Origin of the sequence: Corallococcus exercitus (assembly GCF_042231735.1) — a bacterium.
Lineage (GTDB): Bacteria > Myxococcota > Myxococcia > Myxococcales > Myxococcaceae > Corallococcus > Corallococcus exercitus_B.
In genome coordinates, this window is record NZ_CP102577.1 from 6,459,116 (window position 1) to 6,689,801 (window position 230,686).

General features: G+C 70.1%; 188 protein-coding genes, 2 tRNA genes, 3 rRNA genes and 1 pseudogene (2 of these 194 cut by a window edge). 74 read left to right on the forward strand and 120 right to left on the reverse strand.

From position 1 onward, the window contains the following. Positions 1–34, forward strand: the end of a protein-coding gene (locus NR792_RS25635; RefSeq protein WP_375755316.1) for a hypothetical protein. 524 nt of this gene lie to the left of the window's left edge; the window shows 34 of its 558 coding nt (coding positions 525–558); the start codon falls outside the window, past its left edge; the stop codon is at positions 32–34. Positions 35–194: 160 nt separating this feature from the next. Here the strand turns inward: NR792_RS25635 and gyrB are convergent, their stop codons facing one another. Together gyrB and NR792_RS25645 are read right to left on the reverse strand one after the other, a co-directional pair. After that, complete coding sequence (gyrB, locus tag NR792_RS25640) at positions 195–2,648, reverse strand: DNA topoisomerase (ATP-hydrolyzing) subunit B (RefSeq protein ID WP_375755317.1); 2,454 nt, start codon at positions 2,646–2,648, stop codon at positions 195–197. 122 nt (positions 2,649–2,770) lie between these two features. Then, positions 2,771–3,226: a hypothetical protein gene (locus NR792_RS25645; protein WP_375755318.1), complete on the reverse strand. Its 456-nt coding sequence runs from the start codon at positions 3,224–3,226 to the stop codon at positions 2,771–2,773. Positions 3,227–3,344: 118 nt separating this feature from the next. Between NR792_RS25645 and NR792_RS25650 the strand changes: the two genes are divergently transcribed. Further along, on the forward strand, positions 3,345–4,100 hold the full coding sequence (locus NR792_RS25650) for a GNAT family N-acetyltransferase (protein WP_375755319.1): 756 nt from the start codon (positions 3,345–3,347) through the stop codon (positions 4,098–4,100). On the opposite strand, the gene NR792_RS25655 is transcribed toward NR792_RS25650, so the two are convergent. The 12 genes from NR792_RS25655 to NR792_RS25710 all read right to left on the reverse strand — a co-directional run bounded on the left by NR792_RS25655 (position 4,097) and on the right by NR792_RS25710 (position 17,179). Beyond that, the gene (locus NR792_RS25655; RefSeq protein WP_375755320.1) at positions 4,097–4,915 is read right to left on the reverse strand and encodes a helix-turn-helix domain-containing protein; all 819 of its coding nucleotides are present in this window, start codon (positions 4,913–4,915) and stop codon (positions 4,097–4,099) included. The two genes, NR792_RS25650 and NR792_RS25655, sit on opposite strands and share 4 nt — an antisense overlap. A gap of 5 nt (positions 4,916–4,920) precedes the next feature. Continuing rightward, positions 4,921–7,086 (reverse strand): cation:proton antiporter, encoded by a 2,166-nt coding sequence (locus NR792_RS25660; protein WP_375755321.1) that lies wholly within the window; start codon positions 7,084–7,086, stop codon positions 4,921–4,923. Positions 7,087–7,194: 108 nt separating this feature from the next. Further along, complete coding sequence (locus tag NR792_RS25665) at positions 7,195–7,572, reverse strand: response regulator (RefSeq protein WP_375755322.1); 378 nt, start codon at positions 7,570–7,572, stop codon at positions 7,195–7,197. Further along, the gene (locus NR792_RS25670; protein WP_375755323.1) at positions 7,569–9,203 is read right to left on the reverse strand and encodes an ATP-binding protein; all 1,635 of its coding nucleotides are present in this window, start codon (positions 9,201–9,203) and stop codon (positions 7,569–7,571) included. The genes NR792_RS25665 and NR792_RS25670 overlap by 4 nt, the downstream gene beginning before the upstream one ends. A 172-nt stretch (positions 9,204–9,375) precedes the next feature. Beyond that, positions 9,376–10,005, reverse strand: a complete 630-nt coding sequence (locus tag NR792_RS25675) for a TIGR02265 family protein (protein WP_375755324.1) — start codon at positions 10,003–10,005, stop codon at positions 9,376–9,378. 272 nt (positions 10,006–10,277) lie between these two features. Further along, positions 10,278–11,441, reverse strand: a complete 1,164-nt coding sequence (locus tag NR792_RS25680; protein WP_375755325.1) for a pyridoxal-phosphate-dependent aminotransferase family protein — start codon at positions 11,439–11,441, stop codon at positions 10,278–10,280. A gap of 158 nt (positions 11,442–11,599) precedes the next feature. Beyond that, the gene (locus tag NR792_RS25685) at positions 11,600–12,499 is read right to left on the reverse strand and encodes a zinc metalloprotease (RefSeq protein WP_375755326.1); all 900 of its coding nucleotides are present in this window, start codon (positions 12,497–12,499) and stop codon (positions 11,600–11,602) included. Between the two features lie 228 nt (positions 12,500–12,727). Next, entirely contained in the window at positions 12,728–13,633 is a 906-nt protein-coding gene (locus NR792_RS25690; protein WP_375755327.1) for a zinc metalloprotease, read from the reverse strand. Positions 13,634–13,841: 208 nt separating this feature from the next. Then, positions 13,842–15,044, reverse strand: coding sequence for an MlaD family protein (locus tag NR792_RS25695; protein ID WP_375755328.1), 1,203 nt, complete (start codon positions 15,042–15,044; stop codon positions 13,842–13,844). Beyond that, positions 15,041–15,868 (reverse strand): ABC transporter ATP-binding protein, encoded by an 828-nt coding sequence (locus NR792_RS25700; protein WP_375755329.1) that lies wholly within the window; start codon positions 15,866–15,868, stop codon positions 15,041–15,043. Before NR792_RS25700 ends, NR792_RS25695 begins: the two co-directional genes overlap by 4 nt. A 13-nt stretch (positions 15,869–15,881) precedes the next feature. Beyond that, positions 15,882–16,676, reverse strand: a complete 795-nt coding sequence (locus NR792_RS25705; protein ID WP_375755330.1) for an MlaE family ABC transporter permease — start codon at positions 16,674–16,676, stop codon at positions 15,882–15,884. Beyond that, positions 16,673–17,179, reverse strand: a complete 507-nt coding sequence (locus NR792_RS25710) for a hypothetical protein (protein ID WP_375755331.1) — start codon at positions 17,177–17,179, stop codon at positions 16,673–16,675. The genes NR792_RS25705 and NR792_RS25710 overlap by 4 nt, the downstream gene beginning before the upstream one ends. Before the next feature lie 339 nt (positions 17,180–17,518). On the opposite strand from NR792_RS25710, the gene NR792_RS25715 reads away from it, so the two are divergent. Next, complete coding sequence (locus NR792_RS25715) at positions 17,519–17,905, forward strand: hypothetical protein (RefSeq protein ID WP_375755332.1); 387 nt, start codon at positions 17,519–17,521, stop codon at positions 17,903–17,905. Here the strand turns inward: NR792_RS25715 and recF are convergent. From recF to dnaN, 18 genes are all read right to left on the reverse strand, one after another. After that, complete coding sequence (recF, locus tag NR792_RS25720) at positions 17,902–19,035, reverse strand: DNA replication/repair protein RecF (RefSeq protein WP_375755333.1); 1,134 nt, start codon at positions 19,033–19,035, stop codon at positions 17,902–17,904. The genes NR792_RS25715 and recF overlap by 4 nt on opposite strands. Positions 19,036–19,142: 107 nt before the next feature. Further along, the gene (locus tag NR792_RS25725) at positions 19,143–19,607 is read right to left on the reverse strand and encodes a hypothetical protein (RefSeq protein WP_375755334.1); all 465 of its coding nucleotides are present in this window, start codon (positions 19,605–19,607) and stop codon (positions 19,143–19,145) included. Positions 19,608–19,609: 2 nt separating this feature from the next. After that, positions 19,610–21,061: a hypothetical protein gene (locus NR792_RS25730; protein ID WP_375755335.1), complete on the reverse strand. Its 1,452-nt coding sequence runs from the start codon at positions 21,059–21,061 to the stop codon at positions 19,610–19,612. Next, entirely contained in the window at positions 21,051–22,286 is a 1,236-nt protein-coding gene (locus tag NR792_RS25735; protein ID WP_375755336.1) for a hypothetical protein, read from the reverse strand. Before NR792_RS25735 ends, NR792_RS25730 begins: the two co-directional genes overlap by 11 nt. Positions 22,287–22,514: 228 nt before the next feature. Further along, positions 22,515–24,200: a ThiF family adenylyltransferase gene (locus tag NR792_RS25740; RefSeq protein ID WP_375755337.1), complete on the reverse strand. Its 1,686-nt coding sequence runs from the start codon at positions 24,198–24,200 to the stop codon at positions 22,515–22,517. Between the two features lie 81 nt (positions 24,201–24,281). After that, positions 24,282–25,241, reverse strand: a complete 960-nt coding sequence (locus NR792_RS25745; protein ID WP_375755338.1) for a nucleotidyltransferase — start codon at positions 25,239–25,241, stop codon at positions 24,282–24,284. A gap of 78 nt (positions 25,242–25,319) precedes the next feature. Next, positions 25,320–26,765: an SAVED domain-containing protein gene (locus tag NR792_RS25750; RefSeq protein ID WP_375755339.1), complete on the reverse strand. Its 1,446-nt coding sequence runs from the start codon at positions 26,763–26,765 to the stop codon at positions 25,320–25,322. 107 nt (positions 26,766–26,872) lie between these two features. Beyond that, entirely contained in the window at positions 26,873–27,358 is a 486-nt protein-coding gene (locus tag NR792_RS25755; protein WP_375755340.1) for a Mov34/MPN/PAD-1 family protein, read from the reverse strand. Continuing rightward, the gene (locus NR792_RS25760) at positions 27,345–29,177 is read right to left on the reverse strand and encodes a ThiF family adenylyltransferase (protein ID WP_375755341.1); all 1,833 of its coding nucleotides are present in this window, start codon (positions 29,175–29,177) and stop codon (positions 27,345–27,347) included. The genes NR792_RS25755 and NR792_RS25760 overlap by 14 nt, the downstream gene beginning before the upstream one ends. After that, a complete protein-coding gene (locus NR792_RS25765; protein ID WP_375755342.1) occupies positions 29,174–30,268 on the reverse strand; it encodes a nucleotidyltransferase in 1,095 nt (364 codons plus the stop codon). The genes NR792_RS25760 and NR792_RS25765 overlap by 4 nt, the downstream gene beginning before the upstream one ends. Positions 30,269–30,324: 56 nt before the next feature. Beyond that, complete coding sequence (locus NR792_RS25770; protein WP_375755343.1) at positions 30,325–31,539, reverse strand: hypothetical protein; 1,215 nt, start codon at positions 31,537–31,539, stop codon at positions 30,325–30,327. A 200-nt stretch (positions 31,540–31,739) separates the two neighbouring features. Next, positions 31,740–32,162 carry a hypothetical protein gene (locus NR792_RS25775; protein WP_375755344.1) on the reverse strand — a complete coding sequence of 141 codons (423 nt, stop codon included), beginning with the start codon at positions 32,160–32,162 and terminating at the stop codon, positions 31,740–31,742. A 46-nt stretch (positions 32,163–32,208) separates the two neighbouring features. Continuing rightward, positions 32,209–35,202 carry a CHAT domain-containing protein gene (locus NR792_RS25780; protein ID WP_375755345.1) on the reverse strand — a complete coding sequence of 998 codons (2,994 nt, stop codon included), beginning with the start codon at positions 35,200–35,202 and terminating at the stop codon, positions 32,209–32,211. Beyond that, positions 35,202–35,747 (reverse strand): RNA polymerase sigma factor, encoded by a 546-nt coding sequence (locus NR792_RS25785; RefSeq protein ID WP_375755346.1) that lies wholly within the window; start codon positions 35,745–35,747, stop codon positions 35,202–35,204. Before NR792_RS25785 ends, NR792_RS25780 begins: the two co-directional genes overlap by 1 nt. Before the next feature lie 82 nt (positions 35,748–35,829). Next, positions 35,830–37,782 (reverse strand): SAVED domain-containing protein, encoded by a 1,953-nt coding sequence (locus NR792_RS25790; RefSeq protein ID WP_375755347.1) that lies wholly within the window; start codon positions 37,780–37,782, stop codon positions 35,830–35,832. Positions 37,783–37,788: 6 nt separating this feature from the next. Continuing rightward, a complete protein-coding gene (locus NR792_RS25795; protein ID WP_375755348.1) occupies positions 37,789–38,655 on the reverse strand; it encodes a nucleotidyltransferase domain-containing protein in 867 nt (288 codons plus the stop codon). Between the two features lie 373 nt (positions 38,656–39,028). Further along, positions 39,029–40,237: a hypothetical protein gene (locus NR792_RS25800; RefSeq protein WP_375755349.1), complete on the reverse strand. Its 1,209-nt coding sequence runs from the start codon at positions 40,235–40,237 to the stop codon at positions 39,029–39,031. Between the two features lie 112 nt (positions 40,238–40,349). Next, a complete protein-coding gene (dnaN, locus tag NR792_RS25805; protein WP_375755350.1) occupies positions 40,350–41,456 on the reverse strand; it encodes a DNA polymerase III subunit beta in 1,107 nt (368 codons plus the stop codon). 262 nt (positions 41,457–41,718) lie between these two features. Between dnaN and NR792_RS25810 the strand changes: the two genes are divergently transcribed. Next, the gene (locus NR792_RS25810; protein WP_375755351.1) at positions 41,719–42,222 is read left to right on the forward strand and encodes a hypothetical protein; all 504 of its coding nucleotides are present in this window, start codon (positions 41,719–41,721) and stop codon (positions 42,220–42,222) included. 60 nt (positions 42,223–42,282) lie between these two features. On the opposite strand, the gene NR792_RS25815 is transcribed toward NR792_RS25810, so the two are convergent. The 4 genes from NR792_RS25815 to NR792_RS25830 form a co-directional block, all read right to left on the reverse strand. Then, positions 42,283–44,550 (reverse strand): caspase domain-containing protein, encoded by a 2,268-nt coding sequence (locus tag NR792_RS25815; protein WP_375755352.1) that lies wholly within the window; start codon positions 44,548–44,550, stop codon positions 42,283–42,285. Next, positions 44,547–45,389, reverse strand: a complete 843-nt coding sequence (locus NR792_RS25820) for an ActD-like protein (RefSeq protein WP_375755353.1) — start codon at positions 45,387–45,389, stop codon at positions 44,547–44,549. Before NR792_RS25820 ends, NR792_RS25815 begins: the two co-directional genes overlap by 4 nt. Continuing rightward, positions 45,386–45,865 (reverse strand): RNA polymerase sigma factor, encoded by a 480-nt coding sequence (locus NR792_RS25825; RefSeq protein ID WP_014400585.1) that lies wholly within the window; start codon positions 45,863–45,865, stop codon positions 45,386–45,388. The genes NR792_RS25820 and NR792_RS25825 overlap by 4 nt, the downstream gene beginning before the upstream one ends. A gap of 188 nt (positions 45,866–46,053) precedes the next feature. Continuing rightward, positions 46,054–46,590, reverse strand: coding sequence for a hypothetical protein (locus NR792_RS25830; RefSeq protein ID WP_375755354.1), 537 nt, complete (start codon positions 46,588–46,590; stop codon positions 46,054–46,056). Between the two features lie 468 nt (positions 46,591–47,058). Here NR792_RS25830 and NR792_RS25835 point away from each other — a divergent pair, with 468 nt between their 5' ends. Genes NR792_RS25835 through NR792_RS25850 form a run of 4 tightly spaced genes read left to right on the forward strand, consistent with a single transcriptional unit; the run spans position 47,059 to position 51,997 of the window. Further along, positions 47,059–47,718, forward strand: a complete 660-nt coding sequence (locus NR792_RS25835) for a B12-binding domain-containing protein (RefSeq protein WP_375755355.1) — start codon at positions 47,059–47,061, stop codon at positions 47,716–47,718. 4 nt (positions 47,719–47,722) lie between these two features. Beyond that, positions 47,723–48,427 (forward strand): hypothetical protein, encoded by a 705-nt coding sequence (locus tag NR792_RS25840; RefSeq protein ID WP_375755356.1) that lies wholly within the window; start codon positions 47,723–47,725, stop codon positions 48,425–48,427. Then, a complete protein-coding gene (locus NR792_RS25845; RefSeq protein WP_375755357.1) occupies positions 48,424–50,472 on the forward strand; it encodes an ATP-binding protein in 2,049 nt (682 codons plus the stop codon). The genes NR792_RS25840 and NR792_RS25845 overlap by 4 nt, the downstream gene beginning before the upstream one ends. Next, a complete protein-coding gene (locus NR792_RS25850; protein ID WP_375755358.1) occupies positions 50,465–51,997 on the forward strand; it encodes a response regulator in 1,533 nt (510 codons plus the stop codon). Before NR792_RS25845 ends, NR792_RS25850 begins: the two co-directional genes overlap by 8 nt. 51 nt (positions 51,998–52,048) lie before the next feature. Here the strand turns inward: NR792_RS25850 and NR792_RS25855 are convergent, their stop codons facing one another. The 8 genes from NR792_RS25855 to NR792_RS25890 all read right to left on the reverse strand — a co-directional run bounded on the left by NR792_RS25855 (position 52,049) and on the right by NR792_RS25890 (position 61,467). Continuing rightward, on the reverse strand, positions 52,049–52,414 hold the full coding sequence (locus tag NR792_RS25855; protein ID WP_120529550.1) for a helix-turn-helix transcriptional regulator: 366 nt from the start codon (positions 52,412–52,414) through the stop codon (positions 52,049–52,051). Between the two features lie 374 nt (positions 52,415–52,788). Continuing rightward, complete coding sequence (locus NR792_RS25860; RefSeq protein WP_375755359.1) at positions 52,789–54,210, reverse strand: TolC family protein; 1,422 nt, start codon at positions 54,208–54,210, stop codon at positions 52,789–52,791. Continuing rightward, on the reverse strand, positions 54,210–55,442 hold the full coding sequence (locus NR792_RS25865) for an ABC transporter permease (RefSeq protein ID WP_375755360.1): 1,233 nt from the start codon (positions 55,440–55,442) through the stop codon (positions 54,210–54,212). The genes NR792_RS25860 and NR792_RS25865 overlap by 1 nt, the downstream gene beginning before the upstream one ends. Continuing rightward, on the reverse strand, positions 55,439–56,185 hold the full coding sequence (locus tag NR792_RS25870) for an ABC transporter ATP-binding protein (RefSeq protein WP_207054117.1): 747 nt from the start codon (positions 56,183–56,185) through the stop codon (positions 55,439–55,441). Before NR792_RS25870 ends, NR792_RS25865 begins: the two co-directional genes overlap by 4 nt. A gap of 69 nt (positions 56,186–56,254) precedes the next feature. Then, positions 56,255–57,592 carry an efflux RND transporter periplasmic adaptor subunit gene (locus NR792_RS25875; protein ID WP_375755361.1) on the reverse strand — a complete coding sequence of 446 codons (1,338 nt, stop codon included), beginning with the start codon at positions 57,590–57,592 and terminating at the stop codon, positions 56,255–56,257. 45 nt (positions 57,593–57,637) lie between these two features. Further along, complete coding sequence (locus NR792_RS25880; RefSeq protein ID WP_375755362.1) at positions 57,638–59,077, reverse strand: ATP-binding protein; 1,440 nt, start codon at positions 59,075–59,077, stop codon at positions 57,638–57,640. Further along, positions 59,074–59,811, reverse strand: a complete 738-nt coding sequence (locus tag NR792_RS25885; protein ID WP_375755364.1) for a response regulator transcription factor — start codon at positions 59,809–59,811, stop codon at positions 59,074–59,076. Before NR792_RS25885 ends, NR792_RS25880 begins: the two co-directional genes overlap by 4 nt. A gap of 165 nt (positions 59,812–59,976) precedes the next feature. Further along, positions 59,977–61,467: a long-chain fatty acid--CoA ligase gene (locus tag NR792_RS25890; RefSeq protein WP_375755365.1), complete on the reverse strand. Its 1,491-nt coding sequence runs from the start codon at positions 61,465–61,467 to the stop codon at positions 59,977–59,979. Between the two features lie 201 nt (positions 61,468–61,668). On the opposite strand from NR792_RS25890, the gene NR792_RS25895 reads away from it, so the two are divergent. Further along, positions 61,669–62,832 carry an AAA family ATPase gene (locus NR792_RS25895; RefSeq protein ID WP_375755366.1) on the forward strand — a complete coding sequence of 388 codons (1,164 nt, stop codon included), beginning with the start codon at positions 61,669–61,671 and terminating at the stop codon, positions 62,830–62,832. Beyond that, positions 62,829–63,422 carry a DUF4276 family protein gene (locus tag NR792_RS25900; protein WP_375755367.1) on the forward strand — a complete coding sequence of 198 codons (594 nt, stop codon included), beginning with the start codon at positions 62,829–62,831 and terminating at the stop codon, positions 63,420–63,422. Before NR792_RS25895 ends, NR792_RS25900 begins: the two co-directional genes overlap by 4 nt. Positions 63,423–63,473: 51 nt before the next feature. Here the strand turns inward: NR792_RS25900 and NR792_RS25905 are convergent, their stop codons facing one another. From NR792_RS25905 to NR792_RS25925, 5 genes are all read right to left on the reverse strand, one after another. After that, the gene (locus tag NR792_RS25905) at positions 63,474–65,483 is read right to left on the reverse strand and encodes an esterase/lipase family protein (RefSeq protein WP_375755368.1); all 2,010 of its coding nucleotides are present in this window, start codon (positions 65,481–65,483) and stop codon (positions 63,474–63,476) included. Between the two features lie 134 nt (positions 65,484–65,617). Then, entirely contained in the window at positions 65,618–66,673 is a 1,056-nt protein-coding gene (locus NR792_RS25910) for an alpha/beta hydrolase (RefSeq protein ID WP_375755369.1), read from the reverse strand. A gap of 48 nt (positions 66,674–66,721) precedes the next feature. Continuing rightward, positions 66,722–68,278, reverse strand: a complete 1,557-nt coding sequence (locus tag NR792_RS25915) for a long-chain fatty acid--CoA ligase (RefSeq protein ID WP_375755370.1) — start codon at positions 68,276–68,278, stop codon at positions 66,722–66,724. A gap of 38 nt (positions 68,279–68,316) precedes the next feature. Beyond that, positions 68,317–69,312, reverse strand: coding sequence for a 3-oxoacyl-ACP synthase III family protein (locus NR792_RS25920; RefSeq protein ID WP_375755371.1), 996 nt, complete (start codon positions 69,310–69,312; stop codon positions 68,317–68,319). Between the two features lie 9 nt (positions 69,313–69,321). Then, on the reverse strand, positions 69,322–70,062 hold the full coding sequence (locus NR792_RS25925; RefSeq protein ID WP_375755372.1) for a TetR/AcrR family transcriptional regulator: 741 nt from the start codon (positions 70,060–70,062) through the stop codon (positions 69,322–69,324). 350 nt (positions 70,063–70,412) lie between these two features. On the opposite strand from NR792_RS25925, the gene NR792_RS25930 reads away from it, so the two are divergent. From NR792_RS25930 to NR792_RS25940, 3 genes are all read left to right on the forward strand, one after another. Then, a complete protein-coding gene (locus tag NR792_RS25930; protein ID WP_375755373.1) occupies positions 70,413–70,883 on the forward strand; it encodes an Lrp/AsnC family transcriptional regulator in 471 nt (156 codons plus the stop codon). 2 nt (positions 70,884–70,885) lie between these two features. Next, the gene (locus NR792_RS25935; RefSeq protein WP_375755374.1) at positions 70,886–72,109 is read left to right on the forward strand and encodes a PLP-dependent aminotransferase family protein; all 1,224 of its coding nucleotides are present in this window, start codon (positions 70,886–70,888) and stop codon (positions 72,107–72,109) included. A gap of 156 nt (positions 72,110–72,265) precedes the next feature. After that, positions 72,266–73,012, forward strand: a complete 747-nt coding sequence (locus NR792_RS25940; protein ID WP_120529762.1) for an SDR family oxidoreductase — start codon at positions 72,266–72,268, stop codon at positions 73,010–73,012. 28 nt (positions 73,013–73,040) lie between these two features. On the opposite strand, the gene NR792_RS25945 is transcribed toward NR792_RS25940, so the two are convergent. Continuing rightward, on the reverse strand, positions 73,041–73,430 hold the full coding sequence (locus tag NR792_RS25945; RefSeq protein ID WP_375755375.1) for a winged helix-turn-helix transcriptional regulator: 390 nt from the start codon (positions 73,428–73,430) through the stop codon (positions 73,041–73,043). Positions 73,431–73,555: 125 nt separating this feature from the next. Here NR792_RS25945 and NR792_RS25950 point away from each other — a divergent pair, with 125 nt between their 5' ends. Continuing rightward, positions 73,556–74,158 (forward strand): malonic semialdehyde reductase, encoded by a 603-nt coding sequence (locus tag NR792_RS25950; RefSeq protein ID WP_375755376.1) that lies wholly within the window; start codon positions 73,556–73,558, stop codon positions 74,156–74,158. A 172-nt stretch (positions 74,159–74,330) separates the two neighbouring features. On the opposite strand, the gene NR792_RS25955 is transcribed toward NR792_RS25950, so the two are convergent. Beyond that, positions 74,331–74,792, reverse strand: a complete 462-nt coding sequence (locus tag NR792_RS25955) for a hypothetical protein (RefSeq protein ID WP_375755377.1) — start codon at positions 74,790–74,792, stop codon at positions 74,331–74,333. A gap of 57 nt (positions 74,793–74,849) precedes the next feature. Continuing rightward, the gene (locus NR792_RS25960; protein WP_375755378.1) at positions 74,850–76,262 is read right to left on the reverse strand and encodes a S8 family serine peptidase; all 1,413 of its coding nucleotides are present in this window, start codon (positions 76,260–76,262) and stop codon (positions 74,850–74,852) included. A 534-nt stretch (positions 76,263–76,796) separates the two neighbouring features. Between NR792_RS25960 and NR792_RS25965 the strand changes: the two genes are divergently transcribed. The 3 genes from NR792_RS25965 to NR792_RS25975 all read left to right on the forward strand — a co-directional run bounded on the left by NR792_RS25965 (position 76,797) and on the right by NR792_RS25975 (position 79,318). Further along, a complete protein-coding gene (locus NR792_RS25965) occupies positions 76,797–77,600 on the forward strand; it encodes a prolipoprotein diacylglyceryl transferase (protein ID WP_375755379.1) in 804 nt (267 codons plus the stop codon). 54 nt (positions 77,601–77,654) lie between these two features. Beyond that, positions 77,655–78,227 (forward strand): class I SAM-dependent methyltransferase, encoded by a 573-nt coding sequence (locus tag NR792_RS25970; RefSeq protein WP_375755380.1) that lies wholly within the window; start codon positions 77,655–77,657, stop codon positions 78,225–78,227. Between the two features lie 158 nt (positions 78,228–78,385). Beyond that, on the forward strand, positions 78,386–79,318 hold the full coding sequence (locus tag NR792_RS25975) for an alpha/beta fold hydrolase (protein WP_375755381.1): 933 nt from the start codon (positions 78,386–78,388) through the stop codon (positions 79,316–79,318). Here NR792_RS25975 and NR792_RS25980 read toward each other — a convergent pair. Further along, positions 79,305–80,216 (reverse strand): DMT family transporter, encoded by a 912-nt coding sequence (locus NR792_RS25980; protein ID WP_375755382.1) that lies wholly within the window; start codon positions 80,214–80,216, stop codon positions 79,305–79,307. The genes NR792_RS25975 and NR792_RS25980 overlap by 14 nt on opposite strands. Positions 80,217–80,235: 19 nt before the next feature. Continuing rightward, positions 80,236–80,517 carry a rhodanese-like domain-containing protein gene (locus tag NR792_RS25985; protein ID WP_120550795.1) on the reverse strand — a complete coding sequence of 94 codons (282 nt, stop codon included), beginning with the start codon at positions 80,515–80,517 and terminating at the stop codon, positions 80,236–80,238. 87 nt (positions 80,518–80,604) lie between these two features. Between NR792_RS25985 and NR792_RS25990 the strand changes: the two genes are divergently transcribed. Further along, positions 80,605–81,120: a GreA/GreB family elongation factor gene (locus tag NR792_RS25990; RefSeq protein ID WP_375755383.1), complete on the forward strand. Its 516-nt coding sequence runs from the start codon at positions 80,605–80,607 to the stop codon at positions 81,118–81,120. 19 nt (positions 81,121–81,139) lie between these two features. Here the strand turns inward: NR792_RS25990 and NR792_RS25995 are convergent, their stop codons facing one another. Next, positions 81,140–82,666, reverse strand: a complete 1,527-nt coding sequence (locus tag NR792_RS25995) for an ATP-binding protein (protein ID WP_375755384.1) — start codon at positions 82,664–82,666, stop codon at positions 81,140–81,142. 438 nt (positions 82,667–83,104) lie between these two features. Here NR792_RS25995 and NR792_RS26000 point away from each other — a divergent pair, with 438 nt between their 5' ends. The 3 genes from NR792_RS26000 to NR792_RS26010 all read left to right on the forward strand — a co-directional run bounded on the left by NR792_RS26000 (position 83,105) and on the right by NR792_RS26010 (position 88,697). Continuing rightward, entirely contained in the window at positions 83,105–85,951 is a 2,847-nt protein-coding gene (locus tag NR792_RS26000; protein WP_375755385.1) for a PAS domain S-box protein, read from the forward strand. Positions 85,952–86,061: 110 nt separating this feature from the next. Beyond that, positions 86,062–87,564, forward strand: a complete 1,503-nt coding sequence (locus tag NR792_RS26005) for a VWA domain-containing protein (RefSeq protein ID WP_375755386.1) — start codon at positions 86,062–86,064, stop codon at positions 87,562–87,564. A gap of 29 nt (positions 87,565–87,593) precedes the next feature. Further along, positions 87,594–88,697, forward strand: a complete 1,104-nt coding sequence (locus tag NR792_RS26010; RefSeq protein WP_375755387.1) for a hypothetical protein — start codon at positions 87,594–87,596, stop codon at positions 88,695–88,697. Between the two features lie 38 nt (positions 88,698–88,735). On the opposite strand, the gene NR792_RS26015 is transcribed toward NR792_RS26010, so the two are convergent. Next, positions 88,736–89,077 carry a hypothetical protein gene (locus NR792_RS26015; protein ID WP_375755388.1) on the reverse strand — a complete coding sequence of 114 codons (342 nt, stop codon included), beginning with the start codon at positions 89,075–89,077 and terminating at the stop codon, positions 88,736–88,738. Between the two features lie 359 nt (positions 89,078–89,436). Here NR792_RS26015 and NR792_RS26020 point away from each other — a divergent pair, with 359 nt between their 5' ends. Continuing rightward, positions 89,437–90,189, forward strand: a complete 753-nt coding sequence (locus NR792_RS26020; protein WP_375761691.1) for a sterol desaturase family protein — start codon at positions 89,437–89,439, stop codon at positions 90,187–90,189. Positions 90,190–90,265: 76 nt separating this feature from the next. On the opposite strand, the gene NR792_RS26025 is transcribed toward NR792_RS26020, so the two are convergent. Next, a complete protein-coding gene (locus tag NR792_RS26025; protein WP_375755389.1) occupies positions 90,266–91,204 on the reverse strand; it encodes a dimethylarginine dimethylaminohydrolase family protein in 939 nt (312 codons plus the stop codon). Between the two features lie 217 nt (positions 91,205–91,421). On the opposite strand from NR792_RS26025, the gene NR792_RS26030 reads away from it, so the two are divergent. The 5 genes from NR792_RS26030 (at position 91,422) to NR792_RS26050 (ending at position 97,682) form a co-directional block, all read left to right on the forward strand. After that, positions 91,422–92,183, forward strand: a complete 762-nt coding sequence (locus NR792_RS26030) for an iron-containing redox enzyme family protein (protein ID WP_375755390.1) — start codon at positions 91,422–91,424, stop codon at positions 92,181–92,183. Between the two features lie 162 nt (positions 92,184–92,345). Then, positions 92,346–92,807 carry a fibril protein gene (locus tag NR792_RS26035; RefSeq protein ID WP_375755391.1) on the forward strand — a complete coding sequence of 154 codons (462 nt, stop codon included), beginning with the start codon at positions 92,346–92,348 and terminating at the stop codon, positions 92,805–92,807. Between the two features lie 233 nt (positions 92,808–93,040). Further along, positions 93,041–95,749 carry an AsmA family protein gene (locus tag NR792_RS26040; protein WP_375755392.1) on the forward strand — a complete coding sequence of 903 codons (2,709 nt, stop codon included), beginning with the start codon at positions 93,041–93,043 and terminating at the stop codon, positions 95,747–95,749. A 100-nt stretch (positions 95,750–95,849) separates the two neighbouring features. Next, positions 95,850–97,016, forward strand: a complete 1,167-nt coding sequence (locus NR792_RS26045) for an AAA family ATPase (protein WP_375755393.1) — start codon at positions 95,850–95,852, stop codon at positions 97,014–97,016. 3 nt (positions 97,017–97,019) lie between these two features. Beyond that, positions 97,020–97,682 carry a DUF4276 family protein gene (locus NR792_RS26050; protein ID WP_375755394.1) on the forward strand — a complete coding sequence of 221 codons (663 nt, stop codon included), beginning with the start codon at positions 97,020–97,022 and terminating at the stop codon, positions 97,680–97,682. 62 nt (positions 97,683–97,744) lie between these two features. Here NR792_RS26050 and NR792_RS26055 read toward each other — a convergent pair whose 3' ends face one another. Continuing rightward, on the reverse strand, positions 97,745–98,527 hold the full coding sequence (locus NR792_RS26055) for a hypothetical protein (RefSeq protein ID WP_375755395.1): 783 nt from the start codon (positions 98,525–98,527) through the stop codon (positions 97,745–97,747). A 178-nt stretch (positions 98,528–98,705) separates the two neighbouring features. Between NR792_RS26055 and NR792_RS26060 the strand changes: the two genes are divergently transcribed. Together NR792_RS26060 and NR792_RS26065 are read left to right on the forward strand one after the other, a co-directional pair. Beyond that, positions 98,706–100,358, forward strand: coding sequence for a formate--tetrahydrofolate ligase (locus tag NR792_RS26060; RefSeq protein WP_375755396.1), 1,653 nt, complete (start codon positions 98,706–98,708; stop codon positions 100,356–100,358). A 133-nt stretch (positions 100,359–100,491) separates the two neighbouring features. After that, positions 100,492–100,860, forward strand: coding sequence for a hypothetical protein (locus NR792_RS26065; RefSeq protein WP_375755397.1), 369 nt, complete (start codon positions 100,492–100,494; stop codon positions 100,858–100,860). Positions 100,861–100,868: 8 nt separating this feature from the next. On the opposite strand, the gene NR792_RS26070 is transcribed toward NR792_RS26065, so the two are convergent. Next, the gene (locus NR792_RS26070; protein WP_375755398.1) at positions 100,869–101,219 is read right to left on the reverse strand and encodes a DNA-binding protein; all 351 of its coding nucleotides are present in this window, start codon (positions 101,217–101,219) and stop codon (positions 100,869–100,871) included. A 220-nt stretch (positions 101,220–101,439) separates the two neighbouring features. Between NR792_RS26070 and NR792_RS26075 the strand changes: the two genes are divergently transcribed. Beyond that, positions 101,440–101,835: a type II toxin-antitoxin system RelE/ParE family toxin gene (locus NR792_RS26075; protein WP_375761692.1), complete on the forward strand. Its 396-nt coding sequence runs from the start codon at positions 101,440–101,442 to the stop codon at positions 101,833–101,835. Then, on the forward strand, positions 101,832–102,137 hold the full coding sequence (locus NR792_RS26080; protein ID WP_375755399.1) for a helix-turn-helix domain-containing protein: 306 nt from the start codon (positions 101,832–101,834) through the stop codon (positions 102,135–102,137). Before NR792_RS26075 ends, NR792_RS26080 begins: the two co-directional genes overlap by 4 nt. A 66-nt stretch (positions 102,138–102,203) precedes the next feature. On the opposite strand, the gene NR792_RS26085 is transcribed toward NR792_RS26080, so the two are convergent. After that, positions 102,204–103,796: a methyl-accepting chemotaxis protein gene (locus NR792_RS26085; protein ID WP_375755400.1), complete on the reverse strand. Its 1,593-nt coding sequence runs from the start codon at positions 103,794–103,796 to the stop codon at positions 102,204–102,206. A gap of 334 nt (positions 103,797–104,130) precedes the next feature. Beyond that, the gene (locus NR792_RS26090) at positions 104,131–104,505 is read right to left on the reverse strand and encodes a hypothetical protein (protein WP_375755401.1); all 375 of its coding nucleotides are present in this window, start codon (positions 104,503–104,505) and stop codon (positions 104,131–104,133) included. 228 nt (positions 104,506–104,733) lie between these two features. Between NR792_RS26090 and NR792_RS26095 the strand changes: the two genes are divergently transcribed. Then, entirely contained in the window at positions 104,734–106,071 is a 1,338-nt protein-coding gene (locus tag NR792_RS26095) for a sigma-54-dependent transcriptional regulator (RefSeq protein ID WP_375761693.1), read from the forward strand. A gap of 119 nt (positions 106,072–106,190) precedes the next feature. Continuing rightward, a complete protein-coding gene (locus NR792_RS26100) occupies positions 106,191–106,652 on the forward strand; it encodes a hemerythrin domain-containing protein (RefSeq protein WP_375755402.1) in 462 nt (153 codons plus the stop codon). A gap of 7 nt (positions 106,653–106,659) precedes the next feature. Here the strand turns inward: NR792_RS26100 and NR792_RS26105 are convergent, their stop codons facing one another. Genes NR792_RS26105 through NR792_RS26135 form a run of 7 tightly spaced genes read right to left on the reverse strand, consistent with a single transcriptional unit; the run spans position 106,660 to position 115,334 of the window. Next, on the reverse strand, positions 106,660–108,495 hold the full coding sequence (locus NR792_RS26105; RefSeq protein ID WP_375755403.1) for an ATP-binding protein: 1,836 nt from the start codon (positions 108,493–108,495) through the stop codon (positions 106,660–106,662). Beyond that, on the reverse strand, positions 108,492–109,655 hold the full coding sequence (locus NR792_RS26110; RefSeq protein ID WP_375755404.1) for a sensor protein KdpD: 1,164 nt from the start codon (positions 109,653–109,655) through the stop codon (positions 108,492–108,494). The genes NR792_RS26105 and NR792_RS26110 overlap by 4 nt, the downstream gene beginning before the upstream one ends. A gap of 31 nt (positions 109,656–109,686) precedes the next feature. Next, a complete protein-coding gene (gene kdpC, locus NR792_RS26115; RefSeq protein ID WP_375755405.1) occupies positions 109,687–110,319 on the reverse strand; it encodes a potassium-transporting ATPase subunit KdpC in 633 nt (210 codons plus the stop codon). Between the two features lie 24 nt (positions 110,320–110,343). Further along, positions 110,344–112,404, reverse strand: a complete 2,061-nt coding sequence (kdpB, locus tag NR792_RS26120; protein ID WP_375755406.1) for a potassium-transporting ATPase subunit KdpB — start codon at positions 112,402–112,404, stop codon at positions 110,344–110,346. 2 nt (positions 112,405–112,406) lie between these two features. Next, entirely contained in the window at positions 112,407–114,125 is a 1,719-nt protein-coding gene (kdpA, locus tag NR792_RS26125) for a potassium-transporting ATPase subunit KdpA (RefSeq protein WP_375755407.1), read from the reverse strand. Between the two features lie 9 nt (positions 114,126–114,134). Next, positions 114,135–114,224 carry a K(+)-transporting ATPase subunit F gene (gene kdpF, locus NR792_RS26130; protein WP_207054042.1) on the reverse strand — a complete coding sequence of 30 codons (90 nt, stop codon included), beginning with the start codon at positions 114,222–114,224 and terminating at the stop codon, positions 114,135–114,137. A gap of 24 nt (positions 114,225–114,248) precedes the next feature. Continuing rightward, complete coding sequence (locus NR792_RS26135) at positions 114,249–115,334, reverse strand: outer membrane beta-barrel protein (RefSeq protein WP_375755408.1); 1,086 nt, start codon at positions 115,332–115,334, stop codon at positions 114,249–114,251. A gap of 180 nt (positions 115,335–115,514) precedes the next feature. On the opposite strand from NR792_RS26135, the gene NR792_RS26140 reads away from it, so the two are divergent. Further along, complete coding sequence (locus NR792_RS26140; RefSeq protein WP_375755409.1) at positions 115,515–115,889, forward strand: hypothetical protein; 375 nt, start codon at positions 115,515–115,517, stop codon at positions 115,887–115,889. A 145-nt stretch (positions 115,890–116,034) separates the two neighbouring features. Here NR792_RS26140 and NR792_RS26145 read toward each other — a convergent pair whose 3' ends face one another. The 5 genes from NR792_RS26145 to NR792_RS26165 form a co-directional block, all read right to left on the reverse strand. Then, a complete protein-coding gene (locus NR792_RS26145) occupies positions 116,035–116,388 on the reverse strand; it encodes a hypothetical protein (protein WP_375755410.1) in 354 nt (117 codons plus the stop codon). A gap of 154 nt (positions 116,389–116,542) precedes the next feature. Further along, positions 116,543–117,040 carry a hypothetical protein gene (locus tag NR792_RS26150; RefSeq protein ID WP_375755411.1) on the reverse strand — a complete coding sequence of 166 codons (498 nt, stop codon included), beginning with the start codon at positions 117,038–117,040 and terminating at the stop codon, positions 116,543–116,545. Between the two features lie 9 nt (positions 117,041–117,049). Further along, a complete protein-coding gene (locus NR792_RS26155) occupies positions 117,050–117,403 on the reverse strand; it encodes a DUF2381 family protein (RefSeq protein WP_375761694.1) in 354 nt (117 codons plus the stop codon). A 125-nt stretch (positions 117,404–117,528) separates the two neighbouring features. Next, positions 117,529–118,020 carry a serine/threonine protein kinase gene (locus NR792_RS26160; protein ID WP_375755412.1) on the reverse strand — a complete coding sequence of 164 codons (492 nt, stop codon included), beginning with the start codon at positions 118,018–118,020 and terminating at the stop codon, positions 117,529–117,531. Between the two features lie 11 nt (positions 118,021–118,031). Further along, positions 118,032–118,979 (reverse strand): DUF2381 family protein, encoded by a 948-nt coding sequence (locus NR792_RS26165; protein WP_375755413.1) that lies wholly within the window; start codon positions 118,977–118,979, stop codon positions 118,032–118,034. A gap of 79 nt (positions 118,980–119,058) precedes the next feature. Here NR792_RS26165 and NR792_RS26170 point away from each other — a divergent pair, with 79 nt between their 5' ends. Beyond that, positions 119,059–120,348, forward strand: coding sequence for an AHH domain-containing protein (locus tag NR792_RS26170; protein WP_375755414.1), 1,290 nt, complete (start codon positions 119,059–119,061; stop codon positions 120,346–120,348). Positions 120,349–120,537: 189 nt separating this feature from the next. Further along, positions 120,538–120,945 carry an imm11 family protein gene (locus NR792_RS26175; protein WP_375761695.1) on the forward strand — a complete coding sequence of 136 codons (408 nt, stop codon included), beginning with the start codon at positions 120,538–120,540 and terminating at the stop codon, positions 120,943–120,945. A gap of 5 nt (positions 120,946–120,950) precedes the next feature. Here the strand turns inward: NR792_RS26175 and NR792_RS26180 are convergent, their stop codons facing one another. Continuing rightward, the gene (locus NR792_RS26180) at positions 120,951–121,661 is read right to left on the reverse strand and encodes a class I SAM-dependent methyltransferase (RefSeq protein ID WP_375755416.1); all 711 of its coding nucleotides are present in this window, start codon (positions 121,659–121,661) and stop codon (positions 120,951–120,953) included. Between the two features lie 341 nt (positions 121,662–122,002). On the opposite strand from NR792_RS26180, the gene NR792_RS26185 reads away from it, so the two are divergent. From NR792_RS26185 to NR792_RS26200, 4 genes are all read left to right on the forward strand, one after another. Next, positions 122,003–122,533, forward strand: coding sequence for an RNA polymerase sigma factor (locus NR792_RS26185; RefSeq protein WP_375755417.1), 531 nt, complete (start codon positions 122,003–122,005; stop codon positions 122,531–122,533). Further along, on the forward strand, positions 122,530–125,532 hold the full coding sequence (locus NR792_RS26190) for a CHAT domain-containing protein (RefSeq protein WP_375755418.1): 3,003 nt from the start codon (positions 122,530–122,532) through the stop codon (positions 125,530–125,532). The genes NR792_RS26185 and NR792_RS26190 overlap by 4 nt, the downstream gene beginning before the upstream one ends. 146 nt (positions 125,533–125,678) lie before the next feature. Further along, the gene (locus NR792_RS26195) at positions 125,679–125,837 is read left to right on the forward strand and encodes a hypothetical protein (RefSeq protein ID WP_375755419.1); all 159 of its coding nucleotides are present in this window, start codon (positions 125,679–125,681) and stop codon (positions 125,835–125,837) included. Positions 125,838–125,874: 37 nt separating this feature from the next. Continuing rightward, the gene (locus NR792_RS26200; RefSeq protein WP_375755420.1) at positions 125,875–126,453 is read left to right on the forward strand and encodes a GNAT family N-acetyltransferase; all 579 of its coding nucleotides are present in this window, start codon (positions 125,875–125,877) and stop codon (positions 126,451–126,453) included. Here the strand turns inward: NR792_RS26200 and NR792_RS26205 are convergent. Together NR792_RS26205 and NR792_RS26210 are read right to left on the reverse strand one after the other, a co-directional pair. Further along, positions 126,387–126,845, reverse strand: coding sequence for a response regulator (locus tag NR792_RS26205; RefSeq protein ID WP_375755421.1), 459 nt, complete (start codon positions 126,843–126,845; stop codon positions 126,387–126,389). The genes NR792_RS26200 and NR792_RS26205 overlap by 67 nt on opposite strands. Positions 126,846–127,056: 211 nt before the next feature. Beyond that, positions 127,057–128,619, reverse strand: coding sequence for a RecQ family ATP-dependent DNA helicase (locus NR792_RS26210; protein ID WP_375755422.1), 1,563 nt, complete (start codon positions 128,617–128,619; stop codon positions 127,057–127,059). Between the two features lie 160 nt (positions 128,620–128,779). On the opposite strand from NR792_RS26210, the gene NR792_RS26215 reads away from it, so the two are divergent. Both NR792_RS26215 and NR792_RS26220 read left to right on the forward strand, forming a co-directional pair. Next, complete coding sequence (locus NR792_RS26215) at positions 128,780–130,474, forward strand: R3H domain-containing nucleic acid-binding protein (RefSeq protein ID WP_375755423.1); 1,695 nt, start codon at positions 128,780–128,782, stop codon at positions 130,472–130,474. Between the two features lie 317 nt (positions 130,475–130,791). Then, complete coding sequence (locus NR792_RS26220; RefSeq protein WP_375755424.1) at positions 130,792–131,601, forward strand: hypothetical protein; 810 nt, start codon at positions 130,792–130,794, stop codon at positions 131,599–131,601. Between the two features lie 3 nt (positions 131,602–131,604). Here the strand turns inward: NR792_RS26220 and hflX are convergent, their stop codons facing one another. After that, positions 131,605–133,047, reverse strand: a complete 1,443-nt coding sequence (gene hflX, locus NR792_RS26225; protein ID WP_375755425.1) for a GTPase HflX — start codon at positions 133,045–133,047, stop codon at positions 131,605–131,607. A gap of 159 nt (positions 133,048–133,206) precedes the next feature. On the opposite strand from hflX, the gene NR792_RS26230 reads away from it, so the two are divergent. From NR792_RS26230 to NR792_RS26240, 3 genes are all read left to right on the forward strand, one after another. Beyond that, entirely contained in the window at positions 133,207–134,073 is an 867-nt protein-coding gene (locus tag NR792_RS26230) for a TolB family protein (protein WP_375755426.1), read from the forward strand. Then, a complete protein-coding gene (locus NR792_RS26235) occupies positions 134,073–134,717 on the forward strand; it encodes a M23 family metallopeptidase (protein WP_375755427.1) in 645 nt (214 codons plus the stop codon). Before NR792_RS26230 ends, NR792_RS26235 begins: the two co-directional genes overlap by 1 nt. A 157-nt stretch (positions 134,718–134,874) precedes the next feature. Further along, positions 134,875–135,798 carry a lysostaphin resistance A-like protein gene (locus tag NR792_RS26240; RefSeq protein ID WP_375755428.1) on the forward strand — a complete coding sequence of 308 codons (924 nt, stop codon included), beginning with the start codon at positions 134,875–134,877 and terminating at the stop codon, positions 135,796–135,798. On the opposite strand, the gene NR792_RS26245 is transcribed toward NR792_RS26240, so the two are convergent. The 12 genes from NR792_RS26245 to NR792_RS26300 all read right to left on the reverse strand — a co-directional run bounded on the left by NR792_RS26245 (position 135,792) and on the right by NR792_RS26300 (position 148,763). Beyond that, positions 135,792–137,042, reverse strand: coding sequence for a type II toxin-antitoxin system HipA family toxin (locus NR792_RS26245; protein WP_375755429.1), 1,251 nt, complete (start codon positions 137,040–137,042; stop codon positions 135,792–135,794). The two genes, NR792_RS26240 and NR792_RS26245, sit on opposite strands and share 7 nt — an antisense overlap. Further along, positions 137,029–137,376 carry a helix-turn-helix domain-containing protein gene (locus NR792_RS26250; protein ID WP_375755430.1) on the reverse strand — a complete coding sequence of 116 codons (348 nt, stop codon included), beginning with the start codon at positions 137,374–137,376 and terminating at the stop codon, positions 137,029–137,031. Before NR792_RS26250 ends, NR792_RS26245 begins: the two co-directional genes overlap by 14 nt. 50 nt (positions 137,377–137,426) lie before the next feature. Next, the gene (locus NR792_RS26255; RefSeq protein WP_375755431.1) at positions 137,427–138,392 is read right to left on the reverse strand and encodes a hypothetical protein; all 966 of its coding nucleotides are present in this window, start codon (positions 138,390–138,392) and stop codon (positions 137,427–137,429) included. A gap of 67 nt (positions 138,393–138,459) precedes the next feature. Beyond that, the gene (locus NR792_RS26260; protein WP_375755432.1) at positions 138,460–139,257 is read right to left on the reverse strand and encodes an ABC transporter ATP-binding protein; all 798 of its coding nucleotides are present in this window, start codon (positions 139,255–139,257) and stop codon (positions 138,460–138,462) included. Between the two features lie 57 nt (positions 139,258–139,314). Then, positions 139,315–142,182, reverse strand: coding sequence for a CHAT domain-containing protein (locus NR792_RS26265; protein WP_375755433.1), 2,868 nt, complete (start codon positions 142,180–142,182; stop codon positions 139,315–139,317). A gap of 20 nt (positions 142,183–142,202) precedes the next feature. Continuing rightward, entirely contained in the window at positions 142,203–142,718 is a 516-nt protein-coding gene (locus tag NR792_RS26270; RefSeq protein WP_375755434.1) for a hypothetical protein, read from the reverse strand. A gap of 141 nt (positions 142,719–142,859) precedes the next feature. Further along, positions 142,860–143,630 carry a hypothetical protein gene (locus NR792_RS26275; protein WP_375755435.1) on the reverse strand — a complete coding sequence of 257 codons (771 nt, stop codon included), beginning with the start codon at positions 143,628–143,630 and terminating at the stop codon, positions 142,860–142,862. Next, a complete protein-coding gene (locus NR792_RS26280) occupies positions 143,627–144,124 on the reverse strand; it encodes an RNA polymerase sigma factor (RefSeq protein ID WP_375755436.1) in 498 nt (165 codons plus the stop codon). Before NR792_RS26280 ends, NR792_RS26275 begins: the two co-directional genes overlap by 4 nt. Before the next feature lie 169 nt (positions 144,125–144,293). After that, the gene (locus NR792_RS26285; protein WP_375755437.1) at positions 144,294–146,216 is read right to left on the reverse strand and encodes a M23 family metallopeptidase; all 1,923 of its coding nucleotides are present in this window, start codon (positions 146,214–146,216) and stop codon (positions 144,294–144,296) included. Positions 146,217–146,342: 126 nt separating this feature from the next. After that, positions 146,343–146,630, reverse strand: coding sequence for a hypothetical protein (locus NR792_RS26290; protein ID WP_375755438.1), 288 nt, complete (start codon positions 146,628–146,630; stop codon positions 146,343–146,345). A 30-nt stretch (positions 146,631–146,660) separates the two neighbouring features. Beyond that, positions 146,661–147,902, reverse strand: a complete 1,242-nt coding sequence (locus tag NR792_RS26295; RefSeq protein ID WP_375755439.1) for an ATP-binding protein — start codon at positions 147,900–147,902, stop codon at positions 146,661–146,663. 108 nt (positions 147,903–148,010) lie between these two features. After that, the gene (locus NR792_RS26300) at positions 148,011–148,763 is read right to left on the reverse strand and encodes an SDR family oxidoreductase (RefSeq protein WP_375755440.1); all 753 of its coding nucleotides are present in this window, start codon (positions 148,761–148,763) and stop codon (positions 148,011–148,013) included. A gap of 129 nt (positions 148,764–148,892) precedes the next feature. On the opposite strand from NR792_RS26300, the gene NR792_RS26305 reads away from it, so the two are divergent. Beyond that, entirely contained in the window at positions 148,893–149,765 is an 873-nt protein-coding gene (locus tag NR792_RS26305) for a LysR family transcriptional regulator (RefSeq protein ID WP_375755441.1), read from the forward strand. A 3-nt stretch (positions 149,766–149,768) separates the two neighbouring features. Here NR792_RS26305 and NR792_RS26310 read toward each other — a convergent pair whose 3' ends face one another. From NR792_RS26310 to NR792_RS26325, 4 genes are all read right to left on the reverse strand, one after another. After that, on the reverse strand, positions 149,769–150,341 hold the full coding sequence (locus tag NR792_RS26310; RefSeq protein WP_375755442.1) for a glutathione S-transferase family protein: 573 nt from the start codon (positions 150,339–150,341) through the stop codon (positions 149,769–149,771). An 87-nt stretch (positions 150,342–150,428) separates the two neighbouring features. Then, positions 150,429–151,916, reverse strand: a complete 1,488-nt coding sequence (locus NR792_RS26315) for a serine hydrolase (protein ID WP_375755443.1) — start codon at positions 151,914–151,916, stop codon at positions 150,429–150,431. Positions 151,917–151,938: 22 nt separating this feature from the next. Continuing rightward, complete coding sequence (locus NR792_RS26320; protein ID WP_375755444.1) at positions 151,939–153,885, reverse strand: penicillin-binding transpeptidase domain-containing protein; 1,947 nt, start codon at positions 153,883–153,885, stop codon at positions 151,939–151,941. Between the two features lie 65 nt (positions 153,886–153,950). After that, positions 153,951–156,599, reverse strand: a complete 2,649-nt coding sequence (locus NR792_RS26325; RefSeq protein WP_375755445.1) for a right-handed parallel beta-helix repeat-containing protein — start codon at positions 156,597–156,599, stop codon at positions 153,951–153,953. A 565-nt stretch (positions 156,600–157,164) separates the two neighbouring features. Between NR792_RS26325 and NR792_RS26330 the strand changes: the two genes are divergently transcribed. Both NR792_RS26330 and NR792_RS26335 read left to right on the forward strand, forming a co-directional pair. Beyond that, positions 157,165–157,824, forward strand: coding sequence for a cytochrome b/b6 domain-containing protein (locus NR792_RS26330; protein ID WP_375755446.1), 660 nt, complete (start codon positions 157,165–157,167; stop codon positions 157,822–157,824). After that, on the forward strand, positions 157,817–158,512 hold the full coding sequence (locus NR792_RS26335) for a molybdopterin-dependent oxidoreductase (RefSeq protein ID WP_375755447.1): 696 nt from the start codon (positions 157,817–157,819) through the stop codon (positions 158,510–158,512). The genes NR792_RS26330 and NR792_RS26335 overlap by 8 nt, the downstream gene beginning before the upstream one ends. 9 nt (positions 158,513–158,521) lie before the next feature. Here the strand turns inward: NR792_RS26335 and NR792_RS26340 are convergent, their stop codons facing one another. Both NR792_RS26340 and NR792_RS26345 read right to left on the reverse strand, forming a co-directional pair. Next, positions 158,522–158,956: a hypothetical protein gene (locus NR792_RS26340; protein ID WP_375755449.1), complete on the reverse strand. Its 435-nt coding sequence runs from the start codon at positions 158,954–158,956 to the stop codon at positions 158,522–158,524. A gap of 13 nt (positions 158,957–158,969) precedes the next feature. Beyond that, complete coding sequence (locus NR792_RS26345; RefSeq protein WP_375755450.1) at positions 158,970–159,758, reverse strand: alpha/beta fold hydrolase; 789 nt, start codon at positions 159,756–159,758, stop codon at positions 158,970–158,972. Positions 159,759–159,960: 202 nt separating this feature from the next. Here NR792_RS26345 and NR792_RS26350 point away from each other — a divergent pair, with 202 nt between their 5' ends. Continuing rightward, a complete protein-coding gene (locus NR792_RS26350; protein WP_375755451.1) occupies positions 159,961–160,695 on the forward strand; it encodes an SAM-dependent methyltransferase in 735 nt (244 codons plus the stop codon). 4 nt (positions 160,696–160,699) lie between these two features. Here the strand turns inward: NR792_RS26350 and NR792_RS26355 are convergent, their stop codons facing one another. Further along, positions 160,700–161,320, reverse strand: a complete 621-nt coding sequence (locus NR792_RS26355; protein ID WP_375755452.1) for a hypothetical protein — start codon at positions 161,318–161,320, stop codon at positions 160,700–160,702. A gap of 282 nt (positions 161,321–161,602) precedes the next feature. Here NR792_RS26355 and NR792_RS26360 point away from each other — a divergent pair, with 282 nt between their 5' ends. The 10 genes from NR792_RS26360 (at position 161,603) to NR792_RS26405 (ending at position 186,132) form a co-directional block, all read left to right on the forward strand. Further along, complete coding sequence (locus tag NR792_RS26360) at positions 161,603–162,958, forward strand: sensor histidine kinase (RefSeq protein WP_375755453.1); 1,356 nt, start codon at positions 161,603–161,605, stop codon at positions 162,956–162,958. Continuing rightward, a complete protein-coding gene (locus NR792_RS26365; protein ID WP_375755454.1) occupies positions 162,955–163,914 on the forward strand; it encodes an SAM-dependent methyltransferase in 960 nt (319 codons plus the stop codon). Before NR792_RS26360 ends, NR792_RS26365 begins: the two co-directional genes overlap by 4 nt. Before the next feature lie 146 nt (positions 163,915–164,060). Then, entirely contained in the window at positions 164,061–164,585 is a 525-nt protein-coding gene (locus tag NR792_RS26370) for a hypothetical protein (RefSeq protein WP_375755455.1), read from the forward strand. A 265-nt stretch (positions 164,586–164,850) separates the two neighbouring features. After that, positions 164,851–166,101 carry an exonuclease SbcCD subunit D gene (locus tag NR792_RS26375; protein WP_375755456.1) on the forward strand — a complete coding sequence of 417 codons (1,251 nt, stop codon included), beginning with the start codon at positions 164,851–164,853 and terminating at the stop codon, positions 166,099–166,101. Then, positions 166,098–169,298: an AAA family ATPase gene (locus NR792_RS26380; protein ID WP_375755457.1), complete on the forward strand. Its 3,201-nt coding sequence runs from the start codon at positions 166,098–166,100 to the stop codon at positions 169,296–169,298. Before NR792_RS26375 ends, NR792_RS26380 begins: the two co-directional genes overlap by 4 nt. A 419-nt stretch (positions 169,299–169,717) precedes the next feature. Next, positions 169,718–173,089, forward strand: a complete 3,372-nt coding sequence (locus NR792_RS26385) for a carboxypeptidase regulatory-like domain-containing protein (RefSeq protein WP_375755458.1) — start codon at positions 169,718–169,720, stop codon at positions 173,087–173,089. A 57-nt stretch (positions 173,090–173,146) separates the two neighbouring features. Beyond that, the gene (locus NR792_RS26390; protein ID WP_375755459.1) at positions 173,147–175,879 is read left to right on the forward strand and encodes a hypothetical protein; all 2,733 of its coding nucleotides are present in this window, start codon (positions 173,147–173,149) and stop codon (positions 175,877–175,879) included. A 12-nt stretch (positions 175,880–175,891) separates the two neighbouring features. After that, a complete protein-coding gene (locus tag NR792_RS26395) occupies positions 175,892–182,422 on the forward strand; it encodes a HEAT repeat domain-containing protein (protein ID WP_375755460.1) in 6,531 nt (2,176 codons plus the stop codon). Continuing rightward, a complete protein-coding gene (locus NR792_RS26400) occupies positions 182,419–184,287 on the forward strand; it encodes an SWIM zinc finger family protein (protein ID WP_375755461.1) in 1,869 nt (622 codons plus the stop codon). Before NR792_RS26395 ends, NR792_RS26400 begins: the two co-directional genes overlap by 4 nt. A gap of 399 nt (positions 184,288–184,686) precedes the next feature. Next, a complete protein-coding gene (locus NR792_RS26405; protein ID WP_375755462.1) occupies positions 184,687–186,132 on the forward strand; it encodes a reverse transcriptase family protein in 1,446 nt (481 codons plus the stop codon). A gap of 7 nt (positions 186,133–186,139) precedes the next feature. Here the strand turns inward: NR792_RS26405 and NR792_RS26410 are convergent, their stop codons facing one another. Beyond that, positions 186,140–187,126 carry an alpha/beta hydrolase gene (locus tag NR792_RS26410; RefSeq protein WP_375755463.1) on the reverse strand — a complete coding sequence of 329 codons (987 nt, stop codon included), beginning with the start codon at positions 187,124–187,126 and terminating at the stop codon, positions 186,140–186,142. 169 nt (positions 187,127–187,295) lie between these two features. Here NR792_RS26410 and NR792_RS26415 point away from each other — a divergent pair, with 169 nt between their 5' ends. The 4 genes from NR792_RS26415 to NR792_RS26430 all read left to right on the forward strand — a co-directional run bounded on the left by NR792_RS26415 (position 187,296) and on the right by NR792_RS26430 (position 191,702). Then, positions 187,296–188,819 (forward strand): GMC oxidoreductase, encoded by a 1,524-nt coding sequence (locus NR792_RS26415; protein WP_375755465.1) that lies wholly within the window; start codon positions 187,296–187,298, stop codon positions 188,817–188,819. 102 nt (positions 188,820–188,921) lie between these two features. Further along, complete coding sequence (locus NR792_RS26420) at positions 188,922–189,548, forward strand: TetR/AcrR family transcriptional regulator (RefSeq protein ID WP_375755466.1); 627 nt, start codon at positions 188,922–188,924, stop codon at positions 189,546–189,548. Continuing rightward, positions 189,545–190,750, forward strand: coding sequence for a multidrug effflux MFS transporter (locus tag NR792_RS26425; protein ID WP_375755467.1), 1,206 nt, complete (start codon positions 189,545–189,547; stop codon positions 190,748–190,750). The genes NR792_RS26420 and NR792_RS26425 overlap by 4 nt, the downstream gene beginning before the upstream one ends. A gap of 52 nt (positions 190,751–190,802) precedes the next feature. After that, positions 190,803–191,702, forward strand: a complete 900-nt coding sequence (locus NR792_RS26430; protein ID WP_375755468.1) for a methyltransferase domain-containing protein — start codon at positions 190,803–190,805, stop codon at positions 191,700–191,702. A gap of 7 nt (positions 191,703–191,709) precedes the next feature. On the opposite strand, the gene lnt is transcribed toward NR792_RS26430, so the two are convergent. Both lnt and NR792_RS26440 read right to left on the reverse strand, forming a co-directional pair. Next, entirely contained in the window at positions 191,710–193,329 is a 1,620-nt protein-coding gene (lnt, locus tag NR792_RS26435; protein ID WP_375755469.1) for an apolipoprotein N-acyltransferase, read from the reverse strand. Then, positions 193,326–193,955, reverse strand: coding sequence for a hypothetical protein (locus tag NR792_RS26440; protein ID WP_375755470.1), 630 nt, complete (start codon positions 193,953–193,955; stop codon positions 193,326–193,328). Before NR792_RS26440 ends, lnt begins: the two co-directional genes overlap by 4 nt. 79 nt (positions 193,956–194,034) lie before the next feature. Here NR792_RS26440 and NR792_RS26445 point away from each other — a divergent pair, with 79 nt between their 5' ends. Next, the gene (locus NR792_RS26445; RefSeq protein WP_375755471.1) at positions 194,035–194,892 is read left to right on the forward strand and encodes a hypothetical protein; all 858 of its coding nucleotides are present in this window, start codon (positions 194,035–194,037) and stop codon (positions 194,890–194,892) included. A 124-nt stretch (positions 194,893–195,016) separates the two neighbouring features. On the opposite strand, the gene rrf is transcribed toward NR792_RS26445, so the two are convergent. The 7 genes from rrf to def form a co-directional block, all read right to left on the reverse strand. Beyond that, positions 195,017–195,133 (reverse strand): 5S ribosomal RNA (rrf, locus tag NR792_RS26450). Positions 195,134–195,318: 185 nt separating this feature from the next. After that, a 23S ribosomal RNA gene (locus NR792_RS26455) occupies positions 195,319–198,285 on the reverse strand. A gap of 294 nt (positions 198,286–198,579) precedes the next feature. Next, a tRNA-Ala gene (locus tag NR792_RS26460) sits at positions 198,580–198,652 on the reverse strand. A 47-nt stretch (positions 198,653–198,699) separates the two neighbouring features. Beyond that, a tRNA-Ile gene (locus NR792_RS26465) sits at positions 198,700–198,776 on the reverse strand. Between the two features lie 212 nt (positions 198,777–198,988). Next, positions 198,989–200,526, reverse strand: a 16S ribosomal RNA gene (locus tag NR792_RS26470). The 16S, 23S and 5S rRNA genes sit together here with 2 tRNA genes alongside, the layout of an rRNA operon. Before the next feature lie 958 nt (positions 200,527–201,484). Then, positions 201,485–202,189: a sterol desaturase family protein gene (locus tag NR792_RS26475; protein WP_375755472.1), complete on the reverse strand. Its 705-nt coding sequence runs from the start codon at positions 202,187–202,189 to the stop codon at positions 201,485–201,487. 39 nt (positions 202,190–202,228) lie between these two features. Beyond that, positions 202,229–202,768 (reverse strand): peptide deformylase, encoded by a 540-nt coding sequence (gene def / locus NR792_RS26480; RefSeq protein WP_375755473.1) that lies wholly within the window; start codon positions 202,766–202,768, stop codon positions 202,229–202,231. A gap of 111 nt (positions 202,769–202,879) precedes the next feature. Between def and NR792_RS26485 the strand changes: the two genes are divergently transcribed. After that, positions 202,880–203,362, forward strand: a complete 483-nt coding sequence (locus tag NR792_RS26485) for a nuclear transport factor 2 family protein (protein ID WP_375755474.1) — start codon at positions 202,880–202,882, stop codon at positions 203,360–203,362. 24 nt (positions 203,363–203,386) lie between these two features. On the opposite strand, the gene NR792_RS26490 is transcribed toward NR792_RS26485, so the two are convergent. The 6 genes from NR792_RS26490 to NR792_RS26515 form a co-directional block, all read right to left on the reverse strand. Beyond that, a complete protein-coding gene (locus NR792_RS26490) occupies positions 203,387–204,826 on the reverse strand; it encodes a hypothetical protein (protein WP_375755475.1) in 1,440 nt (479 codons plus the stop codon). A gap of 113 nt (positions 204,827–204,939) precedes the next feature. Beyond that, entirely contained in the window at positions 204,940–205,455 is a 516-nt protein-coding gene (locus NR792_RS26495) for a hypothetical protein (protein ID WP_375755476.1), read from the reverse strand. A 41-nt stretch (positions 205,456–205,496) separates the two neighbouring features. After that, entirely contained in the window at positions 205,497–206,114 is a 618-nt protein-coding gene (locus NR792_RS26500; RefSeq protein ID WP_375755477.1) for a DUF2378 family protein, read from the reverse strand. 45 nt (positions 206,115–206,159) lie between these two features. Continuing rightward, entirely contained in the window at positions 206,160–207,269 is a 1,110-nt protein-coding gene (locus NR792_RS26505) for a 3-oxoacyl-ACP synthase III family protein (RefSeq protein WP_375761696.1), read from the reverse strand. A 378-nt stretch (positions 207,270–207,647) separates the two neighbouring features. Next, positions 207,648–208,184 carry a hypothetical protein gene (locus tag NR792_RS26510; RefSeq protein ID WP_375755478.1) on the reverse strand — a complete coding sequence of 179 codons (537 nt, stop codon included), beginning with the start codon at positions 208,182–208,184 and terminating at the stop codon, positions 207,648–207,650. Positions 208,185–208,315: 131 nt separating this feature from the next. Next, a complete protein-coding gene (locus NR792_RS26515) occupies positions 208,316–208,891 on the reverse strand; it encodes a vegetative protein (protein ID WP_375755479.1) in 576 nt (191 codons plus the stop codon). Positions 208,892–209,056: 165 nt separating this feature from the next. Here NR792_RS26515 and NR792_RS26520 point away from each other — a divergent pair, with 165 nt between their 5' ends. The 3 genes from NR792_RS26520 (at position 209,057) to tkt (ending at position 213,320) form a co-directional block, all read left to right on the forward strand. Next, positions 209,057–209,905, forward strand: a complete 849-nt coding sequence (locus tag NR792_RS26520) for an AAA family ATPase (protein ID WP_375755481.1) — start codon at positions 209,057–209,059, stop codon at positions 209,903–209,905. A gap of 18 nt (positions 209,906–209,923) precedes the next feature. Continuing rightward, entirely contained in the window at positions 209,924–211,129 is a 1,206-nt protein-coding gene (locus NR792_RS26525; protein ID WP_375755482.1) for a VWA domain-containing protein, read from the forward strand. Between the two features lie 133 nt (positions 211,130–211,262). Further along, positions 211,263–213,320: a transketolase gene (gene tkt / locus NR792_RS26530; RefSeq protein ID WP_375755484.1), complete on the forward strand. Its 2,058-nt coding sequence runs from the start codon at positions 211,263–211,265 to the stop codon at positions 213,318–213,320. Positions 213,321–213,457: 137 nt separating this feature from the next. On the opposite strand, the gene NR792_RS26535 is transcribed toward tkt, so the two are convergent. The 3 genes from NR792_RS26535 to NR792_RS26545 form a co-directional block, all read right to left on the reverse strand. Then, the gene (locus NR792_RS26535; protein WP_375755485.1) at positions 213,458–214,960 is read right to left on the reverse strand and encodes a hypothetical protein; all 1,503 of its coding nucleotides are present in this window, start codon (positions 214,958–214,960) and stop codon (positions 213,458–213,460) included. 269 nt (positions 214,961–215,229) lie between these two features. Beyond that, positions 215,230–216,126 (reverse strand): tRNA pseudouridine(55) synthase TruB, encoded by an 897-nt coding sequence (truB, locus tag NR792_RS26540; protein WP_375755487.1) that lies wholly within the window; start codon positions 216,124–216,126, stop codon positions 215,230–215,232. Then, on the reverse strand, positions 216,123–217,226 hold the full coding sequence (locus NR792_RS26545; protein WP_375755488.1) for an AAA family ATPase: 1,104 nt from the start codon (positions 217,224–217,226) through the stop codon (positions 216,123–216,125). Before NR792_RS26545 ends, truB begins: the two co-directional genes overlap by 4 nt. A 139-nt stretch (positions 217,227–217,365) precedes the next feature. On the opposite strand from NR792_RS26545, the gene NR792_RS26550 reads away from it, so the two are divergent. From NR792_RS26550 to NR792_RS26565, 4 genes and pseudogenes are all read left to right on the forward strand, one after another. After that, entirely contained in the window at positions 217,366–219,045 is a 1,680-nt protein-coding gene (locus NR792_RS26550; protein WP_375755489.1) for an LVIVD repeat-containing protein, read from the forward strand. A gap of 74 nt (positions 219,046–219,119) precedes the next feature. After that, positions 219,120–219,542 (forward strand): annotated as a pseudogene (locus NR792_RS26555) (helix-turn-helix domain-containing protein); the annotation flags it as partial. A gap of 7 nt (positions 219,543–219,549) precedes the next feature. Further along, the gene (locus NR792_RS26560; RefSeq protein ID WP_375755491.1) at positions 219,550–220,194 is read left to right on the forward strand and encodes a transposase; all 645 of its coding nucleotides are present in this window, start codon (positions 219,550–219,552) and stop codon (positions 220,192–220,194) included. Between the two features lie 87 nt (positions 220,195–220,281). Then, complete coding sequence (locus NR792_RS26565) at positions 220,282–221,868, forward strand: LVIVD repeat-containing protein (protein WP_375755492.1); 1,587 nt, start codon at positions 220,282–220,284, stop codon at positions 221,866–221,868. Between the two features lie 10 nt (positions 221,869–221,878). On the opposite strand, the gene NR792_RS26570 is transcribed toward NR792_RS26565, so the two are convergent. The 5 genes from NR792_RS26570 to NR792_RS26590 all read right to left on the reverse strand — a co-directional run bounded on the left by NR792_RS26570 (position 221,879) and on the right by NR792_RS26590 (position 229,294). Next, positions 221,879–223,909, reverse strand: a complete 2,031-nt coding sequence (locus NR792_RS26570; RefSeq protein WP_375755493.1) for a response regulator — start codon at positions 223,907–223,909, stop codon at positions 221,879–221,881. Continuing rightward, positions 223,906–226,710: an ATP-binding protein gene (locus tag NR792_RS26575; protein ID WP_375755495.1), complete on the reverse strand. Its 2,805-nt coding sequence runs from the start codon at positions 226,708–226,710 to the stop codon at positions 223,906–223,908. Before NR792_RS26575 ends, NR792_RS26570 begins: the two co-directional genes overlap by 4 nt. Beyond that, a complete protein-coding gene (locus NR792_RS26580) occupies positions 226,710–227,084 on the reverse strand; it encodes a response regulator (RefSeq protein ID WP_014400722.1) in 375 nt (124 codons plus the stop codon). Before NR792_RS26580 ends, NR792_RS26575 begins: the two co-directional genes overlap by 1 nt. Positions 227,085–227,152: 68 nt before the next feature. Continuing rightward, positions 227,153–228,733, reverse strand: a complete 1,581-nt coding sequence (locus tag NR792_RS26585; protein WP_375755496.1) for an ATP-binding protein — start codon at positions 228,731–228,733, stop codon at positions 227,153–227,155. A 138-nt stretch (positions 228,734–228,871) separates the two neighbouring features. Continuing rightward, the gene (locus NR792_RS26590; protein WP_375755497.1) at positions 228,872–229,294 is read right to left on the reverse strand and encodes a helix-turn-helix domain-containing protein; all 423 of its coding nucleotides are present in this window, start codon (positions 229,292–229,294) and stop codon (positions 228,872–228,874) included. A 289-nt stretch (positions 229,295–229,583) separates the two neighbouring features. On the opposite strand from NR792_RS26590, the gene NR792_RS26595 reads away from it, so the two are divergent. Beyond that, positions 229,584–230,501, forward strand: coding sequence for a DUF6310 domain-containing protein (locus tag NR792_RS26595; protein ID WP_375755498.1), 918 nt, complete (start codon positions 229,584–229,586; stop codon positions 230,499–230,501). Beyond that, positions 230,498–230,686 carry the 5' portion of a DUF5953 family protein gene (locus NR792_RS26600; protein ID WP_375755499.1) on the forward strand. It continues 567 nt past the right edge of the window, so 189 of the gene's 756 nt are visible here — the first part of the coding sequence; its start codon is at positions 230,498–230,500; its stop codon lies off the right edge, out of view. Before NR792_RS26595 ends, NR792_RS26600 begins: the two co-directional genes overlap by 4 nt.

The following is a 230,686-nucleotide window of genomic DNA, read 5'->3' on the forward strand; positions in this document are numbered from 1 at the left end:
GCGCTGGTCACTGGTTGCCAGGTTCCTTCCGTAAGGGCTCACGGGGGCCGCCGTGCTGCATCCGCGGCCCGGCTCGAAAAGGATGGGAAGGGCGCGTGGGCGCGGAGCCTTAGAAAGGGCACCGGGCCCACGGGTCTTTGGACCCGGGGCCCGGCGTGGGACTTCAGGGACGTGCGCCGGAGCGCCGGTGGACCTCAGATGTCCAGGTTCTGCACGTCCAGCGCGTTGCGCTCGATGAACTCGCGGCGGGGCTCCACCGCCTCGCCCATGAGCAGCGAGAAGATGTCGTCGCTCTCCACCGCGTCCTCCACCCGCACCTGGAGCAGCGTGCGCGTGGTGGGGTTCATGGTGGTCTCCCAGAGCTGCTCCGGGTTCATCTCACCCAGACCCTTGTAGCGCTGCAGGCCCAGGCCCTTCTGCGCGTCCTTGCGGACCGCGGCCAGCACCTCCTGCACGGAGAAGGCCGTGACCTCGCCCGCGTCCACCTGCACGCGATAGGGCGCCTTGCCCAGCGAGTGGAACACCTCGCGCAGGGCGACGAGCTCCAGGTACTCCGGCGAGGACAGGTAGGCGTGGTCGAACACGGACTCGCGCATGGAGCCGTTCACGTCCGTCAGCACCATCAGCTTCTTGGACTGGTGCTCCGCGTCCTGCTCCAGCCGCATGGACAGCCGGCCCACCACCTCCGGCATGCGCCGCTGGCAGTACTCGCGCATGGTGGCCAGCTCCGCCTCCACCGCGGCCTCGTCCGTCAGCAGCTCCGCGCGCAGGTTGGTGGCCTGCACCAGCGCGTCCACGATGCGCGCGTCGCGGCGCTTGGCCTGCTTCTCCAGCCGCTCCTCGTAGGTGATGACCTTCTCCAGCAGCGCCTTGAAGTCCGCGCCGCCCAGCTCACCGGCGGGCGTCTTCACCCGGCAGTGCTCCGCGGCGATGCGCAGCAGGTACTCGTTGAGCGCGCGCTCGTCCTTGACGTAGCTGTCCTTCTTGTTGCGCGTGACTTTGTAGAGCGGCGGCTGCGCGATGTAGACGTAGCCCCGGTCAATGAGCTCGCGCATCTGCCGGTAGAAGAACGTGAGCAGCAGCGTGCGGATGTGGCTGCCGTCCACGTCCGCGTCCGTCATCAGGATGATGCGGTGGTAGCGCGCCTTCTCCGGGTCGTAGTCCTCCGCCCCGATGCCCGTGCCCAGCGCGGTGATGAGCGTGACGATTTCGGCGCTGGTCAGCATCTTCTCGAAGCGCGCCTTCTCCACGTTCAGGATTTTTCCGCGCAAGGGGAGGATGGCCTGGTTGCGCCGGTCCCGGCCCTGCTTCGCGGAGCCACCCGCGGAGTCACCCTCCACGATGTACAGCTCGCTCTCGTGCGGGTCGCGGCTCTGGCAGTCCGCGAGCTTGCCGGGCAGGCCGCCGCCGTCCAGCACGCCCTTGCGGCGCACCGTCTCACGGGCCTTGCGCGCGGCGATGCGGGCGCGGCACGCGTCGCCAATCTTCACCACGACCTTCTTCGCGAGGGGCGGGTTCTCCTCCAGGAAGGACGCGAGCTGGTCGTTCACCATCTGCTCGACCAGGCCCTTCACCTCGCTGTTGCCCAGCTTCGTCTTCGTCTGGCCCTCGAACTGGGGGTTGGAGAGCTTCACGGAGATGACCGCGGACAGGCCTTCGCGCGCGTCCTCGCCGGTGGGCGTCTCCTTCAGGTCCTTCCAGAGGCCGCCCTTCTCCGCGTAGCTGTTGAGCGTGCGCGTGAGCGCGGCCTTGAAGCCGGACAGGTGGCTGCCACCCTCGTGGGTGTTGATGTTGTTGGCGAAGGTGAAGATGCGCTCGTCGTAGCCATCGTTCCACTGCATGGCGATCTCCAGCGACACGCCCTCGCGCTCCGACTTGATGTAGACGGGCTTGTCGTGCAGCGCCTCCTTCGCCTTGTTGAGGTACTCCACGAAGGAGGAGATGCCGCCGTCGAACTTGAAGTCGTGCTCCTTCTGGGTGCGCTCGTCGCGGATGGTGATGTGCAGGCCCGCGTTGAGGAAGGCCAGCTCGCGCAGGCGCTGGCTGAGCGTCTCGAAGTTGAAGTCCACCGTCTCCATGACCTGCGAGTCCGGCTTGAAGTGGATCATCGTGCCGCGCTTGTCCGTGGTGCCCACTTCCTGCGGGGAGCCGTTGGACACGCCGCGCGCGTAGGACTGCTCGTAGACCTTGCCGGCGCGCTGGATGCGGACCTTGAACCACTCCGACAGGAAGTTCACGCAGGTGACGCCCACGCCGTGCAGGCCGCCGGACACCTTGTACGCGCCGTTGCCGAACTTGCTGCCGGCGTGCAGCTCCGTGAGCACCACTTCCAGGGTGTCCTTGCCCTTGAACTTGGGGTCGGGGTGCGGGCCCACGGGGATGCCGCGGCCGTTGTCCTGGACGCTGAGCGAGCCGTCCACGTGGATGACGACCTCGATGTCCGTGCAGTGGCCGGCCAGGGCCTCGTCCACCGAGTTGTCGACGACCTCGTAGACGAGCTTGTGGAGCCCGTAGGTCATCGTGTCGCCGATGTACATGCCAGGGCGCTTGCGGACGGCCTCCAGCCCTTCGAGCTTGGTGATGGCGTCCGTCCCATAATCGGCGGGCGGCGCGGCCGGCGCGACACCGGTAGCGGGGGTCTTTTCCATGTGAAGCGTGTCCTTGGGAAAGGCTGCCGTTGCGACAGGGCTCAAGCCTGTTGTGCCTACCACCACCGGGCATCCCGGACAAGCTCCGGGAGCCCACGCAAGGCTGCGGAAAGATTCATGAATCAGGCGTCGAAACGCGAGGGCGGGAGGCGGTCCTCCAGCGCCGCGAACAACTCTTCATAAACAGCCTTGCGGGCGAAAAGATGTCGCGTCACGAGCACCCTTCCCTCTTCCTTCAAGAAGAGCCCGAGCACGCTCCCCTTGCGGCCGACCCGGCGCACGGAATCAATCTGTCCCCAGTGCAATTCGAGCGGCTGGCCGCTGAAGGGCCGGGCCACCCGCACGCCCGCGGAATCCAGGGTGACGCCCCACCCGGCGCGCGGGCGCAGGCGGTGCACGGAGACGAGGAAGGTCAGCAGCAGGCCGGCGCTGATGCCGGCCCGCGCCATGGCCACCAGCCCCCCGCCGCCCCGGTAGTCCGCCAGGGCCCAGGCGGTGAGGACCGCCAGCAGGCACGCGCCCAGGATGAGGGAGATTCGGGTGGGACGCGGATCGAATGAGAAGAAGCGCGGGGTCATGGCTTGGAAGGCGGGGGCGGAAGGGATGGAAACCTAACCCCCTGGCGGACCGTGCGCGCGTCCTTTCCTCTGGGGCTGTTCTTTGGCCGTCGTCCCGGTGCATAGGCTGCCGGCCCGCATGACGGATGCCGAACTCACTTCTCGACTGCTCACCAACCTCATCGCCTTCAAACGCCTCCAGTCCGAACGCGGCTCGCTGCGCCACCTGCGGCTCCCCGGAGTGGAGGCCTTCGCCCTGCCGTCGTACCAGGACGCGCACTTCCAGCAGGTCCTCTTCACGGACGCGGACGCGCTGGCCGCCGCGCTGCCGGCCCTCACGGACTTCTACCGGGGGCTGGGGCTTTCACGCTGGCGCGTCACCGTGACGCCGGGGCAGCGGGACGCGCTGCGCGTGCTGGGCGGCAGCGGCTACCGGCCGGACTTCACCGTCGTGGCCATGGGGGCCTGGCTGCGCGAGCTGCCGGACGTGGCGCCCGGGGTGCCGGTGGAGACCGTGGAGGACATGGGCGACCTGGTGGAGATCAACATCCAGACCTACGGCCCGGAGTGGCGGGACATCCTCTCCGTCTGGCGGCGGCCGCCGCTGCCCGTGCCGGTGCACACGGTGGTGGCGCGCGAGCACGGCAAGGCCCTGTCCTGCGGGCTGGCGGTGGACGTGGCGGACACCGCGGGCGTGTACCTGGTGGCCACCCACCCGGAGGCGCGGGGGCTGGGGCTCGCGTCGGCGGTGATGCGCGGGCTCATCTCCGGGGCGCGCCAGCGCGGGTGCACCGCGATGGTGCTCCAGTCCACCCCGGCGGGCCTGCGCGTGTACCGCCACCTGGGCTTCCGCGACATCGGTCCCTGGGAGCACTGGGTGCCGCAGGCGGGCTAGCGCAGCGCTTCCAGCTCCTCCAGCGTCTCCATCACCCGCTGGGGGTCCTCCGCGCCGTGGAGCCGGTGCGCCAGCCCGCGCCCGGCGAGCCTCGCCACGTGCGCCAGCCGCATCAGCCGCGCGCGGCCCACGTGGCCGTCCGCCAGCGCCACCACCAGCCGCAGGGGCTGGCCGTCCGGCGCGTCGACCTTCAGGGGCCGGGCCAGCGTCACCAGCGCCGCCACCGGGGCCGCCCCGGCCACGAACGCGTGCGGCACCGCGACGCCGTTGCCCACCTGGGACGGGAGCTCGCCCTCGCGCTGACGCAGCCCCTGCGCCAGCGCCGCCGCGTCCACGCCGGGCAGGGCCGCCGCCAGCCGCCCGGCCGCCACGTCCAGCGCGTCCTCGTAGTCCCCGCAGGAGAGCTGCACCACCACCCGCTCCGGGGACAAGAGCGGCGCCAGCGGCGGCACGGGTTCGTCGCCGCGCACCTCGCGCAGGGGGAACTCCGCGTCCAGGAAGGCCCGCACGCGCGCCAGCTGCGCGCCGGTGAGCTTGCGGCGCGCGATGTCCAGCATCAGCGTCCCCGCGGCGGGCACGTCCTCCAGGTAGCCCGCCACGTACGGGCTCACCCGGTTGGCCACGTCCATGAGCAGCCCCGGGGGCACGTCCAGCTCCCGGGCGATGGCCGTCAGCCGCTCCTGCGTAGGCGGCGCGTCCACGCCGTTCTCCACGCGGCTCAAGTACGCGCTGGACACGCCGATGCGCCGTGCCAGGTCGCGCAGGGACAGGCCCGCGTCGACGCGCAACAACCGCAGTGTCGCTCCCAGGTGCATGGCGCTCAGCTCCTCGCGCCTACGGGCTGCGTCGTCTGCGAGGGCGTGCCCTGTGTCCGGGACTGCTCCGGGGTCTGGGCCAGCACCGTCGCCCCCTCCGGGTGATGCACGAGCAGCAGCGAGGCGGGCGCGTCGCGAACGATGCGCTCGCGCTGCACGCCGAACAACCGGTCTTCCAGGCCCCATTCGGCCCCCAGGCCCACCACCACGAGGTCGTAACCCGCCTTCGCCTCTTCCAGCGCGGCCTCTTCCGGCGACGCGTGGCGCACCACCTTGAGCTTCACGGCGGCGCCCTCGTCCGCGGGGAACAGCTCCTCCACCTGCGCGCGGCCCGCGCCCGAGCCTTCGGGAGAGGTCACGTGCAGCACCGTCACCTCCGCCCCGGCCTGCTTCACCAGCCGCCGCGCCAGCCCCAGCGCCGCCCGGTCATGCCGGCTGCCCACGAAGGGCACCAGCACCCGGCGCACCTGCGTGAGGCCCCGGTCCACCAGCACCGCCACCGCGCCGCCCGCCTCCTGCATGACCTCGTGCACCGTGCCGCCCAGCACCGTCTGGCTGAACAGCGGCTTGTGCCAGCCCAGCAGCACCAGGTCCGCGCGCTTCGCCTGCGCCGTGCGGCAGATGTCCCGCGCGGGCTCCGACGACACGAACGACAGCGTCCGCACCGACAGCCCCAGCTTCTCCGCCCGGCCCACCAGGGGCGCCAGCGCGCCACCGGACGCGGCCGTGGGGTCCAGCGCCTCCTCCCCGCGGGCCTTGAGCGAGCGCTCCGGCGACAAGAGGTGCAGCGCGTAGAGGTTCGCCTCGTTGCGCTCACCTGACAGCGCGCGCGACAGCACCGCCATGCCCGGGCCGGCCTGCCCGTGCGACACGCACAGCAGCACCGTGTACGCAGACGAAGGCAGCGGCACGTCCGGCGTCTGCACCATCTGTTCGCGCGCCTGGTCCTCCGGCGAATACAGCAACTTCAGGAGCGGCGTGGTCATGAAGGTCGTGACCAGCGCCATGATGACCATCATCGTGAAGAGCGTGGGCGAGATGACGCCCAGGTCCAGGCCCAGGTTGAGCACGATGAGCTCCATCAGGCCGCGCGTGTTCATCAGGATGCCGACGGCGCCCGCCTCCTTCCACCGCAGGCCCGTGAGGCGCGCGGCCACCGCGCTGCCGCCGAACTTGCCCAGGCACGCGAGGACGATGATGGCGCCGCACGTGAGCCACGCCTCCGGGGTGGACAAGAGGCCCATCTGCGTGCGCAGGCCGCTGAAGGCGAAGAACACGGGCAACAGCAGCACGACCGCCACGTCCTCCAGCTTCTCCGCCAGCGCCGCCGCCAGCCCGCCCTCCTTGGGAATCACCGCGCCGAACATGAAGGCGCCAAAGAGCGAGTGGATGCCGATGGACTCGGTGGTCCACGCGGACCCGAGCAGCAGCACCAGGGTGATGGCCACCACGTTCTGGGTGAGCCCCTCGCGGTTGGCCACGCGCGCGCCCAGCCGGGCGAGGAACGGCTTCACCAGGAACAGCATGAAGCCGATGTAGAGCAGCGCGAACAGCGTGGTGAGCCCCGCGTGCGCCAGGTCCGACGCGCGCACCAGCGACACCACGAACGCCAGGATGCACCACGCCGTCACGTCGTCCACCGCCGCGCACGCGATGGCGATGGCGCCCAGCTTCGACTGCATCATCCCGCGCTCGGAGAGGATGCGCGCCAGCACCGGGAAGGCCGTGATGCTCATGGACACGCCCATGAACAGCACGAACGAGGAGAACGGCACGTCCGGGCTGGACAGCGACTTGTACAGCCACAGCGCGCCCGCCGCCGCGCCCAGCGCGAACGGGACGACGATGCTGGAGTGGCTGATGGCCACCGACGCGTGGCCCCGCCCCTTCAGGAGCTTGGGGTCCAGCTCCAGGCCGATGAGGAACATGAAGAGCACCAGCCCCACCTCGGCCAGCATCTTCAGGAACGGCATGGACTCCGGCGGGAACAGCCAGCGCATGGCGTCCGGCGCCAGCCAGCCCAGGAGCGACGGGCCCAGCGCGATGCCCGCCACCACCTCCGCGATGACCAGGGGCTGCCCCAGCCAGCGCGCGCCGCGGCCAATCAGCCGCGACACCGCGATGATGACGATGAGCTGGACCAGGAGCTGGGCGAGCATGTGGGGGTTCATCTGACAGGCCTCGCTGGGAAAGTGTTAAGGATGCACTTACCAAGCCCCCGCGCGCAGCGTCAACCCACGCGAGCCAGGCCGCCCGCGAGCCAACCCCCACCCGGAGTGTCAGGAGGCTTCGGGGGCCTTGTTGGCCGCCACGGCCTTGAGGAGGGTGTCCACGTCCACCGGCTTGCGCAGGTAGCCGCAGGCGCCCATCTCCTCCGCGACCTGGCGCGCGTTGGCGGAGGCGGAGAAGACGAGCACGGGGATGTCGCGCCACGCGTCCACCTGGCGCATCTGACGTCCGAAGGTCGCGCCGTCCATCACCGGCATCATCATGTCCAGTAGCACCAGGGCGGGCGGCGTCGGTTCCCGGCGGAGCACCTCCAGCGCCTGCAGGCCGTTGCCCGCCCCCAGCACGGTGTAGCCCGCGTCGCGCAGGACCTCCTCCAGCGCCTCCCGCAGGTCCGTGTCGTCATCCACCACCAACAGCGGCCGGCTCACTCGCGCGTCTCCTTCTCCAGCGGCAGCTCCAGCGTGAAGCGCGCGCCCTCTCCCGCGGCCGGCTCCGCCCAGGCCCGTCCGCCGTGCGCTTCCGCCGCGCGGCGGGCCAGGTACAGCCCCAGGCCCAGGCCTCCATATGAATGCGAACTGACCGCGCGGCCGAAGCGCTCGAAGATGCGCTCCACCTGGTCCACGGGCACGCCGATGCCCCGGTCACGCACCTGGATGCGCGCGAAGCCCCCTTCCCGCCCCACGTCCACCTCCACCGGCCGTCCCGGACCGAACTTGAGCGCGTTGGATATCAACGCCGCCACCGCCTGGTCCACCCGAAGCCGGTCCCACGTCCCCCACAGCCCGCGGCGGGGGGACTGGCGCAGCTCACAGCCGGCCGCGCGCGCCTCCGCCTGGAAGCGCTCCAGCACCTCGGAGACCAGCTCCTCCAGGTCGAAGCGCTCGGGCATCAGCGACAGCTCGCCGCTGGACAGCTGGGACACGTCCAAGAGCCCCTCCACCAGCGTGCCCAGCCGGCGCACCTGGCGCACGCTGCGCTCCAGGCGCGTCACCACGTCCGGCTCCAGGTGGTGCGCCTCCGAGCGCTGCAAGAGGGTGCCCAGCTGCAGCCGCAGCGTGGTGAGGGGCGTGCGCAGCTCGTGCGCGGCCACGGTGAGGAACTCGTCGCGCAGGCGCACCGCCTCGCGCGCCTCCTGGAAGAGGCGGGCGTTCTCCAGCACCAGCCCCGTGCGGCGCGCCAGCTCCTGCGCCAGCGCCAGGTCCACCGGCGAGAGCAGGCGCTCGCCCAGCGTGCCCATGGACAGCACGCCCAGCCGGCCCTCGTTGCCGGGCAGGGGCACGTTCACCACCGAGCGCAGCCCCAGCCCCTCGATGGCGCGCTGGTGCGCGGCGTCCCGGGTGATGGGCTCCGGGCGCTTGCGCACGTCCGGCATGAACTCCGGCTGGCCGGTGCGCAGCACGTGCGCGGGGCCCGCGGCGGCCTGGGGGTCCAGCGGGAAGCGCTGGTCCAGCTTCCACGCATGGGCGCGCCGCTCCGCGTCCGGGTGCGCCAGCGCCACCAGCCGCAGGCCGCCCTGGTCCGGGTCCTGGAGGAAGAAGGCGCACCAGTCCGCCACCCGGGGGACCAGCAGCTGCACCAGCTGGTCCAGCCGGGCCGCCTGCTCCAGGGACGCGGTGAGCAGCTCGCTGGCCTTCGCCAGGATGTCGCGGTCCACCTCCGCCCGCGCGCGCTCGCGCCGCACGCGCGTCTCCTCCAGCTCGCGCGCCACCGCCGGGCCCAGCCGGGCCATCCGGTCCTTGGAGAAGCAGTCGCGCGCGCCCGCCTTCATCAGCGTGACGGCCTGCTCCTCGCTCAGCTGGCTGGACAGGACGATGAGCGGCACGTCCCGCTCCTGCCCGTGCAGCAGCGCCAGCACGTCCAGCGCGCTGAAGCGCGGCAGCCGGTAGTCGCACAGCACCAGGTCCCACGGCTCGGCGGTGAGCGCGTCCCGCAGCGCCTCCAGCGAGTCCACGCGCCGGGTCGTGGGCAGGTAGCCCGCCTGCTCCAGCTCCGCCATCACCAGCGCCGCGTCGTTGACGCTGTCCTCCACCAGCAACAGCCGGAAGGGCGTCATGCCCATGCCCCACCAGTCTCCATTCGCGTGACTCCTCCCGTGGGGTGGGCCTCTTTCACCACATGCTAGTGGCCCTCCCTGTCACGCCAGCGGGAGAAATGGTGGACGTTCAGCACCGAGCGCTGGCTGGTGAACGTCCCGCGAAGAGGCCCCACGCAGCGGGTGGGGTGCGCCCGGACTACCAGGAGACGTCGTATTCGGTGTCCAGCAGGGACAGCTGCCGGCCGTGCACCTGGACGTCCTGGGCCCCCACGGCCTCCAGGGCGGCCTGGAGCACCCCCTCGTGGTACGGCGCGGGCATGAAGTCCCGGCGCATCACGAAGCGGGCGCTGTGGTCCCCCGTCCAGAGCACGCCGCGCTCGCCGTAGCTCACGGCGACGCGGTAGTTCTCGACCATGTGCTGGAGCATCTTCCGGGGGTTGCGGCCGGCCGCCTGCATCAGGTCCCGGCCGAACATGGAGCCCAGGAAGTCCACCGTGGCCTGCGTCCCGATGTAGCGCAGCGACTGGGCCCAGTCCCCCAGCTGGGGCTTGAGCAGCCGCGTCGCCTCGGCGGACATCGCCAGGAAGCGCGTCACCGGGTACAGCTCCGCGGCGTTCAGCTCCTTCAGCCCGGACGCCGCCAGGCACCTCTTCGTGGCCGTCTCGCCCTGGAGGAAGCCCACCACCCCCACCACGCCCTGGAAGAACATCCCTCGCGCCCCGTCTTCCGGCGTCGCGGCCAGGCACCGCTCCATCAGGTGCCACGCCGCGCTCTCATCCTCCCCGCCCACCACCCTCGACGAACCTTCCACCGGTCCGCGATCCATACCGACCTCCACTCACATCAGGCGCTGGAATCGGCCCACCCGGTGTCCGGGTCCCTTCCACCAGCGCAGCCCTTCCCCCTCACAGGTGCCGGGGCCCACGCCCCGCTCACACCGTGCAGCCAAATCACACATTTCCATTAAAACGACAAGGAATTCACGTAAGCCCTGAAGTACCTGACATTATCCAGCAGCTTACACAAATCTAATGGGAGCGCGGATGACTTTTCTTGTGGCCTGAGAAGGAAATGGGGGTCAGGGCCCTCACCCGGGCCTCACCCCGAGAGCGCGGCCTGGGCGGCGGCGAGGCCCGTCCCCGCGGCGGCGGCGCGGTGGCCGGCGGCGTGGAGGGCCCGCTCGATGGCGCCCACGGTGACGAGCACGTCCCCGGCGCTGACGCGGTTCATGTGGCCCACGCGGAAGTAGCGCGTCTTGATTTCCGGGTGGAGGCCGCCGGCGATGGCCACCCCCTGCGCCTTCACGCGGCCCACGAAGGAGGGGTCCACGCCTTCCGGGTAGTACACGGCGCTCAGGGTGTTGGCGGCCACGGACTCGGAGGTGGGCACCCCCTTGAGGCCCAGCGCGCTCCAGGCGGCGCGGAAGGCGCGGGCCATCCGGCGGTGGCGCTCGAAGCGGGCCTCCATGCCCTCCGCGAGAATCTGTCCCAGGCTCACGTCCAGCGCGCACACCAGGGACGTGGGCGGGGTGGCGAAGTAGGCGGGCTTGCCGGACTCGTAGGCCTCCATCACCGGCAGCCACTCCGCCCAGTCCGCGTACACGCTGGCGACGGGGGCCTTGCGCGCCCTCCACGCGGCGAGCGCGCGGGGGCTCACCGTGAGGAGCGCCAGGCCCGGGGGCACGCCCACCGCCTTCTGGCTGGCGGTGAGGTACACGTCCGCGCCCCACGCGTCCTGGTGGAAGGACTCGCCGGCGGTGGCGCACACGCCGTCCACCACGGCCAGGACGCCGTGCTGGCGCGCGGCCTTCACCAGCGGCTCCACCGGCGCGAGCACCGCGGTGGAGGTGTCCACGTGGGTGACGGTCATCAGCTTGAAGCCGCCCTTTTGCAGCTCCGCCTCCACCCCGGCCACGTCCGGCGCACCGCCCACGGCCGCCGCGCGCACGTGCGTCACCTTCGCGCCGTGGCGCTCCAGGATGTGGGCCATGCGGTCGCTGAAGTAGCCGGTGTTCACCACCAGCGCGCGGTCTCCGGGCTCGATGAGGTTGGCCACGGCGAGCTCCATGGCCAGCGTGCCGCTGCCGGAGACGACGAAGGGCTGCGCGCCGGGGGCGAGCGACACCTCGCGCAGGCGCTTCAGGGCCCGGCCGAAGGTGGCGATGAAGCCCGCGTCCAGGTGCCCGGGCACCGGCGCGGACAGCGCCTGCAACACCTCCGCGTCCACGTCCACCGGCCCGGGAATCATCAACAGGTCTCTCACGGCCCCAACCCTCCTGGAAGCGCCCTCCGGACAGTGGAGGGCGGTCCCCCACTGTGGCCAGCGCGGGCCCGGCTTGTCCACGCTGGAAAAGGAAGACGCCGGAGCCCCCGTGCAGTAGGGGCTCCGGCGTCGGGGACTTCAGGAAGCGAAGCCGAGGACTAGCGGTACGTCGCGGTCAGGCTGTCCGCGCGGGCCACCTGGCCGGCGCTGAACGTGTTCATGCAGTTGTCGTCGGTGTAGTCCATGAAGTTGTAGATGGGGTCCGCGCCGCCGCCGGCGCAGGTGTCACGGTTGGCGGGGCAGCCGTACGCGGGCGAGGCCTCCGGCGGCGTGTCGCTGACGGAGTCGCCCGGCTCGGCGCAGCCGCCCTGGAACGTGTGGTACAGGCCCACCCAGTGACCGACCTCGTGCGTGCCCGTGTCACCCTCGTTGTACGGGGACGCCGTGCCGCCGGGGACGCTGCTGTAGAGGAGGACCACGCCGTCCATGGACGGCTGACGGGCGTAGCTGGAGGGGAAGGTCGCCCAGCCCAGCAGGCCGCCGCTCAGGTTCGCGGAGTAGATGTTCAGCGACTCCGGGCCGCCCTTGCGCAGCGCGGACTTCATCTTCTTCTCCGCCGCCGAGCCGCTGCGCAGGTTGTACCAGGTGCTGTTCGTGGTGCGGTCCGTGCCGGCCAGCGTGAACTTGAACGGGGTGTTGGCGTACGCCGCGTTCAGCACGTTCATCTGCGCGGTGATCTGCGAGTCCGGGATGTCGCCGTTGGCGATGCCCGTGCCCTGACGGATGACGTGGAAGTACACGGGCACGTTCACGGAGCCCACCGCACGCTTCGCGCTCACGCCACGGGCCGCCAGCGCCGCTTCAATCTCCAGCTTCTCATCGGCCGACGGCTCGATGGTCGCGCAGCCACGGTGCGGCACGGCCTGCTGGGTGGCGGTCTCCTCCGCCGGGGCCTGCTCTTCGGAAGCCGGGGCGCTGCTGCTGCAACCGGCCAGGGACATCAGCGTGCCAAGGACCACCGCGACACGGCCACTGCGCTGCGCGACGAAACGAAGCATTGTTTCCCGACTCCTCGAAAAGTGGGGGAGACACCAATACACGTATGAAACAGTTCTAGTCAACGGGTGCGGTAAAAATGAATTCCAGGCGAAACCCGTTGAACACAAACCAAGCGTCACAGGCCGGGATACGGCCTGTCCGTGATTCACCCCGAAAATGGAAAACGCCGGAGCCCCCTGATCGGGGACCCCGGCGTCGTCACATCGGCCACAACCGCCGCGCTTTTTTTAGCGGTACGTCGCGGTCAGGCTGTCCGCGCGGGCGCTCTGGCCGGCGGTGAACTGGTTCATGCAGCTGTCGTCGGTGTAGTCCATGAAGTTGTAGATGGGGTCCGCGCCACCGCCGGAGCAGGTGTCACGGCCGGCGGGGCAGCCGTACGCGGGCGAGGCCTCCGGAGGCGTGTCGCTGACGGAGTCACCCGGGCTGGCGCAGCCGCCCTGGAACGTGTGGTACAGGCCCACCCAGTGACCGACCTCGTGCGTGCCCGTGTCGCCCTGGTTGTACGGGGACGCCGTGCCGCCGGGGACGCTGCTGTACAGCATGACCACGCCGTCCATGGACGGGCTGCTGGTGTAGCTGGAGGGGAAGGTCGCCCAGCCCAGCAGACCGCCGGACAGGTTCGCCGTGTAGATGTTCAGCGACTCCTTGCCGCCCTTGCGCAGGGTGGACTTCATGGAGCGCTCGGCGCTGCTGCCCTGGGCCAGGTTGAACCAGGTGCTGTTCGTGGTGCGGTCCGTGCCGGCCAGCGTGAAGCGGAACGGCGTGTTCGCGTACGCCGCGTTCAGCACGTTCATCTGGCTGGTGATCTGCGAGTCCGGGATGTCGCCGTTGGAGATGCCCGTGCCCTTGCGGATGACGTGGAAGTACACGGGCACGTTCACGGAGCCCACCGCGCGCTTCGCGCTCACGCCACGGGCCGCCAGCGCCGCTTCAATCTCCAGCTTCTCATCGGCCGACGGCTCGATGGTGGCGCAGCCGCGGTGCGGGATGGCCTGCTGGGTGGCGGTCTCCTCCGCCGGAGTCTGGGGAGCCTGCTCCTCCGGAGCCGGGGCGCTGCTGCAACCCGCCAGGGACATCAGCGTGCCAAGGACCACCGCGACACGGCCACTGCGCTGCGCGACGTGACGAAGCATTGTTCCCAACTCCTTGAAAAGCAGGGGGAGCGGGAAATACGCCTTCAAACCCATCCAAGTCAATACACAGACAGTCTTGGAAACATTGCAAAACCGTATGGGGTCACACGGTGTCTCGCCGCGTGAAGCATTGGGGGTCTGTCTTTCACGCGGGTAGCGTTTCGCACCCCGGCAATCCTGACGCGGCCGGATGGCTCGGGGCGTTGGCTCAGGGCGTTGAGGTGGGCGTGGGGGCCGGAGCGGCGGGGTCGCCCGCGTCGGCGGCGGGCGTGAGCGGGGTGGGCGCCGTCTGCGGGGCGCCCACCTGGTCCAGGGACTCGTGGTTGCTCACGGAGAAGCGCACCAGCGCGCGGAGGATGCGGTTGCGCTTCACGTTGCCCAGCACCTCGCGCAGGTCGTCGTACACCGTGGGGTCGTTGACGAGCGCGCCCAGGGTGCCGTCGCCCTTGGCCACGGTGGCGGTGATGGTCTTGATGTCCGCGGCGGCGCTGCCCAGGTCCGCGAACATGCCCTTCGCGTCGCCGTAGATGAGCTGGTGCACGGCGCCGTTGGGGCTCTTCTTCGCGTCCTCCAGGAGGCCCGCCAGCTGGCTGGCGGCCTCGCCCAATTCGCGCATCGCGACCGCGCCGTCCTGGCCGTAGATGAGCGCGTGCGCGGTGCCGTCGCCGCGGCGCACCTCGCCCAGGATGGCCTCCACGTGGCCCAGGGCGCCGTCCATGCGCTTCGCGGCGCCGGACGCGTTGGCGAGCAGCGTGTTCACCTCCTGGCCCGTGCGCGGGTCGTAGATGAGGGCGTGCAGGGCGCCGTTGCCCTTCTCCACCTCCTCCATGATGGAGCGCAGCGAGGCGACGCTCTTGGCCAGGTCCCTGGACAGCTCCGGGTTCGTGTAGACCTTCACGGCCTCCTTGAGGGACTCGCTGATCTCCACGGAGTTGTCCATCACGCGGCTGGCGCTGGTCATCAGCTTGGACAGGTCCCCGCCGCTGCTGGACTGGATGACGCCGCCGGGCTCCACGGCCGGCTGGTCCGCGCTGCCCAGGGAGATGTCCACCGCCTTGTCGCCCAGCACGCCCATGCTGGTGAGCCGGGCCACGGAGTCCGCGCGGATGCGGTTCGCGTAGGCGCTGGCCACCTGGAACTCCACCTGGAGGCGGCTGTCCTTCAAGTCCGGGGAGAAGGACACGCTGTTCACGCGGCCCACCTTCAGGCCGCCAATCCACACGGGGGACTGGTCGCTCAGGCCGTCCACGCTCGTGAAGTAGGCGTGGAAGATGACCTGGCGCTGGAAGAGGTTGGACTCGCGGCCGATGAAGAAGACGACGACGCCGGCCACCGCGAGGCCGATGGCGACGAAGAGGCCCGCCCGCACGGCCAGGCGCTTTTCCTTCGAGGTCGAGGTGAAGAGACTCATGGTGTTCCCCGGGGGTTCAGCTCCAGGCGGCGCGCGTCGATGAAGGCGCGCACCTCCGGCACCTGGGAGCGGCGCATCTCCTCCGGGGTGCCCACCTGGACGATCTTCCGGTTGGCCAGCATGGCCATCCGGTCCGCCAGCACGAAGGCGCTCACCATGTCGTGCGTGACGACGATGGAAGTGGCGCCCAGGCGCTGCTTCATCGAATCAATCAACTCGTTGATGGTCTGCGTGGTGACGGGGTCCAGGCCCGTCGTGGGCTCGTCCCAGAGGATGACCTCCGGGTCCGTCGCGATGGCGCGCGCCAGGCCCACGCGCTTGCGCATGCCGCCGGACAGGTCCGACGGCATCAGCTTCTCCGTGTTGGGCAGGTCCACCAGCTCCAGCTTCTCCGCCACGCGCTTCTGGATCTCCCCGCGCGTCATCTTCTTGAAGTGCTCGCGCAGGGGGTACGCCACGTTCTCCGCCACGCTGAGCGAGTCGAACAGCGCCGCGCCCTGGAACACCATGGCCACGTGCTTGCGGACCTCCAGGAACTGCTCCTCGGAGAACTTCGCGACGTCGTAGCCCTCGAAGAGGATGCTGCCGCCGTCCGGGTGCAGGAGGCCGATGAGGCACTTGAGCAGCACGCTCTTGCCCACGCCGGAGCCGCCCAGCACCACCAGCGTCTCTCCGGCGCGCACGTCCAGGTCCACGCCGTCGTAGATGCGCTTGGCGCCGAACTGCTTGATGAGGCCGTCGAAGCGGATGAGCTCCTCGCCCGGCGTGGGCTTGCGGAAGCTGAACGGGACGGCGGGGTCTCGGTGGGAGCGGGCCTTGCGCATGGTGCGGGCGGCTTCAGAAGTAGAGCGTGATTTTCGTGATGAAGAAGTCCGCGAGGCACACGGTGACGGAGGTGATGGCCACCGTCTGCGTGGTGGCGCGGCCCACGCCCTCCGTGCCGCCCTCCACCGCCAGCCCCTTGAAGCAGCCGACCAGGCCGATGATGAGCCCGAACACGGCGCCCTTGATGACGCCGGAGACGAAGTCCCCCATCAGCACCGCGTCCAGCGCGCCCTGGAAGAACTGGTCCAGGGAGATGCCGTACTGGGACTTCACCACCAGCGCGCCGCCCACCAGGCCCACCACGTCCGAGAACACGGTGAGCACCGGCAGCACGATGAGGCACGCGAACACGCGCGGCACCACCAGCTTGCGCAGCGGGTCCGCGCCCAGCGCGCGGATGGCGTCCACCTGCTCCGTCACGGTCATGGAGCCCAGCTCCGCGGCGATGCCGGACCCGATGCGCGCGCCCACGGTGAGCGCGGTGAGCACGGGGGCCAGCTCGCGGAACAGCGTGAGGATGACGACGCGCCCCACGGTGTACTGCACGCCGAAGCGCGCGAGGAAGTAGCCGAACTGCAGGGAGATGACGAGCCCCGCGAACGTCGCGGTGAGCAGCGCGATGGGCAGCGAGCGCACGCCCAGGGATTCGGTGTGGAAGACGAGGCCGGCCCAGTCGTACGGCGGGCGCACGGCGCGGCTGAACACCTGGCCCGTCATGACGGACAGGGCGCCCAGGGACTCCATGCGCTCCTTCAGGCGCTCCTTGAGGCTGGGGCCGCCGGAGAAGAGCTTCGCCTCGGGCATCATCGCTGGCGCTCCGCGTGGAAGCCCTGGAAGACGCTCTCGAAGTCCGCCATCCGCGCATCCGCGGTGCCCACGGGGGCGACGTAGCTGAAGTCGAAGACGCAGTTGTCCTTCTTGAGGACCACCAGCTCCAGCGAGATGGGCACGCCGTCGAGCTTCGCGACGTAGCGGCTCCGGAGGGCCTCACGGCCGTCCAGGGTGAAGGCGCGCTGGCCCAGGTCCTGGCGCTCGGTGAAGCCCATGAGCAGGTGCTTCGTGAGGACCTGGAGGGACGGGTCGTCGTGGTCCTTGCAGGTGGAGTTGGTGGCGATGACGCGGCCGGTGTCGCCCCGCTCCACGAAGGCCAGGTCGTTGTCGTCGAAGCCGCGGCGCTCCCAGACGTCGTTGGACAGCGGGCCGACGCGGTACTTCACGTCGGACTTCTGGAGCACCGAGTCCTCGAACGTCGCGCGGTGGCACCCCGCGAGGAGGGCGGACAGCACGAGCGTCAGCAGCAAGCGCGGCATGGCACCATTTCGTTCGTCCCGGAGGGGCCCGGTGGGACGGCGGGCATGGTCATGGTGCACGCCCGGCGGGTCCGCAAGAACTTCGTCTGGGGGAACGTCGACTCACGGACGCGCGCCGGACGAGGGCCCGGCGCCCCGTCAGGACTCCGGGCGTCGGGTGCGCGCGGGTTCGTGGGGACACGAAGGAGACCGGAGGCACGGGCCCTGTATTCCGAGCCCTGTGCCGGGGGCCGCTCTCCCGGCGTGTCCCCGGTCGGACTGGGGAAGCCGGGCTGCATGCGGGCCCGGGGAAGGCGCATGTTCAGCCGGGAGCCGGGGGATTCTCACGAGGAGGATTCGATGGACGGCGGACTGGCGATATTCGGATTCGGGTTGTTCCTGCTGTCGATTGCCAATCTGTACGCGCGCACGTCGTACTGGCTGGCGTGGCCGCTCTTGGCGATCTCCGTGCTGGCGATGGGGATGGCCTTCAGCGAGTCGAAGCGCCTGCGGGACGTGTCGCTGGGGGTGTCGGCGGCGCTGGGGGTGTTGTTCATCGCCGCGCTGGCGACGGGCACCGTGTGGTGGCTGACCCTGGCGGTGTTCCTGTTCGCGGTGGCGTTCGGGATGCTCTGGGCGGAGTTCCGCTTCGAGTACTTCGGGCACGTGACGCGGCAGGAGTTGCCACATCGCCACGCGCGGCGGGGGCCGGTGCACTGGCCCTGGCAGCGGCGGCGGGCGCACTAGGGTTGTGACGGGGTTTGCTCGGTGGCCACCTGTCCTGCGTGGACGGTGAGCCAGAGGGTGTCACTGGCGGCGGCGGCTCGCACGAGCCCCGCGTCGGTGGTGGTGAGGAAGACCTGCGCGCCGCTCCGGGCGAGGTAGCCCATGAGATAGGCATTGCGCTCGGGGTCCAGCTCGCTGGAGACGTCATCCAGGAGCAGCAGGGGGAGGAAGCCCATGGCGGCCTCCAGGTTTTCAATCTCAGCAATCTTCCACCCCAGCACCAGGGCTCGCTGCTGGCCCTGGCTCGCGTAGGCGCGCGCGCTGCGGCCGCCCAGCGTCACGGAGACGTCGTCCACGTGCGGGCCCACGGAGGTGAAGCCGCGGTCCAGGTCGCGTCGCAGGCGCGCGGAGAGGGCCTCGCGCAGGGCGGAGGCGAGCGCGGCCTCGTCGGCCTGGGCGAAGTCGGCGCCGAGGTGCGCGGGGTGGTAGCCGTAGACGGCAGGGTCGGCGGTGCGGCCGATGGACGCGAAGGTGGCCTGGGCGCGGGGCGCGAACTCGGCCATCAGCGCGCGGCGGCGGGCGTAGAGGCGGGCGCCCGAGCGGGCGAGGGTCTCGTCGTACGCATCGAGGTACGCGGCGTCGACCGTGGCGCCGTCGCGGAGCAGGCGGTTGCGGTTCTTGAGGGCGCGGGCGTACTCGCGGCTTTCCTTGAGGAAGGCGGGGAAGCGGTTGAACACGGCGCGGTCGAGGAAGGCACGGCGCGCGTCGGGGCCGCCCTTGATGACCTCCAGGTCGTCCGGGGTGAAGGCGACGACGGAGACCCCGCCGAAGTAGTCCTCCAGGCTGGAGGCCTTCTTGCCGTCCACGAGGGCCTGGCGGGTGCCGCCGCCGACCTCGACGGAGATTTCGCGCTCGGCGCCCTTGAGGAGGAAGCGGCCGGTGACGCGGGCGGAGGAGGAGCCCCAGCGGACGAGCTCGGAGAGGCGTCCGGCGCGAAGGGGCTTGAGGGTGGCGAGGAAGTAGAGCGCCTCCAGGAGGTTGGTCTTCCCCTGCCCGTTCTGGCCCACGGCGATGGTCGCGTGAGGGCTGGGTGCGAGCTGCACCGTCGGGAGGTTGCGGAAGTCCTGGACCTGGAGCGAGAGGAGGCGCACAGCGTCACCGTGAAAGGGGAATGCTTCGTACTACATGCGTCCCCTGACAGGGCCAGGATGTGGGGTGCTCCCTTGGCTGGAGGGGGCTGGAGGGAACTGACGCGGGCTCACGGCAGCCGGGCTTGTTCCAGCGTGGAGATCTCCTGGAGCGTCTGTTCGTAAGCCTCACGGGGCAGCACCTTCTGAATCCGCTCGAAGAAGCGCCTGGCCTCCTTTAGGACCTCAGCAACAAGGACGGCGGGGTCGACCGATGCTTCGCGAACGTCCTCCCCCACGACGACTCGGACCGTGGCGCGTCTCCCTCCCTCATCGGGTGTGACGCTCAGTTCGATGGGTTGATCGGGGAAGAAGGTCTGGAAATCATCCCCCCGCTGAAGCTCAGCCATGCCTCCAACGAGATAGGCCCAAAGCTGATCGATGTAGTCCCACTCCTGCCGGGTCAGCATCAAGCGCCCATCAATGGAGAATTCCATGGCGCCCTCGATGTAGTCCTCGTCGCGGATTGGACCGATGAAGGCATCGATTGGGACGAAGTCCTCTCCCTGCCGGATGTATGTGGCGAGTTTGATCATACCTATCGAGGGTAGAACTGGCCGACCCGGCCCTGGTTGAGCCCGAGGATGTACTCTACTCCATCGACGGTCCCCCTCAGTTGGTACATCCCCCGCGTTCCTCGGCCGACCATCCGCTCCCGGTTCTGCTGAAGAACCGCCTCGATGGCACGGATCACGTCCTCGAAGCCCATCTTCGCGCCGAAGAAACTCTGAGACGCTTTCGTCGTCCCATTCCAGTACCGCGGGTGGTGCCGCTCGAGGATGTGCTGGAGCCCTTTCTTGTCGAGCAGGAACGTCTCGGAACCCGCCTGGAATCGCTTCCCCGAGAAATCCTTGAGGTCGTTCACGACGCGCTCGGGTGGCGCGACCTTCAAACCGCTTCCGCCCCCCGTCTCCGCCGTGGAAAGGACATAAAGCCCTCCAACGCCTGCCCCCACCGCGTAGGCCATCCGCCCCACGGGAACCGCGACGCGCTCCATCACCAGCGCTCCTTCGCCAGTGAGGGACAGCACGGGGAGCAGGGCTTCCGCTCCTCCCATCGCCGTGGTCAGGGCGCCAGTGGAGCCCTTTGCGACACCCCCTCCGGCATAGAGCGTCGTCAACAGCTTCGCGACGGCCCTTACCTGCTCTCCTCGAGTCATGGACATGAAGCGCTCCAGGTACTCGGGCGAGGAAGCGACGAGGTCGGCGATGCCCTCTGGCAGATGTTGAAGTGCCAGGAGGCTGTCCGTGGGTGAGGTGAAGAACTTCCCGATGGACATGGCCAGTTCGAAGAACGCGTCCCCTGCGCCGTCCAGCGAGCGGCTGATGATGTCCGCGTCGTCGTACACCTCCACGACGAACCCACTGAACACGGGCTGGAGCTGCTCATCCGTTGGCCGGAACACGCCACCGGTGTCGATGTAGAAGCGCCCCAGCTCGAAGCCCAGCGCGACGAAGGCGCCGCCCTTCCACTCCACCGGCCCCACGCGCTGCTGCGTGCGTCCGTTGATGACCCACGCGAGATAGCCGTCAGGTCTCAACACCACGAGCCGTTCGAGGCGGGCCGTCCGGCGCAGGAGGTCTTCCCGCGACACGCTGCCGTCCTCCAGCACCTCGCGCAGCAGCAGGCTCGCGCCCATGCGAGGCGGGAAGTTGCCCAGGGTCACGGGCTTCTTCAGCAACACCGACAACAACCTCGCGGCCTGCGTCGGTACCAGCGCGGACGCACGCAAGGGCAGATCGTCCCAGGGATCCAGCCCCGCGAGCACCAGCAAGCGCTCGAAGGCATCCGCCTCCGCGGTGCCGTGGATGATGGCAGGCTCCGCGACCTGGACCCGAGTGCTCCGCGCGGCATCCGTGTCCAGGGAGCGCTCGACGTGATGACGACGCAAGGGCACCGCACCCGAAGCTTGCCTCAGGATGCTGGGATGGCCGGAAGCACAGCCCGTGACGAACAGGACCGCGCTCAACAGCAGCAGCTCAGCGCGCATGGTCCACCCCCACGCCCAGCGAGGCATAGACGCCCGGACGCAGCGCTCCGTCCGCCTCCGGGAACAACAGCGTCCCTCCCTGTCCCAGCACGTACAACCTGCCCGCGAAGCGCCAGCGCAGGTCTCCGGACACGAGGTAGCGGGCCCCCGGCTGACCCAGGCCCATTCCCAGCACGCTCGTGGCGAGTTCCAGGTTCCGATCGAAGAGTTGGAGGGCGAGGCGTCCGTCCGTGTCCACGCGGCCCCAGGTGAAGACCTCCACTGCCCAGGAGAAGGTCAGATGACGCTGCATCCTCCCTACCAACTGCTCCGCGTCCCACCCCACGTCTGCTTCGGCGTAGACAGAGGCCCCTTCTGGAAATGGCGTCTGGGCCAGAGGTTGTCTGCAAGCGCCCACCGCGCGAAAGCGCGCCAGTTCGTAGTCCGGACCGAAAGCACCTTGGCGAAAGCCCCCATGCTGCCGTCGCGCCTCCAGGCGCAGCCGCGCGTTCAACCCCGCTGTCTCCGCGTCCGCCCCCACTCCGGCCACCGCGCCCCAGGCGCCTCCCGTTCCGGGACGGCCACCCCAGCCGGCAAGAAGGTGCAGTTCGAAGCCCGGACGCGTCCACACCACCGCGGTCCCGTCCAGGTGGGCTAGCGTGATCTCAGGCGAGGTCCCCTCTCCCCTGCCCCCGTCGTGCACGGCGGACACGGCCAGCGTGTACCGTCCGGCCTGGGCGGGCCGGCCGAAGAGGACGTGCTCCAGGTCCACCTCGGCTTCCACTCCGAAGAGCCGTGCGCCAAGGACGTCCGAGGCGAAGGCCTCCACGTAGAGCGGGCCGAGCGTCCCGGTGAGGAAGCCTCCTGCCGGGTGGTAGTCGGGATTGATGCGGTTCGAGTAGCGCCGCACCAGGTGCCCGGACAGCAGGCTGTAGCGCTCCAGCGCTCCCATCCACAGTGCCAGGGGCGCTTCGTTCGACCCCAGCTTGAGGGCGCGAACCACCTGGCCCCAATCCGACAGACTGTCCCAGTCCTCCTGGCGAAAGACGCCCGCGTTCTGCTCGCCGCCCCACAGACGCAGCCTCACCGGAGTCCCCAGGTTGACGCCGAACTCCGCGCCGCCATCCAGCATCAGGGTGGGAGCGACCTGGACGAAACCCTCGCGTGTTCCACCGTCACCGCGAGGCAGCAGGGCCAGGGTCGACACGTCGAGCCGGGTCAGGAGGTGCCAGTCCTCCGCGGCCATGAGCGGTTCGTTCGCGGGGCCATCCGGCGACCCGTCCTGTGCGGCCGTTCGGCCGGGCCATGCCCATGACAACAGACACAGCGCCACGACCCAGTTCCCGCGCATGGATAGCCCCCTCGCCTTCCGTGACACCTCCGCACAGCCAGCCGCAAAGGGACTATCAGGGCAGGCTGACTTGACGACCTGGAGCGGCGCGAAACGGCACGGCAGGCGAAAACCCGTGAGGTTTCACTTCGGGACGGCTTGCAGGGTGGCCAATTCCTTCTCCTCCTCCAAGGACAGCGGGGGCTCACCTCCAGCCCCACATACGAGGCATTCGTGGTCTCGTGGAATGAACTCCACCCTCGCTTGAAGCGGACCGTCGACTGCCCATCCTCCATGATTGGACCAGAGCAGGTGGTCCCCATGGGCCTTCGGGTAGTCGAGCCCACCCTCGAGCCGCTCTCCGAGCGTCTGCAATGTCATCCGCGCGGCAAGCAGCGCGACCTGCTCAACGTCCATCCCAAGCCCGGGGAGTCCTGGTTGCTGGTAGGCGGGAACCCCCATGTCAGCGCGGTCGAAGCGAGGGAATCGACCGGGCTCGGCGTGTTGCGCGTTCAGCACACACTGATAGCAGGGCGTTAGCCTCGGCAGGACCCTGAACACCCGCCCGTGCTCCGCACGCCCCAATACAGCGGCGAAGATGCCGGGGCATGAACTGCTCACACACAGATGATTGACCACACTCTCCGCCTCGGTCGTGGCCGTGGCACAGACGACGATGCCCAGCGGATTGCGTGTCACCTCGATAAGGTGCTGCGTCGTATCCCGTCCCCAGCCGACCGGGTCCAAAGAAAGCGCGGCTTGTACCGGGACCACTTCCGCAGCGGGGTTGATCCGATGGATCGCCCTGCTCACGACCATCACCTTGGGCAGGCAGATTTCATCCACGCCTCCCACGTGTCGTGCCACGTTCTCAGGGTCAAGGCGCTCCGGGTCAATGAGTACGAACCTCCCTACTCCGGCCCTGGCAAGTGCGACCGCGACACTGCCGCCAAGGCTGCCTGCCCCGATGATCGCGACCTGTGCCCGCTGGAGTCCGCCGACTCCATCCAGGCGCTCCTCAACGCGCCGGAAAATACGTTCTTCAAGGTTCTCCTCGAAGGGCTTTACATAGAGCAGTCTCTCGTCAGGGTCTGTGTCCGAAGAGGTTCGGTCCCGCCTGAGGACGACTCGCAACCCATCGTTCAGCACCAGCAGGATCAACCCCTGCGCCATGAACAACCGTCGTGCTTCATCGCTCGGAAGCTGCTGTCGAATCCAGCGATCGAGACCCTGGCGCAACGCAGGGACCTGCAGCACGGTCCTGTTGATCCGACACCACAAGCCGTCCTGCGGATGGTGCAGCCCCAGGGCGGCGATCCACGGAGCCCCCAGGCCGGCCTCAAGGGGTCTGGTGATGATTGGCGAGTGTGAGGTCCCATCCACGCTCATCACGCGCAGGAGTCGCCTGTCCTCACGAACAAGCGCCGTCAGCATGCCCCAGCTCCCCCCCTGACGCAGCGCCGCTGAAATGCTCAGCGGCAAGGAAACCCGAATGGAGTGTGTCGTCAGGGGAATCTCCTCGATTCGAGGGAACTCCCCGCTAGCCTCCTGCTCCAGATACGAGACGAGCCGGTCAAGCGCCTCTCCCGCCGTGAACTCTGGTCGCCATCCCCTCCGAGGGTCATGCGCGAACAAGCACAAGCTCAGGTCCTGGAACGTGTACCCATGTTCGCGATGATCAACGATGTTTGCACCATCGGCCGACAGCTCCCAGGTGACGGGCGGCCTCAAGGGAAATTCCGGCGGCCATGCGAGCCGATATCGCCGCAGCCCGCCCGCGGTATCGACCATGCCTTCCACGAAGGGCACCGGATGCTTTTCGATCCGCAAGATGCGCGGGTGCCGTTGGTGAAGGGTACTCAATTCCTTCAACCATCGCCGCGGGTCACTGTCCGGGAATGGCACTGGCGTCTACCCGAACCTGGAGCCATGACCGTCCGGGGCGGACGGCAAGGAGGCCGAAACACCCGTGACGCCTGAGCGTCCCTGCTTCCCTTTCTCCGGGTAGGGATCCCCGAAAACCCCGTACAGGAGATAATGGGCCTGCTCCGTGTGGCCAGCCTGCGCGAGTTCCCTCGCCTCTCTCAGCGTCGAGGCTGCTCGTTGCAACCGTGTCACCGCGGTGGTCCTCGCCGCGTCGGTCATCCCCTGGTTGATGGAGGGTCCCAGCCCCGCCGGATCCGGCGTATCACGGAGCACGCGAGAAGCCAGGCCCTCGAAGATTTCGATGAGGCCATCAAGCCGGTTCCCAGGCTTCGCAACGAGCACAGCCCAGATCATCACCTCGATGTGGAACGACCTCAGTCGCTCCCCAGCCGGTTGTCGCCGGTTCCAGTGCTTCACCGCCTTGGTGAGGGGCTTGAGTTCCTGGCCTGCGGCCTCGTTGGCGTCCACCGAAAGGCGTTCGTGGATACGTGGATTGGAGCGGATCCAGGTCTTCGCCTGGAGGTCAGGGATCCAGAAGACCTCGCTGTTGCCCTGGTCGAGGAACGCGGGGACGACATCGTAGGCAATTCCCGTCTCGGAGAATGAGATGTTCACCGAGCGATTCTGCGGGTCGGCGGTCTTGCCCGGGTATTGGTCTTCCAGCGCTCGTCGCACCATCGCCAGTGCGTCCATCGGCTTGCTGCTGACCGGATTGAGGCCGGGCGTGCGCTGCAGCACGCAAAACAGGTCGATGTCCTTGAGCGGGCGGATGGCCGTGCTCCGCGCATAGGAGCCCGTAAGGAATGGATAGAGGTCAGGCTCAATCTCGAGCCGGCTGGCAAGCCCATCTCGCAAGAACTTGTGCTGGTCGCTGGCCGCCGTCCTCTCGGCAGGAGTGAGCTCGAGCGCGGAAATGAAGTCGTGGACTGCTTGTCGAACCTGCATGGTGTCCTCCGGGGGGAATCAGGTGCGGGGCTTTCACGGGCTGGAGCGCCACGAAGAACAGGGTGCGCTCCACCGTCATCACCCTGTCTCGATGGTCATGAAGGGGGCGTAGCCGCCTGCGGCGGTGCGCTCGTAGGCCACCACCGGCCCCATCGCGTTGAGGCGCTGGCCCAGGAAGAGGCAGCAGCCGGCAGGAGCGTAGGGGATGAGGTGCGTGGTGGAGGTGCGCCACCGCACGCGGGCCTGTCGGATGCGTTCGCGCGCGAGCACCGCGAAGGCGACCGCGTCCCCGTCCGAGCCGACCGCGCCGTCATGCGGACCTCCGTCCGGCTCCAGCACCAGGACCGCGCGGAACCGCCGTGAATGACTGGCCACGAACCGCTCGACGTCTGGCCCCGCGTCGCCCGTGAGCTGGAACACCACCAACAGGTCCATGGCATCCGGAGCGCTCTCGTGCTCGGTGCCGTGGAGCTGCCGCTGCGTCGGCTTCGCATCCGAGCGCCACAGCATCGTCTCGCCCCGCGTCGCCTGCTCCACCCGGAAGCGGGCGCCCGCCACCTCCGGGAAGCAGGTGCCCACGGCCAGCGAGACCGATAGCGGTACCTTACCCCGGAAGTCGATCACTGACTCCGCAGGCCGTGACGCCAGCCTTCGCCGCGCCTCGCGCAGTTCGGGAAGCAGCCGCTCGCGACAGACCGCTTCCGTTGGCACCGCACGGGTGTCCCGGTCGAAGTGCGACGTCCAGTCCAGTTCCACCGCCGGTGGCTCACGCCATTGGCGCCGCGCCCATCCGTGGATCCAGAGTCCCACGCCCGGCGTGTCGGTCTTCGACTCCAGGAGCCCCCGGTCCCGGATGAACATCTGGAGCTTCGCCCGGTCCAGCCGTTTGGCCTGGCCACCGGTCTCGATCCACTCCCGGATGCCATCCAGCGCGATGGCCCGAGGCGCCGGGCCCTGCCGCAGCCCATGCATGCGCATGCGCTCGTCCACACGCTCTTCCAGCTCCACCATGCTCGCCAGGCCCAGGCGGAACCGCAGGTCCGCGCAGAAGGCACGCAGGACGTCCCACTCCACCCCCAGGTGCTCCAGCCATCGAGTCCGCGCCACCTTCAGCGCCCCGGCCGGAGCCGCCACGAAGAAGTCCTCGGTGAGGCTGCAGTCCCGTCCCTGAAGGTATCGCCCCAGCTCTGGAGCCGCGGGCCAGTTGCTCACCAGCCACACCTCCACGGGGCCCTGTCCGCGCAGCGTCTTCCAGGACACGAAGAGCTTCTGGAGAAGCGACTGTCCCCGTCCGACCGTTTCCGTCAACCCCTCCAACGTGTAGAGCGCCCGGTGGTCCACGTGCCACTTCACCTGCATGTACCGGCTGGCCCCGGTTACACCGGGGCGAGCGTGCAGGGTCACGTCGTCCGCCGCCCCCGCCTCGGGGTGTTCGACGAAGGCGGACGCGAACGGACAGTCCTCGTCCAGTAACCACAGCAACACGTACCAGCTGAAAAGGTGCTGATAACGGTCGCCCTGCATCCGGGATGCGCTCTGTTCGCCCATGGGTTCACGGACGGGACCACTTTGGGGTCACGTCACATGTAAAGACGGACGACAGCTCAGGAGTTACTCGTCCCAGAACAAAATCACACCTGTGAAAGGAGAACCGCCTCGGCATCTCGGGGAACGACGTGGACGCTGATGGACCATTCGCCCGTGGGGTCCCCACCGACAATCAGCAACAGCGGCTCTGGACACCGATAGCGGGGGGCACGGGCAATTGCCATGATCTGCCTCAAATCCGTTGCACTGGGAATCGGCGCCGCGAACGGGTGGAAATGCCACTCCCCGAGGTAATGGTCGCGGCGGGAGTTCCAGCTGCGGTCGAGCAGCGCTTGCAGCCCCTTCGTTCCGCGTTCGAACCACGTCAGCCCTCGCGCGGAGTCCGGCGGTGGGCCGGACGCCTCGCGAACTCGGGCGCAGTCGAGCGCTTCGGAGTAGTGCCCCACCAGGATGCCACCTGTCTCGTGTCGCTTCGAAGCAAGGCAAAGTTTGAGCAGCTTTCGCACCAGGGGTTGGGGCAGGTGCACCCGGAAGCACGCATCCTCTGAACGAAACTCAAGGTCCGGCATGCGCACCCGCGCCTTCCCCTTGGCGTATCCCCTGGAAATCATCGTCCGCCCCTTCGCGGGAATAGGTCTCCACCCGGGTGATGGGACGCAGCTTCGCGGACCGCACCAATGCCTTCACGGTGATGGCCGCGGCCAACATCACGTCATCCGCTCGAGCAGGAAAGACCGGATGCCAGCACCCGACGCCTTCTCGTGGCAGGTCTGTGCGAAGCAACTCCTTGTAGTCCTCGTGGATCCACTTCCCGCACTGCGCCCAGAAAGCCTCCACGGGAAAAGATGTACCCGTAGCGCTGAAGCACAGGATCCGCCGCGCCCCTACGCCAAAGGATGCGGAGAAGAAGAGCCGGGGCCCATCCCAGGTGATTCTCGCCAGCGCGTGGAGGACATCGTTGGAAGCGGTGCAGTCGATGACCGTCTCGCACCGGGACACAAGCCAGTGGGGCTGCTGGGGTGCCAGTTCCAACGACTGCGCGAGGGCATGAACCTGGAGGTCCGGGCTGATGGAGCGCAACCGCTCCGCGAGTGCACGGGCCTTGGAGGCGCCTACCTCCGTCAGGTCCAGCGTGTGCCGCACCAGGTTGCCACCCTCGACGATGTCAGGGTCCACGACGACCAGTCGGCGCACGCCTCCCCGCACCAGCATCTCCGCGACCGCGGAACCCAACGCTCCCGCACCGAGCAGCAGGACCCATGACCGCCGCAGTTCCTCCGGCAGAGCCCCACGACTGCGAAGCTCCTCGGGAGCCCAGTCATCGGTTCGAAGCCAATCCACCGGCAGTGGTCTGGCGAACAGGTTTGTCAGGTCATACCTTTGACGGTTCTGCTCTGTACGAGCGTAACCGCGCGGCGCTACGTCTCCGTGAGAGAAGCTCGGCAGTCGTGCCGCCCACCAGTGTGTCCGAACGGCGGGCTCCCCTACCTCCGCGGACACGGGGAAGCCCACGAGACAAAGGTGTCTCGATCCATCCCGGAGTCGTTCAGCGAACGCCATCAAGTCATCCCTCAAGTCCCAATGCTGGGCCTTGGCGGCGCGCTCCAATTCCTGCCAAGTAGCAGGCGCGGCGTGGACCGGGAGCAGGGGGAGTTCCTTGCAGCGCATCCAGGGAATCCGCACACGGCGCCTGCGTGGAACCCGGTTCAGCAGATCTCCCCATTCCAGGGAGAACAGCCAGCGCCCCTCGAACGAATAGAAGGCGCGCACCGCGAACACCCGTGGGTTGCCGGGCAACGGCACCACTTCCGCCCACCCTCGTGAATCCGGAAGCGCGTTCCAGCGGGCGAAGGTCTCGGGCCCCTCACTGAAGACCACCCGGGCACGGTCCCGAATCGGCAGGTCCGGAAGCTCGAAGGGTTGGCCCGGCGCAAGGAGCTGGCCGCGCGCCGCAGCCGCGAGCCACTCCTGAAGCGCGTGGACATACCACTCGAGTCGGCCCGCGGCGTCGCGGGCTTCCTCTTCCTCTACCCTGAAGCCGAGGGACGCCCTTCCCGTCTGGAGGCACAGCCGCCCATCGCGCCAGGGCTGGATGGCCGGCCCCGGCGTGTTCAGCCTCTGATGTGGATAAGTGTCTTCGATGCTCCGTGTCTTCGACGGATGGACGTCGATACATCCTAGGGGATAGTTCGCGTCGATGAAGACGTACCAATCCGTCCACTCGGGAATGGTGCTCTCCCGCGTGTCCGCCCGCACGCGTAGCGGGAGCACCCAGACCGACGTCTCCGGGTCCCACGCCAGGTCGCCGAGCAGCACGACGTCAGCACGACCATCCAGGACCCGCCGCCCCAGGCGCAGGTCCTCCGTCAACGCAGGCACCTGATTCACGCGAACCTGCCGGAACCCACGCTCCCGCTTCCACCTTCGTGGGGAGTGAACGACTTCTTCGAGCCACCCTCGGGCGCGGAAGGGAACTTGTCTCCGAAGAGTTCCCGCCACAGCGGCGCCGCGGTCTGGGCATCCGGGGACTCGAAGGCCTTGCGTGCCAGCTTCGCGGCCTTCTTCGCCTGCTCGTGAAACGCCGCGAAGTCGTTTCCGTCGATGCGGGCCATGACGTTCTGCTTCACCCCCCGGTCCTCCGCGGAAGGCACGGTCTTGACGGCGGCATGGAAGGCGTAGTTGTCCACGAAGGCCTCCAGGGTCCGGACCACGCCTTCAGCGACGGACTCGATGCCATCCGGGCAGCAATCCCCCAGCAGGTGCTCCAAGGGATAGCTCTTGGGCCGCTTCGGCAGCGAGTCCAGGTGGACGAGCCTCCACCACTTGAGCGCCTTGACCACGTTGACGAAGTGCCCTCCACAACGGTCGTTCTTGCGGTGCGTCCAACTCAACTGGGCCAGTGGGTGGGTGTCCTGCCACGCGCCCAGGTCGCGATCCGGGATGCGGAGCGGATGCAGCTTCCAGAGCGCCTCCTCCTGCTCGCCGGACTTGAAAAGCGGCTCGGCGGAGAACGCCTCGTCCAGGGAAACCGACGCCAGGGCTGCCTCGGCCTTCAACAGCTTGCTGTAGGTTCCCGCCTCGGCCTCCAGTGGTGCCGCGGTGATGACCAGGTCCATCTCGATGCGCGACATCGTGATGCCGAAGGAGCGCCCCTGCTGCTGGTACTTGCCCTTGTAGTGACGCTCCAGGAACGGCTTAAAACAGCTCATCGCCTTCGCCGGAGTAAACTCAGACTCCTTCATCTTGGTGACCACGACGAGGTCGACGTCCGCCCTGGAATCGTCCTTGGGACGCACCGCCGTGTAGCGGCGGTAGCTCCCCTGCAGGAACATGCTGACGAACCCCGTCGCGAGTTCCTTGTCCGCCTCCAGCCGCTCCTGGAGCCGCTGGTGGCCTTCAATCATTTGGGCGCGTTGCGCATCCGTCGGACGGATGTCCTGGAGGAAGTCCTTGAAGTAGCTGGGGAGAGGAAGGGTCATGGTACGGAAATCACGATGGACGCGGCGATTGTTACGCACGCGCCCATCGCCAGCCTTCAGCCTGGCGTCACGAGCCGCACCGCCGGGTCGCCCAGCAGGACGTAGCGGGTGACGTCGTGCCGCTCCATCCACAGGCGTGCTCGCTCAATGCGCACGTCCTGCGGCAAGGGTGCCTTGAATGGCTTCGCAGCATCCTGCTGGTGCTGCCGACCCAGCCGGGCGTCCAGCTGGCCCGCGTGACGCAGGAGCATCTGGAGCGACACGCCCGCGCGGTAGCCCTGCAGCAACTTCGTCATCACTGATTCGAGCCGGTAGGCATGGGACTGGCCCGTCAGCACGTCGTGGAAGGCATGGATCCAGGCCATGTCCAGGTGGGCAATGACCGCGAGCGGGCCCTCGGGATTCGCCAGGGCGGCCTGTGGCAGGGCCGCGGTGAAGGGGCGCCCGTCCTGCGGGCGTGACCAATGGATGCTCTCCAGGACGCGTGGAGACGCATCCCCGGACTCCACGAACTGCTTCATCCAGGGCTCATACACACTGAGGAGGGGTGTGCCCGCGCCGAAGCAGGCGAAGTAGAACCAGACACCGCCCGGCAGAAAAGGCCGTCGCCGGAGTTCCTCCGGTGTCAACGCCACGCCTCCCCCCAGATACATGTTGCCCTGCCCCTGCCGCTGGGCCAGCGCGCTGCTCCAACCTCCTACGGGAGCCCCCAGTCCATGGCTCATCGTGAAGAGCAGGCTCGGAACAGGGGCTCCGGCCACTTCAAAAAGCCGCTCCAGCGCCCCTTCCGGAAGCGTCTCCTCCAGGAGTTCGCTCGCGGGGAAGTGTCCCTGACCGTGCTCCTTCCGGCACCGCTCGGCAGTAGGCGCGACGAGGTTTCGCTGCCCCACCCGCGTGGCGACCGTCATGTCGTCGACGGCGAGGTACACCGCACGGGCCCGCCGGTGCGGCTCGGCGGCAAGGGCATGGGCCAACACCTTCTCGACGTACGACGTGTAGTCCGCCTCCTCATCGAACGCCAGGCGGCCCACGAAGCAGCCCCCGTCCTCCACGAGGGAGATCTGCAGTTCCAGCGAGAGCTCATCCAGCCCTCCCGCCAGCAACACATACCTCGCATGCTCCCGCTCGGGACGCGTCCAGGAATGCAGCGTCCGGACACGGAAGTCGTCCGCCTGGACCGCATCCATTCCTGGCGGCACCCGGTGGATCTCCACCGGAGCCCCCTGCTCCCGGGACCGCAGTTCACACAGCGGCGCGAGACGGTCTTCCACGGCCCGCCCCCGCGGCGTGTCCGGGACAAGCAGCGCCCAGCGCTGTTCACGCAGTTGGTCCGGCGGTCCCGCGAAGTTGTGGAGATGGGAAGGCGTAGGCACCGGCTCCGGCGTTGGCGCGTCCGCGAAGGCTTCCCAGGGGAGGCCCTCTTCCAGGACGGGCCTCCCGCTCCCGGCATGGGCCAGCAACAGATGGAAGGTCATGGCTTGTCCTTCTTCGCATCCGGAAGCCGCTCGGTGGGAGCAGTGGTGTCAGGAGTCTTCGCCGTGCCCTCCGCGCCCTGGCGAAGCGCTGACGCCTTCTCAGGCTCGGGGAGCGTCAGGCCGGGACGGTCCGTGCCGGAGCCGGCCTTGGTGCCCCCCGCGTTGGTGTCGGTCGGAGGAGGGCCCAGGAAGACCGCGGCTCCCTCCGACCGGATCTGGGCCTCGAAGCGGGGGCGCTCCGACTGGGTGCCGTGAACTTCAAAAAGAATGCGGTCTACTCCATCCATCACCCCAGACCCGACGAACCCCTTCATGGACGTTTCGATGTAGACCTGACGTCCCCCCTCGGGTTGTCCCTCGAAGAACGGGTGGCCATCCCACTGCGAATACACCTGTGGCTTCAATGCCTTCCCATGCATTGTCTCTCCTCCTGAAAGATGTTGACTGCGTTCGGGCGGCGTCTGCCTATTCGAAGACCAGGACCCCGTTGACCCAGCTGTTGGACGCGCTTCGCTGCAACCACTGCTGCCGTTCGTCGCGGACCGCCGTGCCGAGCGGGCTCCCCGCCCGGAGGCGGTCCCGCACGTTCCCGAAGAACACGGACGAGTCTTCGTCGGGAATGGGCAAGGTCGCCGCCACCACGCCGCGAGCTCCCGCGGCCAGGAAGGCATTGGGGAGGCTGCCGAGCTCGTGGAGGGCCGTCGTACCTCGTGCCGCCTCACAGGCCGCGAGGATGACGAGGGGGGCCTTGGGCAGCTTCATCTTGCGGATGAGCTCCTCGGTCAGCATGTCCGAGCCGTTCGTCTCGGGCGCCAGCAACAGGTAGGTGCTCTTCGGCCCCGGCGCGACTTTTCCATGGGTCGCCAGGTCGATCTCCGAGGCCTTGGGCATTTCTGCCAGCACGCGGCTGGGCGTGGCCGCCAAGTCGGTCAGGGTCATCAGGTCCTCGTCGGGCGTGATGCGCGCGGTCCACCGCAGTGGCGTTTCGTTGCGCTGTTCGGCGTAACGGACCTCGTTGACGACCAGGTGGATGCCCCGTCCCACCGGAGGTTGCCGAGCCTCGGCCAGGGCCCGGTAGCGCCAAGCCATGTCCGGAGGCAGCAGGCCCGAACGGCCTTGGAGGGGTGGCCGGGCCAGCACGTCCACCGAGGCGCAGGGCCGCAGGGCTTCCACCATGTCCGGTGGGACCACGTCGGTCATGTCCACCGGCATCCGCTCCGTCCGAGCCGGCATGTAGCGCTTCAGGAGTTGTCCATCCGCCCCGCGCCCCACCAACAACTGTCGCTCCGTGTCCTCGGTGAGCCCCAGGACGCAGCTTCCCGGTGTGTCGAAGCCCAGCTCGTTCCCAAAGCGTGCCAGGGCCGTCGTGAAGTCCTCTCTCCGGGCATCATCGAAGATGAGCGAGGTGAAGCCGTAGGCGCGGGCATGTTGCGCCGTGATGTCCGTCCAACCCGCCCCACTGGCCGCGGCCGCGGCACGTGTCGCCTGTTCGATGGCGTCCACCAGCAGCGCCTGTCCTTGCGCAGGGTCCGCCTCCAGAAGGAACCGTCCCTGGAGGGACTTGACGAAGGCATGCTGTCCTTCCGTCACCGGGGGAGCCGAAGCCAATCCGTGCTGCACGGCCTCCACGTCTCCGGAAGCACGACGGGTCCGGGCGATGTCTGCCAGCGCGGCCACCCCATGCTGGGTCAACGGCAGTCCGGTGGCCAGGGCCTGGTTGATTTCATCCCGGGCCACATCCAGCTCCAGGGCCCTGATGGCCAGATGCGCCAGATTCTCATGGATGTTGCGCGCGAGTTCCTTCCCGCCCCCCATCAGCAAGGCCTCTCCGAAATAGGCCCGGCCCAGCGTCACGTCCGCGGCCATGCGGGCCACACTGCCAAGCGCCTGGAGCAGCATGCGCTCCTGCTCCCATTGCCCCAGTCGGGCCTGGGTGAGACCTTCACGGGCGAAACGCTCTGCCTCCTGAAGCTGGAAGAGCCAGCCGGACACATATGCCAAGTCGTTACGGACCTCCGTGCACCGATAGACGAGGTGCTCCTGCGTGCAGAGCTCCAGCGCCTGTCTCAGGTCCGAGAGCGCGAGCTCATACCGGTCCTTCTGGCGTGAGCGGTCCGCGCGCTCCTGCAGCGCCAGGACCTTGAACCAAGGGTCCGGGCTGCTGTTTCCCAGCGTGATCAACCTCTCCGCGTACTCCGAGTCGGGTCCCCGGGGTGAGAACATCACCAACGCACCCAGCGTGATGTCGTCCTCGTTCGAGGCCAGGAAGGTACGCAGCAGGGATTCCTTTCCAGAGGGTTCCACCGTCCCCATGGCCCACCGACCGTAGGCCTCCGCCAGGGGGGCACGGCGTGAGAAGTCCCGGCTCGCGACCGAACGGAGATAGTTGGCCAGCACGGTTTGCTGTCCCGCTCTCGCGTCCAGGGCCTCCGCCAGCGGGAGGAGCGCGAGCACGTCTTCGCGCGAGGTGCGGCTTCGCACCGCATGGTAGAAGTCACGCCGCATCATCGGTACGTCGGCGTACCGCATGGCCTCATCAAGCGCCTGGGCACCGCGCGCCACGAGCTCGGCGCCCGCGCTGTTCGCGGCCTCCCACCGCTGCTGGCGCGTCGTCACATCCGCGAGCTTCTTGCGCTTCTCGCGGGCCTCGGCACGCCAGGCGGGGTTGGTCTCCTGCGCCTCGACCGCCTCCAGGTCCTGAATGGCCAGCAGCGGCAGGCCCAGGTCCCGGTACACGAGCGCGCGGTTCCAGTGTGCCTGGAGATGGGCGGGCTTGAGCACGAGGGCCTGATGAAGCAGTCGCAAGGCTTCTCGAAGTTCGCGCAGTGCCCAGGCCGGGTCCTGAGTCTTCGCGGAGGCGTAATAGGCCGCGCCCATGTCGCTGAGCACGTCGGCCGGATCCCCCTGCCGCTCGGCTTGCATCCGCGTCAGGAGGTCCTTCGCGTTCTTGGGCTCCGGGGGGCCCGCGGTCAGGTACGCGGCCACGAGCTGGGACAGGTCACCCCGTCGCTCCAGCTCACTCATCACCGTCAGCGGTCGACCGGCGGTGGCTGAGGGCGAGCCGCCGCCCATCAACGCCTGGGCAGGTCTGCGGTACTGATCCGCCCCCGGGTACGTGACACGTGCTTCCAGCGTCCGCGACGTCCCGGCCCACAGCGCGGGCTCCGGAGAAGACACCCGCCGGCCTACTCCGCCTACGCCCAGGAGCACCCCGAGCGCGACCGCGACCAGGGCCGCCCCCGCGGCGAACCATCGGTTGCGGGGCATGGCGTGCCACGGAATGGTGATGGGACCGTGCCGTTCCAGGTAGCGCCGCCCCATCTGGTCAAGTTGGAGGTGCCGCGTCAGCTCCGTCTGGCAGTGCGCGCAGTCCGCCAGGTGTCTGCCAAACGCCTGGGACTCCGCGAGCGGCAGGTCTCCATCCGCGAAGAGCGGCAGTTGGTCACAGGGCTTGGACATCAGTGGGTTCCTTCATCAACGTAAGGCAGGAGGAGTTCGTTCAACCGCTGGCGCGCATCGAACAGGCGCTTGGCCACGGCATTCGGCTTGATGTTCAGGCGCTTGGCGATCTCCTGGTTGCCCAGGCCCTGGACATGGAGCAGGAAAGTCACGCGCTGCAGCTGGGGGAGCTGGTCCACGGCCCGGTCGAAGCGCTCTGGCGTGATGCGCTCGTAGGTGGACGTGTTTTCCCCCTGGCCCATGGTCCAGCGGGTGATGGTCGGATCGTCCTCGGCACGTTTCCGACTCATGGCGCTCCGCTGCAGGTCCACGAAATGGCGGTTCATCACGGCGATGAGCCAGCCATCCATGGGCTCATCTCCCCGGTCGTCCAGGGAGCCCGCGAAGTGCTTGATGAAGCGAAGGAGGGTCTCCTGCACGAGGTCCTTGGGATCCAGTCCCAGGGCCCCCCTGCAGAGCCGCTGCGCGATGGGCAGCAACAGCCGGTAGTACTTGCCTTGCCAGTGTTCGTAATTTAGGGCCACGCGCTCCCCGGCGTTCGTCATGACCGCATCTCCGGTCCTTCCCCACCAGGGAAACGGAGGACCGGGCGGATGTTACGTCGGCCTTCGCGCGCACCGCGGTGGGTCATCGCCGCCGCTTCTTGGGGGCCTCTTGCGGGTCCCAGGGCAGTTCCACGTACCCTTCGGGCCCCTTCCGGAAGTTGAAGAGCTTGAGGCGGGGGAGTGCCCTTGGGTTGTAGACTCGCCCCAGGGCCACCGCGAGGCTGGCGGGACAGGCCATGGCCAGCCAAATCTCCTGGACCTGGGGCAATGTCTTCCGGATGCGCTCCAGGCAGTGCCAGAACTCGTCCGAAGCCCGAGCAGAGTCGTCCGGTCCTCCCAGGGCGGTCTGGGAGGGCCCCCTGGCGGCGACGAGGCGGAGAAGAACGGGAGGTCTCTCATGCCCCAGCCAGCGAGCCACATCCTCCTCGGTCACGGACAGAGTCACCTCCACGGAGAGGGCCAGGCGCCCCTCGGCTTCGTGACAGGCCTCAGGGGTCGGCCAGGAGTCCTGCTTGAAGAATGGCTCCGTGGTCAGTGGGACGGTGCTCCCTGAGTCGTAGAAGCAGTCCCACTCGTCGCTTCCCGTCCTTCGAGGCTGGTAGGCTTTGAGTCCCATCCGGTTCAAGCGCCACCCTAAATGGAACATTAGCGGCAGAGGGGCACGCGCAAAGAGATGGACGCGGGCGGCCTTGGTCCCCAAGGACTCCACGAGAGCATCCGTGCGATGCAGCGACTGGCGCCACTCCGATAGCGACGAAGGCAAGGTATCCCTCACCTTGCCGAGAGGTTGAAGGACCAGGATTTCCCTGGAGCTCCCTGCCAAGGCCCGTTGTACCGCGGCGGGAGCTACGTTGTAGTTCAGCTCGTATGCCAAGGAGATGTCGCCGGAGAACACCTCAGGCAAGGCCTCCTTCTCCGAAAAGATCACTCGGCGAGGCTCCGCCGGGACGTCAGGTTGACGCGGAGGGGACACGAGGAACTGGAGCGAAGTCCAATCGAGCGAACCGGCCGGGAGCGCCGCCAGCGCAGCCTGATAGGCATCCTGGAGGGAACGCCTCTGTTGACAGCGCTCCCGATAGAACGCACCTGTCAGCGCGACCGAGCCCGCCACTGAGAGGGGCATCAAGGATGCAATGACCACTGGAATCCCCAACTGGTGAAGGGGTAGTGCCACGCCTCCAATCATGCTTCCTACCTCTCCGGGATGCCCGCTGTGGCAGGCGCTCACGACTATCGCGTGGAGATTGGACGCATGTGTGCCGCCCAGCAGGTCCGGAAGGGCGTGTATCCCCATGGGCACTGGCTTCTGACCGTCAGCAGGATCCGATATCACCAGTCCATAGATTCCTTCACCCAGCCTCGTCCCGTGACAGAGAAGGTGGATAATCCGATACGGATTCCCTTCTTGCATTGCGCTATTGAGCCGCTTCCGGAGCGCCTCAAGGCTCACGTCTGGACACACATCTACTCGTGAATCGAAATCAGGGCAGGCACGCCGTAAAGCTTCCAGGTGCTGTCGATCCTCTACAGGCCCTCCTGCGTCAGACCAGGCGAACAACACTCGCCCGGGCTCGTTACCCGGAGACGGATAACGAGGCACTCCGGCCCACTCCAACGCGATGACACAGGATTTGAGTGTCCCCAGCCGTCGCTGATCCGAAAGCCGGGTCAAGGGCCAGGGAAGATTGAACAACTCCACTGAGCTGAGCCGAAGCCGCAACAGGATGGGTTCCCCCAAGAGTTCGGCTCGGCGTAACTCCGCCTCGTAAGCCGCCCAACCTTCCAGATTCTTCAGGACCCCCTCTAGAAACTCCCGCAGCAACATTCCTACCTGGGCCTGCTCCACTTCCGTCATGTGCGTCCGGGTCAGTGCCTCCTGCAAGGGCGCTAACTTGTCCCAGGGAAGTACGGCGTGCCCGAGCCGGCCATTCATGTCAATCACGGTATAGCCTTGCGACTCACCGTTGAAGGCATACGCTTGGTCGGGCCTGTCTGAACGCAACAACTGGAGAGTCAGCTCGCGCGGTTCTTTCATGGTGCGCTACCTCACCGGGAAGTCCGGCCCCAGCAGTTCCCGCCAAGCGTCCACGGCCGCCGACATATCTCCCCGGCGCTCCAATTCCACTGCCCAGACAGACTTGCGTGCGGCTTCGGTCAGCCGCTGCTGGGCCTGTTGGAGATAGCCCGGTTCAATACCCGCGTTGACAGGAGGCCCCAGTCGCGCAGGCTCGAGGCAGCGCACCATGACGTGGTCTCGCATGAACGCGAACAATTGGCTCATGCCCGCTGCGTAGCTGACTTGGAAAGACAACGTGGAGGTGCTTTCGCAAGCCAGCACTTCCAACAAGAACGATGGAACGGGCTTTTGGCGAAGCTGGTTCCAGCGTTTGACTACTTTGATGAGCGGCTTGAGCTTCTTGCCCGCACGCTCGTTCGCATTGTCGCAGGTGGCTTGATGTACCCGAGGATTGCTACGAATCCATTCCCCACTCCGCCTGTCGGGAATCCAGTAGACATCCCGCTGGCGTGAGTCTTCCGCTGCCGGCACCACATCGAAACCGATGCCTGTGGTCGTGAAGTCGATGTTGACCGACCGGTTCTGCAGCCGTGCTTGCTTGCCCGAAAACTCGGCTTCCAAAGCCTGCTTCACCTTGATCAGGAAGTCCTCGGGGGCCGTCCTCCGAATGCTTGCCCCGTCCGAAAAGACGAGGAAGAGGTCGATGTCATGGAGGGGACGAATGGCTGTATTCCGACCATACGAGCCCGACAGGATGGATTCCTTCGGCCCCAGGCGACGGCGCATCGCATTAAAGACGAACTCCTGCTGACGCGTAGCCTCGCGCGCTTCCCCCTCGCGCAACCTCAAGTCCTGTATGAACCGTTCGAACGCCTGGGCCACGGTGAGCATCGTTGGAGCCTCCCTCTGCTAGGGAAACGATGGAGGCCCTGGGAATTACCTCCAGCCTCTTCGACATCACTCTCAGGAGATACAACAGCCCCATCGGTCCCTGGCCGGGCGCATGGGTTCGCGGGTGGAGGCACGGCTCATAGCGTCGCCATCGTGCCCGTCCAGTACTGCGCGGCCCACCTCAGTACGCCCAGTCCCACCACAAGCGGTTCTGTCTCGTGACGAACCACGGCGCGCCGAGCACGTCTACTGCTGTCCAGCGCTGATTACGCGCCGACGCGCGGGAATCCTCGTGAACCGCCCAGCTGACACAGGGGCACCAAGTTGAACAGGTTCAGTTATGCCACCGCGCTACCCCAGAGGGCCCCTGTCTTCAGCCGCCCTGCCGCAGCGCCGCGTGACGTGCCGCCTGCACCAGCGCGACCAGGTCCCCGTTGCGCGCCACGTCTCCGCCCGCGGGCCTCGCGTGCTCCGGGGAGAACAGCCTCGCGGGCGTGCGCGCCTGTCCCCTCAGCATCACGAAGAGGCGCAGCGCGTCCCGCAGGGCCTCCGCCTCCGGCCCCTCCTCCGTGCGCGCGCGCTGCGCGGCCTGCTCCAGCCGCGCCCACGCCACCTCTTCACTCCACGCGCCCCGGGGCCGCTCACGCGACAGGGCCGCCAGCGCCGCCGCCGTCTCCACCAGCCCCGCGCGCCCTTCCGTGAAGACGCTCCTCGCGGACAGCCGCAGCGCCGGGTCCTCCGTCAGCGCGGCCCTCCAGGACAGCAGCGCGGGCAGCTCATGCTCGCGCGGTACCACCGGCGCCAGCTCCGCCTCCAGCACCGCGCGCACGCGCACCCGCGCCACGTCGTGCCAGAAGGCCGCGTGCAACAGCAGCTCCGGCCCGCTGCGCGCCACCCGCGTCGGCGCACGGCGCATGCGCCGCTGGAGGAAGTCCTTCACCCTCCCCCGGCTGTCGTAGCGCTCCAGCCGCTCCCACAGCGCCACCAGCGCGGCGGCGCCCAGCGGCAGCGCCCGGGCCAGCTCCCGCGCCTCGTCGTCGGAGAACGCCGGCGCCCCTTCCGTCACGGGGCGCTTGAACACGCGCTCGAACACCTCGCCCGCGGCGCACGCGGCGCGCAGCTCCGGCAGGTTGCGCGGCAACAGCTCCACCGCCTGGGCCCAGATACGGCCCCCCAGGAACGGCGCCGCGTCCAGCACCTCCGTCTCCAGGCGCAACAGCCGCTCCCCCAGCGTCGCGGGCACGTCCGCCTCTTCGTCATCCGACGACGAGGACAGCCGCCGCTCCGCCGCGCGCTCCACGGCTTCGCGCAGGCGCTCCACCTCGTGCATCAGCCGGACGGGCGCCGCGTCGCGGGGCCAGCCTTCCGCCTCCACGCGGCGGCGCAGCGCGGCCAGCGTCGCGTCCACCTCCGGCTGGGCCGCGGCCACCTCACGCAGCAGCTCGAAGTGGTTGCGCGTCCGGTCCTTCCAGAAGAAGGACTCCAGCACGCCCTTGAGCGCGCGGTAGCGCAGGCGCGTGGCCTCCAGGAGGTCCGCTCGGTCCTCCAGCCGCGCTCTGAGATCATCCGGACGGGTGGCCACGCCCCCATCATAAGGAGCCCCCGCGCCGGGCGCAGGCCTCTCCTTGGCGCGGAGCGTCAGCCCTGGAACGCTGCCACCCTCCCGACGTGGGAAGGTGGACGGAGACCCCGGCTCAGACGCGCATGGGCATGACCACGGCGGTGAAGCTGCGGTCGCCGGGGCCGTGCAGCACGCCCGGGCTGTGCTCGTCGCCCAGCTCGAAGCTGACCTCGTCCGTCTCCGTCACGCCCAGGACGTCCATGAGGTAGCGGGCGTTGAAGCCGATGGTGATGTCGTTGCCCTTGTAGTCCACGTCCAGCGCGTCGCGCGCTTCACCCAGGTCCGGGTTGCTGGCGGTGATGAGCAGCTTGCCCTTCTCCAGGCCAATCCGGATGGCGTTGCTCTTGTCCGCGGACAGCAGGGCAATGCGCTTGAGGCCTTCCAGGAGGCGCACCTTCGGGACGAGGACCACCTTCTCGCCCTCCTTGGGGATGACGCGCTGGTACTCCGGGAACTGCCCGTCGATGAGGCGCATCACCATGGTGAGGCCCGGCTTCTTGAACAGCGCCGAGTTCTCCGCGAACCCCAGGTGGCACTCCGCGTCCGGGGCCTCGTCCAGCAGGCGCTTGAGCTCCATCAGGCCCTTGCGCGGGATGATGACGCCGCTCTTGAGCTTGAAGTCGCCGGACATCTCGCGCTCGATGAGCGACAGCCGGTGGCCGTCCGTGGCCACCATGCGGACCTTGCCGCTCTGCTGCGGCTCGAAGAAGACGCCGTTGAGGATGTAGCGCGTCTCGTCGCTGGAGATGGCGAACTGGGTCTTCTTGATCATCTCAAGAAGGACGTTGCCGGAGATCTGCACCAGCGGCGCGTTCTCCTCCTTGGGCAGCTTCGGGTACTCCTCGGCGGCCATGCCGACGATCTTGAAGTGCGCGGAGCCGGAGGAGATGTCGACGTAGTTGTTCGCCAGCTTCTTGAGCGTGACCTCCGCGTCCGGGAGGTTCTGGACGATGTCGAAGACGTACTTCGCGCTCAGCGTGACGGCGCCCGGCTTGGACACGTCCGCCGGGTGCTCGGACACGATGCCGATGTCCAGGTCGAAGGCCGTGACCGTGATGCTGCCCTTGTTCGCCGTGAGCAGCACGTTGGCGAGGATGGGCATCGTCGTCTTGCGCTCCACGATGCCCTGGGCGCGGTAGAGGGCCTTCTTCAGCTCGTCGGCGGCGATGCGGAATTCCATCGTGGGCGTCCTTACAGGTCACGGCCCCGGAGGCCGATCTCTTGGGGCGCGGGTCTACAACGAACGGATGGCCCCTTCCACCGTCTTGGCACCCCTTTATGGACATGATCCGCCCGGTTCCGGACTGTCCGGGTGTCCAGGTGGGACATGGAGGAAAAAGGCCCCAGCCGCCCTGGTGGGCGGGCGCGCGGCCGGGCAGAGTGGACCCGGCCGTGCCCCTCCCGCGTTGAAGGAGGGCACCCGTCCTCCTTCCGGAGTCGCCATGAACGCCCGCTCCCTGATCCTGTCCGCCGTGCTCATGCTCGGCCCGGTGGCGTGCAGCACGCCGTCCTCCCCCACCGCGCAGCCGTCCAGCGACGAGTCCGGCGCGGCGGCCCCCGCCGACCTGAAGCGGACCGAAGTGCAGCCGCCCGCGGGCGCCGCCAACGAGCCCGGCACGGCCGCCCCCACCCCCTCACCCGGAGACGCCACCATGACCACCAGCACCGTCTACATCGTCAAGGACAACGGGAAGCGCTGCTTCGCGCCGCCCTGCGACCACTACGACCTGTTCAGCGCGGACGCGCCGGACAAGAAGCTCCAGACCCTCCATGAAATCGACCTGAGCGCCGTCACCGGCGGGGACGACACGAAGCTGGGCGAGCTCCTGCAGCGCGCCTCCAAGGGCGGCCCCGGCCTCAAGGTGGAGGGCTCGCTGGACAAGCGGCTCAAGGCCGGCCCCGCGGGCGACGCCGTCGTCCTGCGCGCCACCCGCATCGTCGGCTGAGCGCGGCCCCTTCCCACCGGGACCGCCGCGATGTGGCGGTCCCGGGCGGGCTCCGGAGCCTCAGAGCCGCACGCCCATCTGGAAGCCGGGCCAGCGCTGCATCCGCGTGTCCGCGTCCAGGGTGTGCGAGCGCACCGGCAGCGTGGTCAGCTTGGAGAACTCCGACTCCCCCCACATGAACGCCGCGTTGTAGGTGGGGCCGGCGAACACGGCCAGCCTCGGCATGACCTGGAAGCCCAGCATGGCGCGCGCCTGCGTCAGCAGGGTGTTGGACTTGCCGGAGAACGGGGCGCGCGTGGACAGCACCTGGCTGCTCGCGACGTCCACGTCCACCCAGAAGCGCGAGCCCAGCGGGATGTGCCCGCCCAGCCCCAGGCCCAGGCTGAAGCGCTGGAAGCGGTCGTCCGGGCCAATGCCCGCGAGCAGCGTCGTGTAGAAGTGCTTGCCGCCGAACTTCAGCGCCAGGTTGGTGAGCTGCACGTCGCTGCCGTACAGCTCCAGGTGCAGCTGGCCCTTCTTCTCGTAGGTGACCAGGCCCACCGGCGCGCCGTGCACCTCGTCGGAGACGTTCACGATTCCCAGCTGCATGCCGTGCACCGTGTCCGCGACGTTGATGAGCCCCAGCTGCATGCCGGACACGTCACCGCCCACGTTGATCAACCCCAGCTGCATGCCGGTGAGGGACGGCGCGCGGTTGAGCAGCACGGAGCCCTGGATGCCCCGCGCGGCCGTCGCCACGGAATTGACGCCCAGCGTGAACTGCACGCCCTTCATCGTGCCGTTCGCGTGATTGGCGCCCAGTGACAGCTGCAACCCGGTGGCATCCGCCGTGGTGATGTTGGCGCCCAGCGCCGCCTGCACGCCGCCCAGCGCGCCGCGCGCCACGTTCGCGCCCAGGGCCAGCTGCCCCACGCCGTCCACGTCTCCGTTGGCCACGTTGAGCCCCAGCGTCGCCTGGGCGCCGACCACCGGGCCGCCCGCCACGTTGGTGACCAGGGACAGCTGCGCACCGCTGACCTCGCGACCGGACGTGTTGAAGCCCAGCGCCATGGCCAGGCCGGACACCTCCGCGTCGTACACGTTGCCCGCCAGGCCCAGCGCCAGCCCGCCGCCGAGCGCCGCGCCGCCGTTGACGACGCCGAGCGCGAAGCGGTTCTCCACCAGCGCGCGGCCCGCCCTCAGCGTGTTGGTGCTCATGGACGGCACGAGGCTCAGGTTCACCGGCAGCATCTGCCGGCCCTGGGGGGACAGCGGCGCGCTACCACCGCCACCGCCGCGCATCACGGTGGCCTCGTGGCCCACGCCCAGGAAGTCGCCGGGGGACAGCGGCGTGCGCGCGCCCTCCTTCAGCGTGAAGGCGGCCTCGGACACACCGCCGTCCCACTCGCGCCGCGCGCGGTAGGCGCCGGGGGCCAGGCCCAGCTCGGTGGCGCGGCCGGACACCTTCTGCACCTCCACCACCAGCGTGCCCACCGCGTCGCGCACGTACAGGCGGCCCTCCAGCGGCTCGGTGAGGACCAGGCCCGCGGTGGTGGCGCGCAGGTCGGTCATCACCAGGTCGCCGGTGCCGGCCAGCTCGATGTCGTAGTTGGGGTGCTGCGCGCCGCCCTGCGTGCGCTCCGTGCGCGCGAGCGTTTCGTGGAAGGCGAACTGGTAGGCCTCCGTGAGGGTGACGCGGCCGTCGTGCGTGACGTCCGCGGCGCCGCGCAGGCCGGACAGCAGGTGGTGCGTGAAGAACGAGCCGCCCAGCCGGTCCGACTCCTGCGACGCCTCGTCCGCGCTGGAGGAAGTGAGGATGGCGTGGCCCTTCACCTGGATGCCGGAGTCCACCAGGAACGCGGGCCGCGCGACGCCGCCCTTCTTGCGCGCGAACGCGCCGGACGCGCACGAGTCCAGCACCGCGATGCGCACGTCCGCGGGCAGCCCCTCCAGCGAGCGGCGCAGCTCGCCGTAGTCCAGGCGCTGGCCCTTGAGCAGCAGCCCCTCGTCGTCCGAGTGGCCGGAGTAGTACAGCAGCACCTCCACGCGGCGGGCCCCGGCGGTGCGGACGCCCTCCGCCAGGCGGCGCACCCGGTCGAAGCCCGCGAGCACGCCCGCGCGGTCCACGTCCGTGAGCAGCACGCGGTCCTGGGGCAGCACGCCGCCCAGCTCCGACAGCACCAGCGCGAAGGCCTTCGCGTCGGTCTCCGCGTAGCGCAGCCGCACGCGCTCCTTGCCGCCGTCGTTGACGCCCACGAGCAGGGCCAGCCGGCGCACGCCAGCGGCTTCCGCGGCGTGGGCGGAGGACACGGCGCCCAGCGCGAACAGGAGGATGACGAGCGCTCTCATGGGGAGGGCTTCTCCAGCAGGAAGGAGGTCTGGCCCAGGCCCGTGGGCAGGGTCAGCGGCGCGGTGCGCGCCTCGGGGGATGCGGCCAGGACGCGCGCGGCGGCCATCACGCCGTCCAGCTCGAACGGGGCGTCGGCGGTGATGAGGAAGAAGCGCTCGAAGCCCGGGGCGTCGTCCAGCTCGTAGGCGCGGGGCAAGAGGTGCGTGCCGCTGCGCTCCAGGGGCGCGGACGTGTCGCCCGGGGCGGGCAGGTGCGGGGTGACGGTGCCCCGGCCGTCCACGGAGAGGATGACGCCGTGGGCGTGGCCGGCGGCGGTGTACGACAGCTGCACCACGTCACCGGCCTGGGCGGGGGCGCCGTCGGTGAGGCGCTCGGTGCGGGTGGCGGCCTGGCGGTGCACGTCGAGCCGGGGCTGGAGCCCCTTGCTGCGCGTGGGCTCCAGCACGCCCGGGGTGCTTCCGGTCGCCGACCAGGGGTCGCGCGCCTCCTGCTCCTGGGACGACGCCCCCGGCCGGACGAGGACGAAGAGGGTCGCGGCGGCGAGCACCGGCACCAGGGCGGGCAGGAAGCGCCAGGAAGGGCGCGACGGCGGGGCCTCGGCGCGAGGCGCGGCGGGGGTGCTGGCGCGGGCGAAGCGGGCCTTCACCTCGCGGGCGACGCGGTCCGGGGACAGGGCCTCCAGGGTGGCGCGCGAGTCGGCCTCCAGGGCGGCGAGGCGCGCGGGGCCGTCGGGTTCGCGGGACAGGCGGTCGCGGGCGGCGACGAGCTCGTCCGGAGGCAGCTCGCCCAGGGCGATTCGCTCCAGCAGCCAGTCCGGGGTGCGGTGGGGGGACGTCATGCGGCCTCCAGCTCCTGCAGGACAGCGGACAGGGCCCGGAGGCGCTTGCGCACTCCGGACACGGACAGGCCCACCTCGCGGGCGGTCTCCTCCAGCGTCATGCCGTCCACCAGGTGGAGCACGGCGATGTCGCGGCTGGACGCGGGGACGCGGCCGAAGAGGCGGTCCAGCAGTCCCCGGGCGGCGGTGCGCGCCTCGGTGTCGCCGGACGCGGCGATCTTCAGCACCAGCTCGTCGTCGCGGTCCTCGGGGCGCCGCTTCGCGCCGCGAAGGCGGTTGAGGCACACGCGGGTGGCAATCTGGTGCAACAGGCTGGAGGGCCCCGCGTCCTTCAGGGCGGCCTGGTAGCGCAGCAGTTGAACGAACACGTCATGCATGGCGTCCACGGCCTGTTCCTCGTCGCGCAGCAGGAAGCGGCAGCGCCGGAGCACCTGGGGGCCATAGCGTCGGTAATAGGCCTCCACATCGACGGACACCGCGCGCCTCCCGGTTGGCCAGGGGAACACCGGTGCCCCCGAAATCTGTCACCGGCCTTTTGACGGAAAGCGCCGTCCCTACCCCGTTTCCCCCACCCCGGCCACCCCGGGCCGGGAAAGGAAAGCCAGCACGTCCGTCCGCCGGCTCCATCAGGAGCGAACGGAGCACACCTGCCCACCCGAGGCCTTCACCTCCCTGCGTCCCCACCCTCCGCCGGGAGCAGCCCCTGGCTCGGGGGGACGAGGACCGTGTGGACTCCGCCATCCGGCAGCATCACCCCCCGCAGGTCGTCATCCGCGTCCACGCCGTCGACGACGCGCCGGAGGATGCGCCCGTCCGGGCGAAGGGCATACTTCGCGCCGGAGTCGAGGGCCGGAAACCGCCGCCCACACGCGGCGGGGTTCTCCTCCACGTAGACGAAGAGGAGGCCGTCCTGCCGGAGGACCCGGTACGTGTAGGACTCCGGCCGGCTGTCACAGGACGTCGCCGCGCTCCCCAGCGGGAACAGGTCGCGCGAGACGATCATCAACGCGCGCAGGGTCTCGCCATCCAGCTCGATGGGCGCACCCGCCTGGATGACACCCGCATCGGCACCTGAGGAGACCGGGAAGCGGACGGTCCGGTCGTCCAGGACGGGCGCCGAAAGAGGCTCGGGCCTCCGGGCACAGCCCAGCAGTCCCAGCACCAACACGACCGTCCTCAGCGACATGATCCGCCCTCGCATGCGGCCTTCCTACCGCTCCTGAGTTGCGGGAACGTACTGGTGGAAGCCGTCGCACGTGGGCGCGCCCGCATCCCGCGACCGGGAGAAGAACGCGATCCGCGCACCACCTCTCCGGGACGGGATGAATCCGACAGCATGCTCATCTCGTATCGTCCGTCGGGCGTGACGTAGAGCCAGGTGCAGTCCTCCGTCACCTTCCACTTCGCGCGGAGCCGAGCATCCCGACAACAGGCCCAGGCCGGCCACGAGGAGACAAGCAGACCAGAAATAACGGTCAATCATGAATTGCTACAACATACCGCCAGCCTGCTCGCCCACCGGGGCGTTCGCTTGACCTGCAAGCAGAAAAGCAGCCGCTCTCCCCAACGGACCGGTAAGTGTTCACTTAGCGATGCGGGCGACCGCTCCAGGGTTTAACGAAAACAGGAAGCCCCCTACCCTGCCCCGTCCGCCACCCGCCCGGTTCTCGTGATCCAATCGACCCCTGCCATCGACACGCTGCGGGCGCGGTATCTGGCCGCGCAGCTTTCCGGAAACCGCCAGGAGGCCCTGCGCCTGCTCGTGGATGAGGGCCTGCTGTGCGGCGTGCCCCTCCAGGAGCTGCACCTGGAGGTCATCCAGGCCGCCCAGTACGAAATCGGCCGGCTCTGGCAGGAGAACACCATCTCCGTGGCCCAGGAACACCTGGCCACCGCCATCTCCCAGTACGTCCTCGCCCACCTGTACCGCCACCTGCCCCGCGACCCGGCCAACGGCAAGGTCGTGATGATGGCGTGCGTGGAGGGCGAGCTGCACGAAGTCGGCGCGCGCATGGCCAGCGACTTCCTGGAGATGGCCGGCTTCGACGTGCGCTTCCTCGGCGCCAACGTGCCCGCGGATCACCTGGCCCGCATGGTGCGCGAAACCCCGCCCAACCTCCTGGCCCTCTCCGTGACCATGCCCTTCCACATGCCCCAGGTCCGCGAGGCCGTGCGCAAGGTGCGTGAGGTGTCCCCGTCCCTGCCCATCGCCGTGGGCGGGCTCGCCTTCGACTGGGGTCCCATTCTCGAAGAGGAGCTGGCCGTGACCTTCTTCGGCAAGAGCGTCCGCGAGCTGGTCTCCTCCGCCTGCCGCACCCTCGGGGTCTGACACCATGTCGAACGTGAGCCTCCAGGTGGAAGCCCGGACCGCGTCCCTCGCTTCCAACTCTGTTCAAGCTTTGTACGAGGATCCGTTCTGGGCCGCGCGCTACGGCCTCCAGCGCGCCCGCCGCTTCGGCGACGAGGACGCGGTCTTCCACGTGCGCTACCTCGTCCAGGCGCTGGACGCGTCACGCCCCGCCATCCTGGAGGACTACGCGCGCTGGCTGCGCACCCTGCTCGTCACGCGCGGCATGTGCTCGCTGCACCTGGACCAGCACTTCGAGGGGCTCGCCCGCGCCCTCCAGGCGGAGGGCTTCGGCCCGGACTCGCTGCCCTTCACCTACGTCCAGTCCGCCCGCCAGGCGCTGCGCTACAAAGAAGGCCCCGCCCACGCCCTGGAGGCGGACGCCCCCGGACTCATCAGCACGGTCGTCCGACGTTTGGAGCACCCACTTCCCTCTGGAAGCCGTCCGCGCCTGGAACAAGAGGTGCGGCTCCAGCTGTCCTATCTCTCGGATGCACTCGCCCTGGGCCGTGCGGACCTGTGGGACGCCCACCTCCAGTGGTACGCGGGCTTCTGGCCCCAGCGGGGGCTGGCACCCTTGAACCTTCTCCAATGCCTGAACGCGTTGAAGGCGGCCCTGGAGAGCGGACACCCCGAGGCACTGTCCATGCTCGCGCGGACGTCCGTTTCATGGGAGGAGACACATTCATGATGCAACAGGATGACCGCGCCTCCGGGATCTTCGAATCCCTCAGCCGCGAGCTGGCGTTGGCCTGCGATGCGGAAGGCACGGTCGTCTGGCGGGATGAGCGCGCGGCGCGCATCCTGGGCATCAAGCCCGGCCAGTCGCTGAAGAGCCTGGCCAGCCACGGCAGCGAGAACAAGGTGGAGAAGCTGCTCGTGCAGGCGCGCGACGAGGCCGTGGACGGCTGGGAGCTCATCCTCCAGCGCGACCACAAGCCCGCCGCGTTCGCCTTCCGTGCCCGGCCGCACAACGGCGGCATCGCCCTGGTGGGCAGCCTGGTGCCGGAGGACTACGGCGCCGCGCTCACCCAGGTGAGCACCACGCTGGGAGAGCTGTCCGCGCTCCACCGGGAGACGGAGCGCCAGCAGCACGAGCTCAAGCGCCGCGCGGAGGAGCTGACGCGCCTCAACCGCGAGCTGGAGGAGTCCAACAAGGGCGTGCGCAGCCTGCACGCCGCCCTGGATGAGAAGGCGGAGAGCCTCCAGCGCGCGTCGGAGATCAAGAGCCGCGTGGTGGCCAACGTGAGCCACGAGTTCCGCACGCCGCTGCACTCCATCCTCGGCCTGTCCAAGGTGCTGCTCAACCCGCTCAACGGCAGCCTCGCGCCGGAGCAGGAGAAGCAGGTCCAGTTCATCCGCGGCTCGGCGGAGTCCCTCTTCGAGCTGGTCAACGACCTCCTGGACCTGTCCAAGGTGGAGTCCGGCAAGACGACGCTGCGTCACAGCCGCTTCGTCGCGTCCGACTTCATGAGCGCGCTGCGCGGCATGACGCGGCCCCTGCTGCCGCCGGACTCCAAGGTGGCGCTCGACTTCGAGGGCCCCTCGGAGCCGCTGGAGCTGGAGACGGACGAGTCCAAGCTCAGCCAGGTGGTGCGCAACCTGGTGTCCAACGCGGTGAAGTTCACCGAGTCCGGCTCCATCACGGTGTCCGCCGCCCCCGGCCCCAAGGACACGGTGGTGTTCACCGTGAAGGACACGGGCATCGGCATCGCGCCGGAGAACCACGAGCGCGTCTTCGAGGAGTTCATCCAGGTGGACAGCCACCTGCAGCGCAGCGTGAAGGGCACCGGCCTGGGCCTGCCGCTGGCGCGCAAGCTGGCGGAGGTGCTGGGCGGTACGCTCACCGTGCAGAGCCGGCTGGGAGAAGGCGCCACCTTCGTCCTCACCCTGCCGCGCGTCCACCCGGAAGTGTCGGAGATGACGGGGCTCACCCAGCGCAGCGAGAAGCTGGATCCGGGACGCGCGCCGGTGCTGGTGCTGGAGGACGACCGCCAGACGCTGTTCCTCTACGAGAAGTACCTGGCGCGCTCCGGCTTCCAGGTGCTGCCCGTGCGCACCGTGGACGACGCGCGCAAGGTGATGCAGCGCGTGCGCCCCGCCGCCATGGTGCTGGACGTGATGCTGGAGGGAGAGACGAGCTGGAGCTTCCTCGCGGAGATGAAGAACGGCGAGCAGACGCGCGACATCCCCATCCTCGTCGTCACCGTGACGGACCGCGAGCAGAAGGCGCGCGCCCTGGGCGCGGACGAGTTCTGGCTCAAGCCCGTGGACGAGGTGCGCCTGCAGAAGAAGCTGGCCGCCATGGCGCGCACCGGGCCGGTGGAGCGGCTGCTCATCATCGACGACGACGACGTGCACCGCTACCTGCTCAAGCAGCTGCTCAAGGACACGCCCTTCCAGCTCCTGGAGGCCTCCAACGGCCGCGAGGGCGTGCGCATCGCGCGGGAGAACGCCCCGCACCTCATCTTCCTGGACTTCGTGCTGCCGGACATCACCGCCTTCGACGTGCTGGACGAACTGAAGGCGGACCCGCGCACGCGCGACATCCCCATCATCCTGCACACGTCCCACCAGCTGCAGGAGTCGGAGCGGGCCCGGCTGGCGCGCGAGACGTCCGCCATCCTGGCCAAGCACACGCTCAGCCGGGAAGTGGCCATCACCCGGATCCGCGACGCGCTGTCCAAGGCGGGATTGGGCAACCGGGAACTGCGCGAGGCGAACCCCCGTGGCTGAACAACCGCGTCTGGCAACGGTCCTCAACGTCAACGACGACGAGGCCAACCGCTACCTGGTCAACCGCATCCTGGAGATGTCCGGCTACCACGTGCTGGAGGCGGCCACCGGCATGGCCGCCCTCCTCATGGCGGAGGAGCACCGCCCGGACGTCATCGTCCTGGACGTGAAGCTGCCGGACATCAGCGGCTATGAGGTCTGCGCGCGCCTGAGGGCCAACGCGGCCACGGCCGCCATCGCGGTGATGCACACGTCCGCGACCTTCGTCACGCCGGACAAGAAGGTGCAGGGCCTGGAGGGCGGCGCGGACGCGTACCTCACCCAGCCCTACGAACCCTCGGAGCTCATCGCCACGGTGCGCTCGCTCCTGCGCCTGCGCCACGCGGAGCAGCAGGCCCGGCTGCGCACGGATCAGCTCATCGAGATGGACCGGCGCAAGGACGAGTTCCTGGCCATGCTGGCCCACGAGCTGAGAAACCCGCTGGCCGCCATCATGACGTCCATTGGCATCCTGGAGCGCAAGGGGTCCACGGACCCCAAGGAAGCGCGGATGCACGGCATCATCCAGCGCCAGACGCACCACCTGGCGCGGCTGGTGGACGACCTGCTGGACGTCAGCCGCATCACCCGGGGCAAGGTGGAGCTGCGCAAGGAGCGGCTGAACCTGACGGCGAGCTTCCAGCAGCTGCTGGACATCCTGCGCCCCCGCGTGGAGTCCCGCGGCCTGACGCTGGAGGTCCACCTACCGCGCACGCCCTTGTGGCTGGAGGGCGACGCCACGCGCCTGGAGCAGGTCTTCAGCAACCTGGTGGACAACGCGGCCAAGTACACGGACCAGGGCACCGTCACCGTGGAACTCTTCCAGGAGGGCGTGGACGGCCACGCGCAGGCGGTGCTGCGGGTGAAGGACACCGGCATCGGCATCCCGCCGGAGAAGCTGCCCGCCATGTTCGAATTGTTCGCCCAGGCGGACACGTCCCTGGAGCGCTCGCGCGGGGGCCTGGGCATTGGCCTCACCCTGGTGCGCACGCTGGTGCGGATGCACGGCGGCACCGTGGACGCGACCAGCGGGGGTCTGGGCCAGGGCAGCGAGTTCGTGGTGCGGCTGCCCCTGCTGCCCGCGGACCAGGTCCCCCGGTCGCTGGGGACGAACGTCCTGGACACGCGGCGCACGCGGCGCATCCTGCTGGTGGAGGACAACTCGGACGCGCGCCAGTCCATGCGCGACCTGCTGGAGCTGTGGGGTCACCAGGTGGCGGTGGCGCAGGACGGCGTGCAGGGCGTGGCGCTGGCCCTGGAGCACGCGCCGGAGCTGGCGCTGGTGGACATTGGCCTGCCGGGGCTGGACGGCTACCAGGTGGCGAAGGCGCTGCGAGCGCGCGCGGGGCAGAACCTGCGGCTGGTGGCGCTCAGCGGCTACGGCGACCCGGAGGCCTACCAGCAGGCCCTGAAGGCCGGGTTCGACGTGCACCTCACCAAGCCGGTGCGGCCCGCCGACCTGGATCGCGTCCTGTCGAACCTCTGAGGAGGGTCGCGCGCGGTCCGGTGTCCCCGAAGGCGGGAGGGGAGGGAGGGGCTAGCGCCGCTGGAGCGCGTTGGCCACCAGGCCCAGCAGCTTCACCTGGGCGGGGTCCAGCTGACGCACGCTGCGCAGCAGCCGGCGCACTTCCGGGCGCTCGGGCGTGGGCGGAGGAGCTTCGCTGGCGCGAGACGGCGGCGCACCCTGCGCCGCGAGTCCCAGCAGCTCGTCCGCGGAGACGTGCAGCTCGTGGCACAGCTTCAGCAGGGTCTGGACGCTGGGGAGCATGCCGCCGCGCTCCAGGCGGCCGTACACTTCCGTGGCCACGTCGATTCGCTCGGCGACGTCGGCCTGCGTAAGCTCCATGCGGCCCCGGGCGACCCGTGCCGATGCGCCGATGGTGGTTGCGAGTTTCTTGTCCATGCCTTTGCTTGCCGACCCGAAACGTTTGGCCGACGGCATAGGACGTATAGAGGCAGACAGACAGAACTTGCCGGGTCAGCCTCCCATTGTTCACCCATAGGGTCGCTGCGCGGGAGGTGGACTTTCAGAGTCCGGGCAAGCCCGACACCCGGGCCACTTCTGAGACGGAGTGCCCTCTGGAAACGGCCTCCACGGCGTGCATCCCCGCATGTTTCCGGGCCTGGAGGCAGGTGACCCATGAAGTTGGAGCCGCCGTTTCCTACGGTGTTCGAGCGTCCTGCCGCCACTGCCACCCTTCAGGGTTGGCTCATGTTTTCAGTGCCGTCCAGATACACGGCGTCGTCGCCACGCACTTCCGGGTGACGCTGTAGGCACTACCGTGACGCCACGGTGCTCAGGTCCACCGTGCCCAGGGCGCGCGCCAGCTCCGCGCGGGAGGTGGCCAGGTCGTACGTCGCCTGCACCTGCTGGGCGGCGGCGTTGGTGAAGGCCACCTGCGCGTCGCTGACCTCGATGATGTTGCCCACCCCCGCGCGGTAGCGCCCTTCGGCCAGCCGCAGCCGCTCGCGGGCGTTCACCTGGGCCTCGTCCGCGGCGGTGAGCGCCTCGCGCGTGGCCACCACGTTGAGCCGGGCCTGCTCCACCTGGAGCCGCACCTGCTGCCGGAGCGCGTCCTTCTGCGCCTGGAGGTCGCGCAGGTTGGCGTTGGCCTCGCGCGTCTGCGCGTTCACGAGCCCGCCCTGGAACAGCGCCCAGCTCAGGTTGATGCCGCCCTGCACGCTCAACGTGGGGTCGTTGAACGGGTTCTCCCCCACGTCCGTCGCATTGCCGGAAAGGCTCAGGGTGGGCAGGTGGCCGGCCCGGGTCACCTTCACCTGGGACTCCTGCGCCAGGATCTGCCGCTCGCGCGCGGCGACGTCCGGGCGGGACTCCAGCGCGCGCTTCACCAGCGCGTCCAGCACCTCGTCCTCACCGGCGATGGCCGCCACCGTCACGTCCTGCACGGTGTAGTCGGTGGCCGTCTCCACGCCCATGGTCTGGTTGAGCTGGGCCTTCGCGGTGGCGTACGCGTTCTGCGCGCGGATGAGCGCCACCTGCGCGTTGGCCTTCGCGGTGCGCTGCTGGAGCAGGTCAATCTCCGGCCGCGAGCCCACCTGCACGGACGCGTTCACCTGGTTGAGCCGCGCCTCCTCGCTCTGGAGCGTCTCACGCGCCACGCCCAAGAGGGCCTTCTGCGTGAGGACGTTGAAGTACGCGGCGCGCACGTCCCGCAGCGCGTCCTGGAGCACCTGCTGCTGCGAGTTCTCCTGCGCGCCCGCCGACTCCCTGGACGCGGCGTAGCGGCCCGTCGTCTTGCCGAAGTCGTAGACGAGCTGGTTGGCGGAGAGGGTGCCGCTGAAGCGCCGCGTGGTGTTGGACACCACGCCCGTGGAGCCGCCGCCCACCACCTGGATGACCTCCCGGTTGCTGGTGCCCAGCGTGTAGTTGGCGCTGGCGCTCACCTGCGGCAGGAAGCCGGAGAAGGCCTGGTCCACCCGGGCGTGCGCCGCATCGGTGTTCGCCTGCGCCGAGCGCAGCGTCGGCTGGTTCTGGCGCGCCGCGGTCTCCGCCTCCGCAAGGGTGATGACGCGCCCCTCGGAAGCGGCGGACGCGGACAGGGACTGCTGCACGGCGGGAGGCGTCACGGGCGTCGCCGGAGCCCGCGGAGCCTGCGGGGCCGCGGGCTGGGAGGCCGTCTGGGCCCCCGCGGCCACGGGCAGGACGCACAACGAAAGCGTCAACGAAAGCGCGCGCATCACTCGTACCTCAGTGCATCGATGGGATCCAACAGGCTCGCCTTGCGCGCCGGATACAGACCGAAGACGACCCCAACCAGGCCGCTGAACCCGATGGCCAGCAGCGCGACGTCAGGACGGACCAGCATGGGCCAGCCGAACTGCGCGGCCAGCAGCTTCGCCACGCCCAGGCCCACGGCCGCGCCGATGATGCCGCCCAGCACCGCCAGCGTCAGCGCCTCGATGAGGAACTGCGCCAGGATGTCGCGCGGCCGGGCGCCCACCGCCACGCGCACGCCAATCTCGCGCGTCCGCTCGGTGACGCTCACCAGCATGATGTTCATGATGCCGATGCCGCCCACCACCAGCGACACCGCCGCGATGGCCGCCAGCAGCAGGCTCAACGTCTCCGTGCTCTGCTGCTGGCCGCTGGCCACCTCCGCCAGGTTGCGCACGTCGAAGTCGTTGGCGTCGTCCTCGCCCAGCCGGTGACGCTCGCGCAAGAGGTTCGTCACGTCCGTCTGGGCCTTGGCCGTGAGGTCCGCGCTCACCGCCTGCACGAACACCGCGCCGGTGATGTACGCGCCCAGGCTCTGGGCCTGCACCTGCCGCTTGAACGTGGTGGCCGGCACGAACACCGTGTTGTCGAAGTCCTGGCCCACGGGCGACTGGCCCTTGGGCGCCGTCACGCCCATCACGGTGAAGGGCGTCTTGTTGATGCGGATGACCTGCCCCACGGGGTTGAAGCCCTTGCCGTAGAGGTTGTCCACCACCGTCTGGCCCAGCACCGCCACCTTCGCGCCCGCCTCGTTGTCCGCGTCCGTGAAGTGCGCGCCCTTCGCGAGGGTCCAGCTGCGCACGGTGAAGTAGTCCGTCGTGGTGCCGATGATGCTGGTGTTCCAGTTCTGGTCCTCGCTGAACACCTGCGCGTTGGAGCGCATCTCCGGCGCCGCGCCGCGCACGCTGGACACCTGCGTGCGCACGGCCTCCAGGTCATCCCAGGTGATGGTGGGCTGGCTGCCGAAGCCGCCGCGCGCGCCACCGGACCTGGACGAGCCCGGCAGGATGATGAGCAGGTTGGTGCCCATGGAGTCGAAGACCTTCTGCACGCTGGCCTTCGCGCCGTCGCCAATGGCCACCATGGCGATGACCGCGCCCACGCCGATGATGATGCCCAGCGCGGTGAGCACCGAGCGCGTCTTGCTTCGCAAGAGCGCCCGCAGCGCCAGGACGACCGTCTCCAGGATGTTCATGTCCCCACCTCCTCGGCGGGCACCACCGCCGGGTGCGGCGTCTGGCGTCTGTCGTTCACGATGCGCCCGTCCTTCACCACCACGATGCGCTGGGTGTACTCGGCCACGTCCGGCTCGTGCGTCACCAGCACCAGCGTCAGGCCTTCCTTCTGCAGCTGCTGGAACAGCGCCATCACCTCCACCGTGGTGCGCGAGTCCAGGTTGCCCGTGGGCTCGTCCGCGAGGATGACGCGAGGCCGTCCCACCAGCGCCCGCGCGATGGCCACGCGCTGCTGCTGACCGCCGGAGAGCTGCTTCGGGTGGTGGTCCAACCGGGCCCCCAGCCCCACGCGCTCCAGCGCTTCCTTCGCCCGCGCGCGCCGCTCCTTGGAGGGCACGCCCGCGTACAGCATGGGCAGCTCCACGTTCTCCAGCGCGGTGGTGCGCGCCAGCAGGTTGAAGCTCTGGAAGACGAAGCCCAGGGTGCGGTTGCGCACGCGCGCCAGGCCGTCGCGGTCCAGGCGGGCCACCTCGCGGCCGTTGAGCAGGTACTCGCCGGAGGTGGGCCGGTCCAGGCAGCCCAGGATGTTCATCAGCGTGGACTTGCCTGAACCGGAGGAGCCCATGATGGAGACGAACTCCCCCGGCTCCACCGTGAAGTCCACGCCGCGCAGGGCCCGCACCTCCACGTCGCCGGACTTGTACACCTTCGCCACGTTCTTGAGCTGGATGACGGGGGGTGCCCGCTTCGTTTCCGCGTCCATCGGTCTGCCTCTGTCCCTTCCCCTGCCCGCAGTGCCTGTGGAGATGTCTGTGATTGGAGCGCGTCGCGCCTAGAACCCGCGACGGCCGCCGCCCATGCCCCGGCCGCCCCCGCCACCGAGGGGGCTCTGGCCTGACGGAGCCGGCGAGGAAGGCGTCGCGCCCGCCGGCGAGTTCGCCGCGGTGATGACGCGGTCACCGGCCTTGAGCTCCCCTTCCACCACCTCCGTGAACGTGCCGTCCGTCATGCCGGTGCGCACGTTCACGGCCACGGGCTGCGGCTTCTCTTCCGGCTGGCGGCGCAGCACGTAGACGGTGCGCATGCCGGCGGGGGCCTGCTGGGCCGGGGCCTGCGCGGGCGCGTTCGGCGACGGCGCGGGGCGGTAGCGCAATGCGGTATTGGGCACGGACAGGGCCTGGTCCTTCTGCTGCGTGACGATGGTCACGTTCGCCGTCATGCCCGGCTTGAGCTTCAGGTCCGGGTTCGGCACGTCGATGACGGCCAGGTAGGTCACCACGTTCTGCACGGTGATGGCCTCGTTGCGGATCTGCCGGATGACGCCGTTGAAGGTCTCCCCCGGGAAGGCGTCCACGGTGAAGGTGGCCTTCTGGCCGGGCTGCAGCTTGCCCACGTCCGCTTCCGCGATGCTGGTGTTGACCTGCATCTTGCGCAGGTCCTCCGCGATGGTGAAGAGCACGGGCGCCTGGAGGGACGCGGCCACCGTCTGGCCCACGTCCACGCTGCGCGAGATGACGATGCCGTCCGTGGGCGACACGATGGTCGTGTACTTGAGGTTCACCTCCGCCTCGTTGAGCGCGGCCTGCGCCTGGGCCACCGAGCCCTCCGCGGCCGTCACCTCCGCCTGCCCGTTGGCGGCGGCGGACTCGGCCGTCTCCAGCTCGGACTGGGAGATGAACTGCTGCGCGCGCAGCTCCTTCGAGCGCACGGCCTGCTTCCTGGCCACGTCCGCGTTGACGCGCGCCTTCTGGAGGTTCGCGCGCGCGGCGGTCATGTTCGCCTTCGCCCGGTCCAGCGCGGCCTGCACCAGCTGCGGGTCGATGCGGGCGATGACCTGCCCCTTCTTGACCTGCGAGTTGTAGTCGACCATCAGCTCCTGGATGCGGCCGGAGACCTGGCTGCCGACCTGCACCGTCACCAGCGCCGCCACGGTGCCGGTGGCCGTCACCTTGGCCGTGAGCTTCCGGGCCGCGGCGGGGGTCGTCTCGTAGGTGACGGCGTCCGCCTGGCTTCCAGCGCGCATGCGCCAGAACCCCACCGCGCCGGCCACCACCAGGATCGCCAGGACCCAGGCCCAGCGCGGCACTCCACGCTTGCGCCCCTCGTCCTCATCCAGTTCCACCGGCGCCAGGGCCGGCGCTTCCCGCGGCATCTCGCTCAAGGCCTTCATGCCCCTTATCTACGTTTTGAAATGTTTCGGTGAATCTCGTCTCTATTACGAAAGATGACCCACGGCGAGGCGACCGTCCGGTGTCTCCGCCGCCCCCGCGGCGGGGAGCACGACGCGCGCGGTGGTGCCCTGGCCCGGCTGGCTTTCCAGCGTGAGGTGGCCGTGGTGCGCGTCCAGGATGCGGCGCACCAGCGCCAGCCCCAGCCCCACGCCGCCCGTGGTGCGCGCGCGGCTGCGGTCGGTGCGGAAGAACGGCGTGCCCACGCGCGCCAGGTCCTCCGACTCGATGCCGATGCCCTGGTCCCGGACCTCCACCTGGATGCCGCCGCCCTCCGCCCGGGCGTGCAGCTTCACGGTGGTGCCGGCCTCCGAATATTTCCCCGCGTTGTCGAGCAGGTTGTCCAACACGCGCCGCAGCAGCACGGGGTCCGCCTCCAGCGCGGGCAGCGTGCCGTCCACCTGGACCTCCAGCCGGTGCTTCGGCCGGGCGGAGCGGAAGCGGGCGGCGGCCTTGTCCACCAGCGCGCTCGCGTCCACGCGCTCCAGGCGCAGGGGGGGCACGCCTCCGCTCGCGCCATCCGTCACCAGCTCCAGGCGGGACGTGGTGAGCACGTCCGACACCAGGCGCTCCAGCTCCGACAGGTCCTCGGTGATGTCGGGCAGGAGCTCGCGCGCCGTCTGCGCGTCGCCTTCCGCGGCCAGGTCCAGCGCCACGCGGATGCGGGACAGGGGCGTGCGCAGCTCGTGCGACACGTTGGCGAGCAGCTCCTTCTGCGAGCGCAGCAGCTGGGTGATGCGGCCAGCCATCTCGTCGAAGGCCTCGGACACCAGGCCCAGCTCGTCCTTGCGGCGCAGGCCCGCGCGCACGTCCAGCCTTCCCGCGCCGAACGCGCGCGCCGCGCTGGCCAGCTTCTCCAGCGGGCCCGCGAGCGTGCGCGCGAAGGCGACGGAGGTGATGGCGGTGCACGCCAGCACGAGCCCCACGATGATGGCCGTCTGCCGGTCGCCATCCGGAGGAGGGGGCGGCGGCGGCAGGGACACGGCGGCATAGACCTGGATGGGGCCCGGGTAGGGACTCACCACCAGCATCCGGCCGGGCCCGCTCCCCGCCCCGGGGAACGGGCCTCGCGGGCCGCTGCGGGTGACGCGCGAGGTGATGGCGGAGAGCTCCTCGGGCCCCAGCGCGGGCGCGGGTTCCGGCCGCGTGTTGCCGAGCAGCGTCCCGTCCGCGGCGCGCAACGTGACACGCATGCCCATGCGCTGCTGGGCACGGTCGAGCGACGCCTGGAGCGCGGCGGGTTGGCCGCGCAGGTTGGACCACTCCTCGACGAAGTAGGACAGCTCGTCGTCGAAGCGGTTGCGCCAGGACTCGTTGCGCAACAGGTCGCGCGCGAGCATCAGCGACACGCCCACCAGGACGATCTGGATGACCCCCACCAGGTAGATGCGGGGGAGCAGGCCCATGGGGAGGCGGAAGAACTTCACGGCTCCGCCTCGGTCTCCGTGGCCAGCATGTAGCCGGCACCGCGGACCGTCTTGAGCAGGCGCGGGTTGCGGGGGTCCACCTCCAGCTTCTGGCGCAGGCGGAAGATGTGCACGTCCACGGAGCGGTCGAACACCTCGTCCGCGCTGCCCTTCACCAGGTCGAGCAGCTGCTCGCGGCTGAGGACGCGGCCGGCGCGCTCGGCCAGGACGCGCAGCAGGCTGAACTCATACGTGGTGAGCGACAGCGGCTTGCCGTCCAGGGACGCGCTCAGGCTGCGAGGGTCCAGCACCAGCCGGCCCGCGTGCACGGGGTGGCTGGTGGGGCCCACCTTGCCGCGCGCGCGGCGCACCTGGGCGCGGATGCGGGCGAGCAGCTCGCGCGACGAGTAGGGCTTGGGCAGGTAGTCGTCCGCGCCGGACTCCAGGCCCAGGACGCGGTCGGCCTCTTCGCCGCGCGCGGTGAGCATGATGATGGGCACGTCCGTGCGGGTCCGCAGCTCGCGGCACACTTCCAGGCCGTCGCGGCCGGGGAGCATGAGGTCCAGGAGGATGACGTCGAAGGTGTGGCGGGACGTCTGCTGGAGCGCGTCGGTGCCGGACGCGGACACGGTGACGATGATGCCGTGCTCCTGGAGGTAGCGGGCGGTGAGCCGCGCCAGGCGTTCATCGTCCTCCACGAGGAGCACCTGGATGGTGGCTTCCTCGGAGGTCGTGGGGCGTGGGGTGTTCTCCATGGGTCGGGTCTCCGCGTGGGCTGCGGACCGCCTCCGGGCCGCGACCTGTAACCTCCCACCCCTACATTTCCAGGGGGCTACGGGCCCATGACGAAATATTACGAACGGAGGTCCGGCGGGCCATCCCAGGGGCTTGCAGGGGGACGGGCGCAACGGAACGGAAATTCAGCCCTCTCCATGCATCCGGGCGAGCCCCCGCCGGTCCACCTTGCCAGCGGGAGTGCGCGGCAGGGCGTCCAGCAGCCGCAGCGTGCGGGGCAGCTTGTACCGGGCAAGCCGGTCCGAGCAGAAGGCCACCAGCGCCTCCAGGGTCGGCCCGGTGCCCGGCCGGGGGACGACGAGGGCACGGGGGACCTCGCCCCACTTCGGGTCGGGGACGCCGATGACGGCGACCTCGGCGACGTCGGGGTGGCCGGCGAGGACGCTCTCCACCTCGGAGGGGTGGATGTTCTCGCCACCGGAGATGATGAGGTCCTTGCCGCGGCCCTCGATGCGGAAGAAGCCCTGCGCGTCGCGAGAGGCCAGGTCGCCGGTGCGCAGCCAGCCGTCCACGAAGGCGCGAGCGGTCTCCTCCGGGCGGCGCCAGTAGCCGGCGCACAGGTGGGGGCCGCTCAGCAGCAGCTCGCCCACGTCCCCGGGGCGCTGTTCGCCGTCGATGCGCGCCTCGACATGGAACAGGGGCACGCCGACGAAGCCCGCGTGCGAGCGCATGACGGCGTCGGGGAGGAAGAAGTTGTTGGGGCCGCCCTCGGTGAGGCCGTAGCCGGTGCGGAACGGGATGCCGCGAGCGAAGAAGCGCTCGAAGACGGGGGCGGGACAGGGAGCGCCGCCGCTGATGAGCAGCTTGAGGCGGGAGAAGTCCACGGCATCGAAGCGGGGATGCCGCTGCATCTCGATGAACATGGTGGGCACGCCGAACACGAGGTTCACGGCGCCCGAGTCGATGAGGTCGAAGGTCTGCGCCACGTCGAAGGTCCGGCACACGACGGAGGCGCCGCCCACGTACACCAGGGGCAGCGCGAACACGTTGAGGCCGCCGGTGTGGAACAGGGGCGCGTTGACCAGCGCGACGTCGTCCTGGGTGAGGCCCCAGCTGACGACGGTGTTCACGGCATTGGCGGTGAGCGAGCCATGCGTGAGCACGGCGGACTTCGGAAGCCCGGTGCTCCCCCCGGTGGAGCAGAGCACCCACGGCGAGTCCGCCTCCAATTCGACGGAGGGCAGCGAGCCGGTCAGGGTCTCGCGGGAGCAGAAGAGCGGATCCGTCAGGCAGACCCAGTGCGCCGGGAGCCGGGGGCGCAGGGCATCGGCTTGAGAGCGAAACTCCGGCCCGAAGCAGACGACGGAGGGAGCGACATCGGAGAGCAGGCCGTGCAGCTCCTCCACGCCCAGGCGCCAGTTGAGCGGCTGGAGCACGGCGCCCAGCTTGGCGCACGCGAACACCAGGTCCAGCGTCTCCACGCCGTTGAACGCGAGCACCGCGACGCGGTCGCCCATGCCTACACCCAGGTCGCGAAGCAGCAGCGCGGTCCGGTGGGCGGAGTCGTTCCACTCCGCCCACGAGATGCGCCGCCCACCCCGGAGCGAATCAACGAGCGCCGTGCGCTCCGGGGCGAGCGAAGCCCGCCGGGCCAGCCAGTCGTGGACGATGGGCATGCGGCTCCAGGCTAGACCACGATGCGCGTCCTGCATCGGATTCTGGCTACTCGATCTGGTATCAGCTCTACCCCTCCCCCAGGGCTACTGGCACGATGCAGCGCCTGCCGCACCGCCGGAGAATTTCAGATGCCTTCCGCCGAGAGTCCCGGGCCGTCCCCTACCAGTCCGTCCGGGCGTCGGGCTCCCCTGCTTTCGCGTGTGACCCTGCGTGACTTCCGCAGCATTGAGGCTTGCGACGTTACCTTGGGGCCGCTGACGTTCCTCGTCGGCCCGAATGGCTCCGGCAAGAGCAACTTCCTGGATGCGTTGAGACTCATCAGCGATGCCTTGCAGACCTCGCTGGACCAAGCGGTCCGCAGTCGGGGAGGAGCCTTCAACCTCGTGCGACGCGCACCAGGTGGGTCTGGCCAGTTCAGCATTCGCCTCGACTTCCGGCTACCCGACGGTTCAAGCGGCCACTTTGCCGTCAGCATCGCTCGTCACGGCTTCGGGACCTACGTAGTGCAGGAAGAAGAATGCGTTGTGGGCGCGGCGAAGTACCACGTCCGCGCAGGCAACCTCCTCATCAAGCCCTCGCCCGTTTCGCCGCCCGCTTCGGACGACCGCCTCTACCTGGTCAACGCGTCAGGCCTCCCGGAGTTCCGCCCCATCTTCGACGCACTCTCGAACCTGGGGGTCTACAACCTCAATCCAGAACAACTTCGAATGCTCCAGGTGCCTGACAAGGGAGACCTCCTTACCCGTGACGGGTCCAATCTGCCCAGCGTTCTGGAGCATTTGGGGAGCAAGGCTGGAGACACTACGAAGCGGCGCATTGAGGAGTATCTCGGCGCCATCGTGCCGGGGCTGGCTGGCGTGGAGCCCACCCACGCCGGTCACCTGGAGACGCTGAAGTTCCTGCAACAGATCAGGGGCACGGAAGGGCACAGGGAGTTTCTGGCCATCAGCATGTCCGACGGCACACTCCGCGCACTCGGCATCCTGGTCGCGCTGTTCCAGACGCGGGCCGAACCACGGATCCAGCTCGTGGGCATCGAGGAGCCCGAGGCCGCGCTCCATCCGGCAGCCGCAGGCGTCCTGCGTGATGCACTCCGAGAAGCATCCCAGTACGCCCAGGTCATCGTTACCAGTCACAGCCCGGAACTGCTCGATGACCCAAGCATCCAGGGCGACGAAATCCTCTCGGTGGTCGCAGAAGAGGGCCGCAGCATCATAGCCCCTGTGGACAAGGAAACCCGGTCCGCGCTGAAGGACCGCCTCTACACCGCAGGCGAGTTGCTGAAGGCCAACCAGTTGTCTCCCGACAGGCAGGCAGTTCCCCAGCCGGATCAGCTCAAGCTCTGGGAGCACGACGCCGGATGAAGCTGGGACTCATCGTCGAGGGACACGGAGAGGTCGTCGCCGCCCCCGTCCTCGTGAGGCGCCTGGCGCAGTGGTTGGCGCCTGAGATCCACCCGGATGTTCTCCTCCCCCACCGCATTCCACGAGGTCAGCTCGTCAAGGAGGACGAACTGCGCCGCGCCATTGAGCTCACCGCCCGCCGGGTTGGCGATGAAGGCCGAATCCTCGTCCTGCTGGACGCGGACAAGGACCTGCCCTGCGCGCTCGGACCACGGCTCCTGACCTGGGCGCGGGCACAACGCTCCAACCGGCTCATCTCCGTGGTCGTCGCGCAGTGTGAATACGAAGCGTGGTTTCTCACAGCTGCGGAATCCCTGCGCGGCCAGCGCGGGCTCCCCACCAGCCTGAGTGCTCCACCCCAGCCCGAGCGCGTCCGCGACGCGAAGGGATGGCTGGGCAGCCACATGCCCAGCGGCTACAGCGAAACCATCGACCAGCCCGCCCTGACCAGCATCTTCGACCTCGAAGCGGCACGCCGCGCGGACTCCTTCGACAAGCTCGTCCGGGACATGGGCACGCTGCTGAACGTCCCCGTCCCACCGCGCCCCTGACTACGAAGCACGGGCGCCCACACGAGCGCCCGTGCTCCTCACATCACCGCATCAATCCCGCGAAACGAAGTGCGCGGAGATCTTGTTCCACACCGCCGGGGTGATGCCCATGCTCAGGTGGTCATAGGCCATGCCCTCCTGCTTCGCGTCGGCGGTCTTCTTCGTGGACGTCCAGCCCTGGGTCAGCTGGGTCATCGCCGCGATGCTCGCCTCGAAGAGGACGCCGTCGCTGCGCAGCGCGGACGTGGTGGACGTCATGCCGTCCGTCTCGAAGGGCTGCGAACCCCCCGTCGTGCCGTACAGCACGTAGAGCGACTTCAGGCGCGAATCCAGGCCGTGCTCCGCCAGGCGCGTGATGAACTTGCCGCCCATCTCCATCGCCGCGGCCATGCCCAGGCCGTGCATGATGCGGTACTTGCCGTAGCCCAGCGAGTCGTACGCCTCCACGTTCCGGTCGGTGGTCTCGTAGAGGGGCTGCGCGTGGTACGCGAAGCACGGAGAGCCCACCGGGTCGAACGCCGTCGTGCGGCACACGCGGTGGTCGCTCGACTCCATGTAGCCCGCGGCGAAGAACGGGTTGTACGGATTGTAGATGAGCTTCGTGTCCAGCCAGGGGAAGTAGCGGTTCTCGTCCGGATCGATGTTGTCCCACGCGGACGCGCTGCGGTCCGGAATGGGGTACGTGCCACGCAGGTCATACGCCGCCTGCAGCTGGCCCGGGTACGCCGTCACGTACTTGCCGCTGTCGTTCACCGCGCCGAAGAGGCTCATGTTGTAGTCGTCGAACTTGAACGACGACGCGGACAGGCCCTGGCTCGTGTTCAGCGTCAGCAGCGTGCTGCTGGACACCGGCGTGCCCGTGCTGGACAGGCCCGTGATGTTCGACAGGTAGATGCGGCGGAAGTAGTCCGTCCACACGCCGCCGGAATCCTTGCACACGCTCTCCGCGTAGGGGTTGTTGAACCAGGGCACGCTGTAACCAAACGTCACGCACTGGAACGCGGAGAAGTACGTCCACGGCATCGGGCCACGGCCCACCGGCGCGTTGGAGGCCGTGCTCGCGATGGTCAGCGTGTGGATGGGGTGGCGGAAGTTCAGGTCGATGCCCTTGTGCGGGCCGGACAGCGGCACGTACACGCGCACCGAGTCGTCATACGCCGGCACCTGCGACGCCTGCTCCTTGGCCAGACGCTCGAAGAAGCGCGTCGTGCTGAAGCCGCCCCACGTGGCCGCGTTCGCCAGCCAGGGGTCCACCGCCAGCACGCCCTTGCTCCACGCCACCACGTCCACCCGCGCCACGCCCGGGTGCAGCGCCTTCACGCGCTGCACGGCGTTGGCCACGTGGATGGCGTGGTTGAAGTTGTCGCCGTGGAACGAGCCGAACGTCACCGCGTACACACAGCGGCCCTTCGACTCCAGGTCCTGCACCATGCCCGTCAGCTGCGCCGCGCCGCCGTAGGTGCCGCCCGAACCGTTGTTCCCGTTGGGGAACATCCACACGTTCGCGTCCTGGATGGCGCCGTGCACCAGCAGCGTCGGCGTCAGGTTGACGTTACAGGTGCGCGCCGCGGTGGCCCGGCCCTTGTGCAAGAGGACGAAGCGCGCCTCCGGCTTGGTGGGGCCGGGCGTGGGGCAGGTGGCCCCGGCCGTCGTGGCACAGCTGTTCCCGTAGTAGACGTTGAACGCGTTCACCAGCTGCTGGTTCAGCGAACCAAAGTACGTCTTCAGCGGGTAGTCGCTGGACTGGAACGTGTCCTGGTCACGCAGCTTCAGCGTGCGCGGGTTGTAGTACTCGGAACGGAAGCGCTGCCGGCCTTCCAGGAGCTCAATCTGTCCCCAGGACCACGAGGGCGGCGTGTACGTGCCCACCACGCGGTAGTTGGTGGTGAAGTTGGTGGGGATGGCGTCGAAGTACGGCGCCAGGTCCGCGTCCAGCGGAGCCTCGGCCGTGGCGACGGACTCCGGCGTCTCCGGAGCAGCGGGGGCTTCCGCGGGGGGTTCCGCCCCGCAGCCAGCCAGCAGCGCTGCGGCGGTGAGTGACAACGTCCAGGTGCTTCGCATGCGTACCTCCGTTGGGGGTTACGGGTGCGGCGACAGCAGACTGCGACGACAGACACGAGGACGCGCGCGGACACACGACGGGCCCCAGGGGCTCCCCGGAAGGCCTCGCGTGCCTCACCGCGCATCAGGAATGACTAGCGGTTGTGCTCCAGCAGGAACGGCACGAGCAGGTCGTGGAACTCCTTCGTCTTCTCCAGGTGCGGGCTGTGGCCCGTGTCCTGGAGGACGACCTCGCGGTAGCGGCCGCCGTTGGCCGCGTAGCGCTCCATCACCTTGCGCATCTGCGACACCATGGGCTGCGGCGGATACGTCTCATCCCCGGGCCAGCCGGGCACCGCGCCCAGCTTGCCCAGGAAGCCGAAGTCGAACAGTGACGTGTCGGAAACGATGGCGTCGTCCGCGCCGCGAATCCACAGCAGGTCCGGCCCGTTCTTCAGCTCCGCGAAGGCGGAGGTGTTGTAGTAGGCGGGCGCCATGGCGTTGTTCATGCCCGTGGTGCCCGGCGCCACGCCCGGCCAGTTCGGCGACTTCGTGAAGTTGCCCGGGTACAGCTCGTCCGACACGTGCGTGTCCAGCACGGAGTCCAGGAGCCGCTCCTCGTCCGGGTGACGGAACGGCGGCTTCACGTAGCAGCCGTTCATCACGTTGCGCGGCGACGTCTGCGACTCCGTGGAGCGGTCCTTCGACTTCAGCCGCTGCACGAAGTCCGGGTTGGCCGTGCCGCCGCCGGAGCCCGCGAAGTCCGCCCAGCACGGCGTGCCGTCCGCGTCCTTCGTGCCGCCGAAGCCGTAGGGCGACAGCGGCGCCTCCACCACCAGCCCGGCCACGCGCTCCGGGTGGTCCAGGGACAGCTGCATCACCATGCCCGCGCCCGCCGAGTGCGCCACGAACACCGCGCGCTTCAGGGACAGCGTGTCCATCAGCGCCAGCAGGTCGTCGCTGAAGTCGCGCATGCCGCGCGTCGCGTGGATGGTCTTCTCCTCGGTGTGGCCGTAGCCGCGCATGTCCGGCGCGATGCCCCGGAAGCCCTCGGGCAGCGTCTTCATCAGCGACTCGAAGAACGCGGACGAGGAACAGTTGCCGTGCACGAAGATGACCGGAAAGCCCTCCTCGCCCACCAGCCGTGCGCGCACCCGGAGCCGCTGCGTGGGGATGTCCCGGATCTCGACCTTCCTGGATGAATCAGCCATGTGCGCGCTCCTGTATGTGTTGCCCTTGAAGAGAAGAAAGCCCGTGCGTCACGAAGCGGCCCGCGCGTCCGCGGCGATGGCCGCCTCGCGCAGCTCGCGCTTCAGAATCTTGCCAGCAGCGGACACCGGCAGGGCCTTCACCAGCTCCACCCGCTTGGGGACCTTGAAGCGTGCCACCCGGCCCTTGAGGTGCTCGAGCAGCGCGTCCGCCGAGGCCTCGGCCCCAGGCTTGAGCACCACGTAGGCGCGGCCCGCCTCGCCCCACTTCGCGTCCGGCACGCCCACCACCGCGCACTGCTGCACGGCCGGGTGTTCGTAGAGGACGGACTCCAGCTCCAGCGGGTACACGTTCTCCCCGCCGGAGATGAACATGTCCTTCTTGCGGCCCGCGATGGTGAAGAAGCCGTCCGCGTCCACGCGCGCCAGGTCCCCGGTGTGGAACCAGCCGTCCGCGTCGATGGCCTCCTTCGTGCCAGCCTCGTCCTCGAAGTAGCCGGAGCACATGGAGGGCCCCTTCAGCACCAGCTCCCCCACCCCGCCCGGCGGCACGGCGTTGCCCGCGTCGTCCACCAGCTTCGCGTCGATGAAGTAGTTGGGCCGGCCGATGGAGCCCGCCTTGGACACCGCGAACTCCGGCCCCATGCTGAAGATGCCCGGGCCGAACTCCGTCATGCCGAAGCCCTGCTTGAAGGGCACCGGGTGCACCGCCTGCCACGCCTGGAGCAGCGTCACCGGCAGGGGCGCCCCGCCGCTGGTGACAAAGCGCACGGAGGAGAAGTCCGTCCCCTTCCAGCGCGGCGAGTCCATCAGCTGCTGGTACTGCGTGGGCACCGCGAAGAAGAGCGTCACCTTCTCCTTCGCGACGAGGCCCAGCATCTCGTCCGGGTCCCAGCGGCGCATCAGCACCACGGTGCCGCCCACGGTGAGCAGCGGCAGCGTGTAGACGAGCAGCCCGCCCGTGTGGAACAGCGGCGTGTGCGTCACCGTCACGTCGCCCTGGCGGATTTCATGCACCAGCGTGTTGAGCGTGTTCCACGCCACCATGCGGTACGACACCTTCGCGCCCTTGGAGCGGCCGGTGGTGCCGCCGGTGAAGAGCAGGCAGAGGATGTCCTCTTCGCTCACCGCGTCGTTGGTGACGGGGGCCGCGGGCGCGTACGCCACGGCCTGCGCGTACGGATCCGCGCCCGGCAGGCCCTGGGCCTCCAGGGACACCAGCCGAAGGCCGTCGCCCACGTGCTCGCGCACCTGGGCCACCGCGTCCTTGAAGTCGTCCCCGAACAGCAGCACGCGCGGGCGGATGGCGCGCACGCCCTCCGTGAGCTCCGCCGCGTGCAGCCGCCAGTTGTAGGGCACGAAGATGGCGCCCAGCTTCCCGCACGCGAACAGCGTGTCCAGGTACTCCACGCCGTTGTGCGCGACGATGGCCACCCGGTCGCCGCGCTGCACGCCCGCCACGTCCCGAAGCCAGCCCGCGAGCGCGTTGGCGCGCGCGTTCATCTGCCGGTAGGTGAAGCGGCCCGCGTCCTTCCGGGCCACGTCCACCACCGCCACGGCTTCCGGCCAGTAGAGGGCGCCCCGCCCCATCCAGTCTCCGATGAACATGCGAAGAACTCCTGTCTGAAGAGACGGGATGGGGGGGACTAAGCCGTCCAGCGGTAGAGGGCGGACGCCATGGCGAGACCACCGCCGCTGGCGCAGAAGGCGACGAGGTCGCCCTTCTTCACCTTGCCCTGCACCACCGCGTCATCCAGGGTCATGGGGATGCAGGCGGAGCCCGTGTACCCCCACTTGTCCATCGTGTAGTGCGCCTTCTCCATGGGCTGGTTCAGCGCCTTCATGGTGGCTTCGATGGTGCGCAGGTTGAGCTGCGTGAAGACGAAGAGCTTCACGTCGTCCAGCGTCTGGTCCGCGCGCTTGAGCAGCGTGTCCAGCAGGATGGGCCAGCGCTCGGTGTTGAACGTGGAGGGGAACTTGCGCACGAACTGCACCGCGGGCTTGCCGTCCGTCAGCGCCAGCGTCTCCGCCGTGGCGGGCCGGTTCGTGCCGCCGGTGTAGATGCCCAGCGCGTCGTGGTACTCGCCGTTGGCCAGGAGCTTCGCGCCCAGGAAGCCCGGCTTGTCGGACGCGCCCAGCACCACCGCGCCCGCGCCGTCCGCGAACAGGGTGCAGGTCTTCTTGTCCTTCCAGTTCACGTACCGGGTCATCCCGTAGGCGCCCACCACCAGGATGCGCTGGTAGCTGTCGTCCGCGGAGATGGTCTTGGACGCCACGTCCAGCGCCGTCACCCAGCCCGCGCACGCGGCGTTGATGTCGTAGGTGCCCGCGTTGACCGCGCCCAGCTTCGCCTGCACCACGGACGACGTGCCGGGGGAGAGGTAGTCCGGCGTGTCACTGGCGACGAGCACCAGGTCCAGCTCCTTGGGGTCCACCTTCGCGCGGGCCAGGGCCTCCTTCGCGGCGGCCACGGCCAGGTCGCTGGTGGCCTGGTTGTCCGCCATCACGTGGCGCTGCTTGATGCCCACGTTCTGCTGGAGCCACTCGTCCACCTTCTCGCCCAAAATCTTTTCCACGTCGGCGTTGGTGAGGAGCTTCTCGGGGACGTAGCGGCCGGTGGACAGGATGTTCGCGTAACGCATGACGGTGATTCAGCTCCGGGGACCGCGTGACGGACGGCGGGGGGACGGCTTGGGGGGGGTGGGCTTCGACGACTTCGCGGCGGGCTCCGGGGGGGTGGGCTTCGCTGCGTCCTGCGCTGCTGCCTTCGGGGGGGGTACAGCTTGAAGATGCGACGGCAGGCCGTGGGACAGGAGCGCCATCGCCGTGTCGAGCACGCGCTCCAGGCCCATGTCCTCTTCCCAGAGCACCCAGCGCATGCCCAGGAAGTCGCCAATGCCCATCAGGCAGTAGGCGAGCGCCTCCGGATCCATCCGGCGCACCTCGCCCTTGTCCATGGCCAGCGTGAGGCCGCGCACGTAGCCCTTGGCGAAGCGGTCGTAGTAGCGGCGGTAGCAGTCCGCGTCCACGAACTCCGCCTGCCGCACCACGCGGTAGAGGTTGGGGTGCTGGCGCACGAACTGGAAGAAGGCGCGCAGGCCCTCGCGCTCCACCTCCAGGCGCGTGGTGCACGCGGCCGTGGACTCCGCGATGAGGCGGCGCAGGCGCGCGCCCAGCTCGTCCACCACCTCCACGAAGATGGACTGCTTGTCCGGGAAGTACACGTAGAAGGTGCCCAGCGCGACGCTGGCCTTGCGCGTGAGGTCCGCGATGGACGCGCGCTCGTAGCCCTTGTCGCCGAACACCGCCTCCGCGGCCTTCAACAGCTTCTGCCGCGTCCGCTGACCGCGCGGCGTGACGGGGACGCGTTCTGAAGTTGAAGGGCGATTCATCTTTCATGACGGGTAGCACCCGGCCGACCGCCCTGTCAAAAGCGGACGGATGGCTCCCTGCGTCAAAGACAGACACGGACGCAGGGCGTCAATCACGTCCCGTGGCAGCAGACCGGAGCGCGAGCGCGGGGACTGTCCACCGCACCCACCTTTCCCTTGGGGACAAGTGCCACGCGCTCCTCCCGGCACCAGCTTCCGACCAGGGGCCCGGAAGACGTCCCGGGTCGGGTGGACAACCCTTCACCCACGTCAACCCCTTTGCATGCAAACGGACTTGCATTCCCCAGCGGCTGCATATAACTTCACCGCCGTCTGCCAAGGCCGCTTATAAAAATAAGGTCGCAAGCCCCATGGACGCCCTGGATTATCGAATCGTGGACATGCTTCAGCGCGATGGCCGGGCCACGCAGCTGGAGCTGTCACGCGGGGTGAAGCTGTCCCAGCCGGCGGTGGCGGAGCGCATCCGCAAGCTGGAGGAGAAGGGCGTCATCACCGGCTACACGGCGCGCGTGGACGCGGCGCAGCTGGGCAAGGACATCACCGCCTTCATCGGGGTGAGCATCGAGCACCCCAAGCACTTCGAAGGCTTCGCGCGGAAGGTCGCCGAGTTGGAGGACGTGCTGGAGGCCCACCGGGTCGCGGGGCAGGACTCGTACGTGTTGAAGGTGAAGACCGCGAATACGCGGACGCTGGACTCGCTGCTCGTGGAGACGCTGCGCACCATTCCGGGTGTGACCCGCACGAGCACCACCATCGTCCTGTCGACCTTGAAGGAAGACACGCACGTGCGTGTCCCCGATGAGCTGTTGAACGGAGAATGAACATGAGCGCGGACGCTATGAGTGCACCCCTGCCCCCTCCTCCGGCCTACCGGCTGTCCCAGCGCATGTCCCGGATGAAGACGTCCGCGGTGCGGGAGATCCTCAAGATCGCCGAGCGCCCGGACATCCTGTCCTTCGCGGGCGGCCTGCCGGCCCCGGAGCTCTTCCCGAAGGACGCCATCGCCAAGGCGTTCGCGGAGACCTTCGCCAGCGACGCGGACGGGCGCTCCGCGCTCCAGTACAGCACCACGGAGGGCTTCGCCCCCTTGCGCGAGTGGATCGCCGGGCACCTGGCCCGCAAGGGCCAGAACGTCCACGCGGACCAGGTGCTCATCACCAGCGGCTCGCAGCAGGGCCTGGACCTGGCGGGGAAGATCCTCCTCGACCCGGGTGACCTGGTGGTGGTGGAAGACCCCAGCTACCTGGCGGCCCTCCAGACCTTCGGCGGCTACGAGGTGGAGTTCGCCACCGTGCGCAGCGACGACGCGGGCATGGACACGGACGACCTGGCGGCCCTGCTGAAGAAGCGCCAGCCGAAGCTGCTCTACGTCATCCCCAACTTCCAGAACCCCAAGGGCACCACCCTGTCCCTGGAGCGCCGCAAGGCGCTGGTACGGCTGGCCCAGGAGCACCGCTTCATCATCCTGGAGGACGACCCGTACGGCGAGCTGCGCTTCAAGGGCGTGCACCTGCCGTCGCTGGCGTCGCTGGACGACCAGGGCGTGGTGCTGTCCCTGTCCACCTTCTCCAAGACGCTGGCCCCCGGCCTGCGCCTGGGCTGGGTGACGGGCCCCAAGGCGCTGCTCAAGCCGATGACCATCGCGAAGCAGGCCACGGACCTGCACACCGCCACGCTCGCCCAGCGCGCCACGGCGCGGCTGCTGGAGACGTTCGACTACGCGGGCCACATCCAGGCGCTGATGCCCATCTACGCCCAGCGCGCCAACGCGATGCTGGACGCGCTCAAGGCCCACATGCCCCAGGGCACCCAGTGGACCCGGCCGGACGGCGGCATGTTCCTCTGGGTGGAGCTGCCCGGGGGTCTGGACGCGGCGAAGCTCCTCCCCCAGGCCGTGGAGCAGAAGGTCGCCTTCGTCCCCGGCGCCCCCTTCTTCGCCAACGACCAGAAGCCGCAGTTCATGCGGCTGAACTACTCCAACCGCCCGCCCGAGCTCATCGTCGAGGGCATGAAGCGGCTGGGCTCCGTCATCTCGGACGCCCTCTAGTTCCAGGGCTCCGGCCCCCAACGCACCGCGTCGGGGGTCCGGGGTCCGGAAAAAGTTGAAGGTTGATTCAGGTTTCAGCCTCCACGGCGCTGGCCAGCGCCCGTGCGGTGTGCGTACCCTGCGCGCGTTTTTTCGGACACGCCCAAGGAGAGGCACATGCAGCTGAAGGACCTGAAGATCATCGTGACGGGTGGCGCGCAGGGCATGGGCGCGCACTTCGCCCAGCGCATCCATGAGGCGGGCGGCCAGGTGGCCGTTGGCGACGTCAACGAGGAGAAGCTCGCGGCGCTGCCGGCGGGCATCCACCGGCGCAAGCTGGACGTGTCCAACGAGCAGGACGTCACGGACTTCGTGCAGTGGGCCCACGGCGCCATGGGCGGCCTCAACGGCCTCATCAACAACGCGGGCATCCTGCGCGACGCGCTGCTCGTGAAGAAGGACCGCACCACCGGCCAGGTGAAGAAGCTGTCCACGGCGGACTGGAACGCCGTCATCGGCGTGAACCTCACCGGCGCCACGCTGATGGTGCGCGAGGTCGTCTCCAAGATGGTGGAGACGGACCAGCGCCCCGGCGTCATCGTGAACATGTCGTCCATCGCGCGGCACGGCAACCGCGGCCAGTCCAACTACGTGTCCGCCAAGGCCGCGCTCGCCGCCAACACCGTCACCTGGTCGCGCGAGTTCGCCCCGTTCGGCATCCGCGTGGGCGCCATTGCCCCGGGCATGATTGAGACGCCCATGACGCAGGGGATGAACCAGAAGGCCCGCGACGCGCTGGTGGCCGCCATCCCGGTGGGCCGCATCGGCGAGCCGGAGGACATCTGGGTGGCCGTGAAGTTCATCGTGGAGTGCGACTACTTCAACGGCCGCACCATCGACGTGGACGGCGGCCACAACTTCTAGGCCGCGAAGCTTCCACCGCGCTCCGGACTCAGGCGCTCTTGCGCTTCCGGGGCGCGGCCCGCGTGGACTTCGCGCCCGCGCCCTTCTGCGCCGGAGCCTTCACGTCCACCCAGCGCTCCGCCCACTTGCCCAGCTCGTCGATGACCTTCCAGAACGCCTGACCCTTCTCCGTCAGGCGGTACTCGGAGCGGATGGGCGGGCCCGGGTCCACGTGGCGCTCGAGGATGCCCTCGGCCTCCAGGTCCTTGAGCCGCTCCGACAGGACGCGCTCGCTGATGGTGCCGATGCGCTCCGTCAGCTCCCCGAAGCGGCACGGCCCATCCATCAGGATGCGCAGGATGACGCCCGTCCAGCGCCGGCCCAGCAGGTCCGCCGCCGCCAGGAACCGGTTGCACAGCGGGCTCAGGTCATCATGCATCGTGTCGCCTCCGCCCCGAGTATAGCGCCCGCCCCCTCCCGGCATGTACTTACTTTTAGGAAGTCACTTGCAAAATAGAAGTGACGCGGGTAGCCATGCGGTGTTCGCAACGGAGGACGACACGCATGGCGACGACGAACACGGCCCTGGACGCGGGCGCGCTGGAGCAGCTCTTCACGGAGGCGCGCACGTACCCGGGCTGGCTGGACCGGCCGGTGACGGACGAGACGCTGCGCCGCATCTACGAGCTGGCGCGCATGGCGCCCACCGCGGTCAACAGCCAGCCGGTGCGCCTGGTGTTCGTGCGGAGCCGCGAGGCCAAGGAGAGGCTCAAGCCCGCGCTGACCCCGGGCAACGTGGACAAGACGATGCAGGCGCCGGTGACGGTCATCGTCGCGCACGACACCGCGTTCCACGAGCAGCTGCCCAGGCTGTTCCCCGCGCGCGACATGAAGAGCGTCTTCGCGGCCATGACGCCGGAGGCGCGCGAGCAGTCCGCGTTCATGAACGGCACCCTGCAGACGGGCTACGTCCTCCTGGCGGCGCGCGCGCTGGGGCTCGACTGCGGCCCCATGGGCGGCTTCGACAAGGCGAAGGTGGACGAGGCCTTCCTCCAGGGCACCGGCTGGAAGTCGAACCTCCTCGTCAACCTGGGCTACGGCGACCGGGAGAAGCTCTTCCCGCGCAACCCGCGTCTGGCTTTCGAGGACGCCTGCCGGATGGCCTGACTCCGTCCAATCCCAGACAGCACACTGGTCCCGCCGTTCAGTGGCGTCCGGCCGCTACAATCCTGAGTTTCTAGGTTAATCAGGAAGAAGCCGCCCCGGCCGTCTGTTCCACAGGGGTGAACGCGGCGAGCGAGCCTCTTCCCGGTGCGAAGCGGGAGGCATTGGAGCGGGACTAGTACAGCTGCTCGAGCGGCATCATCGTGCCCGCCTCGAACTCCGGCGCACGGCGCAGCTGGTCCAGCACGCGCGGGGCGCACCTCAGGTGCAGCATGGGCAGGGAACCGCCCGGCTCACTCATGGCGCGCACGGCGCCCACCAGCTGGTGTGCCTCCAGCCAGCGCATGAAGCTCTCGCGAAAGCGGGCGTTCTCCGCCTGGCCCTCCTTGTAGAGGTCCGCGCGCGAGCGCATGGGGGCCCGCGGGGACGCGGCGGCGCGCTTCGGCGCGGCCGATTCCCGGGGCATCACCGTGACGTCGATGTCGCCGCCCGGCTGGGCGTCACGCTCCAGGCCACCGGCGCCCGGCAACGCACGCACCGTGCCCCCGCTGCCAGGCAGCGGACGCACGGCGGCGACGGAGGACATCCGGGCCGAAATGTCTTGGGGTTCGCCCGGCACGCCATTCTTCCTGCGCATGGCCACATCCTCCCCAGGTCCGGTGCTCACGTGGCACCGGCCCCGGCAACTACCGCGTCACCTGAAAACAGCCAGGCCCTTCCCCGTCCGGTGGTTCGCCGAGCGAGGGAGCTTGATGGCATTGGCCAGAATCAAATCTCTCACTTCCAATGCCGTCAAGTCAGGGGCACGGCAACGATACAGGGCAGCAATACCCGCGACATAAGGCGCCGCCATGCTCGTGCCACTCATTCGTTCATAGAACGCCTGATTGTTACAGCGGCGTTCAGTAGACGAATACACATTCACCCCGTAGCCCATGACATCAGGCACGACACGCCGCCCCACGGCGCCGCTGGCCGAGAAAGTGGCCACGTTGCGCTCGAAGTCGACTGCCCCCACAGCCAGGGCCTCGGGAAAGGCCGCTGGGTAACCAACCGTGTCGGGTCCACTGTTACCCGCCGCGACAATGGGCAGGATGTTGCTGTCCAGAAGCCGACGCAGCATGGCCTGCAGGGCGCGCTGGTTGAGCAGGTAGTCCGCCTCGGAGATGCCCGGGGGCGGCTGCAGCGGGAAGCCCAGCGACAGGTTGACGACGGCGGGACGTGACGCGTTCTCCGGGCGGCTGAACTGGTGCAGCAGCCACTCCATGCCGGCGGCCACGCGGCCCAGGCTGGTGCGGATGGTCTCCGACTCGATGACGGACGCGGCGTACAGGTCCACCTCCGGCGCGACGCCGTGGTGCACGCCCGCGGCGATGCCGCACACGTGGGTGCCGTGGCCGTCCGGGTCGAAGCCGCGCACGTCGCGCGCGGGGTTGTGCGGCGAGTTGGGGAAGAGCGAGACGTAGCGGAACTGGATGGTCTTGCTCGCGTGCTCCGGGTGGTCCGCGTCCACGCCGGTGTCCAGGATGCCCAGCATCACGCCCGCGCCCCGGATGCCCTGGGCGTGCGCCAGGGGGACACCGGACTCGTCAGGCCACTCGCGCGTGGCGAGCGAGCTCATGCCGCGGTTGCGCGGCCCCGTCTGGCCGGCGGACACCGGGCCGGGGAAGGACAGGGGCACCACGTCCGGGATGAACTCGAACTCCTCCGCCAGCTCCCCCCGGGCCGCCGCCTCCGCGTCCGGGGAGTAGAAGTGCGCCATGGTGGCGCCGATGAGCGGCATGAACCGGTAGCTGCCGGCCTCCGCGCCGGTCTGCTCCGTCACGGGTCCGCCCGGCAGGGGCGTGGCCTCCGCCTGCTTCGCGGCCTTCCTACCCCGGGCGCTCTTGCGGCCGCGCGGTGCCTGGCCGCTGACCTCCGGCTTCACGCCGGGCAGCGTGGCGGACCGCAGGCCGAGCGCGGTGAGGGCATCCGGTGCCTTCTGGGCCGCGCTGAAGCGCAGCGCGGTGCTGCGGCTGAGGACGCGCTCGCCCTGCGCCGTGCCACGCACTCCGGGCCGGGCCTGCGTCTCGATGGACTCCTTGGGTACCAACAGGAAAGACTTCATGGCTGTGCTCCTTGAACCGCCTATCCGCGCCGGGCCCCGAAGGGAGAGCACCTGCGGTACGACCGCGTCCACCTGGGGACCCTGACAAGCCCCTTCGGATCCGGTGGTCCGGGCTCGCGGGCGTCGCCCGGAGCCGCTGCATCACCTGCCCTCCCCTCTCCCCATGCACTGGGGTCCAACCGGGGGATTTGACCGCGACCCCCTGACAAAAAATCACGGGATTCCCGTAATAGACACCCCTTGTCTGGTGTCTCGGTCCTCACTCGGCTTCCCCGAACCTCTGGAAACACAACGGATTCCCTCCTGGGGACGAGGGCAATGGCGAAGGGCGCACACGGGCTCTGTCCGCCAGCGGATGTGGGGAAGGGGCAGGCAGGAGGGGCGGGGGCCCAGGAGGGCGTCCGGGTGGGGCTTGCGAGTCCAGCGGGCGTGGGGGTGAAAAAGAGGTGGAGGGAAGCCCGGGATGCGCCGATTGTTCGCGTTCAATCCTCCGGGCCAGTGCCCGGGCGGGTCCCTGGCCTTTCTGGAGCCCCCTTGATTCCCTATTGGCACGCCCCCTCGTTCAAGCTGGGGCCCCTGGAGCTGAACCCCTTCAACGTCTTCGTGGCGGCGGGCATCCTCTTGGCCGCCCGGCTGCTGACGAAGCAGGCGGAGCGCGAGGGGTTGGATCCGAACCCGCTGGCGGACTTCGCGATGTGGGGGGTGGCGGCCGGCATGCTCTTCGGCCACTGGGTGCACCTGTTCTTCTACCACCCGGAGGAGCTGTCCAAGAGCCCGTTTCAAATCTTCAAGTTCTGGGATGGCCTGTCGTCCTTCGGCGGCCTGCTGGGCGGCATCGTGGCGGCGGTGGTGTTCTTCCGGGTGAAGAAGCTGCGCTTCAACGACTACGCGGACAGCTTCGCGCTGGGCGTGGCGCCGGGCTGGGCGGTGGCCCGGCTGGGGTGCTTCGCGGTGCACGACCACCCGGGAAAGCTGACGGACTTCTTCCTGGCGGTGCAGTTCCCCAACGGCAACCGGCACGACCTGGGCCTCTACGACGCCGTCGTGCTGTTCACGCTCACGGCCCTGCTGTACGCGCTGCGCGACATGCCCCGGATGAAGGGGCGGCTCTTGCCGCTGCTGGCGCTGCTGTACGCGACGTCGCGCTTCTGCCTGGACTTCCTGCGGGCCACGGACCTGTCGTACGTGGACGCGCGCTACTTCGGCCTGACGCCCGCGCAGTACGGCAGCCTGCTGCTGGTGGTGTACGGACTGTGGGGCCTCCTGCGCAAGCAGGCGCCGAGCGCGTCCTCGCAGAAGCCGTCCGCGCCGCAGGGCCGGGTGGAGACGGCGCGGTAGCAGGGTGCGGGGCAGGTCCGCGTTTCGCTTCGTTTCACTCGGGGGGAGTTCCACATGAGGGCACTGGCGTACGACGCGCTGATGGCGCCGCTGGGCTGGGCGGGGTTGAACGCCGCCCGGCGGCAGCTGGTGGAGGGGCTCTCCGGCAAGGTGCTGGAGGTGGGCGCGGGCACGGGCCTGGCGCTCGCGGCCTATCCGTCCACGGTGGCGTCGGTGACGGCGGTGGACGTGGACCTGGAGGCGCTGGCGCGGGCGCGGGCGCGCAAGAGCGGCGTGGCGCTGCTCCAGGCGGATGCGCAGGCGCTGCCCTTCACGGACGGCTCCTTCGACGCGGTGGTCTCCAGCCTGGTGTTCTGCTGCGTGGACGCGCCGGCCACGGCGCTCGCGGAGGTGATGCGAGTGCTCAGGCCAGGCGGTGAGCTGCGCCTGCTGGAGCACGTGCGGGCCCCGAGCCGCGCCCTCGCCACCGCGCAGGACCTGCTGACGCCCGCGTGGCGGCGGCTGTCCGGCGGCTGCCGCCTCAACCGGGACACCTTCCGGCTGGTGGAGTCCGCGGGCTTCCGCGTCCTCCGGCGCGAGCAGCGCCTGGGCGGCGTGGGCGAGCTCATCTTCGCACGGCGGCCCTGAGCCTCCGTCCCGGGCGGGGTTCGCGCGACCTCCCTGGCAGGTCACTTCCGACCTGGCAGGATATGTTCGCGCACAGGATGTCAGAGGTCACTTTAGGATGGCGTGTGTCCCCGCGGCGGACCTACCCGCCGCGTTCCATCCCAAAGAGGCCCTGACGCATGACGCGCATCCGTCCCTCCCTCCTCGCGGTGCTGCTGTTCGCCGGCTGTGGACCCGACGTGGCTTCGGGTTCCGAGCCCGACCTCGTGAGTGCTCCGGCCGCGCTGGAGGACTCCGACCGTGGGGGTGGCGCCAGCGCGCGTGAGGGTTCGGTGCGGCTGTCCACCGGCGTCACGCTGCGCTACGTGGAGCAGGGCCGCCGTGATGGGCCCGTCGTCGTCTTCCTGCACGGCTATACGGACTCGCATCACACCTGGGACCTGGACCTGCCGCGCTTCCCGCGCGACTTCCACCTCTACGCGCTGGACCAGCGCGGCCACGGCGATTCGTCCCGTCCGGTGTGTTGCTACACGCAGCAGGCGTTCGCCCGGGACGTGGTGGCCTTCCTGGACGCGATGCGCGTTCCGCGCGCCGTGCTCGTGGGCCACTCCATGGGCAGCTTCATCGCGCAGCAGGTGGCGCTGGACTTCCCCCACCGCGTGAAGGGGCTGGTGCTCGTGGGCTCCGCGCCCACCGTGGCGGGCAATGAAGTGGCCCTGGGCCTCAAGGAGGTCGTCGACACGCTGACCGACCCCGTGGACCCCGCCTTCATCCACGAGTTCCAGGCCAGCACCTTCTACGCGCCCGTGCCGGAGTCCTATCTGGACACGCTGGTCTCGGAGAGCTCCAAGCTGCCCGCGCGCGTGTGGCAGGACGCGCTGGACGGGCTCATCGCGGAGGACCACTCCGCGCGCCTGGGCCGCATCCGCGTGCCCACGCTGATCATCGGCGGGGACCACGACGGCTTCTTCTCCGTGGAGGAGCAGCGCGCCCTGGCCCGCGCCATCCCGGGCGCGAAGTACCTCCTCTACCCGGAGACGGGCCACGCCCCGCACGCCGAGCGCCCCCAGCGCTTCGTGCACGACGTGCACCAGTTCCTCAAGCGCCTGTAGTCCGTGCGCCCTGGGCTCCGGCCGCTCCCGCTTCGGGGCGGCCGGGGTCGCTCCGGGCCAGCACCACCACCGCCACGAGGATGAGCAGGCCGCCCAGGCCCTGCCGCAAGGACAGCCGTTCCCCCAGGAAGAGGGCGCCCAGCACCACCGCCATCACCGGCTCCAGCGTGGAGAGCAGCGACGTGTTCACCGGGCCAATGCGCTTGAGGCCCGCGAAGAACGTGAGCATCGCCACCACCGTGGACAGCAGCGCCAGGCCCGCCACCGCGCCCCAGCCTCCGGGCGTCTGGGGAAAGGACGGGCCCTTCACCAGCATCAGCGCCCCGAAGGCGACCCCCGCCGACAGCGGGACGACGGTGCTCGCGGCGAGCGGCCCCGCCGGCCCCGCCACCCGCGCGCTGGACAGCACATAGAGCGCGTAGATGACCGCCGACAGCACGCCCAGGGCAATGCCCAGCGGCTTCGCGTCCGGGCCGGGGTCCACCGTGAGCGCCGTACCGCACAGGGCCAACCCCACCGCGAGCCAGCGGGGACGGCTCAGGTGCTCGCGCCCCAGGGCCACCTGGATGACGGCCACCAGCGCGGGGAAGAGGTAGAGCAGCAGCGCCACCAGCCCGGCGGACGCGTGCTGGAGCGCGATGAAGTAGACGCTGCCTTCCGTGAAGTAGCCCACCGCGCCCAGCAGCACCAGGCCGCCCAGGAGGCGGCCCCGGGGCCACGTGCCTCCCTTCGCGACCATCACGCCCGCGAGCACCAGCCCCGCCAGCGTGAAGCGCAGGAACAGCAGCGTGGGCATGTCCGCGCCCGCCGCGTAGGCGAGGCGCGCGAACAGGCCCAGCGCGCCAAAGGAGGCGCCGGACAGGGCGACGAGGAGGAAGCCGGCGGTGCGGGTCTGCATGGCGCGTGGGCGCGCACGCCTACCAGTTCTTGACGGACCCCAGGTCGAACACGTCCGGGAAGCCGCCCTTGCGCAGGAGCTCCGCGGCCACCGCGCTGCGGCCTCCCGCCGCGCAGTACACCACCACGGGGGTGCCCACCGGGCCCACCTCGGAGAGGCGCTGGGCCAGCACCTGCACGGGGATGTTGCGGGCGGCGTCCGGGTGTCCCTGCTGGAACTCCTCCGGGGTGCGCACATCCAGCAGCACGGCGCCCTTCGCGACGAGTTCGTGGGCTTTCTGAGAGCGTTCCTGAGGCGTCATGGCCCCCATTCAACCCCAGCCCGGGGCGCGGCCGGGCTGAAAACTGGAGGCCTTCGCACCGGGCGCTACAGTCCTGTACCGATACCCATGCGACTCGACAAGCACACCCTGCTCCACCAACTGGCCGAGCGGCTCCAGCAGAGCGACCGGCTGGCCCACCGCGCGGAGGCCGACGCCCGCGAGGCGGCCCGCAGCCTCGCCACGGAGTCCGAGAAGAAGGAGGACGGCCGCGCCGCCATCGAATACGGCAGCCTCGCCACGGGCCAGGCCCAGCGGGCCCGCCGCCTTCAAGAAGAGCTGCAGGCGCTGACGGCCTTTGGCCAGAAGGAGCTGCCGCGCTTCCCGCGCCAGGGGCCCGTGGGGCTGGGCGCCCTGGTGGACTGCAGCACCGAGGACGAGGACGGCTTCGCCGAGCGCACCTTCTTCGTGCTCCCCGCCGGCGCGGGCACCGAGCTCACCGGCCCCGGCGGCGACGGCTTCCTCTCCGTCATCACCCCCAGCTCGCCCGTGGGCCGCGCGCTGCTGGGCAAGAAGGCCGGCGACACCGTGGAGGTGACGCTCGCGGGGGAAGTGCGCGAGTGGACGGTGCTGGAAGTCGCCTGAGGAGCCGCGTGGCGCGGGGCTACTCGCCCTGCGTGGGCCCCGGCGCCGCGTGCGCGCTGATCCACTCCTCCGGGATGTCGCCCCGGGGCAGCTCCAGGATGAACGTGGAGCCCTGCCCGGGCGTGCTGACGGCGCTCACCGTGCCGCCGAACGCCTCCACAATCTGGCGCGTGATGTAGAGCCCCAGGCCCAGGCCGCCGTAGTGCCGGTCGCTCACCGCGCGCTCGAAGCGCTCGAAGATGCGCGCCAGGTCGTCCGGCGCGATGCCGATGCCGTGGTCCTTCACCGTGAGCCGCGCCAGCGTGCCGTGCGCCTCCACGCCCACGATGACGGGCTGGCCCGCGCCGTACTTGAGCGCGTTGGACACCAGGTTCGTCACCACCTGCTCCAGCCGCAGCCGGTCCCAGCGGCCCACCACCGGCACCGGCGCCTCCAGGCCCAGCTCCGTGCCGGCCTGCGCCGCCGCGGGGGAGAAGCGGTAGAGGATTTCCGCGGCCACGCTGGCCAGGTCCAGCTCCTCCAGCTCCAGCCGCAACCGGCCCGCGGTGATGCGCGACACGTCCAGCAGGTTGTCCACCAGCCCCGACAGCCGGCGCACCTGGCGCTGCACCACGTCCAGCGCCTCGGCGACGCGCTCGGTGGGGACCTCCTTGCCCTCGCGCGCCAGCACCACCACCTGCTTCTGCAAGAGCTGCACCTTGAGGCTCAGCGGCGTGAGCGGCGTCTTCAGCTCGTGGCTCGCGATGCCCAGGAACTCGTCGCGCTGGCGCACCGCCTCGCGCGCCTCGCGGTACAGCCGCGCGTTCTCCAGGTAGAGCGCGGTGCGGTGGGCCAGCTCCGTGAGGAAGTGCTCCTCCTCCGCGCCGAAGACACGCAGCACGTTGGAGCGCAGCAGCATCAGCGAGCCCAGCACGTTGCCGCGCGCGCCCAGCGGCACGCTCAGGCAGCCGTGCGGCCCCACCTCGCGCATCAGCCGCGCGTGCTCCGCGTCCCGCGCGATGGCCGCGATGTGCTCCTCGGACAGGATGGGCAGCCGCCCCACCGCCCCGGACACGAACACCCCGGGCAGCCCGCCCGGCGCGGAGGGATCCAACGGATAGCGCGTGAGCAGCTCCCGCAGGAGCGAGTGCCGGCCCGCGTCCGCGTGCAGCGACGCCGCCACGCGCAGGGCCTCCTCCCCCGCGGCACCGCCCGGGGTCCGGAGGACGAGCAGCGCGCCCTCTCCCAGCGTGGGCACCAGCAGCTTGAGCAGCGGCTCCAGCCGCGCCTCCGCGTCCACCGACGCGCCCAGCAGCGCGCCGGCCTCCGCCAGCAGGCGCGACGCATCCAGCACCGGCGCGGGCAGCGCGTCCACGGCATGCGTGCGCAGCAGCGCCGCCGCGACCTGCCCGTCCGCGCCCTTCACCGGCACCGCCGTGCACCGCAGCGCGATGCGCGTCCCATCCGGCCGGAGCACGTGCCACACGGAAGGGTCCACCGGCTCGCCCGCCAGCGCTCGCGCGAGGGGCGACTCACCCGGTGGCAGCGGTGTGCCGTCGGCGCGCACCCATTCACACCCAGGCAGGCGAGCGTGCTCGATGTGGAGGGGAACCGGGATGCCGAAGTGCGCCGCGGCTTGTGCGTTGAATGAAGGCACACGGCCCGTGCACTCGACGAGCACAACCCCTTCCGCGTCCATGACGCGCGTTGACGGAGGAGGGGAATCCCCGCCCGTCACGCGGGCATCCGAGGCTGGAGATGTGACGCCGGACATGCCAAGGCTTTCCGCACGCATCATGGTGTCATCTCCGCCTCCCGGGAAGAAAGGAAGACAGCAGCCAGGGCCCACTCCATCCTCAAGGACAGGGAATGCTTCCCATCCTCACGCTCTTCCCGCGGGCCCCCTTGCCTGCATGTCGGCGATCCTCAATCGTTCGACTGTCCACGTCCGCGTCCCCGGGCGTTCCGCCCGCACGGCCAAGTTCTTCCACCGCGAGTCCTCAGCATGCAGATGCCGTTCACCCGGCCTGACGGCACCACCCCCACCGAGCGCCGCTTCCGGCAGGTCATCGACACGCTCCAGGAGGTCGTCTTCCAGACGGACATGGAGCGCAACTGGGTCTTCCTCAATCCCGCGTGGACCGAGGTGACGGGCTTTCCTGTGGAGGAGAGCCTGGGCCGCTCCGCGCTGGACTTCGTGCACGCGGACGACCGGGCGCGCACGCTGGAGGTCTGCAAGACCCTGCTCACGCGCGAGCGTGACTTCGTCCAGCACGAGGTGCGCTACCTCACGCGCGACGGCGGCTTCCGCTGGGTGGAGGTGTTCGCGCGGGTGACGATGGACGAGGACGGCACGCTGCTGGGCATGGCGGGCACGCTCAATGACATCACCGAGCGCAAGCGCACGAGCGACGCGCTCGCCCGGCGCGAGCGCTACCTCACCGCCCTGGTGGACATGCAGCAGCGGCTGCTGTCGGTGTCGGAAGGGGGCGACCTGTACGGCCCCGCGCTCGCTCCGCTGGGCCAGGCGGCGGGAGCGAGCCGCGTCTACGTCTTCGAGCTCCACACCAACGCGCAAGGCACGCTCGTGATCAGCCAGCGCGCGGAGTGGTGCGCGCCCGGCGTGACGCCGGAGATAGACAATCCGATGCTCCAGGAGCTGCCGGTGAAGCCGGACCTGGAGCGCTGGCTCCCCATCCTGGAGCGCGGCGAGGTCGTCACCGGACGCGTGACCACCTTCCCCGCGTGCGAGCGGGCGCTGCTGGATCCGCAGGGGGTCCTGTCGCTGCTGGTGCTGCCCCTGCGCGTGCAGGGCCGGCTGGTGGGGCTCGTGGGCTTCGACAACTGCTACGAGGCGCGCGAGTGGGACCGGCTGGAGGTGGACCTGCTGTCCGCGGCCAGCGGCGCCATCTCCGTGTCGCTGGAGCGCCGCGCGTCCGAGCGGGCGCTGCGCGAGCACGAGCACCGCTTCCGCCAGCTCGCGGAGAACGCCTCCGACGTGCTGTACCTGTACCGCCGGAAGGCGCCGCGCGGCTTCGCGTACGTCAGCCGCGTGGCCCACGCGAAGCTGGGCCTGGGGCCGGAGGCACACTACGCGGATCCGGAGCTGTGGTACCGGCACGTGCACCCTGACGACCGGGCCGCGCTGGAGCGCCTGCTGGAGTCGCCCCAGTCCGTGGACGGCTCGACGGTGGAGCTGCGCTTCCTGCGCCCCGACGGCAGCCTCCTGTGGCTGGAGCACGTGGTGGCGCCGGTGACGGACACGGCGGGCCACGTGGTGGCGGTGGAGGGCCTGGCGCGCGACATCACGGAGCGGCGCCAGGTGGAGGAGGCGCTGAAGCGCTCCGAGGCCAGCCTGCGCGCGCTGATGGAGGGCTTCCCCGACCCGGCGGCCATCGAGCGCGACGGCCACATCGTCTACGCCAACGCGGCGCTCGTCACCGCGCTGGGCTTCGCGCGCGCCGAGGAGCTGGTGGGCCGCCGGCTGTCGGAGTTCCTGGCGGACGTGCCGGGCACGGGCGTGGCGTCCGGGGACAGCAAGCCCCTCACCAGCGAGCGGCGCCTGGTGCTGCGCGACGGTCGCACGCGCGTGGTGGAGCTGGCCTCACTGCCCTTGCGCTTCGACGGCCAGCCCGCGGTGGTGTCCATCGCGCGCGACGTGACGGAGCAGCGCCAGCTGCAGGCGCGGCTGACGCTGGCGGACCGGCTGGCGTCGGTGGGCACGCTCGCGGCGGGCATCGCGCACGAAATCAACAACCCGCTGGCCTTCGTGCTCTCCAACCTGGCCTTCCTGTCGGACGAGTTCCGCCACCACCTGTCCCCCGGCCCCGGCGTGCGCGGCGTGCGCCCGCCGGACGTGGCCGAGTGGCAGGAGGTGCTGGGCGAGGCGTGCGAGGGCGCCGAGCGCGTGCGCCAGATCGTCCGCCAGCTGAAGACGTTCTCGCGGCCGGATGAAGAGCGCATGACGCCGGTGGACGTGCACGCGGTGCTGGACTCGGTGGTGATGATGGCCGCCAATGAAATCCGGCACCGCGCGCGGCTGCGCCGGGAGTACGGCACCGTGCCGCAGGTGATGGCCAACGAGGGCCGGCTCTGCCAGGTGTTCCTCAACCTGGTGGTGAACGCGGCGCAGGCCATCCCGGAGGGCTCCGCGCACGACCACGAGGTGGTGCTCGCCACGCGCGTGTCCGGCGGGCAGGTGGTGGTGGAGGTGCGCGACACGGGCAGCGGCATCGCGCCGGAGGTGATGGGGCGCATCTTCGATCCGTTCTTCACCACCAAGCCCGTGGGCGTGGGCACCGGCCTGGGGCTGTCCATCTGCCACGGCATCATCAGCGGGCTGGGCGGCGACATCCTCGTGGAGACCACCGTGGGCAAGGGCAGCACGTTCCGCGTGGTGCTGCCCGCGCCGCGGCCGGACCCCGCCGTCCGCCCGCCGGAGGTCTCCGTGCCCGACGTGCCCGTGGTGCCTCGGGGCCGCGTGCTGGTGGTGGATGACGAGCCCGCGGTGGGCCGCGTGCTGCAGCGGCTGCTGCGCGGCCACGACGTGGAGGTGGCCACCAGCGGGCGCCAGGCGCTGGAGCGCATGTCGCGGGCCCCGGGCTTCGACGCGGTGCTGTGCGACGTGATGATGCCGGACCTCGCCGGCCGCGACGTGTACGAGGCCGTGCGGCGCGAATACCCGGGCCTGGAGCGCCGCTTCGTCTTCGTGTCCGGCGGCGCCTTCACCTCGGGCGCGCGCGAGTTCCTGGAGCGCATCCCCAACCCGCTGCTGGAGAAGCCCTTCGACGAGGCGCGCGTGCGCGGCGCCGTGGAGGAGCTGGTGCGGCACGGTCCGCCGGACGCGGCCTGACCCCATCGGTCATCGGGAGGAGGGTCCTCCCGGTGACCGATGCGGCCGGGTGACGGCTCTGCGAGCGTGTGCTCGTCCGCTCGCACCCCTTGGGGGAAGGTCCGCCGCGCATGAACCGCACCAAACTGCTACTGTCCCTTGCTGGCCTGCTGGTCCTGGGCGCGCTCGCGCTCGACGCGCGCTCGTTCTTCGCGAAGACCTCCTCGCACCCGCCGGTGTCTGCCCCCCTTCCCAACGGGCACCCGCGCCGGAGCCCGTCCACCGCGGGCGCCCTGGACCAGACCCACACCGTCGTGCAGCCGGGTGAAGCGCCCGTCAACGGGGTGCTGCCCGTCATCCTGGGACAGCCGGCCTCCGGCAACGCGGGCCCGGTGGAGCTCACGGGCAAGCTGTCCGGCGCGTACGTGAAGGCGGGCCCGGGTGAGGCCTTCGCCGTGTTCGAGCTGACCGCGCGGCTGCCGGAGAAGGTCCAGCGCGTGCCGGTGAACCTGGCGCTGGTGATTGACCGCTCCGGCTCCATGGATGGCGGCAAGCTGGCGGACGCGAAGCGCGCGGCGCAGGAGCTGGTGCGGCAGCTGCGCGAGGGAGACCGGCTGGCGCTGGTGCACTACGGCTCCGACGTGACGGTGGTGCCCAGCGTGAAGATTGACGACACCACGCGCCGCGAGCTCCTGAGCACCATCGAGGCCCTGCAGGTGAACGGCGGCACGAACATGAGCGGCGGGCTGGTGGCGGGCGCGGACGCGGTGCGCCCCTACTCCAGCGACTACCGGGTGACGCGCGCCATCCTGCTGAGCGACGGTGAGCCCACCGAGGGCGTGACGTCCAACAACGGGCTCTTCTCCGAGGTGGGGCGGATCCGCGAGACGGGCATCACCGTGAGCGCGCTGGGCGTGGGCACCGGCTTCAACGACACGCTGATGCGCGGCATGGCCGAGCGCGGCGGCGGCTTCTCCGGCTTCATCAGCGACTCCTCGCAGCTGGCCTCCATCTTCACCCGGGAGCTGGAGCAGGCCGCCAGCACCGTCGCTCGCAACGTGAGCCTGACGCTGACGCTGCCGCCCGGCGTGAGCGGCCTGGAGGTGATGGGCCTGCCGTCCACGCGCGAGGGCAACGCCGTGCGCATCCCCCTCTACGACCTGACGGGCGGCCAGTCCGCGCGCGTGGTGGCGAAGCTGACGCTGGACGCGCCCTCGAACGCGAAGGACATGAACGTGCTGGACGCCGCGGTGTCGTACGTGGACGTGACGGCCAACCTGCCGTCGCGGGTGACGCTGGCCCTGGGCGCGAAGGTGACGGACGACGTCCAGGTGGTGCACGCGGGCCTGGACCGCGACGTGCGCGTCCACGCCATCCGCGCGCTGGGCACGCAGCAGCTGCAAGCGGCCGCGGAGGCGATGAAGAGTGGCGACCGCGCGAGTGCGCTCGACCTGCTGGGCAACGCGCGTCGACTCTTCGGCACCTCGGCGTCCGCGCTCGCGGGGGAGCTTGCGGACGTGGACCAGACCCAGGCAGCCTATGGGAACGCCCGGAGCGACGCGGACGTGCGGGATGCGTCCATGGCGCTCAAGAAGAAGACGATGAAGAACTTCGGGCAGAGCAACTCCTACTAGTCACCCCCCGACGTACGGAACGGTGCGCCATGTCGCTCTCCATCCAATTCATCCGGCGGGAGGACTTCGAGTCGCGCTGCCTGTCCGCGCTCGTGGGCGCCGGGGCCATGGCGATGGTGGCCGGCGTGGCGCGCCAGGTGCTGCGCGTCCCGGTGGAGCCGGGCTACTTCGCGCTGATGGCGGCGGCCGTCACCGCGGTGAAGCCCAAGGCGGCGGAGAACGCCCTGGTGCGCGCGGCGATGGTGCTGCTGCCCGCCCTGCCCTACGTGCTGGGACTGCCGTCGTCCTGGCAACACGCGGTGGCGGGCGCGCTCGCCGCGGGGCTGCTGGCGTGGCGGGGCAACGGGCGCGACAGCGTGGGCACCACCGCGCAGATCGCGCTGTGCGCCGGGGCCGCCGCCGTCACCACGGCGCTGGGGCTGTACGTGCAGGACGTGCTCAACGCGCGCTTCCTCCCTGCGCGGGGCTACTTCCCGCTGCTGGTGGACTCCGCGGTGGTGGCGCTGTTCTGGAGCATCGGCACGCTGCCGGCGAACCTGGCCATGGACCTGGACGCGGTGGCCACCCGGGGCATGCGCCTGGAGGCCACCCTCACCGGCGAGGTGCGCGGGCTGGTGGCCCGGGCGCTCACGCTCTACCGCCAGAGCCAGGACGAGGCGCGCAAGCTGGCCAAGGGCCCGGGCCTCGAGAAGCTCCAGGCCGTGCTCGGCAAGCTGGCCCGGGACGCCTTCACGCTGGCGGAGTCCCACACGGAGCTGGAGGCCCAGCTGGCCGTCGCGTCCCAGGGCAGCGTGGACTCGCAGGTGCAGGAATTGAAGAAGCGCGCCCAGGACGCGCAGGACGGCGTGGCCCGGCGCCAGCTGGAGCGCGCCGCCGCGTCGCTGGGGGAGGAGCTCAACCACCTGGATGCGCTGTCACGCCGCCAGGAGCGCCTCTTCGCGCAGCTGCACGCACAGGTGGCCCTGCTGGAGCGGGCCCGCGTGTGCTTCATCGGGGCCCGGGCCGCGTCCCCCCTCGGTGGAGACGGTGACCGGGTCCAGGCCCTGGCCGACAAGCTCTCCGCCCTGGACCTGGAGTCCTCCGGAGCGGAGGGGACGGCGCAGGCCGCGCGCGTCCCGGCGCTCCGCTCCTGAGGGGGCTCCAGGGGGGGCTCCAGAGTACTGCGGCCTCCCTACTTCGCCGAGGCGCGAGTGGAGGCGCGGGTGCGCTTGCGCGCCGGGGCGGCCTTCTTCGCGGCGGTGACGCGGGGCGTGTGCAGCTCGCTGGCGATGCGCTGCTCAATCTCCTCGCGGGTGCGGCGGCTGACCTCCAGCGCGGCGTTGATGCGCTCGCGCACGACGTCCGCCTGGGCCTCCGCGGCGGCGCGGTACTCCGCGATGTCCCGGCGCAGCTCCAGGCGCCCCGCACTGGCGTTCGCCGTGCCTGACGTCTTCCGGGTGGTCGTCTTGCGCCGCGCGGGCCGCCCGCCCGCCTGGTTCCCGGTGTCCTGTTGTCCCTGTGCCTTGCGCGCCATCTTCCTGACCCCCTCGTGCGATCGCTCGCGTCTGTGGACGGAAAGGTGGGGTGTGGGCCTCCAGCACGGAAGTCTGGCCCCGGGTCGGATGGAGGCCGGGCAGCCGGACAATGTAGGGGCGCGGCAACAGAGAGGCTTCTCAATGCCTCCAGGAAGGCGCTAAGAGGACCCTCACCGTTCCTGGGCCAAGGGGCAGCTTGACTGATAGCTCAGGGACTCCCGCATCACCCCCAGGGCCGGGATGCGAGCAAGCCTTCGAGCCCCGCGCACCCCGGCAGACCGGGCCCCGCGCCGGAGCGAAAAGTGAGGGAATCCCCGTGGCGGTCTCTTTCCTGAACCGGAAACACAACCTGGACCGGATGTCGCTGCGCGACCTGGTCTATTCGTTCTTCACCTACTACGCCGTCGTCGCCTACATCCTCATCGGCATCACCTGCATCGTGCTGTCGGTGAAGTGGTTCGAGGCCCCGGCGCGCATGGCCGCGGCGGTGCTGGTGGCCACGGTGGCGTACCCGTTCGGCTGGTACCTCATCCACCGGTACATCCTGCACGGGCGCTTCCTCTACAAGTCCGCGGCGACGGCGGTGACGTGGAAGCGCATCCACTTCGACCACCACCAGGACCCGCACGACCTGCGCGTGCTCTTCGGGGCGCTGCACACCACGCTGCCCACCATCGCGCTGGTGCTCACGCCCATCGGCTACCTCATCGGCGGCCGCTCCGGCGCGGCGGCGGCGCTGGGCTGGGGCATGGTGACCACGTGCTTCTACGAGTTCTGCCACTGCATCCAGCACCTCAACTACGCGCCCCAGCAGAAGTGGCTGAAGGACATCAAGCGGCTGCACATGTCCCACCACTTCCACAACGAGCAGGGCAACTACGGCATCACGAACTACTTCTGGGACCGCCTCTTCGGCACGCTGTACGAGAAGGCGTCCGACAAGCCCAAGAGCCCCACCGTCTTCAACCTGGGCTACACGGCGGAAGAGGCCCAGAAGTACCCCTGGGTGGACAAGCTCTCCGGCGGCACCCGCGGCGACGGCCACCCGCGCCGCTTCTGGGGCGCTGAAGGGCTGAGCGCGCCGGAAGCCTCCAGCGAACAGCAGTCCTGAAGCCAGCTCCCTGCTTCACCCCGGACCTCCCCGCGCGCTCCAGTCGCCCGGGGAGGTCTTCGTTTTCCGGCGTGCGTCACGCGGAGAGCGACTGCTGCCGCGCCTGCTCCTGTTCCTCGCGAAAGCACCGGGCATTCAGGGGCGGCAGGGGGTGCACGCGCGCCACGAGGCACGCCGCGCTGCCGCCGGCCAGGTGGAACTGGTCCAGCCGCACGCTGACGGGCCGGCGCCCCAGGCCGCGCAGCACCGCCTCCACGCGGGGCACGCGCGCGCCGATGATGACGGTGTTTCCCACCTCCACCATGTTGAGCCCGAACGCGAGCGCGTCCTCGCGCGCGATGGGAATCACCTGCTGGATGCCCTCCGTGCGCGCCAGCATCCTCAGGGACTCCGGCGTGAAGGCCTCCGGACACACCAGCGCGGTGCCGTCGGACAGCACGGTGAGCGCGGTGTCCAGGTGGTAGAGGTACGGGTCGCACAGCTCCAGCGGCGTCACCGGCGCGGAGAGGAAGGCCTCCAGCACGCCCGCGGCGCGCTGCGTGGACCGCATGCCCCAGCCCAGCAGGGCGCCCCGGCCCGCGGGCAGCATGGCCACGTCGCCCCCCTCGATGTGCACGCGCGGCGGCTCGATGACGTCGAAGCCGCGCGCGGCCAGCCACCGGGCGCGCGCGAGCTGCTCGTTGCGGCGCTGGCCGTGGCGCATGGTGGCGAGCAGCGCGCGCAGCTCGCCCTCCTGCGAGACGAGCACCGCGTTGTCCTTGGCGAACACCGAGTCGAACGCGCCGTGGACGAAGGGCAGCTCGAAGAAGGTCCCGCCCTCTTCACGAAGGGTGCGCAGGAACTCGCGGTGCTGGGTGCAGGCGCGGCGCCACGCGACGGCGCCGGGCTTCATATGCGGGTTGATGTTCCAGGCGACCTGGTACGCGCAGTCGCGGGAACGAACGTGGTCCTTCTCGCAGCGCACCTGACTGACAGCGAAGGTGGCGGGAGCGTTGTGGCCGGTGTGCAAGGTCATCCCCATACATGTGGCCGGAAGGCACTCCCGCCTTCCGGGATGTGTAGAGAGGGTGCGCACCATGAGCGGGCTTGGCGAGGTGGCTGGGGAAGCGGGGACGGAGGACGCACGCCTGTCTGAACGGCTTCACCGGACCCTCTTGCGTTTCAACCGCGCACGACTGGCTCCGGGGTTTCCGACCGAGGGCTGGCGAGCAGCCGTGCAGGAAGAGACGCAGTTGCGGTTGCTCGAGGGCGAGTACGTGGAAGCCGAGCGACAGCGCGTGGCGGCCTGGGCCGCGGAGGCCCCGGAGGACGCGGACGGGTTCATCGCGTGGTTCGAGGACCTGAAGGAGTCCGGTCCCGGACAGCATGATCCGCTGTTCCCGTGGCTGGCCACGCAGGCCACGCGTGAACAGATGAACTGGTTCCTCACGCAGGAGGTCGCGGGCGAGGCCGGCTTCGACGACCTGGTGGCGCTGACGCAGCTGCAGCTGCCCACGCAGGCAAAGCTGGAGCTGGCGCGCAACTACTGGGACGAGATGGGCCGCGGGCGCGAGGATGCGATGCACGGGCCCATGCTCGCGGAGATGGCGGCGAAGCTGGGGCTGCGGCCCACGGACGAGGACACCGTGTGGGAAGCGCACGCGCTGGCGAACCTGCTCTGCGCGTTCGCGTTCAACCGCCGCTACGCGTTCCACGCGGTGGGCGCGCTGGGCATCGTGGAGGAGACGGCGCCGGGCCGCACCGCGTGCGTCAACGAGGGCCTGAAGCGTCTGGGGTTCGACATGCGCGTGCGGCGCTATTACGCGCTGCACTCCACGCTGGACGTGAAGCACTCGGAGACGTGGAACAAGGAAGTGCTGCGGCCGCTGGTGGCGGCGAACCCCGCGTGCGCGCGGCCCCTGGCGGAAGGGGCGCTGTTGCGGCTGACGGCGGGCGCGCGGTGCTTCGAGCGCTACCGCCATGAGCTGGGCCTGGACCTGAAGTCGATCAGCTGAAGCACAGAGAGCCTGGCCGTCCTTCCCCCCGGGACCTTGCGCGTGTGCGCTGGCCCGGGGGATGCGTTTCCCGAAGGACGGTCCGTCCGGGGGGACGGGATGCGCCGGAACCGGAGCGGACGCCAGCTTGCGGCGTTTCCGAAGGCCGAGCTGGAGGTCCCGATGTCCCTGTTCCGATTCGTCCCCGCCGCGCTGCTGCTCCTGACGGCGTGCGCTTCCCCAGGCACGTCCATGGAGGAGGTGATGCGCCGCACCGAGCCCCTGATGCCAAAGCGGCCGGATCCGCTGACCTACGGCACCCGGCCGGAGAACCCGGTGCGCGTGGGCTGGGGCGACAAGGGCGTGATGGCGTACTTCAAGATCCTGCGCGGGCCGCAAGGGCAGCCCGTGGCCTGGCGCCGCATGGGGGACTGCTGCGAGTTCACCCAGGTGGATGGCCAGGGCCAGGGCCAGGGCCGGCTGTCCATCTTCGAGGTGACGTACGACGGGCTGGAGACGCCGGTGGTGCTCTACGTGGACGCCTTCACCGGAGGGAACGTCTACGCGCCCTGGGGCTTCCTGCTGGAGGGCCAGGGGGACGCGCCGCCCGCGCCCGGGACGGAGCCGGAGGTCATCGACCTGTAGCGCACCGCCTCAATCCCATGATTCCTTGAAAGCTCCCGGACTCCTGCGTCCCCAAAGCACGCGGCCACCCCTTCCTGGGGGGCCTGTTCGTGCCTAGATGCAAGGGTCGACGGGAGTGTGACTTTCCCCCGGCAGTTGACCGTCACGCTTACAACCTCCCTCTGCGCATGGGAGGTGCGGCCCCCTTGGCGCTGCGCTAAGCGTTCGACCGCTCTCCCGACGGAGGAGGAACCGTGGCGGCTGTGAAGAAGAAGCGTTGGCCGTATGTGCTGGGAGGCATCCTCGTCCTCCTGATCGCCATCGTGGCGGTGGTGCTGTGGCGCCTGGACGCCATCCTGCTGAAGACGGCGCGCGACCAGGCCGCGACGTACTCGCAGAAGCTGGGGCGCCCCATCGAGATTGGCGACATCTCCACGAAGCTCTTTCCCCACGTCGGCGCGCAGATTGAGAACGTCACCGTGGGCCCCGCGGAGGGTGAGGACCTGCCGCTCGCGGAGCTGAAGCAGGTGGACGTGAGCGTGGCGGCGATGCCGCTCATCACGTCGAAGGGCAAGGACATCCGCGTGCAGAACGCGGAGGTGTCCGGGCTCACCGTGAACGTCATCCGCCTGGCCGACGGCACCACCAACGTGCAGCGGCTCCAGGAGAAGCTGGCCCAGCAGCAGCCCAAGGAGGAGACGCCGCAGGAGGAGTCGCAGCCCACGGACCTGTCGGGCGTGCACGTGGAGCGCGCGGCGCTCACCGACGGCACCATCCGCTTCGTGGACCGCGCGGCGGGCGCCCAGGCGCGCGAGCTGGCGGTGAAGGACCTGGACATCGAGGTGAAGGACCTGCGCGTGGGCCAGCCCCTGAAGGTGGACCTGGCGGCCGCGGTGCTCGCGGAGAAGCAGAACCTCAAGATGACGCTCGCGGCGGCGCCGCTGCCCGCGACGCTGGTGCCCACGCCGGAGCAGGTGACGCTGAAGGCGGAGCACATCGACCTGTCGCCGCTGGGGCCGTTCCTGCCCCCGGACGTGGGGCTGCAGGCGGGCACGCTGGACGCGGACTGGAAGGCGGACCTGGGCGGCGCGGTGCCCGGCGGCAAGGGCCCCACCAAGGTCGTGGGCGTCATCAAGGCGCTGGGGATGAAGTTCGCGGGGTCGGAGGGCGGCAAGGCGCTGGACGTGGTGCTCGACACGGACGTGACGGGCGACATGGCCACGGGTGACCTGGCGCTGGACAAGCTGAAGCTGGACCTGGGCCCCGCGGCCATCACGGGCAAGGGCAAGGTGAAGGGGCTGCTCACGGACAAGCCCGCGGTGGAGGGCTTCGAGCTGGTGGGCCGCAACCTGGACCCGGCCGTGCTCGCCGAGTACTACCCGCCCTTGCGCAAGCAGCTCAACGGGATGATTGCCGGCCCCATCGGCCTGGACGTGCGCGGCAGCGGCACGCAGGACGCGCAGGCCCTCAACATCGCGGTGGACCTGACGCCGGTGCGGCTGCGCGTGCCGGATCAGCTGACGAAGGACGCGGGCGGCGCGATGAAGCTGAACGCGAAGGTGACGGGCGCGGCGGCGAGCGGCGGCGCGCTGCACTTCGACGCGAAGGCGGACCTGAACGGCGTGGACATGCGGCCGGGCCTGCTGGTGAACAAGGCGCCGGGGCAGCGGCTGGAGGTCGCGGCGGTGGGCACGTACGCGCCGGCGAAGACGGGCAGCGGGATGACGGTGAACGTCACCCGCATGAGCCTGGGCGCGCTGGAGGACACGGTGACGGGCACCGCCACGGTGGCGCTCGCGGGCACGGGCAAGAAGGCGACGACGACGTTCAAGGCGGACGTGAAGGCCGCCCGGCTGGATGCGGAGAAGTTGTTGATGAGCGAGGAGGAGGTGCTGGCGCGCACGGGCGGAAAGCCGCCGCCGGAGCCGCCGGTGGAGGCCAATCGCTTCAACGGCTACCGGGGTGACATCCAGTTCGCCATCACGTCGCTGCGCTACACGGCGATGGACCTGTCCAACGTGACGGGCGTGGTGAAGATGGTGGACGACCTCATCACGGTGGAGAAGTTCTCGACGGGCATCTACGGCGGCAAGGTGGTGGCGGACGGGACGACCATCCGCCTGGGGCCCGCGCCGGAGGCCCGGCCCTTCACGGCGAAGGTGCAGGTGCAGGGCCTGGAGGTGGCGCAGGCGCTGGCGGCGCGCACGCCGAAGCAGGTGCTGACGGGCAAGTTCAACGGCAACGTGGACGTGCAGGGCGTGGGCTACACGCCGGAGAAGCTGCAGCAGACGCTGCTGGGCGGTATCAACGGCAACCTGCTGGAGGGCACGTTCCTGGGCAAGGACCTGGTGTCGTCCGTGACGGGGCCGCTGGCCAAGGCGATTCCCTTCGCGAAGGCGCTCAAGGGCGGAGACGTGACGTCGCTGGGTGGGGACCTGCCCTTCAGCGTGACCATCAAGAACGGCGTGGCGCAGCTGAGCAAGCCCATCACCTGGACGCGGCCGGAGGCAGCGATGAGCTTCGACGGCGGCATCGGGCTGGACGGCACGTTGGACCTGACGGGCGGCGTGTCGCTGACGCCCGCGACCATCAAGACGCTGACGGTGGGCAAGGTGACGCCGGCGGAGGCCATCCCGGTGGGGCTGAAGATCTCGGGCAAGGCGTGGAGCCCGGAGGTGACGGGCATCGACGTGAAGCCGGCGGCGACGACCATCCTGAAGCTGGCCGGAGGGGCCGCGCTGAGCGGCGTGCTGGGTGAGAAGGGCAAGGCCGTGCAGGACGTCCTCACGGGCGGTCAGGACAAGGCCAAGGCCGAAGCGGAGGCGAAGCGCCAGGAACTGGAGGCGCGCGCCAACGAGGAGAAGAAGAAGCTGGAGGACCAGGCGCGCATCGAGCAGGAGAAGGCCAAGCAGCGCGCCGAGGAAGAGGCGAAGAAGAAGCTCCGGGGCATCTTCGGCAAGTAGCCGCCGGGAGTGTCTGTGAGCATTACGCGCGCCGCGGAGCTCTCGAGGGAGCTTCGCGGCGTGGCTGTTTCAGGGACTGACGTCGTAAGGTGGGTGGACGATGCCTACGCTGGAGCGGATTGAAGTCGCGGGGTTCAAGTCCATCCGGGAGATGGCGCTCGACCTGCGTCCCATCAACGTCCTGATTGGCGCGAACGGCGCGGGGAAGAGCAACTTCATCTCCGTGTTCACGCTGCTCCAGCGAATGCGGGAGGGACGGCTCCAGCAGCACGTCGCGCAGGCGGGCGGGGCAGACACTCTGCTACACCACAGGCGTAAACGAACCGCGCACCTCCGCATCAAGCTCTCCTTTTCCGAGCAACGGACCGCGCACCAGTTCGATCTGGTTCCCACGGATGAGGACTCCTTCATCATTACGAATGAGTCCGTGACGCTCCCGCTCCGCACGGGGCTCGATCCCCTACAGCTGACGGCGCCTCAGCGTTCTCTGAACGAAGCGGCCTGGTCGCTCAAGCACGAACCGGACCTGCAAGAGATCTTCACGGAGCTGTCCGCGAAGGCTTCCCCGGAGCTCCGGTCTGGCCTCATCGAGGCCAAACAACTCCTCGTCCAGATCGGCACGATCTTCAATGGACTCAAGGTCTACCACTTCCAGGACACGAGTTCGGGCGCCCGTCTGAAGCAGACTCAGAACATCGATGACAATGAAGCCTTCCGCGCGGATGCTTCGAACCTCGCTGCGTTCCTTTATCTCCTTCGAGAGAAGCACCCTGACAGCTACCGCCGCATCGTGGCGACAGTCCGGCTTGCAGCCCCCTACTTCGACGACTTCCGCCTGCGCCCCAACCCACTCAACGAACAGAAAATCCTGCTGGAGTGGTCCGAGCGCGACTCCGACGACTACTTCAACGCGCACGCGCTTTCGGATGGAACGCTGCGCTTCATCTGCCTCGCGACGCTCCTGCTCCAACCTGAGCTCCCACCGATGATCATCATCGATGAGCCAGAACTGGGTCTGCACCCCTACGCCATCCAGCTCCTCGCTGGCATGGTGCGCAGCGCATCCCTGAAGTCTCAGATCATCCTCTCCACCCAGTCCGTGACGCTGGTGAACCAGTTCACGCCGGAGGACCTGGTCATCGTGGACCGACAGGACCGCGCGTCCACCTTCCACCGCCCCACCGCGGAGGAAACAGTGTCCTGGCTGGAGAGCTACAGCCTGGGAGAGCTCTGGGAGAAGAACGTCCTTGGCGGTCGTCCGGGCTGAGCCATGAAGCGCGTCCTCATTCTCGTCGAGGGACAGACCGAAGAAACCTTCGTCCGCGAAGTGCTCGCGCCCTACGTGCTCTCACGAGGACTCGCACTCATTCCTCGGCTGGTGGTCACCAAGTACGTCAAGGAAGGCGGCAGCTTCAAAGGCGGCGTTCCCCAGTACGCGCTCGTCCAGGGAGACCTGCGGCGCTTGCTTGGCGATACAGGGGCATCGTGCGTGACGTCGATGCTCGACTACTACGGCCTGCCCAAGGACTTTCCCGGGCTCTCCACCCGTCCCTCCGGCAACTGCTACGCCCGCGTCGAGCATGTAGAGCGCGCCTTCGCCGAGGACATCCGTCATCCCCGGTTCCTGCCCTACCTGGCGCTGCACGAGTTCGAAGCGATGCTGTTCGCCGATCCAAGTCGCTGCTCGCTCTCCTTCACTCCTGACGAGATCGCGAAGCTCCAGATCATCCGAGCAGGGGTGCCATCACCCGAGGAGATCAACGAGCATCCAGACACAGCTCCCTCCAAGCGCGTCCTGGCCGTTTCTCCCGGCTACCAGAAGACCCTGCATGGCCCACTGGCGGTGATGGACATCGGGCTTGCCGCCATCCGCGCCGCGTGTCCCCACTTCGCGCAGTGGCTGTCGAAGCTCGAAGCCCTCGCGGAGCGATAGTCCCACCGCGGCCCTGGCGGACGCCTTCGATGTCGAAGACGTCCTGCGCCTGGGCTGAGCCGCTACTGCCCGGGGGTGCCGCGCGCTTCCCAGCCGGCCCCGGTGCCCATCGGGCCGCCGCGGGGACCGCCACCGCGCCCGCCCATGTCCTCGCGGCGCATCTGCTGGTACTGCGTCATCTGCTCCGCGCTGAGCACCTTCTGCATCTCCGTGTCCGTCTGCGTGCGCAGGTCGCGCATCTGCTGGCGCATGTCACGCCCCGGCCGGCCCCCCGCCATCGAGGACGTCAGCTCCCGGCGCTTGGCGTCCTCCGCCTGGATCACCCTGTTCAGCGTCTGCTCCTGGTTGTAGTCGAGCCGCGCGTTGGTGATGAAGGTCTTGAGGCGCTCGGAGCGCTCCGTCTCCGCCTGCACGCGCATCTGGTCCACCTGCTGCTGCCACTGCTGGCGCTGCTCGGTGCGCTGCTCCTCCTGCACCGTGCGCATCAGCTCCTTCAGCGACTGCTTCGCGCTGTCGTTGCTCAGCGCCTCGCCCACCATCATGCCGCGCATCTCCTCGCGCAGCTTCGCGACCTCCGCCTCCAGGCCCGCGGGCGGAGGACCGCCCGTGCCCGCCGAGGCCGTGCCACCGCCCTGCTCGAAGGCCATCAGCCGCCGGGACAAGAGCTGCACCGTCTCCTCCAGCGCCTTCACGCGCGTCTGGAGCGCCCGGACGTCCGCCGTCGAGTCCTGCACGCGGGGCGCGTCCTGGGTGACAGGGGCCTCCGACTTCCCAGGCCCCCACAGGGCCACCCCGAGCGCCAGCGAAGCCAACCCCACCGATGCGATGCCGAGAATGCGGTTCATGATGCTCTCCCTGACGGAACTCCCGGCCGCCTATTCCATGGCGCTCCCAAAGCTCCGCCTTGCGCCTGCATCCTCCCACCCGCCCTCCTCCCAGGGAACCGCTCCGTGGCGAGCGCCTGCCTGCCCCCCGTGTCGCGAGCGTTGACCGCGTCCGGGTTGGCGCGGAGAGTCCCCCGCCATGACGCTCCGTCCCATCACTGAAGTCGGCGCCGAGCTGGGTCTCGCGCCGGAAGACGTCCTCCCCTGGGGGCGCGACCGCGCCAAGGTGTCCCTGGACGCCCTGGGCCGCAGCTCGCGCCAGGGCCGCATGGTCCTGGTGTCGGCCATCAACCCCACGCCCCCGGGCGAGGGCAAGACGACCATGTCCGTGGCGCTGGCCATGGGCCTGCGCAAGCGGGGCCGCAAGGCGGTGGCGGCACTGCGCGAGCCGTCCCTGGGGCCCGTCTTCGGCGTGAAGGGCGGCGGCACCGGCGGCGGGCAGGCGAGCCTGGAGCCCGCGGCGGACATCAACCTGCACTTCACCGGCGACCTGCACGCCATCACCAGCGCGCACAACCTGCTGTCCGCGCTGGTGGACAACGCCGTGTACTACGGCCACCCGGTGGCGCTGGAGGGCACGCGGGTGCGCTGGCGCCGCGCCATGGACATGAACGACCGGTTCCTGCGCAACGTCATCGTGGGGCTGGGCGGCAAGGCGAACGGCGTGCCGCGCGAGACGTCCTTCGACATCACCGCCGCCAGTGAGGTCATGGCCATCCTGGCGCTGGCGGAGAACCTCCACGACCTGGAGGCGCGGCTGGGGCGCATCGTCGTAGCGCAGGCGGCGGACGGCTCGCCGGTGCGCGCGAACGACGTGAACGCGGCGGCGTCCATGGTGGCGCTGCTCAAGGACGCGCTGATGCCGAACCTGGCGCAGACGCGCGAGGGCGGGCCGGCCATCGTGCACGCGGGGCCGTTCGGCAACATCGCGCACGGGTGTTCGTCGGTGGTGGGGACTCGGCTGGCGCTCGCGTACGCGGACGAGGTGGTGACGGAGGCGGGCTTCGGCTTCGACCTGGGCGCGGAGAAGTTCCTGGACATCAAGTGCCGCAGCGCGGGCGTGTGGCCCCGGGGCGTGATGCTGGTGGTGACGCTGCGGGCGCTCAAGCACCACGGCGGCGCGGCGGCGGCGCGGGTGGCGGAGCCGGACCGCGAGGCGCTGCTCAAGGGCTTCAGCCACCTGGAGAAGCACCTGGAGTCGGTGACGGCCTTCGGCCTGCCGGCGGTGCTGTGCGTGAACCGCTTCCCGCAGGACACGGAAGCGGAGCTGGACGAGTTGCGCGCGTTCGCGAAGGCGCGGAACGTGGGCATCGCCGTATGCGACGGCTTCGGCAGGGGCGGCGAGGGTTCGCTGGAGCTGGCGGACACGGTGCTGGCGATGCTGGACGCGACGGACGCGGCGCCTCCTAAGCCGCGCTTCCTCTACGCGTTGGAGCAGACGCCGGAGGAGAAGATCCGCGCCATCGCGCGCACGGTGTACGGCGCGGACGACGTGGCCTTCACGCCGGGGGCGCGCAAGGACCTGGAGACGGCGCGGGCGCTGGGAGGCGCGGGGCTGCCGGTGTGCATGGCGAAGACGCACCTGTCGCTGTCGGACGACCCGACGAAGACGGGCCGCCCCCGGGGCTTCACGCTGACGGTGCGCGAGGTGCGCCTGTCCGCGGGAGCGGGCTTCCTGGTGGCGCTGACCGGAGAGCTGCTCACCATGCCGGGCCTGCCGCGTGAACCCGCCGCCCGCCGCGTCACCGTCCACCCGGACGGCAGCATCACGGGCCTGATGCAGGGCGAGTGACGTCAGAGGTAGGGCCTAGCGTCTCCCGCCGTTCACTCGACGGGAGCACGCGACCCTGCCCCACCCGAAGCACGCCCAGCCCTGGCGGATCCACTTCTTCCAGCGCCATCCGGAGGACGACCCGGCGCGGGCCGTGCCTGCCCGCGACTTCCTCGACGCCTGTCCGGACACGGTCAGCGCGAAACTGCTCGCCGTCGTGAAGGCCGTGGCGGACGCACCGCCGCCCGCCTTCAGCGGTGGGGGCAAGTGGGAAGCCATGCACGGCGCCATGGCGGGCCTCCATGAGGTCCGGGCGGATGGCAGGGGCCGGCGTCACTACCGGCTCTTCTGCCTCCTGGAGCGGGAGGGTGAAGCACTGGGCCTGGGCGACCCGAGCCTCGTCCTCCTGACCGGGAAGACGAAGGCGTTCCGCACCGTGATTTCGGAGTCCGACTACGCGAAGGTCCGCGCCCTCCGGGACGAGTACCAGCGCCGCCGTCCCCGGAGCGTGTGGGCCGGCTGAGGCGCCTGCTATTTGCGGCGCACGCGGGGGGCGGGGGCCCGGGGCCGCACCGCCTTGCGACGAGCGGGGGCCGGCACCAGTTGCAGGCGGCAGCCCAGCGCGGCGGCCAGCTTCGTGACCGTGGACAGCGTGGGGTTCGCAGAGGGCGCCGTGAACAGGCGGCGCACGACCTCCGGCGGGGTCTCCGCCCTGCGGGCCAGGTCCGCCTTGCTGAGCCCCGCCTCCTCGCGCCGCGCATCCAGGGCGCGAATCAGCCGGTCCGCCGCGTCCACTTCCGCGCGTGCCTTCGCGTACGCCTCCGCGAAGGCCGGGCGCTTGAGCTTCTTCTCGAAGTAGCGGTCGAATCCCGTAGGGGTCATGGCAGGGCTCCAGGCTCAGTCCGGAGGCGTAGCATACAAGTTACACCTGACACCGCGCGCTGAAAGGATCAGCCATCCGGGCGGCCGCATCCCTGAATGACGTCAGAGGTAGGGCCTGGCGTCTCCCGCCGTTCACTCGACGGGAGCACGCGACCTGTCCCATTCCAAGCGCACCAAGGCATCCCCCCATCATCTTGACGGGATATCATCCAGGAATGATATTCCTTCTCACCAGACTGAAGTCGTCGGAACCGACGAGTTCAGGGACTGGTTCCTCGCGCTCGACGAGGACACTGCGCGGTCCGTGGACCATGTGGTGGAACTTCTGGCCGCGAAGGGGGGCGCGCTGGGGTACCCATACAGCAGCCAACTCAAGGGCACCGCCCAACCGCTCCGGGAGTTGCGCATCCAATCCGGCGGGCATCCCATCCGGGTCTTCTACGCTTTTGATCCCACCCGGGATGCGGTCCTGCTCCTCGGGGGAGACAAGACCGGAGACAAGCGCTTCTACGAGCGGATGATCCCCCAGGCAGAGAAGATCTGGCTGCGCTACCTCTGGGAGAGCGCCGCGGGTCTTCATGAAGAGTCGAAGAAGCGCGAGGAGACGACGCCATGAAGCTCCACAGTTGGAAGAAGCTGCGCCAGGAGAAGTTCACGCCGGAGCAACTCAAGGCGCAGGACGCGCGCGTCGAGCAGGAGCTTCTGGAGATGAGCCTGCGCGAGGTGCGCGAGTTCGCGGGACTCACGCAGACGCAGCTCGCCGAACGCATGGGCATCTCCCAGGGCCAGCTCTCCCAGACCGAAGCCCGGGAGGACCACCGGCTCTCCACGCTCCGGCGCGCGGTGGAAGCCATGGGGGGTGAGCTCGAAATCTCCGCTGTCTTTGGCAACAAGCGGATCATCCTCAAGGGCGTCTGAAGCACGACGGGCCGCCCCGTGCATCCGGAGCGGCCCGTGGGCCCTGCTGGCTTCGCTTGCGGACGGCTAGACGCGGAAGGTGGTGGACAGCTCCTGGAGCTTGCCCAGGGACGTGTTGATCTGCCCCACCGCCTGCTCGGCGTTGCTCGTGGCCATCACCACGTCGCTCATCATCTCCGACAGCTGCGTCACCACTTCCGTCATCTGCGTGATGCCCGCGTTCTGCTGCGTCACCGAGGCGACGATCTGCCGCGCCGCCTGGCTGCTCTCCTGCACCACCTGGGTGATGTCCTTCAGCGTCGTCGCGGAGGCGAGCACCTGCTCAATGCCCTCCTCCATCTTCTGGCTGTCCCCTTCCGCGATGCCCACCGTCTCGCGGATGGCCTGGTTGATCTCCAGGAGGATCTTCCCGATGCGCTGCGTGCTCTGCAGCGACTGGCTGCTGAGCGCCCGCATCTCCTTGGCCACCACCGCGAAGCCCCGGCCCTCCTCGCCCGCGCGCGCCGCCTCGATGGCCGCGTTCAACGCGAGCACGTTGGACTGGTCCGCCAGGTCCTTCACGCTGCCGATGATTTCACCCGCGTGCACCGCCTGCTCGGACAGCACGCCGATGCTCCCCACCAGCGCGCCCACCCGCGCGCGGATCTGCTGCAACCCTTCCGCGCTGCGCTCGATGGACACCTGCCCGGAGGCGCTGTACGCGTCCGCCTGCGCCGCCACCTTGAGCACCATCTCCGCCCGGCTGGCCGCCATGCCGGACGTCTGGGCGATCTCCGCGATGGTGGAGCTGGCCTCGGTGAGGCTGCGCGACTGGCTGGTCAGGAAGTTGAGCTGCTCGTGGCTCGCCGCGTTCAGCCGCGCCGCCGCCGCCGTCAGCTCCGTCACCACCGCGTGCAGCGTGTTGGGCACCGAGCCCAGCCGCGTCATCAGCGACTGGATGCTGCGCGCCAGCTCGCCCACCTCGTCCTGCGCGCTCGTGTCGATGGCCAGCGACAGGTCGCCCTCGCGCACGATGCGCGTCGCCGTCGCCGTCAGCCGCGCCAGGGGCGTCGTCACCTCGCGCAAGAGCCACACCGTGGCCACCGCGAGCGCCAGGATGCACGCCAGCGACAGCACCAGCACCCACGTCAGCGTCGTGCCGTGCAGCGACGACACCTCCATGAAGGCCTCGCGCTGTGACGCCTCCTGCTGCGCCGTGATGGACTCCAGGCCGTCATGCACCACGCGGTACGCGGGCTCCAGCTTCGCGAGCGCGGCTTCCGCGCCCGCCTCGTTCCGGGCCGCCAGCGCCACCACCTGCGACGCCTCCTGCCAGTAGCGCGCGAAGGCGCCCTGCAGCGCCTCCACCTTCGGACCGTCCACGTCCGGCAGCGCGCGCAGCGCCGTGAGCCCCTTGTGGAGCTCCGTCACCTGCGCGTCCAGCGTCTGCTGCTGCACCGCGTGCAGCGCCACCGCGTCGCCCACGTCCTGGTGCAACGCCGCGAAGCTCGCGCGCGACGTCTGCGCCTGACTCACCGACGGCGCCAGGCTGGACCCGATGCGCTCCGAGGCGTCCCGCGTGCGCGCGCCCAGCACCACCGTCACCGTCACGATGGCCACCAGGAACGCCGCCGCCACCACCGGCAGCACCATCATCTTCTGCTTGAGCCTCAACGCCATCACACACCCCCTCGCGGGCCCACGTCACCCATCCCGATGAAGCACGGTCGTGCACCCGCGCCGGGCCTGCTGCGCCAGCTCATGTCGCTCATCCTTCCGCGGCCCAACGGGGCCCCCGACGGCCGAGGCATCGTCAGGACACGTAGGATAGACAACACCTCTCCCCCCGACTCAAGCCCGCGTCCCTTGAAATATCCTGCAAACGAGTCGGCATTGCCCCGCAGGGTCATGCGGGACACTTCATCCTGACAGGTGGGACCCGTGGCGGAGGATGCCCCACGTCAGATGTGGGACGCCGCACACACCCGCGTGCGATCAGCCCCGGGCGACTTTTTCAGCGCGTGGGCTGGGGGAGGAAGGGCTCCACCTCGCGGCGGCATGCGTCATCACACTCAGAGAAGCGGACCAGGAACGCGGCGTGCCTTGCGCACTTCTTGGGCCAGCGCGAGGCGCCGCCGTCCACCAGGCACAGCAGGCGGAACTCGTCGCGGGTCTCCGTGAAGAGGGCCTCCCGCTGCGAGGGGGCCATGGCGCTCAGCGCGCGGTCGTCCCCGCCCTGGAGCCAGATGAAGACGCCCACCATCGCCACGAAGACGAGCCCCAGCCAGGTGCCCTTGCGCAGCCAGATGCTGGTGGGTGGGGCCAGCTCCTTCGCGAAGATGTTCTTGTCCTCGCCCCCCTCATCCGGAGGCGTCCCTTCGTTGCGCATGGGCTCCCTTCCATCCATGGCGCGTGCCAGCCGCACGGCCGCGCCGCAGCAGACACCAGCCCGTCCCGCGTTGCACCTTGCAACCGCCTTCCGGGGCGCACCGTGCCGGATGCGATGCGCCCCCGTGGCTTGCGCCGCCCGGCATCCGACAGACGGGCCCGGCACAGGGCGTGCTCTTAGACTGGAGCCATGGAAGTGCATGCCAGTGCCGAGGCGGTGGAGCGCCCCATGCGGGTGCTCGTGGTGGACGACGAGCGAAACATCCGCCACACCCTGCGCGTGTGTCTGGAGGGCCTGGGCTGCGAGGTACGCGAGGCCGCGACACCGGAGGCCGCGCTCGCCGCGCTCGCCCAGGGGCCGGCGGACCTGGCGTTCGTCGACCTGCGGCTGGGCAACGCGTCCGGCCTGGAGCTGCTGCCCCGCCTGCTCGCCGAGTCACCGGCATTGGACGTCATCCTCATCACCGCCTACGCGACGTTCGACACGGCCGTGGAGGCGGTGAAGCGGGGCGCGCGCGACTACCTGCCCAAGCCCTTCACCCCTGCGCAGATCCGCCACGTGCTGGAGCGCGCGAAGGCGCAGCGGGAGCTGTCCTCGCAATTGGGGGACCTGGAGGGGCAGCTCGCGCAGGCGGTGCCGGAGGCCACGCTGGAGACGGCGTCGCCGGCCATGCACGCGGTCATCGGCTTCATCACGCGCGCGGCCACGTCCGACGCGGCGGTGCTGCTGCGCGGGGAGAGCGGCACGGGCAAGGGGGTGCTCGCGCGGGCGCTGCACTCCATGAGCGCGCGGCGCAAGCGGCCCTTCGTCACCATCAACTGCCCCACCCTGTCCGAACAGCTGCTGGCGAGCGAGCTGTTCGGCCACGCGCGGGGCGCCTTCACGGGCGCGGTGAAGGACCAGCCGGGACGCGTGGAGCAGGCGGAAGGGGGCACGCTCTTCCTGGATGAGGTGGCGGAGATGAGCCCGTCGCTCCAGGCGCAGCTCTTGCGCTTCCTCCAGGAGAAGCAGTTCGAACGGCTGGGCGAGGCACGCACGCGCAAGGCGGACGTGCGGGTGGTGGCGGCCACGCACCGCGACCTGGAGAAGGACGTGGCGGAGGGGCGCTTCCGCGAGGACCTGATGTACCGGTTGAACGTCCTGGAGGTGAAGCTTCCCGCCCTGCGCGAGCGGCCGGAGGACCTCATCCCGCTGGCACGCCGCTTCGTCGCCTTCTTCGCGAAGGCCTCGCGGCGTCCGGCCCCGGAGCTGTCGCCCGCCACGGAGGCGATGCTGAAGGCCTATGCGTGGCCGGGCAACGTGCGCGAGTTGCGCAACGCGCTGGAGCGGGCGCTCATCGTGGGGGCGTCCGGCGTGGTGGAGCCGCAGGCGTTCCCGGAGCGCATCGCGTCCGCGGTGGGGCCGGGGGTGAGCCTGGGCGGGCCGCACACGCTGGAAGAGGTGGAGCGCGAACACATCCTGCGGGTGATGGCCTCCGTGCCGACGCTGGACGAGGCGGCCCGGCTGCTCGGCATCGACGCGTCGACGCTGTGGCGCAAGCGCAAGAAGTACGAAGCGGACGTGTGACGCACGCGGGGTTGTGCGCCAGTGCATGCAGGCCTGGTCCCGGAGGGCGAGGCGTGCAGGGACACTCGCCCTCGTGAGTGGATTGCGCCCTGGCACGCGCGTGAAGACCCTGGCTTGTCATGAACCTCATCGACGTGCTCATCCAGCAGCACCGCGACGCCGAGGCCCTCTTCGAGGCGTGGCGTCACGCCCCGGACGACGAGAAGCCGCAGCTGTGCCTGCGCCTGGCCGAAACGCTCACGCTGCACAGCACCATCGAGGAGCGCTGGGTGTATCCCGTCGCGCGAAGCGTCGTCGACGGGCCGCACATCGACTTCGCGGTGGAGGAGCACGGGGAGATGACCCAGCTGCTCTCCGAGCTCCTGCACATGCGTCACGACGCGCGCCGCCGCGAGGCCACGGTGCGGCAGCTGGAGGCCGTGGTGGCGCAACACATGGCGGAGGAGGAGCGCGAGGTGCTGCCCCGGCTGCGCAAGATGGACTCGGGCGCGTTCGGCCTGTCCAGCTCTGAAATCATCCGCTCCGCGTCCGACGCGCGGAAGGAAGCGATGCGCCAGCTGGAGGCGTCCGCGCCGGTGTGACGCCGCTTCAGCCCTGTTCAGGCTGCGGCAGCGTGAACCAGAAGGTGCTGCCCTGCCCTGGGGTGCTCACCACGCCCAGCTCGCCGCCGTGGGCCTGGACGATGTCGCGTGCGATGGACAGCCCCAGGCCGGCGCCTCCCGCCGGTGCTCCCGGGGCCCGGTAGAACTTCTCGAAGATGCGCGCCTGCTCCTGGGCGGGGATGCCCTCGCCGGTGTCCCGCACCTCGAAGCGCACGTGGGTCCCGTCGCGCGACACGTGCACCGACACCTCGCCGTCCTGGGGCGTGTGCTTCACGCCGTTGCCCACCAGGTTGCCCAGCACCAGGTGCAGCCGGTCTGGATCCACGCGCAGCGTCTCCACGTCCGGTGACAGGGATTGCGACAGACGCACGCCCCGGTCCTCCGCCAGCGCGCGCTGCGCGGCCAGCGCGTGCTCCACCAGCTCCTCCGTGCGCACCTCCCGCACGTCCAGCTGGAGCTGCCCGGACTGGATGCGCGACAGGTCCAGCAGGTCGTCCACGATGCCCTGCAAGCGCTCGCAGTCCTCGCGCGCCGCGAAGAGCAGGTCCGCCTGCTTCTCCGTCACCGGCCCCACGACGCCCTCGGCCACCAGGTGGATGGCCATGCGCAGCGACGTGAGCGGCGTGCGGAACTCATGCGCCACCGTGGCCACCAGATCGTTCTTCAGCTCATCGAAGCGCCGCAGCCGCGTCACGTCCTGGAGGATGAGCGTGGCGCCCACCACGTCTCCTGTCTCGCCGTGCACCGGGCTGCCTCGCGGCAGGAGCCACCGGCCGCCTTCCGGAGACGCCTCCACCCGCACGGCCTCCTCGTAGCCCCGGGGCTGGTACGCGCCCCTTCCGCCCACGACGTGGGCTCGCACGCGCTCCAGCACCGCGCGCACCTCCGGCTCCACGCGGCCCAGCGCGTCCCCGCCGTCGTCCAGCCGCAGGCGCAGCGCCTCTTCCGCCGCGGCGTTCACGTTGAGCAGCCCCCCGTCCGCGCCCAGCACCAGCACCGGGTCGGGCAAGCTGTCGATGGCCGCCTGCGACACCGCCTGCGCCTGGAGCAGCTCTCCCAGGCTGCTCTTGCGGTACTGCCCCAGCCGCTCCGCCATGGTGTTGAAGTCGCGCGCGAGCCAGGCGATTTCGTCCCGTCCCTCCACCACCGCTCGCGCTTCTCCGTCGCCCTGCCCCAGGCGGCGCACCGCCTGCGACAGCACGGACACCGGGCGCAGCGCGCGCTGCACCAGCGACGTGGTGAAGAACAGGCCGAAGCCCAGCGCCGCCAGCACCGCGAGCACCATCAGCGTGTTCACCCGCTCGCTCTGCTGGCGCAGGTGGTCGTTCTTGCGGATCATCGCGTCCTGGTTCAGCGCGAGGATGGACGACGCGGCGGACTTCGCCTCCTGGAAGGCCGGGGAGAGCGAATCGAAGTAGCGCGTGCGCGCGGCCTCCGGGTCGCGCTCCTGGAGGAAGGCGTCGAAGGCCTCGCGGTACCTCGTCCACGCGGTGCGCAGCCGCTGCGTGGCCTCCGCTTCCCCGGGCTCGGTGACGTTGCCCTGCTGGACGCCCAGCTCCGTCTCCAGCGGAGGACGCTGCGCGGCCTGCTGGGCCAGGCCTCGCTCGCGCTCACCCGCGACGATGAACAGCGCGGCGCTGTCCATGCGCTCCAGTTGCTCCGTGATGCGCTGGGTGGCGAGCACGCTGCGGTAGTTGTCCTCCAGCACCCGCTGGCCGGAGCGGCCCACGCGCGCCAGGGTGATGACGGCCGTGGCGCCCAGGACGAGCAGCGCCACCACCAGCGGCACCTGGGCCAGCAGCAGCCGCGAGCGCAGCGTCATGAGCGCTTCTCCTCGTGGGACTCGAAGGACACGACGTGGATGTCGAAGCCCTCCCCTTCACGCAGGAGCCTTGCGTCCGCGGTCAGCCCCAGCCGCTGGCGCCACTTCGCCTGGTTCGAGCGGCCGATGATGATGTGCCCCACGCCGTGCGAGCGCGCGAAGTCCAGGAGCGCCGCCACGGGGTCGCTGGAGCGCAGGCGCACCACCTCCGCCCCCAGCTCCTTCGCCTTCTCGATGTTCGTCAGCAGGTGCCGCTGCGCCTCCGCGTCGATGAGGTTCGGCGCCTCGCGCGGCGTCTCCACGTACACCACGAACCAGTCCGTGTTGAGCCGGCCCGCCATGCGCGAGCCCCGGCGCAGCAATGTCGCCGCGCGCGGTGGGTTGCTGGACAAGGCCACCAGCACGCGGCCCCATGCGCCGCCCTTCTGGGCTGCGTCCTCGCCTGCTCGGGCCTGCCTGCCCGTGGTGGCGCGGTCCAGGCTCTCCGCCACTTCACGCAGGGCCAGCTCGCGCAGGGTGGAGAGGTTGTCGCCGGTGAAGAAGCGCTCCAGCGCGTGCGGCACCTTGTCGGGCGCATAGATTTTTCCCGCCTTGAGCCGCTCGTGCAGGTCCTCCACCGCGAGGTCCAGGTTCACCACCTGATCCGCCGTCTTGAGGAAGCTGTCCGGCAGGGTCTCCCGCACCGTGACGCCGGTGTTGCGCTCCACCAGGTCGTTGAGGCTCTCCAGGTGCTGCACGTTGAAGGCGCCGATGACGTTGATGCCCGCGGCCAGCAATTCCTGCACGTCCTGGTAGCGCTTGCGGTGGCGGCACACGGGCGCGTTGGTGTGGGCCAGCTCGTCCACGATGGCCACCTGTGGCTTGCGCGCGAGGATGGCGTCCAGGTCCAGCTCCTCCACCGTGACGTCGCGATACGTGAGGCGCTGGCGGGGCACGACCTCCAGGCCCGTCACCAGGGCCTGCGTCTCCGGACGGCCGTGCGTCTCGATGAAGCCCAGCACCACGTCCACGCCGCGCGCCTTCAGCGCGTGCGCCTCCTCCAGCATGCGGAACGTCTTGCCCACGCCCGCCGCGAAGCCGATGTAGAGCTTCAGCCGGCCGCGCCGGCCGCGCTCCACCAGCTCCAGGAAGTCCTCCGCGCGCGGACGCCGCGTCGTCATGTCAGGCTCCCTACCCGCTGGAGGTTCATCCTCAGGGCCCCGAGCCAGGCTCCGCGACACCCGCGGGCGCCACGGGCGTGGAGACGGAGACGCCGAACTGGCGATCCATCGCCAGGTTCAACATGAGCACATTGAGCCGGGGCTCGCCCAGCACGCCGAACGTCCGGCCCTCCACCCGGGACTGGACCAGCGCGCGCACCCGCGCCGGGTCCACGCCGCGTGCCCTGGCCACGCGGGCCACCTGCCACAGCGCCGCCCCCGGAGACACGTGCGGGTCCAGGCCGGAGCCCGTCGAGGAGACCAGCTCGCCGGGCACGGGGCCTTCAGCCTCGGGGTTCTCGCGGCGCAGCCGGTCCGCTTCCGCCACGGCACGGTCGCGGAGCTTCTGGGAGGTGGGGCCCAGGTTGCTGCCGCCGGAGGCCGTCGCGTCCCAGCCCGTGCCGGCGGCCGAGGGACGCGGCTGGAAGTAGCCCGGCTGCGTGAAGCCCTGGGCGATGAGCGCGCTGCCCACCACCCGGCCCCGGTCGTCCTTCACGAGCGACCCGTTGGCCTCATGGGGGAACAGCACCTGCGCCACGCCGGTGACGGTCAGGGGGTACAGCACGCCCGTGAGGGCCAGCGTGACAGCGCTGGCGCGCAGGGCGGGGAGGAGCGCGGAGACCATGAATGTGTTCCTTTCCTTGCGTGCTCAGGCCAGGCCCACGGTGGTGAGCAGCACGTCGATGACCTTGATGCCCACGAACGGGACGATGACGCCGCCCACGCCGTAGAGGAGCAGGCTGCGGCGCAAGAGGGCCGCCGCGCCCAGCGGGCGGTAGCGCACGCCCTTCAGCGCCAGCGGGATGAGCGCCACGATGATGAGCGCGTTGAAGATGACGGCGGACAGGATGGCGCTGAACGGCGACGTCAGCCCCATCATGTTGAGCGGGGCAATCTGGGGGAAGACTCCCATGAACAGCGCCGGGAGGATGGCGAAGTACTTCGCGACGTCGTTGGCGATGGAGAACGTCGTCAGCGTGCCGCGCGTCATCAGGAGCTGCTTGCCCACCTCCACCACCTCCAGCAGCTTGGTGGGGTTGGAGTCCAGGTCCACCATGTTGCCGGCCTCCTTGGCGGCCTGGGTGCCGGTGTTCATCGCCACGCCCACGTCCGCCTGCGCGAGCGCTGGCGCATCGTTGGTGCCGTCGCCCGTCATGGCCACGAGCTTGCCCTTGCCCTGCTCCGCGCGGATGAGCGCGAGCTTGGCCTCCGGGGTCGCCTCCGCCAGGAAGTCGTCCACGCCGGCCTCTCGCGCGATGGCCGCCGCGGTGCGCGGGTTGTCGCCGGTGATCATCACCGTGCGGATGCCCATGGCGCGGAAGCGGTCGAAGCGCTCCCGGATGCCGCCCTTCACCACGTCCTTCAGGTGGATGATGCCCAGCACCCGCGCGCCCTCCGCCACCGCGAGCGGCGTGCCGCCCGCGTCGCCAATGCGTCCAGCGACCTGGGTCAGCTCCTCCGGCACGGTGCCTCCCTGCGCCTGCGCGTGGCGCACGATGGCGTCCACCGCGCCCTTGCGGATGCTCCGGGGCCGCGGGTCGCTCAGGTCACAGCCGCTCATGCGCGTCTGCGCGGTGAAGGGGACGAACGTGGCCTGATGCGCGCGCAGCTCGCGAGGCCGCATCTTGTACGTGTCCTTGACCAGCGTGACGACGGAGCGCCCTTCTGGCGTCTCGTCCGCGAGGCTCGCGAGCTGCGCGGCCTCCGCCAGCTCCTCCACGCGCACGCCCGGCATGGGCAAGAGCTCCGTGGCCATGCGGTTGCCCAGGGTGATGGTGCCCGTCTTGTCGAGCAGCAGCGTGTCCACGTCCCCCGCCGCCTCCACCGCGCGGCCGCTGAGCGCGAGCACGTTCTTGCGCAACAGCCGGTCCATGCCCGCGATGCCGATGGCGCTCAACAGGCCGCCGATGGTGGTGGGGATGAGGCACACGAGCAGCGCGACCACGGCGGTGCCGGACAGCGGCACGCCTGAATAGAGCGCCAGCGGCACCAGCGTCACGCACGCCAGGAGGAACACCAGCGTGAGGCCCACCAGCAGGATGTGCAGCGCGATTTCATTGGGCGTCTTCTTCCGCGCCGCGCCCTCCACCAGGCCAATCATCCGGTCGAGGAACGACTCGCCGGGGTCCACGCTGATGCGGATGACGATGCGGTCGGACAGCACCTTGGTGCCGCCGGTGACGGCGGAGCGGTCGCCGCCGGACTCGCGGATGACGGGGGCGGACTCGCCGGTGACGGCGGACTCGTCCACGCTGGCGATGCCCTCCACCACCTCGCCGTCGCCGGGGATGACGTCGCCGGCCTCGCACACCACGCGGTCGCCCTTGCGCAGGGCGGGCGCGCCGACGCGCTCCTCGCGGCCGTCGTCGGTGAGGCGGCGGGCCTGGGTGTCCTGACGCATGCGGCGCAGCGCGCTCGCCTGGGCCTTGCCCCGGCCTTCCGCCACGGCTTCGGCGAAGTTGGCGAAGAGGACGGTGAACCACAGCCACAGCATCACCGACACGGTGAACCAGACCGGCGCGCTGTCCGGCTGGCGGGCCACCAGGTCCTTGAGGACGAACACCGTGGTGAGGAGGCTGCCGGCCCACACCACGAACATCACCGGGTTGCGGGCCACGTCGCGAGGGTGGAGCTTCTTGAGGCTCTCCCACACGGCGGGCTTGAGCAGCGCCGGGTCCAGCAGGGAGGCCTGCTTGCTGACGGGGGCCATGTTCAGAACACCTTTCCGGCCGCGCCGAGGAAGTGCTCGACGATGGGGCCCAGGGACAGAGCGGGGAAGAACGTCAGCGCGCCCACGATGACGACGACGCTCACGAGCAGACCAGTGAAGAGCGCGCCTCCGGTGGGGAAGGTGCCTGGCCCGGGGGCCACGACCTTCTTGCCCACCAGCGAACCGGCCAGCGCCAGCACCGGCACCATCATCAGGAAGCGGCCCGCGAGCATCGACACGCCCAGGCTGAGGTTCCAGAACGGGGTGTTGGCGTTGAGGCCCGCGAAGGCGCTGCCGTTGTTGGCGACGCCGCTGGTGAACGCGTAGAGGATTTCCGACAGGCCGTGGGGGCCCGCGTTGTTGAGGGACGCCGTGCCCTGCGGGAGCACGGCGCCCGCGGCGGACAGGCCCAGGATGACGAGCGGGAAGACGAGCACGTACAGCATGGCGAGCTTCATCTCTCGCGCTTCGATCTTCTTGCCCAGGAACTCCGGGGTGCGGCCCACCATCAGGCCCGCGATGAACACGGCGAGCAGCGCCATCACGAGGATGCCGTAGAGGCCCGCGCCGACGCCGCCGAAGATGACCTCGCCCAGCTGCATGTTGACCATGGGCACCAGTCCTCCCAGCGGCGTGAAGCTGTCGTGCATGGCGTTGACCGCGCCGCAGGACGCGTCGGTGGTGACGGTGGCGAACAGCGTGGAGGCCGCGACGCCGAAGCGCGTCTCCTTGCCCTCCAGGTTGCCGTCCTGGGCGACGCTCGCGGAGACGAGCGCGGAGTTGGGCTGGGACTCGGCGGCGTAGCTGGCGCCAGCGCCCACGAGGAAGAGGACGGACATGGCGGCGAAGAGGGCCCAGCCCTGCTTCGTGTCGCCGGTCATCTTGCCGTAGGTGTACGTAAGGCCCGCGGGCAGCACGAAGATGAGCAGCAGCTGGACCAGGTTGGTGAGGGGCGTGGGGTTCTCGAAGGGGTGGGCGCTGTTGGCGTTGAAGAAGCCGCCGCCGTTGGTGCCCAGCATCTTGATGGCCTCCTGCGAGGCCACGGGCCCGAACGCGAGCGTCTGCTTCACGCCCTCCACGGCGGTGTGCGTGGGGTACGGCGCGAGGTTCTGGAGCACGCCCTGCGACACGAAGAACAGGGCCGTGATGAAGCTCAGGGGCAGCAGCACGTAGAGCGTGCCTCGCACCAGGTCCACCCAGAAGTTGCCCAGCGTCTTGCGGCCTTCCGGGCCAGGGCGGCGGGTGAGGCCGCGCGCCAGGGCGAGCGCGACGCCCAGGCCGGCGGCGGCGGACGTGAAGTTCTGCCACGTCAGGCCCAGCATCTGGGTGGCGTAGCTCATCGTGGACTCGCCCGCGTAGGACTGCCAGTTGGTGTTGGCGGTGAAGCTGGCGGCGGTGTTGAACGCGAGCTCCGGGCCCACGGCGGGCAGTCCCTGGGGGTTGAAGGGGAGCACGTGCTGGAAGCGCTGGAGCGCGTAGACCCCCAGCAGGCTGAACAGGCTGAAGGCGAGCAGCGCGGCGGTGTACTGGCCCCACGTCTGCTCCTGTTCACGGTTCACGCCGCACAGGCGCAAGAGGGCGCGCTCGACGGGACCGAGCACGCGCGGCAGGGGTGGCGCCTCCGCTTCGAAGACGCGGAAGAGGTAGAGGCCCACGGGCTTCGTCAGCGCGAGCACCAGGGCGAAGAACAGCAGGGTCTGCGACCAGCCGACGAGGGTCATGGCGAAGTCCTAGAAGCGCTCGGGCTGGAGCAAGGCGTAGACGAGATAGGCGGACAGCAGCACCGCGAGCGCGATGCCAGCGACGTATTCGAAGGTCATGACGGAGGACTCCTCACTCGGGGTTCAGAAGGTGGCGGCCGCGCCGACTGCGAGCAGCGTCTGGTGTTGGCGTGGAAGGGGTGGCGCCTCTCCGCGCGCCGGCCCGTCGAAGACGCTCCGGGTGGAGCGGTCGTGGCGGGCCTCGGCCTTGAGGACGAGGTGTTCCGCGGGCCTCACCTCCAGGGTGAGCGTGCCCTCGGCCAGGGTCTGCGCGATGCCGCTGAGCAGGCCGTCCCGGTCGCGGTACACCTCCGCGCGCGCGGTCATTGCCACGGGCTCCGCGACCTGGACGCGCACGTTGGCGCCCGCCGCGTACCAGAGGGCGGCGGAGGTCCCCGGGCGGGCCTGGCGGCCCACGTCCGCGGTGGCGGCGATGCTCACGGCGCCGGTGGCCTTCAGGGTGACGACGGTGTCCGCGAACAGTCGCAGGGCCTCCGCGTCACCGGAGCCCTCGTTGCCCACGAAGGTGTTGAAGGCCGCGCTCCACCGGTCGTCCGCGTAGGCGACCTGCGTGCCCAGGGCCTTGCCGGAGTTGTTGTCCCCGATGGTCTGCCAGCCATTGAGCAGGTGGAGCTGCGCGCTCCAGTGCTCATCGAAGCGCCAGGTCCCCTTGAGGCCTGTCTGGTAATAGGGCGAGAGCTCGCCCATCCACGAGCGGGTGTAGGTCCAGTTGAGCTGGGATTGGAAGGACTCGAGGCCGATGTGGCTCGGGTAGATGCCCGCCTCCAGGGTGAGCGGGCCTTGCGCGAAGGACAGCGAGGCCTGCTGCACGTAACGCCAGACGTCCGGGCCGGTGGCGTCCTCCTCGGGCTCCGCGCGGTGCAGCACGTCGATGCCGGTGCCGAAGCCGAGCAGGACGCGGAAGCCCACGGGCTCCGGCGCCAGGCGCACGCCCAGCGACGCCAGGTTGACGGTGATCTCGTCGTGCCGCCGGGCGGTGGTGCCGGTGCCTGGCAGGAAGTTCACGCTGCTGGCGGGGCGATTGAGGTTGTAGGCGAAGGAGGCGTCCACTCCGCCCTCGACCTGGAGCCGGGAGAGCAGCGGGGGCGCCTCGGGGGAGCTTTGCGTCAGCAGCAGGTGGAGCAGGTGGGGAGTCAGGTTGGGAGCCATACCGGGCTCCCTTCATGAGCATCCGCCGTACCGGCGCGGGCCTCCGTCAGGCCCAGCCATTCCGAGGGGTTGCGGGAGCGCGGTTCACGCCCGGATTGCAATGTGCACGAACCGGCCTCGTGCGCCCCTGCGAGGTGAAAGGGGGCGACGGCGTTACAGTGGGGAGCGGAGGTGGTTGGCGTGCATCCGTACCGGTGGAGCGAGAGCATCGACCCCAGGCTTCAGCAGGCGACCGAGCGGATGCGCCGGCTGCGTGCCACCAAGATGCCTGCCGCCGCGGTGCAGAGCCTGCGGCACTGGTTCCGGATCCACCACACGTACAACTCGAACGCGATTGAGGGAAACAGGCTGACCCTGCCCGAAACACGGGCGGTCATCGAAGATGGCATCACCATCGCGGGCAAGTCCCTGAAGGACCACTTCGAGGCGGTGAACCTCGCGCATGCGCTCGACTTCGTGGAAGCGCTGGCCAGCAAGGGGGGGGGTGGAATCGGGAAGGACCTTGTATTTGGTTTGCCATTCCAGGCGCAGGGCGCGTTGGACCTGATTACTTGATCCAGGCGGTTCCCACGGGGCACACCTTCCGTGTCTTACGCGATGAGCCCCGTCCCAGCGAGCCACAATCAGACGTGTCCGCGATCCAGCTCGCGACAGAGATCTGGACCGCGGCCATCAAGCACCTGCTCCAGGCGCGCTGACTTCATGGACTGCTGGACACGGACGAATCGCAGTCCGAGGTGCACTTTCCGGAGCAGGTCACCTGGCCGGGATACGAGGTCAGGATGGCGCACTCGGTGCCTCCCGTGCAGGACACGAGCTCGCTGCACACCTTGCTGTCATCCACGCAGCGCGCCTTCGACACGCCGTCCAGCTTGAGCACGAGGCAGGACAGGCCCTGCGGACACTGGGGCAGGTCCACGCCGCACTCCTGCGCCAGGTCCAACGACTGCCCCTCCCTCAGCTTCAGCCTCCCCTGCGCCCCGTCGTCGTTCGAGCCACAGGCCGCGAGGGTCATTACCGTCAGACAGCCGCCCAGCATCCGCATCCAGCGCATCGGGGTTCCCTTTCCGTCGAAGGACTTCGCGAAGGCGCAGAGCAAGGCGCGGACCAGCGGACCTCCCACTGCGATTCCGCGTGCTTGCACTGACCAACCGCCAGCGTGCGCTCCAGAATTCTGATGGGGCCTCGAATCCCTGGCGGTTCAGGACTCAGCGGAACTCATCCACGATGTACATGCCTGCACGCGGAGAATCGAGGATGGCAGTTCCTGGCTTGGACTCGGGCCGCTTGCGCAGCTGCCCGAAGCCGAGCCTCGCCACCGCGCAGATGGGCACCCGGCCCCCACCATTCATGAAGTGGGCCTCGTAATAGCGGATGACCGGCTGATTACCGCCCGTCCACACGCGGCCATACAGCCGAACCGGCGCTTCCAACGTGCCGACGTCCTGATCCAGCACGCTTTCGATGGGTCCGTCATACAGCGTGATGAACTTCGCACGACTCTGGTTCGCGTCGAGTTGTACCCATGCGGACTCACCCACGTAAAGGCGCAGGTACCGCATGACCTCCAGCGCCTTCTCCGGGCACTTCTCCGCCATGGGAGTGCCGTCCGAGCGAAGGCGCACATCACCCGGTATCGTCGCGCAACCCAGCGTTATACCCAGCAAGCCGATCCAGCCCACGAGCACGTATTGGCGGGGAGTCATGCGGCGTTCCTACTGCCCCAGCAGGGCCGGATCCAACTGAACAATGGCCTGCAGGAGTCCATCCTGCCGGTACATCTCCAGCCGCAGAGTCGTCAGCGTCTCGCCGTCCAGGAATGCGCTTCCATCCACGACGAGTCCAATGACGCCGGACATCCCGGGCTCGAGGACCGACGCCGAAGAGCGCACCGCGAGTGCCCGCTCCCTTGAGTCCGCGACGCCCACCAACCGGACGGACTTCATGCTCCACGAGCGCACAGCGTGGAGGTTCTTGACCCTGAACACGACCGCGGCCTTGCCCGTGCCCCGGTAGATGGTGCCATCCAGCGCCGTGTCGGCATCCTCGCCAGAGAAATGATCCGCGATGCCGAAGGGTGTCTACGCCACCGCGCCCGTCGTCAGCAGGGCCGCCAACGCGTGGTGCGCGAAGACCTCTTCCAGCGCTACCCCACGGTTCGCGCCTGGATTGAAGCGCACCTCGAACTGACGTGTCACCGGAATGCATCAACGACGTAGGCAGCCGCGACAGAACCATCGAGAATGGCTGTGCCGGGCTTTGACTCGGGCCGCTTCCGCATCTGGTCCTCGCTGAGCCGTGCCACTGCGCAGATGGGCACCTTGTCGCCGTCCGGCGGGTGGGCCTCGTACCAGCGGACGACGACCTGGGGACCGCTCGTCCAGACCTGCCCGTACAAGCGGGTCGTCGCCTCAAGCGTCCCCAGATCCTCTCGCAGCATGCTCTCGATGGGCCCGTCGTAGAGAGTGATGCGGCGCGACCGGATCTGGTTCGCGTCCAGTTCCACCAACGCGGCGTCCCCGACACGCATCTTCAGGTAGCGCATGACTTCGAGCGCCTTCTCCGAACATTCCTGCGGTCCAGGAGATCCGTCCGGGCGCAGTGAGACGCCACCGGTCGTGGTGCAAGCTGAGAACGCAGCAAGTAGGATGACGGAGGAGAGCAGTCTGGCTCGGCGGGCGGGCATGATCGCCACTTCTACTGCCGAATCAGGGTGCGATCCATCCTCACCATGACCTGTTGGTTCCCGTCAGCCCGGTAGATCTGGAGGGCGAGGTCCACGAGCTGACCCTCATGCTCGAAGGCGCTCTTGTCCGCCACGACCGCGATGGTGCCCGACTGCCCGGGAACAATCGTGGCGCGGGTCATCCGGAGCGCGAAGGGACGCTTCGTGTAGCTCGTCATATCGCGCGTCAGGTAGGCGTCCGCGAACTCCCATGCGTCGCCGTAGCCGGTGTTCGTCAGGGTGATGAGAGCTGCCGCTTTGCCTGGGCCTGAGAAAACCTTGACGACCATCTCCATATCCGAGTCTTTCGGACGGGAGGCCGCTACGAATCGAAACGGCGTCTTCTTCTCCTCCCCATTCGCCAGAAGCGTCGCGTAGGCATGGTCGATGGAGTTCTCCTGCTTGCGATGGCGCTCGTTTTCCTCGGTCAGGGCGTCGTTCTTCTTGAGGGCGTCCATCAGGGCCGAGTGCATGGCCGCGTAGCTCTCCCGGTTTTTGAACACGTCAACCTGTTGGTCGAGGATCGGCGGCCACCCACCGCTGTCCTTCTCTCTCCACGGGGGCCTCACGAGGAACGGGATCTCGGTTCCATCAACCAGCGTCACGACCAGGGGGAGTCCTTCATCGCTGTCGAGATCCTGGATGGGCTCGATGATGACCTTGTTGCGGACCACCGTGAGCGGTTCGAGGCGGCCCTCCCAGCCAATGACCTTCGTCTTGCTGGGGTCAACGGATGCCTCGAAGCGCAAGGCTGTAATGACCTGCCCCGTCACGTAGACGGTTTGGGTGCCATCTGAAGGATGCTCGGAGAGCAGGATGGTCCGCTGTTTGGGGCGGTCGCACTTGTCGCTTGCCTTGGCGGTCGCCGCGCTTAGAAGTACGAAAAGCAGGATAGACCCTGCGAGTGGGCCAAGTCGCATAGACGGGACAACGTATCAGGATGGCAGAGCGGCAGCCAACCCAACGGCACCCATCAAGCCGTCCATTTCGGGAGCAGCCATGCGGTGGGTGTGGTTCATCGCGTTACTCCTTTTCGCGGGAGGGTGTGCGACGACTCGTGTTGTCCACCTTGATGTTGGAGACGGCAGGCAGGTGGTTCACGAGTCCCGGGATGTTGATCCGGTTCAGGTGAGTGAGGACGCGTTCGAGGCGGCCCTCACACAGCTCATCCTGGACATGCGCATGGACGTTGCCTTCCGCGAGACGGATGCGGCCGACCAGCGAGGATGGGTGAGGTCCCGGTCGTTGCTCGCATCCTCGAAGGGGCTCTCGGATTCGGGGGCTGGGGCGTCTCCGGAGTCCCTCTATTCGCGCATCTGCCCGGATGGGGACGACTGTCTGCCCCTGGTAGGCGGAACGGGGCTGCCCTTCTCGCGCAAGGACCGGACGTTGATGGCCCTGTCGTTCGCGCTGGATGGGGTCTGGGGCAGTGTCGAGGCGGAGATCGGCAAGCTGCTGAACCCGGCGGTGCTCAAGGCCATGGTGACATCGGCCGCGCTGAGTGTGCTTCTCACGATGACGCTGCCCGAACCCGTCACGAAGGTCATCGCGGTGGCACTGACCGCGGCGATGGTGGCCTACCTGGGGGTGGTGCCGGTCTGGGAGATGGGCCGGGGCTTCGTGCGGCTGTGGGACGATGCAGAGAGGGCAACGAGCATCATCGAGTTGCAGGACATCGGACAGCGCTTCGGACGTGTATTGGGGACGAACGGCACACGCGTCCTGGTTCTGCTCGTTACGGCAGCCCTTGGCGGCAAGAGCGCGATGGCGGCCCAGGGGCCCAGGCTCCCGGGCTTCCCCCAGGCTGCGATTCGGGCGCAGGCTGAGTCAGGATTCCAGCTCACGGCGGCTTTGAATGGCGGCGTGTCTTCCATCGCGATGCCTGCCGCTGGGGTGCTGAACGTGGCGCTGGCTCCGGGCGCGACCGCTGCCGTCGCGATGTACTCGAACGGTATTCCAGGTGACGCCGAAGGCCCGGTCCATCACATCTGCACGAACAAGAACCTGGTTTCGGCTGCCACAGGCGGCCCTTGGTCGCCAGAGTGCGCGAGAATCTTCAAGAGGGCCGGGATGTCACTTGAGGATGCCGCGAACAAGGTGCGGCTCAATGGGCACGAGGGGCCTCACCCCGAATTCTATCACAATCAGGTGGTGACTCGCCTGCAAGCGGCTGTGCGCACTTGCAGAACCACGGAGACCTGTCGCACTCAGTTGCTGAAGGAACTCGCGAAGATCGCCAATGAACTTCTGACGCCGGGCTCAGAATTGCGCAGCTTCATCCTAAAGTAGGAGGGCGGGGTGGAACGGAACTTTTATTGGATAAGGTTGGCGGACGTGCCTCGATGGCTCATTGAGACTCCCACGCGGACATCCGGGGAAGAGTTCGACGAGCCTTGGCTGTTCACAGAGGGGTGTGTCCTTCCAGCCCCTGGTCCCATCAAGTCTCAGGTTTCGCATCCGGGTACGAAGCGTGCTTTTGTGTTTGGAGGGGTTGAAAGCACGCCTATCGTCAGCGAAGCACTCGCGAACGTCTTCCGAACACTGGCTCCCGACGACGTGCAGCTCTTTCCGGTGACGGTGGAGGGAGAACCCGAGCGGTACTTCGTCGTCAACGCAACCAAGGTGGTTGATTGCATCGACGAGGCACGGTGCCGGGAGGTGCATCACTATGACGAGGACGACCCCTCCCCTGAACATGAAGGGGAGTACAACTGGATCTACGGACTGCGAATCGACCCCTCGAAGACCGAGGGCGCGCAGGTCTTCCGGCTGAAGAAGTTCAAGACGGCGTTCATCGTTTCGGAGGACATCAAGAACGCCCTCGAAGGGGTCGGGAACCTGGGTGTGTCGTTCGAGCGCGTGACGGGAGCGCCCGAGCCCCACTAACCCGCTCAGGGCCCGAAGTGCGCGAGGAAGACCTTGTACTGGAGCGAGACGAAGAGCGTCTTCGGCGTCACCAGCCCCGCCTGGGCGAACATCGCGAACAGGGCGGCGTCGGACTCGATGGGCTGCATCTTCGCGTAGGCCTGACGCCTGCGCTCCAGATGATCCGGGGAAACGCCATACGCCCGCAGCCGGCGCAGCTCCACGTTCGTCAGCCCCGGGTCCTTGCCGACGCGACAGCCCAGCACCAGCGGCGCTCCGGGCTTGAGCCTCCGCGTCACCTCCCGTAGCAATTCGACGCGAGCCTCCTCGCCCTCCACGTGGTGCAGCACTCCCATCAACTGCGCGCCGTCAAACGGAGGACCGAACGGCAGGGTGCGCAGCTCGCCCTCGTGCAGGTGCGTGCGCGTGAGCAGCCCCTCCTCCTCCAGTCGCTTGCGCGCCACCTCCAGCATCGGACCCGAGGGCTCCACCCCCGTGAAGCGCCAGCCCGGCACGTCGAAGCGTTTGTAGGGCATCAGCTCCGCGCCCGTGCCCAGCCCCACGTGCAGCAGGGACGCCGTGTCCTGGCCATCCAACGCGGCAGCCAGGGCGCTGACGCCCAGCTCATACGCCGCCTGGTAGCCCGCGAGGTTGACGGCTGCCTGGGCGTCGTAATGGGGCGCGCGGTCGGCGCCGAAGCCGTGCACGGGTGCGTGGGCGGAATGATCGTGGTTCATGACCGGAAGATGCGTCCAATCCCCAATGAATGGCAGAGCGGGGATTCAGACCGCATCGGCGGATCTTTCGATTCGAAGGAACCTTCAATCCCTGACGGGCCAACCACAGGCGCCCTCTCCTCTGCCATCGCCCCCGAGTCCTACCAGCCCGGTAGGCCCCGGCGACGACAGGACGCGTCATGGATTCACAAACCCCTGTCTTCACACACAGAGGCTGTCCGCCGACTACATCCCTTCTGTAAGGCTTTAACGCGGTTTTAAATAAATCAGACCTATAACGTTATCTTTTCATCACCGGCACTGGGGGCCGCACGATGAGAGAAGAGCTCGACAGGTCAGACATGGAGTACGCCGACTTCGCGGTCCGTCATCAGTCCATCCTGATGGCGGTCGCCCGGAACATCTGTGGCGGAAATGCCACCGCTTGCGAGGACCTGGTCCAGGACGTCCTGCTGCGGGCCCTGCTGAAGTGGGACAGCCTGCGCTCGTGGGCGGAGCCGGAGCGCCGGGCGTGGCTGGTGCGGGTGCTGCACAACCGCTTCCTCGACACGTGCCGCCGCTCGCGCACGGAGGCCACCACCGTCATCAACCTCGGCAACGTGCACAAGCTCTTCGAGGAGCCGGAGGCGCCGGACCCGGAGCTGTGGGAGTGCGTCACCGAGGCCGAGCTGCTCAAGGCCGTCTCCGCGCTGCCCTTCAACCTGCGGCGGACCTTCGAGCTGCACTCGGAGGGGCTGCGCCACGCGGAGATTGGCCGGCGGCTCGGGGCGCCCGTGGGCACGGTGGGCACGTGGCTCTACCACGCGAGGTTGAAACTGCGTGACCAGCTTCGCGACATGGCCGAGGCCCGTCGGAAGCTGGGGAGCGGATGAACGGCTACTGCACCCACCTCCCCGCCTTCGTGGATGGGGAGCTGCCCCTCGAACTCCACGAGGGCTTCCGCGCGCACCTGGCCTCCTGCGAGGACTGCGGCGTCCGGTTCCATGACCTGTTGCAGGCGGACATCCTCGGACGGCTGGCGATCGCGAAAGCGACGCCGCCCCCAGGGAGCTGCGCGGCCTCCCCAGTCCCGCGGGCCCTCCCCCCACCCGAGCCCGCCGAGGTCCTGGCTCCGCCGCCGCCGCCCCGCCGCTGGCGCCCCCACTGGAACCACCTGGGGGCGCTCGCCCTGGCCCTCGCGGCCGTGGGCACCTGGACGGCGCGCGTGACGGGTGACGCGCCCACGCCCGGGCCGGCGCCCGCGGCCACGCGGTCCCTGGAGGCCCGGTTGACCTCCGCGGCCCTGGATGGACACCGCGACTACGCGCCCCTGCGCGGAGGGACGCCCACGCCCGCGCCCGTGCCGCTGCGGGAGCTGGCCCGGATGGAGGACCAGCAGGACTGGCGGGGCATCGCCTCCGCGTACCTGCTCGCGGGCGACGCCCGGCAGGCGCTGAGCTACCTGGGCAACGCGCCCGCCTCGCCGGACGTGGACTCCGACCGCGCGGTGGCGCTGGCCCATGCCGGGGCCTCCGAGCAGGCGGCGCTCGACGAGGCCCTGGCCGTGCTGGAGGACGTGCTCCGGAAGCAGCCGGACCACCCGCAGGCCCTTTGGAACCTCGCGCTGGTCCTGCGCGACCTGGACCTGCCCCTGCTGGCGGCGGAGGCCTTCGACGCCGTGGCGAAGCAGGGCGAGCCCGGCTGGAGCGCGGAGGCCCGGGACCGGGCGGGCCTCTTGCGTGAGGCGACCCAGGCCCGGAGCCGCGCCTGGAAGCAGGCCTTCGCGGCGACGCAGGACCTGATGGCGGACGCCAACGCGCCGCTTCCGCTGGAGGAGGCCGCGCGGCTGCCTGGCATCGTGCGGCTGGCGTTCTACGACGCGGTCCGCGCGGCGCCCTCGAAGGACGCGGCGCTGCGGCTGCTCCCGCTGGCGGACGCGCTGGACCGGGCGTACGGCGGGGGCACGGTGCTCCACGCGACCGTCCTCCGCGTGGCCGCGCGGGACTTCCAGAAGCGCGGGCCGCTCGCCCGGGACTACGTGCGGTTCGTGCGCGGCGGGGCGCTGTTCCCGCCGGCCTTCCTGGAGGCGCTGCGGCGCTCGGGCGAGGACGACCTGTACGTGGGCGCGCTCGGATACGAGCTCAAGGCAGGGCGGCCCGTGGACGTGGCGGCGTTCGCTCGCGCCGCGGACGGTCTGGGCGACCCGTGGTTCCACCTCATCGCCGAGCGCGAGCGCGCCAACCAGGAGGTGCGCGATGGCCAGTGGTGGAAGGCGGAGACGCGCGTCCTGGAGGCACTTCGGACGTGCGAGGCGGCGCGGCTGGACTACCGCTGCGCCGACCTGCACGGGTGGCTCGCGGAGATGTACGTGGGCGAGCTGCACCGCCCCGCCGAGGCCCATGAGCACGCGCTGCGCGGCTGGGGGCTCGCGAAGCGGTCGGGAGAATGGGACTGGGAGCGGCGCTTCCTCCAGGAGCTGGCGCAGGTGGCGCGCTTCCACCACGTCGCCCCCACCGCGGGCGCGTACTTCCGGGAGTCGCTGGCGCGCGACCCCGACAACCGCACGCAGGTCGGCTACGTGCACCGCAACCTGGCGACCCTGGCGTGGATGGACTTCCGCGTGGAAGAGGCCCGCCAGCACCTGGAGAAATCAATGGAGTCCGGCGTGCCGCTGGGGCTCAACGGCGCGGGCGTGCTCGCGGACCTGGCCCGCTTCGGCCCCATGCCCGGCGCGGCGGAGGCGCTGTCCCGCGCGCTCTCCGGACTGAGACAGGGCCAGCCGCGCCCCGGTGAACGCGCGCTGCTGGACGCCCTCCAGGGTGAGTTCGAGCTGGAGCGCGACCGCGCCGCCGGACGCGCGCTCCTGGAGAGCGCCCTCACGCAGGCGGAGCAGTGGCCCGACGACGTGAACGCCCGCCGCGCCCGGGCCCGCGCCTCCACCGCGCTCAGCTCCGACGCTGGACGCACGGGCGCGTTCAAGGAGGCGCTCACCCTCGTGGGCCGCCAGCTCCAGGTGACGGAGGTGCCGGAGCGCTGCGTGCTCGCGGTGTCCGTGCAGCACGAGCGCACGCTCGCGGTGGCGCGGGGTCCCTCGGGCGCGGTGCTCGGGGACTTCACCCAGGCTCGCGCGGCGCCGCTCGGGCAGGACGCCTCCGGGCTGGTGCCGCCCGCGTTGCGGGACGCGCTGCGCGGATGCGAGCACGTGCAGGTGCTGGCCCCGCCTCCGGTGAATGGCCTGCCCCGGCTGCTGCCTCCGGACTTCGCCTGGAGCTACCGCGTGGGCCACGCGACGCCAGGCCCCCTTCCGCCGGTGGACAGCGGTGCGCACCTGGTCGTCACCAACGTGGACGCGCCCGCGGCGCTGGGCCTTCCGCGCCTGCCGCCGATGTCACATCCCCCGGGGGAGGATGCCCGGCGCGTGATGCTGGAGGGCGCGCGGGCCACGCCGTCGCGCGTGCTGGAGGCGATGCGCACCGCCACCGAGGTGGAGCTCCACACGCATGGCGTGTTCAGCCCGGAGCTGTCGGACGCCTCGCTCCTCATGCTGGCCCCGGAGCGGGATGGCCGCTACGCGCTCACCGCCCGGCAGGTGCGCGCCCACAGGCTCACGGGAGCGCCGCTGGTGTTCCTGGCCGCCTGTGGCGCCGCTCGCACCGCGCCCTTCCCGCACGAGTCCTTCAGCCTGCCCGTGGCCTTCCTCGACGCCGGGGCGCGCGCGGTGCTGGCCGCCACGGTGGACATCCCGGACACGGCGGGCCGCTTCTTCAGCGACGTGCGCGAGCGCATCCACGCGGGCGCCGCTCCCAGCGTGGCCCTGCGCGACGAGCGGCAGGCGTGGCTTCAGGCCTCACCGGGAGACCGCTGGGTGCACGACGTGCTCCTGTTCGAATAGGGACCTTTCAGGTCACCTAAAAGAACCCGACCTGACACGTTTTCAAGAAGAAGCCGCACACGGGACCGGGAGCACGGACCCCGCGGCGGCTTCGTCAGGAGGACACGGTCATGTCGAGATGCCGGATCAGTCCCGTGCTGGTACCCATGCCCAGAAGGCCTCAGCAGGCGCTCCCGGACAAGCCGCTCCCGGGGCCCTCGGAGCTGGCGGCGAAGACGCTCGTGACACCGCTAGTCTCTCGCGACGAGTTCCAGGACGACCTGCCGGACAAGCCTCCGCCGGGTCCGGCAGGCTTCGAACGCTGACGCTCGCGGGCCTGGCGCGGGCCTATGCTCCCGCGCCATGCCGTCGAATCCGTATGTCGTGAGGCCCGTGCGCTCACACGAGGAGCTGGAGCAGGTGCTGGCCCTGCAGCGCCGGAACCTCCCTCCAGCGCTGTCCGCCGAAGAGCAGCACGCGCAGGGCTTCGTCACCGTCCAGCATGACCTGCCCACGCTGGAGCGCATGCACGCGCTCGCCCCCAGCATCGTCGCCCTCCAGGGCTCCGACGTCGTGGCGTACGCGCTGGTGATGCCCCGCGAGTGCCGCCCGCTGGTCCCCGTCCTGGACCCGATGTTCGCGCTCCTCGAAGGGCTCGAACACCGGGGCCGGCCGCTCAGGGACCAGCGCTTCTACGTGATGGGGCAGGTGTGCGTGGACAAGGCCCACCGGGGGAAGGGCCTCTTCGACGCGCTCTACCACCAGCACCGCGAGCAGCTCCGCCCGCGCTTCGACTGCGTCGTCACCGAGGTCTCGGTGAGGAACACCCGCTCCCTGCGCGCGCACGCGAGGGTCGGGTTCGAGACCGTCCACACCTACCGCGACGCCACCGACACCTGGGCCGTGGTGCTCTGGGACTGGGGCGCGGGCACGTCGCGCTGAAGCACGGGGTCCACGCGCGCCGCGGGGGGCGTGGGACGGTTCGCCATCCGCTTGTGGTGCAGGCCGGACAGCTTCAGCGCCAGCTCCGGACCCGTGACGCCCTTGGGGATGTAGCCGTCCGCCCCGGACGCGCGCACCAGCTCGCGCAGCTTCGACTCGTCCATGGACGAGTAGAGGATGAACAGCGTGTCCGGGCCCGCGAACTGGCGCACCACGCCCAGGATGCGGTCGCCGCTCAGCGCCGGGATGTTCACGTCCAGGAGCACGATGTCCGGCTGCTCGGTCCGCAGCAGGTTGGCCACGCCCAGCGCCGCGCGCGTGGTGACGACATCGAAGCCGTACCGGCTGATGGAGCGCTCCACCAGTTCGAGCACCAGTGGGTCATCATCCACCACAAGCGCCTTCAACTTGCCTTCCGCCATCGCGTCTCCGCCTTCCAGGACCTTGAGGGAGAGGTCTGAAGTGCATTACGTCCAGGTATGCTGTGCAATATACGCCATACCTGTATTCGTGCACAATGCCCCAAGACCTTAAGACCCGGGAGCCCTGTACTTCGAGTACGGAAGTCGGGTTTGGAAGTCGCGTGAAGCCGGGGAAGAAGCCTCACGCCGCTGGGGCGGCGGCGACCTCCGAATGTGACTCCCGGTGAAGTGCTGGCGGGCGTGAGCGGGTGGGAGGCCGGGTGTCGAAGCGGCCTTCGGCGCGGGCCCGGCAGTTGTCGCAGCGGGCGCAGTCCTCTTCCAGCGGCTCGTCGAAGTAGGTGCCCAGCACCTTCCAGCGGCACGCGGTGGTGCTCCCGTAGCGCATCATTGCGTCCAGGCGCTCGCTGTCCCCGTCGTGGCGTTCCTCATACGCGCTCAGGTACGCGTCCAGCTCCTCGGGCTTGTCGAACGCGCGCAGCTGCTTCACGCCTCGCGAGCCCTTCTCCAGCACGCCCGCGGCCACCAGCTGCGCCACCAGCACGCGGGTGCGCTTGTCGCCCAGGCCGCTCGCTTCGGACAGCCGCTTGAGGGCCACGGCCTTGCCCTGTGCGCACAGCGTGGTCGCGGCCTGGTAGAGGCGCTGGCTCTCGTCGCGGCGCGGGTACTTGCCGCCCAGGAAGAAGCCCTGGATGCGCCGGTCCTCCAGCCGGTACAGCAGCGCCGCCTTCGCGGGCCTTCCGTCGCGGCCCGCGCGGCCCGCCTCCTGGTAGTAGCTCTCCAGCGAGTCGGGGAAGTGGTAGTGCACCACGAGCCGCAGGTCCGGCTTGTCGATGCCCAGCCCGAAGGCCTTCGTCGCCACCACCACCGGCGTGGTGCCGTCCATGAAGCGGCGCTGGCTCTCCTCGCGCTCGGATGCCTTGAGCTTGCCGTGGTAGCGCTCCGCCTCCAGTCCCTCCGCGCGCAGCCAGCGCCACAGCTCGTCCGCCTTGCGCACGGTGGCCGTGTAGACGATGGCGCTGCCGTCGTTGGCGCGCAGCAGCTCCAGCAGCTTCTGGCGCTTGAGCTCCGGGTTCACCGTGCGGTGGACCTCCAGCGTGAGGTTGTCGCGCTGGATGCCGGTGCACACCACCACCGGGTCCTCCAGGCCCAGCTGCGTGCGGATGTCCTCGCGCACGCGGGGCGTGGCGGTCGCGGTGAGCGCGAGCACCCGGGGCCGGCCGAGCGCGCGGATGGCGTCCCCCAGTGAGAGGTAGGCGGGCCGGAAGTCGTGGCCCCACTGCGAGACGCAGTGCGCTTCGTCCACCACGAAGAGGCTCACGTTGGCGCGCTTCAAGAGCTCCAGCCGCTCCGGGTTCTCCAGCTGCTCCGGGGTGACGTAGATGAACTCGTGCTCGCCCCGGCGGATCTCCTTCTGGAGCGTCTTCAAGTCTCCGGCGCTCAGGGTGGAGTCCAGCTTCGCCGCGTCCAGAGCGTAGCGCTCCGTGAGGTGCTCACGCTGGTCGTGCATCAGCGCGATGAGGGGGCTGACCACCACCGTGGCGCCGGGCACGAAGAGGGCCGGAAGCTGGAAGGTGAGGCTCTTGCCCGCGCCCGTGGGCAGCACGCCCAGCACGTCGCGCCCCGCGAGCACCGCCTCGATGATGTCCCGCTGTCCGGGCCGGAAGTCCTCCACGCCGAAGCGCTCGCGCGCCTCCTGCTCGAGCTGGGGCCAGAGGGGGGAGCGGTCCTGCGTCTCGGTGGGCATGGCCTGAAGGTAGGGATGGCCCCCGGCTGGCTCCTCCCCGTCACGGCCGGTGCGCCTGGCCGCCTGCCGGGCTGGGAAGGAGCGTCCTCGGGGTGATGACTCTCCCGGGAAAGCGCAGGAAAGCCGTGCGCGGGCGGGCTCCGCTTGGCACTTTTGGGGGATGGCTTCGGGAACTCCTTTCGACAATGACTTCGCCCTGCTGGTGGCGGTGCTGCCGCCGTCGCTCCAGGAGGCGGTGCGGAAGCTGCCCCACGCGGAGCTGCTGGAGGTGGTGATGGACCTGGGCCGGCCTCCGGAGGCCCGTCTGGTGCACGGCGTGGCGCGCCTGTCCGAGGCGCCCGTGGACCCGGAGGCACTCCAGGCGGTGCTCGCCCGGGTGGGGGAGCCCGGCGGCGACAACCGCGCGGGCATCGAGCGCACGCTCCACCGCGTGTCCGCCATCCGCAACCGGCAGGGGCGCGTGGTGGGGCTCACGCTGCGCGTGGGGCGCGCCATCCAGGGCACCATCGACATGCTGCGCGACCTGGTGGAGTCCGGGCGCAACCTGCTGCTGCTCGGGCGGCCGGGCGTGGGCAAGACGACGAAGCTGCGCGAGGTGGCGCGCGTGCTCGCGGACGCGCTGGGCAAGCGCGTGATGGTGGTGGACACGTCCAACGAGATTGGCGGCGACGGGGACATCCCGCACCCGGGCATCGGCGGCGCGCGGCGCATGCAGGTGAGCCGGCCGGACCGCCAGCACGACGTGATGATTGAAGCGGTGGAGAACCACATGCCCGAGGCCATCGTGGTGGATGAGATTGGCACCGCCGCGGAGGCCGCCGCCGCGCGCACCATCGCGGAGCGCGGCGTGCAGCTGGTGGCGACAGCGCACGGCAACACGCTGGAGAACCTGGTGCTGAACCCCACGCTGTCGGACCTGGTGGGCGGCGTGCAGACCGTCACGCTGAGCGACGACGAGGCGCGGCGCCGGGGCACGCAGAAGACCGTCACCGAGCGCAAGGGCACGCCCACCTTCGACATCGTGGTGGAGATGGTGAGCCGCGACGAGGTGCGCGTGCACCGCGACACGGGCGGCGCGGTGGACCGGCTGCTCACGGGCGCGGACGTGGGCGGTGAGAAGCGCAGGCAGCAGGACGGCGCCGTGCACGTGGAGGCCGCGCCGGAGGTGGTGGAGGCCACGCCGCCGGGTGGACGCGTGCCCAAGGGGACGCCCGCGCTGGGTGCACCCCGGCCCGGGCCCACGCGCATCGCCGCGCACGCGGTGAGCCGCGAGCTGCTGGAGCGCGTGCTGCGCGACCTGCCGGTGGAGGCCGTGGTGGTGGGCCGTCCGGAGAACGCGGACCTGGTGCTCACGCTGCGAAGCCGCGCGAACTCGCCCCGGCTGCGCCGCGCGGCCGAGCGCGTGGGGGCGCGGGTGCTGGCCATCAAGCGCAACAGCTCCACGGAGATCCGCCGCGCGCTGCGCACGGAGTTCCACCTGCTGGAGGGTGTGGATCCGGCGGACGTGCACGCCGCGGTGGCGGACGCGGAGGAGGCCATCCAGCGCGTGCTCGCGGAGGGCATCAGCCTCCCGCTCTCGCCCCGCCCGTCGCGCCTGCGCAAGGTGCAGCACACCCTGGTCGTGAAGAACCACCTGGAGGCCGTGAGCGTGGGCAGCGAGCCCGTGCGACACCTGGTCATCTACCCACTGGGCACCGTCCTGACGGAAGCGTCCGACGCCGCGCCGGCGGACGTAGATGCGTCGGAGCCGGACGACGACCTGGAGGACGACGACGCCGTGTCCGCGGACGAGGGGTCGGCGGAGGACGAAGGCGCGGGCCTGGACGCTTCGCTCGCGGACGAAGGCGCCTCGTAGGCCTTCGGGCCGGAGCGCCGGGGAGCCCCTGCCAGCGGCGTACCGCCTGAACCTGTCCGACTGTCGGACAGGTTTGGACCGGGTCGGGCGGGCGGTGCACCGCGCGAACTGGTCCGACTGTCGGACAGGTTTGGACCGGGCCGCCCGGACAGGGCCGCCCCTGGGTGCGCAGCGCCCTGCACACGCTGGCGGTGTCACGGACGCCCCTTTCCCTGGGGATTCGCGGGGTTGAGGGGGGCATGACGGTTGCTGATGGGTCGGGGTACGGTTCCTCGCGATGGCGCGGGGGATCCGCACCGTCTTCCTTGGAGCCCTTCATGCGTCGCATCGCCTGCCTTGCCGCCGCCGCCCTCGCCACCACCGCCTGTGGAGACAACGTGCCCACGCAGGAGGAGATCGACGACGCGAAGGCCCGCGTGGAGCGTGTGGCGGCCTCCACGCACCTGGTGCGCGGCGCGCTGGAGATGCTGGGCCTGATGCCCGTGTATTCGTGCGGTGAGCCCCGGCGCTCGTTCCTGAACCACGCCGTGGAGGGCCTGTCCTCCAGGGTGGCCTGCGCGACGGCCACCGTGCAGGCCGTGGACGACGTCACCGACTCGGTCGTCGTGACCTTCCCGGCCGCCGGCTGTGACGTGCACGGCCTGCGCCTCACGGGGCGCGCGGTGCTGGAGTACCGCGGCGGCGAGGACCTGATGGAGATGAGCGCCGACCTGCGCGAGATGGCCGTGGACGGCCAGACGCTCCAGGCGAAGGTGGGCTATGGCACGTGCGCGGACGAGACGCGCCTGTTCGCGGACGTGGAGGGCCAGGTGCCGGGCCGCCAGGGCCACAGCTTCCACATCAACAGCCGCGTGGGGAAGCGCGAGGGGCTGCCCATCATCGGCGGCACCAGCCTGGTGTTCGACGGTCCGGGGGAGCTGACCGGCCCGTCCGGCACGGACCGCATCACGTTCACGTCGCTCCTGTACGAGGTGGGCAACTACCTTCCCAAGGAGGGCACCGCCCTCGTGGAGACCGCGGACGGGCACCGCCTGAACTTCGCGTTCCAGCCCGTGCTGTGGCGCGTGGGCAAGGTGGAGGTCACCGTGGACGACAAGGACCCGGTGACCGTGCCCGTCGTGCGCTGACGCCTACTCCTGCAGGGAACGGGTGAGCCGGGCGATGGCGCCCGGCAGGCCCCTGACGCGCAGCCGGCTGCCCGTCTCGTCGTAGGCCTGCGCCACCACGGTGGTGTGCTCGTACACCTCGCCGATGCGGGCCTGCCGCGCGTACGGAATCACCAGGTCCGCCTCCACCATGGAGGCCTCGAAGAAGGCGATGACCTCCCGGCGCAGCATGGCCACGTCATCCGGCCGGTGCGCGGAGAGCTGGAGCGCGTCGGGGTGCGCGGCCTTCAGCGCCTCCTGCGCCGCCGCGTCCAGGCGGTCCACCTTGTTGAAGACCAGCTTGCTGGGGACCACGTCCGCGCCAATCTCGCGGAGCACCGTGCGGGTGACCTCCAGCTGCGCGGCCCAGGTGGGGTCGGACGCGTCCACCACGTAGAGCAGCAGCGACGCCTCCAGCGCCTCGTCCAGCGTGGAGCGGAACGACGCCACCAGGTCGTGCGGCAGCTTCTGGATGAAGCCCACCGTGTCGGAGACGAGGATGCGCGGCCGGGTCTCCGGCTGCATCGCGCGCACCGTCGTGTCCAGCGTGGCGAAGAGCTGATCCGCCACCAGCACCGCGCTGCCCGTCAGCGCCCGCATCAGCGACGACTTGCCCGCGTTCGTGTAGCCCACCAGCGCCACGCGCAGCTGATCTCTTCGTGCGTACCGGCGCTGGTCCTGGTCCTTCTGGATGGCCGCCAGGCCCTCGCGCAGCTCCGCCAGGCGGTCGCGGATCTTCCGGCGGTCCAGCTCCACCGCGGAGTCACCCGAGCCCCGGCCCTGCTGGCGCTCGCGGCCTCCCGAGGATTCACGCAGGCGCGGGGCCAGGTAGTTGAGCCGGGCGATCTCCACCTGCATGCGCGCCTCGTGGCTCTTCGCGTGCCGGTGGAAGATGTCCACGATGACGCCCGCGCGGTCCAGCACCTGCGCGCCAGTGGCCCGCTCCAGGTTGCGCAGCTGGCTGGGGGACAGCTCGTGGTCCACGACCACCACCGTGGGCTTCGGGCCCGGCTCCATGGCCGGGGCGTCCAGGTCCAGGTCCGTTGCGTCGTCGTCGTCCTCGTCGGGAAGCCCGTCCCCGTCCAGGTCCGCGCCCGCGTCGACGGGGGCGCCGCTGGCTTCGGGATCCGCGTCGGCCTCGGCCTCCCACTTCTCACGCGCCTTCGACGCCTTGCCCTGCGCGCCGGACGGGATGACGCCGGAGCCGCCGGTCAGCGCCGCCAGCTCCTTGAGCTTTCCGGAGCCGAGCACCGTGCCGGTGGCCAGCCGCTGCCGGCGCTGGGACACGGTCGCCACCGCGTCGAAGCCCAGCGTGTGCACCAGCCGCTTCAGCTCCGCGAGGTCCGCGGCATGCGCCTCGTCCGTGACACCGGGAAGCTGGACACCGACGAGGACCGCGCGCGGCCGCTCGGGAAGGGTTTTCGCCATGCAGGGCTCGTAACACGTCGGGCCCGGCCGCGCCCTTGCATCACCCGTGCAAATTTCCAGTTATTCTTGAATAACCAGTTTAAAAGCAACTCAATCCCAGACATTGAGAGAACCTTGTCACCGCGCTCCCGTCGCGGCTTCTCCATTCCCAGGAGTGAAATGAAAAACCAATTTGTCGCACTCACCGTGATGACGCTGCTGGGCAGCCCCGCCTTCGCGGAGGGACCTCCGAACCCGGCGGACCTGCGCCGTGTGACGAAGGCGCGCGAGAGCCTGGTCCCCGCCGTGGAGAAGGCCTTCGGGCCCAAGGCGCGCTACGTCCAGCTCTTCGGCCAGGGCCGGGAGATGCTGGCGGGCGTCGTCGCGGAGATCCCCGTGGAGCCGCTGGGCACGGATGACCTGCCGCTGCTGGCCATCGTCCGGTACGCCGAGGACACCGGCGCGGTCCGCGTGGTGGCCCCCGAGTTCAAGTACCGCGAGGCGCGCATCGTGGGACAGGACGTCGCGCTGCTGGACGGCCAGGGCACCCTGCGCCTGCGCGACGCGAACGGCCAGGAGCGGCTGCTCGCCGAGCAGGTGGGCGGCGACCTGTTCCCCACGGCGAAGGGGGACGCGCTGGTGGCCACGCTGAAGACGGGCGTCCCGGGCCCGCATGAGACGGCGGTGGGCATCATCGACCTGAAGGGACACGTGAAGGTGCTGGCGGACGGCCCGGGCGTGGACGCGACGCCGAGCATCTCCCCGGACGGCAGGACGGTGGTGTTCGTGTCCGGCCGGACGAGCGTGGCGTCGTTCTTCGTCACGACGGTGGAGGGCGCGGAGGCCAGGCAGCTCACCAACGTGGGCCTGGAGAACTGGATGCTGTTCGGCGGCCCGCCGAAGGAGTTCGTGCCCCCGCCCGTCTCCAGCCACCACATGGAATGGTTGAGCGAGGACGTGCTCCGCTACAACGCGGGCGGCGGCGCGTTCTGGAAGCTCAACGTGCGCACCGGCCATGCGGAAGCGGACGTGGGAGGTGCGAAGTGATGCGCTCGACCCTTCAGCGGCTCACGGTGGCGTTCGCGCTGCTCCTGCTTCCGGCGGTCTCCACCGCGCAGACGATGTTCCGCTTCCCCGCGTCGCAGCTCGCGGACCAGTGCGGCAACGGCGGCTGCACGGTGAGCGCGTACAAGGACTACGGCGGCCGGGACTACGCCTGCGGCGGCGTGCGCTACAGCGGACACACGGGCACGGACTACGCGCTGGTGGGCGGGTTCTCCAAGATGGACTACGGCGTCTGGGCGATGAACGCCGCCCGGGGCTACGTCGAGGCGTCGGTGGATGGGTACTACGACCGGTGCAACTACTGGAACCAGGCCAATCCCTATGCCGCGTGCGGCCTCTACACGGCGAACTACATCATCATGCGGCACCCGGACAACACGCAGACCTGGTACTGGCACCTGAAGGCATACACGCAGCAGTTCGCGCGGGGCACCCAGCTGGCCTGCGGCAACTGGATTGCGCGCGTGGGCTCGTCCGGCGCGTCCACGGGCCCGCACCTGCACTTCGAGTACTGGGTCCCGGGCTACGGCACGGATGACCCGTACGCGGGCTCCTGCGGCACGCCCTACACGCGGTGGACCGCGCAGGGCGCGTACCGGGGGCTTCCCGGCATCACCTGCCAGTAGGCCTTGGGGCCTGACGGGACGGGAGGGGCATGGAAGAAGCCCTCCCGTCCTGAACCGGGCGTCGCGCGGAGGAAAACCCGTGAGCGGCGGGGCGAAGCCGTTAGCGTGTCCGGGAACCCCACGGGTCCCTGCCCCGTGGCGCCGGAAGGAAGTGCCCGTGGTGCTTCGTGGTGATGTCGCCGTCCTGCTGGAGAAGGCCCCGTCGAAGCGCCAGGCGCTGGCGGAAGCGGCGTTCGTGTTCTTCGCGGTGCTGGGGCCGTCGTCGGTGGCCCGGCTGGGCAAAGGCGCCGCCGTCGCGGTGGAGCTGGCGCTGCTGGCGTGGGGGCTGATGCTGCTGCGTCCGTGGGAGTCCTCGCGGCGCGGGACGTGGTGGGGCGTGCTGGGCCTGGTGGTGGCGCTGGGCGGCGCGGGCGCGGGCGCGTGGGTGGCGGCGGACGCGGCGGAGGCGGAGAGGGGCTTCTCGCTGTCCATGGGGCCGCTGGTGGTCCGGGCGCTGGGCATGTGCCTGCTGGTGGCGGTGCTCCTGTGGCGCGACGGTCAGGGGCCCGCGCAGGTGGGGCTGGTGCGCGAGGGCTGGGCGCGAGAGCTGCTATTGGGAGGGGCGGTGCTGGTGGGCACGTACGTGGTGCACCTGGCGGCGTCGGTGCCGCTGGCGGCGGTCGCGGTGGCGCTGAAGCTGGCGGGCCAGGAGCTGGAGGCGCGCAAGGGCGTGGCGGCGGCGCTGCTGGGCACGGGGCTGGGCGTGCCGGCGTTCGCGGCCATCATGGTGGTGGTGACGGGCTTCGAGGAGTTCGTCTTCCGAGGCTTCCTGGTGCCCCGCCTGCGGGTGGTGCTGGGCGGCTGGGTGCCGGCCATCCTGGGGGCCGCGGTGCTCTTCTCCGTGGGGCACTTCTACGAGGGCACGCTGGCCGTCTTCCAGACGTTCGTGCTGGGCGCCTGGTTCGGCTTCGTCCTCTGGTACCGGGGACGGCTGCTGCCGCTCATTGTTGCCCACGCGGCCTTCAACACCATCAGCTTCGCGCTGATGCTCTGGCTGTCGCGCTCCGGCCTGCTGGAGAAGCTGCCGCCCCTGACTCAATAGGTGTACTCGAAGCCCTCGTAGTCGAAGGCCCGCTCGATGGCCTTGAGGTCGGCTTCAGTGCCGCCACTGCCGCGGACGACATCGCGCCAACGGGCCGACACGCGGGCCTTCAGCTCGTCGATGAGCCGGGTGGCTTCATCCCTGGACAAGCGGAAGCGCGCGCATTCGCTCAAGAGGTTGCGTCGATTGGCGCGGCGATGCTGGGCGCTTCCCACCTCCATCGCCAGGTCGCGTTCCGTGCTGGCCTGTGGCGCCGGGGTCAGGTCATAGGCGGGGGACAGGCTCCAGTGGGCATCGGGCGCGATGAGCGCATGGTTCCGGGGATGGTCGTCGATGTTCGAGATGAGCGCGTTGAACACCATCCGCGAGAACAGCTCGCGCAGGTCCTCGTCCGGGTCGCGAACCCAGCGTTTCAGTTCATCCGCCAGCAGGAGGTATGACCAGCCGCTGCGCTCCCTCGGCCCTGCTCGCGGATCCTCGTCCGCGCGGAGCACCGTCAGCGCGCTGACCATCCGGTGGCGCAGGTAGTTCGGGCCGGTCCGTTCCCGGTCGAACCGGCGGACCAGGAGCACGTCCTGTCCCGCGACCCGGATGAGCTTCCCGGAGGCAGCGCGAAGCCCACACTCCCGCGCGAGCTCCAGCATGCCGAGCTCGACCACGGCGTTGTTCCACCGGTCGCTCCGCGAAGGGAACTTGGCGACCCACAAGCCGTCATCGTCCTCGACGACGTTCTTGGGACGCGCGCCGCCCATGGAGCTGCCGGGTTGCACCAGTGCGCTGACCTGAGGCGATGGCGGCAGTCCCTGCTCGACGCGGTTCGCCTCCTCGAGCAACTGCTGGAGCTGGAGCACCTTGTTGAACAGATGAACGGGAGCGGGCGGAGTAGTGCTCTCCCCGAAAGACAGTGCGCCCGCGCGGTCCTCTGGCGAGTTGAGCAGGAAGCCCACCTCGGTCAGGTCTCCACGTCCCAGCTGCCGTTCAATGACCCTGCGTCCCCAGGCATCCGGAGAAGCGTCCCGCAGCGGGCCGAAGATGCCCCCCAGCCGCGCCGTCGTGAAGACGCCCTCCCGCAGCGGGAGCTCGAAGGGATCCAGCGCGACGGCGCGGGGGTTGGCCAGGTAGCTCCTGCCGTAGACGAATTGCCCCACGCCCTCCTGCTGCACGTAGCGGCCACAGGTGACGACGTCGAGTGAGGCCGGGAGCTGGAGGTACACGTAGCAGCCGGTCGGATCAGAAGTCGCCATCGAGCCCCCCCTTCGACTTGAGGGTCACCCGCGCGGGCTGGTGCGCCGCCTCCAGTGTCTTGCCCTCTTCGTCCCGCTCCGGTGAGGCCAGGTTGTCGAACTCGCGCTCGAGCCCCAGGGCCCAGAGGACGGTGAAGTAGGCGCTGAGTGCCGTGGTTGGGCTGCCTTCCTCGATTCGCCGGAGCGTGCCGAGTGCCAGCCCCGTCTTCTTCGCGAGATCCGCCTGCCGGAGCCCACGCCGGATCCGGGCGCGCTCGATGTTCCGCCCCAGGGTGGTGATGGCCCGGGCCACGGCGAACGGCGTCGTGTCGTAGGTCAGATTCTGGCGTGGCATGCTCAATAGATTGACTCTTGGAGGCTCCAAGAATCAATCTATTGGTCTTTTCAGGCCAGCGCTCCGGGCATCAGCTCGGATGCCAGCTCCCTTACGAGCTTCCGGGCCATGTCCGCGGAGGGCAGCCCGGAGTGGCGGGCCACTTCGTCTGGCAGGCGGCTGGCCGCCGCGTCCTGCTCCAGCTGGCGCCAGGCTTCGCGGCGGGCTGAGTCCACGCGCTCGCGGGCCTCTGGTGACAGCCGCTCCATGGCCCACGCGTCGATGGCCCAGGACAGCTCCGCGTGCATCAGCTCGTCCGGAGCGATGGCGCCCAGGGACTCGCGCACCTGTGCGTCCTCCGCGCTCCTGGCCTGCCAGCCGGCGAGCAGCGCTCCGAAGGTCTCTCGCACGCAGCCCTCCACCGCGTTCTCGATGGCGAGCGCTTCCAACGAACGGTGCTGGAACGGTGCCACCGTCAGCTCCGGCATCGGGGCGCCATGACGCCGGGCCAGGGACTCCATCGCGCTCGCGTGGCGCACTTCGTCCTTCGCGGAGCGCCTCGCGGCCCGCACCAGGTGCTCCGGCGCGCCGTGCGCGGACAGCTCGTCCGCGAGCCTTTCGAAGGCCGGCACGGACGCGGCCTCCAGGTGCGCCATCTTCGCGAAGAGCGCTCCCAGCGTGGGCGTCCCCGGGGCCACCGCGCCGTCGGTGCACAGCCCTTCCGGCCTCCGGCCCTCACAGGCGAACTGAGCGTTGCATTCCACCAACTCGATCAACTTGCCGTCTTCCCCCACCTCGGAACCCGGGATGCGAGCGCAGGGCACGGTGGCCCCGAGCGCCTCGCACAACTCGACGCAGGACGTGTCCTGCGTGGGCACCCGTCCGTCACTCAACGTGGAGGGAACATGAAAGGTCTGCTGCTCCCAGTTCTCATCCGAATCACACCCCCACGTCGAGGAACAGCCCACCCCCAGGGTGGCGACGGGCGCGAGCAACCACAGACGCTTGAACACGGGGCGCAGCGTGCGACGGGACATACGGATGCTCCTGCTTCCATCACGAACCCGCCGGCCCTCGGGCAACCGCAGCCTACACGAATTCTTGTCAGGCCTGCGGGGCAGGCGCCTGCGCGGAGCGCCTCCGCAGCCAGTTGCGCAGGAAGGCCTTCACCTCCGGGTGCTGCGACTGACGGAAGTGGTCCGGCGGGCCGTACTCCACCACGCGCCCCTCGTGCATCAGCGCCAGGTTGTCCGCCATGCCGAAGGCGGACGCCACGTCCGGCGTAATCACCAGCGACGTGGCCCCCAGCTGCTGCTTGCCCGTGGTGATGATTTCGTTCACCGCCGCCGTGGTCAGCGGATCCAGACCCGCCGTGGGGTCGTCGTAGAGCAAAATCTTCGGCTGGAGGATGGTCGCGCGCGCGAAGCCCACGCGCTTCTGCATGCCGCCGGACAGCTCGCCCGGGAAGCGCGTGGCCGCGTGCGACAGGCCCACCTTGCCCAGCGTCTCGTTCACCGTCCGGGTGATGTCCGGCTCGGACATCTTCGTGCGCTCGCGCAGCGGGAACGCCACGTTGTCGAAGACGTTGAGCGAGTCGAACAGCGCGTTCGCCTGGAAGAGGATGCCCAGCTTGCGGCGCATCTGGTTGAGCGAGGGCTCGTCCATCTTCGCCACCTCCTCGCCCTCCACGCGCACGAAGCCGCGGTCCGGCCGCATCAGGCCCATGATGTGCTTCATCAGCACCGTCTTGCCCGAACCGGACACGCCCATCAGCACGCAGGTCGTGCCCTCCGGCACCACCAGGTCCACGCCCCGCAGCGCCGGCTGCCCGCCAAACGACTTGTGCAGGTCCCGCACCTCGAGGGTCAGCTTCGGCGCCGGCTCACGGCTCGCGTCACTCATCGCCCCGGAACCCTACCGCGCGGGCCCCGCCGCCGCGCTCCTGATTCACGCCGCGCCTCACCGCCTGCCCGCTCCCTCCTGCCTCCGCGCGCGATGCCTCCAGAGGCCGAACAGGGTCAGCGCCACCAGGCCGGTCCCCACGGCCAGCCCCGGGACGAGGCTCCGCCCCAGGCCGTGCGGCGCCATGCCCGCGGCGGGCCGCACCGGCACCAGCGCCGCGTCCCCCATCACCCCCAGCCCCGCCCACATGGCCGCGGGCTCGCCGTCCTCCCACGCCTCGCGCTGGGCCTCCCGCAGCGCCGACGACGCGCCCTGCCCCGCCGCCAGGTGCCGGTAGTAGCGCTCCAGCAGCGCCGCGGCCTCGGCGTCGCGCATGGGCCACAGGCTGGCCACCACGGCTCTCGCCCCCGACTCGAAGAAGGCCCGCGCGAGGCTCAGCACCCCCTCGCCCGCGAGCAGCGCGCCGGAGGCTCCCCGGCAGCTGGAGAGCACCACCAGCGCGTCCCGCAGCCGCAGCTCCGTGATCTCCCGGGGCTGGAGCAGGCCGTCCTCCCCCTCCGCGCCCGGGGCCAGCACCAGGGCGGAGCGCTCGGGGGACTCGACGTCCACGACCGCGTGCGCGGCCACGTGGAGGATGCGCACCGCGTCCCAGCTTGACGCCTTGAGGGCCTGCTCGGAGGCGTCCGCGCCCACGAGCAGCCGGGGCTTCACGGCCGTGGCCGCCAGGGCCTCGCTCACGGTGCGGCCCTCGCGCCGCGCCTCCGGAAGCGCTCCCAGGCTCGCGGTCTCCAGGAACACGCCGCCCCTCGCGGTGGCCACCTTCGCGCCTTGGAGGGTATCCCCCCGGTCCGGATCCGCCAGGACCAGGGCCTCGCCTTCCGGCGGCCGTGCGGGCTGCTCACGCCAATGGTGGAGCAGGCTCGCGGAGGGCACCCGCGCCAGTTCGTACCGGGCCATCAGCGGCGGGCCGTCCGCGCGCTCCCGCAGCGCGGCGAAGGGCAGGTCGTGCAGCGGACCATCCGGCACGAGCAGCAGGCGCGACACCTTCGCGGGAAGTCCTCGCAGCGCCGGGGCGAGCAGCTGCGTGTACAGCGCCGCGGCGGCCCCTCCTTCCGAACCATCGCGGCGCTCGATGAGGCCCGACAGGAGCGCGACCGAGGGACGCAGCCGTGCACGCTCGGGGATGCGATACGCGCGCGTGCCCTCGCGCGTCACCGCCAGCACCCAGGCGCATCCCGTGTGCCCGCCCTGGAGGTCGTGGTCCGCGCCCACGAGGAAGACGAGCAGGGCCTCCTCTTCGCCCAGGCGCTGCTCGGTCGCGGCGAGCGACGCGAACGAGAGCTCCGCGCGCCGGGCCGCCGGACGCAGCTCGCGCTCGCGGCGCTCCAGCTCCTGAAGCGCTCCCAACAAACTCGTGCGCTCGGACGCGGACAGCGCCGGCTCCAGCAGCCGCCGCTGGGTGACGGACAGGCTGCGCAGCACGCCGTCGCGCGCCTTCCGTTGCTCCGGTGCCTCCGCTTGCGTGGGGAGCGCGCGGGAGGCCACCAGGGCCTCGAACAACGTCCTCGCCCGCAGGCGCTCACTCACCGCGAAGGCGCGCTCCAGGGCCTCGCGGGATGGCACGGCGGAGGTCTCTCCGGCGTCCAGCGTGCGGCCCGCGAGCCGGTGGTAGTCGCTGGCCCAGCCGGAGAAGAGCTCGGCCTGGCTGGTGGCGTCCCGCTGCCACTGACGCAGCACCTCCACCGCGTCGAGCGCGCGCTCCGCCTCCGCCAGGGCCTCCGGCAGCGGACGCGTGCGGAAGGCCACCGTCGAGCGCGCCCGCCACGCGGAGGCGAGGTAGAGCGGGTTGTCGTGCTCGGCGGCCAGCGCCAGGGCCTCGTCCACGTCGCGCCACGCGGCGGCCGCATCCACCGCCGCCCGGCGTTCGGCGCGCGTCCACAGACAGGAGATGCGCCGCTCGGGCAGGTCCTTCTCCCGGGCGATGTCGATGCAGCGGCCCAGGGCGTCCTCCGCTTCACTCCGCTCCCCGGGCGCGTCGCCCAGCAGCTCCGCCAGGAGGCGCAGCGACATCGTCTCGAAGACCTTGCTGCCCGCGCGCTGGGACGCCGCGACCGCCTCCCTCGCGAGCCGCATCAGCTCCGGCCGGCCTCCGGGTTCGGGACGCTCCTCCTTCTGCCGCCAGGCGAGGTTCGCGAGCGCGAAGCGGACGCGCGCCTCCGTGCCCGCGTCCTTCGTGCGCTCCGCCAGCTCCGCGAGCCGCGCATACAGGTCCCGCGCCTCGTCGAAGCGGCCCAGGTTCATGCTCACCGTGGCCAGCGGGCTGAGCAGCTGCTTCTTCATGCCGTCCGTGCCGTCCGGGAAGGTGAGCGCCTCCGCGCGCTTGAGCAGGCGGTAGGCACGTCCCAGGTCCTGGCCCAGGTCGGACAGCTCGGCCGCCTCCAGGATGAGCGCGCGCACCTCCAGCTTCGGGTCCCCGGAGGCCCGGGCCACCTCGCCCACCCGCAGGACCCACTGGTGCGCCTCCTCCGTCTGCCCGCGCATCCCCAGCACGCTGCGCAGGTTGATGCCGGCCAGCACCTCGCCCTCCGCGTCCCCCAGGTCGCGGAAGGCGAGCGCCGCGCGGCGGTAGGACGCCTCCGCTCGCGCGGGCTCGGAGAGCAGCTCCATGTGGCCGAGCACCAGCGTGAGCCACGGACGGTCCGGGTGCCGCGCGATGAGGCCCTGGAGCCTGCGCCGGGCCTCGTCGCGCCCTTCGAGCCCCTGGGCGCTCCGGAAGAAGCACATCGCCGCGTCGGAGCCCTCCGGGTGGGCGTTGAAGGCCTCCTCGCATTTGGCGAGCGCGGAGGGCTCCGCGGAGGCGGCGACCCGCGCCGGGACGCACAAGGCCAGCCCCACCCCCAGGGTGAAGCCGCCCAGTCGTCCCATGCGCTGTCGCCGCCTTCCGGTCACCTGGGCTCCACGGTCGTACCGCATGCTGCCAGAATGGTGACCGGCTCCGGCATGCCCGTGATGGGGTCGATGGCGGTGGCGTGCATCTCGCAATAGGTGCTCTTGGGGTCCGAGGGCTCCTCATCTCCGTCCCGCTCGAGGACCAGGACCCCCGCGGCCAGCCTCTCCGCGCCCGCCGGCATGATGACCTGCGCGCGGACCCCGCCCGGAGAGGGAGCCCGGGCGCTCACCCGCAGCGGGGCTCCCGCGCTCACGGTCCCCGTGACGCTCGCGAGCACGGCACCGGCGTCGTCCACGATGTTCAGGGTCATGGGCACCATCGTCGGCTCGCGCAGGGTGCCCGCCTCCACCACGGAGGCCACCACCGTGTCACGCGTGGCGCCCGTCAGCGGCTCCGTGGTCATGGTCGTCGTGTACGACGACGCGACCTGCGCCGCGACCGCGACGCCCCAGAGCAGCGCCACCATCGCCAGCGCGCGCACCCATTCCCTGCCAGTCTTGATTGCCTTCATAACGCCCCCTCTGCTTGTCATTGCGTGGACGACCACCACCGCGTGCGGCTGCGCACGCATTCACAACCCAGGACTCACGGACCTGCTGGTGATGGACGCCGCCGGCCAATTCCCTTGAGGGCTGGACGGACGGCGCCGCGCTCACCGCAACCGGTTCACGAACGTGCTGCTCCGCTGGACGCTTCCATCCGGCAGCCGGGCTTCCACCTGCCACAGGATGCGGGCTCCGGCGGTCAGCTCCACGAGCACATCCGCCGGCACCGTGTATTCGCGCGACGCCAGCCGCTCCGCGCGATGGAACAACTTCAAGTCCTCCGACGACACCTGCACGCTCCAGGACAGGGCCTGGGGCACTCCGCTCCAGCGGAGCACGAACTGCTCGCGGGGAAGCGCGGTGGCTTCCGGCACCTGGGAGGCGATGGCCTCCGCCGCGCCGCCGCGGATCCGCGTCGGGTCTTCCCCCGGCTGCTGCTGCCGCAGCACCACGACCGTGCCCACCAGGACCACCACCGTCGCCGCCATCGCCGCCCAGGCGGGCCGCCCCTGCCAGACGCGCCGTGCCGGCTCGCGCCGCGCGGACAGGGGGACGACCTTCGCGGGAGCTTCAACACCTGTCGCGGGCGCCTCGTCCCCCGTCGCGGACGCCTCACCCGCCACCGGCGCCTTCTCCGCCTCCGCCGCCGCCTGCGACATCGCCTTCGCCAACCGCCAGGCCTGCGCCCACGCGGGATCCGCCGCGACGCGCTCGACAATCTCCCGGCGCTCCTCGGCCGGAAGCGCGTTCGTCACCGCGAGCCAGACGCGGTCCGCGTCCACCGGCTCCCCTTGCGCGTCATCGTCGCGCAGCGCCGTGCGCAGCCGCTCCACGCCCGCGGCATCCAGCGTGTCATCCTCGGGACGGCGTTCGCTCACGGCTCGATTCCCTTCATGGAGAGACAGGCTCGCAGCGCGCTCAGCCCACGGTAGATGAGGTTCTCCGTGCGCTTGGCCTCCCAACCCAGCAGCTCCGCGGCCTCCGGAACGGTGTGCCCCTGCAGGTGCAGCGTCACGGCGAGGCGGCGGTCCTGCACCAGCCCCTGAAGACAGTCACGCACGGCCCGGGCAATCTGCGAGGCCCCCGCCGCTCGCTCCGGGTCTCCCGGCGCCACCGGTTGTTGAGGCCCCTGCTCCACCTCCTCCAGCGCCACCTCCTTGCGAGCCCCCAGCCGGCGAAGCTCGTCAATCAGCGTCGTGTACGCCACCCGGTACAGGTACGCCGGGGTCAGCTCCCTCTGGCCCGGGGTGCGCCCGCGCAGCTCCACCACCTTCATCATCGCGACCTGCAACAGGTCCTCCCGCCGGTCCGCGAGCGACGCGGGACAGACGCTCGCGAGCGCCCGGCCCAGGTCACGCCGCAGCGTCTCCAATCCGGCGTCCGGGGATGCTCCCGCCCATGGGCCGTGCCGCAACTCCAAGATGCCTCCCCTCGCGAAAAGGGTGCCGAGCGTCGTTCGAACGCATCATCGGCGGCCAGGAGAAGCCGGGCAATCCGGGAAAATTCCCCGGAGCCCTGGGGCTCCGGGGAGGACACCCGCGCTACCGGAGGTTCGCGTCCCAGGCAATCAGGCGCAGGTCCCCGCCCCCCGTGCCCGTCGTCAGGCGCACGGCGGTGACGACGAGGCGGACGCCCACGGTGGTGGAGGTGGCGGACAGGCCGGACACGATGGCGCCCGCGCGCTCCTTGCCGGTGCGGCGCACCTTGCCGTCATTGCCCACGTCCCAGGTGTAGACGCGCAGGTTGCCCGTGGTGTCGCGCACCGGGGTCACCAGGTGCGGGCCCCCCACGCGCGTCGCGCTCAGGTCCAGGATGGTCTCGCCGTCCTCGTGGTCACGGCGCACGAACTGTCCGGCCGCGGTGACGTCGAAGGAGATGTTGCGCAGCACGCCGTTGGTCAGGCGCGTGCTGGCCACCACCACCTCGCGCGAGCCGTCAGGCACGTGGACGGTGCTGAGGGCCACGTCCGTCACCGCGCCCGCCAGGTGGGTGCCCCGCGGGATGAGCGTCTTCTGCGGAGTGATTTCCCACGCCGTCAGGCTCAGGTTGCCCGTGGGCGTGCGCACCGCCGTGACGACGCCGGTGAAGCGGCTGACGTCCCCGTCCACGCGGCCGTTGAAGACGGGCGTCATGGCCACCTTCGTCGCCTCCTCGCCGAAGCCGTTGCCCATGCGGGTCAGCGTGTCCAGCGTCGTGGACGTCTCCCAGGTGCTGACCTTCAGGTGGCCCGTGGCGTCGCGGAAGGCGCTCACCACGCCCTGCCCTGACGGCAGGGCTGCGACGTTGATCTCCGTCGCGTCCGCGTCGCCGCCGGCCTCGCCCTTGCGCACGATGGCGCCGTTCGAAGCGACCTGCCAGGCGATGAGCTTGAGCTTGCCGTCCCCATCCCGCAGCGCCGTCACCACGTCGCGCGTGGAGCCGCTGTGCGGGTGCGCCATGGCGATGGAGCTCGCCGCGCCCGCGGAGGCCTCTTGCAGCTTCGTGAACTGGCCGCCCCCGTTGAGCTGCCACGAGCCCAGCGCCAGCCGCCCCGTCACGTCCCGCGTGGCCGTCACCACCGTGCTGCCCGAGGACGCCATCGCCACCTCCAGCACCGGGGCTCCGGTGATGTCGCCCCGGCGCAGCAGCGGATCCGGGTGGATGGCGGAGGGGAACTGGTTGAGCGCCTGGTTCTGGAGCGGGTCGTAGGTGAGCGACGAGTCGAAGTTCACATCGCCGTTCTTCTGCCACGCGTGGGAGAAGGGCAGCGGAATGGACGTGCCCAGCGTCGTCTCGCTCGTCATGGGCTGCAGGTGCACGTGCAGGTGGGGATGCGCCGAGGCGCCGGAGCTGCCCACGCGGCCCAGGAACTGCCCGCGCTTCACGCGCACCCGCTGCGCCGCGGGGACGATGACCTCCCGGGGCAGGTCCCCCACGCGGTCCTCCGCGTCCGCCACGTAGGTGTCGTTGAAGGGGCAGAGCTCCTCCGGGACGCTGCCGGGCTGCAGGTGCGCGTAGAGGATGATCTTCCCGTCGTCCGTGCGGACGTTCACGTGGTTGCCCGAGCGCGGGATGCGCAGCGGGTTGGACGTGCGGCCCGGGTGGGGCACGTCGTCATCGCCGTACACCTCCGGCTTGAGGCCCTCCGGGGCGTTGCGCCAGCAGGTCAGCACCTCGCCATCCGCGATGGCGGAGACGGGCAGCCCGTAGATGACCCAGTCGGAGTTCTTCGGGTCGGCCGCGTAGTCCGCGAAGGGAACCTTCACGCGGGTGAACCGCTTCGCGTCGTCATCGAAGCGCACGGCGTTGAGGTCGCGGTTGTGCGTGCCGCCGTGGTCGCTGGAGATCCACCAGTGGCTGCCCTCGGGCAGGTCCGCGCTGGTGCCGGGAAAGGCATACGTCTGCGCGGACGCGCTCAGCCCCAGGGTGGTGAAGGCCATGGCGGTGAGCCGGGCCACGGCACGAAGACGCGGGGACGGGGACATGGGGCTGCTCCTCGGAAGGTGGCGCCCGGCGGCCGTGAGGGCCGTCCGGTTTCGCGCCTGCACCCACCCAACGGAGCTGCCCCTTTTTTCCCCTCACCCCCTGCGTGTGATTCCTCCCGCAGCGCTTCAGTGCGGCGCGGGTCCCAGCCCGGCCGGCTCCACCTGCTGTCCGGCCGCCTGCCCGGGACGCGCGCTCGACAGCACGTCGATGCGCAGGCGCAGCCAGTCCATGCCGCGCGGCCCGTTGTAGTCATGCGCGGAGAAATAGAGGGTCACCGTCCCCGCGCGCAGCGCGAAGCGCGCCTCCCGCCGCTGGTACGTGACGCGGAAGCCCTTCGTCCGGCCCACCTCCACCAGGTCCCGCGTCATCGCCTTCGCCTGCTGCTCCGCTTCTTCCGCCCAATCCGAAGACATGGTCCTGCCCTCCAAGTGAACGTGTTCGCGCTACCCGGCCGCCACCGGCAGCGACAGCTCGAAGCGCGTTCCGGCCCGTGACGTCGAAGCCACCTCCAGGGTGCCGCCGTGCGCCTCCGCGATGCGCCGCGCGAGGTACAGGCCGATGCCCAGGCCCGTGGAGCCCGGGCCCCGCGTGAAGCGCTCGAAGAGCGTGGGCACCATCTCCGCCGGAATGCCCGGCCCCTGGTCGCTCACGGACACCCGCACCCAGGGACCCTCCGGACGCGGCTGCGCTTGCAGCGCGATGTCCACGGGCCGTCCCGGCGGCGAGTGCTTGAGCGCGTTCGCCACCAGGTTCTCCAGCACCTGCCGCACGCGGTCCGGATCCGCCACCGTCACCAACTCCTCGGGGCCCTCGACGTGCACGGGGCGCTCGGGGGTGCTCGCGGTGGTGGCCAGCTCCCGCACCAGCCCCGTCAGGTCCACCGGCTGGGGACGCAGGCTGAAGAGGCCCTGGTCCAGGCGTCCCACGTCCAGCAGGTCGTTGATGAGCCGCGTGAGGGAGCGCAGCGACGCGGCCGCGCCCGCCGCGTCCCGCAGGTCCTCCTGCGCGTTGTTCCGCTGGGCCCTCCGCTGGATGAGCTGGAGGCGGGCCTGGAGCGGCAGCAGGTGGTTGGCCATGTCGTGCGCGAGCACGGTGATGAGCTCCTCGGCCGCCTTGCGGCGCGCCTGCTTCACCGCCAGCTTCGTCAGCTCCTGCACCAGCTCCACGCGGTGGGCCACCATGCCCACCCAGCGCGCCACGGCCTGGAGGAAGCTCAGGTCGTGCTCGGTGAAGAAGTCGTTTTTCGCCGACGACACGCCCAGCACGCCCCGCGTCTCCATGCCGATGGGCAGCGGCACCATCAGGCTGGAGCGCACCCCCAGCCGGAACTTGATGCCGGGCAGCTCCTCCGGGTCTGACTCCTGGTGGCCCGCGATGAAGGGGGTCTCCGTCTCGTACACCTGGACCGCGCGCCCGCCGTTGGCCAGCGGCATCCGGTCCAGCCCCAGCGACTTCTGCAGGTGGGCCATGGGCGTCTGGCTGGTGCCCACCGCGACGAGGCTCTGGCTGCTCTGCTCGAAGAGGAAGACGTCCACCTTGTCGGCGTTCAGCAGCTCGGAGATGAGCTGGCCCGCGGTGTCCAGCGTGGGGCGCAGCTCGGCCGCGGGGAGGGCCAGCAGCTGCTCCAGCGCCCTCAGCCGGGGGTCCGTCCATCCACTGCCTGTCCCTGCCCTCTCGTCATTCACCCGACAACGGTGGGGATGCCCCCTGCCCGGGGCCACCCGGGGTGTGGGCAACCCGGCGGATGCACACGCCACCCGGGCAGCCTGCTCCCCTGCCCGTGCTCCAGGCGTTCAGACCATGCCGCCGTTGGCGCGCAGCACCTGGCCGTTGATCCACCCGCCCTCCGGCCCGGCGAGGAAGGCCACGGACGCGGCGATGTCCTCCGGGGTGCCCAGCCGCTCCAGGGGGTTCAGCTTCGTCATGCGCTCCACCAGCTCCGGGGACTTGCCGTCCAGGAAGAGCTCCGTGGCGGTGGGGCCGGGCGCGACGCAGTTGACGGTGATGTTCCGGCCGCGCAGCTCCTTGGAGAGCACGGCGGTCATCGTCTCCACGGCGGCCTTGGTGGCCGAGTAGACGCCGTACGCCTCCATCCGCAAGCCGATGACGCTGGTGGAGAAGTTGATGACGCGGCCCCCGTCGCGCAGCCGTCGCGCGGCTTCTCGCAGGCCGTTGAACGTGCCCTTGATGTTGACGGCCACGTGCTGGTCGAACAGCGCGTCGTCGAAGTCCGCGAAGCGGATGAACTTCCCGATGCCCGCGTTGTTCACCAGCACGTCCACCCCGCCGAACGCCGCTTCCGCCGCGTCGAACATGCGGGGGAACGCGGCGGGGTCCGCGACATCCGCCTGGACGCTCAGGGCCCGGCCTCCGGCCGCTTCAATCCGGCGCACCACCGCCTCCGCCGCGTCGCGGCTGCCCGCGTAGTTGACGAGGACGTTGAAGCCGTCGCGAGCCAGCCGCTCCGCCACCGCGGCGCCGATGCCGCGCGAGGCGCCCGTCACGAGGGCCGTCTTCTGCTGCTGAGGGGTCTGGGGGGTCGTCATGGCTTCCTTCCGGGAGTTCGCCGTCGCCGGCGTCGTGTGAGAGGAAGATGGACCTTTCCACCCTTCGGATAATCGGCTTTGTTCCGGCATCACTGTTCGACAGGGCGGATAATGGACCGGTTCGACGCCATGAAGGCCTTCACGCGCATCGTGGAGTGCCGGAGCTTCACGCAGGCCGCGAAGGACCTGGGGTTGCCGCGCTCGTCGGTGACGGACGCGGTGAAGGGGCTGGAGGCGCGGCTGGGCGTGCGGCTGCTCCAGCGCACCACGCGCCACGTGAGCCCCACGCTGGACGGCGAGGCGTACTACCAGCGCTGCGTGGCGCTGCTCGCGGACCTGGAGGAGGCGGACGCGGCGTTCGTGGGGGCCCGGCCGAAGGGGCTGGTGCGCGTGGAGGTGCAGGGAACGCTGGCGCGCCGGGTGGTGCTGCCCCGGCTGCCGGAGTTCCTGGAGCGCTATCCGGGCATCGAGCTGTACATGAGCGAGGGCGACCGGTTCGTGGACCTGGTGCGCGAGGGCGTGGACTGCGTGCTGCGCGCGGGCGAGCTGAAGGACAGCGACATGGTGGCCCGCAGGGTGGCGCTGCTGGAGGAGGTGACGTGCGCGTCGCCGGCCTACCTGGCGCGGCACGGCGTGCCGGAGAGCCTTGAAGCGCTCCAGCGCGGGCACCGCATGGTGGGCTTCCGCTCCTCCGCGACGGGGAGCCTCATCCCGCTGGAGTTCACGGTGGGCGGCGAGGTCCGCCACGTCGTGCTGCCCACGACGATGAGCGTGAACGGCGCGGAGACCTTCGTCGCGGCCGCGCGGCTGGGACTGGGCCTCATCCAGGCGCCGCGCTACCGCCTGGAGGAGGACTTCGGGCGAGGCACCCTGGTCCCCGTGCTGCCCCAGTACCCGCCCACGCCCACGCCCGTGTCCCTGATGTACCCGCGCAACCGGCAGCTGTCCCCGCGCGTGCGCGTGTTCATCGACTGGCTCACGCAGGGCTTCGCCGCGCCCTGAGCTTCAGCGCAGCTTCAGGCCCTTGGGGCGGGCCTGCAGCCGGTCCACGTAGGCCTCCAGCTTCGGCCGTCCCGTGGAGCCGCCGAGCATGCGCTGGTAGATGAACATGGAGCCGATCATCACGTCCGCGGCGGTGAACCAGTCCCCGAAGAGGTAGGGCCCGTCGCCCAGCTCGCGCTCCACGGCGTCCAGGGCCTGCTCGTACTCCGTCCACCCGCGCGACGGCGGCGTGGGGAGCTGCGCCATGTGGTCCGCCATGGACGGCTCCAGCTGCGACGTCGAGTACACCACCAGCGACAGGTACCGGCCGCGCTCCGGCGCGTCCAGCTTCGGCGCCAGCTTCGCCTGCGGGTACTTGTCCGCGACGTAGAGACAGAGGGCCGCGTTCTCGAACACGCGGACCTCTCCGTCCACCAGCGCGGGCAGCTTCCCGGCGGGGTTCACCTTGAGGTACTCGGGCGACTTCTGCTCCCGCTTGTCCAGGTCGATGGGCACGATCTCGTACTCGACCCCTGCCTCGTCGAGCATCCACTTGCCAATCACCGCCCGGCTCCGCGGATTGAAATAGAGCTTCATGCAGGCACCTTTCGTGAGCACCACGTGGAACCACCCCGGACGGGAAACGCCCGGGGCGGGGGCCGCATTCGCTCACATCCGGAGCCGCTAGGGCACGGCCTTCGACGCGGGCGCTCCCGCCGGCGCGTCCAGCTTCTGGAGCGCGGACGCCGCGTTCGTGTTGGCGGGGTCCAGCTCCACGGCCTTGCGGTAGTTCACCCGCGCCTGCGCCTTGTCGCCCTGGGCGAGGTACGCCTCGCCCAGGCTGTCGTAGGCGTTCCCGTCCTTCGGGAACATCTCCACGTTGAGCTTGAAGATTTCAATGGCATCCGCCTTCCGGCCCTCCCGGAGCAGCTGGTAGCCCAGGCTGTTGAGCTGCCCTTCGGAGAAGTTGTACGCGTTCGCCTTCGTGGCCTTCAGCTCGCGGTAGCGCGCGACGGTGTTCGCAATGGGCTCCTTGTCGAGCGTCGCGCTCAGGACCTCGCGGATGCCCTGCCGGGGCGGCTGGGGCGGGATGCCGTGGAGCACGCTGAAGAGGCCGGCGGCCAGCGGCTTGAGCGCGTCGCCGCGAGACGTGTTGTCCAGGAGGATGACCACCTCCCTGCCCACCGGCACGCGGTAGATGCGCGAGCTGAACCCGTTGATACCGCCGCTGTGGTGGATGGTGGCCAGCTCCGTCTTGCCGTCATCCAGCTTCAGCGGCTCCACGAACACGCCGAAGCCGTATCGCTCCAGGCCGGGCGTGAACATCTTCTGCTTGAGGGCCTCCGGCAGCAGCTTGTTTTCGTAGAGCGCGCGGTCCCAGCGGTAGAGGTCCTCCACCGTGGAGTACAGCGACCCGGCGGCGTACGGCAGGGACGTGTCCAGGTAGGGGGCGTTGATGTAGCCCTGCGGCAGGAGCTCGTAGCCGCTGGCGCGCTTGGGCAGCACCGTGGCGTGGACGTCGTAGCCGGAGTCCTTCATGCCCAGCGGCGTGAAGATGCGCTCCTGCACGGCCTGTGCGTACATCTTGCCGGTGACGCGCTCGATGATGGCGCCCAGCAGGAAGTAGCCGGAGTTGTTGTAGGCGAACTTCGAGCCGGGCTCGAACGCCAGGTCACCGCTGGCGAACTGCTTCACGAAGTCCGCGACCGCGTAGGGATTGCGCGACACCTTGGCGGAGAAGTCCGGCGCCGACGTGTAGCTGGGGATGCCGGACGTGTGGTTGAGCAGGTGGGTGATGGTGACGCGCGAGCCCGTGTCCTTGCGGTAGTCCGGCAGCACCGACACCAGCGTGTCGTCGAGCTTCAGCTTCCCCTCCGCGACCAGCTGGAGGATGACCATGGCCGTGAACTGCTTCGTCACGGACGCGAGGCGGAACTTCGTGTCCGGCGTGTTGGGCACGTTCCATTCGAAGTTGGCGGACCCGTAGGCCTTCTTCAGCAGGACGCCCTTCTCGTTGGCCACGAGCGCCGCGCCGTTGAACATGCGCAGCTGGTGGTACTGCGTCAGCAGCCGGTCCAGCTCCTGCTGCCGCGTCGCGGCACCCGCGGCGACGGGGACGAACAGCAGGGCGACAGCGAGCACACCCAAGAGGCGCAACGGGTTCCAGGTCATCCGGTCTCTCCCAACCATGAGCCTACAGACGCCCCGGCGGCGAGGCGATTGCATCCGGCGCGTCCAGCGCCTGGAGGAAGCGGGCCGCGAGCGGAACGGCGACGCGTCCGCCCACCCCTCCCCCCTCCACGAACACCGCGAAGCCGATGCCGCCGCGCACCCCGATGAACCACGCATGGGTCTCGGGCGGCACGGACGTGCCGAACTCCGCCGTGCCCGTCTTGCCCATGAGCCCCGCGAAGCTCGCGGCGGACTTCGCCGTGCCCTCCTTCACCACCGCGCGCATGAGGTCCCGGAGCGCCTCCGGAGTCCCCGGGCTCAGCCGGGCCTCCGGACCGGGGGCCGCGTCCGCCAGCAGGCGCGGCGCGTGCCAGACGCCGGAGCCCGCCGCCGCCGCGACGGTGGCCATGTGCAGCGGCGTGGCCAGCACGCGCCCCTGGCCCATGGACGCCGCGGCGCGCTCCGCGTCGTCGCGAGGTTCGGGGAAGGTGGCTCCCGGTGAGGGCAGCCCCACGTCGTAGTCCACCCCGAAGCCGAAGCGCCGCGCCGCGTCCTCCAGCGCGCGCCGGTCCAGCCGGGCCTCCAGCTGGATGAACGCCGTGTTGCACGACAGCGCGAACACGCGCCGCAGCGTGGTGGTGCCCAGCACCTCGGACTCGAAGTTGCGGAAGCGCCTGCGGCCCGCCGTCACCTCCACGGGACAGTCCGCGCGGGAGCCCGGCTTCAGGCCGCTCGCGAGCAGCGCCTCGGAGGTCACGACCTTGAACGTGGAGCCTGGCGGATAGCGTCCCGTCAGCGCGCGGTGCAGCGCCTCTCCGAGCGGCCGGCTGGCCACCGCCAGCACCTCCCCCGTCGCCGTGTCCACCGCGACCAGCGCGGCGGGGAGGGAGACGTCCATGAGCGCCGCCTCCGCCGCCGCCTGCACGTCCATCCGCAACGTGGTGCGCACGTGGCGTCCCGGCTCGCCGTCGAAGCGGTGCAGCACCTCGCTGTCGCCCGAGCGGCGCAAGAGCCGCACCTCGCCGGAGGGACGTCCCGCGAGCGTCCGCTCCTGCGCGCGCTCCAGGCCCGACAGCCCCACCACGTCCCCCGCCTGGTAGAGCGGGCCCAGCACCTGGAGCGCCTCCGCCGTCACCTCGCCCACGCGTCCCAGGGTGTGCGCGGCGAAGCCTTCCGCCGGGGTGAGGCGCGCGGGCTTCTTGCGGAAGAAGATGCCGGGCACCGGCGCGAGCACGGCGCGCACCTGCTGGTAGCGCTCCTGGCGCACGTCGATGAACGCGACGAACTGCTCCGGCTGCGCGCTCGCGGCGTTCAGCGCGGCGAGCACCCTCGCGGGGTCCACCCCGAGCTGCGCCTGGAGCACGCTGGCCACGGCCGCGCGGTCCTTCACCCGGCCCGGCAGCACGCCGATGCGGATGACCTCTCCGGGAACGGTGAGCGGCTCGCCGTCCCCATCGAGCAGCTCCCCGCGCGGGCTCCAGCTCCTCGTGCGGCCGAAGCGATCTCCGGGCCGTGCGGCGGGATGGAGCACCGCCGGCGTCCAGCGCAGGCCCCAGCGCTGGCCCTTTCGCTCGAAGCGCAGCCGGGACTCCACCTCCCAGTCCCCCAGCCCCCGCAGCGTGTGCACGCCCCGGAACCTCACCACCGCCGTGGCGCCGTCATCGGCTTCGAGCTCCGGCCGCTCGAAGCGCGAGGCCACGACGCCCAGGTCCTGCCGCCACCGCGCGTGCTGCGCGTCGAAGTCCGCGGGCGCGTCCACGAGCGCGTCGCGCTGGGCCGCCACGTCGTTGCGCGCCCACGCGTCCAGGTACCGCAGGGCCAGGTCCTCCGGCCCTCCGGGCACGACGGACCTCGCGGCTCGCGGCATGCACGCGGGAAGCAGCAACAGGAGGCAGAGCCCCACCCAGGAAATGACCGCCCGTCCGTACACGCGCCCCGTGTACCGCGCCCTCCGCGCCAAGGCGAACATCCTGCGACAGATGTGTCCCCCTGGACCGGGGGCGGCACCTCACGCGCACGCGGAGCACGCGTGGATCAGCGGACCGTCTGCTCCTGGGTCTTGCTGGCGCCGTCGCCCGTCGCCGTGAGGGTCAGCGGGCCCGCGGTCGCGGCCTTGACGTGGAAGAGGCCCTCGCGCTGCGAGTTCTTGAGGCTCACCACCGTCACGGGCGCATCCGAGCAGTCCGGCAGCAGGTGGAAGGTCGCGCCCGGATCCGACGCGGCCAGCGTCACCTCCGGCACGGACAGCGGGGCCAGGTTGCCCGCCAGGTCCCAGCCCTGCACCCCCAGCACCTCCGAGCACGTCCCCACGTCCAGCGTCCGCGCGGGGGTGGCGAAGCCCACCTGGCGCTCCTCGCCCTGCGTCGTCACGTCCAGGGCGAGCACGTTCTCCGGATACACCTCGGGGTCGTACCCTTCACCGCTGATGCGGTTGCGGCTGATGAGGTTCGCGGTCCCGTTGTCCGCGATGGCGGCCTGGTAGCTGGCCGTCAGCGTCGTATTGCTCAGCGTGTTGCCGAGCACCTGGAGGTTCTGCGACGTGGCCGGAGGGGTGAAGTCCCCCCCCACCGATTGCAGCAGGTTGATGCCGACGTCGTTCTCCGTCAGCGCGTTGTCCTGGATGAGCAGGTCGTGGCACAGCTCCCGCCCCGCGCCGTAGTACTCGCCGCCCAGCACCATGATGCCGGAGCCCCAGTCGCGCTCGAACTCGTACGCGTTGCCCTTCACCTGGTTGCCCACCACCTGCCCGGAAACCCCATACGCCAGCTGGATGCCGATGCGCGCGATGCGGTCGGTGGGGCCCAGGCCGTCGATGACGTTGTCCTCCACCGTCACCGCCACCGGCCCCAGCACCACCACGCCCGCCTTCTGGTAGCCCGTCAGCCGGTTGCCCCGGAGGACCACCGTCACCGGCGTGGCGTCCGCCGCCATGTTGCGCACGTCGATGGCGAAGCCCTCCTGGCAGCCCCCGATGTTGCCGGCCTGGTTCAGGTCCTCCACCACCGTGTCCTCGATGGTGCCGCTCGCGCCCTCCAGCAGGATGCCGCGCAGCCGGTCCACGTCCGCGTCACACACGTCCGACAGGTTCCGCGCCGTCACGGTCACGTCGCGCACGTTCGCCACCGTGCCCCGGTTGCGCAGCACCGCGCCCGTGTAGTGGGTCCCGGCCCCATCCTCGGTCGCGGTCAGCGTGTGCCTGGCCCCGTTGAACGTGAAGCCGTCCGGGATGAACACCGCGCTCTGGACCACGCAGTCCTCGCGCAGCGTCACCTGTCCCGGTGACAGGGTGATGGCGCAGGGGGTCTCTCCCGGACCGCAGCGCCGGCCTGCCCAGGCCACGGAGAAGGAATGCCGCGCGCTCGCGCCCGAGGTGTTCTTCACCACCACCTCCACCGTGGGCGTGACGTCCGCCGGCAGGCAGGTGAGCTCCGTCCAGTCCACCGTGCTCGTCGTGCCGTCCCCCGTGGCCGTGCCGAGCGCGCCCGCGTTCGACGTCCAGGTGAACGTCATCGCCTCGCCACGTGGGTCCTTCGCCTTCACGGAGAACGTCACGCGTTCACCCGCGAGCGCGGACTGCGCGGACAGCGTGGCGTCGCCAAGGACGGGCGGCGCGTCCTGCCGCACGCACAGGTTCACGAGCTGCTCCGTGCTTCCGCCGAAGCCGTCCGTCACGGCGCCCTTCAACTGGCAGCCGCACTCCGTCGGCACCGCCGTTGGCGTGAAGACGGGCATGGCGGCGGTGGCGTCACGGAAGGTGCCCTCGCACGTCGCGCTCCAGGCGTACGTCAGCACGTCCTTGGGGCCGTCCTCGTCCTGGACCTTCGCCTGGACCTGGAACTCCTCGTTCAGCTTGACGTCCTGGGGGGCTCCCGCTTCGGAGGGCACGGGGGCGCGGTTGAACGCCGTGAAATCCAGCGTCGGCGGAGCGCGCGTGGTGCCCATGCCGATGCGGAACTGGAGCGTGGACACCGCGCCCTGGGCATCCGTGACGCGCAGGCGGATCAACGCGTCATGAGCGATCTCCGAGTCGACGCCGCCATCGGACAGCAGGAACTCCGGGTCAACGCCGCCATCGGGCTCCGGGAACTCCGCCGTCCACGCGCAGGTCGTGTCCACGCAGTCGAGCACTCCGGAGGAGGCGGTCCAGGCGTAGGTGAGCGCATCCCCCTCCAGGTCACTGGCCTGCGCGCTCAGTTGCACGGTGTCGCCCGGCGCCACGATGCTGCTCGGCGCGCGCACTTCGTGGATGCGCGGCGCGTGGTTGGCCAGTTCCGGCAGGCCGGACTCGGGCAGCGGCACCAGGACCACGAGCGCTTCTTCATACAGCGGCAGCTTCACGCCGGCGTCCAGGCTCAGGGCGCCCACGATGCCGTCCGCGCCGTTCACGGCGTCCACGGCCAGCCGGATCTCCTCCTCGGAGGACTCCGGCTTCACGACGGTCGACCATGCGATGCCGCCATCCGGATCCGTCTTGGGCGTCAGCGCCTTCGACTCCGTGGCACCGGAAGCGTGCGTCACCGTGGTCGTCACCGTGACGGCCTCCGACGACCGGGGCAGCGCGACCACGACCCGCGCGCCACCCGCCAGTGGCGCCGTGAAGGAGGGCTCCTCCTCCACGCAACCGACCAGGGTCGACAACAACGCCCCCACGAGGAGCACGGCATTGGCTGGCTTCAGGGTCACGGCATCCTCGGGGAAGGCGGACGGGAACAGGAACGATACCGGGTCACTCCCAGCCGTCCAATCCACGGGGACCCGCGGCCATGTGTGCCCGGCACGCAGTCCAATGCCTGCCAATCCTCCGCGACCCGAGGGCGGGTACTGCGGCGAGCCCAGGGAGTCGGCCAGAAGGCCGTCAACAACGCCTGAGCCCGAAGCGCTCCGCGAAGCGCGACCGCGGACTGCGACGAGGCGTTCGCGGACGACCACGCGGATTCCCGGGCAGAGGCGCGCCGCCGGGCGCACGGTCCGCCAAACCTGTCCGACAGTCGGACAGGTTTTCGCCGCATGGGGCCCGAGGCCGCGTCGGCCCGGGAAGTCCATGTCAGACCCCTCTGGTGGGATGGGCGAGGTTGGGGCGAGGAGGGCGATGGGGATGGGGCGGGAAGAGCAGCTGGCGCATGGCCATGGGTGCACCGGACGCAAGGTGCGGGCGGTGGCGCCGCAATGGCGAAGTCCTCTCCCGTGCGTTCGCGCCGTCCTCCCGCCGCATGGTCCCCGTCCACGTCGCGGTGCTGGGCTCCGCCGCGTGCACCCGCCCGAGCCCCGCCGTCCCCAGCCCTGGCCCATCCGGCTCGCTCACTGGGCCAACGTGCCGCTGCTCGCCATCCTCGCGGCCAGCGGGTTGCAGATCCTCGTCGCGTATCCGCGCATGGGGCCTCGCGGACGGCCCTTCGCGCTCTATCCCTTCCAGGACGCCATGCCGCCGTCGTGGCTGCGCCTGGGGGACTGGCTCGCGGGGGCGCGGAGCTGGCACTTCGCGTTCGGCTGGTTCCTGGCCCTCAACGGGCTCGTGTACGTGCTCTACCTCGCGCTCAGCGGCGAGTGGCGCCGCCGCCTGTTCCTCCCGCGCCGCGACACGCGCGACGCCGTGGCCACGCTCGCGTACTACCTGCGGCTGCGTCCCGCGCCCGCGCGGACAGGCCTCTACAACGGGCTCCAGCGGCTGGCGTACACGGCCGCCCTCGTCCTGGGCGCGCTGTCCGTCCTGTCCGGGCTCGTCCTCTACAAGCCCGTGCAGCTCCAGTGGCTCACGGCCCTCTTCGGTGGCTACGACCCCGCCCGGTTCATCCACCTGCTGCTGCTCGGGCTGCTCGCCCTCTTCACCGTGGGCCACGTCGTCCTCGTCGCCCTGCACCCGCGCACCTTCGGGGAGATGCTCACCGGCGGGAGGAAGCCCGATGCCTGAGCGGGTCCTCACGCGCCGCCGCGTCCTCCTGGGCGCCGCCGCGCTCGCCACCAGCGCCTGCGATTCGCAGCGCCCACGCGCGGGCTTCCTCGGCGCCATGGACCGCTTCAACGAGCGCGCCCAGGCCGCCCTCTTCAGCCCCACCCGGCTCGCCCCCGAGGAGCCCGCCGGACAGCTCACCCCGCCCGGCGACTTCCCCCACTACTTCCTCTCCGACACCGTGCCGCTGGCCCCCGCCGGCTGGCGCCTGGAGGTCGGCGGACTCGTGGCCCGGCCACGTGCCTTCTCGCTGGAGGAGCTGCGCCAGCTGCCCCGGACCGACTTCCGGATCCGCCACCACTGCGTGGAGGGCTGGAGCGCGGTGGCGTCATGGCATGGCGTGCGCGTCAGCGACCTGGCGCAGGCCGTGGGCATGGACCCGCGCGCGGGCTTCGTGGAGTTCCGCTCGTTCGACCAGGGCTATTACTCGTCGTGGGACGCGCCGAGCGCGCTGCACCCGCAGACCGTGCTCGCGTACGGCATGAACGGCGCGCCGCTCATCCCCGGCCATGGCGCGCCCCTGCGCCTCTATTCGGGCGTGAAGCTGGGCTACAAGATGGTGAAGTACCTCACCACCGTGCGCTTCCTCCCGGAGGCCACGGGGGGCACCTGGGAGGACCGCGGCTACGAGTGGTTCGCCGGCGTGTAGCGCACCGCTTCAGCGCTTGGTGTTGATGACGCCCGGCAGGAACGGCGTGAAGCCGCGCTTGCGCAGGGCCTCGCGCTCGGCGAGCAGGGCCGCCAGGGCGGCCTCGCGCGTGGGGTAGTGGTTCACCGCCGCGCCGTTGATGGCGCCGCTGGTGTTGATGAACGTGCGCGTCATCTCGTCGCCGCCGTAGCGGAACGAGCGGTGCGTGTTGCGCTCCAGCACCTCGCGGCGCACCTGCCCGAAGGTGCGCCCCGCGGTGTGGCGGATGATGAGCCCGTCCAGGTTGATGAGCAGGTCCACCCGGCCGTTGAACTTCGCGAACTGCTCCTCCACCTCGCGCCGCCAGCGATACACGTCCTCATCCGTCACCAGGATGCAGTCGGTGAAGCTCGCGGTGACGACGTCGTGCTCGGCGTCGCGTTCGAAGGACATACCCCAGGCCATGTCACGTCCTCCTTCAGGCCTGCGCGGCGTTGCCCGCGAGGAACGCCGACAGCAGCGCCGCCGTCTCCGCCGGACGCTCCACCTGGGGGTAGTGCCCCGGCCCCGGCAGGTGCGTCAGGCGCGCGTTCTGGATGAGCCCCACCACCGCCTGCTTGAGGAACATCGGCGGCAGGAACGGATCATCCGTGGCCACCACCAGCGTGGGCGCCGTGATGGCGGCCAGCCGGTGCGCGAAGCCCCCCGCCGTCCAGGAGTCGAAGCACTGCTCGATGGCGTCCTTGCCCACCGCGCCCGAGTCCTTCAGCAGGACCTCCAGCGACTCCGGCGACAGCTGCTTGCACGCCAGGCCGAGGATGGTCTTCTGCTTCTCCCGGTCCCCCGCCGAGGTGCGGAACAGGCCCGCCGCGTCCGGCGGCAGGGGCAGCCCCGACGCGGGCACCGTGTTCGCCAGCACCAGGCCGGTGACGCGCGCGGGCGCCTCCGAGGCCACCCACTGGGCAATCTGCCCGCCCATGCTGTGGCCCACCAGCGCGAAGCGCTGCGCCTTCGCGTGGTCCGCCACCGCCAGCACGTCCTTCGCGTACTGCTCCAGCGAGTACCCCGACGCCGGCCGCCCGGACTGCCCGGTGCCCCGGTGGTCCAGGACGATGAGCCGCAGCCCCGTCATGTCCAGCTTCTCCAGCATCGGGTCCCACACCGCGCCGGACACCATCCACCCATGCACCAGCACCACGTCGCGAGAACCGTCCCCCAGGACCCGGTAGTGCAGGGGTGTGCCATCCGTCGCGTTCGTCGTGGGCATGGGGGTCTTCCTCCGAGGGGGGAAACAGCTGGAAGTCGTGACTTAAAGGGGAAGCGTAGCAAGCCATGAGTCGGGCGTGGCCGTCCACAGGCTCGGGGGTTGTCTGGAGGGATGAGGGGCGGGCTGTCCCGTCGGGTAGGCGCGGCGGGTGGGAATGAAGGGTGGGAGTGGGTGGGCGCTTTGCGGCAGACTCGGGGGCGTCATGAGGGATGGACGCAGCGGGACGGCGGGAGCGAAGCGCACGGTGTACTGCGAGGACGCGCTCGCGTGGCTGGAGGCGCGGCCGGTGCTGGACGGGTGTTCGGTGGTGGCGTCGCTGCCGGACGTCTCCGAGTTCCCGTCGCTCACGGTGCCCCAGTGGAAGGACTGGTTCGTGGGGGCGGCGGCGAAGGTGTTGTCGCGGGTGCCCCAGGACGGGGTGGCGGTGTTCTACCAGTCCGACGTGAAGAAGGACGGGGCGTGGGTGGACAAGGGCTACCTGGTGTCGAAGGCGGCGGAGGCCGCGGGGTGCGACACGCTCTGGCACAAGGTGGTGTGTCGCCGGACACCGGGGACGGTGACGTTCGGGAGGCCGGCGTACTCGCACCTGCTGTGCTTCAGCCGGGGGCTGAAGGCGGACGCGGCGAAGTCCACGGCGGACGTGTTGCCGGAGCCCGGCGAGGTGACGTGGACGCGAGGCATGGGGCTCAACGCATGCCTCGTGGCCTGTCGCTTCATCCTGGAGCAGACGCGCACGCGCACGGTGGTGGACCCCTTCTGCGGCCACGGCACCGCGCTCGCGGTGGCCAACGCGCTGGGCCTGGACGCGGTGGGCGTGGAGCTGAGCCGCAAGCGCGCGCGCCGCGCGAGGAACCTCCAGGCGACCTGGACGGGCGGCAAGCTGGAGCTGTCCAGCGTGGCGGGCGACGCGGAAGAACCGCCGCCGGGCGAGGCCTGACGGCTCAGGCCGCCTGCGCTCCCGCGAGCGCCTGGGCCACGTCCTTCTCCAGCTGGGTGAGGAACGTCTCGAACAGGCGCTCCTCCAGCGCGAGCGCGGGCTCCAGCGTCACGCCCGCCTTCTCCAGGCGCTGCTGACAGGCGTCCTCGATGGCGCGGCGGTGGGACTGCTCCTCCACCACCACGCGCCCCAGCTCCTCGCGCACCACCGCGTGCCGCGTGGCCGCCTTGTAGAGCGGATAGAGCACCATCGCCCGGCGCTCCACCACCGCCGTCGTGAGCAGGTAGTGCAGGTACACGTCCGCCGTCCCCGTCACCCCCGTCACCCACTCCGCCAGCTGCCGGTCCAATGACTGGAACCACGCGGACGCCGCGCCCACGCTCAGGAACTCCGTCACGTCCTCGCGGCCCGCGACTTCACAGGCCAGCCGCTTGAACGTGAACGCGTGGCGCGTCTCGTCCGCCAGGTGCCCCAGCACCTCCAGCGACGGATGCCGGTCCGCCACCGTGCGCGAAATCTTCCGCGCACCAATGAACTCCAGCAGCGACACCGTGTGCAGCCACCGCACTTCCAACTCCGGAACCTGAACCAGCTGCCGCAACACCGTCTGGATTCTGTCACGCATGGGGCGCCCCTCTACCGCGCCCCGAGGGCCCTCCCAAGCACTGTCGCTCCGGACAGGAGCCCTCCCCCCTCCTGGCCCGGAAGCCAGGGCCAGCGGACTGGCCAACAGTGCCGGTGCCCCCGGGTTTGACCGGGAGGTCCCCGCCGCCGTTTGCTTCCCCCTGTCGAGGGCTGCGCCTGGTGCCGGGGGGTTGACCAGCATGCGTCCACATCGCGGAGACCCGCATCCGTCCGGGCACCACCCTGCCCACGCCGCCGCGTCGCGGTCCCGCGGAGCGCGCGCATGAAGTCCCCGCCCGTGTCCTCGTGCCGTGGCGTGACGGCCTTCCGGCGCTGGATGCGCGCCCAGGACGCGGGCCGGCTCCTCGCCTCGCTGCGCGTGCGCCCCCTCGCGGGCTTCCTCCTCCGGGGCTCGGCGCTCGTGGGCGTCGTCGCGTGGGCGCCCGGCGTCCATGCCCTCCTCGCCGTGCCCCCCGCGCCCGCGCTCGCGTGCTTCCTGCCGTGCGCCATCCACCGCGTGGCCTTCGCCCGGGTGCACGCGCGCCGCAGACGCGTGGCCGCGTGGGGCTGGCTCGCGTGGCTGCCGGGCCTGGCGCTGCTGCACTTCTTCCTCGCGAGCCTCATGGCGCTCGCGGCGCTCCCCGGGGCGCTCGTCTTCGGCGTGCTGCTCCTTGGCACCACCGCTGTGCATGGCCGGCGCTACCGGGTGACGTGGCGCGAGCCCTTCCTCGCGGTGGGCACGCTCGCGGCCCTGCTGGGCGCCCTGCCCCTGGCGCGGAGCCTCCAGCACGCGGTGCTCTTCGCCGTCGTGGGCCCCGCGGCGCTGCTGGCGCAGCTGTACCTGGGCGCGCTCGCCGTGCGCTACGACCGGGCCCGCGCGGACGCGGACCGCCTGCGCGCCGCCGTGCACGCGCAGCTGGTGGAGCAGCAGGAGCGCGACGTGGGCCGCCTCACCCAGGCGATGGCGGAAATCCTGGGCCACCACCAGGTCATGGACCAGGCGCTGCATGAGGCCGGCACCGCCGCGGACATGATGAAGGCGTTCGGCACGCAGCGCGGCGTGCTCGCGCGCAGCGGCTTCGACGACCAGGCCCGCCAGCTCCAGGACAGCCTGCGGCAGCTCCAGGAGATGGTGAAGGAGGTGCGCGCCAAGAGCCGCCGCTTCGCCGGCACCGAGCCGGAGGCCGTGGACCTGGGGCTGGTGCTGGAGTCCGTGCAGGCCCAGGTGTCCCTGCGCTTTCCGTACGTGGACATCCACGTGCAGCTGGAGCCGCCCGGGCCGCCTCGCGCGCTGCTGCGCGGCGGGCCGCTCACGCTGCGCCGGGTGGTGGAGAACCTGGTCGTCAACGCCTGCGAGGGCAATGGCGAACAGGGCGCGTCCCGCGTCTACATCCGCGCGCGCACCGAGCCGCTCAGCGGACGCCTGGAGGTGGAGATTGAAGACGACGGACCCGGCTTCCCCCCGGAGCGCCTCAACGCGCCCGCGGAGGAGCTCTACACGACCAAGTCCCAGGGCACGGGGCTGGGCCTCTACACCAGCGAGTGCCTGCTGCGCGCCAGCGGCGGCCTGCTGCACCGGAACAACGGACCGGGCGGCGGCGCCCTGCTCCGCATCCTGCTGCCCCGGGAGTACCCATGAAGCCCCTGAGCGCCCCCATCCCGCCCCTGTCCACGCCCCTGACGCGCGGGCGGGACGCGAATGAAGTGGTGGCCCCTTCCAACACGGGCCCGTCCCCGCTCACGCCGTGCGACGTGTGGACCTACCACGAGGCCCTCGCCGCGCGCGGCCTGGTGCGCCAGGGCCATGGCCCCCGGGTGTATGGCCACACGGGGCTGGTGGACCGGCTGCCCCCGCCCGGCACGCCGGGGCCGGAGCTGATGGAGCGCCTGAGGGGTTCGCAGGAAGCGCTGCTGGCGGAGCTGGCGCGCGCCATGGGGCCCTTTCCGGACGGCGGCGACGTGCTGGACGCAGGCAGCGTCCTGGGCGGCAGCGCGCTGTACTGGGCCCAGGAGCACCGCGCGCGGGTGACCGCGATGGTGACCGTGCCCACGCACCTGGAGCACGTGCGCAGGTTCGTGCACGAAGCCGGCATGTGCGCGCGCGTGCAGCCCCGGCTGTGCACGGGCGAGCCGCCGCGAAACCGCGAGTGCTACGACGCCATCATCGCCGTGGAGCACACCTGCGCCCTGCCCCGCGCGGAGTGGCTGCGCGGCGTGCACGCGCGGCTCAAGCCCGGCGGCCTGCTGGCCGTCGCGGACTGCTTCTGGGTGCGCCCCAACGCGGTGCACCCGTCCGAGGACGCGTGGCGCAAGCAGCTGGGCAGCGTGCACGCGTTCCTCGCCGACGCGCGCGAGGCGGGCCTGGAGCTGGAGGCGCACGACGACGTGTCCGCGCGGGCGGTGGGCTTCTGGACGCTGAGCTCGGAGCTGCTCGTCCACGAGCACATGGCCTGCGCTTCCGGTGAGGCGAAGAACCTGCGCGCCGCGCTCAACGCCGTGCGCGCGGAGTCCCGGCGCGAGCACCTGTGGCTGCAGCAGGGCCTGCTCGACGGAGGCCTGGAGTACGCGCTGCTCGTGCTGCGCCGCGAGTCCTGAAGCGCCCCATGAGAACGGGCGGCCTGGCGAGCGCCCATCCCGCGCCCCGGAGGACGGACGGCCCATCCCTGTTGAGCCCGCGGACGATGCTCCCGCGCTGGCGGACCCCCAGCCTTGGGGTCGTCACATCAACACGGGGGTTCGACATGAAGAGCTTGACGCGATGGCTGGTGCTGGGCGCGGTGGCGGGCGCGATGACGCTGACGGGTTGTCAGAGCCGTGACCGCTCGCAGGAGGGCATGGGAGGCTCCGGAGCGCAGCAGGGCGGAACGGGAGGCTCCGGAGGCTCCGACACCGGGATGGGGACGGGGAACGAGCAGGGCGTGGGCTCGGGCGGAAGCTCGGGCGCGGGCACGGGCTCGACGATGGACCAGGGCAGCGGCGGCGGCGGTGACGCGGGCACCGGCGGCTCGGGCGTCGACACGACCGGCGGCTCCGGCATCGAAGGCTCCGGCTCTGGCATCGAAGGCTCCGGCACCGGCATGGAAGGCTCCGGTGGCTCGGGCAGCACGGGCTCGCCCATGGAGGGCTCCAGCGGCTCGGGCGACCCCTCGGGCGCCGGCACTGGCGGATCCGCCACCGAGGGCTCGGGCAGCGACATGGGCGGCGCGGGCAGCACCGGCGGCTCGGGCGGCACCACGGGCGGCTCCGGGAACGAGACCACCCGCTAGGCCTTGATGCCTCGATGCCTCGGGACGGCGCGGGCGGGCCGAGCTGCCACGCCCGCGCCCCTCCCTCGGCGCTCCACCCTCGACACGCCGGTGGGGTGCGGGCCTTCGCGCGAAGCGCAAGGGGCTGCCCGTGCGTCCAACGTGCCGGGTTTCCAGCGGTGGACTCCGCGTGCGACCCCGGGACGTCCTCTGTGTCCACCGGCGCATCACCCTTCGGGGTGGGAAAGTCGGGTAGACGGCGGGACTCGGGTACGGTGCCCGCACGATGCGCTTCTCCTTCGTGCACGCTGCGGATCTCCATCTGGACACGCCGTTCCGGGGCGTGGCCACGCACGGCCCGCTCCTGGAGCGCTTCCAGCAGTCCACCTTCCATGCCCTCGCGCGCATCGTGGACGTGTGCCTGCGCGAGCGCGTGACGTTCCTCCTCTTGGCCGGGGACCTGTTCGACGTGAAGGACCGCTCGGTGCGCGCCCGGCTCACGCTGCGCACGGAGCTGGCGCGGCTGGACCGCGCGGGCATCCAGACCTTCATCGTCCACGGCAACCATGATCCGCTGAGCGGCGACACCGGCACGCTGGAGCTGCCCTCGTCGGTGAAGGTGTTCGGCCCGGAGTGGGAGGACGTGGAGGTGCGGCGCGAGGGCCGCGGGCTGTGCCACGTGCAGGGCGTGTCCTATCCGGACGTGGAGGTGCGCGAGAACCTGTCCGCGAGATTCCGCCGCACCGGTGAGCACTTCAGCGTGGGCCTCTTGCACGCGAACCTGGGCGGAGACGCGGGCCACGCGAACTACGCGCCCTGCACGGCCGCGGACCTGGCGGCGGGCGGGCTGGACTACTGGGCCCTGGGCCACGTGCACACGCGCGCGGAGCACCTGCTGCCCGGCGGCGGCGTGGCGGTGTACCCGGGCAACCCGCAGGGCCGGCACGTCCACGAGACGGGCGAGCGCGGCTGCGTGGTGGTGGACGTGGAGGACGGCGTCGCGCGCCGGAGGTTCGTGCCGGTGGACCGCGTGCGCTGGCACCGGCTGGACGTGCCGCTCGCGGGCGTCACGTCGCTGGACATGCTCCAGGCGGTGGCCACGGAGGTGGTGGAGTCGCGCTGCGCGGAGGACTTCGACGGGCACGCGGTGCGCCTGACGTTGGCCGGGCGCGGCCCGCTGCACCGGGAGCTCACGCGGCCGGGCGCCCGGTCGCAGCTGGAGGCGGACCTGCGCGAGCGCCTGGCCCGGGCGCATCCGCCGGTGCTGCTGGAGTCGCTGCGCGATGGCAGCCGGCCGGAGGTGGACCTGGAGGCGGTGCGCGCCGGGGGCGGCTTCCTGGGCACGCTGCTGGAGGAGGCGCAGACGCTGTCGCACGACGACGCGGCGCTCGCGGCGCTGTGGGACGACGAGGACCTGACGACGCTGGGACAGCGGCTCAAGCGGCTGGGCGTGGATGCGCTGGAGGCGCCCCGGCCGGAGCTGGTGATGCAGGCCGGGCAGCGCGGCGTGGAGCAGCTCCACGAGGAGGCATCATGAAGCCGGGCCTGCGCATCAACCGCTTCCAGGTGGACGGCTTCGGGCACTTCCGCGGGTACTCGGGGACGCCGGGGCCGGGGCTCACGCTCTTGTACGGGCCCAACGAGGCGGGCAAGAGCACGCTGCTCGCGTTCCTGCGCGGCGTGCTGTTCGGCTTCGAGAAGCGCGGCCAGCCGGAGCGCTACGAACCGGAGGGCGCGCTCTTCGGCGGCGAGCTGTGGCTGGAGACGGCGTCCGGCCCGCTGGTGGTGCACCGCCACGGCGGGAAGCGTGCATCGGAAGGCACGCTCACGGTGCGGAGTCCGGAGGGGCAGCCGCTGCCGGAGACGCTGCTCGACCAGGCGCTGGCGGACGTGCCGCGCGAGCTGTTCTTCGAGGTGTTCGCCTTCCGCCTGGATGAGCTGTCCTCCTTCCAGCGGCTCGCGCAGCAGCGCGGCGTGTCGGAGGCGCTGTTCGCCGCGGGCATGCAGGGCGCGCGTCGGTTGCCGGAAGCGGTGGAGCGGCTGCGCAAGGACGCGGAAGGGCTCTACGCCCCGCGCGGCCAGAAGCCCGAGCTCAACCGCGTGATGAAGGAGCTGGAGGACGTGCAGCAGGCGCTGCGCGAGGCGGGAGACCGGCCCGCGCTCTACTTCTCCACGCGCGACCGGCTGGCGGAGCGCATCGCGGAAGGCCATGCGCTGGAGGTGGCGCGCAAGCAGGCCGAGCACGCGCTGGACCACGCCGCGCGGCTGGAGTCCGCGCTGGGGGACCTGGCGGTGCTCGCGCGCGACCGGGCGGAGCTGGCCACGCTGCCGGTGCTGGACACCTTCCCGCCGGGCGCGGAGACGCGGCTGGAGGACGTGCTCCAGCGGCGCAAGACGTACCGGGCCCAGCAGGCGCAGCTGCATGAGCGGCTGACGCCCATCGAAGAAGCGCGGGAGCGGCTGGCGGCCCCATGGCCCGTGCGCGAGCGCGCCGAGTCCCTGCGCACGGCGCTGGCCACGTACTCCGGGCACTCGGAGCAGCTGCGTGCGCTGCCCGCGCGCAGGGCAGCGCTCCTGTCGCGGCGGAGGCAGCTGGAGCAGTCGCTGGAAGAGCTGGGGCTCGCGGTGGACGCGGACGGGCTGCTCGCGCTGGACCTGGGCGCTCGGGCGCGGGGAGAGCTGGAGTCGCTCGCGGCGAGGCTGGACGCGGCGGACGCGGCGCTCGCGCAGGTGGAGGTGGAGCAGGCGCGCACGCGCGAGGAGCGGGCGCGGCTGGAGACGGCGCTGGCGCGGGTGCGGACGGAGGTGGAGGCCCTGCCGGAGGAGCGCCCCGCGCAGGTGCGTCAGCGGCAGGCGGCGGTGGGGCGCATGCGCGCGGTGCGCGGGGACCTGGAGCGGCTGGCCGAGCAGCGCATGGACCAGCGCCGCCAGATGGACGGCGTGCGGGCCCCCACGGACGCGGTGCCGATGCGCTCGCTGTTGCCGCTGTCCTGGGTGGTGGCGGCGGCGGGCGTGGCGATGGGGTTCGCGGTGCTCGCGGCGTGGGTCGCGAACGTGACGGTGGGCATGCTGTGCGCGGTGGGCGGGATGATGCTGGTGGGGTTGTTGCTGCTCGTGCGCCATCGCGTGGAGACGGCCCGGCACGCCAGCCTGGAGGCGCAGGCGGCGCGGCATCGCTGGCGGCAGCAGGAGGAGGAGCGCTTCCGCTCGGTGCAGGCGGCGATGAGCGCGCGCGAGGAGCTGCTCCAGCGGGAGCTGCTGCACGCGTCCGGCGCGGCGGGGCTCTCCCCGGGCGCGTCGCTGGCGGACCTGGCCGCGCAGGAGGTGCAGCTCGCGGAGCTGCTGACGCAGGCGGAGCGGCGCGAGCTGCTCCTGCGTGAAGAGGACACGCTGCGCGCGGCCTGGGACGCGGCGGTGCGCGAGGACCAGCGCGCGGAGGAGGCACGGCTGCGCGCGGCCCAACGCGAGGAGATGCTGCGCGAGGAGTGGGTGGCGTTCCTGGGGGAGCGCCGCTTCCCGGAGGCCCTCTCCTCGGCCTCGGCGCTGACGCTGTGGCGCGACGCCGCGGCGCTGCGGCAGCGGCTCTTGGACCTGCGCACGGACGAAGAGGAGTTCACGGTGGCGGAGGCCGCGTGTGACGCGGTGACGGCGCGGCTGCTCCAGGAGGCACGCGCCGCGGGGCTGCCCCCGGGGCCGGCGGAGACGGTGGCCGCGCGGGTGTCCGTGGCGCTGGAGGAGGTGCGCTCGCGGGCGGCGGACCAGCGGCACCTGGACGGTCAGCGCGGAGAGCTGCTGGCGGAGAAGGCGCGGCTGGACCAGCTGGTGCTGGACGAGGACCAGGCGTGGGAGGCGCTGCTCGCGGAAGGGGGTTGCCAGGACGAGGCCACCTTCCGCCGCCGCGCGGTGCAGGCACGCCGGTACGCGGAGCTGGTGACCCGGGTGCGCGAGCACGTCCAGCGGGTGCAGGCCCTCACCGGCCTGGGTGAGAACACGGCGCGCGAGGAGGTCCACGCGGCGGGAGGCGAGGCGGGCCTGAAGGAGCAGCTGGCCACGCTGCGCGAGCGCCACCGCGCGGAAGGCGAGCGGCACAAGGCGGTGCTCACGGAGCAGGGCAGCCTGAAGACGCAGCTGTCGCAGTGGGAGAACGACGACCGCGTGTCGCGGCTGCGCATCCAGGAGGAGACGCTGCGGGCGAAGGCCGCGGAGCTGGCCACGCGCTACGCGGCGGACCGGCTGACGCTGGCGTTGCTGGGCCGGGCGCGCCGGCGGTTCGAGGAGGAGCAGCAGCCCCGCGTCATCCAGCTGGCGAGCGAGCTGTTCTCCGAGCTGACGGCGGGACGCTACCGCCGCGTCTTCATCCCGGCCGGGGACGCGCGCGAGCTGCGCGTGAGCGACGGCGCGAGGGACTGGAGCGCGGAGCAGCTGTCCCGGGGCACGCGCGAGCAGCTGTTCCTCGCGTTCCGGCTGGCCGTCATCCGCGACTTCGGAGAGACGCGGGGCGCGCTGCCGCTCATCACGGACGACGTGCTGGTGAACTTCGATTCGGAAAGGGCCCGGGGCGCGGTGCGGCTCTTCGCGAGGCTGGCGGAACACCACCAGGTCATCGCCTTCACCTGCCACCCGTGGCTGCGCGAGCACTTCGAAGCGGAAGGCGCCCACGTGCTGGAGCTGCCCGGCGCCACGAAGCCCTCCCGCGAAGCGGCCCACCCCCTGCGGGTGGTCTCCAGCGGGTAGGAAGCGGCGAAGCGCCGAACTTCGGCGCACAAAAAAATACTGGGAGCGCGCCCCCTCGACGCGCTCCCAGTAACTCAACCCCTCCCCCGAGGGGTCCCCCTCATCCGGATGCGGCCCCCAAAGACCCGCGTCCGTCCTGCTTTTCCTTTTAGACGTCGACTGCCGAAAACCTTGAGTCCCGGAAGATCGACCCCCGAAACCCTTTCCCCCTCTGCCCGGTCCGCTCTGCGTTCCGAGCCCTTGGACACCGGCGGCTCTGCCCCCAGCATCCCCACCTCGCCTTCAATACGTCGGTCGGAAAAAACCTTGGTTCGGGCCCTGCTTTTTTCCTCCGCTCCCTCTGAAGCAGGGGGCCGGCCCCCCTCCCCCGAGGCCTACGTCAGCGCTGCTGCTACAGTCGCCCACCCTGGAGGGGCGCCATGCGGAAGCCGTCGGCGGTGGTCATTGGAGGGGTCGTGCTGCTGCTCCTCATCGGAGCCGGGGCCTTCTGGTGGCTGCGCCCCACCCCACCCGCCCCCGCGCCCCCGGTGGCCCCCCGCACCGCGCGCCGGCAGCTGCCCGCCACCCCGCCCGCGCCGCCCCAGGGTGCCCTCCAGGTCCGGGGCCGTGTCGTCGACCTCCAGGGCAACCCCGTCGCCGGTATCGAGGTCTCCGCCTCCGTGGGCCTGCCCGGGGAGACCCTGTCGGAGCTGCCGTGCGACGACACGGACTCGCCCGGCGTCTCGCTGCTCTCGGAGGACTGCGCCTCCGTCTCCGCCTCCCGTTGGGTCCAGGAGCTGGTGGAGGCCCACCGGGGCGGGGCCTTCGTCCTGTCGCGCACCACCTCCGCGCCCGACGGCACCTTCACCCTGGAGGACCTGCCCGGAGGAAAGGTCACCCTCTGGGCCCTGGGCGCGCAGGGCGCGGGCCTCCAGGAGGACGTCGTCACCGGCACCCAGGACGTGACGCTGGCGCTCGAACCGGCCCATCCCGTCACCGGCCGCGTGGTGGACGAGGACGGCGCCCCGCTCTCCAACGTCCAGGTGACCGTGCTGCACACGGGAACGGCGCGCTACTTCGAGACGCGGACCGGCGCGGACGGCCGCTTCTCCGTGGGCCCCCTGCCTGACGCGGACACCTACGGCCTCCTCGCCTTCCACCCGGGACGGCTCCCCGTGTGGGAGCAGGAGCTGGCCGCGGGCCCCCTGGTGGAGGACGTGGTGATGTTCGCCCCCCGGCGCATCGTGGGCACGGTGGTGGACGGCGAGCAGCCCGTCGCGGGCGCCACCGTCACGGAAGTCGACGGCGACCGCGTCGCCACCACCGACGCCCAGGGGCGCTTCACCTTCGACGGCCTGTCCCCCAACGACTACCACCTGGAGGCGGAGCAGGGCGGCCTCCAGGCACGCGAGACGGTGAAGCTCACGGAGGACCAGCGCGAGGCCCAGGTGACGCTGCGCCTGGGCACGTCCTTCTTCGTCGAGGCCACCGTGCGCGACACCGCCGGCAACCCCGTGGCCGACGCGGAGGTGAACGCCGACCTCCAGACCGAAATCATCGAGCGCTACGGCTCGGGCATCTTCCAGCCGCTCGGCACCACGGACGCGGGCGGCCGCGTGCGCCTGGGCCCGCTCCAGGCCGGCTCCTACACGTTCCGGGTGGAGGCGGACCGGCTGCTGGACCTCACCGCGGTCCGCGCCGTGGCCGCCGGGGGTCCTCCCCTGGAGTTCGTCCTCACCCCCGCGATCCTCGTGGAGGGCCACGTCACCGACACCGCGGGCAAGCCGCTGGCGGACGTCTCCCTGTCGCTGCGTCCGCCAAAACAGCGGCGCCCGGAAGGCGCGCCTCCGCCCGTGATGGCGCGCATGCACATCATGATGCACCCGCCCCGCGAGGAGCCCGTCACCTTCGAGGCCACCTCCGACGCAGAGGGCCACTTCGCCATCAAGGTGGACCAGCCCGTCTCCGGCACCCTCACCGTCGAAGCGGAGGGCTACCTGCCGCGCAAGCTCCAGGTCCGGGCCCCCACGTCCGGGCTGAAGCTGGCCCTGGACGCGGGCGCCACGGTGCGCGGCACCGTGACCAGCTCCCGCGGCACGCCCGTCAACGAGGTGGACGTCACCCTGGTGAAGCAGGACGTGAACGAAGCGCCCGTCGAGCCCACCCAGGAGAACCCGGAGGAGCTCGCGCTGGAGAGCGAGCGCATCACCTTCGCGGGCTCCACGGGCGAGGACGGCCGCTTCACCATCCAGGGCCTCCCGCCGGGCACCTTCACCGTGTGGATGCGCGCCAACCAGGGCGGCTACGAGCGCCTCATGCCCGACCGCGTGGTGCTGCGGGGCTCGGAGACCGTGGAGCTGGCGCTGCGTCTGGACCTGGACGGACGGGTGGGCGGCATCGTCGTGGACTCGGAGGGCCGGCCCCTGGCGAACGTCGCCGTGGACGCCACCGCCAAGGAGGACGAGGCCAGCGGCGGCCGCTCGTTCTCGCCCCTCTCCACGAAGACCGGCCCCGACGGCCGCTTCGTCCTGGAGCCGCTGGCGCGGGACTGGGACTACGAGCTGGAGGCCGTGAAGCCCGGCTACGCGCTGCCCAGGCCCCCCGGAAAGGGCGACGCCGACGAGGACTCCGAAGAGGGCCCGGACGACGAGTCCCCCGAGGAGATGAGCGAACGCATCCACCGGTGGCTGGAGGACCAGGAGGGCCCCAAGGTCATCGCCCGCGCGGGGAACCTGGACGTGCGCATCGTCCTGGCCTTCCAGGGCCGCGTCACCGGCCGGCTGGTGAAGCCCGACGGCACGCCCATCACCCGCTTCACCGTGAACGAGGAAGCGGTGCGCGACCCGAAGGGCGCCTTCACCGTCTTCGTGGACGAGCCCGGCCCCCAGCACCTCACCTTCGAGGTACCCGGCCACGCCCTCACCCAGCGCGACGTGGACGTCCCCGCGGGCCGCGACGTGGACCTGGGCACCGTGCGCGTGGACGCCGGCCGCGTCATCAAGGGCCGCGTGGTGGACGACGCCACCGGAACCCCGCTGGCCGGCGTGTCCGTCTCCCTGGCGCTGCCCCAGGAGGACGTGGCCAACGCGGAGCACGCCAGCTCCTTCGCGGACGTCTTCACCGTCCAGGACGGCACCTTCCAGCTGCCCGCCGTGGAGGCCCGGCCGTACGTGCTCACCGTGCAGGAGGCGGAGCACGCGTCCCTGGAGCGCACGCTGGGCCCTAGCGAGGACACGCTCGAGCTGCGCCTCCCGTCCGCCACCCGCCTGGAGGTCATGACGCGGGATGACCAGGGCCAGCCGGTCACGGCCCCGCTGTCGGTCACCTCGAAGGCGGACCCGGAGACCCAACGCATCGCCGTCTCGCACAACGGCGCGGCCAGCTTCCGGGACCTGGACCCGGGTGAATACCTGGTGCGGCTCACCGGGAACGCCAGGCACTTCACCGTCCTGCCCCGCATGGTGCACGTCGAGCCACGACGCGTCACCCGGCTGGAGCTGCCGGTGACGACGAAGGGCACCGAGCTGAAGCTGCGCTGGGGCGAGCGCGGAATGCAGGGCACGCCCTACCTCCTCCCCGGCCGCGTCCCGGCACCGCCGGAGTCCAGTACGGAGGCGCAGGTGCAGTGGCTGCGCGAACAGGCGCTCATGCCGGGCATGCAGCGCGGAGATGGCTGGGCCCACCTGCCGCCCGGGCCCTACACGCTTCTCGTGTTGCGAGAACGTGAGGGACGCTGGCTGTCGTACCGCCAGGACGTGACGGTGGGCACCGCCGACGTGCAGGACGTGGAGGTGCCCACGCTGCCGTGGTGAGGAGGCGGGTCCAACATGCCTCGCGGTGTGAGGGAGCTGTGTTAAACCCCACACCCCATGACCGCGAGCGACGCGCTGAGCGCAGCAGACCTCGAACGTCTGGCCAGGGCGGAGGCACCGGACCTGGCCGAGTCCGTGCTGGCCTTCCTCGACCAGCCGGACCGCACGTCGGAAGCGCCGCTGCCTCAGGGCGCGCTCTCCTTCGACGCGCTGAAGCAGCTGCTGGAGCAGGCGCGCGCGAGCGGCGACAAGCCGGAACGCCGCAAGGGTTCCTATGAGGCGTGGCAGCGCTTCCTCGCGCAGAAGGACGTGCCGCTGCCCCCGCGCCTGTTGCTCGCGGACCTGCTGGTGTCCCTGTACGAAAAGAACACCGAGCCCGCGCGCGCCGCCCTCATCACGCTGGTGAAGGAAGCGCCGCTGAAGTTCGGCCTGTGGGCGGGCCTCAAGCGCATCTACAAGCTGTCGGAGGCGCGCCACGACGCGGAGATGTTCGGCGCGCTGGCGTGGCGCTTCGACACGGAGCGCGGCGGCCGGCGCCGTCAGCGCGAGGTGGGCAGCGGCACCCTCACCTACCTCCAGCGCCGCGCGTGGCGCTTCCTGCGCCACCTGGGCGCGGCCGTGCCGGAGCTCTACCCGCAGTTCGCGGTGGAGGTGCTGCGGCACTACGAGCCCGACACCTCCTGGAACCAGTGCTGGGTGGCGCACCACGTCTGGGCGCACAACAGCAAGGGCTACTCCGCGTCGAGCTTCGCCATCCAGCCGCCTGGAGACATGGTGAAGCAGCGCATGTACCCGGACGCGTGGAAGCGCTCGCCGGACGCGCTGATGCGCCTCTTGGACACGTGCCAGTCGGACCCGGCCGCGAAGTTCGCCATCCAGGGCCTGCGCAAGGACCACCCGGAGGCGCTGCGCAAGGTGACGCCCGCGTGGCTGGACCGGCTGGCGCGCCGTCCGCTGGGCAGCGCGCACGACTTCCTGGTGGAGACGCTCCAGGGCTCGCCGGAGTTCCACCAGGGCAAGCTGCGCGCGGCCGGGCTGCACGAGGCCGTCCTCGCGCTGCTGTTCTCCCCCAGCGACAAGGCCCGCGCCTACGCCATCGAGTACGCGCGCGGCCACGCGCAGGACCTGCCCGCGGACCGGCTGGCGGAGCTGGTGGAGAAGGGCGAGGACGACGTGCAGAAGTTCGCCGCCGCCGCCCTGGAGAAGCACAAGCCGCGCGACCTGGGTCTGCCGCTCCTGGGCCGGCTGCTCAACTCCAAGCCCACCGCGGGATTCGCGGCGAAGTCGCTGGAGCAGTCCTTCGACCGCGCGGAGCTCACGCACGACTTCCTGCGCGAGCTGCTCTGGGGCACGCAGGAGCAGCTCAACTGGGCGAAGAACTACGTCGCCACGAAGTACGCGGCCGGGGAGATGCCGGCGGGCTTCTGGAAGGTGGCGCTGTCCGAGGCGAAGCAGCGCTCGACGCGCCAGCGCATCGTGGAGGACACGGCGATGAAGGCCCTGTCCGCCTACAAGGTGGCGGACATCGGGCCGGAGTGGGTGCTGGACCTGGTCGCGCACCCGCGCCTGGGCCGTCAGGCGGCGCAGTGGCTCACCCGCGCGGACAGCCTGCCGGGCCTGGACGTGGAGCGGGTGAAGGCGCTCGTCTTCAACAGCAAGTTCCGTGGCACGGCGCTGGAGCTGCTGGGCAACCGCAAGCTCTTCACCGCGCGGCAGCTCACCGTGCCCTGGCTGCTGGCGCTGGCGCGGCGGGCGGACCCGCAGCTGCATGACTTCGCGCACCGCTACCTGCTGGCGAACGTGGTGCCCGCGGACTTCAGCGACTCGGGCGACGCGGACGCGGGCCTGGAGCGCCTGTTCGACCTGGCGCTGGGCGCGAAGCAGCCGCCGCCGGTGCGCGCGTTCGCGCAGATGTACCTGCGCTGCCACCACCCGGGCATCGGGCCGGAGCAGCCGGAGTCCAAGTCCTACGAGCTGCGCCCCCGCGCGCCGCGCAAGGCGTACTCGGCGGAGCGCCTGTGGCCGGCCCTGTTCGACGCGCGCGACGACGTGCGCCGCTTCGCGCTGACCCTCGCCCGCTCGGAGCTGCGCGCGTGGGGCTACCAGACGCGCGTGTACGAGCTGGCGGACTCGGACGCGAAGGAGATCCGCAACCTGGCCTACGACGCCCTGCTCAACGCGGGCGAGCCGGGCGCGGACGCGCGCCACACGCTCCAGCCGGAGGAACTGGACGCGGGCAAGGTGTTCGCGCTCACGGAGTCCACCAAGCGCAGCACGCGTGAAGTGGCCGTGGAGCTCATCCGCCGGCACTACGCGCGGCTGGGCGGCGCGGAGCGGCTGTCCGGCCTCATGCAGAGCGCGGACCGCGAGGTGGGCCTGTTCGCGGTGCGGCTGCTCTGGGAGAAGCACCGGCCGCTGCACCTGCCGGAAGGCTGGAAGCCCGCGGGCGGCGGCAAGGACGAGCGCGAGGCGGGCGGCACCACGCGCTTTGGCGACGTGGAAGCGCTGCGCACGTTCCTGCGGCGCATGCTGTTCGGCCTGCCGCCCGGGCGCGCGAAGGAAGCGCGCGAGGGCGACGTGCAGCGCCGGCTGTCCGCGAGCGTGGCCAAGCGCCGCGTGGTGGAGCTGGTGCGCGACCTGGGCCTGGAAGACGAGAGCTTCGCCCGCGTGGTGGCGCCCGTGCTGGGCGAGTTCACCGGCTCCGTGGCGAAGGGCGAGTGGCAGAGCTGCCTGGCCTCGCTGGTGCAACTGCGTGCGGCACACCCGGGCGTGCAGCTCGGCGGCATCTAGGACAACGACACCATGGCCAACCTCTCCATCGGCAACATCGAGAAGGTCCGTGCGCTCGCCGCCAATGCGCGCCTGATTCTCGTGGGCGGTACGCGCGCGGCCGCCGACAGCCGCCTCACGGCGTATGACGCCGCGAACAACAAGGTCCTGTGGACCAGCCCCCTGCCCGCGCACGTGCTGGGCCTGGCGCTGTCCGGCGAGCAGTTCGCCGCGGCGGGCGCGGACGGCACCGTGCGCTTCGGGTCGCTCACCGACGGCACCGTGAAGTTCCAGCTCCACAACGCGCACCCCGGAGGCTGCACGGCGGTGGCGGCCAGCCCCGACGGCAAGGTGCTCTACACGGCCGGCGCGGACGGCTTCGTGCGCGCGTGGGACTGGGACAGCACGAAGAAGCTCAAGGAGTGGAGCGCGTCCTCGCAGCCGCTGCGCGCGGTGGCGGTGGACCCCACGCACACGTACGTGGCCTGCGCGGGCGACGACGGCGTGGTGCGCTCGTTCACGGTGGCGACGGGTGCGCGCCGGGACATGCCGGGCCACGAGGGCGCGGTGCGGGCGCTGGCCTTCACGCCGCGCGACGGCCGGCTCGTCTCCGCGGGCGACGACGGGAAGCTGCGCATCGGCTACCTCGTCGGCGCGGTGGAGTTCGAGGTCCGCGGCGACAAGGACAGCGGCCACGCGGGCTCCGTGCTGGGGCTGGTGTTCCCGCCCACGCCGCAGGCGGAACCCGGGCAGGACCCCGCGGAGCGCATCGCGTCCGTGGGCAGCGACGGCAAGCTGAAGGTCTGGCGCCTGGACGAGCGCCGCAAGCCGCGCACCTTCGAGCTGGGCACCAAGGGCCTGAACGCCGTGGCCTTCGCGCCCCCGGCGAACCCCCGTCAGGCGAAGCAGCTGCTGGGCTACGTCTTCACGGGCGGCGAGGACCGCAAGGTCACGCGCATCACGCTGGGCACGGACGGCAAGCCCACGGACGAGACGCAGACGTACGCGCACGGCTTCGACGTCCTCAACGAGGCGCTGAAGGCCGCCCTCCCCCGCCGCGAGGCCGCGGTGAAGGAGGCGGTGGCGCTCCAGGAGCCGGAGGCGCTGGAGTTCGTGCTGGGCGTGCTGGCCTCGGACAAGCAGCCGGAGGCGCGCCGGCTGGCGGCCACGGAGCTGGGCAACCACGGCCGCACCGCCGCGCGGGCGAAGCTGCGCGAGCGGCTCAACGACGACGACAAGACGGTGCGCGCCGCGGCGCTGGACGCGCTGGTGAAGCTAGAGACGGAGTCCCCGCTGGCGGCCCCTCGCGCGGCGCTGGACTCGCGCTTCGTGGACACGCGCGTGCAGGGCCTGCGCCTGCTGGCGAAGCTGGGCAGCGCGTCGCCGCTGGTGCCCGGGCTCATCGCCGGGAAGCTCTCGGACACCCACCCGGACGTGGGCACCGCCGCGCTGGACGCGCTCACCACCGTGTCGCCCAAGGGCAGCACGGAGCCGCTGAAGCTCGCCTTCGAGCGCGGCCCCGCGGCCCTCAAGGTGGAGGTGCTGCTGCGCGCGTCGGTGGCGGGCCTGCTGGGAGACCCGCGCCTGCAGCCGCTGGTGGCGCGCGCGCTGGATGACGCGGACCGGGACGTGCGCCGGGTGGCCTTCGCGGTGCGAGTGCTGGAGCGCCGCGCGCTGGCCGCCACGCTGGAGGCGAAGGACGAGGAGTTCGCGCGCACGGTGCGCGAGGTGGCCCGCATCGTGACGCTCCAGACGAAGCGCGCGGCCGGTGAGTCCGAGGCGAAGTTCACCACCGAGGGGGAAGTCACCGCCTCGCGCGACAAGCTCTTCGCCAACACCCCGCCGGGACAGGCGCTGACGGAAGCCGACCTGGAGCCGCTGCTCGCCGCCATGGCGTGCCGCATGCCGGACACGGCGGTGCGAGGAGCGCGCGTGCTGGCGCAGCTGGGTGACGGCCGCGCCCTGGGCGCGCTGCTCCAGCTGTCGCGCGAGGACGACGCCGCCATCCGCCGCGAGACGGCCACCGCGCTCCAGGCGCTGCAGGACCCGCGCGCCCGCGAGCGGCTGGTGTGGATGCTGGACGACGCGGACGGGGACGTGCGCGCGGCGGCGCTGTCGGCCGTGGTGGCGCTGGACTCGGACGCGCCGCTGTCCGCCGCGGAGGCCGCGCTGCGCTCCGGCCACGAGGACGTGCGCGTGCGCGGCCTGGACCGGCTGGTGAAGCTGGGCGCGAAGGCGGAGGGCGCGGAAGGGCTGCTGGGCGACGCGCTGGAGGACGAGTCCGCCAAGGTGCGCGGCGAGGCCTTCCGCACGCTGTGGGCGTGGAACGACCAGGAGCCGGTGAAGGCGCTGGACCGCGCGCTGGCGGGCCGCTTCCCGGACCTGCGCACCCGCGCGGTGGACGTGCTCGCGCAGCGCGGCACGGAAGACTGGGCGCTGGAGCGGCTGAAGAAGTCCGTGGAGGACCGCGACGCGAGCGTGGCCACCGGTGCCTATGAGGCATGGGTGAAGCTGGCCGGCAAGGAGAAGCCGGAGCCGCACCTGGCCGCGCTCAACACCACGCACCCCGCCCTGCGTGAGAAGGCCGCCAAGGCCTCGGTGCACGCCCCGGCCGAAGCGATGCGCTCCGCGCTCCTCAAGCGCGTGCAGGACGAACACCTGGACGTGGCGGTCGCGGCGCTGGAGGCGCTGGACAAGCTCATCCCCAACGAGAACGGGCCGCTGCTCGCGGGCATCGCGGCGTCGGCGCTGCCGGTGCGCGTGCGGGCCGCGGAGCTGCTCGCCCCGCGCGGCGCGGAGGACATCATCGAGCCCATGCGCGGGCTCATCACGGACAAGGACCTGGAGCGGATGTACCCGCCCGGCTTCCTCGTCCCGCTGCGCATCCGCGCGTCGCGAGCGCTGGCCACACTGGGCTCGCGGCGCCTGCTGGGCTTCTACGCCACCACGCTGCTGCCCAACGAGCTGACGGACCTCCAGGAGCAGGGCGCGCGGGGCCTGGCCACCGCGAGCCGACGGGGTGACGAGGGCGCGCTGCTGGATGCGCTGGGCCACTCGCTGGTGGCGGCGCGTTCGTGGGCGGCGGACGGCCTGGCGCGCCTGGGTGACGTGCGCGCGCTGCCGGTGCTCACGGGAAACCTGCGCCATGAGCACCTGCCCATCCGGCTGGGCGCCATCCTCGCCTTCGCGGCCCTGGGCCCCGAGGGCGACGGCGGCCTCCTGCACGGCCTGGAGGACTCCGCGCGCGAGGTGCAGGAGATGGTCTTCGCCATCGTGCTCGCGCGAGACCTGCGCGCCAGCCGCGAGGGTGGACCGCCGGACCTGCTGACGAGCGCGCTGTCCAGCGGCCGTCCGGAGGTGCGCTACGCCGCGGCCCGCGCGCTGGAGCTGCGCACGGAGCCGGAGGCCTACCGCGCGCACCTGGTGGAGGTGCTGCTGCCGCCGCGTCCGGAGAAGGCCGGCGACATGAAGGACTGGCCCGCGGAGGAGGAGCGGGCGAAGCGCGTGATTGGCCTCGCCGAAGCCCTCTCCAGCGGTCAGCCGGAGCAGCGCTACGCGGCGGCCCAGGTGCTGCTGCTGCGCAACAAGCCGCTGGACTACTTCCGTGAAGCGCAGAAGGTCGCGCGGCCCAGCTCGCTCCAGGCCCCCTGGAAGCCGGAGACGGCCCAGGGCGCCGCGCACGTGGTGCAGCCCTCCACGCCGGAGAAGCAGGGCACGGCCTCCGCCACGGGCAAGAGCTGGCTGCGCCGCCTCTTCTCCGCGGTGAAGCCGCCGGAAGGCGCATCGGCGACGCCGCAGAGCGCGACGCAGGCGGAGCGTCAGCACCTGCGCCGCCTCGCCTTCGGCGCCTACGTGGGCCTGCTGCGTCAGGTGACCGCGGGTGACGAGGAAGGCCACCGCGTCCGCCGCGACGCCGTGGACCGCGTGGTGAAGCTCACGCAGGAAGGCTACGCGGGCACGTCCGCCGCCGTGGCCGCCCTGCTGCGCGCGCTGGAGGATCCGCACCAACTCGTGCGCCGGGCCGCGCTCGCGGGCCTCAAGGAGCTGTACCCCGCCGGCAGCGACGAGCCGCTGGCGCTGGCCCTGGCCTCGCTGGCGCCGGACGTGGCGCGCGCGGCGCTGGAGGAGCTGGCGGAGCGCGGTGACAAGGCCCGTCCGCGCGTGGCCGCGGCGCTCAACTCGCCGCTACCGGAGGTGCGCAAGTCCGCCTTCGAGCTGCTGGAGAAGCTGAGCCCGCCGGGCAGCCTGGATCCGCTCCTGGCCGCGCTGGGCAGCGAGCACGCCGACCTGCGCGTGGGCGTGATTGAGCGGCTCGCGGGCGCCAACGACTCGCGCGTCACGGAGGCCCTGGGCCGCGCGATGGGCAGCGAGCACGAGGACCTGCGGCTGCGCGCCGCGGAGCTCCTCGCGTTCCGGGGGGACGACCGGGCGGTGGAGGTGCTGGGCACCTTCCTGCGCTCGGAGACGACGGCCGTGACCCGCCGTGCGCAGGAGGCCCTGGCCCGCCTGGGGACCTCCGCCGCCGTGGCCGCGCTCGCCGCGCGCCTGTCGGTGGCCCCGGAGATTCCGGAGCGCACCCGGCTGGTGGCCGCGCTGGGCCGCACCCACCGCGCGGACGCGCTGGACGTGCTCGCGCGCCAGAGCGTGGAGGACGAGGCCCCGTCCGTGCGCCTCGCCTGCGTGACGGCCGCGATGCAGCTCACCTGGCCGCCGGAGCAGGAGAAGCTCGACGAGGACGAGCGCGAGCTGAAGAAGCGCGACGCGGCGCTCGCGGTGCGCTTCCTACGCGTGGCGGTGAAGAGCCAGGACCCGGAGGTCCGCAAGGCCGCTGCCCGCGAGCTGGAGCACGGCAAGAGCGAGGGCCAGGACGCGCTGCTCGTCCAGCTCTTCAGTGACCGCGACGTCACCGTGCGCGCGGCGGCCGTGGAGCACTACTCGAAGCGGGTGGTGGAAGAGGGCGCGGCGGTGGAGCCGCTGGAGGAGATCCTCCGCGCCGGAGCCCGGGAGCTGATGCTGCCCGCGGCGGAAGGCGTCGCCCACCAGCGTCGCGCCAGCGCCCTGCGCCCCCTGCTGCTGTACGCGCGCGCCGGTGAGCCGCACGAGCGGGGCCGCGCCCTGCTCGCCCTGGGCACCCTGGGCGACGTGCGCGCCCTCTCCGAGCTGGAGACGGTGGCCAACGGCGGCACGCCGGACGCGCCGGCCGAAGAGGACATGGTCGTCGCCGCCATCGAGGCACTGGGCCGGCTCGCGAACCGGATGCCGGATGGCGAGGACCGCCGCCGCGTCGAGGAGAAGGTGGAAGCCGCGGCCACGGATGGCAACGCCTTCCAGCGCCAGGAGGCCGGTGTGCGCGGCCTGCGCGCCCTGGGCGGAGAGCGCGCCCGGGTGAAGCTGGAGGCGCTGCTCGCCGACAGCGAGGTCGACGACGACGTGCGCCGCACGGTCGCGGAGGAGCTGGGCAAGTTCGGAGACCTGGCTGCCGAAGCCGCGCTGGCCGCCGCGCTGAACGAGGAGGACGACGACCTGCGCCAGGCCGCGCGCAAGGCGCTGGACGTGCTCTTCCCGAAGGAGCGCACGCGGGTGGAGTTCCTCGCGGTGCAGAGCGAGCACGAGGACATCTCCGAGCCCGCCGCCACCTACCTCGCGAGCGAAGGCGACCCGGCCCTGCTCGTGCCCCGCCTGGCCACGCTGGACAACGCGGAGCTGCGCTTGCGCTTGCGTCGAGGCCTCGCCCGCCGTGGCGCCCTGCCCGTGCCGGAGGTCATCGCCCTGTTCGGCCACGACAAGCCGGAGGCCCGCGAGGAGGCCGCGCGGCTCGTGGGCACCTGGACGGGTGACGCGCGCGAAGCCGGCGCCGTGGACACGGCCGGGCTGACCCGCGCGCTCGTGGCCGCGGAACGGCGCACCGCCGCCGCTTGGGCCACCGCGCAGCCGCCGAAGAAGGACCCGCTGGCCGCCGCCTGGGAGCGCCTGCTCTGGGCGGGCTCACGGCTGGGCGCGAAGGAGCTGGTCGCGACGTCCGCCGAGATCCTCCGCAAGGGCGAGGCCCAGGCCCCCGCCGCCGTGCGCCAGGAAGCGGCGCGCGTGCTGGGACGGCTGAAGGCCGCGAACGAAGCACAGGCCCTTCGCACCGCGCTCGGAGACCCGGACGCCGCCGTGCGCTCCGCCGCCGCGTCGGTGCTGGCGGCGCTGGTGCCGGAGCAGTCCTCGGCCTGGGCGCTGGAGGTGAAGCCCTTCGACCCGGTGGCCCTGGGCCCCACGGGCGCGAAGGTCGCGCCGTCCGCGCTCACGGCCAGCGAGGCCCGCCGGCTCGCGGTCCCCGCGCTGCTGGCGAAGAAGGACCTGGAGCCGCTCAAGTCCGTGGCCGCCGACGCGAAGCCCGAGGTGAAGCAGGAGGCCTGGGCCGCGCTGGGACGGCTGGGCGGAGACGCCGCCGCGGAGCTGCTGAAGACGGCGGCCTTCGACAAGTCTCAGTCGGTGGAGCTGCGCAAGGCGGCCTACCGCGCCCACAAACGTGCACGCCGGGCCGCTGAGCGCGCCCGGAAGGAAGGTCAACCGTCGTGAGCACCGCAACCGCACGTCATCCCGTCGCGCTGAGCTACGCCGCGCAGAGCGACGTGGTCGTCACGCCGGACGCCTCGCGCGTGCAGCTGGCCCTGGAGGGCTCGCGCGGCACCGTGGGCGTCAGTGGCCAGGTGAAGGACCCCACCCTCTTCCGCGACGCGCTGGCCGCCGCCTTCGCGGTGCTCTCCAGCGACCTGCGCTACCGGGGCCGCGACCGCACCGCGTACCTCGCGTACCTGATGAAGCAGGGCAAGCGCGCCAGCGCGCAGATCTGGGAAGCGCAGAAGGCCTTCCTCGACAACGCGCTGGAGGGCGAGGAGAAGAAGGACGCCGTCCTCGACCCCGTCCTCACGGTGGATCCGGATCAGGTCTCGCTGGAGGTCTTCTCCCGCGACGAGAGCGCCTACGCGCGGCTCGCCTTCGACAACAGCCTCTTCGACAAGCGTGAAGCGGCGCACGGCTCCACGTTCCTGGACGTGCCGCAGGACCTGCCCGCCCGGCTGGACCGCCTGCGCGCCTACGCCCCGGTGATGCTGGAGGCCCACGTCGCCCCCACCGCGAAGGCCGCCCCCGCCACGGAGCCCCGCGCCCCGCGCACGGTGGAAGTGCCTCACGCGTGGCTGCGAGGCTTCCTCCAGGTGCAGTCCGCCGCGACGCTGCCGGCCACCACCTGCTCCATCGCGCCCATCGACCTGTACAACCTGCTCTTCGCGCTGCGCACCCGCCGCTCGAAGCAGGCGCCCCGCGCGCTGCGCTTCGAACTGGTCCCCGGCGCGCCGCCCCGGCTGGTGCTGGAGCCCTGGGAGCAGGTGCTGGAGTGCCACGGCGGCGCGTACACCGGCAGCGCGCCCGCGGTGGTGCGCACCTTCGGCCGTCAGCGCCTCGCCGCGCTCGCGCGCCTGTTGCCCCACGCGAAGAGCGTGCACGTGCAGCTGCTGGGTCCGGGCCTGCCGGTGTTCTGGGTCATCGACCTGGGCGCGGCCACGCTGACGCTGGGGCTCACCGGCTGGACGGAGAGCGGCTGGTCCAGCGCCGCCGCCTTCGACGCGCTGATGCCGCGCGACGTGCCGGAGGGCCTGGCGGAGCAGCTGCGCCAGCGCCTGCGCAAGGACGGCCCCCTCCCCTTCGACGTGCTGACGAAGGACGCGGGAGCCCCGAAGGAGCAGGTGCGCGCCGCGCTCCAGCTCGAGTGCCTCCGCGGCCGCGTCCTCTTCGACGTCGCGCGAGGCGCCTACCGCCCACGCGAGCTCATGCCCACCCCGGTGGACGAGGCCGCGCTGCGCTACGGCAACGAGCGGGAAGCCCGCGCCCACCGCCTGCTCGGCGACGGCGGCCCGGGATCCCTGGGCTCCGGAGAAGTGAAGCTCACGCAGGTGCACGACCTGGTGGGCGAAGGCACGCGCATCCAGGGCGAAGTGGTGGACCGCGAAGCCGTGCGCAGCTTCTTCCCCAGCTTCACCATGGACCTGGAAGGCCGCGTGAAGGACGCGGGCTGCGGCTGCCCGCACTTCCGCCGCTCCGGTCTGCGCGAAGGCCCGTGCGAACACATGCTCGCGCTGCGCCTGGCGTACGCGCGCCGCCGCACCGAGGAAGAGGCGCTGCGCCAGACGCCCGAGGGCCGCAAGCTCATCCGCGCGGAGACGCGCGCGTACGTGCGCCGCGACCCGGCCACGGGCCTGGAGCAGGTGTATCGCGTGTCGTTGGACGGCAAGGTGGTGGCCCTCACGTGGGGCCCGCGCCTGGGCGACTCGCGTCACCAGCGCCTGTGGTTCGACACGGACACGGAAGCCCGGACGGCGTACTTCAGCCGTTTGGAGAAATTGACCGCCGACGGCTACATCGACGCGGCCTCGACTCTGGTGTAAACCCTCAACCAACGGCCCGGCCGCCGACGGGGCGGCCGGAAGGATGGTGGCGCCGGACGAAAACCGAATAGCGAGTGGTCGAGAGAGGTCTGGACCGCATCAGCCTCAACGCCTCGAGCGTAGGAACGGCGTTGCGCCGTTCTGGTTGGAATGCTGGACACTCTCCGCAAGGTAGCCTGTTCTTGGCTCTCTCCCTCCCGAGCACTACTGTCGGGGCGGGAAGCGGAACCAACGACGCAGCCGCCGTTTTCCCACCCCGACAGTAGTGCTCGGGAGGGGAGAGCCGGTGAGGCTACCGTGCCCCAGGTGAGCTGGTGGTGCCTTCCTGGCCTCCCTCGACCGCTCGAATTCGTCTCCGTCGCCCCTCCCTGAGCCGCCGCGCCCGTCGAAGGTGCATCGATGACCGCCAAGCTGGAGTCGTTCGTCCCCGCCGCCCCGCCGCAGGCCGCTCCCGAAGTCACGCCCGCCGCCGCCCCCAACACCGTCGCGAAGCGCGAGGCCGTGAAGGCCGCGCACGACGCCCTGCTCACGCGCTGGAAGGCCATCACCGAGGCCGGCGGCGCTGATGAATGGGTGCAGGCGCAGCTCGTGGCGAAGGGCGCGCTCGCGGACGAAGTGGACTTCTCCTCGCTGAAGGAGAAGGAGAAGACGGCCTGGAAGGCCAAGAAGAAGGCCGAAGCGGTGGAGCGCCGCGCGCTGGAGCGCCAGGCCCACGAGGCGTGGAAGGCCACGCACGTGAACCACCTGGGCGTGGGCATCTACTGGAACGAAGCCGGCACGCCGGACAAGTTCGACCTGGAGCACCGCGAGGAGCGCGCGCGCCAGAACGGCCTGCCCACGCTGGACTCGGCGGACGACCTGGCCAAGGCGCTGGGCCTGAGCGTGTCCAAGCTGCGCGGCTTCGCGTTCCACCGCGACGTGGACACGGGCTCCCACTACGTGACGTGGCGCATCCCCAAGCGTACGGGCGGCGAGCGCACCATCACGTCGCCCAAGCCGGAGCTGAAGGAAGCGCAGCGCTGGGTGCTCTCCAACGTCGTGGAGCGGCTGCCGGTGCACGGCGCGGCGCACGGCTTCGTGGCGGGGCGCTCCATCCTCACCAACGCGCTGGCGCACCGGGGCGCGGACGTGGTGGTGAAGGTGGACCTGAAGGACTTCTTCCCCTCGGTGACGTGGCGTCGGGTGAAGGGCCTGTTGCGCAAGGGAGGCCTGCCGGAGAACACCTCCACGCTGCTGGCGCTGATGTCCACGGAAGCGCCACGCGAGCGGATGTCCTTCCGGGGCAAGACGCTGCACGTGGCGAAGGGACCCCGAGCCCTCCCGCAGGGCGCCCCCACGTCCCCGGGCATCACCAACGCGCTGTGCCTGCGCCTGGACAAGCGGCTGTCGGCGCTGTCGCGCAAGCTGGGCTTCACGTACACGCGCTACGCGGACGACCTGACGTTCTCCTGGACGAAGGCGAAGGCCCCCAAGGCCCGCCGCGCGCAGGGAGCCCCCGTGGCGGTGCTGCTCGCGCGCGTGAAGGACATCGTGGAAGCCGAGGGCTTCACCGTGCACCCGGACAAGACGCGCGTCGCCCGCAAGGGCAGCCGTCAGCGCGTCACGGGGCTCGTGGTGAACGAGGCGAAGGAAGGCACGCCCGAGGCCCGCGTCCCCCGCGACGTGGTCCGCCGCCTGCGAGCGGCCATCCACAACCGCCAGAAGGGCAAGCCCGGCCGCGAGGGCGAGTCGCTGGAGCAGCTCAAGGGCATGGCGGCGTTCCTCTACATGACGGACCCGGTGAAGGGCCGCATGTACCTGGATCAGCTCGCGAAGCTCGAAGCCGTCCCGCCCGCGCAGGCGTAGCCGCCGCTCAGCGAGCCCCCGCCTTCGTCCGCCGGGAAGGCTTCTTCGCCGGAGCCTTCTTCTCCACGGCCGGCGCCGCGGGCGTCTCCACCGCGGCGGGCTCCACCTTCGCGGTATCCAGCGCCGCATCCGCGAACGCCTTCAGCCGGAGCGGATACTCCTGCGGAGCCGTCGCGGCGAAGTTGCCGTGCGACGCACCGGGGATGCGCCACGTATGGGCATACCGCGCGACGTGGGCGAACAGCTCATCCAGCAGCGGCTGCCCGGACTCCTCCGTCCCCGCGACGATGAACAGGGGCCGGGGCTTGATGCGGTCCACCGCGTCGATGGTCCGCACCTCGTCCAAGGCAATCCCGCGCCGCCAGAACGGAATCAGCGCCCCCGTCTGCGTCACCACGCCGAAGCGCCGGAAGTCATACGCCGCCGCCAGCCACAGCGTGTTGAACGGGGACAGCAGCACCACCGCCGCGACCTGCGGATCCTTCGCCGCCACCTCCGCCACCGCCGCGGACCCGATGGAGAACCCCAGGGCCCCCACGCGAGCAGGGTCCACGTCCGGCTGCGCCCGCACGTACGCCAGCGCCGCGCGCACGTCCTGGCGCTCCTTGTCGCCCCAGGTGGACGTCTCGCCCCCGCTCTGCCCATGCGCGCGCAGGTCGAACAGCAGCACGCCATATCCCGCGTCGCGCAGCACCCGGGCCTCCGGCAGCAGGTCCATGCGCGTCTGCGACAGGCCGTGCGCCAGCACCCACGCCGCCTTGTTCCGCGAGGGCACGTACCAGCCGCGCAGCTCCACCCCATCGTCCGTGCGCAGCGTCACCTCGCGCGCGGAGCCGAAGTCCGCGGGCAGCACCGCCGCAGGCTTCGGATAGTGGAAGTACTGCTCGGAACGCCACGCCGCGCGGCCCGCCAGCGCCAGCGCCGCCACCAGGACGGGCAGCACCAGCACGCCCAGCACCCGCCCCCACCGGATCCGTTTCAACAGCCCAGCCATGTCCACCCCTCGCCGAGAGCAAGCGACCTGTCTCCGAGGCGGAAGCCACCGCCCCGGGCTTGTGTTGGCCCCCTCCAGACATCTAGACCCATAGGCATCAACGGGTCCCTGGTTTACAGTTTAGGCGAACTATAGCAGCGGCGGCAGAAGACCGTCCGGGTGAGCAGGCATGAAGACGTCGAAGACGGTCTATGACGCGGTGGTGGTGGGTTCGGGGGCCTGCGGAGGTTGGGCGGCCAAGCAGCTCACGGAGGCCGGGCTCCAGGTGCTGGTGCTGGAGGCGGGCCGCAGCGAGAAGGCGGACCGGGCGCTCCACCTGATGCACCGTGTGAAGCAGAAGCTGGGCTACCGCATCGAGTCGGACAAGGCCCGCACGACGCGCCAGTCCGTGCAGGCCACGAGCTTCGCCTGGCCCTTCCATCCGCACGCCTTCGTGGATGACGTGGACAACCCCTACACGACGCCGGACGACGCGCCGTTCGCCTGGATTCGCGCGAGGCAGGTGGGCGGGCGCACCGGCGTGAGGAGCCACGGCCGCCAGTTCTACCGGCTGTCCGACTTCAACTTCCACGCGGGCAGCCTGGACGGGTTGAGCCCGGACTGGCCGCTGTCGCACGCGGACCTGGCGCCCTCCTACGAAGTCGTGGAGCGGTGGATGGGCCTGCGCGGCAACTCGGACGGCGTGGACACGCTGCCGGACTCCGTCTTCTCCGGCCCCGCGCCGCTGTCCCCCGGCGAGGTCCGCCTGCGCGAGAAGGTGAAGGCCCGCTGGCCCGAGCGTCACGTCGTCGCCCGGCGCACCGCGAACGCGCCGGTGACGCTCCCCGCGGCGCTGAAGACGGGGCGGCTGACGCTGCGCTCGCACGCCATCGCCAGCCACATCCTGCACGACCCGACCACGGGCAAGGTGACGGGGGTGTCCTTCATCGACGCGAACTCCGGCACCTCGGAGGAAGTGCGCGCGAAGGTGGTGGTGGTCTCCGCGGGCACCATTGAATCCACGCGGTTGCTGTTGCACTCGCGAAACCGGGCGTTCCCGGACGGCCTGGCGAACAACTCGGGGCTCCTGGGCCGGCACCTGATGGACCACATCTACCTGCGCGGCATCGAGGCGCGGATGAACCTCCCCTCGCACCTCCAGCAGAAGGAGCACGGCTGGGCGTACGTCCCCCAGTTCCGCAACGTCTCCGAGCGCCACCCGGACTTCGCACGAGGCTACGGCGTGCAGGTCTTCACCTTCGATGATCAGATGCACATGGTGCCCTTCGGCGAGATGATCCCGCGCCCGGAGAACCGCGTCACGTTGAGCGCCACGGTGAAGGACCGCTGGGGCATTCCGGCGGCGCACATCGAGTGCCGGCACTCGGACAACGAGTTGAAGATGACGGAGGACGCGGCCACCTCCTGCCTGGAGATGCTGGAGGAGTCGGGCTGCACGGTGGAGAAGGTCAACAAGCAGCTCTCGCATCCGGGCATGGCCATCCACGAGGTGGGCACCGCGCGCATGGGCAAGGACCCGAAGACGTCCGTGCTCAACCCCTTCAACCAGAGCTGGGACGTGCCCAACCTCTACGTCATGGACGGCTCCTGCTTCCCCTCGCAGGGCCCGCAGAACCCGACCCTGACGATGATGGCCCTCACCGTCCGCGCCTGCGCGCACCTGGTGGGCGAGCTCAAGGCCGGCCGCCTCTAACGCCCCTCGGCGGTTGAGACGGAAGGGGCCCGGAAGGACGGGCCCCTTGCACGGCCGGCGTGGATTGGTTACCTACCAGTCAGTAACTAATCTCCCGCGCTCATGTCCCGTCCCCCTCGAGTCCTCGATCCGGAGATCGACGAAGCCGCCCGTGCCGTGTTCCTGGCGCAGGGCCCGTCCGCGCCGCTGCAGGACATCGCGAAGCGGCTGGGCATCTCGCAGGCGGCGCTGCTGCACCGGGTGGGAACCAAGGAGGCGCTGATGTCGCGAGCCCTCCGCCCCCTGCCGCCCACCGCGCTGGCACTCCTGGAGCCCGGGCCGGCAGACGACGAACCCATCGAGGACCAGCTCCTGGAAGCGCTCCTGCACCACCGGGACTTCCTGCGCCAGCTGGTGCCCTGGCTGTTCGTGTTGCACTACTCGGTGCTGGGCGGCTCGAGGGCCATGCAGCTGGAGACGCCGCCCCCCGTCGCCCTGCGCGAGGGGCTGACGAAGTGGCTCACCCGCGCGAAGCGTGCCGGAAAGGTGGACCTGGCCGAGCCCCGGGTCGTGGCGGAAGCACTCTGTGGAGCGCTGGAGGCCCGCTGCTTCAACGCGCACGTGGGAGGAGCCACCTACGCCCCCGGCGAGGACGAAGCCGTCCTGCGCCAGCTCCTCCGGGTGCTGCTGACGCCAGGGAAAGCGCCGGCCCGCGCCCGGAAGAAGCCGCTGAAGAGGAACCCGAGATGACGACCGCCACGCCCAAGCTGTCCCGCTCCACGGAGGGCCCCGGGCTGATCCTCCTCCTGGGAGCGCTCATCGGCTTCGGGCCGCTGTCCATCGACATGTACCTGCCGGCATTCCCCTCCATCGGCGAGTCGCTGCACGCGACCGCCGGCGAGGTGGAGCGAACCCTGGCCACGTTCTTCGCGGGGCTCGCGGTGGGGCAGCTCCTCTCCGGTCCGGTGAGCGACCGGTTCGGCCGCACGAAGCCGCTCTACGTGGGCTTGCTGCTGTACGTGCTGGGCTCCATCGGCTGCGCGACCGCGTCCTCGGCGGAGGTGCTCGCGGCCTGCCGGTTCGTGCAGGCGCTGGGCGGCTCGGTGGGCATGGTGACCTCGCGAGCCGTCGTGAGGGACCTGCACTCGGGAGCAGCGGCGGCGCGGATGATGTCGCGCCTGGTGCTGGTGATGGGCCTGGCGCCCATCCTGGCTCCGCTGCTGGGCGGCTGGGTGCTGCGAGCCGCGGGCTGGCGAGCCATCTTCGGAAGCCACGCGGTCATCGGTGTCATCGCGCTGGGAGCGGCCTTCGCCCTCCTGCCGGAGACCGCGCCGCCGAGGAGCGGAGCACCCCGGTCCAGCCCCTTCCAGGCCATGTGGAGCATCACGAAGGCGCCAGACTTCCTGGGGCCCGCGCTGGCGGCGGCGCTCTCGCAGGCGGGGATGTTCGCGTACATCGGCGGTTCGCCCTTCGTCTTCATCACGTTGCACGGCGTGAAGCCGGAGCACTTCGGCTGGTTCTTCGGAGCAAACGCCGCGGGGCTGGTGGCGGTGTCGCAGCTCAATCACTGGCTCCTGGCGCGCTCCTCACCGGAGCGGGTGTTGAAGCAATCGGTGCGCATCGCCGCGCTCGCAGGAGGGGTGCTGGTGGCGGTGGCCTCGACGGGCTTCGGAGGGCTGTGGGGCATCGCGCTGTCGCTGTTCGTGTTCGTCTCCAGCCTGGGAGCCATCACGCCCAACGCGACGGCACTGGCGATGGAGCAGCACGCGAAGCAGGCAGGCATCGCGTCGGCGGTGCTGGGAGCGCTCCAGTTCATGCTGGCGGCCGGAGCCTCCGCGGCGGTGAGCGCGAGCCACGACGGTACGGCGAGGCCCATGGCCCTGGGAGTCGCCATCGCCGCCCTGCTCGCCCTGGGAGCGCTCGGCCTGGCGAAGCGAGCACCGAAGCCCTGAGCCGCGCGTTCTGCGTTCCGAGTGCGATTGACACCCCGGAACGAGGCACCCGATGGTGCGCTCCGCGATGCTTGCTCCCTTCTATTCCGCCTGTCCCGTCTGCAAGGAGACCGGGTCCCGTCCGGTCGTTGCGTTCCGCGAACTGAGCTACGGCCGTTGTACGGGCTGTGGGCTCATCTACAAGCGCGAGCAGCAGCCGGGCCTGGGCGACGGCTACGAGGAGAAGTACTTCAAGCACAACCGCGCGAAGTACCTGAGCCGCTGGGACCACCGGGTGCGCAAGTGCCTGCGGCAGGTGCTGGTGTGCCTGGAGTACGCGCCGCACGCGAAGGACCTGTTGGATGTCGGCTGTTCCGCGGGCTACGTGCTGGAGGCCGCACAGCGAGCGGGGCTGAAGGCCACGGGGCTGGACTACTCGCAGTTCACGGTGAACCTCTGCCGCGAGCGAGGCTACACGGCCGAGTACGGCTCGCTGACGCGGATGCCGTTCCCGGATGCGTCCTTCGACATCATCACGCTCAAGCACACGCTGGAGCACGTGGACCAGCCCATGGACGGGCTGCGTGAAATCCAGCGCGTGTTGAGGCCAGGAGGCGTGGCGTTCGTCATCGTCCCGGACGCGGCGTACTACAAGATCATCGTGATGCCCCGGAAGGGCCGCTCGTTCCGGCCGGACCGGCGAGGCTGGCAGCACCACGTGTACTTCTACGAGCACAACCTCGCGGACGCCTGCGCCAGGGCAGGCATGCAGCCGGTGAAGGCCGGCAAGGACATCCTCCGCCGGAGGCTGGCGAAGGGCGTAAGGGCCCCGTACGAGTACGTCCGCTTCGCCTTCCTCTGGGCCTGGGTCCAGGTGTGCCGGCTGACGCACTTGCGAAGAGAGATCCAGGTCATCGCGCAGAAGCCCAAGGCGGACGCCCAGCTCCCTGCCTCGCAAGCCGAAGCAGCCTGAGCATCGGTCACACCGGGACGCGACCGAGCCGTTCCAAATCGCGACGCCGGATCCACACCCCCAGCACCACGGTCAGCACGAGCGCCACGGGCCCCAACCAGTCGCCCCAGGCCCCCGCGAGCGAGTTCATCCGATCCGCCGCCGGCACACGCATCACGGTGCTGGCGCGCTGGTTGTCCTCCAGCTCGGAGGTCCACGTGCCGGCAGGATCAATGAACGCGGAGATGCCCGAGTTGGTCACCCGCACCTGAGCCGTACGCGTCTCGATGCTGCGAAAGGCCGCATGCATCAGGTGCAACCGGGGCGCGGGAGTGCCGGAGAACCACGAGTCATTCGACAGCGTGAGGAGCAGGTCCGCCCCCTGGCGCACCTCCGCCGCGACGTAGTTGGGAAAGAGCGCCTCGTAGCAGATGAGCGGAGCAACCTTGAGCACACGTCCGCCGTTCAGCCGGAAGTCCACCAGCCGGGGACCTGGACCGCGCTTCCATCGGCCGGTCCACGGCAGCCAGGCGCGCAGCGTGGGCGTGTCCACCGCGTCCGGAACCCACTCCGTGAGCGGGAACAGCATCGTCTTGCGGTAGGCGGCCTGCGCCAGCTCACCCGTCGCGGAGGGCCCCAGGAACATGGCGGCGTTGAACTCGCGTTCGCCGTCCAGGTCGTACGTGCCGAACACCAGCGGCACCCCTCGCTCCGCCACCCACGAGCGGATCTCATCATCCAGAGCGCCGCCGTCCTCGCTCTTCGGAGTGCCGAACGTCGTCGGATACACCGTCTCCGGCCACACCAGCAGGTCCAGCGGCGCGGAGCGCAGCAACGCATCCGACATCGCGTAATGCGTATCCAGGATGTTGCGAACGACCTCGTAGGTCCCCTGCTCCGCGGCCAGCTTCTCGATGTTGGTGATGTTCGCCTGCACCGCCCCCACCACCAGCGGCGGAGCCGAGTGCACCGCCGCACGCACCTGCCCCAGCCGAACCCGTCCGTAGCCCCATCCAGACCCAGCCAGCACGACCAGCAGGACCACCGGCCCCAGCCGCAAGGCCCGCCGGGAGGCCAGCCCCTGCGCCATCGAGACCACACACTCGTTGATGAGCAGCAGGACCAGGGTAAGGCCCGGAGCACCGGCCAGGTCCGCGCCCTGGCGCAGCGTCTCCGAAGCATAAAGCCCGTGGCCCAGCGTCTCGGCGAACAGCTTGGGCATGAACCACTCGGTGCCCACGTACGCGAGCGCGGTGAGCACGGGAGGCACCCAGGCAAGGCGCGGCTCCTCCCCCACCTGCCGGCGCGCGTACCACCGCACCCAGGCGGCGGTGAGGAACTGGAGCTCCAGCACCGGAGCGATGAGCAGGAACACGCCCCAGCACAGCCACAGCGGCGCACGCGAATACGCCGAGATGGCGCCCGGGAACCAGCCGAACACCGCCGCGGTGAACGTCACCGACAGCAGGACGCCCAGGGCCACCGCACCCCGAGCGGACGGAACCCGATCCACCGCCGCGAGCCACGGCGCCATGGCCACCGCGCCCAGCCACACCCAACCCGGTTGAAGCTGTCCGAACGCCGCGAACAGCACGGTGGTCGCCGCGACGCCCAGGAGCGCCCCGGCCCACCCCTTCCCGGACGTCACTGCGAGTCCTCATCCTCGACAGGAATCTCCAGCAGCCGGTGGGGCATGCCGGGGGGCGCCAGCTCCTCGGGCACCACACGGTTCTCGGGGATGGGGATGGGCTGCCCGTTGGCGTCCTTGGGCGTGAAGTCCGGATGGAACATCAGGATGGCGGCGAGCGGCTGGCCGTTGTCCGTCGTCTGGTAGTGGCGCATGAAACCAGGGGGCAGCTCGAAGTCATCGGGCACGACGAGCCCCCGCTTCAACGGCTTGGTGCCGCGCTGGTACAGGGCCGTCCCGCTCTTGCCTTCCGGAGGGGGCGGCTCATCAACGGGCATGGGAGCGGGCTCCTCCACGGGCGTGGGCGCGGCGACAGGGACTGCGGCAGGGCGCATGGACGGACGCGCCGGTTCCAGGGAGGGAGCCACTGGCGAGGGGCGCGCGGCCACCACGATGGGGGGCAGGTCCTCCACGGGGACGGGGCGGGAGAGCCACCAGAGACAGAGCCCCACGCACAGCCCGGTGATGGCCAGGGCCCCACCGATGAGCCAGGGGCCCACGCCGCCAGGGGACTCGCGCGAGGGCGTCACCCGCGTCACGCCATCGGAATCGGTGCGGCGCTCAGGGCCAGGCTGCGGGGAACGCATGTTCTCGGGGGGCCTCCAGGGTGCGTATGCTACGGAAGCCGCTCACAGCGAGGCAATGCGCGCGCGGCCATGCCCTACCATGACCGTCGACGCGTCCGGCCCCTTCCCCGTCCACGCCTTCACGCCTCGGCTGCGCGCATTGGGAGCGCTCCTGCACGTCATGGTGCTGGGCACGCTCTGCTACTTCACCGCGCTGCTCTTCAAGGACGTGCTCGCGGGCACGCAGACGCTACTCCCCAACCCACTGGCGATGGGACTGGTCGTCGGAGGAGTGTTGCCGCTCATCGCGTTGCGCCTGCTGCGCCTGGGTACGAGGGCCACGGTCACAGTGCGTCCCGAGGGCCTGGTGCTCACGCAGCCAGGAGGAGCGCACTTCGAGATTCCATTCGAAGCACTGGAGTCCATCCAACCGTGGCGTCTGCCCACTCCAGGCCCGGGCCTCACCCTGCGGCTGCGCACGGGGCGGGCTTTCGACCATGGCCTGGAAGTACAGGCGCCCATGCCGCTGCTCGCGGCGCTGGGAGCACGGGGAGAAGCGCGGAACGATCCGCGGGTGAGGTATGCGCAGGCCCGAAGCGAGAAGTGGCGCAGGCGTTGGTACGACCAGGCATTGAAGTACGGCCTGGTGCCCGGAGTGCTCGCGGGCATCTTCTTCCGGGCACACCAGTACATCTCCTTCGGGGGACCGTTCGGAGAGCTCCAGATGTACGGATGGACGGCGTACCTCACGTCCTTCGTGCGCACCTGGCTGCCAGTGTTCCTGGCGTTGTTGCTGTTTGGCTGCTTCTGGAGGGCCTTCGCGGAAGCACTGTGTTTCACCGCCGCATGGCTGGGCCCGCGATGGGCACGCAACGTCCGCATCGGCGCGGAATGGACTTGCCGGGCGCTCTACTACGTCGCCTTGCCCGTGTTCCTCGCGTTCCGCCTGCTGGGCTGATTCGCAAAGGCAGCCATCCGCGAGCGAGGGATCAGCGCTCAAGTCAGCGACGGCCGCAGGCGGCAGCGAAGCCCGCAAAGACAAAGCCCCTGGCGCCTTGCGGCGTCAGGGGCTTTCAAAAAGAATCCGGCAGCGACCTACTCTCCCACGCGGTTTCCCGCGGAGTACCATCGGCTCTGGAGGGCTTAACTTCCGTGTTCGGGATGGGAACGGGTGTGACCCCTCCGACATTGCCACCGGAAAAGCGAATGACGGTGCATACGAAGGGTAAGTTGCAGGTTTCTGCGTGAATGAAGCCTCTTCGAGAAGTCGAAGAAGCAATTGAGAATAGCTGATGTCTTCCGGGCGGACGCGCATACGGCGTCCTGGCCTCGGCCTTGGCCCCGAGTCCCTTACTCCCCGCGTGGGGGCATGCAAGAGAAGGGGGGAAGTAAGCCGCTCGACTTATTAGTACTGGTTAGCTTAACGCGTTACCGCGCTTACACACCCAGCCTATCAACGTGGTAGTCTTCCACGAGTCTTCAGGGGCTTGCGCCCGGGATACCTGGTCTTGAGGTCGGTTTCCCGCTTAGATGCTTTCAGCGGTTATCCAATCGGCACATGGCTACCCAGCGATGCCTCTGGCGAGACAACTGGTACACCAGCGGTGCCTCCAACCCGGTCCTCTCGTACTAAGGTCAGAGCCTCTCAAGTATCCTACGCCCACAGCAGATAGGGACCAAACTGTCTCACGACGTTTTGAACCCAGCTCGCGTACCGCTTTAATTGGCGAACAGCCAAACCCTTGGGACCTGCTCCAGCCCCAGGATGCGATGAGCCGACATCGAGGTGCCAAACCTCCCCGTCGATGTGAACTCTTGGGGGAGATAAGCCTGTTATCCCCGGAGTACCTTTTATCCGTTGAGCGATGGCCCTTCCATTCAGGACCACCGGATCACTATGACCTGCTTTCGCACCTGCTCGACCTGTCGGTCTCGCAGTCAAGCTCCCTTATGCCATTGCACTCGACGCCCGGTTTCCAATCGGGCTGAGGGAACCATCGCGCGCCTCCGTTACTTTTTGGGAGGCGACCGCCCCAGTCAAACTACCCACCAGACAGTGTCCCAGTCCCGGCTGACGAGACATGGTTAGACACCAGAAATCAACAGGGTGGTATTTCACCGTTGCCTCCACCGAACCTAGCGGCCCGGCTTCAAAGGCTCCCACCTATCCTACACAGTCAATCCCTAGTGTCACTGTCAAGTTGTAGTAAAGGTTCACGGGGTCTTTCCGTCTTGCTGCGGGTAAACTGCATCGGCACAGCTATTTCAATTTCGCTGAGTCCCTCTCCGAGACAGTGCGGAAGTCGTTACTCCATTCGTGCAGGTCGGAACTTACCCGACAAGGAATTTCGCTACCTTAGGACCGTTATAGTTACGGCCGCCGTTTACTGGGGCTTCGGATCATCGCTTCGCCTTGCGGCTGACGAATCCCCTTAACCTTCCAGCACCGGGCAGGAGTCAGACCCTATACGTCGGCTTGTCGCCTTCGCAGAGTCCTGTGTTTTTGGTAAACAGTCGCTACCGCCATTTCTCTGCAACCTCTCTCGGCTTCGGCTGTACGCCTACACCTACCAGAGGCCCACCTTCTTCCGAAGTTACGGTGGAAATTTGCCTAGTTCCTTGGAGGAGAGTTCTCTCAAGCGCCTTAGGATTTTCTCCTCACCCACCTGTGTCGGTTTGCGGTACGGACACCCTGCAGACTCCCTGCGGGACTTTTCTTGGAAGCCGAGCATCAGCGACTTACCCCTTGCGGGGCGCCATGGGGTCTCGGGGATAGCTGCCGCGCCTTTATTCGTACGCGACACCCCTACGCCTTTAGACTGACACAACCACCGGTCAGCTCGCCTAGCTTTCTCCGTCCTCCCTCAGTTCAACGTCTGCAAGATGGCGCAGGAATATTAACCTGCTTGCCATCACCTACGCCTTTCGGCCTCGGCTTAGGACCCGGCTAACCCTGGGAAGATTAACTTGACCCAGGAAACCTTGGGTTTACGGCGAGGGGGTTTCTCACCCCCTTTATCGCTACTCATTTCGGCATCAGCACTCCCAGTCGCTCCAGCAGCCCTTTCGGTCTACCTTCGCTGCAACTGGGACGCTCCCCTACCGCCATACGCGCCTGACGCGCATGACCCGAAGCTTCGGCACTAGTCTTGAGCCCCGTTACATTTTCGGCGCGGCCTGTCTTGACCAGTGAGCTATTACGCTTTCTTTAAAGGATGGCTGCTTCTAAGCCAACCTCCTGGTTGTCAATGACCTGCCACATCCTTTCTAGTGTTCACTTAGACTAGATTTGGGGGCCTTAGCTGTCGGTCTGGGTTATTCCCCTCTTGCCAATGGACGTTATCACCCACTGACTGCGTCCCGGGATAACAATTGCCGGCATTCGGAGTTTGATACGGTTTGGTAATCTGGTGAGACCCCTAGCCGTTTCAGTGCTCTACCTCCGGCATTGAATTACCCGAGCCGATACCTAAATATCTTTCGGGGAGAACCAGCTATCACGGAGTTTGATTGGCCTTTCACCCCTACACACAGCTCATCCCAGAAATTTTCAACTTTCATGAGTTCGGTCCTCCATGCGGTGTTACCCGCACTTCAACCTGGCCATGTGTAGATCACCCCGCTTCGGGTTATAATACACGCAACTTAGCGCCCTATTCGGACTCGCTTTCGCTCCGGCTCCACCTATCGGCTTAGCCTCGCTACGTATATTAAGTCGCCGAATCATGATGCAAAAGGTACGCTCTCGCACTGGCTTGCGCCGTAGTGCTCGAACTGCTTGTAGACATGCGGTTTCAGGTTCTTTTGACTCCCCTCACCGGGGTTCTTTTCACCTTTCCCTCGCGGTACTTGTTCACTATCGGTCGCCAAGGAGTATTTAGGCTTACCGGATGGTCCCGGCAGATTCAGACAGGATTGCACGTGTCCCGTCTTACTTGGGTAACCCGCTCAGCTCCAACTGGCTTTCGTGTACGCGACTATCACGCTCTTTGGTGCGTCTTTCCAGGACGCTTCCACTAGCCTGTCAGAGTCCTACCGCGGACCCGCTACCCCACCGCCATTTGCATGACGTTGGTTTGGCCTCTTCCCATTTCGCTCGCCACTACTTTGGGAATCACTCGTTGTTTTCTCTTCCTCAGGGTACTGAGATGTTTCACTTCCCCTGGTTTGCTCTGCAACCCTATGGATTCAGATTGCAGTAACGCAGCTATTCGCCGCGCTGGGTTTCCCCATTCGGACATCTCCGGATCAACGTTTGGTTGGCAACTCCCCGAAGCTTTTCGCAGCCACCCACGTCCTTCATCGCCTCTTGGCACCTAGGCATCCACCGCACGCCCTTAGTAGCTTACTTGCCCTGATCTCTTGTCGTCACGCCCGCCTCCCGGCGGATTGTCGAAACTCGTGACCAAGGCCCAGACCCCTGCTCTTCGCAGCAGGCCCGGAAGACTTAATTACTTTTGCTGTTCTCTTACTGCCTCTTCTTGTGTGGGAGACTTCGCTTTTGCCCCACCCCGCTGCCTCTCGGCACTAGGTGAGACTCATTTCGAAGTCGGCACTTCTGTTGAGAACTTCACTCAGCAGAAATTGCAACTTACCCTTCGTATGCACTTGTCAAAGAACGTCCCTGCGACTTCCAGGTAACTTGTGGAGCTGATCGGGTTCGAACCGACGACATCCAGCTTGCAAAGCTGGCGCTCTCCCAGCTGAGCTACAGCCCCGACTCTCGCGTCGGCTTTCCCATTCGCGTCCCTCCAGTGAGGGAGAATGGTGGGCCTAGGTGGACTTGAACCACCGACCTCGCGCTTATCAGGCGCGCGCTCTAGCCAGCTGAGCTATAGGCCCAGGGGGGCTAAAGCATCGGCGAACCCTACAGCGTCCTTCATTCTCAAAGAGCCGAGCCTTCCTTCGCTCGGTCCTTCAAAACCAAACAGCAAGCCCGTAGCGACATAATGGATTGTTTACCGGAAACATTGACCTAGTTAGACCTGACAACCCGAAGGTTGCTGGTGTTGCCTACTCGCCCGAAGGCTGAGTCCAACACCCGGTCTCCTTAGAAAGGAGGTGATCCAGCCGCAGGTTCCCCTACGGCTACCTTGTTACGACTTCACCCCAGTTACCGAGCACTCCTTGGGCACCTCTTGGTGAGGTGACTTCTGGAGCAATCGACTCCCATGGTGTGACGGGCGGTGTGTACAAGGCCCGGGAACGTATTCACCGCAGCGTGCTGATCTGCGATTACTAGCGATTCCGCCTTCATGGAGTCGAGTTGCAGACTCCAATCTGAACTGAGACCGGTTTTCTGCGATTAGCTCCCCCTCGCGGGTTTGCAGCGCTCTGTACCGGCCATTGTAGCACGTGTGTAGCCCTGGTCATAAAGGCCATGAGGACTTGACGTCATCCCCACCTTCCTCCGGTTTAACACCGGCAGTCCCTCTAGAGATCCACTTGCGTGGCAACTAAAGGCGAGGGTTGCGCTCGTTGCGGGACTTAACCCAACATCTCACGACACGAGCTGACGACAGCCATGCAGCACCTGTCTCTCGGTTCCCTTGCGGGCACTCCCTCATCTCTGAAGGATTCCGAGGATGTCAAGACCAGGTAAGGTTCTGCGCGTTGCGTCGAATTAAACCACATGCTCCACCGCTTGTGCGGGCCCCCGTCAATTCCTTTGAGTTTTAGTCTTGCGACCGTACTTCCCAGGCGGAGAACTTAATGCGTTAGCTACGGCACCGCGGGGGTCAACTCCCACGACACCTAGTTCTCATCGTTTACGGCGTGGACTACCAGGGTATCTAATCCTGTTTGCTACCCACGCTTTCGCGTCTCAGCGTCAGTTACCGTCCAGGTGGCCGCCTTCGCCACCGGTGTTCCTCCCCATATCTACGAATTTCACCTCTACTTGGGGAATTCCGCCACCCTCTCCGGCACTCAAGCTCTGCAGTTTCGGGCGCACTTCCTCAGTTGAGCTGAGGGCTTTCACACCCGACTTGCAAAGCCGCCTACACGCGCTTTACGCCCAATAATTCCGAACAACGCTTGCACCCTCTGTATTACCGCGGCTGCTGGCACAGAGTTAGCCGGTGCTTCTTCTCCCGGTACCGTCAAGCCGAAGGATGTTAGCCTTCGGGTTTTCGTCCCGGTCGAAAGTGCTTTACAATCCAAAGACCTTCATCACACACGCGGCGTTGCTGCGTCAGGCTTTCGCCCATTGCGCAAAATTCCCCACTGCTGCCTCCCGTAGGAGTCTGGACCGTGTCTCAGTTCCAGTGTGGCTGATCGTCCTCTCAGACCAGCTACCCGTCGTCGCCTTGGTGGGCCATTACCCCGCCAACTAGCTGATGGGCCGCGGACTCATCTGGTTGTGATAGCTTGTATACAGAGGCCACCTTTTCCCTCAGTCTCCGAAGAGACCGTGGGCTTATCCGGTATTAGCCAATCTTTCGACTGGTTATCCCAGGCATCCAGGCAGATTATCCACGTGTTACGCACCCGTGCGCCGCTCTACTAAGGGTTGCCCCTATTCGCGCTCGACTTGCATGTGTTAGGCACGCCGCCAGCGTTCGTTCTGAGCCAGGATCAAACTCTCCAATTGTATTCTTGGTTTGCTTGAACCGGCGTTCCCCGAGACCCGGCTAAGGAGTCTCGGCTCGCTGATTCGTCGGCACTTCCCTCTCGCTGCGCTTTTCAGCGCTGCTCTTGAGGTGAAGATGCCCTCAAAAAATTGACTGCGGGTTTCCGCAATCCATTACTGCTTGGGCTTGCTATTTGGTTTTCAAAGACCGAGCCGCTTGTCCTGCTTCGCGACTTCTGCTACCGTTACTTCGCTGCTGGTTTTGCGTCAACCAGCGGGTTGCAGCTTCTATTTCAGTTCGCAGTCAGCGTCAACTTCGCTTTTGCGTCCTGCGGGCTGCTTCGAAGTTCGTCGGCGCCGTCCAGTGACTTTCGCCGCTTCTTTTCGAAGGGGAGCGGCTTCTACTTCAGCGCCGCGTTCCCTGTCAACCGCTTGCTGTCAGCTTCCTTCACCGCTTGCCGTCCGTGTGTTGCCTGCCGGACTGCTTCTCTTCGGTGGGGGCGCGGCTTCTATCTCTTCGCCGCGTTCGCTGTCAACTCGCTCGTTGACTGCCCTATTTCCTTGTCGGTGCTGCGCTCTCTCCGAAGTGCCTTCCGCGCCAGTGCGCGGGCTTCGAAGCGAGGGGCGCGGCTTCTACCACCGCCGCATCCGCGATCAACCATTTTCGTGGCGACCGTTTGCTGCTGTCCGCTTCGCGTTCCGAGCTGCTTCGTTCGGATCCGTTCAGGCGGGGCGCGGCTTCTACCTCTTCGCCGCGTTCGGGATCAACAACCTTCGTCGATCCTTTTCTTCCCCCGTGCTCACGCTCCGAGGCCCGGGGGCCAGCGGTTCGTTGCGCGGAGGTCCAGTGTCTAACGCTTCGGTTCGGCGACGTCAAACCCTTGTTGATCCGGGCCTGATCATCCGTCCCCAACCGCCGGGGATATGGGCACGCCGTTCCGTGGTGTGAACCCCTGACTCCGGCTTTCTTCTTTCCCCGTCACCTCCCTCGGCGTGCCGCCTGCCCCTCATTCAGCGGGGCGCGCCAGCGCGTCCCGAAGAGCCCGTCTCCGAGGGGAAAGGTGATGTTGAAGTTGTGGCGCCCCATCCGGCTGGGATCGTGGTGCACCTGGTGGTGCCTCCGGAGAAACGAGATGCCGGGCAGGCGGGCGCTCCAATGGTTCTCCGGCAGGTGCGTGGTGAAGTGCACCCACTCGTACGCGAGGTAGTAGCCCAGCGCCGTGGCGGTGAAGAGCCAGCCCGCATTGGGGGAAATCAGCAGGAAGCAGAGCGCTCCCAGCGGCGCGGCGATGGCGCCCAGGAAGAAGAGGAGCAGCACCGGAGGGAAGAGCACCATCTTGAAGTCCCGGGGGGACTCGTAGGCCATCGCTTCGTGGGTGAAGAAGCGGTGGTGCTGGACGGTGTGCCGCTCGAACACCTGGCCCAGGCCCCTGGTGCGGTGGTGCATCGGGCCCCGGTGGCCGAGGAACTCGACCGTGTTCGCGAGGGCGATGACCGCGGGGACGCCGAGCAGTTCCCAGAGGCGGGGGGCCTCCACCCGGCTCAGCGCCAGGGCGATTCCCCCCAGGCAGACGAGGCTGGTGAAGGCGAAGTGGGCCCGGCCCCGGTAGCCCGGCCCGATGCTCCGGGCCCGGTACTCCTCACGGAAGGCCTGGACCTGGCGGGGGACGGAGCGCGTTTCCATGCGCTCGAGCGTAACGCGCCCCCCGTCTCCACCGTCCAGCTAGGAGCGCTTCGTCCCCTTGCCTTCCGAGGGCTCTTCCTTCCGGCGCGCGAGCGACTTCTGCAGCTTCTTCATGCGGTCCAGGATGAGCGTCCGCTTCAGGCTGGAGAGGTGGTCCACGAAGACGTGGCCGTCCAGGTGATCGATTTCGTGCTGGAGCACGTGCGCGAGCCGGCCTTCCGCCTCCAGTTCGTGCCACTGGGCCGTCTTGTCCTGGTAGCGGACCTTCACGCGCTCGACGCGGGGGCACTTCTCCCACACGTCCGGCACGGAGAGGCAACCCTCCTCCAGCTTCACGCTCCCCTCCTTCGACAGCATCTGGGGGTTCACGATTTCGAACTGGGTGCCGTCCTCCCGGCCGACGATGGCCACGCGCAGGGGGACTCCCACCTGGTTGGCCGCGATGCCGATGCCCTTGGCTTCCGCCATGGCCTCCGACATCTCCTGGAGGAGCGTTTCGAGCGCCGGGCCGAAGTCGGTCACGGGCTGGGTGGACGTGGTGAGAACCTTGTGGGGCCAGATGACGATGTCGCGAGCCATGCGCGCGACTCTGCCACGCGGTCTTCTCCATTGCTCGGCACTTTCCGCCCGCCGGCGCACCGTCCGTGGGGCCCCGAGCACGGTGCCGGACGGGTCTGATAGACCGGCGACATGCACCCGCACTCCCAGCTCATCACCGACTTCTATTCGGCCTTCCAGCGCCGCGACGCGGACGGCATGGCCGCCTGCTACCACCCGGACGTCGAGTTCAACGACGCCGTGTTCCAGGGGCTGCGCTACGCGGGGGTCACCTCCATGTGGCGCATGCTGCTGGAGCGCGGCAAGGACCTGGAGCTCGTCTTCAGCCAGGTCCAGGCCGATGACCGCACCGGCAGCGCGCACTGGGATGCGCGCTACACCTTCGGCCAGACGGGCCGGAAGGTGCTCAACCGCATTGACGCGACCTTCGAGTTCAAGGACGGAAAAATCATCCGCCATACGGACCGGTTCCCCTTCTGGACGTGGTCGCGGCAGGCGCTGGGGCCCGTGGGCTGGGCGCTCGGGTGGACGCCGCTCCTGCACAACAAGGTGCGCGCCCAGGGCGCCGCGGGGCTGCGCAAGTACATGAAGGAGCGCGGCATCGACGGAGCTTGAAGGCGGAGCCTGAGGGCCCCGGGCTCACTCCCTCACGTCGAGCGTCTTCAGCGTCACGGGCCCCCTGGGGCCCTGGCGTGACAGGGTCGCCTCGCAGCGCACCTGTCCCATCCAGTCCGTGAAGCGCAGCGCCGCCGTGCCGTCCGCGTGCAGCCAGAGCGTCGCGTGCCCGTGGTTGCCCCGGTCCTGGCGCACGCCCGTCCACTCCGGGAAGCGCGGCCGGGATTCGAAGAAGCGGACCGGTGCCACCGGGTACTCGGGCGCATCCCTCCGTTCGGAGGGGAAGCCTCCATGGCCCAGGCTCGCGCCGAGGAAGGGCAGGCCGGGGGCCCGGTCGTACAGCGCTCCGGCCTGGGCGCCACCCCAGCACCAGAGGTCCACCCATTCGCGCTCCACGACGAGGGCCCGCAGGTCCTCCGTCACCAGCGGGGCCAGTTGCTTCGCGTCCGGCCCGTAGGGCGCGGCGTGGCTCAGCACGATGTTCATGGCCCCGCGCCGGCGTCCCTCCGACAAGCGCTGCTCCAGCCACTGCAGCAGCGCGGGCTCGCGGTGGCGGCCCGCTTCGAACCAGGCGGTGTCCAGGCCGATGAGCTGGAAGCGCTCCGCGGCGAGGCAGAAGTAGCTGCCCTCCTGTGGATGACGGGGGCCCGCGCCCCGCCGCTCGTCCAGGTAGCGGAAGTAGGCGCCCGCGCCCGAGCGCATCTCCGGCGGCGCGTTCAGCGTCAGCAGCGCCGTGGTCCCGAGCAGCGGCTCCAGCGGCTCCGCCACGTGCGCGTCGAACTCGCCCTGGCGGCCCGCGTAGAAGACGCCGCCCAGGTGGACCGCGCAGTCCAGGCGCTCGCCGCGCATCACCAGCTGCCGGGCGATGTACCGCGAGGCGTATTCGCCCGTGCCGAAGTCCGCGAAGAGCGCGACCTCCACGGCTTGTCCCGGCTCCGGCTCCCGCAGCGGATAGACGAAGCGGCTCTTCGCTCCGAAGTGCCAGCGGAACGGGGCCTGCCTCGCCGCCGCGCCCTGCGCCAGCCAGACCGGGCCGCTGAACAGCAGCCAGCCGCGCAGGTCCGCCTGCGGCTCGAAGCGCGTGCGCGTGGGGTCGATGGGGATCTCCTCCGTCCTCAGCGGGAAGGTGAAGTCCACGGGCAGCCCGCCCGTCCCCTGCCGGGCGTGGCGCTCCGTCGCGTCCAGGCGCTCCTGGAGCTGGCCCGGGTCCGTGAAGAGCAGCTCGAGCTCGCGCAGCACCTCCACGAACGCGCCCACCGTGACCCTCGCGCCCAGGCCGCTCTCCGTCCAGCGCAGCACGTCCTCCGGCTCGCGCAGGAAGGCGGACTTGAGCGCTTCCAGCTCCTCCGGACCGAGGAGGGGCAGGTCCGTGTCCTCCGGCGGCGGTGCTTCCGGCGCGGCCCTGCCTGTCGCTGGCGGCCGGTAGCCGAGCGATTCGTAGAGCGGATTCCACCTGCTTTCCATGCGTCCCCCTCGTGCTGGCGTCGGATGCCCAGGGACGTATTCTCCCAGGCATCCCCGACATTCCTGTTCACCTGGACGCGCCGGGAGAGGGGCCGGCGCGCAGGGTTTTTCGCTCAGGGGCTGGAGGCGCCCGGGCCTTCCTGCCGGAAGGCGTAGAGCGTGTAGTGCGAGCCGGTGGCGAAGCCGGGCAGCTTGAGCGGGTTGAACACGCTGAGGTTCGTCATCACGCCGCCCACGAAGCCCGGCGGCACCTCCACCAGCTTCAGCGCGCCGCCCGCGAGCACCACCCCCGCCTGGGGCTGGTCGTTGCTCACGAGCGTGCACTCGCCCGACGCGGTGAAGGCCCCCTCCGGCAGGAGGAAGCGCGCGTAGAACGGCACCTGCGTGCCCGGGGTGAAAGCCCGGTCCGTCAGCCGGAAGCAGGCCGTCGCCGAGCCCACCCTTTCGAAGTTGCCGTCGCCCGCGGGCACGTAGAGGCCCGCGCCCAGCTTCACGGTGGGGGTGAAGGGCGCCGCGGCGCACACCGCTTCATCCGGCGGCGTGGCGGCGTCCTCCTGCGAGCGAAAGGCATACACCCACTCGGTGCCGGATTGCAGCCGCACCGTCGCTCCCGCCTGTCCTTGAGACATGTTCAAACCCATCCTTCAGGACCGCGGGGTTGGTGCTCCGGTCACTGCCAGGACAGCGCGTACTCCGTATCCACCGGGCCCGTCTGCCGGCCCTTCACCTGCACGCCCCGGGCGCCCAGCGCCTCGATGACCGCCTGGAGCACGCCTTCATGGTACGCGGGCGGCATGAAGTCCCGCTTCATGATGAGCTTGCCCTCGCGCTCGCCGGACCACTCCACGCTGCGGTCGCCGTAGCTCACCGCCGCGCGGTAGCCCGTGGGCAGGTTCGTGACCAGCCGCTTGGGGCTGTCTCCCGCCAGCAGCAGCAGCGTCTTGCCCGCCGCCGACGACAGGAAGTCCGTGGTGGCCTGCGTGCCCATCTTGCGCAACATCGCGTCGAAGCCGCCCAGCTGCGGCCCCATCAACTGCGCTCCCGTGAAGGACAGCTTCAGGAAGCCCGACACCGGGTAGTTGAAGAAGTCCACGAACTTCTTCTCCGGCACCACCGCCAGGCACTTCTCCACCGCGGCGTCGCCGCCGAGGATGCGCACCGCGTTCAGCGCGCCGTTGAAGAACATGCCTCGGGCCGTGTCGTCGGGGGTCGACAGGGCCAGGCGTTTCTCCAGGTCCTGGGCGACTGCCGGATCCAGGCCGGATGCTTCCTTGCGCTGATCACTCATAGAGGGGGGAATCTCCGGGGGGGAGGAGATGAACACCCGTGCGCGCTACAGCCGCACGAGCTGGGCCCCATAATGGACGTTGGCGCCAACCGCCGCCACCACCACCAGGTCCCCACTGCCGAGCGCCACACGACCCTGCTCCAGGTCCTCCGCCAGGAGAATCAACATGCCGGCCGCGGACGTGTTTCCAATCCGGTCCACGTTGCAGGCCACGGCCTCCTTCGGCAGGCCCGCGCGGTTCACGAACGAGTCCATCACCCGCTTGTTGGGCTGGTGGAAGTAGTAGCGCTTCACCTGATCACGCACGGCCGGTGTGAGCACCGCGTCCAGGCACTTCTGCATGTACTCCGGGTAGCTGCGCGCGACCTTGAAGCCATCCACCACGAAGGCCATCTCGGCCGGGCGCGTGCGCCCCGGCTGATAGGGCAGCTTCAGCATGCCGCCGCCCCGGCGCGCCACCAGCTCCGCGTACGCGTTGCCGGAGAACGAGGAGAGGATGCCCGGGCCGTCCTCGTCACCCTCCTGCTTGCGCAGCACCACCGCGCCCGCGCCATCCCCGAAGACATACATGGACAGGTAGGCATTGAGCGCCTTGGGGCGGCCCGGCGTGGGCGGCAGCTCGTCCGTGTAGACCTCGCGGTTGAGCAGCGGCGAGGTGAACGCCGAGGCCACCACCGCCACCGTGCGGAAGCGGCCGCCCTCCATCATCTTGCGCACCAGGTCCAGCACGTAGGGCGTGCCGCCGCAGCCGTCGTCCACCACCAGCGCGAAGGCGTCCTCGCGCAGGCCCAGCCGCTCGTGCAGCGCCATGGCGTCGTGGTTGAAGTGCGGCGCGTCCGGGGTGCACGTCACCACGAACAGCGCGTCCAGCTCCTTGGGGTCCACGCCGCCGCGCGACAGGGCCTGGCGCAGGGACACCTCGCACATGTCCGTGTTCGTCGCCGGGTAGAAGCGCCCCAGCACGTCGTCCGGCGGGGGGATGGCGCGGCCCGTCTCCTCATCGAAGTCCCAGAGGAAGCGGCGCTCCTTGATGCCAATCTTCTCTTCGATGCGGGCGGCCGACCAGCCGGGGATCGCCCTGGCGATCCGCTCGTTGGAGATGGTCCGCGTAGGGACGAAGGAACCGGCGCCCACCACACACACCCGTTCGGTCATTTCCATGGCCTCGCGATTTCACAGCCTCGCCGGACGGGATGGATTCCCTGGCACGCATGCATAGAGCACGTTCCAGGCCACTCCCTAAGCCCTTGGAATGACGGAGTTCCGCTCCTTGGCTGCGTCACCCGTGAAGTACACGCGATGACAGAACAGCCCCTGAACCCAGAGAAATCCGCAGGATGGGGAACGGTTCAAAAGTGAAGCAACCGAAGCGGAATGAACCACACGCGGCGTGTCAATTCACCTCTAGTGAACACCGGGAGCGCTCACGGTGTCCTCGCCTTGGGTCCAGCGCTGCGTTCCCCCCTGTATTGCGTAAACCGGGACCGATTGGATCTCCCGCGGCCGTCGAGGGCCGCGGGGCCAGGGTCTTGCTCAGAACGGGATGTTGTCGTCGTCGCCGGGGGGCGGGATGTCGCCGTCGTCCGGCGGGTTGCCGCCGTAGCCGCCGCCGTAGCCACCGCCCCGGCCTCCACCGCCGCCACGCGCGGGCGGTTCGCCGCCGCCGCCCTCACCGCGCTGCCGGGCAATCTCCGTCTCGATGGCGGCCAGGAGCTGGCGCTCCTTGTCGTGCCACCGGGACTTGCTGGGGTCCGCCAGGGAGCGGCGCGCGCCGTTGGCGTAGAACTCCAGGTCCTGGAGGCTGGCGCCGTAGACGGGGGCGCCCTTGCTGCGGCCGTAGTTGGGGAGGAGCGTGCCGTCGCCGCCACCCCCACCGCCGGACGGGGCGCCCGAGGCCGCGGGGCGACGGTAGGCCGCCGGAGCCGCCGCGACGGGCGTGGCGCTCATGGACAGCTCACCCAGCTGCAGCGTGAAGCCGTCGCCGTTCTTGTACGCCGTGCCCACCCGGACCTGCTCCACCTGACCGTCGGGACGGCGGACCGCGACGGTGACTGGATATTGCTCGCTCATGGAGCCGGGATTCACACCTCCACGGCCCGCATGTCAATCGAAGGAAGCAGCGCGTGTCGGGACCGAGGCACGCACGGCGGGCCGCTCGGGGCGACCCGCCACGCGGGGAGGCGCGCGGACGACGTCCTCCGTCAGGTCAGCGACACCATGCCGCCGCTGGAGCCCTTCTTGCGCACCCAGGCCTTGGGCTTGGGCGGAGCTGCGGGCGCGGCCGGCTTCGCGGCTTCCTTCAGCGCCTGGCTGCCCGCGCGGCCGCGAGGCAGCGTGACGTCCGGGACCGACTGCGACTTCGCGCCATCCACCCACGCGTCCGGGCGGCGGCCGGTGCGGATGAGCAGGCGCAGCTTCTGGTAGTGCGCCGAGCAGTAGCCCTTGGAGCGGCTCTGGCGCTTGCATCCGATGACGGCGCAGGCCTGGGTGTCTTCCGCGGCGGCGGCCTTCGGAGGACGGCCCGGGGACTTCGCGGCGGCCGCCTTCACGGGCGCGGCCTTCGCGGCCGGCGTCTTCGCGGCGGGCGCGGACTTCGCGGCCGGGGCGGACTTCGCGGCGGCGGACTTGGGCGGACGGCCCGGGCCCCGGCGGACGACCGGCTCCGGCGCCAGCGTGGGCGTGCGCACGCCGGCCACGGCACCCAGGCGGCTGGACAGCGGCGCCAGGCGGTCGGTCACCGCGCGCAGGGCATCCAGCGCATCCAGCCCCTTGGCCATACGGGCCACGGCCTTCTGAACGGGAGCCAGTTGCAGTTGCAACTCGCGGCGAACCATGTCGCGGAGTTCGGTCTCAAGTGAAAGTGGGGCCATGTGGGGCAGGATATACACCCATCCGCCTGTCGAGGGATGGAAACATTCCCCAGGATGTTAAAGGAACCAACCATGACTCCGGTTCCCACTCCTGTTCGCTTCCGCGGCACCGACTCCTACCTCACGAGCGAGGGCCTGCAGGCCGCCGTCAATTGCGCCCTCACGCTCCAGCGCCCCCTGCTGGTCAAGGGCGAGCCCGGCACCGGCAAAACGCTCCTGGCGGAAGCGATTGCCCAGGGACTGGGATTGAAGCTGCTCACCTGGCACGTGAAGAGCACCACGCGCGCGCAGGATGGTTTGTATGTCTACGACACCGTGCAGCGGCTCTATGACTCGCGCTTCGGGGACGGGGACGTGCGAGACATCCGGCGATACATCCGCCTGGGGCCGCTGGGCGAGGCGTTCGCTTCACCGGAGCGCGTGGTGTTGCTGATTGACGAGGTGGACAAGGCGGACCTGGAGTTCCCCAACGACCTGCTCCACGAGCTGGACCGGATGCGCTTCCGCATCTCCGAGACGAACGACGAGGTCGTGGCGAAGAACCGCCCCGTCGTGCTCATCACCAGCAACAACGAGAAGGAATTGCCCGACGCGTTCCTGCGCCGGTGCGTGTTCCACTTCATCGACTTCCCGGAGCGCGAGCTCATGCAGCGCATCGTGGACGTGCACCACCCGGGGCTGGACCCGGCGCTGGCGGACCAGGCGCTCAAGGTCTTCTACGAGCTGCGCGCGATGACGCGGCTGCGCAAGCGGCCCTCCACGAGCGAGCTCATCGACTGGATCTCCGTGCTCAAGGCCAACGGCGTGGTGGAGCTGAAGCTGGAGGAGCAGCTGCCGTTCCTGGGCGCGCTGCTCAAGAAGGAGCAGGACCTGGTGGCGGTGGCCGAGGCCTTCGGGCGCGGCCGGCGGACGCGCGCGTAAGGGCCCGGGGACCACGCCATGTTCCTGCCGTTCTTCTACGAGCTGCGAAAGCGCGGGGTGAAGGTGGGCGCGCAGGAGGCGCTCGCCCTGGCCGGGGCGCTGAAGGCCGGGCTGCATGACAGCAGCCTGGATGGGTTCTACCACGTGGCACGCGCGCTCCTGGTGCACTCGGAGACGCAGCTGGATGCCTTTGACCAGGCGTTCCTCGCGCACTTCCAGGGCGTCGCGTCCGACGCGCTGAAGCTCACCGAGGAGCTCCTGTCCTGGCTGGAGGAGGCGAAGGAGCGCACGGACCTGAGCCCGGAGGAGCTGGCGCTGCTGGAGCAGTGGGACCCGGAGGAACTGCGCCGGCAGCTGGAGCAGCGGCTGAAGGAGCAGACCGAGCGCCACGACGGCGGCACGCGCTGGGTGGGCACGGGCGGCGCGTCTGCCTTTGGCAACAACGGCATGGCGCGGCAGGGCGTGCGCATTGGCGGCACGGGCGGGCGGCAGGGCCAGGCGCTGTGGCAGGCCGGCGCGCGCAAGTACGCGGGCTACCGCGACGACGTGGTGCTGGACACGCGGCAGATGGCGGTGGCGCTGCGCAAGCTGCGGGCCTTCGCGCGCGAGGGCGCGGCGGAGGAGCTGGACGTGGACGAGAGCATCGCCGCCACCGCGAAGAACGCGGGGGAGCTGGAGGTGGTGACGCGTCCGCCGCGCCGGCCCAACACGCGCGTGGTGCTGTGCATGGACGTGGGCGGCTCCATGGACCCGTACGCGCACCTGGTGAGCCGGCTGTTCAGCGTCGCCAGCCAGGCCACGCACTTCAAGGAGCTGCGGACCTACTACTTCCACAACTGCGTCTACGGGAAGCTGTACGCCACGCCGCAGCTGAGCGGCGGCATCACCGTGCCGGAGCTCACCGCGCAGGTGGGAAGGCATCACAAGCTGGTGATGGTGGGTGATGCGTCCATGGCTCCGTATGAGCTGGGCATCCGCACGGATGCCAATGGCCAGTACCGGCAGGAGGGGCTGGAAGGGCTCACGTGGATGATGCAGCTGGCGCAGCACTTCGAGCGCAACGTGTGGCTCAACCCGGAGCCTCGCGGGTCGTGGCGCACGGGCACCATCGCGGTCATCGCCAACGTGTTCCCCATGTTCGCCCTCACCGTGGAGGGGCTGGGTGAGGCGGTGAATCACCTGACGCGGGGGAAGACGCCCCGGGGCATGGCGGCCCGGCGGTAATTCCCGGAAAAAAGCCCCGGCCCCCCGCCTGACCGTCGGTGTGCCTGCCGACGGACGGGCGCGTTTGGTGCGGCGCGGCGGCCCCGGTTACGGCATGGTGCGCCCGCGACGCAGGCTCAGCGCGGGAGGCCGCATGACGACCGAGAAGATCGATACCCAGGCAATCAACACCATCCGCACGCTGTCCATGGACGCGGTGGAGAAGGCCCACTCGGGCCACCCGGGCGCGCCCATGGCGCTGGCTCCCGTGGCCTACCAGCTGTGGCAGCAGGAATTGCGCTACGACCCGGCCACGCCGAACTGGCCGGACCGCGACCGCTTCATCCTGTCCAACGGCCACGCGTCCATGCTGCTCTACAGCCTGCTGCACCTGGCGGGCGTGAAGCGCGTGAAGGACGCCAAGGTCCTGGACGTGCCGGCCGTGTCGCTGGACGACATCCGCAACTTCCGCCAGCTGGACTCCGCCACGCCGGGCCACCCGGAGTACCACTGGACCACCGGCGTGGAGACCACCACCGGCCCGCTGGGCGCGGGCGTCTCCAACAGCGTGGGCATGGCCATCGCCAGCAAGTGGCTGGGCAGCCACTTCAACAAGCCGGGCTTCGACCTGTTCACCCATGACGTCTACGCGCTGTGCGGCGACGGCGACATGATGGAGGGCGTGGCGTCCGAGGCCGCGTCGCTCGCGGGCCACCTCCAGCTGCCCAACCTGTGCTGGATCTACGACAGCAACCACATCTCCATCGACGGCAGCACCGACCTGGCCTTCACGGAGGACGTGGGCCGCCGCTTCGAGGGCTACGGCTGGCGCGTGCTGAAGGTCACCGACGCCAACGACCTGGACGCGCTGTCCAAGGCCTACAAGTCCTTCAAGGACGAGCGCGGCAAGCCCACGCTCATCATCGTCAACTCGTTCATCGGCTTCGGGTCGCCCAAGAAGCAGGGCTCCGCCAGCGCCCACGGCGAGCCGCTGGGCGCGGACGAAATCAAGGCCACCAAGAAGGCCTACGGCTGGCCCGAGGACGCGCAGTTCCTGGTGCCCGACGGCGTGCAGCAGCGCTTCCAGGAGCGCCTGGGGGCTCGCGGCAAGAGCCTGCGCGAGGCGTGGGAGAAGTCCCTGGCGGACTACCGCAAGCAGCACCCGGAGCTGGCGCAGGAGCTGGAGGCGCTGCTCAAGCGCGAGCTGCCGGCCGGCTGGGACAAGGAGCTGCCGGTGTTCCCCGCGGACGCGAAGGGCATGGCCACGCGTGAGTCCGGCGGCAAGGTGCTCAACGCGCTGGCGAAGAACTACCCGTGGCTGGTGGGCGGCTCCGCGGACCTGAACCCGTCCACGAAGACGTACATTTCCAGCTCCACGTCGATGAAGCCGGGCGAGTACTCGGGCCGCAACATCCACTTCGGCGTGCGCGAGCACGTGATGGGCTCCATCGTCAACGGCCTCAACCTGAGCCACGTGCGCGGCTACGGCGCCACGTTCCTCATCTTCAGTGACTACGAGCGCCCCGCCATGCGCCTGTCGTCGCTGATGGAGATTCCGTCCATCCACATCTTCACGCACGACTCCATTGGCCTGGGCGAGGACGGCCCCACGCACCAGCCGGTGGAGCAGCTGATGTCCCTGCGCGCGGTGCCGGGCAACATCGTGCTGCGCCCCGGTGACGCCAACGAGGTGACAGAGGCGTGGCGCTACATCGCCCAGCAGCAGCACCACCCGGTGGTGCTGGTGCTGTCGCGTCAGCCGGTGCCCACGCTGGACCGCACGAAGTTCGCGCCGGCGTCCGGCGTGGCCAAGGGCGCGTACACGCTGCTGGAGGCGGAGGGCGGAAAGCCGGACGTCATCCTCATCGGCACGGGCACGGAGGTGGCGCTGGTGGTGGAGGCCGCGGAGAAGCTCAAGGCCGAGGGCGTCAAGGCGCGCGTGGTGAGCATGCCGTCGTGGGAGCTGTTCGAGCAGCAGCCCCAGGACTACCAGGACAGCGTGCTGCCCCCGGACGTGAAGGCCCGCGTCTCCGTGGAGAAGGGCGCGGCGTTCGGCTGGGAGCGCTGGGTGGGGCACACGGGCAGCGTCATCGGCATGCGCAGCTTCGGTGCTTCCGCGCCCATCAAGGCGCTGCAGCAGAAGTTCGGCTTCACCGTGGAGAACGTGGTGAAGGAAGCGCACGCCACCATCGCCAAGGCGAAGAAGCACTGAGGCTCCGAGCCTGAGCCTGGCCCGCAAATGAAAGGGCCCCGGACCCTCCCCCGAAGGTCCGGGGCACCTCTGGGTTCACCGCCGGGCGACCGGCGGGAACAACCCTGGATGCGTGTGGCTATCCCCCCTGCTTCACATCAGGCCGAGAAGAACACCGGGCGCGTGGGGCGCGGGTTGCTGATGAACTTCATCTCGTTGATCATCTTCTTGAAGTCCTTCTGGTCGATGCCCGTGGAGCCCTGGGCCTGCGAGCGGGTGGCGTACTTCTCGTAGGTGTCCACGACCTTCTTCGCCTCCGGCGTGAGGCGGTCGTAGTTCTGGCGCGCCCACTTCATCGTGTCGGTGAACTCGGTGCCGGCCGCCTGGCCGTCCAGGTCCCCCGCGCCCTTCTCGATGGCGGCGGTCAGGTCGCTGCCGGAGATCTTCCCCTTCTTGGAGTCCAGGCCCTCCAGCGCGTTGCGCATGGAGCTGTCGTGGAAGGTCTTGAAGCCCTCCATCTTCTTGAACATGGCGTCGGCCTCCTTCTGGGTCATGCCCTCCGGGCCGGCCTTCTTCGCGGCCTGCTGGTAGGTCTTCAGGACCTCCTTGGCCTCGGGCGTGAGGCGGCTCTCGTTCTTGGCGGCCCACTTCTCGAACTCCTTCAGCTCGGAGGTGGAGGAGTGGCCGTCGGTGTCGGAGATGCCGTCCTTGATGGCCTTGGTGAGGTCCTCGCCGGAGATGGGGCCCTGCTCCTTGTCGAGCGCCTCCGTGGCCTTGCGAGCGCTCACGTCACCTGTGCCCACCTTGCGCATTTCCTTGTTGAGGGCGGCGGTCTCCTTGTCGGTGAGGCCGGAGCGGCCTTCCGCCTGCGCGGCCTTGGCGGCCTTGCGGTAGACGTCCAGGACCTCCTTGGCCTCCGGGGACAGGCGGCTCTCGTTCTTGGTGGCCCACTTCTCGAACTCCTTCAGCTCCGCGCCGGCGGCCTGGCCGTCGTGGTCCGCGGTGCCCGTCTGGATGGCGCGGGCCATGTCCTGGCCGGACACCGTGCCGCCGTGGGTCTTGCTGTCCAGGTTGGCGAGCGCCTTCTTCGCGCCGGCGTCACCCACGTCGCGCATCTCCGCGAGCATCTTCTTGAAGTCGCCCTGGGGGATGCCGGACTCGCCGCGCGACTGGGAGAGCGCCGCGTACTTGCTGTAGATGTCCATCACCTGGCGGGCTTCCGGGGTGAGGCGCTCGCGGTTGTTGGCGGCCCAGTCCGCGACGGCGCGGTACTCACCGGAGGCGGCCTGGCCGTCCAGGTCCCCGACGGCGGCCTCGATGCTGTCCGCGAACTGCTCGGCGCCGATGGGGCCCTGGGTCTGGTTCAGCTTGTTCATCTCCACCATGGCGCCCAGGTCCTTGGGCTGCCAGTTGTCGTTGGGGGGCGTCCAGCAGCCGCGGCCACCGGTGGTGAACTGGTCACCGAGGTGCTGGTTGGCCTTGAGCTCCGCGAGCTGCGACTTCAGGCCCTCCACCTGCGCCTTCATGTTGTTCAGCGTCGCCTTCATCTCCGCGGCCTGCTTCGCGGGGGAGGAGGACCCCTTCAGGAGGGCGGCCTCCTGCTTGCCGAGCGCCGCGTTGCTGTTCAGGGAGGTGGTGACGGTGGACTTGATGGTGGTCATTTTTGATCTCCGGTTGGAGCGGCTTCCGTTGCGGAAGCGGTCATGCCGGGACCTATTGCGCGCGTCGTGCCAGCCCTGCGTGCCTGCACACCCTGAATGATTCCATGGGGTTACGCGGCGAGGACGCGAAAGCCGGGGTGGTGACAACAGTCACCAGCGGTGATGACAGTCACCATCCCCCCCGCCCCCGGGGTGGTGACCGGAAGCATCACTTCCGGCGCACGGTGCGGATACGCGCGAAGCCCCGGGACGGTTTCACCGGACAGCCTTCAGACGCCGCCTCGCAGCTCTGTCTCGGGGGTGAGCACGCCGTCCCCGGGGGTGAGCAGGAAGGTCAACTTCCCCTGGTGGAAGCCTCGCACCGGGCCGGGTGGCTCCGGGTAGCCCGGCGGGAGGCGCCAGTCCGGTGGCTGGAGCGGCGCGAGGGGAATGGACTGGTCCTGGCGCAGGGCTCCCACGTCCTGATCCGTGAGGACGCGTGAGGGTGTCCAGGGGAGCAGGTCGCGGCCGTGCAGCTCGATGCGATGGCCGGGGCCCGGGTCCTTCCACGGACCGATGGCGGTGCGCTTCAGCGCGGAGAGGTGCGCGCCGCAGCCGAGTGAGCGGCCCAGGTCCCTGGCCAGGGAACGGACGTAGTAGCCGCCCCGGCAGGTGAGCTCCAACACGCTGGTCCGGGGCAGGTCGTGCGACAGCCAGCGCGCGGCGTGGAGGTACACGCGCGACGGGGGCAGGTCCACGGCCTCGCCCCGGTGGGCCTTGCGGTAGGCGGGCTCGCCTCCGAGCTTCTTCGCGCTGGTGGCGGGCGGGACCTGCTCCGTCCAGCCGAGGAACGGACGCAGCGCTTCGTCGAGGCGCTCGGGCGTGAGCGCGGAGGCGTCTGCCTGGTGCACGGGGCGGCCGTGCAGGTCTCCGGTGTCCATCTCCGTGCCCCACTCCACGCGGGCCTCGTAGACCTTGGGCGCCGCGTGCAGGTGTTCGAAGAGGTGCGTGGCCGGGCCCACCAGCATCAGCAGCAGCCCTTCCGCGAACGGATCCAACGTGCCGCCGTGGACCAGCGCCGTGCGGCGGCCGGGCCGCGTCGCCTGGGCCTCCTCCTGGAAGGCCCTGACCGTGGCGAAGCTGGTGGCGCCCACGGGCTTGTGCGTGAGGTAGAGCCCGGGCGTCATTCGTCGCTCCTGTCCCGCTTCACCGTCGTCGCGCCCTGCTCTTTCTCCAGGTGCACGGGAGAGGTCCCGGTCTTGTCGGCGATGACGCTCGCGAGCGCTTCCGCGTGCGTCGTCACCCAGACCTGGCTGTACTCCGACGCTCGCACGATGAGCCGGCCCAGGGGCTCCAGCAGGTCCGGGTGCAGGCTGGTCTCCGGTTCGTTCAACGCGAGGAACGGCGGCGGTCTGGGGCTGAGCAGCGCCGCCAGCAGGCACAGGTAGCGCAGCGTCCCGTCCGACAGCTCCGCGGCCGACATGGGCCTGGACAGGCCGGGCATGTGCAGGAAGAGGCTGAAGCGGCCGTCCTCCGCTCGCACCTCCAGCCTGGCTCCGGGGAAGGCGTCGTCGATGCCCTGCTCCAGGGCGCGCTCGTCGCCGATCTCCCAGATGGTCTGGAGCGCCGCCGCGAGGTCGCGCCCGTCGGACGCGAGCACCGGCGTGCGCACGCCCACCTGCGGGTGGCGGGGCAGCGCGTCCGGGTCCGTGCGGAAGTGATGGTAGAAGCGCCACGCGCTCAGCGTGCGCTGGACCTCGCCCAACCTTGGGAAGCGGTGCGGTTCGGAGAGCTGATCCATCACCGACTCCGCGCCCCACAGCTCCGTGGGGAACGTGATGCGCTTGCCGTCCGCGTCGCGGATGAAGGCCGTGCGGTCCTTGCGCTCCATCAACACCAGCCGCTTGCCTCCAGAGTGCGCCCAGAGGTGCTCCTCCTTCACCTCCGGATCCAGGGTGAACATCGTCGGTCGCGGCTCCCCGGGCGCATGGGGCACCACGCCGCATTGCAGCTCGTAGGTGAGGTCGTCCAGGTCCACCGTCACGCGCACGCGCGCTGGTTTCTTCGGGTCACGCGGGCCGGCCCACATCACGCTTGGCGCGCCGCCTTCTTCCGCCAGCGTGCGCGCGAGCCGCCCTTCCGCCGCCGCCGCGAGCAGGTACAGCGCGCGGTACAGGTTCGTCTTGCCGCTGCCGTTGGGCCCCACCACCACGGTCACCGGCCCCAGCTCCAGGTGGAGCTGACGCACGGAGCGATAGCCTGCGATGTCCAGACGCGTGAGGGGCATGAGGTGCGCGTGAGCCTAGCCGGTCCGGTGCGCAAGGGGCTTCCCTGCTCGCCGGGAGATGCTTGCCGGATGGCGGGGACTTCCGTCACTCCGCGTGGCGGGAACGTTCCCCGGGCCGACCTTCGACGAGGACGTTCCCATGGCCCCACTCTTCCGCCGGCTCCTGCTGCTCACCACCACCCTGGCCCTGACTGGCTGCTCCACGTCATCGCCCCCTTCCACCGGGGACGCGGGCTCGGACGTGCCCGTGGATTCGGGTTCCTCGTCCGACCCGGATGCGGGTGCTCCGGATGCCGGGACGGACACCGTGCCCTGGGACGGCGGCGCGGAGGCGCTCCCCGAGCGCACCGACCACGTGGACCTGGGGCCCTTCTCGGACTGTGCCTTCAAGCTCGCCGTCGGGGACGCGGTCACCGCGTGTGACGACGCGTCCCTCTTCGACCGGTCCACCTGCCCCGCGGGTGCGTTCGATGACCTGGACAGCACGGGCTTCTACTACCTGGATGCCCGCCCCTCCACGGGCTCCTCCGCCCTCTCCGGCTACCTCCTCCGGCTTCCGCTCGAGGGAGGGCCGGGCACCCTCTCCAGCCGGCCGCTGACCCGGCAGGAGGTTGGCGCGGGTTCGTTCTTCACCGCGTCCACCCTTCCGGCCACGCGCTTCTCGCCGGCCCGGGACCTGGTGTTCATGGGTTGCACCCGGCCCACGCCCGACCGCATCAACGGCTGCTACGCCCAGTGCTCGCAGGGCAAGGTCGGCCTCGTGGGCACCTTCACCGCGGCGCGGCCGGGCATCCGGGCGCGCGGGGAGGCGGAGTCCTCCGGCCTCACCCTCGTGTCCGAGTCCTCCGTCCCCCTGGGCATGCCGGTGGACGTCTACGTCACGAAGGGCCACGCGTACGTGGTGTCCATCGGGGTGCTGGTCGGCACGGTCGGCAAGCCCGGCGGCTTGTCGGTGCTCGACGTGAGGGACCCCTCGCACCCGGTGCTCACGAAGACGATTCAGGTGCCCGGGGACACGTACTGGAACGGCGTCTGGGCCAAGGACGACGCGCTCTACATCGCGAGCGCCAGCTCGGGCGTCATCGTCTACGACATCTCCAGCCCGGCGGATCCGCGGTACGTGCGCGCCGTGCCCAACGACCCCCTCGACGTGCACACCGTGTTCGTGAAGGGCGACCGGCTCTACGCCATGGCCCCGTCGCCCGGCGACGCGGTGCTCATCCTCGACGTGTCGTCACCGCTGGCGCCCGTGGAGCTCAACCGCGTGTCCCTGGGCGTGGGCGGGAGCGGCCCCCATGACGCCTTCGTGTACGAGGACCGCCTCTACGTGAGCTACACGGAAGCGGGCTACCAGGCCTTCGACGTGACGGACGCGGAGCACGTCCAGCCGCTGGGCGGGTACTTCTTCGACGGGCAATACGCCCACGCGAGCGCGGTGGGCACCTTCGCGGGCCGCACCCTCGCCTTCGAGGGCGGTGAATACGCGGGCTCCCACCTGCGCGTGCTGGACGTCACCGACCCCGCGAACATGAAGCTGATTGGCGAGTACGGCCTGCGCCAGGAGACCTCCATCCACAACATGATCCTCCAGGGCACGAAGCTGTACGTCGCGTACTACCAGGAGGGCGTGCGGGTGCTGGACGTGTCCTTCCCGCCGAAGCCTCGCGAGGTCGCGTACTTCAACACCTTCCGGGAGACGGACCCGGGACGCACGGGCAGCACGTTCGAGGGCGCCATCGGCATCCGCGTACCGGGGGACGGGTTCATCTACGTCGTGGACACGTCCCGGGGGCTGCTCGTCCTCTCCGAGCAGCCTTGAGCTAAGCCAGAGGAAGTAAGTCCTGTCAGGGGATAGAATTGCCGCTCCTCCGGTCGTACAGAAGGAGCGGCGAAGTGCCCCACCAGCACCGAAAATTGGAGCTGACGGCAGTTGAGCGGCGCCAGTTGGTACGCGCCCTTCGGCAGCAGGCCCCGGAAGGGGTAGCGCTGCGAGCGGCCATCGTGCTGTTGAGCGCTCAAGGCCAGAGCGCTTCGCACATCGCCACGGCCCTGGGAGTTACCACGCGCACCGTCCAGCGCTGCCGCCACCGCTGGCGTCAGCACGGGCTGGCGGGACTGGCTGATGCGGCTCGTCCGGGCCGTCCGTCGAGCGTGTCCTCCAACTACCTGAGGCTCCTGATGCGCACCGTGGAAACGGCACCGGAGCAACTGGGCTTTGCATTTGCTCGCTGGACGCGTGCACGTCTGGCCGCGTACCTCTGGCAACGCACCGGCGTGCATTTGAGCGCGCGGTGGGTGGGCGAAGTGCTGATGAGCCACGGCTATGTGTGGCGGCGCGCCAAGCTCACCACCCGACACTTGGCGGACGAGGAGGAAAAAAGCACGCGCCTTCAGGCGCCTGCACCGTCTGCAGAAGGCCGCCCGGCAGCCCCGGGCCGACTTCGAACTCTGGTACGCCGACGGCGTTCACTTCAACCTGCTCCCGGTGACGCGCTCCGTGTGGCGGCGCAAAGGGCAGCGGCTGCTGGTGCCCACTCCGGGCAAGAATGTGCGAGTGGGTGTGGTGGGGGCCATCCGCTTTCCCAGCAGGCACTTCCTCTTCGCCTACCAGCCCAAGAGCGTCACCACCGCCCTCTTTCTGTCGCTCCTCGGAAAGCTGGTGGCGCGAGCAAAACGGACGGACAGACGCATCGTGCTCGTCCTCGACAACGGCGGCCCCTTCACTTCCCACCGCGCCCAAGTCGCCCTTGAGGCCGCCAAGCCCCAGGTGCGCGTCTTGCGGCTGCCTTCGTACACCTCGGAAACCCTCAACTGGATTGAGGGCTACTGGGACGAGCTCAAGAGCACCTACTTCAGCCAGATGCTGACCGAGCAGCGCGAGGCGTTCTATCCTGAAGCCGTCCGACTGCTGCACCGCTTGCGGCGCTCCGGTCGACTCAGCCTGCTCGCGCCTCGCGCTACCCCCTGACAGGACTTACTTCCTCTGGCTTAGACTCCCCAGGGCCTCGCGCGCCGGCCGTGGACCGCGAAGCCCCAAGCTGGAGCCAGCCACCCCATGACGTCTTCCCTTCGCCTCCTGGGCACGGGCCTGTTCGCCTGCGCCCTGTCCCTGTCCGGCTGTAGCGACACCGACCCGTCCCCTCCCGTGCCCGTTCCGGACGCCGGTACGGTGGATCCTCCGAAGCCCGTGGTCGAGCTCACGGACTACGTGGACGCGGTCCCCACCGAGCCCTGCATGGACGCGAGCTATGCGCAGCCGCGCGCGAACTGCTCGGACTCGTCCAGCTTCCCGCTCGCGGGCTGTGACCTGCGGGCGGTGGGCGCGCTGGAGCCGTCCGGCGTCTACCAGGCCATCTTCCGCTACAACGCCACGAGCACGTTCGGCGCGGGCTTCCGCCTGGACACCACCCCCAGCTTCCTGGGCCGTCCCCTCGTGCATCAAGAGCTGGGGCCCCAGGGGTTCTTCATCACCGGGGAGCTCACCAACTCCGCGAAGCAGGTGCAGCGGTACGCGCTCGCGGGCTGCCGCGTGCCGGAGCCCGGCCACCTCACCGGCTGCTTCGTGCGCTGCACCGACGGCGTGCCGGACTACTCCGGGACCTTCCACGCCCAGCGGATGAACCTGTCCCGGGAGGAGCCCACCGGCGCCCAGCCCCTGCGCCTCGTCTCCGAGACGGCCATCCCGGTGGGCGACCCCGTGGACGTCTACGTCACCAAGGGCCACGCCTACGTGGTGTCCCTCCCCCGGCGCGGTGAGCCCGGCGGCCTGAGCGTCGTCAACGTGAGCGACCCGGCCCACCCGGTCCTCGTCACCCGCCTGAACCTGCCCAACGACAATTACTGGAACGGCGTCTGGGCCAAGGGGGACGCGCTCTACGTCGCCAGCGGAGACTCCGGCGTCGTCGTCTACGACATCACGGACCCCGCGGCCCCGCGGTACGTGCGCGCGCTGCCCGGCGGCGCCATCAACGTGCACACCGTGTTCGTGGACGGCGACCGGCTGTACGCCATGTCCCCGTCCCCCAACGGCGAGACGCTCCTGTTCGACGTGCGCTCGCCGCTGGAGCCCCAGCTGCTCAACCGCATCTCCGTGCCGCGTGAAGAGGGGGTCAGCTACCCGCACGACGCGTTCGCCTACCAGGACCGGCTCTACGTCAACCACACGCGCACGGGCTACGTCGTCCTGGACGTGAAGCGCGCGGACCTGTCGCCCGTGCTGGGCACGTATGCCTTCAACGGCCAGTACAGCCACGCGAACGCGGTGGGCACCATCGACGGGCGCACCATCGCCTTCGAGGGCGGCGAGCGCTTTGGCGCGCACCTGCGCGTGCTGGACGTCACCGACCCGGCGAACATCAAGCTCATCGGGCAGGTGAAGAAGCGCCCGCAGACGTCCATCCACAACATGGTGCTGAAGGGCACGCGGCTCTACGTGGCCTGGTACCACGAGGGCGTGCGCGTCTTCGACGTGGCCCAGCCCGAGAACCCGAAGGAGATCGCCGCCTTCGACTCCTTCCAGGAAGCGCACCCGCACAGCACCGACAGCCTCTACCAGGGGGCCATCGGCATCCGCGTGCCGGGCGACGGGCACATCTACGCCATCGACATGTCGCGCGGACTGCTCATGCTGGCGGAGCCGTGACGCGCGGGCGTCACTCCGTTTCGATGCGGTTGCGGCCGTTCTCCTTCGCCCGGTAGAGCCGGGCGTCGGCGGCGCGCAGCAGCTCGTCCAGGGTGGTGCCGTCCATGGGCGCCACCGCGAGCCCCGCGCTGAAGGTGACGTGGAAGGTCTTGCCCTCGTCGCTCTCGAAGGACATCCCCGCCAGCTCCTCCGCCGTGCGGGAGAGGATCTCCTTCGCGCTCTCCGGCGACTCGCCCAGCAGCGCGACGACGAACTCCTCGCCGCCCCAGCGGGCGCGCAGGTCCTCGCGGCGGAAGCGCGCCCCCAGCAGCCGCCCCAGCCGCATCAGCACGCGGTCGCCCGCGAGGTGGCCGTGCTGGTCGTTCACCTTCTTGAAGTGGTCCACGTCCAGGAAGCACAGCGCCAGCGGCTTGTCGCTCCGGCGCGCCTCCGACAGCCGCGTGGCCACCGCCTCCACGAAGGGGCGGCGCAGCATGAGGCCGGTGAGCGCGTCGCGCTCCGTGCGCTCGCGCGACAGCCGCGCCCGCTCCAGCCGCGCGTGCACGCGGGCGCGCAGCTCCTCCTTCAGCACGGGCTTGGCCAGGTAGTCATCCGCGCCGGCCTGGAACGCGGCCAGCCGGAACTCCAGCCCCACCTGCGTGGTGATGAGCAGGATGGGCAGCTCCTGCCACTCCGGCGTCAGGCGCAGGATGCGGCACAAATCAAAGCCGCTGGGCCCGGGCATCTGCACGTCCAGCAGCAGCAGGTCCGGGCGGTGCTGCGCGAGCGCGTCCAAGAGGCCGTAGGCGTTCTCCAGCCCCACCACCTCCACCGCGTCGCTCACCAGCGCCTGGGAGAGGGCGCGCACCGCCTCCGGGTCGTCGTCCACCACCATCACCTTGGCGCGCTCCAGCCTGCGCGCCGCCACCAGCCGCTCCGCCGCGGTGGCGAAGTCCTGCTGGGTGAAGGGCCGGGGCAGGAACAGCGACGCGCCCGCGTGCGCCGCGTGCACTCGCTCCTGGAGGCCCGCGCCCGTGCTGGAGAAGGCCAGCGGCAGGGACTGGTGGCCATCCATCGCGCGGAGCGCGCTCGCGGTGGCGAGCCCCTCCGAGCCCATGTGCAGGAGCGCCCCGTCCACCCACTGCCGCTCCACCGCGGCGCAGGCCTCCTGGGCCGAGCGGGCCGTCACCACCCGCACGCCCTCCCGGTCGCCCATCTGCTTCGCGTCCGCGAGGATGGCCGCGTCCTCGTCCACCACCAGCAGCGTGCCCATGGCGGCGACGACTTCCTCCTCCGGCTCCGGCTCCGGGGCGAGGACCGGCAGCGACACGCGGTCCTCCAGCGCGCGGAAGCCCGCGTCCACCGCCGCCCAGTCCAGCGTCCCTCCGGTCTTCACCGGACGGAGCACGTCCTCCAGCGCGCCCGCCGCGATGCTCACGTCGCGGAAGCCGTAGCTGCCCGCGGTGCCGTGCAGCTTGTGCACGACGCCGTAGGCCTCATCCATGGCGGCCGCGTCGCCGTGGCGCCCCTTGCCGAGCAGCGCCTGGAGCGTGGCCAGCCGCTCCGGCAGCTTCGCGCCGTAGTCCGCGCTCAAGAGGGCCAGGCTCGCCGCGAAGTCGTCCACGGGCTCCTCGTCCTCATCCGCCTCCTGGGCCTCCGGAGGCGGAGGCGGCGGCTCCGCCACCGCGAAGAGCTGCTCCAGCCACACCGCCAGCTCCTCCGGCCGGTAGGGCTTGTGCACTACGCGCGCCACGCCCAGCTGGCGCGTGAGCAGCTCGTGGCTCTTCAGGTCCTTCCAGAAGGCGGACGCGAAGAGCACCGGCAGGCCGGGCTTCGTCTGGCGCAGCTCGCGGATGAAGTCCGCGCCCGTCATGCCCGGCAAGAGGCCGTCCACGATGGCGGCATCCACCGGCCTGGACTGGAGCACCTCGCGCGCCTCCGCGGCGGTGCGCGCGGGCGTCACCTGGTAGCCCTTCTCCCGCAGGAAGGCGCAGACCAGCGCCTGCAGGTCGCGGTCGTCCTCCAGGAAGAGCAGCGTCTTGTCGTTGCGCGCGGTGCTCATGGCATCGCCTTTCGGGGCTCGGCCGCGGGGTCGCGGCGGGCCAGCAGTCCGTTGAGCAGCTCCCGCACGGAGGCCACCAGCTCCTCCTCGGAAGCGCGGGCCTTCGTCAGGTGCCGGGTGATGCCCAGCGTGAGCTGGCGCTGGTCGGTGCGCGACAGCTCGCGGCCGGTGAAGACGATGAGCGGCGTGGCGCGGCCCTTGCCCTGGCGCAGGATGTCCACCACCTCGAAGCCGTCCAGCCGGGGCAGCCCCACGTCCAGGACGATGAGGTCCGGGGGCGTGTCACGCGCGAGCGCCACCGCGCTCTCCCCGTCCGCCGCCTCGATGCACAGCGCGCCCAGCCGCTCGAACTGCGCGCACAGCACCCGGCGCGTGGTGGCGTCGTCGTCCACCACCAGCACGCGCGCCTGGCCCGGCTGGCGCATGGCGTAACGCAGTGTCTTCAGCAACCGCGTTTCCTCCACGGGGGTGGGCAGCCAGTCCACCAGCAGCGCCGTGCCCGCGTCCTTCGTCCCCGCCTGCGAGCGCCCGGACAGGGCCACCACGGGCAGGTCGTGCGTGCGCGGCTGTTCCCTCAGGCGGCGCACCCAGTCCAGCACGACGCCGTCCGGCATCTGCGTGTCCACCACCAGCGCGTCCGGCAGCGCGTGCTCCACCGCCTGCGCGGCCTCCGTGAGCGTGGCGGCGCGCACCACCCGGTAGCCTTCGTGCGACAGCAGGCCGCGCAAGAGGGCGGACAGGTCCGCGTCCGCGGTGACGATGAGCACGTTGTGGCGCGACTCGTCCGCGGGCAGCGCCGTGCCGGCGGCCGGCGCGGGGACGCGCAGGGCCTCCAGGGTGAAGTGGAAGGTGGCGCCCTGGCCGGGCGGGCTGGACACGTCGATGCGGCCGCCGTGCTGCTCCACGATGGCCTGCGAGATGGCCAGCCCCAGGCCGGTGCCGCCCTTGCTGCGGGTGTCGGACGCGTCCAGCTGCTGGAAGCGGCCGAAGAGGCGGGGCAGCTTCTCCTCCGGGATGCCGGAGCCCTGGTCCGTGACGCTGAAGCGCACCCGGCCGTCCCCCGTGAGGCCGGCGGCCACCACCACGGAGGCGCCCTGGGGGGAGAACTTGATGGCGTTGGAGACCAGGTTGGTGAGCACCTGGATGAGCCGGTCGCGGTCGCCCTTCACCTGCGGCGCGCCCTCCACGTCCGAGCGCAGCGTGACGTGCGCGGCCTCCGCCACGCCCTGCACGCCCGCGAGCGTGGCCTCCACCAGGTCCTGCGCCGTCTGCGGCTGGAGCTTCAGCTCCAGCATCCCCGACTCCATCTTCTCCAGGTCCAGGATGTCGTTGATGAGCCGGATGAGCCGTTCCGTGTTGGTGCGCGCGATGCGCACCATGTCCAGCGCCTGCGAGGGCAGCTCGCCCACGATGCCGTTCTCCAGCAGGCCCAGCGAGCCGCGGATGGAGGTGAGCGGCGTGCGCAGCTCGTGGCTCACGGTGGAGACGAACTCGTTCTTCATCCGCTCCACGGCCTTGCGCTCCGTGAGGTCGCGCACGAAGACGGTGGTGCGCGGGGGGCCGTCCGCGTGCACGCGCGCGAAGGTGAGCTCCGCGGGGAACACGGCGCCGTCCGCGCGCAGGCACGGCGCCTCCACGCGCGCCGCGCCGCTGCCCTGGAGGAGCGCGGCGTGCACGGCCTCCCGCTGCGCCGCCGGCAGCGTCGCGGGCAGCGCCAGCGACAGGAAGTCCGCGCCCACCGCCCGCGCGGACGGCAGGCGGAAGTGGGCCGCCGCGGCGGGGTTGAACTCCGCGACGCGGGCGGACTCGTCCAGCACCACGATGCCGTCCGGCGACGCCTCCAGGATGGCGGCCTTGCGCGCGTCGCTGGCCCGCGCCTCCGCGCTCGCGGCGGACAGGGCCTGGGTGCGCTCCGCGACCCGCGCCTCCAGCCCCCGGTTGAGCTCCGCCAGCGCCGCGGAGGCCTGGGCCAGCCGCACCAGCACGACGATGACGTAGCCCACCAGCAGGAGCGACACGCCGAAGAGGACGATGCGCGTGCGCTCGGCGCGGGACTGGGACTGCTCCTGGAGCTGGAGGTACGTGGTGATGAGGCGCTCGGCCTCGCCGGTGGCGCCGTGGTCCAGCAGCGCCTGGAAGGACGCGTCCGCGGAGCGCTGCAACGCCGTCAGCTCTCGCGCGCGGGCCTCCAGGCCGTCCAGCGCGGCCACGGCGGGCGCGGACAACGCCTGTCCCTCACGGGCCCGGGCCAGGCGCGCGAGCGAGGCCTCCACGCGGGCGCCCGAGGCCTCCCCGTGGGCGCGCGAGGCCAGCAGCACGTCCGCGCCCAGCGCCTCCACCTGCTCACGCGGCGCGCCCGGGGGCAGCGCGGCGGCGGTGGCGGCGACCTGCCTGGGGAAGGCCTCACGCAGGGCGGTGAGCTGGCGGTCCTTCTCGAGGGCCGCCGTCAGCAGGCCGCGCGAGCCCTCCAGCGCGCGCAGGTACGTGTCCAGGGAGGCGTTGAGCGACCGCAGGCCTTCGTCCGGGAGGAAGCCCTCCGCCGCCGTGCGCAGCATGCGGGCGCGGGCGGCCAGCGCGTCGAAGTCCCGGTCGGAGGCGCCGTGCAGCTCCGCCATGCCCACGCGCTGACGCAGCACGTCCTGTTCCAGCTCCGTCGTGGCCACGCGCAGCTGCCGCAGCTGGGTGCGGTAGTGGTCGTGGTCCGCGGTGGAGCCCGGGCGGCCGAGGATGAACAGGGCGCACAGCACGACCAGGGCGCCAGCGGCCAGCGCGGCGGAGCGTTTGGACAGGCGGGGTTCCATCAAGGCACCAGGCGGCGGATTTCCTGCGGCAGCGTCATGGGGTCGAACGGCTTGCCGATGACGCCCACCGCGCCCAGCTCCAGGTAGCGCGCCACCTCCTGCTTCTGGACCTTGGCCGTCATGAAGATGATGGGCGTGTTCGCGGTGGCGGGCTGGGCGCGCAGCCGGCCGAACGTGGTGGGCCCGTCCATGCCGGGCATCATCACGTCCAGGAGGATGAGGTCCGGGCCCTCCTGGCCCGCCTTCTCCAGCGCCTCCGCGCCGGAGGACGCGAGCACCGTCTTCCATCCCCCCACACGGCTCAGGCTCAGCTGCCCGATGGTGCGGATGTCGTCCTCGTCGTCCACGAGCAGGACCTTCTCGATTTTCGCCATGGGAGGGAGTGCTCCGGGAAGTGGGGTTTGGATCGGGGGTTACGGGCGCGGGGCGGCAAGTGGATCCCTCAGGCCCCTTCCGGCCCGGGTTCGCACTCCGGCAGGTCGAAGGAGAAGCGGGTGCCCGCCCCGGGAGTGGTGGTGAAGCGCAGGGTGCCGCCCATGCGGGCCACCAGCCCCTGGGCGATGCTCAGGCCCAGCCCGGTGCCGGGGCGCCTGCGGGTGTCGGAGGCGTCCGCCTGGGCGAACTTCTGGAAGACGCGGGCCTGGAAGGCCTCCGGGATGCCGGGGCCGTAATCCTGCACGTCCACGCGAAGCGCGCCGGCCTCGCGGGTGAGCGACAGGGTGACGCGCTCGCCCTGGGGGGAGAACTTGATGGCGTTGGACAGGAGGTTGGCCAGCACCTGGATGAAGCGGTCCTCGTCCACGCGGGCGCGGGCGTGGGGCGCTTCCACCACGGCCTCCAGGCGCACGCCGTACTCGTCCGCGTAGCCCTGGTGGGCCTGGAGGGCCTGGGCCAGCAGCGGCGCCACCTCCGTGGGGGCCAGGTGCAAATCCAGCCGGCCGGACTCCATCTTCTCCAGGTCCAGGATGTCGTTGATGAGGCGCAGCAGCCGCTCGCTGTTCTTGTGGGCGATGCCCACCATCTGCGCCACCTGGGAGTCCAGGGGGCCGGCCACGCCGCCGCACAGCAGGCCCAGCGAGCCGCGGATGGAGGTGAGCGGCGTGCGCAGCTCATGGCTCACGGTGGAGATGAACTCGTTCTTCATCCGCTCCACGCGCTGGCGCTCCTCCTCCAGGAGGCGGGCCTGGGTGACGTCGCGGGCGACGGCGTAGAGCAGCCCCTCCTCCGGGTCCGACACGGCGTTCCACTGGAGCCAGCGCCAGGAGCCGTCCTGGCAGCGGGCGCGGTGCTCGAACTGGAGGACGGAGGCGCCCTCGCGCGCGCGGGCCAGGTGCCGCGAGGTGGCGGCGCGGTCCTCCTCCAGGGCCAGGTCCACCAGGGACGTGCGGTGGAGCTCCGCGTCGGAGAAGCCGAGGGTGCGGCTCCAGGCCCGGGACAGGCGCAGGAAGGTGCCGTCCAGGGTGGCGATGCAGAGCATGTCCATGGAGACTTCGAAGAAGCGCTCCTGCTGCGCCAGCGCGATGCGGGCCTCGCGCTCCTTCAGGGCGTTGAGCTCCACCTCCGCCCAGCCGGCCAGGTCCGCGAGCGCGGCACGGTCCGCGTCACAGAAGTCCCGGGGCTGGTGGTCGATGAGGCACAGCGTGCCCACGCGGCTGCCGTCCGCGGCGCGCAGGGGGTGGCCCGCGTAGAAGCGGACGAAGGGGGCGCCCAGCACCAGCGGGTTGTCGTGGAAGCGCGGGTCCTTCAGCGCGTCCGGCACCACGAAGGTGGCGGAGGAGAGGATGGCGTGGCCGCAGAAGGACACCTCGCGCGGCGTCTGGGTGGCGTCCAGCCCCTGGCGCGCCTTGAACCACTGGCGGTCCTCGTCGATGAGCGAGACGAGCGCGATGGGCACGCGGAACAGGTGCGACGCGGCGCGCACGATGCGGTCGAACCGTTCGTGCGCGGGCGTGTCCAGCAGACACAGCGAGCGCAGTGCCTGGAGGCGCCGCGGCTCGTCCGCGGGCGTCGGGGGAGGAAGCATGGCGTGCGCCCCGTGCTACCCCACCCGTCTGCCATTGGTAAGAGGGGCACTCACGAAGGCCCGGCCCCCGGGTCAGGGGAACGGGCGGGCAGCCATGCGGTTGCAGTCCGGCGGGATTTGTCTGCCCTTGGCGCCGTGCTAGCCGGCGCGGCGCTTCCGGGCCGGGGCCAGCCGCTTCTTCCGCGGCGTCGGCCGGGACTCAGGGGCCGCCTTGGGGGGCATGACGGACACCACGGTGCGCACCACGCGCGCCACGGCCTTGAGCTGCCGGGGCTCCAGCTCGCGCAGCGTGCGCACCAGGCGCCGCAGCTCCAGCGAGTCCTCCTGGCCCGGCGTGGCGCGGGGCGACACCGCGGAGGCGCCGGCCCCCACGCCCAGCAGCGTGTCCGCGGAGACGGACAGCACGTCGCACAGCCGCCGCAGGTTCTGCGCCCGGGGCAGCATGCGGCCGCGCTCCATGCGGCTGTAGACCTCCATGGCGATGCCCACGCGCTCCGCCACGTCCGCCTGCGTGAGTCCCAGCCGCAGGCGCGCGTCGCGAGCGGCGGCTCCAAACACCATGTTCAGCTTTTCATTCACCGGGGCGGGCACCCCCAAAACCTTGCACCTCTCCCCCGGCGCGCAAGTTTTCGGGGAGCCCGGCACGGGGACAGGAGCGTGGCGGGCAGGCCCTATCCGAGAAAGCGGGCCGGGTCCGCACGACGCGGAAGCAGGCCGCGGGTGCGCTCCGGGCCCTGTCCGCGTATATCTAGTTATTCGAGATATCCATTCTATTCTCAGATATTGGCATGCTCCAGATGCGGCCAGCATCGCCCCCTCGACTCGCTGGCTCGCCTGAAGGGACGTGACCATGCGACTCCGCGCCTGCGCCGCACTCCTGCTCTTGCTTTCGGCGTGTGCCACCTCGGCACCGGGTCCAAGAGAGCGCGCGTCCCGGAACCCGAGGTTCGCCAACCTCCAGCGAGCAGCAACGTTGCCGTGGACGGACGGGGGCCGGTGCGTCGTACGTGAGGCTTCCCAGCCTTGGCCCGTGCTGGTGGAGAAGTGCTACCGGATCCTCGACCATGACCGGCTCGAGTTCCACGACACCACGGGAAGATGCACTGTGGCCTCGGCGGATGCCGCGGCCGTGGGGCTCGGGTTCTGCGTGCTGGCGGCTCCTGAGATTGCCGTGGGCGCCGTGCTCGTGCTCGGCGTGGTGGTGGTCGGCGTCGCCATCAAGGAGGCGTTGGACGCGTATGAACTGCGGCATGCCTACCCCGAGGAAGCTGGGACCTCACGAGGAGCGAAGGTGTCATCCCGGGAAGCCGAAGCGCAACGCAAGCCCAAGCCGGAGCCCGAGCCAGCGGGGCAGGACTGGCAGCCCCCGGTGCCGCCCGTGCCCGTGGACCGGACCGGACGCGCCAGCTGCGAACCTGTTCCCGTGCCCCATGCGGGCAAGGACGACCCGCATAACGAGTGCGCCGATAAGTTCCCGCCGAACCGCTACCCCGGCATGGACGTGCTCGTGGGCGGTGTGCGCTTCGATGCGCTGCAAGTCGGCGTTCGCAGGCTGTGGGAGATCAAGACCCATCAGTTTGATACGTACAGCGACTTCGTCCGGGATCGGGAGATCGAGAAGGAAATCAAGCAACTGGATAGGGAGCGGAAGGCCGCAGCAATGTGTGGATATGGTTTCGTCCTTGGGGTGAGCACCCAGGCGCACAAAGACGCGCTTCAGCGGGTGGACCGGAGCCTCGATATTGTTGTCACGGGGTGCAAACGATGACCGCCCGAAAAAGACTCGGCCTCATCGTCTACGCGCCTGCGCTTGTGGGCAGAGACCGCCGCACAATCGAGAGCGTTCATGGAATGGAGAAGGCGCTTCCCGGCCTGCGGCTGGAGTGGAGACTCTCCAATGGAGGGCGTCCTATCGCATTGCCGCTGCGTGATGAATGGATCCTGGAAAAGATC

Coding starts and splice junctions, on each gene's coding strand:
- NR792_RS25755 (WP_375755340.1), bottom strand. CDS start 27,358: ATGCCGGACCTTGAGTTTCGTTCAGAGGATGCGTGCTTCCGGGTGCAC.
- NR792_RS26235 (WP_375755427.1), top strand. CDS start 134,073: ATGCGCTCGACCCTTCAGCGGCTCACGGTGGCGTTCGCGCTGCTCCTG.
- NR792_RS25650 (WP_375755319.1), top strand. CDS start 3,345: ATGACGGATGCCGAACTCACTTCTCGACTGCTCACCAACCTCATCGCC.
- NR792_RS25875 (WP_375755361.1), bottom strand. CDS start 57,592: ATGAAGGCCTTGAGCGAGATGCCGCGGGAAGCGCCGGCCCTGGCGCCG.
- NR792_RS26245 (WP_375755429.1), bottom strand. CDS start 137,042: ATGGCGACTTCTGATCCGACCGGCTGCTACGTGTACCTCCAGCTCCCG.
- NR792_RS26350 (WP_375755451.1), top strand. CDS start 159,961: ATGAGGGATGGACGCAGCGGGACGGCGGGAGCGAAGCGCACGGTGTAC.
- NR792_RS26360 (WP_375755453.1), top strand. CDS start 161,603: ATGAAGTCCCCGCCCGTGTCCTCGTGCCGTGGCGTGACGGCCTTCCGG.
- NR792_RS26525 (WP_375755482.1), top strand. CDS start 209,924: ATGTTCCTGCCGTTCTTCTACGAGCTGCGAAAGCGCGGGGTGAAGGTG.
- NR792_RS26315 (WP_375755443.1), bottom strand. CDS start 151,916: ATGACCTGGAACCCGTTGCGCCTCTTGGGTGTGCTCGCTGTCGCCCTG.
- NR792_RS25795 (WP_375755348.1), bottom strand. CDS start 38,655: ATGCTCACCGTGGCCCAGGCGTTCGAACGGTTCATACAGGACTTGAGG.
- NR792_RS25695 (WP_375755328.1), bottom strand. CDS start 15,044: ATGAGTCTCTTCACCTCGACCTCGAAGGAAAAGCGCCTGGCCGTGCGG.
- NR792_RS25970 (WP_375755380.1), top strand. CDS start 77,655: ATGAGGGCACTGGCGTACGACGCGCTGATGGCGCCGCTGGGCTGGGCG.
- NR792_RS26570 (WP_375755493.1), bottom strand. CDS start 223,909: ATGAGCACCGCGCGCAACGACAAGACGCTGCTCTTCCTGGAGGACGAC.
- NR792_RS25785 (WP_375755346.1), bottom strand. CDS start 35,747: ATGACGAACGCCGGGGAGCGCGTGGCCCTAAATTACGAACACTGGCAA.
- NR792_RS26485 (WP_375755474.1), top strand. CDS start 202,880: ATGCACCCGCACTCCCAGCTCATCACCGACTTCTATTCGGCCTTCCAG.
- NR792_RS26565 (WP_375755492.1), top strand. CDS start 220,282: ATGACGTCTTCCCTTCGCCTCCTGGGCACGGGCCTGTTCGCCTGCGCC.
- NR792_RS26080 (WP_375755399.1), top strand. CDS start 101,832: ATGAAGCTCCACAGTTGGAAGAAGCTGCGCCAGGAGAAGTTCACGCCG.
- NR792_RS26010 (WP_375755387.1), top strand. CDS start 87,594: ATGTCGCTCTCCATCCAATTCATCCGGCGGGAGGACTTCGAGTCGCGC.
- NR792_RS26110 (WP_375755404.1), bottom strand. CDS start 109,655: ATGACGACGCGGCGTCCGCGCGCGGAGGACTTCCTGGAGCTGGTGGAG.
- kdpA (WP_375755407.1), bottom strand. CDS start 114,125: ATGACCCTCGTCGGCTGGTCGCAGACCCTGCTGTTCTTCGCCCTGGTG.
- NR792_RS26500 (WP_375755477.1), bottom strand. CDS start 206,114: ATGAGTGATCAGCGCAAGGAAGCATCCGGCCTGGATCCGGCAGTCGCC.
- NR792_RS26045 (WP_375755393.1), top strand. CDS start 95,850: ATGCCTACGCTGGAGCGGATTGAAGTCGCGGGGTTCAAGTCCATCCGG.
- NR792_RS26440 (WP_375755470.1), bottom strand. CDS start 193,955: ATGCGTTCCCCGCAGCCTGGCCCTGAGCGCCGCACCGATTCCGATGGC.
- NR792_RS26495 (WP_375755476.1), bottom strand. CDS start 205,455: ATGTCTCAAGGACAGGCGGGAGCGACGGTGCGGCTGCAATCCGGCACC.
- kdpF (WP_207054042.1), bottom strand. CDS start 114,224: ATGACCTTCGAATACGTCGCTGGCATCGCGCTCGCGGTGCTGCTGTCC.
- NR792_RS25655 (WP_375755320.1), bottom strand. CDS start 4,915: ATGCACCTGGGAGCGACACTGCGGTTGTTGCGCGTCGACGCGGGCCTG.
- NR792_RS26160 (WP_375755412.1), bottom strand. CDS start 118,020: ATGCCCGCCCGCCGAGCCAGACTGCTCTCCTCCGTCATCCTACTTGCT.
- NR792_RS25765 (WP_375755342.1), bottom strand. CDS start 30,268: ATGACCCTTCCTCTCCCCAGCTACTTCAAGGACTTCCTCCAGGACATC.
- NR792_RS26385 (WP_375755458.1), top strand. CDS start 169,718: ATGCGGAAGCCGTCGGCGGTGGTCATTGGAGGGGTCGTGCTGCTGCTC.
- NR792_RS26425 (WP_375755467.1), top strand. CDS start 189,545: ATGACGACCGCCACGCCCAAGCTGTCCCGCTCCACGGAGGGCCCCGGG.
- NR792_RS25865 (WP_375755360.1), bottom strand. CDS start 55,442: ATGAACATCCTGGAGACGGTCGTCCTGGCGCTGCGGGCGCTCTTGCGA.
- NR792_RS25955 (WP_375755377.1), bottom strand. CDS start 74,792: ATGCGCAGGAAGAATGGCGTGCCGGGCGAACCCCAAGACATTTCGGCC.
- NR792_RS26545 (WP_375755488.1), bottom strand. CDS start 217,226: ATGCCCCTCACGCGTCTGGACATCGCAGGCTATCGCTCCGTGCGTCAG.
- NR792_RS25960 (WP_375755378.1), bottom strand. CDS start 76,262: ATGAAGTCTTTCCTGTTGGTACCCAAGGAGTCCATCGAGACGCAGGCC.
- NR792_RS25790 (WP_375755347.1), bottom strand. CDS start 37,782: ATGAAAGAACCGCGCGAGCTGACTCTCCAGTTGTTGCGTTCAGACAGG.
- NR792_RS25685 (WP_375755326.1), bottom strand. CDS start 12,499: ATGCTTCGTTTCGTCGCGCAGCGCAGTGGCCGTGTCGCGGTGGTCCTT.
- NR792_RS26190 (WP_375755418.1), top strand. CDS start 122,530: ATGAACGGCTACTGCACCCACCTCCCCGCCTTCGTGGATGGGGAGCTG.
- NR792_RS25910 (WP_375755369.1), bottom strand. CDS start 66,673: ATGGCTGATTCATCCAGGAAGGTCGAGATCCGGGACATCCCCACGCAG.
- NR792_RS25950 (WP_375755376.1), top strand. CDS start 73,556: ATGGCGACGACGAACACGGCCCTGGACGCGGGCGCGCTGGAGCAGCTC.
- NR792_RS25840 (WP_375755356.1), top strand. CDS start 47,723: ATGTCGAACGTGAGCCTCCAGGTGGAAGCCCGGACCGCGTCCCTCGCT.
- NR792_RS26305 (WP_375755441.1), top strand. CDS start 148,893: ATGAAGGCCTTCACGCGCATCGTGGAGTGCCGGAGCTTCACGCAGGCC.
- NR792_RS26320 (WP_375755444.1), bottom strand. CDS start 153,885: ATGTTCGCCTTGGCGCGGAGGGCGCGGTACACGGGGCGCGTGTACGGA.
- NR792_RS26335 (WP_375755447.1), top strand. CDS start 157,817: ATGCCTGAGCGGGTCCTCACGCGCCGCCGCGTCCTCCTGGGCGCCGCC.
- NR792_RS26050 (WP_375755394.1), top strand. CDS start 97,020: ATGAAGCGCGTCCTCATTCTCGTCGAGGGACAGACCGAAGAAACCTTC.
- NR792_RS26005 (WP_375755386.1), top strand. CDS start 86,062: ATGAACCGCACCAAACTGCTACTGTCCCTTGCTGGCCTGCTGGTCCTG.
- NR792_RS26410 (WP_375755463.1), bottom strand. CDS start 187,126: ATGGCTGGGCTGTTGAAACGGATCCGGTGGGGGCGGGTGCTGGGCGTG.
- NR792_RS25735 (WP_375755336.1), bottom strand. CDS start 22,286: ATGGCCGCGGAGGACTGGCACCTCCTGACCCGGCTCGACGTGTCGACC.
- NR792_RS25730 (WP_375755335.1), bottom strand. CDS start 21,061: ATGCGCGCTGAGCTGCTGCTGTTGAGCGCGGTCCTGTTCGTCACGGGC.
- NR792_RS26490 (WP_375755475.1), bottom strand. CDS start 204,826: ATGGAAAGCAGGTGGAATCCGCTCTACGAATCGCTCGGCTACCGGCCG.
- NR792_RS25845 (WP_375755357.1), top strand. CDS start 48,424: ATGATGCAACAGGATGACCGCGCCTCCGGGATCTTCGAATCCCTCAGC.
- NR792_RS25700 (WP_375755329.1), bottom strand. CDS start 15,868: ATGCGCAAGGCCCGCTCCCACCGAGACCCCGCCGTCCCGTTCAGCTTC.
- NR792_RS26015 (WP_375755388.1), bottom strand. CDS start 89,077: ATGGCGCGCAAGGCACAGGGACAACAGGACACCGGGAACCAGGCGGGC.
- NR792_RS25820 (WP_375755353.1), bottom strand. CDS start 45,389: ATGACGTCCCCCCACCGCACCCCGGACTGGCTGCTGGAGCGAATCGCC.
- NR792_RS26020 (WP_375761691.1), top strand. CDS start 89,437: ATGTCGCTGCGCGACCTGGTCTATTCGTTCTTCACCTACTACGCCGTC.
- NR792_RS26170 (WP_375755414.1), top strand. CDS start 119,059: ATGCGGTGGGTGTGGTTCATCGCGTTACTCCTTTTCGCGGGAGGGTGT.
- NR792_RS26380 (WP_375755457.1), top strand. CDS start 166,098: ATGAAGCCGGGCCTGCGCATCAACCGCTTCCAGGTGGACGGCTTCGGG.
- NR792_RS25975 (WP_375755381.1), top strand. CDS start 78,386: ATGACGCGCATCCGTCCCTCCCTCCTCGCGGTGCTGCTGTTCGCCGGC.
- NR792_RS26150 (WP_375755411.1), bottom strand. CDS start 117,040: ATGACTCCCCGCCAATACGTGCTCGTGGGCTGGATCGGCTTGCTGGGT.
- NR792_RS26405 (WP_375755462.1), top strand. CDS start 184,687: ATGACCGCCAAGCTGGAGTCGTTCGTCCCCGCCGCCCCGCCGCAGGCC.
- NR792_RS25750 (WP_375755339.1), bottom strand. CDS start 26,765: ATGCAGGGCGACCGTTATCAGCACCTTTTCAGCTGGTACGTGTTGCTG.
- NR792_RS25905 (WP_375755368.1), bottom strand. CDS start 65,483: ATGCGAAGCACCTGGACGTTGTCACTCACCGCCGCAGCGCTGCTGGCT.
- NR792_RS25870 (WP_207054117.1), bottom strand. CDS start 56,185: ATGGACGCGGAAACGAAGCGGGCACCCCCCGTCATCCAGCTCAAGAAC.
- NR792_RS26090 (WP_375755401.1), bottom strand. CDS start 104,505: ATGCGCAACGAAGGGACGCCTCCGGATGAGGGGGGCGAGGACAAGAAC.
- NR792_RS26060 (WP_375755396.1), top strand. CDS start 98,706: ATGACGCTCCGTCCCATCACTGAAGTCGGCGCCGAGCTGGGTCTCGCG.
- NR792_RS26340 (WP_375755449.1), bottom strand. CDS start 158,956: ATGGCCTGGGGTATGTCCTTCGAACGCGACGCCGAGCACGACGTCGTC.
- NR792_RS26035 (WP_375755391.1), top strand. CDS start 92,346: ATGTCCCTGTTCCGATTCGTCCCCGCCGCGCTGCTGCTCCTGACGGCG.
- NR792_RS26420 (WP_375755466.1), top strand. CDS start 188,922: ATGTCCCGTCCCCCTCGAGTCCTCGATCCGGAGATCGACGAAGCCGCC.
- def (WP_375755473.1), bottom strand. CDS start 202,768: ATGGCTCGCGACATCGTCATCTGGCCCCACAAGGTTCTCACCACGTCC.
- NR792_RS25670 (WP_375755323.1), bottom strand. CDS start 9,203: ATGGGCATGACGCCCTTCCGGCTGTTGCTGGTGGAGGACAGCGTCAAC.
- NR792_RS25810 (WP_375755351.1), top strand. CDS start 41,719: ATGAACGCCCGCTCCCTGATCCTGTCCGCCGTGCTCATGCTCGGCCCG.
- NR792_RS26345 (WP_375755450.1), bottom strand. CDS start 159,758: ATGCCCACGACGAACGCGACGGATGGCACACCCCTGCACTACCGGGTC.
- NR792_RS26590 (WP_375755497.1), bottom strand. CDS start 229,294: ATGGTGTTTGGAGCCGCCGCTCGCGACGCGCGCCTGCGGCTGGGACTC.
- NR792_RS25710 (WP_375755331.1), bottom strand. CDS start 17,179: ATGCCGCGCTTGCTGCTGACGCTCGTGCTGTCCGCCCTCCTCGCGGGG.
- NR792_RS26300 (WP_375755440.1), bottom strand. CDS start 148,763: ATGACGACCCCCCAGACCCCTCAGCAGCAGAAGACGGCCCTCGTGACG.
- dnaN (WP_375755350.1), bottom strand. CDS start 41,456: ATGGAATTCCGCATCGCCGCCGACGAGCTGAAGAAGGCCCTCTACCGC.
- NR792_RS25925 (WP_375755372.1), bottom strand. CDS start 70,062: ATGAATCGCCCTTCAACTTCAGAACGCGTCCCCGTCACGCCGCGCGGT.
- NR792_RS25985 (WP_120550795.1), bottom strand. CDS start 80,517: ATGACGCCTCAGGAACGCTCTCAGAAAGCCCACGAACTCGTCGCGAAG.
- NR792_RS26285 (WP_375755437.1), bottom strand. CDS start 146,216: ATGTCCCCGTCCCCGCGTCTTCGTGCCGTGGCCCGGCTCACCGCCATG.
- kdpB (WP_375755406.1), bottom strand. CDS start 112,404: ATGGCCCCCGTCAGCAAGCAGGCCTCCCTGCTGGACCCGGCGCTGCTC.
- NR792_RS26200 (WP_375755420.1), top strand. CDS start 125,875: ATGCCGTCGAATCCGTATGTCGTGAGGCCCGTGCGCTCACACGAGGAG.
- NR792_RS26575 (WP_375755495.1), bottom strand. CDS start 226,710: ATGGAACCCCGCCTGTCCAAACGCTCCGCCGCGCTGGCCGCTGGCGCC.
- NR792_RS25645 (WP_375755318.1), bottom strand. CDS start 3,226: ATGACCCCGCGCTTCTTCTCATTCGATCCGCGTCCCACCCGAATCTCC.
- NR792_RS26520 (WP_375755481.1), top strand. CDS start 209,057: ATGACTCCGGTTCCCACTCCTGTTCGCTTCCGCGGCACCGACTCCTAC.
- NR792_RS25980 (WP_375755382.1), bottom strand. CDS start 80,216: ATGCAGACCCGCACCGCCGGCTTCCTCCTCGTCGCCCTGTCCGGCGCC.
- NR792_RS26290 (WP_375755438.1), bottom strand. CDS start 146,630: ATGTCTTCGGATTGGGCGGAAGAAGCGGAGCAGCAGGCGAAGGCGATG.
- NR792_RS26515 (WP_375755479.1), bottom strand. CDS start 208,891: ATGGCCAAGGGGCTGGATGCGCTGGATGCCCTGCGCGCGGTGACCGAC.
- NR792_RS26595 (WP_375755498.1), top strand. CDS start 229,584: ATGCGACTCCGCGCCTGCGCCGCACTCCTGCTCTTGCTTTCGGCGTGT.
- NR792_RS26580 (WP_014400722.1), bottom strand. CDS start 227,084: ATGGCGAAAATCGAGAAGGTCCTGCTCGTGGACGACGAGGACGACATC.
- NR792_RS25775 (WP_375755344.1), bottom strand. CDS start 32,162: ATGCATGGGAAGGCATTGAAGCCACAGGTGTATTCGCAGTGGGATGGC.
- NR792_RS26000 (WP_375755385.1), top strand. CDS start 83,105: ATGCAGATGCCGTTCACCCGGCCTGACGGCACCACCCCCACCGAGCGC.
- NR792_RS26095 (WP_375761693.1), top strand. CDS start 104,734: ATGCGGGTGCTCGTGGTGGACGACGAGCGAAACATCCGCCACACCCTG.
- truB (WP_375755487.1), bottom strand. CDS start 216,126: ATGACGCCCGGGCTCTACCTCACGCACAAGCCCGTGGGCGCCACCAGC.
- NR792_RS26265 (WP_375755433.1), bottom strand. CDS start 142,182: ATGGGACGACTGGGCGGCTTCACCCTGGGGGTGGGGCTGGCCTTGTGC.
- NR792_RS25890 (WP_375755365.1), bottom strand. CDS start 61,467: ATGCCCATCGTCCACGACTGGCTGGCCCGGCGGGCTTCGCTCGCCCCG.
- NR792_RS26370 (WP_375755455.1), top strand. CDS start 164,061: ATGAAGAGCTTGACGCGATGGCTGGTGCTGGGCGCGGTGGCGGGCGCG.
- NR792_RS25900 (WP_375755367.1), top strand. CDS start 62,829: ATGAAGCTGGGACTCATCGTCGAGGGACACGGAGAGGTCGTCGCCGCC.
- NR792_RS25915 (WP_375755370.1), bottom strand. CDS start 68,278: ATGTTCATCGGAGACTGGATGGGGCGGGGCGCCCTCTACTGGCCGGAA.
- NR792_RS25990 (WP_375755383.1), top strand. CDS start 80,605: ATGCGACTCGACAAGCACACCCTGCTCCACCAACTGGCCGAGCGGCTC.
- NR792_RS26535 (WP_375755485.1), bottom strand. CDS start 214,960: ATGACCACCATCAAGTCCACCGTCACCACCTCCCTGAACAGCAACGCG.
- NR792_RS26055 (WP_375755395.1), bottom strand. CDS start 98,527: ATGAACCGCATTCTCGGCATCGCATCGGTGGGGTTGGCTTCGCTGGCG.
- NR792_RS26445 (WP_375755471.1), top strand. CDS start 194,035: ATGACCGTCGACGCGTCCGGCCCCTTCCCCGTCCACGCCTTCACGCCT.
- NR792_RS25940 (WP_120529762.1), top strand. CDS start 72,266: ATGCAGCTGAAGGACCTGAAGATCATCGTGACGGGTGGCGCGCAGGGC.
- NR792_RS26430 (WP_375755468.1), top strand. CDS start 190,803: ATGGTGCGCTCCGCGATGCTTGCTCCCTTCTATTCCGCCTGTCCCGTC.
- hflX (WP_375755425.1), bottom strand. CDS start 133,047: ATGGCGAAAACCCTTCCCGAGCGGCCGCGCGCGGTCCTCGTCGGTGTC.
- NR792_RS26505 (WP_375761696.1), bottom strand. CDS start 207,269: ATGACCGAACGGGTGTGTGTGGTGGGCGCCGGTTCCTTCGTCCCTACG.
- NR792_RS26195 (WP_375755419.1), top strand. CDS start 125,679: ATGCCCAGAAGGCCTCAGCAGGCGCTCCCGGACAAGCCGCTCCCGGGG.
- NR792_RS26475 (WP_375755472.1), bottom strand. CDS start 202,189: ATGGAAACGCGCTCCGTCCCCCGCCAGGTCCAGGCCTTCCGTGAGGAG.
- NR792_RS26145 (WP_375755410.1), bottom strand. CDS start 116,388: ATGCGCTGGATGCGGATGCTGGGCGGCTGTCTGACGGTAATGACCCTC.
- NR792_RS25885 (WP_375755364.1), bottom strand. CDS start 59,811: ATGGAGAACACCCCACGCCCCACGACCTCCGAGGAAGCCACCATCCAG.
- kdpC (WP_375755405.1), bottom strand. CDS start 110,319: ATGGTCTCCGCGCTCCTCCCCGCCCTGCGCGCCAGCGCTGTCACGCTG.
- NR792_RS26585 (WP_375755496.1), bottom strand. CDS start 228,733: ATGCTTCCTCCCCCGACGCCCGCGGACGAGCCGCGGCGCCTCCAGGCA.
- NR792_RS26365 (WP_375755454.1), top strand. CDS start 162,955: ATGAAGCCCCTGAGCGCCCCCATCCCGCCCCTGTCCACGCCCCTGACG.
- NR792_RS26260 (WP_375755432.1), bottom strand. CDS start 139,257: ATGAGTGACGCGAGCCGTGAGCCGGCGCCGAAGCTGACCCTCGAGGTG.
- NR792_RS25945 (WP_375755375.1), bottom strand. CDS start 73,430: ATGCATGATGACCTGAGCCCGCTGTGCAACCGGTTCCTGGCGGCGGCG.
- NR792_RS25690 (WP_375755327.1), bottom strand. CDS start 13,633: ATGCTTCGTCACGTCGCGCAGCGCAGTGGCCGTGTCGCGGTGGTCCTT.
- NR792_RS25715 (WP_375755332.1), top strand. CDS start 17,519: ATGGACGGCGGACTGGCGATATTCGGATTCGGGTTGTTCCTGCTGTCG.
- NR792_RS25830 (WP_375755354.1), bottom strand. CDS start 46,590: ATGCGAGGGCGGATCATGTCGCTGAGGACGGTCGTGTTGGTGCTGGGA.
- NR792_RS25780 (WP_375755345.1), bottom strand. CDS start 35,202: ATGTCCAAGCCCTGTGACCAACTGCCGCTCTTCGCGGATGGAGACCTG.
- NR792_RS26070 (WP_375755398.1), bottom strand. CDS start 101,219: ATGACCCCTACGGGATTCGACCGCTACTTCGAGAAGAAGCTCAAGCGC.
- NR792_RS25725 (WP_375755334.1), bottom strand. CDS start 19,607: ATGATCAAACTCGCCACATACATCCGGCAGGGAGAGGACTTCGTCCCA.
- NR792_RS25920 (WP_375755371.1), bottom strand. CDS start 69,312: ATGCGTTACGCGAACATCCTGTCCACCGGCCGCTACGTCCCCGAGAAG.
- NR792_RS26105 (WP_375755403.1), bottom strand. CDS start 108,495: ATGACGCTGCGCTCGCGGCTGCTGCTGGCCCAGGTGCCGCTGGTGGTG.
- NR792_RS26395 (WP_375755460.1), top strand. CDS start 175,892: ATGGCCAACCTCTCCATCGGCAACATCGAGAAGGTCCGTGCGCTCGCC.
- NR792_RS25930 (WP_375755373.1), top strand. CDS start 70,413: ATGGACGCCCTGGATTATCGAATCGTGGACATGCTTCAGCGCGATGGC.
- NR792_RS26415 (WP_375755465.1), top strand. CDS start 187,296: ATGAAGACGTCGAAGACGGTCTATGACGCGGTGGTGGTGGGTTCGGGG.
- gyrB (WP_375755317.1), bottom strand. CDS start 2,648: ATGGAAAAGACCCCCGCTACCGGTGTCGCGCCGGCCGCGCCGCCCGCC.
- NR792_RS26560 (WP_375755491.1), top strand. CDS start 219,550: ATGTGTGGCGGCGCGCCAAGCTCACCACCCGACACTTGGCGGACGAGG.
- NR792_RS26220 (WP_375755424.1), top strand. CDS start 130,792: ATGCGTCGCATCGCCTGCCTTGCCGCCGCCGCCCTCGCCACCACCGCC.
- NR792_RS25660 (WP_375755321.1), bottom strand. CDS start 7,086: ATGAACCCCCACATGCTCGCCCAGCTCCTGGTCCAGCTCATCGTCATC.
- NR792_RS26135 (WP_375755408.1), bottom strand. CDS start 115,334: ATGGCTCCCAACCTGACTCCCCACCTGCTCCACCTGCTGCTGACGCAA.
- NR792_RS26210 (WP_375755422.1), bottom strand. CDS start 128,619: ATGCCCACCGAGACGCAGGACCGCTCCCCCCTCTGGCCCCAGCTCGAG.
- NR792_RS25705 (WP_375755330.1), bottom strand. CDS start 16,676: ATGATGCCCGAGGCGAAGCTCTTCTCCGGCGGCCCCAGCCTCAAGGAG.
- NR792_RS26310 (WP_375755442.1), bottom strand. CDS start 150,341: ATGAAGCTCTATTTCAATCCGCGGAGCCGGGCGGTGATTGGCAAGTGG.
- NR792_RS25815 (WP_375755352.1), bottom strand. CDS start 44,550: ATGAGAGCGCTCGTCATCCTCCTGTTCGCGCTGGGCGCCGTGTCCTCC.
- NR792_RS26250 (WP_375755430.1), bottom strand. CDS start 137,376: ATGCCACGCCAGAATCTGACCTACGACACGACGCCGTTCGCCGTGGCC.
- NR792_RS26230 (WP_375755426.1), top strand. CDS start 133,207: ATGAAAAACCAATTTGTCGCACTCACCGTGATGACGCTGCTGGGCAGC.
- NR792_RS25855 (WP_120529550.1), bottom strand. CDS start 52,414: ATGGACAAGAAACTCGCAACCACCATCGGCGCATCGGCACGGGTCGCC.
- NR792_RS25935 (WP_375755374.1), top strand. CDS start 70,886: ATGAGCGCGGACGCTATGAGTGCACCCCTGCCCCCTCCTCCGGCCTAC.
- NR792_RS26180 (WP_375755416.1), bottom strand. CDS start 121,661: ATGAACCACGATCATTCCGCCCACGCACCCGTGCACGGCTTCGGCGCC.
- NR792_RS26390 (WP_375755459.1), top strand. CDS start 173,147: ATGACCGCGAGCGACGCGCTGAGCGCAGCAGACCTCGAACGTCTGGCC.
- NR792_RS26165 (WP_375755413.1), bottom strand. CDS start 118,979: ATGCGACTTGGCCCACTCGCAGGGTCTATCCTGCTTTTCGTACTTCTA.
- NR792_RS26375 (WP_375755456.1), top strand. CDS start 164,851: ATGCGCTTCTCCTTCGTGCACGCTGCGGATCTCCATCTGGACACGCCG.
- NR792_RS26085 (WP_375755400.1), bottom strand. CDS start 103,796: ATGGCGTTGAGGCTCAAGCAGAAGATGATGGTGCTGCCGGTGGTGGCG.
- NR792_RS26025 (WP_375755389.1), bottom strand. CDS start 91,204: ATGACCTTGCACACCGGCCACAACGCTCCCGCCACCTTCGCTGTCAGT.
- NR792_RS26255 (WP_375755431.1), bottom strand. CDS start 138,392: ATGTCCCGTCGCACGCTGCGCCCCGTGTTCAAGCGTCTGTGGTTGCTC.
- tkt (WP_375755484.1), top strand. CDS start 211,263: ATGACGACCGAGAAGATCGATACCCAGGCAATCAACACCATCCGCACG.
- NR792_RS26100 (WP_375755402.1), top strand. CDS start 106,191: ATGAACCTCATCGACGTGCTCATCCAGCAGCACCGCGACGCCGAGGCC.
- NR792_RS25860 (WP_375755359.1), bottom strand. CDS start 54,210: ATGCGCGCGCTTTCGTTGACGCTTTCGTTGTGCGTCCTGCCCGTGGCC.
- NR792_RS26510 (WP_375755478.1), bottom strand. CDS start 208,184: ATGAGCGAGCAATATCCAGTCACCGTCGCGGTCCGCCGTCCCGACGGT.
- NR792_RS26270 (WP_375755434.1), bottom strand. CDS start 142,718: ATGAAGGCAATCAAGACTGGCAGGGAATGGGTGCGCGCGCTGGCGATG.
- NR792_RS26215 (WP_375755423.1), top strand. CDS start 128,780: ATGGCTTCGGGAACTCCTTTCGACAATGACTTCGCCCTGCTGGTGGCG.
- NR792_RS26185 (WP_375755417.1), top strand. CDS start 122,003: ATGGAGTACGCCGACTTCGCGGTCCGTCATCAGTCCATCCTGATGGCG.
- NR792_RS25745 (WP_375755338.1), bottom strand. CDS start 25,241: ATGCAGGTTCGACAAGCAGTCCACGACTTCATTTCCGCGCTCGAGCTC.
- NR792_RS26550 (WP_375755489.1), top strand. CDS start 217,366: ATGGCCCCACTCTTCCGCCGGCTCCTGCTGCTCACCACCACCCTGGCC.
- NR792_RS26355 (WP_375755452.1), bottom strand. CDS start 161,320: ATGCGTGACAGAATCCAGACGGTGTTGCGGCAGCTGGTTCAGGTTCCG.
- NR792_RS25675 (WP_375755324.1), bottom strand. CDS start 10,005: ATGGATCGCGGACCGGTGGAAGGTTCGTCGAGGGTGGTGGGCGGGGAG.